Raw genomic sequence first — 227,367 nt, 5'->3', positions numbered from 1 at the left:
GCGAGCCGGTCGGCGCGTACCCGTTCGGTCTCGCGGCTGGCCAGGGTGGCGGCCAGCGGGGTCTCCAACGCGATGAGGACGAGCACCATCAGCAGCAGATAGCTGATCACCAGTCGACGGCGCACGGCGGCCCCTCACGCATCGCGCAGCCGGTAGCCGACCCCGCGTACGGTCTCGACCAGGCGGGCGTCGCCCAGCTTGCCGCGCAGCGACCCGACGTGCACCTCGACGGTGTGCCGGTCGGTCCAGGTGGTGCCCCAGGCGTCGAGCAGGATGCGGTCGCGTGGCACCGCCACCCCGGGCTGACGGGCCAGCGAGAGCAGCACGTCGAACTCCTTGCGGGTCAGCGTGACCTCCCGGCCGTCCACCGTCAACGTCCGGGCGGCGACGTCGATGCGCACCGCGCCGGCCTCGATCAGGTGCCGTTCCGGAGCGGCGTTCGCGGCCCGGCGCAGCACCGCCTCGATGCGGGCCTGCAACTCCACCATCGAGAACGGCTTGACGACGTAGTCGTCCGCGCCGAGGCGAAGGCCGAGCACCCGGTCGCGTTCCTCGCCTCGGGCGGTCACCGCGATGATGCCGAGCTGGCTGCTGCGCCGGCGCAGCTCCCGGCAGAGGTCGGTGCCGTCCCCGTCGGGCAGGGTCAGGTCGAGCAGCACCAGGTCGCACGGGGCGGCGGCGAGCCCGGCGGCGACGGTGGCGGCGTGCTCGACCTCGTACCCGCGGCGGGTGAGGGCGGAGGAGAGCGCGGCGGCGACCCGGCGGTCGTCCTCCACCAGCAGGATCCGCACCCGTGCCCCCGTCCATCGCAGTGTCGTCCTGCGAATGGTGGCAGAAGGTTGCCGCGAGCGGGAGGGCCGCCTCCCGGCCTGCTCGACTAGAGGCCGAAGACGTCGTCGGCGACGGCGTCCCGAACGCCATCCACGAAGCCCCGGAAACCCGGGTCGTCGTGGCGGGCCGGCACGCTGGTGACGTTGACCCCGCTGGCCTGGGTGACCGCGTCGACCAGGGGTGCGTAGTCGATCTCGGCGTCGGTGAAGGCGTCGTCGTCCGCCTCGGCCAGGTTGATCACGTGCTGTACGTCATCGGACGGGGTGTCCGGGTCCTCGGCCCACTCGCCGCCAGCCCGGTAGCACTCGTCGTACAGCGCGCGCTGGGTATCGGTCCAGTCCTCGTCGTAGCTCTCCATCGTCACCCTCCCGCCGCCTGCTCCACCTGAGCATGCCGGGCCGCGACCGGCGTCGGCGGCGGTACGGCCGAAACGCCTGCCGGCCCCCGTAGGCTGCCACGGTGATCTACAAGTTGCTGCCGACGGTGGAGTGGGACGACGCCCGGGCGGTCGGCCACCTGGTCGGCTCGGCGGTGGACCGGCAGGATGGCTTCATCCACCTATCCGCCGCCGACCAGGTGGTGGAGACGGCCCGACGACACTTCACCGGCGCCACCGGGCTCACCCTGCTGACCGTGGACCCGGAACGGCTGGGCGACGCGCTGCGCTGGGAGCCCTCGCGGGGCGGCCAGCTCTTTCCCCACCTGTACGGCCCGCTGCCGGTGACCGCGGTGGTGTCGACGCAGACGCTTCCGGCTGATCAGCCGGCCGCCGACGCGGTGGCGGCGCTGCTGGCCTGAGCGGTCGCTATGCTACGCCGAGTCCCGTGCGCCCCGGCCCCACGCTCCGTGCCTGGGCGGGCGTGGCAGCCCCGATCCGCGCGGCCGATGGCACGCCGACGCGGGTCACCGACGGCGCCCGGCGCGCCCTGCGACCATGCGAGTTGAAGGATGACTGACAGCAGTTCCCCGTCCCCCTCGGTCTTCGTCCACCCCACCGCCGACGTGGAGGAGGGTGCCCGGATCGGCGACGGCACGAAGGTCTGGCATCTGGCCCACATCCGGTCGTCGGCGGAGGTGGGCGCCGGCTGCGTCATCGGCCGCAACGTGTACGTCGACGCCGGCGTCACGGTCGGCGACCTGGTCAAGATTCAGAACAACGTCTCCGTCTACCAGGGGGTGACCCTGGAGGACGAGGTCTTCGTCGGCCCGTGCGTCGTCTTCACCAACGACTTCCGGCCCCGCGCGCAGAATCCGGACTGGAAGATCACCCCGACCATGGTGCGCCGGGGCGCCTCGATCGGCGCGAACGCGACCCTGGTCTGCGGAATCGAGGTCGGCGAGTACGCGATGATCGCGGCCGGCTCGGTGGTGACCAAGGACGTCGCGCCGTACCAGCTCGTCGCCGGCAACCCGGCCCGTCCCAAGGGCTGGGTCGACGAGCGCGGCGAGGTCATCTCCCGGGACGTGGACAACCCGCCGCAGCGGCAGGGCTGAGCCGACGACGAACGGCGGTGTACGGAACGCATCCGTCCACCGCCGTTCGTGTCGGTCGGGCCGTTCAGCGGCAGAGCCGGGCGATCTCCTCCTGGAACCGGTCCATCGGGTTCTCCTCGGCCGGACCGAGCAGGTAGGTCTTCAGCTCACGCCGGGCCTCGACCATCGGGTCGTCGTCGGCCCGGGTCACGGCGACGATCTTCTCCAGCTCGCCGCAGTCCCGGCAGAGCAGGTACGCCGCCCGGGCGGTCGGGTACTCCCGCCGGAACTCGTCCTCCGGCAGGCCGCTCGGGTTGGCCACCACGTACGGCCGTTCGCTCTGCACGAAGTCCGAGACCACACTGGAGACGTCGCTGATCAGCAGGTCAGTCTGGTTGAAACAATCGAACAGCGCCGGCGTCCGGCCGGTGACCACGAGGTGCCGGGTACCGTCCAGCGAGGTCGCGTCGGCGTCACCGCCAGCGCTCCGGATGAGTTCCACCAGCCGCTCGTGCACCGCCTTGGCGTCCTTGGAGCGGGAACCGGTCAGCGGGTGCGGCTTGTAGATGACGCGCACCTCGGGCCTCGTCGCCAGCAGACCCTGGATGATCCGCTCCCCCATCAGCACGAGCGAGGTGTGGTACGGGTCGTCGTCCAGCCACCCCTCCCACGTCGGGGCGTAGAGCACGGTGAAGGGCCGATCGACCGACTCCGCGCCGAAGGTGTGCACGCCGGCGAGCTGCGGGCGCCCGATCTCCACGATGTCGGTGTCGAGCACGCCCACCCCCGCCCGGGCGTACCGCTCGCGACCGGCGAGACCGGCGACCCAGACCTCGTCGTACACCTTGCTGTAGGGGTTGACGCTGGCCGCCTTGTCGCTGTCGCCGTGCCCGACGAAGACGTGCTTCATGCCCGGCTCGCGGAGCATGTGGATGTTCGCGCCGACGTTCGCCGCGTAGAGCGCCGTGCGTACGCTGCCCAGTTCGAGGTTCATGAAGTCCACCCCGGCCGGCACACAGATCACCGGCAGTCGGGTGTCGGCGAGCTCGGTGAACGCCTCCCGGCTACGCATCAGCACCACCGCGCGCTGCTCCAGCGCCTCGGTTGGAGCGAGCCACATGTTCGCCTGGTAGGCGTCCTTGGCCGGACCGGCGAAGTAGAGCGCCACCTCGGGCCGGTGGGTGTCGAGCCAGCGCTGGACGGCGGGCAGCAGCGGGCTCTGCCCGGAGCCCCGGCCGCGCAGCCAGGTCAGCGCGACGATCCCACCGACGACGGCGGCGGCGAGCACCGCCCCCGCTCCCGCGCCCAGCACCGGCGCGACGGTGTCGAGGGCGGCCGCGACCACGGCGGCCGGCGCCAGCACCACGTTGACCAGGGCCAGTCGGTCACCGGCGAGCCAGGCCGCCCACCCCGGCGGACGGGGCGCGGAGCGCATCGGCCCGAGGTCGATGTTGCGGACCAGCGCCGAGACCGGGTTGCGCCGGTCGATCATGGTGGCGAGGGCGCCGGCGAAGACCGAGATCAACCAGACCGCGGCCGGCAGCAGCAGGATCAGGCTGAGCTCCCCCGCGCTGGGGCGCACCGTGGCCACCACCAGCAGGACGATCGCGAGGTCCCTGGTGAGCTGGCGGTAGTCCCCGCGCAGGCCGACCTTTTCCAGCAGGGTGTGCGTGGCTGGCGACCAGCGGGCGAGCGCGTACTCGCCGCCGAGGGCGGCCAGCCCGGCTAGCGTGAAAACGACGGCCCAGCCGAGCGCACCGGCGACGAGCATCACGACGTAGGCCAGCAGCAGCAGCGCGCCGCGGGCCGCGACTCCCGCCGGTCCCATCAACTTACCGAACAAGGACTAGCTCCCTAAGAGATCGACGACTGACTCCACGGGCCACCACTGGCGCCGTGACGGCCTGGATCCCCCGCTTTTGCTGCGATCGTGGGCGTGCCGGGCGTCGCCGGTGAGCCCCTCGCCGAGCCGCCATCGGAGGACCGGTCGGCCGAGGCGGCCCACCTGCCCACCCGCTGAACCTGACCCGCGACGACAACCGGCGCTCACGCGGCCCCCCGCTACCGCGCTGGTGTGACCTTAACGCGAAGGAACGCGCCGGTATTGATCGGGTGCCGCAGTGTCAGGCGAAAAGTCCCCCGGGGTCCGGATCGCCGCCCCTCCGGGTCGGCGCGAATCGGCTCCACCTGAGAACGTCGTGAGGGCCGCGGACGGTGTCCGGTCTCGATAGAACCTCGCCGGTCGCCGGTTCCTATACTGGGCCGGCCGCCTGGGCCGAGTGACGGCCGCCCACGCAGTAGTCGATCACGGCGGTGTCCGCGGAGAGTTACCGTCCCCAAGGAAGGATCTGCGTGTTCACAACCCTGATCGCCCTCGTCGTGGCCCTTGTGCCCGGGGCGGTGCTCGGCTTCGCCCTGCCCCCGGGGCGCTACCGGTGGGCCGTGTGGGCCGCCGCCCCGGCGACCACCCTCGGTCTGGTCACGGTCGGAATGGCGTGGTTGCCGACGCTGGGCCTGCCCCGGAGCGCCCTGGCGGTGCTCGTCGCGGAGCTGGTGCTGGCCGGTGCCGTGGTCGTCGTGTCCCGCCTGTTCTGGCGAGGGTTGAGCAACGCGGACGAGGAGGGCGGACGGCCGAGTCTCCGCGCACGCTTCCGCCCGCTCCCCTCGGTCCGTCCCCGCTGGGTCGACATGGCCGGTGTCGCCGTCCCGTCGGCGATCACCATCGCCTTCGGCTGGCTGATGCTCGGCCGGCTCGTCGCCCCACCCGGCTGGGACGCCATGAACCACGGCTTCCTGACCCGCCGCATTCTGGAGACCGGCAGCGTCATGGTCACGTCGGCGTGCACATCCGGCGTCAACGAGGTGGCGGTCTCCTGCAAGTTCTACCCGTTGGCCGCCGACATCTCCTGGGCCCAGGCTGTCCAGATCACGGGCGGCTACATCAGCACCGCCATGGCGGCCTGGTCCATCATCCTCGGCCCGCTCGCCCTGGTGGCCAGTGTCTACGGCGCCGCTCGCGCGCTCGGCGCCCGGCCGGTCGTCGCCGCCTGCGCCGCGACCGCGCCCGCCTTCATCGGCCCGATGTGGGTTTCCGTGGTCAACGGGCGGATCAACGAGCAGACCGCCCCGGCCATGGCGGGTGCCATCGCCCTGTTGGTCGCACTCGCGCTGCGTGGCCCGCACCCGGTACGGCTGGGGCTGCTGGCCGGGCTCGCCGGTGCCGGCCTGGTCATGACGCACACCTACGACGTCCTGTTCATCGGGGTGCTCACGATCGGCGTGGTGCTGGCGCTCCGCGCGCCGTTCAAGCTGCGTCACGGCGTCACCGCCCTCGGCACCATGGTCGTCGCCGCGCTGCTGCCGCTGCTGCCGCTGCTGGGTGCCCTGCTCGGTGCGAACGGCGAACGAACCTCCAACGAGCCCGCCCTGCCGAACATGTGGGACAAGTCGATCGAGTACTGGGTGACCCACCCCCAGCGCTACGCGCTCTTCGGCTATCCGCTGGTGCCGAGCAAGGACTTCGTCTTCACGATGTCACCGATCAGCGTCGCCGTGGTCATCACGATGGCCTGCCTGCTGGTCTCGCCGTTCTGCCTGCTCATCCCGCGGCTGCGCTGGGCCCGGCCGTGGTTCGTGGCCGGGGCCGTCTTCACCGTCATCGGCATCTGGACCACCAGTTCCGAGTCGACCGCCGCGGCCACGCTGGCGGGTCTCTGGTACGGCGTCCGCGAGCGGGTCCGTTCGATGATCTTCCCGGTCTACGGCGTCCTGACGGTGGTCGGTGCGGTCGTCATCGGGATCGCGATCCAGTGGCTCGTGTCGCGGCTGGTGGCCAAGGCCCGTGGCCTGCGCGACTCGGCCGTGCCGGCCGCGGTGGCCGCGACGGTCCTGGTGCTCGCGCTCATCGGGTTGGGCGCCGTGCCGTCGAGCTGGAAGCCACTGCGGACGGCCATGATCAACAGGGCTCCGCTCGGCAATTCCTACGTCCAGACCTACGAATGGCTCAGCGAGAACACCCCACCCGGCAGGACGGTGGCCTACGACCGGCACCGCGAATTCATGTCCTGGGCGTACGCCGACTACAAAAACCCGCTGCTGTTCGGCATTCCGCCGCTGCCCGGCCTCACCGAAGCGGGCGACGACTACGAGCGCCGCTGGGCCGCCTTCAACTGGCTCGTGGGCAGCGAAGGTGCGGTGCCCGCCGGTTGCGAGGTACGCCGGTTCGGCGTCGAGTACGTCGTCGTCGGCAAGCGCGGCATTCCCGCCGCGACGAAGAACTACAAGCAGGCGTTGCTGGACGCCAGCGACAAGGTCACCCTGGTGCAGAAATTCGGCCGGATCAAGATCTACCAGGTCACCGACGCGGGGCGGGCCTGCGCGTCCGACGGCTGACCGACCGCCCGCGAGCCTGACCCGGCTCGGCGGGCGGTAGTCGAGGGGGAGCGTCCGCCCGCCCGCCAGGCGACGCTCCCCCTCGGATACACGAAAGGGCGGGGCGACCGTGGTCGCCCCGCCCTTTACCGTCCGTCAGCGGCCGTTGTCGGCGAAGAGCCGACCCACCACCCGGTGCGCCGGCAGGATCCGCTGCCGCTCGACGTCGGCGTCGGCGGTGCCGGCGACGATGTCCAGGAAGTGGTCCAGCTGGGCGGCGAGCGGCTCGCGGTTCGTGATCAGCTCCGGCACCTCGATGATGCTCTGCTGCCGGTAGCCACGGCCGTCCGGAGTGGCGGCGTCCAGTGAGACGTGCCGGTAGATGGTCACGTCCTTGCGGATCAGGTCGGCCTCGATCAGCCGGTCGACCTCGCTGATCACCAGGGTCCGCACCTTGCGCTGCCCGATCCGGCTCGCCGACACGTTGGCCAGGGCGCCGGTGCCGAACGACAGCACGGTCTCCGCCACGTCCTCCGCCTCGGTGAGCGAGTCGGGGTGGAAGTGGCCGAAGGTCCCGCGTACCGTCGCCGGCTCCTCTCCGCCGAAGGCCTGGATCGCCAGGTCGACGTCGTGGATGAGCAGGTCCCAGGCGACCCCGGTGCGGATCCGCGGCGCGTACGGCGAGTGCCGGGTGGCGGTCAGGTGCAGCGGGCGGTGGACCAGGGCAAGTGCCGTCAGCACCGCAGGGTTGAACCGCTCCAGCAGCCCGCACAGCAGCGGCACCCCGCGCTTCTCGGCGGTCGCCACGATCTCCTCGGTCTCCGCGAGGCTGCCGCAGACCGGCTTTTCGATCAGCAGCGGCTTGTCGGCGGCCAGGACCTGGTCGGCGAGGCCGCGGTGGAACTCGGTGGGAGCGGCGATCACCACCGCGTCGACGTCGGAGAGGTCGTCGGCGTCCGGGGACCAGTCGGCCCCGTACCGCTCGGCAGCCTGCTGGCCGACCGAGCGTCGAGGCTCGATGACCCGGGCCAGCTCGGCCCGGTCGGACTGGGCGACCACCCGGGCGTGCAGCGAACCCATGACCCCGGTGCCGACCAGGGCGAAACGCAGCTTGGCGGTCACGCGCCGACCGCCTTCCGGACGGCCTCGACGACCTGGTCGAGGTCGCTGTCGGTGAGGTGGTGGTGCACCGGCAGGGAGACGCACTGGCGGACCACCCGGTCGGTCACCGGCGCCGGGTCCGCGATCACCCGAGGGTGGTCGCGGTAGCAGTCGTAGTCGTAGACCGTCTTCGGGTAGTAGATGCCGCAGCCCACGCCGCTCTCGGTCAGGCGGGCGATCACCTCGTCGCGGCTCACCGGAGCCTCGTCGGTGACCAGCACCGTGTACTGGTGCCAGACGTGCGACCGGCCGGGCAGCTCGGTCGGCAGGCGCAGCCCGGGGACGTCGGCCAGACCGGCGGAGAGTCGGCCGGCGTTGTCCTTGCGGCGCTTGACGTTCCCGCCGTACGCGGCGATCTGCGGGATGCCCAGCGCGGCCTGCAGGTCGGTGAGGCGGTAGTTGTGCCCGGCCACCTCGTACTGGTAGCGCTGCCGCATGCCCTGGTTGCGCAGCACGCGCAACCGGTCGGCGAGCACCGCGTCGTTGGTGGTGATCATGCCGCCCTCACCGGTGGTGAGGTTCTTGGTGGCGTACAGCGAGAAGGTGCCGAGACCGAAGCTGCCGGCGCCGCGGCCGGAGATGGACGCGCCCAGGGACTGCGCGGTGTCCTCGACCAGGCCCAGGCCGTGCTTCTGGGCCAGCGGGGCGATGGTGTCCATGTCGGCGGGCTGGCCGTACAGGTGCACCGGCATCAGCACCCGGGTGCGCGGGCCGATGGCGTCGGCGAGCGCCGCCGGGTCGACGCAGAAGTCATCCTCGCGAATGTCGGCGAACCGGGCGGTGGCGCCCGCCTCGAGGATGGCGTTGAGGGTCGCGACGAAGGTGAAGGGGCTGGTGACCACCTCGTCGCCGGGCTGCAGGTCGAGCACCTGAAGCGCGGCCACGAGGGCAGTGGTGCCGTTGTTGACGGCGACCGCGTGCTCGACGCCGACCAGCTCGGCGAACTCGCGCTCCAGGCGGGCCACCATGGGCCCCTGCGCGATGACACCCGAGCGGATCACCTCGACCGCCAACCGTTCGGCTTCCTCGTCCAGCTTGACGACGGAAATCGGGATCACAACAGCTCTCCTTGAGGTATGGGGCAGCGTGCAGACCGTAACAGCGCGGGAGATGCCCGGCACACCTGGACCACCGCGACGCGAATCCCCCCAGCGCCGGACCGGTCCCGACTCGCGGTCAACCTCGGTTCGTGGTACGCGGCACACTGCGCTAGTCTCGGCGAATTGTGCAGGCGACCCGGACGTGTCGGGACAACCAAAGGACAGGACGGCCGTGGCAGAAACCGCGACGCAGGTCGAAACGGTACCCACCCCGGCCACCGGGGCCGCCGCGGCGAAGTCCCGATGGCTCTCACTGGCCGTCCGGGTGGTGGTCATCGTGACGATCGCGGCCGGCATGACCTGGAGCGTCATCAGCCAGTGGCCGCAGGTGCGGCAGACCTGGGTCGACCTCGCGTGGCCCTCGGTGGTGCTCGCCGTGCTGGCGGTGCTGGCCGGCATGTTCGCCAACTCGATGGCCTGGCGGGCCGCCGCGGCGGACCTGGAGCACCGGGTGTCCGTGTCGGCGGCTCTGCGGATCTGCATGGTCGGCCAGCTCGGCAAGTACATCCCGGGCAGCGTCTGGGCCTACGTCCTGCAGATGGAGCTGGGCCGGCGTGCCGGCCTGCCACGGGCTCGGGCCTTCCTGGCCACCCTGATGGCGCTGGGTCTCGGCGTCGTCGCCGCGCTCGGCGTTGGTCTGCTCAGTCTGCCTTCGCTGCTCGACGCGACCGCCGACTCCGGCGCGGAGTACGCCGAGCCGGTCCGGGTCGCGCTCTACATCGTCGCCGTCCTCTTCCCGATCGCGCTGCTCTGCGCCGTTCCGGCCGTGTTGACCCGGCTCATTCAGCTCGTCCTGAAGGTGCTGCGTCGACCGCCGCTGCAGCACCGGCTCACCCTGCCCGGCGTGCTCCGGGTGGTCGGGTGGAGCGCCCTGGGCTACACCCTCTTCGGCGTGCACCTGTGGCTGCTGGCCAACGCGCAGGCCGCCCCGGGCGTTAGTGGCCTGCTGCGCAGCATCGGGTCGTTCGCCATCGCGATGACCGTCGGGATGTTCGCCTTCCTCTCCCCCTCCGGGCTGGGCGTCCGGGAGGCCGTGCTGGTCGCCACCATGGCGCCCTTCCTCGCTGGCGCCGGCGGCATCGGCGCGGCGACCGGGATCGCGCTCGCCTCCCGCCTGATCTTCACCGTGGCCGACCTGCTCGCCGCCGGCATCGCCGCCCTCTCCGGGATGCGGCAGCTGCAGAAGGTGACCGGGGAGAGCACTGCCGACCCGGCGCTCGACGGGGCCGCTGCGGCGGTTCGGGCCGAGCAGGTGCCAGCGCCCCGCTCGGGTGCGGACGCATCGGTCACCACCGGCTGACGTTCCCGCCCGCCCGTAAGACAACCCCCTGGACACGTACGTTGAACCGCCGGTGCCCCCGACCTTTCGGTCGGGGGCACCGGCGGTTCGACGTACGTCAGGTCAGCGGCCCTGGGACGCGGCCATCTCGGTCAGTACCTCCAGGTGCCGGTGCAGCACCCGGTCCAGGCTGAACCGCTCGCGGATCAAAGCCTGACCGTTGACCCCGATCTGCTTAGCCAGGCCCTGGTCGGTCAGCGCGGCGGTCAGCCGCTGCGCCAGGCCCTGGACGTCACCCGGCTGGCAGAGCAGGACGTTGTCGCCGTCGCGGAGGGCGATGCCGGGGAAGTTGTCGGCCCGCGCCGGCGCCACCACCGGGACCCCGGCGGCCATCGCCTCCAGCGTCGCCGTGCCGAGACCCAGCCCCTGCTCGTGCGACTCCACCGTGGCGGCGGCGAGGTAGTCCGGGATCTCACTCTTGGGCACCTTGCCCGCGGCGATGACGGCGTGCTCGACGCCGAGCGCACGGGCCCGCTCGGCGAAGTGTTGGTAGTAGACCTGCCCGCAGATGAGCAGCTTCGCGTCCGGCACCGCGGCCAGCACCTCGTGCAGCGCCTCGACCAGCGCGACGCGGTCCCGCAGCGGGATGACGTGGCCCACCGAGAGGATCACCGGCGCGTTGCCCAGTTCGTGACGGTCGCGGACCCGCTGACCGTTGCCGCCGACCACCCAGTCCGGATCCACCCCGACCGGGATCGGCACCAGGCCGGAGTGCGCGCCGCGGTAGCGCGACTCGATGTACTCCTGCATGAGCACGTCCATCACCACGAGCCGGGGCTTGGCGCGCCGCATGAACGGCTTGACCATGGCCGCGTCCAGACCGCGGAACACCTTCGCGTACCGGGCCTGCGGGTTCTCCAGCCGGGTGTGGATGGAGAGCAGCGCCGGCACCCGGCGCTTACGCGCGTAGAGCGCGGTCGCCCAGGTCAGGTCGAAGAACTGCCCGTGCTGGTGGATGACGTCCGGCCGGAAGTCGTCGAGCAGTGTGCGGACCCGCCGCAGCACACTCGGCCGGCTGGTGAAGGAGATGTCGAAGCTGACGGCCAGCCGGGTCTCCGGCAGCATGAACGCCGGCAGCCGGACGATCCGCAGCCCGTCGCGCTCCTCCACCGCAGGAGCGTCCTGGTAGGCGGCGGTGAGCACCAGCACCTCATGCCCGGCGGCGGCGTAGCCACGGGCGAGCGACTCGGACAGATGGGAGCTTCCGCCGGCGCGCGGCGGAAAGAAGTTGTTGACGACTGCGATACGCACGGGAGGGGGACTCCTAGCTTTCCGCTACGGGGACGAACCGGACATCGCCGCCGTCCAACTCGACTGTGGAGACCACCCGAGCCGGGACCCCCGTCACGACCGCCCCCGGTGGCACATCTCTGCTGACCACGGCGCCCGCGCCGACGACCGCACCGTCACCGATGGTGACGCCCATCATCACGGTCGCGTTCGCCCCGATGAAGACGCGGTCGCCGATCATCACCGGCGCACGGTCCACCGAAGCATAGGCACGACCCGATACGCAACGTCGGGCGGTGGAGTGGGTGTAGATCTGCGCGCCGCAGCTGATGTCGCACCCGGCACCGATGGTCAGCCCGCCGGAACCGTCGATGACCGTGAAGGCACCGATCCAGGTCCCGGCGCCGACCACCGGCTCGCCGATCACCCAGGCGAGCGGGTTATACGGGTTCGCCGGGAGCCCGTGCGATGACGGACTCCCGGCGGACGACGACTGGGTCACGCCACCTCGGTCTTGATCAGGTCGGTCATCCCGTCCTCGACGGCGATGGTCGGCTCCCAACCGAGCACCTCGCGGGCCCGGGTGATGTCCGCGGCCCGGCGGCTGACCAGCACCTCACGCGGGCTGAACTGCGGCTCGACGTCGACACCGACCGCCTTGATCAGGATGTCGGCGAGGGTGGCCACCGAGGTGTCGATGCCGGTGCCGATGTTGACCGCCACGTTGCCCTGCTCGGCCTCCAGCGCGGCGACCACCGAGCGGGCGATGTCGTGGACGTGGATGAAGTCCATCGACTGCTCGCCCTTGCCGTCGATGACCGGCGGCTGACCGGTCTTCAACCGCTTCACGAAGTGGTTGATCACCGAGGTGTAGTACGCGGTCGGCTTCTGGCCCGGGCCGTAGACGTTGAAGAACCGCAGGGCGACCCAGTTCAGGCCCTTGCTGCGCTGGTAGAAGCCGAGCAGGTCCTCACCGGCACGCTTCGAGATGCAGTACGGGGTGAGCGGGTCGAGCCGGTCGTCCTCGTGCATCGGCAGCTTCTTCGGGTCGCCGTAGACCGAGGCCGACGACGCGAAGACCAGCCGCTTGACGCCGTTGTCGGCGGCGGCGGCGAAGACGTTGTGGTTGCCGACCATGTTGATGTCGATCGACTCGTGCGGGTCGGCCTGGCTCTTGTTGATCGAGACCGCGGCGAGGTGGATCGCGTAGTCGCAGCCCTTCATGGCCGCGTGCACGGCACCGCCGTAGCGGACGTCCTGCTCGATCAGCTCGACGTCGCCGGTCGCCACCAGCTCCGCGATACGGTCCCGGTCGCCGCGGGTCATGTTGTCGAAGATGCGGACCCGGTAGCCCTTCTCCAACAGCATCGGTACCACGTGCAGGCCGATGAAACCAGCGCCTCCGGTGATGAAGACGGTCTGCTTCGACATGGCGGAGCGTGTCCTTCCTGGGGGGATCAGCGGCTGGTGGCCGCGGAGTTGACGACGTCGATGAGGGTGGCCGCGACGGTCTCGACCTGGTCGTCGGTGAGGTTGGCGTGCATCGGGATGGCCAGGTGCCGGACGAACAGGTCGGCCGAGACCGGGCAGGGCGTGGTCTGGCCGTAGAGCGGCTGGGCGTGCGAGGCGTACGTGCCGAAGGTGCACTGCACTCCGCGCTGACGCAGTGCCAGCGCGACCGCGCCCCGGTCGACCGAGGGGGCCAGGGTGACCACGTACGACTGCCAGGGGTGCTCGCGGTCCGGCGCCTCGTACGGCGTCGTGATCAGCTCGTGGTCCTTGAGCAGCTCACCGTAGCGGGCGGCGGTGCGACGCTTGGCGGCCAGCAGGTCCGGCAGCCGGTCGAGCTGGGCGAGCATGATCGCCGCGGAGATGTCGGAGAGCCGGTAGTTGTAGCCCAGCTCGGTGAAGGTCGGGATCGGCAGGTGCGACAGCTCGGCGCGGGTGAGCGCCCCCTCCACGCCGTACGTGTGCAGCTTGCGGGCGTGCGCCGCGAGGTCCTCGCGGTCGGTGACGTACGCCCCGCCCTCGCCAGCGGTGATGCCCTTGCGGCCGTGGAAGCTGAAGGTGGCGATGTCGGCGAGGCTGCCGGCCGGGCGGCCCTTGTAGGTGGCGCCCGCCGAGCAGGCGGCGTCCTCGACCAGGAACAGCCCGTGCTTGTCGGCGATGGCGCGCAGCTCGTCGTAGTCCGCCGGCTGCCCGAACGCGTCGACGGCGATGATGCCGACGGTGCGTGGCGTGATCGCGGCCTCGACGGCGGCCGGGTCGACCGTCCAGGTGTCCGGCCGCACGTCGGCGAAGACCGGCGTGGCGCCGGTCCACATCACGGAGTGGCCGGTGGCCGGGAAGGTGTAATCGCCGACGATCACCTCGTCGCCGGGCTTGACCCCGAGGGTGAGCAGCGCGAGATGCAGGGCGGAACCGCAGTTGCTGGTGGCGAGGGCGTGCCGGGTGCCGGCGACGACGGCGAAGCGCTCCTCGAAACGACGGCAGGTGGGCCCGGAACCAGCGAGCCAGCCGGAGGCGAAGACCTCGGCGATGGCGGCGAGTTCGGCTTCGCCGACCGTGGGTTGACCGAGCGCGATGACCTCAGACATGTGACTCCCAGAGAGGATGGACCCGGAGCAGTCTAGGCCAAGCCCATGGGGGGTGGGCCAGTCGGGCGCGCGGGTGGGCTTGGTTACCATCGGTCCCGGCGTCGGGCGGGAGAGATGACATGACCAGGTTCGTGGTGGTGGGTGGCGGCATCGTCGGGCTGGCGGTGGCACACCGGCTGATGATCGACCGGCCCGGCGACTCGGTCACCGTGCTGGAGAAGGAGGCCGGCTGGGCGGCTCACCAGACCGGTCACAACTCGGGCGTCATCCATGCCGGCGTCTACTACAAGCCCGGCAGCCTGAAGGCGACCCTCTGCAAGGCCGGCAGCGCCTCGATGGTCGAGTTCTGCCGCGAGCACGGGCTGGCGCACGACATCTGCGGCAAGCTGATCGTCGCCACCGACGCCGCGGAGCTGCCCCGGTTGCACGACCTGCACCAGCGCGCCCTGGCCAACGGCCTGCCGGCGCGGGTGATCGATGGTGCGGAGGCGGCCGAGTACGAGCCGCACGTCGCGGCCGTCGGCGCCCTGCACGTCGCCTCGACCGGCATCGTCGACTTCGGCGCGGTCTGCCGCAAGCTGGCCGAGCTGCTCGCCGCGGGCGGGGCGGACCTGCGCACCGGCACCGAGGTCAACGGAGTGGCCACCCGTCCGGAGGGCGTGGTCGTCACCACCAGCCGCGGTGAGGTGACCGCGGACGTCCTGATCAACTGCGCCGGCCTGCACGCCGACCGGATCTCCCGGCTGGCGGGCGTGCCGACGCCGGTGCGGATCGTGCCGTTCCGCGGCGAGTACTACGAGCTGGTCCCGCAGCGGCAGGGGTTGGTGCGGGGATTGATCTACCCGGTGCCGGACCCGCAGTTCCCCTTCCTCGGGGTGCACCTGACCAAGATGATCGACGGCAGCGTGCACGCCGGCCCGAACGCGGTGCTGGCCACCGCCCGCGAGGGTTACTCCTGGGGCCGGATCAACCCTCGTGACATCTGGGACGAGCTCTCCTACCGCGGCCTCTGGGCCCTGGGTCGGCGGCACTACCGCTACGGCCTGACCGAGGTGACCCGGTCACTGTCGAAGAAGCGCTTTGCGGACAGCCTGGCCCGGCTGGTGCCGGAGCTGACCCCGGCTGACATCGTCCGGGCCGGCGCCGGCGTGCGGGCGCAGGCGATCCTCCCCGACGGCGGCCTGGTGGACGACTTCCTGATCGTCGAGGCCGACCGGCAGGTGCACGTGCTCAACGCACCCTCCCCGGCCGCGACCAGCTCGCTGGAGATCGCCCGGCACATCGTCTCCCGACTTCCGGTCGACGCGCCGCGCTGAGAGCGCCGGGTCGCGGACGGCAGAGCGGTCAGGCGCCCGTCGACGGAGCCACACTGCCCCGCTGCCGGGGTACGGCAGGTTCGGCGCCGAGCCCGGTGGCCACCGACTCGACCAGGGTGTCGAGGTAGGTGTCGGTGACCGGACCGCGGGCGATGGCGAGCCGCCAGTAGAGCGGGCCGATGATGAGGTCCACGGCGGCGTCCGGGTCGGTGTCGGCAGGCAGCTCGCCGCGCTGCACGGCGCGGGCGACCAGACGGCCCCCGATTTCCTGCTGGCGGGCGTGCAGCACCTGACGCAGGGTCTGGTCGATGGTCGGGTTGCGGGCGGCCTCAGCGAGCAGGTCGGGAACGATCTGCGAGGCCAGCGGATGCCGCAGCGCGTGCGCCACCGCCTGGAAGAGCAACGCGAGGTCGCCGCGCAGGGTGCCGGTGTCCAGCACGGGCAGCTTGCCGTGCGCGGCCGCGGCCACGATGTCCAGCACCAGGTCGAGCTTGGAGTTCCACCGCCGGTAGATCGCCGTCTTGCTGACGCCGGCCCGTCGGGCCACCGCCTCGATGGAGAGCCGGCCGTAGCCGACCGCGGCGAGCTCCTGCATCAGCGCGCGCCGGATGGCCGTGGTGATCTCACCACGAAGCACCGCCGCACCGGCCGGGGCCCGCCTCTTCTCGGTCGTCACCAGGGACTCTTCTCGCAGGTCACGACGACCAGAGTAGCGCAACGACGGTACGGTTGCGTCCCGACGTGTTTCGGACTACTGTCCACGCAGCGACGAGGCGGCGCTCCGCGCACAGCTCCCACTAGGATTCCATCGTCGCGAGCAACCCGTCGGCACGAAAGATCGGAGTGCCCCTTTCATGGCCACCACCGCGCTGGTCGACCCTGACACGGGCCTGACCCAGGCGCAGCTGGCCGCTCGGCACGGGCTCCGGGTCGCTGGTGAGCGACCCACCCTCGTCGAGTACAGCCGCCGACTGTGGGCCTACCGGCACTTCATCGCCGCGTACGCCAACGCCAAGCTGGTCGCCTCGTACAGCAACGCCAGGCTGGGCCAGCTCTGGCAGGTGCTCACCCCGCTGACCAACGCCGCGGTCTACTACCTGATCTTCGGGGTGGTGCTGGAGCAGGACAAGATCCCGAACTTCATCGGCTACCTGACCACCGGCCTGTTCATCTTCAACTTCACCCAGAGCGCGGTGCTGGCCGGCACCCAGTCGATCAGCGGCAACCTGGGGCTGATCCGGGCCCTGCACTTCCCCCGGGCCAGCCTGCCGCTGTCCACCACGGTGACCCAGTTCCAGCAACTGCTCGCCTCGATGCTGGTCCTGATCGGCATCGTGCTGGTCACCGGCGAGCCGCTCACCCTGAAGTGGCTGATGCTGGTGCCGGCCCTGCTGCTGCAGGCGGTGTTCAACGCCGGCGTGGTGCTGTTCGTGGCCCGGATGGGCGCCAAGGCGAGCGACCTGAAGCAGGTCATGCCGTTCATCATGCGCACCTGGATGTACGGCTCCGGCGTCCTCTACAGCGTCAGCCTCTTCGAGCGGCTGCCCGGCTGGGCGACCACGCTGGTCCAGTACAACCCGCTGCTGGTCTACATCGAGCTGGCCCGCTACGCGCTGCTCGATCAGCCGCCACTGCTCAACGAGTCGCTGACCCAGCTCTGGCTGGTCGCGGCGGGTTGGGCGCTGGTGGGCGGGATCGGCGGCTACATCTACTTCTGGCGCGGCGAACAGGAGTACGGCCGTGGTTGATCAAATGCATGCCACCGACGAGGCGACCGTCTCCCTGCCCGTGCTGGCGCAGGAACGGATCCCCACCGTGGTGGTCGACGACGCGCACATCATCTACCGGGTGCACAAGGGTGCCGCCGGCGGCACCACGCCGGTGGCCGCGCTGCGCCGGCTGGTCAAGCGCACGTCCGCGCCGAACGTACGGGAGGTGCACGCGGTGAAGGGGGTCTCGTTCACCGCGTACCGGGGCGAGGCGATCGGGCTGATCGGCAGCAACGGCTCCGGCAAGTCCACCCTGCTGCGGGCCATCGCCGGCCTGCTGCCGGTCAACCGGGGCGCGATCCACACCCAGGGGCAGCCCTCGCTGCTGGGCGTGAACGCGGCCCTGCTCAACGACCTTTCGGGTGAGCGCAACGTCACCCTCGGTTGCCTGGCGATGGGGATGCACCCCGACGAGGTGGCCGAGCAGGCCGCGGGGATCATCGACTTCTCCGGGATCAACGAGCGGGGCGACTTCGCCAGCCTGCCGATGCGCACGTACTCGTCCGGCATGGCGGCCCGGCTGCGGTTCTCCATCGCCGCCGCCAAGAAGCACGACGTGCTGCTCATCGACGAGGCGCTCGCCACCGGCGACAAGGGTTTCCGCAAGCGCAGCGAGCAGCGGGTGCGGGAGCTGCGCGAGGGTGCCGGAACGGTGTTCCTGGTCAGCCACCAGCTCTCCTCGGTACGGGACACCTGCGAACGGACCATCTGGCTGGAATCCGGCGTCCTGCGGATGGACGGGCCCACCAACGAGGTGATCCGGGCATACGAGGCGTACGCCAACAGCAAGTAGAGTGCCGGCGAACCTCGGCATCGACATGGCGCCATGAACCCGCGTCGCCCGCGTTGGGGCGACGCGGTTCGCGCGTTAAGGTTCATTCCGTCGCCGCCCGGGCGGAACCTTCCGTTAACGCATCCCAGAGAGTGAGGATCCGGCAATGACGCAGGACCAGACCACTGGCCCGGACGCCACACCGGAGACCCCGGCACCCTGGCGGCCCTCACGGACGGTGGCCGTGGTGCTGGCCGGCGGCACCGGGACCCGACTGGGCCTCGGCATCCCGAAGCAGCTGCTGAAGATCGCCGGTAAGCCGATCATCGAGCACACCCTGGCGGTCTTCGAGGCCGCGCCGGAGATCGACGAGATCATCGTGCTGATGGCCACCGGGCACGTCGAGGACGCCCGGCAGATCGTCGAGAAGGCCGGCCTGCGCAAGGTCACCAAGGTGATCGAGGGCGGCGAGACCCGTAACGCGACCACCCGGATCGCGCTGGACGCGGTCGGCCCGGCGGACTGCAACATCCTCTTCCACGACGCGGTGCGCCCGCTGCTCAGCGGCCGGATCGTGCGCGAGTGCGTCAACGCGCTCTGGACCTACGACGCCGTGGACGTGGCCATCCCGTCCGCCGACACGATCATCCAGGTGGACGAGAACGACTGCATCACCGACATCCCGGTGCGCGCCCGGCTGCGCCGCGGGCAGACCCCGCAGGCGTTCCGCTCCCCCACCATCCGCGAGGCGTACCGGATCGCCGAGGGTGACCCGGACTTCGCCGCCACCGACGACTGCGGCGTGGTGCTGCGTTACCTGCCGGGCACGCCGATCAAGGTGATCGACGGCTCGGACGAGAACATCAAGGTCACCCACCCGGTCGACGTGCACCTGGCGGACAAGCTCTTCCAGCTCGCCGCCGCGCAGGCGCCCCGGCTGACCGACCACCGCAGCTACACCGAGGAGCTGACCGGCCGCACCATCGTCGTGTTCGGCGGCAGCTACGGCATCGGCCACGAGCTGACCGAGCTGGCGCGTCGCCTCGGCGCCCAGGTCTTCCCGTTCAGCCGCTCCACCACCGGCACGCACGTGGAGCGGGCCGAGGACGTCGAGGCCGCGCTGAAGACCGCGTTCGAGGCCACCGGCCGGATCGACCACGTGGTGGTCACCGCCGGGATCCTGGAGAAGGGCGCCCTCGCCGAGATGGACGAGGAGACGATGGACCGGCTGCTCCAGGTCAACTTCGTCGGCCCGGTGACCATCGCCCGGCAGTCCCTGCCGTACCTCCAGCAGACCAAGGGCCAGCTGCTGCTCTACACCTCCAGCTCGTACACCCGGGGGCGGGCCCGCTACGCGCTCTACTCCGCCACCAAGGCCGCCCTGGTCAACCTCACCCAGGCACTGGCCGACGAGTGGGCCGACGTCGGCGTACGGGTCAACTGCATCAACCCGGAGCGGACCGCCACCCCGATGCGGACGCGGGCCTTCGGCGAGGAGCCGGAGCACACCCTGCTCGCCGCGGAGGCCGTCGCCCAGTCCTCGCTCGACGTGCTGATCTCCGACCTGACCGGCCAGGTGATCGACGTACGCCGGGCGCCCGGCGACGGTCCCTCCCCGACCGTGCCGGCCCAGTCCGGGTCGGGTCAGGTCGGTTCGCCGGCCGGTGCGGCCTCCGTGAGCTGACTGACGGCGACGGACCCGGGACGGCAGCGAACGGAGCGACATGCGTGGTGATCTGGTCCGAAAGCTGGCCGCCCGGTGCCTGAGCACCGGCCTGGCCGTGCTGGCCTTCGTCGTGGTGGCGCTGACCGGCGCCACCGGATGGGGGTTGGCGCTGGCCGTCGCCGCACTGGTCGCGGCGGCCGCCGAGCAGCGGATCCGACCCGGCGCTGACCTCGTCGCCGAGACGGCGCTGATCGGCGCCGCCGTCCTGGTCGGATACTCCCGGCGGCTGGACGACGGGCTCGACCCGGCGCTCGTCGCCACCGCGCTGGTCCTGCTGGGGCTGGTGCTGCTGGTGGGGCCGCTGCGGACCGCCGGCAACCTGGAGATCCGGGTGGCCAACCTGCCCGTGCGGGCCTGGACGCCGCTGATCGCCGACCAGCTCGGCACCGCCCTGCTCGGGCTGCTCGGCGCGGTGACTCTCGCCGCCGCGGTGGCACTGCCCGCCGCCGTGGCGCTGGTCGCCAGCCTGCTGGTGGGCGCCTGCGCCGGAGCGGTCGCACTGGACCTGGCCCGGCGTCGCTTCCGGCCAGCCGCCGGCGGTGGGGCGGTGGCCCGCGCGCTGCGCCGGCACCAGCCGGAGTTCCTGCTCTACTTCTCCGCACCGCCCGGCTCGGAGTACCAGGTCACCATGTGGCTGCCGTACCTGGAGCGGATCGGCCGGCCGTTCATGGTCGTGCTGCGCGAGCCCGATTTCCTGGCGCCGATCTCCGCCGCCACCAGCGCACCGGTGGTCTACTGCCCCACCCTGCGGGCGTTGGACGAGGCGCTGGTTCCGAGCCTGCGAGCGGCGTTCTACGTCAACCACGGCGCGAAGAACAGCCACTGCATCCGGTTCACCCAGCTCAGCCACGTGCAGCTGCACCACGGCGACAGCGACAAGGCGCCCAGCGCCAACCCGGTGTCGGGGATCTTCGACCGGATCTTCGTGGCCGGCCCTGCGGCGATCGACCGGTACGCCCGCGCCGGGGTGCAGATCCCGGCGGAGAAGTTCGTGGTGGTGGGTCGCCCGCAGGTCGAGTCGATCGAGGTACGCCCGGAGCCCGTCCGCGGCCTGGCGCACCCCACCGTGCTCTACACCCCGACCTGGACCGGTCACCACGCCGACGCCGACTACTGTTCGCTGCCGGTCGCCGAGGACCTGTTGCGCCGGCTGCTGGAGCGCGGCGCGACGGTGATCCTGCGGGCTCACCCGTACACCGCGCAGAACCCGGCCTCGGCCCGGCAGCTCGGCCGGTTGACCGAGCTTCTGCTCGCCCACCGGGCCCGCACCGGGCGGCAGCACGTGGTCGGCGCGGCGGCCCGGAAGCTGAGCCTGACCGAGTGCGTCAACCGGTCCGACGCGCTGGTCTCCGACGTCTCCGGGGTGATCTCGGACTACCTCTACTCCGGCAAGCCGTACGCCGTCACCGACATGGGCGACGAGGGCGGGCACTTCGTGGAGAACTTCCCGCTGTCCGGGGCGGGCTACGTGCTGCGCCGGGACATGTCGAATGTGGACGAGGTGCTGACCGCACTGCTGGACACCGATCCGGCGGCCGAGAAGCGCTGGGTCACCCGCCGTCGCTACCTGGGTGACTTCCCCGTCGAGTCGTACGCCGAGGCGTTCCTGACCGCCGCCCGCCGGGAGTTGGCGCCGGCGAAGACCCTCGCCGCCTCCGCACCGGTCTAGGGCCGCCGCCGGACGGCTCAGCGGTATGCGTCCAGCAGCGCCAGCACCGCCCCCGGGTTCTCCACGTGCGCGTTGTGCCCGAGCCCGGGCAGGGTGACGACCGGTACGCCGAACTCCTTGAGCTGCGCGTCGGTGACCATCGGGTCCTGCTCGCCGCGGGCCAGCACCACCGGCACGTCGGTCGCCGCCACCAGCGCGGCGAGGTCGGGATCGCCGACGTCGAACGCGGCCGGATCCATCGCGAGCCGCCACCGGCCGTCGACCTGGCGCAGCCCGGCGTCCACCACCGGGTGGTCCGGCGGGAGCAGACCGGCGAGCCCGGAGACGCGCAGGTAGCGACGGGCCGCCTCGCTGCGGCTGGCGAACCAGCTGATCGGGCGGGTCGCGAGTTCGGCGGCGCGGGTCAGCTCGTCGGGTGACCAGACGGCCTTGATGCCCAGCCCGACCACCGCGTCCACCGGCGATCCGGCGGCGCGGGCGGCCAGCGCCAGGCCGACCACCCCGCCCAGCGAGTGCCCGAGCACGACGATCCGGTCGTCGGGGGCGAGGCCGTGGGCGATCCGCTCGGCGAACCCGGCGAAGGAGTACGACGGCAGCGGCGCCGACCAGCCGTGACCGGCGAGGTCCGGTGCCAGCCACCGCCCCGGCCAGTGCTGCTCCAGCAGCGGCGCCCAGGGCAGCCAGACGTCGCCGGTCGCCCCCATTCCGTGCAGCAGCAGCAGGACCGGCCCGCGGCCGGTGTGACCACCCGATTCATCCACCACGGCCGCAGTCTCCCACGGTTCGCCGGCGGGTACGAGAGGCCTCGTCGGCGGGACGACGGCGAACCACCTCGCGCGGTACGGCTTCACCGGCCGCCGACCACGTGAGAAAACGCCGCGGGCGCCGGCCCCTTGTGGGGGACGGCGCCCGCGGCGGCTGCGCCCGGGTCAGGCGGAGTAACCCCGAGTGGCGATCCAGTTCGCCAGGTCGATCGTGGTGATCCAGTACGACGGGTCGGCGGCGTTCGCCGAGTCGGCGATCCGCACGGTCCGGCCGTTGTCCTTGTAACCCACCACGGCGATGTAGTGCCCGCCGCCGTAGGAGTGCCAGCCACCATCGGTGTCGGTGGCGTCGCCGACGACGTTGGCCACCACGCCTCGGCCGGCGGTGATCGCCGTGACCACGTCGGCCTGGAGCCGGTCCATCTGGGCCGGGCTGGGCGCGCCGGTGAACATCCGGGTCCGGTACGGGGAGCCCTTCACCTCGGCGTTGAGCACCCGGGTGGTGTCCAGGGCCGAGTTGGTGCCCATCTCGGTGGTGCCCAGCTCGACGCCGAGCTCGTCCTGGGTGCGGTCGATCCCGGTGGCGCTGAGCGCGTTGCGGGTGGCCGCCGGGCCACAGTTGTAGTACGTGTTCTGCGCCTGGTAGTCGTAGTCGAGCACCTTGGTCGCGGGCGGCTTCGGCGCCGGCTTACGGGTCAGGTCCGGGTTGCCGGTGGCCTTGGCGGCGGGCGACGCGGCGCTGGCCGTCGGGGTGGCGGTGCTCGGCGAGGTGCTGGCCGAGGGGGCCGCGACGCGAGCCTCGCCGCGGGAGGCGACGGTGTCGCTGCGCATCTCGGCGACCGTGGTCGCGGTGTGCTGGCTGGCCGGGGCGTCGTCGGTGCCGGCGATCAGGGCGCCGGTGGTGGTCGCGAGCGCCAGGGCCGCGGCGGAGGCGGCGACGATCTGGTAGGGGCGCTCGGTGGCGAGACGACGGAGCTGACGCTTCAGGGTGTGCTTCACGGGGTCCTCCACGGATCGAGGGGAGAGCGGCACACCGGGCCGGACCGGTATCCGGACAGGCGCCAGCGCGCGGACCGTGGTCCGCGGGTGGTGAACCGCTCAGGGGTGTGCCCGGCGTGGCCGGGCGGAAGAGGCGGTGACCCGGGGGGTCAGCTCACCGGACGGATGAGCGGGGGCACCGCGGCGCCGTGGAGGCGGGGAAACAACCGAGGGGTGGAGAGGTGCTGCACGAGGATGGAACTCCTTCCGACACCGCCTACCGGGTTAGCTGACGGATTCGGGCGGGAAGATCGCCCTACCGCGGGCCGTGGCTCGCGGATTCACCCCGGACTTACTGATGGGTCCCCGGTTCGTTGATCACGATTGAGCGGGTCGGCGCGGCGTCGCCTCTTGCGAACGGTTACCGCACCGGACGGGACGACACTACTGGCCGGCTCAGGCCCTGCCAAGCCAGGTTCACCTGCGTAAACCTGAAATCATGCGCCAATTTCTGCGCGTATTGCCACTGACGTGACTCGATGGGACAACCGGTTACGGTGTCGCCTCCGGTCGACAACCGGACAGGCCGTCGAGAATGCCGCCGCATTTGCGCGAACATTGTGCCCGACCGTTCCAGCTGCCCGATCCGGCGCCGGTGTGACCGGGCTCACGCGCCCGGTCGGGCATTTCCGGTCAGCCCACCCGCGCCGGGCGCCAGCGCGCCGCGGTCGCCGGACGGGCCGCCGCGGTCACCGCCGGTCGGACCGGCACCCGGATCGGCCGCAACCGGGCCGCCGCCGCGTACGCCTCCTCGGCGAGCGTGCGGGCCGCCTCGGCGGCCAGTTCCGCATCCCGCCAGGTGGATCGTTCGCGCTCGGCGGCGGCCCGGTGCTCGACCCACCTGCCGTCCCGGACAGCGCGGCTCAGCAGCACCTCCTGCTCGACCGGGTGCCGTCGGGGATCCCAGCCGTTGCGGTGTGCGAAAACGTCAGTGAGCTGACGCATCGACAGGTCGCCGCGCCAGTGCGCCGCCATCGCCGCGCGGTGCAGGTAACGCTCCCGGGCGGCGTACTCCGTCGGGGAGCGCGGCGTGCGCGGGGTGGGCAGCGAACCGGCGCCGGCGAAGCGGCGGGCGGCGCGGTCCGCCTCCTCGTACCCGGCCCAGGCCCGCTCGGCCGCCTCCTGCGCGGCCAGCCAGTCGGCGCGACGTCGGCGGGCGGTCTGCGCCGCGCCGGCGGCGGCGACGGCCACCTCCTCGGCGTACCGGTGCAGGTCCGCCGCCTCGACGGCGGCCAGTTCCCGGGCCGTGGGCGCCGGGGACTCCTCGACGGTCGGCCGGTCCCGCTCGGGGCGGGCGATCAGCACGGTGAGCACGGTCAGGGCCAACAGGAACAGTGCCGACCAGATGGCGGCGGCCTGCGGAACCTCGGTCAGGAACCGGTAGAGGACGGTCTCCATGAACGGCACCTCGGGGGGAAGATCGCTGCGGTGGGGAGCCGCACGGCCGACCCGGGCCGGGATCACCGTGGCGGGCCACGGGCCGACGGGCGGGGTGTGCGGAGGTACGTGATCGACAGGCGTGGTGACGGGACGTCGTCCCGGTGGCTCAGAGCCTCGGCGGGGCCCGGGACGCCCGGGTGGCCGGATCGGCGGTGCGCGGCGATCGCCGCGGACCGGTCCCGACCGCGGAGGCGCCGGCCTCCGCCGGCACGGCGGCCTCGACGGCGGGCGCCGCCGGGGGCGCGTCCGGCGAGATCGGCGGGGCGGCGTGGTCGACAGCGACCGGAGCCGCGAGATCGGCGGCGCCCGTGGGGGCGACCCATCCGGACGACGGAGAGCCCGAGGACACCACCGAGGTGGGCAGCGGGACGGCCGAGGCGGGCGGGGCGGCCGACGCGGGTGACGCGCCCGAGCCGAGGGCCAGGGCGGCGACCACGGCGAGGCTGGTCAGTATCCGCGTCGCCCAGCGCGCCACCCACCACAGCGGACAGGTGAGCGCGACGGGAGGCACGCCCCCACGCTACCGCCGGTGCCGTCCGGGCGCATCGACGCCGGGCGTGTCGGATACCGCCGCGCCGCCGGATCTGACCAGCGCGGACGCTCGTCGTGGACGTCGAGCGGCGGGCCGCTCAGCGGTCGGCGTACGCCGATCGGCGCTCGGTGTCGGCTGTCGCGCTCCGCTGGCGCGGCAGGACGGGAGCCGACCCGGCGTCGGCGGTCCCGGTACCGCCCCGACCGGGCACCTTACCGGCGGCGGTCGGCACCCGTCACCTCGCCGATGGTGACGCCTGCGTATGTTCCGGCTGACGCGTGTCCTAATATTCCGGGACCGGAGGTGACGGCTCGCCCGCCTGTCCAGGCCTGGGCGGTGCTGTGCCCGGGCGCCAGCAGACGAGAGGTGGAGCCCCATGCACCAGCGGATTCTGATGCGGGCGAAGAAGGGCCCCTTCGACGTCTACTCCCCGGAGGAGACGTTTCAGGGCAACTGGATCGGCGAGAACAACGGCAACCTGGTCTTCAGCCACGCCGCGCACAAGATCCTGCGTACCAGCACGGCCGAGATCACCTCGACCGGCTTCAAGGTCGACCTACGCGACGTCGACCGCATCAACGAGCAGTACGACGTCTACGTCATCCCGCTGGCCAACGCGTTCCGCCGCAGTTACGCGCACCGCATCGAGGCGATGACCAAGCTGGTCGAGCGGTTGAAGATCCCGGTGGTGGTGCTGGGGGTGGGCGTACAGACCAATGTCGCGGGCGACCGGGAGTACCTGCGCCCGATCGACGGTGTGGTCAGCCGGTTCGTCCGGGCGGTGCTCAACCGCTCGCATAGCATCGGCGTCCGGGGCGAGATCACCGAGGGCTACCTGCGGACGTTGGGCTTCTCGGCGGTCGACGTGATCGGCTGCCCGTCGATGTTCCTCCACGGCGACACCCTCGGGGTGGAGAAGGGCAAGGCGGCGCTGGAGCCGAACGACCGGGTCGCCCTGACCGTCTCGCCGTACGTGAAGTCCATGGGAAAGATCATCGCTTCGCACCAGCGGCGCTACCCCAACCTGCGCTACCTCCCGCAGGACCTGAAGACCCTGGGCACCCTGCTCTACGGCGACGCCCCGGAGGACCGGGGGAAGACCAGCACCATCCCGATCCACGCCTCGCACCCGCTGTTCACCGAGGACAAGGTGCGGATGTTCCTCGACCCGTGGACCTGGATGGACTACCTCGCCGGCTTCGACTTCGCCTTCGGCACCCGCATCCACGGCACCATCACGGCGCTGGTCGCCGGGACGCCCGGGTACCTGTTCGCACACGATTCGCGCACCCTGGAACTGGCCCGCTACTTCGACATCCCGCACCGGGTGATGAAGGACGTGCCGGCCGACGTCGACGCCGCCGACCTGTACGAGGAGGCCGACTACACGGCGATGAACAACGGTCACAAGGCCCGGTACAACACCATGCTCTCCTTCCTGGCCAAGCACGATCTCGGCAACTCGTTCGCCGACGGCGACAGCGCCGGTCGCTTCGACGCGCAGGTCCGGGCCACCGCCTTCCCGCCCGCCGTACGCCCGGCCGCCGCCACCGCGACGGAGGAGCTGCTGGCCCGGGTGCAGTGGCTGCACGACCGCAACGGTGAGCTGCGGCGCGACCTCGCCACGTTGGGGGAGAAGCGGCTGCGGGCCCGGGTCGGGCGGGCCCTGCCCGGGCCGGTGCGCCGGATCCTCAACCGTTAACCCCGTGCTGGACGGCTGTTCAGGCGGCCCACGCTCCCGCGCCACGTGAGGTTCCGAGGCCGTCCATCCGCGTCGTCAATGGTGGCGGGGTGGTCTTCGAGCCGACGCACGCCCCGCTGCTGAGTATCGTCGTGCCGGTCTACGGCGTCGAGGCGTACCTGTACCAGTGCCTGGAGTCGATCCGGGCCGACATCCCGGCGGACGAGGCGGGGGCGGTCGAGCTGATCGCCGTCGACGACGCCTCCCCCGACGGCTGCCCCGCGATGCTGCGCGCGTACGCCGCGGGTCGCGCCGACGTACGCGTCGTGCACCTGACCGACAACGTGGGCCTGGGGCTGGCCCGCAACGCCGGTCTCGACGTGGCCACCGGGCGGTACGTCTGGTTCGTCGACAGCGACGACTGGCTGCCGCCCGGGACGATTTCCGCGGTGCTCGACCGGCTGCGCCAGCACGAGCCCGACGTGCTGATGCTCGACCACCTCCGGGTGCACGAGGACGGCCGGCGCGAGGTCGACGCGAGCAGCCACCTGATGCGCGGCGTGACCGGCGCGGTCCGCCTCGCCGAGCAGCCGCAGCTGCTGCGGGTGCAGCACACCGCGTGGAACAAGGTCGTCCGTCGCGCCTTCCTCGACGAGCTGGAGCTGCGCTTTCACCCCGGCTGGTACGAGGACATCCCGTTCAGCCACCCGCTGCTGATCGGCGCCGAGCGGATCTCGGTGCTGGACCGGGTCTGCTACCTGTACCGCCGAGGCCGGCTCGGCGCCATCACCTCCACCCGCAGCGGCCGGCACTTCGACGCCTTCGACCAGTACGAGCGACTGATGGAGTGGGTGGGGCGCCGGCACCCCGACGAGCGGCTCCGGGCCGAGCTGTTCCAGCTGATGGTGAACCACTACCTGGTGGTGGCGGGCAACGACGACCGGCTGCATCCGCACCTGCGGCGCGCCTTCTTCCGCCGGGTCGCCCAGCACTACCGCCGCTACCTGCCGGCCGGCGGCTACCCCATGCCGGACGGGGTGGCCGGCCTCAAGCACCGCCTGGTCGGACGGAACGACTACCTCGCGTACGCGGCGCTGCGCCAGGCCCACCGGGTGGCCGGCCGGGTGCGGGGCGCCCGGGTCGGAACGTCGTCCGACGCGCCCGCCGAGGGCGCGCCGGCGGGCGATCCGGTGGCGGCGCCGAAGCGGCCGCGTGCGCTGGCGGGACGCGGATGATGGCATTGCTGCGCCCGGCCGACGACGGCGACCTGCACCTGATGCTGCGCTGGCGCAACCACCCGCAGGTGCGCGCGGTGAGCCTCACCCGGCACGAGATCAGCCTGGCGGAGCACACCGCCTGGTGGGCGCGGGTCCGCGCGGACCCCGACCGGCGGGTGCTGGTGCACCTGCACGAGGGTGTCCCGTCCGGGGTGGTCACCTTCTCCGGCGTCACCTCGCCCGAGCGGGCCCTCACCTGGGGGTTCTACCTGGACATCGCCGGGCTGGACCCGCGGGACGGGCTGTTGCCGGCGTGGCTGTCGTTGGAGCGGGCCGGGATCGCGTACGCCTTCGACGTCCTCGGGGCACGGACGCTCGGCGGCGAGACGCTGACCACCAACCGGCCGGTGCTGGCCCTGCACCGGCGCTTCGGATTTCGCGTCGTCCGGCAGTACGAGCAGGACGTCGACGGCAGACCGCACCAGGTGGTGTGGACGGAAATGAGCAGAGGAACATGACAATCAAGATCGGACCGCACGTGGTCGGCGTCGGGGAGCGGCCGCTCGTGGTCGCGGAGATGTCCGGCAACCACAACGGCAGCCTGGACCGGGCGCTGGCCATCGTGGACGCGGTGGCCGCGAGCGGTGCGCACGCGTTGAAACTCCAGACGTACCGGCCGGACACCATCACCATCGACGTCGACGCGCCGGCGTTCCGGATCTCCGACGGGCACGACCTGTGGGGCGGTGAGCGCCTCTGGCAGCTCTTCGAGCGGGCCCACACGCCGTACGAGTGGCACGCGCCGATCTTCGAGCGGGCCCGCCAGCACGGCCTGACCGTCTTCTCCTCCCCCTTCGACCACACCGCCGTGGAGCTGCTGGAGGAGCTGGGCGCGCCGGCGTACAAGATCGCCTCTTCGGAGCTGGTGGACCTGCCGCTGATCCGGCTCGTGGCCAGCACCGGCAAGCCGATGGTCATCTCGACCGGCATGGCCACCGTGGGTGAGATCGACGCCGCCGTGCGAGCGGCCCGAGAGGGTGGCGCCGGCGGCATCGTGCTGCTGGCCTGCACCGCGTCCTACCCGGCGCCGCCGCAGGACAGCAACCTGCGCCGGCTGCCCGTGCTGGCCGATGCCTTCGGTCTTCCGGTGGGGCTCTCCGACCACACTCCGGGCATCGGCGTGCCGGTCGCCTCGGTGGCGCTCGGCGCCTGCCTGATCGAGAAGCACGTGACGCTGCGCCGGGCCGATGGCGGCGTCGACTCCGACTTCTCGCTGGAGCCGGACGAGCTGGCCGCGCTCACCGTCGAGTCGGAGCGGGCCTTCGCGGCGCTGGGCGGCACGACGATCGGGCCGACCCCGACCGAGCGGGAGGGGCTGCGGTTCCGCCGGTCCCTGTTCGTGGTCGCCGACGTGCGCGCCGGCGACACGGTCACCGCCGCCAACGTCCGCTCCATCCGGCCGGCGGGCGGGCTCCCCCCGGCCGACCTCGACCGGGTTCTCGGTCGCACCTTCAGCAGTGACGTGCCGCGCGGTACGCCGCTGGCCTGGGATCTGATCTGAGCCCTGATCCGCGACGGCGGGCCCGGTCCTGAGGGACCGGGCCCGTTGTGTCGTGGCGAACGCTCAGCCGTCGACGCTGACCAGCCGGACGAACTCGCGCAGCAGGTCGTAGCCGTCCCAGACCGGGGCGAAATTGAGCGCCGCGCCGAACGGCACGATCCGGTCGATGCCCCGGCCCCCCAGCTCCCGGGCGAATCCGACCAGCTCGGTCGGGTCGAACCCGAAGTGGGTCAGCGTCTGGTCCCGCCGGCGCAGGAACGGCACCAGCTCGGCCAGCTCCGCGATCGTGACGAAGCCGAACGTGCCGGTGCCGAGCCACTCCCGAGGCGCCGCGGCCGGCGTGTCCAGTTCCAGCGTCGCCACCAGGTTGTCGGGGAAGGCCATGCGGGACACTCCCCCGTCGGCGGCCAGGCCGTACGACCCGACCCGCTTCTCGACCGCCATCGCCGCGTCCACGTCCGAGCCCCGATCCCGGGCCGCGACGCTGAGCAGCGCGACGAACTCGGCCCGGACGGCGTCCGCGCGCGCGGCGTCGCCGACCAGGAACACCGCCCGGGGCGACGAGCACGCCGCCTGGTCGAACCAGTAGGCGTCGTTGGCGAACTTCGCGACGGCGTCCCGCCGGGCGGCGACCGGGGCGGCCTCCCAGCCGGCCACCGCCAGCACCGCGAAGGACGACCGGTCCGGGAAGGTGAGGTCGCGGGCCGCCGGAGCCAACGGGTGCCGCCGGACGGCCGTCACCGCCCGGTCGCCGCCCCAGATGACCCGGACGTCGCAGTCGGCGCTGAGCCGGGCGGTCACCGCGTCGTCGTGGCCGTAGGTGACCATGCGCTGGGTCCGGGCGACGACCGGGTCCGCCTCGGCGAGGCTGTCGTTCAACACCTCGAGTATCGCGTCGGCGGCCGCCGCCGACCGGGGCGACACCCGGACGACGTTGATGTTGCCGGCCAGCGCGGCCAGCGCCCAGGAGTAGACGAAGATGGTGTCCACGTTGGCCGGTGGGACGTGGAACACCACGCCCCGGGGAAAGGCCAGCACCCGCTCGTCGAGGCCGGCGCGCAGCCGCTCCACCCCGTGCAGCAGCTCCCGACGGCGCAGGAAGAAGCCGAGCGAGCCGAGCTCCGGGTGCCGCCGGGCCAGGGCCGGGGTCAGCAGGCGGCGCGACACGGCGGTCAGGAAGTCCATGATCCGCTCGTCACCGACCGTCAGCGGCGTCTCCGGGGGCGGCGGCACCAACTCGTCCACCGACAGCTCCGGCCCCGCCGGGAAGCGCATCCGTACGGTCATGACCGTCCTCCGACGTAGGTGTCGCTGCAACCGCGGGCCTCGGCGCGGGGCAGCCGGCCCAGGACGCTGAACCGCTTGCCCGGCCAGTGGCCGTCGTCGACGCCGTGCACCACCCCGAGGTCCTCGGTGAGCAGCACGTTGCCCGGGTACGAGGTGGGCAGGGTGCTCAGCACCTCGATCACGCCCGGTGTGCCGATCGGCGCCTCCCGCCAGGTCACCGGGTCGCGGACGATGACGTCGGCGAAGTCCGGGCAGTAGAGCGAGCCGCCCTCCGGCCCCTCCAGGAAGACGGTGCCGATCTGCTCGACCATCCCGTAGAAGTTGTGGATCCGGGTCAGGCCGGTGTCCGCACCGAGGCGGCGCCGGAACTCCGCGTTGTCCACGGCCTGGTCGGCGAGCTTCTTCCAGCCGCCGGAGTGCACCAGGATCCCCTGGGACAGGTCGAGGCCATGGTCGCGGGCCACCTCGTAGAGGTATCGCCAGACCATGAACGTGAAGCCGAAGACGAGGAACGGCGAGTCCCCGTGCCGGCCGAGGAACTCCTTGAGGGCGGCCACGTCCGGCCGGTCGTCGGCGTCGAGCAGCCAGAGGTGGTCACGGCCGAAGTTCACCATGCCGAGCGCCCCCGCGCCGCGGGCGGAGTAGGAGCGCCGGTCGCCGACCACCCCGGAGCGGTCCACCACGACCATGGGCAGCCGTCGCGGTCCGAGCACCGTGCCGAGCGTGCGGGCCAGCATCCGGGACTGGGTGGCCGCGGCCGCCCGGTCCAGGTGGATCCGGCTGACCTCGCCGGTGGTGCCACTGGAGGTGAGCACCCGGATCACCTCGTCGTCGGGCACGCTGGACAGCTTGCGGGTCTTGAACAACCGCACCGGCAGCCAGGGCAGGTCGGCCAGCGTCGCCGGCTCACCGTCCTGGTCGAGGGCGTCCAGGATCCGGGCGTACGGCGGGCAGTGGCGCCGGTGGTGTCCGAGCAGCTCGACCAGCTCGCCGCATAGCCGTTCCTCCTTTTCCGGCTGGGTGAGGGTGAACACGTCGGTCAGCACTGTGCCTCCAGCGCGCGGTAGTCGGGCTTGCCGGCGGGCGTCAGCGGCAGCGCGTCGACGCTGCGCACCTGGACGCCGGACGAGTGGGTGCCCAGCGCCGCCGCGACCTCGGTGCGGATCCGGGCGAGCTGGTCGGCGTCGGCCCCCTCGGCCACCACCACCAGCCGGTCCGCCCCGGCGATCGCGGCGAGCGGACCGTGGTGGCCGAGCGACCGTTCCACGTCGTCGAGGTTGACCCGGACGCCGAACACCTTGGCGATCCGCTTGATCCGGCCGGTGACGAACAGGAAGCCCTCCGGGTCCAGCCGCCCCAGGTCGCCGGTGGCCAGCGTGCCGCCCAGCTCGTCGGGGCGGGCCAGGTCGGCGGCGCTCTCGGCGTAGCCCATCATCACGTTCGGCCCGCGGTAGACGATCTCGCCCACCCGGGCCGCCTCGGTGGTCTCCACGCCCTCGTCGGTACGGATCGACACTGTGCCCCCGGGCACGGCCAGGCCGACCGACCCGAGCTTCGCCGGCAGCCGGTCGGACGGCAGGACGGTCATCCGGGCGGTCGCCTCGGTCTGCCCGTACATCACGAAGAACCGGCCCTCGACCTCGGTCATCCGGCCGTGGAAGTCGGTCACCAGGTCGGGGTGCAGCCGGCCGCCGGCCTGGGTGAGCGTCCGCAGCCGCTCGTACCGGCCGGGCGCGAAGCGCAGCCGGCGCAGCATCTCGTACTGGTAGGGCACGGCGGCGAGCGAGGTGACCCGGTGCCGGTCGACCGCGGACCAGAAGTCGCGGGAGGTGAGGCCGGAGCGTTCCAGCAGCACGGTGGCGCCGGCGTGCAGGTGGCTGGTGAGCACCGAGAGCCCGTAGGTGTAGTGCAGCGGCAGCGTGGTGGGCGCCACCTCGTCGCCGTCGAGGTCCAGCGCGGCGGCGATCGCCGCCGCGTTGGCCCGCACGGCCGAGCGGGACAGCCGGACCAGCTTGGGGTTGCCCGTCGAGCCCGACGTGGTGAGCAGCAGCGCCAGGTCGGGGTGCGGGGTGGGACCGGAGGGCCCGGTGCGCCGCCAGGCCGGGCCCGGCCCGACCTCTGCCGCCCGGTAGCCGTCCGGCGATGTCGGGTGCGTCAGCAGCAGGGCCGGGCGGAACCGGTCGACCAGGTCCCGCAGCGTGGCCGCGGGGATCTGTGGATCGAGCAGCGCCACCGGGCGGCCCGCCTGCCAGGCGGCGAGGACGCGCACCACGGCGTCGATGTCGGCGGGCACGGTGGCGAAGACCACGCCCGGAGGTTCCCGGTCGAGCGACGTCGCGAGGTCGGCGACCCGGGCGGCGAGGTCCGGGCCACCCAGTTGCCGTCCGGTGCCTGCGTCCACCAGCCGGGCGTCGGCGTGCAGCAGGTCGCTCACAGCGTCAACCCGCCGTCCACCCCGACCACCTGGCCGGTGACGAAGGCCGCGGCCGGCGAGAGCAGGAACGCGACCACCTCGGCCACCTCGGCCGGCTCGCCGAGCCGGCGCAGTGGGGTGGCGGCGGCGCGGGCCTGTCGGCCGGCGTCGTCCAGGTCGGCGAGCAGATCGGTGCGGATGAAGCCGGGCGCGACCGCGTTGACCCGGATGCCGGCGGGACCGAGTTCCTTCGCGGCGGCCCGGGTCAGCCCCTCGATCGCGGCCTTGCTGGCCGCGTAGACCGTCTGGCCGGCGGCCCCGGCCGAGCCGACCAGGGAGGCGGTGAGCACCACCGCGGGGCGCTCGCCCCGGCGCAGCAGGCGGACTCCCTGCTGCAGGGTGTGCGCCGCACCGGCGGCGTTCACCGCGAAGAGCCTGGTCACGGTCTCGTCCGACACCCCGCCCAGCAGCCCCGCCGCGTGCACGCCGGCGTTGACGACCAGGGCGTCCAGGCCGCGCCACCGCTCGAACAGGACGCGGGTCAGGGCGCGGATCTGGTCGGGGTCGGCCACGTCGCCGTGCACCGCCAGGTGCGGCCCACCGGGCAGGACGGCGACCGCCTCGGCGGCGGAGCCGGGCGACCGGCCGTGCACGGCGACCACGCAGCCCTGCTCGGCGAGCCGCCGGGCGACGGCCAGACCGATGCCCCGGGTGGATCCGGTGACCAGCACCCGGCGGGCCGGCGGATCAGTCGGTGAGGACGACACCGTGCTTCTCCAGGATCTGGCGAGCGCGGTCGAAGGAACTGAGATCAATGACCTCGTCGGTGTCCAACATGACACCGAACTCGTCCTCGATCGCGGCCACCAGGGACATGTGCGCGAGTGAGTCCCACTTCTCGATCCCGCGATATTCGAGACTGTCCACCGCGGTGTTGTCGGGCAGTTCCAACGCCGTGCGGAAGACGACTCTCAGTCGCTGCAGTTCCACTGGTCTTTCCTCCGTAACTGGTATGCACGACCGGCGTGCCGGCCGAGTGTAGCCGAGGTTCTGAGCTGCTCAGCGAGGCCCCGAACGAGCGAAAAGTGTTTGCCTGCAAGGCATTCCGCATTCACTTCCCACGCGGCATCAGTTCACCAGGGTGCGTCGGGTTGTTAACCCGCCGGGTCTAGCGTCTCGATCCGGTTGGCCAGCCGAATGCCACCGCGGAAACAACCACGACCATGGGAGCACCAATTGAGCGAGCTGAATGGGTCCTCCATTCTTGTCACCGGGGGAACGGGTTCCTTCGGCAGGACCTTCCTCCGGCACGTCCTCGCCGAGGCCGACCCGGCGAGGGTCGTGGTGTTCTCCCGCGACGAGCTCAAGCAGTACGAGCTACGCCAGCAGCTCGGTGACGACCCCCGGCTGCGCTGGTTCATCGGCGACATCCGGGACCGGCACCGGCTGACCCGGGCGATGCACGGGGTGGACCACGTCGTGCACGCCGCGGCTCTCAAGCAGGTGGACACCGCCGAGTACAACCCCTCGGAGTACATCGCCACCAACATCACCGGCTCCCAGCACGTCGTCGACGCGGCGATCGAGGCTGGCGTCAAGAAGGTCATCGCGCTCTCGACCGACAAGGCGTCCAGCCCGATCAACCTGTACGGCGCGACGAAGCTGGTCGGCGACAAGCTCTTCGTCTCGGCCAACCACTACGCCGCCCATCACCCGACCCGGTTCGCCGTGGTGCGCTACGGCAACGTCGTGGGCAGCCGCGGCTCGGTGGTCCCGCTGTTCCGCCGGCTGGCCGCCGAGGGCAAGAGCCTGCCGGTCACCGACAAGCGGATGACCCGCTTCTGGATCACCCTGGACCAGGCCGTCCAGTTCGTCATGGACTCGTTCGACCAGATGCAGGGCGGCGAGCTGTACGTGCCCCGGATCCCCAGCATGCGGATCCTCGACCTGGTCGAGGCGGTCGCCCCGGACGCCACCACGCACGAGATCGGCATCCGCCCCGGCGAGAAGCTGCACGAGGAGATGATCGCGCCGGACGACAGCCGCCGGACGGTGCGCGCCGCGGACCGGTACATCGTCCAGCCGACCATCGCCGGCTGGGGCTACCAGCCGCCGGTCGACTGCGAGCCGGTGCCGGACGGCTTCGCCTACCAGTCGGACACCAACGACGAGTGGCTCAGCGTCGAGCGGTTGCGCGACATGCTCGGCCTCACCGCGTGATGGCGATGCTCCCCTACGGCCGGCACTCGGTCAGCGAGGACGACGTCGCGGCCGTCGCCGACGTGCTGCGCGGCGACTGGCTCACCACCGGCCCCCAGGTCGACGGGTTCGAGGCGGACCTGGCCAAGGTGACCGGTGGAGCCGGCTGCGCGGCGGTCTCCAACGGCACCGCCGCGCTGCACGTGGCGTACGCGGCGGCCGGTGTCGGCCCTGGCGACGAGGTGGTCGTCCCGCCGATGACCTTCGTGGCCACCGCGAGCAGCGCCGCGCTGCTCGGCGCGAAGATCGTCTTCGCGGACGTCGAGGAGGAGACCTTCACCCTCGACCCGGCCGCGGCGGCCGCCGCGACGACGTCGCGCACCAGGGTCGTCTCGGCCGTGGACTACGCCGGCCACCCGGCCGACTACGACGCGCTGCGAACCGCTCTGAGCGGCTCGGACGCGCTGCTGCTGGCCGACGCCGCGCACTCCATCGGCGCCACCTACCAGGGCCGGCCGGTCGGCTCGCTCGCCGACCTGACCACCTTCTCGTTCTTCCCGACGAAGCACCTCACCACCGGAGAGGGTGGCGCGGTCGCCAGCACCGACGCCGAGCTGCTCAAGCGGGCCCGCCGGTTCCGCAACATCGGGCTGGTCCGCGAGCGCGACGAGCAGCGCTGGCCGGACGAGGGCGGCTGGCACCAGGAGGTGCACGAGTTCGGGCTGAACTACCGGCTGCCGGACGTGCTCTGCGCCCTGGGCCGCAGCCAGCTGCGCCAGCTCGACGCCTTCCTCGCCCGGCGGGCCGAGCTGGTCGCCCGCTACAACGAGGCGCTGGCCGATCTGGACGGGGTGCGGCTACCGGTCCAGAAGTCGTGGGCCGAACCGGCCTGGCACCTCTACCCGATCCGGGTGCTCGACGGCCGCCGCCGCGAGGTGTACGACGCGATGCGCGCCGCCGGCGTCGGCGTGCAGGTCAACTACATCCCCGTGCACTGGCACCCGGTCTTCGCCGACCTGGGCTACCGGCGCGGATCCTGCCCGGTCGCCGAGTCGTTCTACCGTCAGCAACTCTCGCTGCCGCTCTACCCGACGTTGAGCGACGCCGACCAGGACCGCGTCATCGACGCGCTCGGTGCGGCGCTGCGGGGCCGCCCGGCGCGGCCCGTCGCCGCCTGATGGGACGCTGATGCACCACGCCAACCACTTCTACGGCCACGCCCACGTGCTGGCCCGCTACGCCGGGCTGGGCGACGACCACCCGCCGCGGATCAACGGGTACGTCCAGCACGGCTGGAACATCGGCGACGGGCTCGCCCCCGGCCACCCGTACGCCGAGGGCACGCCGAGCCTGCTCTGGTCGGAGCAGACCCGGCGGCGGGCCTGGTCGGTCGGGCGGCGCAACGTCGTCGTCATCGGCGCGCCCTTCGAGTACCTGCTGGCCCTGCGGCCCGAGGACCCGCCGGAGTCGCAGCGGCAGGGCACCATCTGGTATCCGTTCCACGGCTGGGAGGGTCAGCACGTCCGCGGCGACCACAGGGAGCTCATCGCCCGGATCCGCGACACCGAGCCGGGCCCGGTGACCGTCTGCCTCTACTGGCACGAGTACGGCATGCGGCGGGTCCGCCGGCTCTACGAGAACGCCGGCTTCCGTGTGATCTGCCACGGCTACCGCGGGCACTGGTGGAAGGACACCGACCCGCTCTTTCTCGACAAGCAGCTCACCGAGCTGCGTCGGCACCGCCGGGTGGCGTCGAACCGGCTGACCAGCGCGATCTTCTACGGCATCGCCGCCGGCTGCGAACCGGCGGTGTACGGCGACCCGATGGTGCTCGCCGACGAGGACCCGACCTTCGGCGGGACCGCCCGGATCCGCCGCCAGTGGCCGGAGCTGCACGGCGAGTCGGTGGACCTGCCGACCGCCGTCGCGATCGCGCGCGCCGAGCTGGGCACCGACCACCGCTGCACGCCGGCCGAGCTGCGCGAGCTGCTCGGGTGGGCGAACCTCCAGGAGGAACCAGTTGACCATTGAGACGGCACCCGTCGACCGGATCGCGCTGCCGGGCGGGGAGATGCTGGCCTGGTCCGACCTGCCGGAGCAGCGCCCCGCCGACGGTGGAGCCCTGGCCGCGCTGGCGGCGCGGATCGTGCCGCCCGGCGCCCGGGTGCTGCTGGCCGGCCCGCACGATCCGGGGATGCTCGACCGGCTCGCGCACGCCGAGGTCACCTGCCTGCTGCGCAGCTACCCGGACGCGGTGGCGATGGCCGCGCGTACCGCCCGGGTAGTGGTGGGCGGGCCGGCCGGCCTGCCGCAGGACGAGCGGTTCGACGTGGTCATCGCCGGCGCGGGCCTGGATCCGGTGGAGTCGGTGGAGGGCGCCCGGCAAGGCTGGGATGGCGTGCTGGGCCGACTGGCCGACGCGCTGTCCCCCGGCGGCACTCTGCTGCTGCGGGTGGACAACCCGCTCGGGCTGCACCGGCTGGTCGACACCGCCCCCTGGTACGCCCGACGCGACGACGCCGCCTGGACCATCGGCGGCGTCCTCGACACCGACCGTCCCGCGAACCGGGAGCAGGTGCGCGCCCGCCTGACCGACGTCGGGCTGCGCCCGGGCGCCTGCTTCGCCGCCTACCCGACCGCGCTGCTCGACGCCGACCAACTCGACCGGCGTACCACCTCCGGGTTCTTCGACGCGGTCCTGCACCACGCCTGCACGGGAGGCTTCACCGCCGCGACGGTGCTCCAGGACCCCGCCCGGCTGGCCGTGGACGCGCTGCACGCCGGGCACGGCGCCGCGCTGGCCCCGGGCTGGCTGGTGCTGGCCCGCAAGGCCCCGGCATCCGACGCCGCCCCGGCCCTCGGGTCGCCGGGCGACCTTCCGGTGGCGCTGCTGCAGACCGGCCCGCCCGGCTCCGACGTGGTGGAGGTGGTCGACGGGCCGGACGGCTGGCGGTGGCAGGCCACCGCCGGCGCCGACCGCACCGGCACGGCCGCCGCGCCGTTCGCCAGCCGCAAGGCGGCGTATCGGGACCCGTCCGCGCTCATCGGGCAACCGGTGCCCGACGGGCGGCTGCTGCGCACCCTGCTGCTCGACGCCGCCCTGCGGCGGGACCTGGAAACGCTGCGGGCGCTGCTGCACGGGTACGCGGACTGGCTCGCCGGGCAGGCCGGTGACGACGGCCGGATCGCCGGCGCCGCCGCGCTGGCCGGCACCGACAACGTGGTGGTCTCCGCCGGCCGGTACGCCGTGCTCGACCTCAGCTGGCGGGCCACCGAGGCGCTCCCCCGCGACGTGGTGCTCGCCCGGGGTCTGTGGCGGTTCGCCGTCGCGCTGCTCACCGGCGGGTACGCCCATCCCTGGGCGTCCACGCTGGACGTCGCGGGACTGACCGTGGTGCTGGGCGGCCTCGCCGGCCACGACCTCGACCGGGCGACGGTGTCGGCCGCGGTGGAGGCGGAGGCGGCGATCACCGCCGCGCTCCGGGGGCTGGACGCCGACGGGCGGGTCACCCTCGTCGCCGAGCTGCGGTCGGTCGAGCCGACCGACCCGCCGGCCGGGCCGGGCGGCTACCAGCAACTGCACGAGGCGTGGCTGCGCCAGCGCGACGAGCTGACCCGGATGTCCGCGTCGCTGAGGTGGACCGAGGACCTGCTCACCTCGCGGGAGCGGGCGCTACGCCGGGCCGACGCGACCATCAACCTGCTCAGCGGATCGCTGAGCTACCGGGTCGGACGGCTGGCTCTCACCCCGGCACGGCTGGCCCGGCGCGGGGCCCGCGTGGCCAAGCGGCGGGCCCGCCAGGCGCTGGCGCCGAAGCGGCAGGAGCAGCAGTGAGCGGCCGTGGCGGCACCGGACGGGGGTGCCGGTGATGCGGATCGTTGGGATCGTGCAGGCCCGGATGGGCTCGTCCCGGTTGCCGGGCAAGGTGCTGCGACCGCTCGCCGGCCGCAGCGTGCTGGGCCGGGTGGTCCGGGCCGCCCGGGACAGCGGGGTGCTCGCCGACCTGGTGGTGGCGACCAGCACGGACACGGTCGACGACGCGGTGGCCGCCGAGTGCGACCGGCTCGGCGTGCCGTGCCACCGCGGCCCGGTCGACGACGTGCTGAGCCGGTTCATCGGCGCGCTGGACGCGCACCCCGGGGACGCGGTCATGCGGTTCACCGCCGACTGCCCGCTGCTCGACCCGGAGATCATCACGCTGGTGGCCTCGGTCTACCGGGCGGTACCCGGGCTGGACTACGCGAGCACGTCGATCGCGCGCACACTGCCACGCGGACTGGACGTCGAGATCATCCGCGCCGACGCGCTGCGGACGCTGGACCGGCTCGCCACCGAGCACCACCGGGTGCACGTCACCTCGTACGCGTACACCCACCCGGAGCTGTTCCGGGTGCTCGGGGTGACGCTCGCACCGGACCGGTCCGGACTCCGGCTCACCCTCGACACCGAGCAGGACTGGACGCTGGTACGCGCGGTGACCGACCATTTCGGCGACGTCAGCGTGCCGCTGGCCAAGCTCGCCGACTGGCTCGACGAGCAGCCGGCGCTGCGCGCGCTCAACGCGGGCGTACGACAGAAGCGACTGGAGGAGTCCTGAGCACGTTACGCGTCGGGTTGCGCTGCGACGCCGGGCCGCGGCGCGGCGTCGGCCACCTGGTCCGCTCGCTGGCGTTGGGCGAGGAGTTCCTGGCCCGCGGCAGCCGCGTCGACATGTTCGGCGCCGTCGAGGGGGTCGGCTGGGCCGCCGCACAGCTCGCGGCGCGGGGCATCCCACTGCACCCGGGTCCGCGGACCGTCGCCGACCTGGTCGAGACGGCCCGCCGGCACCAGCTCGACGTCATGGTCGTCGACTCCTACGACCTCGAACCGGCCGCGGCGGGCGCGCTGCGCGCGGCGGGTGTCCTGACCCTCGCCGTGGTCGACGGCGACACCCGGGGTCAGGACGCCGACCTGTACCTCGACCAGAACTTCGGCACGGACATCGCCGTGCCTGCGCGGCGGCTGCTCGCCGGCGCCCGGTACACGCTGCTGCGGGACTCGGTGGTGGCGGCCCGGCCGCCGGCGCCACCGCCCGCGGCATCGGTGAGCCGTCCCCGGGTGCTGGCCTTCTTCGGCGGCACCGACGCGGTCGGCGCCGCACCCGTGCTCGCCAGGGTGCTGCTGTCCACCGGACACCCGATGGACCTGACCGTCGTGGTGGGTCGGCCCGAGGTGGAGGCCGAGCTGGCGACCGTGACGACGGGCCGGGGGCAGTCGCTGCGCCCGGTGCCGCCCACCGACGAGCTGCCGGCCCTGATCGGCGCGGCGGACCTGGTGGTCAGCGCCGCCGGCACCTCCACCTGGGAGCTGTGCTGCCTCGGTGCGGCCGCCGCGCTGGTCTGCGTGGTGGACAACCAGCGCGAGTCGTACCGCCGGGTGGTGGAGCACGGCCTGGTCGCCGGCCTCGGTGAGCTGCCGGAACTGGCCGCCGGCGGGATGGCCGGGCGGGCGGCGCGGGCGGCCGCCGCGCGGACCCTGACCGCGCTGCTCACCTCCCCGGCCCGCCGTGCGACCCTCTCCGCCCGGGCCTGGTCCACGGTGGATGGGCTGGGCCGACGCCGGGTGGCCGACGCCGTGCTGCAGGCCCGCGCCGCCACACCGGCCTGACCGGCACCGCGCGACCTCGCCGGGTCGCCGTACCCGCTCTCGCTGCGGCGACCCGGGTCAGCGCAGCGGTTCGAGTGTCACCCGCGAACGCAGCTCCGGACGTTCGGCGAGCAGCCGCTCGACCACCGCCGCGGCCTCCGGCCCCGTGGTCAGGAAGCGGATCGGCCGCCGCTCCCGCTCGACCACCGCCGCGGCGCGGGCCGGTTCAGCGAGCGGCAGGTTGTAGAACGCCGGCGCGGACGCGCCGTGGGTGCCCTGCAGGGTGGCGAGGAAGAGTGTCTCCAGGTAGCCCTCCCGCCGGTGGTCGCTGACCACCACGGTCACCTCGCCGTCACGTACCGGCGCCTGGGCCAGCGCGCGGGCCGTCACGTCGGCCTGCCGGGGCCGCGCCAGCAGCCCCGACCACCAGGCGGCCGACCAGGTGGTGCTGCGGTTGCCGAACGGCTGGGCGAAGATCCCGCCGCCGCGCGCCAGACCGGCGATCCCCGCCGTCCCGACCACCAGCGAGAGCGCGACGAGCACCCGGGCGAGGACCGCCGGGAGGGCGCCGGGGCGGCGGGCCGCCGCGACGCGCGCCGGCGGTGGCCGCAGCAGCAGCCCCGCCCCCGCGCCGATGAGCAGGACGACCAGCAACAGGTGCAGGGTCTTGCCGTAGTAGTAGCGCGGATCGGTGCCGAGCCCCCGGAAGTAGACGAGGAAACCGACGGCGAAGGCCAGCGCCGCGGCCAACGCACCCGCGTACCGGCGCCACACCGGCAACCGCAGGCCGCCGGCGAACAACCCGGCGCCGATCACCGCGGTCAGCGCCAGGTAGGCGTCGTAGCGCGGAAACACCCCGCCACCGGTGGCGACGTTGTCGACCTGGTCGGTGAAGAGGAGGCCGGCCACACTGGGCAGCGGGGTGAGCACGGCGGTCACCACCGCGACCGTGACGAGCAGCCACGATCGCCGGCGCACCGCCCGCCGGTGCCGGACCAGCCAGGCCAGCACCAGCACGCCGACCACCGGCAGGAACATCAGGTACGCGAAGCCCACGCCGACGCAGAGCGCCCCGAGCAGGCAGAGCTGGGTGCCGGTCCGGGCCACCGGCCGGCAGACCAGCGCGATGAGGATCGCGGTGAGCGCCAGGCCGAGGCTCTCGCCCGGGTAGCCGTAGACCACGAACCGGGTGAGCTCGGAGCCGAGGGCGAGCGCGGTGACCACGCCGGCCAGGCCGAACGCGCGGACCGGGTTCAGCAGCCGGCCGGCGATCCGGCCGGCGGCCCAGACCACGGCCAGCACCAGCAGCGCGTACGCGGAGATCGCCCAACCCAGGTAGTGGTCGAGGGTGCTCGCCGGTCCCCCGGCGGCGGTCGACGAGCGCAGGAAGGTGTCCAGCAACGCGGCCGTGACGTGGAAGCCCTGCGGGTAGTAGACCATCGCCTCCGGTGCGATCCGGGCCGCGGCGTCGGGGTCGGCGAAGAGGTAGCCGCCCACCGCCCGGATTCCCTCGACGGCCGCCAGGTGCCGGCTGTTGTCCTCGCCGACCATGGCGTACGCCAGCCGGCCGGCCAGACCGTCGGCGCGCAGATAGGGCCACGCCAGCGCCAGGCCGGACAGCACCGCGGCGGCCACCGGCGCCAGGTCGGCCGGGACCGGCCGGGGAAGGCGCGGCCGGCGGCCGGTGAGCAGGCCGAGCCCGAGCAGCGCGGTCAGGGCCGTGCCGGCGACGGGCACCGGGTGCAGACCCCACGGCCAGAACGAGAAGAGCAGCGCCGCGGCGCAGACCGCGCCGACCAGCAGCGCCACGGCCAGCACCAGCCGGTCGAGCAGGGTGCGCCCGACGCGCAGCAACCCGGCCGTCAGCAGCAGCACGAGCGGCGGCAGCAGCCCGGCGAGCCCGAGGGCGTACGCCAGCACCGGGACGACCCAGGCGGCGGCGAGCCCCGCCGCGATCAGGAGCGCCCGCCGGCGGGCCGGGACCGGTGGCGGCTCCACCGGCGAAGCCGTCGATCGGTCCGCCACCGACAGGCTGGTGGAACTGCTCTGCACTGGTCGTCTCCTCGCGACACCGCCCGCCCGGACCGGACGGAGCCGCCTCACGCTAGGGCCGCTCCGACGATGTCCGACGACACCGACATGTGCGCGAGGTGACCAGCGGGCGAAAAGACTCCCCGGTCGTACACCTGTACCAACACGGCGGGTAGGGTGAGCGTGTGTCCGGGCCCGCCTACCAGCCGTCGATGCTGGATCTCGCCGCCGCGGAGCCGTCGCTCGGCCCGCTGGCCGGGCAACTGCGTCGGCGACAGCTCTCCCGGGGCGCCTGGGTGGACCACCTGCCCGGCTGGGTCTCCGGCTCGGACGCCATCTTCGACACCCTGCTGCGGGACGTGCCCTGGCGGGGCGAACGACGGACGATGTACGACACCGAGGTGGCGGTGCCCCGCCTGCTCTCCTGGTACGGGCCGGACCGGCCGCTGCCGCACCCGCTGCTGACCGAGGCGCGCACCGCGCTCACCCGCCACTACGCCCCCGAGTTGGGCGAGCCGTTCGTCACCGCCGGCATGTGCCTCTACCGCTCGGGTCGGGACAGCGTCGCCTGGCACGGCGACACCCATGGCCGCTCCGCGCACACCGACACGATGGTCGCCATCGTCTCCTTCGGCGCGCCGCGGCCGCTGCTGTTGCGCCCGCGCGGCGGGGGCGCGAGCCTGCGGTTCCCGCTCGGGCACGGCGACCTGGTGGTGATGGGCGGCTCCTGCCAGCGCACCTGGGAGCACGCGATCCCGAAGACCGCCCGGCCCGTCGGCCTCCGGGTCAGCGTCCAGTTCCGGCCCGTCGGCGTCGCCTGAGGCGCGCAGCGGCGGCGCGCGAGAGGCAGGCCGAGCGGATCGACGAGATCGTCCGCTCGGCCGCCCGGCCCAGCCGTTCGGCCCGGGGTGCCCAGGGCCGGGGCCGGTTTGGTCCTTTCGAGCAGAGAACGGGAGATCGAGGTCACGGTGCTGCTGCCGTGCCTCAACGAGGCTGAGACGCTGGAGACCTGCGTCCGCAAGGCACTGCGCTCGCTCGAGGAGTGCGGCGTCGTCGGGGAGGTGCTGGTCTCCGACAACGGTTCCACCGACGGGTCACAGGAGATCGCCGAGCGGGCCGGTGCCCGCGTGGTGTCCGCACCGATCCGCGGCTACGGCGGCGCCCTGCTCAACGGAATCGAGCAGGCCCGCGGCCGGTACGTCATCATGGCCGACGCGGACGACTCGTACGCGTTGTCGGACCTCGGGCCGTTCATCGAGGCGCTGCGCGCCGGGCACGACGTGGTCATGGGCAACCGGTTCCGCGGCGGGATCGCGGCCGGCGCCATGCCGCCGCTGCACCGGTACCTGGGCAACCCGGTGCTCAGCTGGCTCGGTCGGGCACTCTTCGGCCTGCGCGAGGTCCGGGACTTCCACTGCGGCATGCGCGGCTTCGACACCGAGCGGACCGGGCGCTCGGGCTCTGCATGCCGGGCATGGAGTTCGCCTCCGAGCTGGTGGTGCGCGCCGCGCTGGCCGGCTACGACGTCGTCGAGGTGCCGACCATCCTCGCGCCGGACGGGCGGTCCCGGCCGCCGCACCTGCGCACCTGGCGGGACGGCTGGCGGCACCTGCGGTTCCTGCTGGTGTTCGCCCCGCGCAAGACCCTGGTCCGGCCGGGCGCGGCGCTCGCCCTGCTCGGGCTGGTCGGCGTCGGCGCGCTCACACCGGGCCCGCTGTCGCTGGGCTCGGTCCAGCTCGACGTCAGCACCCTGGTGTACGCGTGCCTCATGGTGATCGTCGGGGTGCAGCTCATGCTCTTCGGCGGACTGGCCGAGATCTACGGCCGGCAGGAGCGGCTGGTCCCCCGGCGCGCGTCGGACCGGTGGATCCGCCTCCTGCGGCTGGAGACCAGCGTCACCACCGGTCTGCTGCTCGCCGCCGGCGTGGCGGGCACCGTCGGCGCCGTCTCGTACTGGGGGCTGGACGGCTTCGGCGACCTCAACCCGGGCGACACCCTGCGGGTGGTGCACCCGTCGGCCACCGCGATCGCGCTCGGCGTGGTGGTGCTCTTCTCCGGGCTGGTCGGCAGTCTCCTCACGCTCCGCCCGGCCTACCCGGCACCGACAATCGTCCGGCAGCCCGGGGCTGAGCGGGAGCGGGAGCGGGAGCGGGTCCCCAGCGGCACCTGATCGACCCCGCCCCGACCCCCCTCGGGTGGGGGGTCGGGTCAGGCAGGAGGCGGGTCAGTCGCGTTCGACCAGGTGGCCGACCACCGTCGGGCCGAGCATCACGGCGAAGCCGGAGCCGTCGCGGCGCGGGTCGGCGGCGGGCAGCTCGACCGGTTCACCGGTGCCGGTCGCGCCCACGGGCCGCGGCCCCACCCAGGCGACGACCACGTCCGTCTCGTCCTTGAGGAAACGGTGCGCGCGCACGCCGCCGGTCGCCCGACCCTTCGCCGGGTACGCCTTGAACGGCGTCACCTTGACCGTCGCCCCGGTGGAGGTGACCACCATCGGCTCACCGTGCCCCGGGTCGTCGGTGCGCACCGCGCTGAAGAAGACCACCCGGGCTCCGGCGGGCAGGTTGATGCCGGCCATGCCGCCACCCTTGAGGCCCTGCGGGCGGACCAGCCCGGCGGCGAAACGCAGCAGCGACGCCTCCGAGGTGACGAAGGTCAGCGTCTCGGCGCCGTCGGTCAGCCAGGTCGCCCCGACCACCTCGTCGCCGTCCCGCAGGCCGATCACCTCGAACTCGTCGGAGCGCACCGGCCACTCCGGCGCGCAGATCTTCGCCGCGCCCTGCCGGGTGCCGAGCGCCAACCCCGGCGAACCGTCCGCCGGCCCGCCGAGCGGGGCCAGGCCGACCACCGTCTCCCCCGCCTCCAGCGGCACCAGCTCGGCGGCGGACATCCCACCCCGCAGCGACACCGTGCCCGCCTGCTCGGGCAGCACCGGCAACGGCAGTACGTCGATCTTGAACGCCCGGCCGGCGCTGGTCACCAGCAACACCCGACCACGGGCGGTGGAGTGCACGATCGCGCGGACCGTGTCGTGCTTGACCCGGCCGTTGCGGCGACGCCCCTCGGCGCTCTCCTCCGACTCGGCCGCGGTACGGGCGACCAGCCCCGTCGCGGAGAGGATCACCTGACACGGGTCGTCGGCGACCTCCAGCGGCCCGGCCGGCGCGGACGCCGCCAGCACCTCCTTGAGGTCGCCGTCGACCAGCGTGGTCCGCCGCTCGGTGCTGAACTGCTTGACCACGGCCGCCAGCTCATCGGAGACCAGCTTCTTGAGCACCCGGTCGTCGTCGAGGATCGTGGACAGCTCCGCGATCTCCGTACGCAGCCGCTCCTGCTCGGTCTCCAGCTCGATCCGGTCGAACTTGGTCAGCCGGCGCAGCGGAGTGTCCAGGATGTAGGTGGCCTGGATATCGGAGAGGCCGAACTGGCTCATCAGACCGTCCTTGGCGGCCTGCGCGTCGTCACTGCCCCGGATCAGCCGGACCACCCGGTCGATGTCCAGCAGTGCGATCAGCAGGCCGTCGACCAGGTGCAGCCGCTCCTGACGCTTGCGGCGGCGGTACGAGCTGCGCCGGGTGACCACCTCGTACCGGTGGGCCAGGAACACCTCCAGCAGCGCCTTCAACCCGAGGGTGCGGGGCTGCCCGTCCACCAGCACCAGGTTGTTGACGCCGAACGACTGCTCCAGCGGGGTGAGCCGGTAGAGGTCGGCGAGCAGGGCCTGCGGGTTGACCCCGACCTTGCACTCGACGACGAGCCGGGTGCCGCTCTCCCGGTCGGTGAGGTCCTTGACGTCGGCGATGCCGGTCAGCCGCTTGGTCTTGGTGACCTCGTTGGTGATCGCCGCGATGACCTTCTCCGCGCCGACGCCGTACGGCAGCTCGACCACGGTGATCGCTTGGCGTCCCCGGCTGCCCTCGAGGGGGCCGATCTCCACCTTGCCGCGCATCCGCACCACACCGCGCCCGGTCTCGTACGCCCGGCGCACCTCGTCCAGGCCGAGCAGCACGCCGCCGGTGGGCAGGTCGGGGCCGGGAACGAACTCCATGAGCTTGTCCAGAGTGGCGTCCGGGTGGTTGATCAGCCAGCGGGCGGCGGTGACCACCTCGGCCAGGTTGTGCGGGATCATGTTGGTGGCCATCCCGACCGCGATCCCGGACGCGCCGTTGACCAGCAGGTTGGGGAAGGCGGCCGGCAGCACGGTCGGCTGGGTCAGCGAGCCGTCGTAGTTGGGCTCGACGTCGACGGTGTCCTCGCCCAGCTCACCGACGAGCAGCATCGCCTCGCGCGACATCCGCGCTTCCGTGTTGTGGTTTACGAAACCGCCGGCGATGAAGGAATGGTCCTCGGAATTGACACGCACCGAGTAGACCTCGGCCGGCTCGCTAGGCGTCACCTCGGTGACGCGCTCGAACCGGTACCCAGAGTCCATGATCGGAAGGATGGTCGCCAGGAGCTCTGGATTCTTGATGCGATCGATGATGCGGAGGCGCTCGGTCTCCCATCGCTCGACGCGATCGAAGTTGTGCGTCGTAAGCCACTTGCGTCCGCTACCGCGGCGGTCGAAGTCCAAGGTGTCTCGCACGTACGTGGCAACGAACGGGACGTGGTCTTTGCTGAGCCGATGCGGACGCAGCGGTGCGTGTCGCAGAACCTTGTCCAGCTTTGCCTGCTTAGTGCGGAGGAATCCCACGCGGTTGGCGAATGCTTTGATGTTTCGCAGACCGGAAATCACCAAACGGTGCTCGACCGAGCCGCTGGGACGTGTGTAGCGGCGCCAGCAGGCAACGACACCGAATTCCGCGAGCAGCTCTTGGGCCTCCCTGGTGAGTCGCTCACTGTAGCTGGTGTACTGGACGGTGAAGCTGTCCTTGGCGACGCGCACCCCGCCGTCCCCCTCGAAGAGGGCCATGAGGAAGGCACGCTTGACGCCCCAGCCACCGTTCCAGACGAACTGCGGGACGAACTTGTCCCGGGCCTGATGCCCGATGAACTCGGCCAACGGACTTGCGCGGAACGCGTCCATACCGCCGACATAAGGCTGAACATCAATTTCCTGAATGCGCTTTCGGTCGCGACGGGTCTCTCTCTCGCTGACGTAACGCCGCCCACCAACCACTTGGTCGTACGCGTGCAGGACCTCACCGAAGAAGTGCTCGTCGGTGTTGTTGAATCCGGCTCTGGACTCATTCGCGAAGCCCTCGGACGCCCACGCCCCGCCGAGAACGCCCAGCGAATACTCACGAGCTGTGGGAATGACCTGGGACCAGGCATTTCGTGCCACACAGACGATCGAGTCAACTGCGAGTTCGTCGAGCCGTCGCCACTGGAAGAGGGGAACACCCAGGGGTGACTCAAGACAGAGCACCAGGTGATTCTCGCTGCCTCGGAGCGAGAATCCGGCTTCCGTGGCGATCCGGATCGTCGGATGGACGCCTGAGTTGAACACCTTGTCAACATGGACGGCTTTACCGTCCTTGTCGAGCACCTCGAAGTCGGCTTCGGCTTCGCTGTCTGACGGGAGGTTCACCAGGTCAGCGATCCGAGGGCTGGTGCCGTCCGCAAGTCGGATGCGGGTATCTCCGGTAATGCAGTATCTCGAGGCGGCCGGGCCATCGTCTGGAGATCCAAAATTTCCATGCCCGTCGATGAGCGGCACGTTGAGCGAGAAGTCCTGCGCGAGACGCACCATGGCGTCGTAAATCGCCGTGTCGCCGTGTGGATGGTACTTGCCCATCGCATCACCGACAATTCGGGCAGACTTCACATGCGCGCGGTCGGGGCGGTAGCCCTGCTCGTACATCGACCAGAGAATGCGCCGGTGCACGGGCTTGAGGCCGTCGCGGGCGTCGGGCAGGGCACGGGAGTGGATGACCGAGAACGCGTACTCCAGGTAGGAGTCGGAGACCTCGGTGACCAGCGGATTGTCGAAGACCCGCGCGCCGGCCTGGTCGAACGAGGAGAGATCGACCTTGTTTTCCTTGCGGCGTGCCATGACTCAGCTTTCCCCTCGGACGGTACGCGTGCTCATGCGTCGATCGCCTCACGGTCGACCCGGTCGGCGGAGTCGATCAGCCAGTTGCGGCGCGGCTCGACCTTCTCCCCCATCAGCAGTTCGAGGATCCGCTCGGCGGCGTCCACGTCGTCGAGGGTGATCCGGCGGACGGCGCGGGTGGCCGGGTTCATCGTGGTGTCCCACAGTTCGTCGGCGTCCATCTCACCGAGGCCCTTGAACCGCGGGATCGGGGTGACGATCTGCTTGCCGGACTTCTCCAGCTTGCGGACCGTCGCCTCCATCTCGGCCTGGGTGTAGGTGTAGGTGGTCTGCGGGTTGCGCCCCTTGGTGGTGATCTTGTGCAGGGGTGGCATCGCGGCGTAGAGCCGACCGGCCTCGATCAACGGCCGCATGTACCGGGCGAAGAGGGTGATCAGGAGCGTACGGATGTGCGCGCCGTCCACGTCCGCGTCGGCCATGATCAGCACCCGGCCGTAGCGCAGTGCGGACAGGTCGAAGGTGCGCCCCGATCCGGCGCCGAGCACCTGGACGATCGCCGCGCACTCGGCATTGTCCAACACCTGCTGGAGGTTGGCCTTCTGTACGTTGAGGATCTTGCCCCGGATCGGCAGCAGCGCCTGGTATTCCGAGGAGCGGGCCATCCGGCTCGTCCCGAGGGCGCTGTCGCCCTCGACGATGAAGAGCTCGCTGCGGTCGATGCCGATGGCCCGGCAGTCGACCAGCTTCGGCGGCATCGACGCGCCCTCCAGGGCGGTCTTGCGCCGCGCGGCGTCCTTCTGCTGCTTCTGGGTGAGCCGCACCCGCGCCGCGTCGACGATCTTCTGCAGCACGGTGCGCGCCTCGGCCTTGGTGCGCTTGTCTTCCAGCCACGCCTTGATGTGTGCGTCGATCAGGGTCTGGATCACCTTGGTGATGCCGGTGGTGGACAGCTCGTCCTTGGTCTGCGAGGTGAACTGCGGCTCGGGGAGCCGCACGTGCACCACCGCGGTCATCCCCTCCAGGACGTCGTCCAGGGTGGGCGGCTCCTCCTTGGCCTTGAGCAGCCCGCGGGTGTTGCGGACGGCGTCGGCGAGGGTGCGCGCCAGGGCCCGCTCGAAGCCCTTGCGGTGCGTGCCGCCGTGCGCGTTGCGGATGGTGTTGGTGAAGCACTCGACGGTGCGCTCGTAGCCGGTGCCCCAACGGAACGCCACCTCGACCTCGGCGCGGCGCTGCACGTTGGACTGCATGACGCCGTTGGCGTCGGCGGCGTTCTCCCGGTACGTCCCCTCGCCGGTGACCAGCAGGGTGCCGGAGACCGGGCGGTCGCCGGCCGGGGCGAGGAATTCCACCATGTCGCTGAGCCCGTTGGGGTAGTGGAAGGTCTCCTCGGCGGGCGCCTCGCCGGTGAGGTCGCGCAGCAGGTATCGCACGCCGGGGACCAGGAAGGCGGTGTTGCGCAGCTTCATCCGGACCGCGTCGACGTCGAGTGCCGCGCCGGTCTCGAAGTAGCGGGCGTCGTGCCACCAGCGGATCGAGGTGCCGGTGGACTGCCTGCGCTTCATGGCGCCGACCACCTGGAGCCCGGGGCCGGCGGTGAACGGCGCGTCCGGCCCGTCGCCGTCGAAGATCCCCGGCACGCCGTGCCGGAAGGACATCGAGTGGATCTTGCCTGCGCGGCGGACGGTCACGTCGAACCGGCGGGACAGCGCGTTGACCGCGGACGCGCCGACGCCGTGCAGGCCGCCGGAGGTCTTGTAGCCGGAGCCGCCGAACTTGCCCCCGGCGTGCAGCCGGGTGAGCACCAGCTCGACGCCGGAGATGCCGGACTTGGCGTGCACGTCGGTGGGGATGCCCCGGCCGTCGTCGTCGACCTGCACCGAGCCGTCGGCGTGCAGCGTCACCTCGACGTTGGTGGCGTGACCGGCGACACCCTCGTCGGTGGAGTTGTCGAGGATCTCGTTGACGAGGTGACCCACGCCACGGCTGTCGGTGGAACCGATGTACATGCCGGGCCGCTTGCGGACGGCGTCCAGCCCCTCAAGGTGGGTGAGGTCATCGGCCCCGTACAGGGTGTCAGGCTCTGCGGTCAACTGGTCGTACTCCCCGGTCTCGGCGGTGTGCTGCCGGTCACCGGCGACATCAGCCGGCGTGGCGCGCCGCAGCGAGCCTAGCCCGAGGCTAGGACAACTCCCGGAGGACCTACGCGACCCGCCGTGCCTCGGGCCGCCGGACGTGAGCCAACGAACAGGCCGCAGCCGGTTCCGACCGGTCGGCCGGCGGCGGTCGCGGGGCCACGGAGGGGCCGTTCGGTCGGTACGCTGACCGGCGATCGCGCCCGGCACGCGCCGGCGCGGGGCGGGAGCCGCATGGACGAGGACAGGACGACTCGCGACACTTACCGGCGCGCCATCGGCACGCGGGCCCGACGGTGGCTGCTCGCGGGCACCCTGCTGGCGGGGCTGCTCGCCGCCGTGGCCGTGACCCCCGCGATGGACCCCGCCGACCGCACGTTCGCCGGTCTCTCGGACACGGTCCAGAGCCTGATGTCGGTCATGACGCCGCTCTTCGGCATCCTCCTGGTGCGCGACCTGCGACGGGCGCCCGACGCTGTCCGGGTCATCCCCACGGTGCTCGCGGTGGGGCTGCCGGCCGTCGTCATCGGCGTCGTCGGGGTGCTGATCTGCGCGGCGACGCTCGCTCTCACCCCGGCCGACGTGGCCGACGATCCGTGGCGGCACGTCGGAACGATCGCGGTGGGCAGCGTGCTGGTACAGGTCGTCGCCGGGCTGGTGGGCACCGGGCTGGGCCTGCTGCTGCGGTCGACGGTGGTCGCGTTCCTCGCCACGATCGTCCTGCCGTTGGGTCTGTTCGGGCTGTTGGGCGCGGTGGACGCTCTCCGTCCGGCGCAGGTGTGGCTCACCCCGTTCGGCAGCGTGCGCAACCTGCTCTCCGGGGACATGAGCGTGCTGCGGTGGACGCAGTGGTTCTGCGGACTGCTGGTGTGGGGTGTCGGTCTGAACGCCGTCGGTGCGGTGGCGCTGAGGCGTCGCGAGCAGCCCGACCGTGCGCTCAGTGCGGCAGCAGACGGGGACGGGTGAAGTTGGTGTTGTCCGCGATCGCGTCGACCTGTGAGAGCGGGTCGGCTTCGAGGTAGACGCTTGCGGCGGCAAGGTAGCGGAGGTCGTTCAGCTCGGGCGGAACGCGAACACACCGTCCACGATGAGCACGGCGTCGGGGGGCGCCTCGGTGACCACGTCGGTGTGCGTGCGTTGCGTGAGTGGGTCGCGCAGGCAGAGCACGCGGGCTCCGGATCCGGCCGGCCCGGCGGGTTCCAGCAGCAGGGCTCGGATCGCCGGCAGGTGGAGACCGAACGGTGCACCGGGGCGGGCGTGTCTTTCATCGAACGATTCCGCTACGGGCCATTGACGCCCGTCGCGCGGGGGTGATCTGATCGCGCTCTCAGAGAATCTTTCATCTTTCGATGGATGGGAGCCCCATGGCCAGGTTCCGGCGTACCGCGCTCGCCGCGGCACTCACGATTGTCACGGCGGCGCTGTCGACCGCCGTCGCGCTGCCCGCCCCCGCGTCCGCCGCGCTCCCCACCGCCGCCGTGGCGCTCGGTGACAGCTTCATCAGCGGCGAGGGCGCCGGGGCGTACACCCCGGTCGTCGACGTCAACGGTGTCGCCCAGGGCTTCCCCGGCTGGACGGCGCCGAACAACAACGCGTTCTTCTGCCACCGTTCGGCGAACGCCTCGTTGAACCAGGCCAACCTGCCGGGCATCCAGAACCGGTTCAACCTGGCCTGCTCCGGCGGGCAGCCACACGACATCGCCAACGCCTCCCAGGCGCGGGCCAACGGCCGTACGGTGGCCTCGCAGCTCAACCAGCTCCGTGCCGTCGCGCAGACCCAGGACATCGACCTGGTGCTGATCGGCCTGGGTTCCAACAACAGCTCGTTCACGTTCGGCAGCGTGGCGGAGAAGTGCGCCAACCGCTTCATCGCCGACGCCTGGACGGGCTGGTGGGAGTTCTGGGCGTACCTGGGCGGCCCGGTGGAGCAGAAGCCGTGCACCGACGCCGACCTGGCCACCGCCGCGCAGCTCAGCGCCGCGACCGCGGAGACCACCGCCGCGGTACGACAGCTGCTGACCACCCTCGACCAGGTGGACGCGGACGGGCAGCACCGGATTGTGTTCCAGGACTACACCAACCCGCTGCCGATGGACCTGAACTCGACGTTCCACACCGAGGACGGCCGGGACGACACTCGGGACAAGTTCCGTGACCTGGGAGCCGAGCGGTACGCGGCAGGTTGCCCGATCCACCGGGCCAGCCTGATGCCCGGACACCGCTTCTCGCAGGGCCTCGGCACCCTGGTGAAGTCCACCCGGGACACCCTGGCCGCCGAGTTCCCCGCCGCCGACCTGGTCTACCTCAACGTGCAGCGGGCCTTCGACGGCGCGCGGCTCTGTGAGTCGTCGACCAGCCCGACCGGCGCGCTGGCCACCCCGATCCGGCTGCAGGACAGCCCGAACGGCACCTTCGTCACCAGCCTCTCCGGCAAGGACAAGATCGCGATCCAGCGAATCGCCAACACCTGCGTCAGCTACTTCCAGACCTGCCAGGAGTCGTGGCACCCGAACGCCACCGGGCACCAGGTGCTCGGCCAGTGCCTCAGCGGCGCTGCCACCACCAGCGCCCGGGCGGTGGCCTGCGTGCGGGCGAGCAACGGGACGATCTCGGTGTCCTGACCGGAATCGTCCCCGGAGGCCCCGCCATCCGGCGGGGCTTCCGTCGCGTCCGGACGGAATGAGAGCGGGCAGCGGCGGCTACCCGCCGGTAATGTCGGCCCGTAAGCTGGGCCCGTGAACGGGGACACGGAGTACGCGCAGGAATTCGTCGACGTCGACGGCGGTCGGCTCGGCGTGCAGGTGTATCCGGAGCCGGCCGGTCCGGCGGGTGCGCCGGTGGTGGTGATCTGGCCGGCGATGGGGGTCCGGGCCCGCTACTACCGGCCGTTCGCGGCCGCGCTGCGCGCCGCCGGGCTGGCGGTGGTCGTCGTCGACCTTCGCGGCACCGGGACGAGCACCCCCGCGCCGAGCCGCGCCGACCGGCACGGCTACAGCGAGCTGGCCAGCGACGTCGGCACCGTACTGGCCGCGCTCAAGCCGCGGCTGGACGGGCGTACCCGGCTGCTGCTGGGGCACTCGCTCGGCGGGCAGGCCGCACTGCTGCACCTCGCCCTGCACGGTGGTGACTCGGTGGACGGGCTGGCGCTGGTCGCGGTCGGCGTCCCCTACTGGCGAAGCTATCCGGGCCGGCGCGGCCTCGGCGTGCTGCCGTACACCCAGGGGATCGCCGCGACCGCGGCGCTGCTCGGGGTCTGGCCGGGCTGGGGTTTCGGGGGCCGGCAGGCCCGCGGGGTGATCAGAGACTGGGCGTACACCGCGCGGACCGGCCGGTTCCCCCAACTGGACGCCACGGACACCGAGACGGCGGTGCGCGCGGTACGAACACCGGTGCTGGCGGTCAGCGTGGACGACGACCAGTACACACCGCACGAGTCCATGGACCACCTCTGCGCGAAGCTCACCGCGGCCCCGGTGACCCGGGAGCGGTACACAGTGGCACAGGCCGGCGCCGCGCTCGACCACTTCACCTGGGTCCGTGCGGCCACCCCGCTGGCGCGGCGGATCGCCGGTTTCGCCAGCGACCTGCCGCCCCGCTGAGCCGCACCGGCCGGGCCGTCGATGGCCGCCCGACCGACCCGCTCACTCCTCCTCGTGCAGCGGCACGAGCTTGCCGTCGCGCTCCACCCGGACCTCACCGTGGTCCTTACGCGGCGCGGCCTCCGCGGTGTTCTTGTGTGGGTCGTTGTCCGGGTGCATGAGCACCGCGTCGGTCTTCGGGGTCTTCTCCCGGCTCTCGTCCGGCTGCGACATCCCGTTCCCCTCTCCGTCAGCGTCCCCCCAGCATCTACCCGCCACCGACCGGACGACTCCTGCCGGCGGCGGTCCGGCACCGCCGCGACCCCGACGTCCCCGACGTGCCGACCCGACGCCGGATCGGCACGCACGGGGCGGGGTTAGCCGCCCGGGCGGCGGGTAAGCCGCAGCGCCCGACACGGCGGAAGGGGATCAGATGTCCGAACGGCATACCGCACTGCGCTCGATGCACGATCTGGGTCTGGCGGCCTGGTTCGGCGGCTCCCTCATGGGAGCGCTCGGCGTCAACGGCGCGGCGGCGAAGATCAGTGATTCCACCCAGCGGCTCCCGGTCGCCTCGGCCGGATGGTCCAAGTGGACCCCGGTCAACGCGGCCGCGATCGGCGCCCACCTGGCCGGAGCGGTCGGCGAACTGGTGACGGAGAGTCCACGGGTGGCCGGTCAGTCCGGTGTCGCCCGCGCCAGCACCATCAAGACCGCGCTGACGATCGGCGCGCTCGCGGTGACCGGCTACAGCCGGTTGATCGGCATGCGGTTGGAAAAGGCGGGCGCCCCACCGGTGAACGGCGCCACCGAGCCGAACCACCAGACACCGGCCAGAGTTGCCGCCTCGCAGCGGCAGATGAGGCTGCTCCAGTGGGCCATCCCGGCGCTGACCGGGACCCTGGTGGTGGTCACCTCCTACATGGGTGAGCAGCAGAAACCCAGCCAGGTGTTCCGGGGGATGCTCGGCCGGGCCGGCATGCTGATGAGCGCCCCGAAGGGGATGGCGAAGATGGCGGGCATGAACGCCGGCAAGCGGCAGATGGCGATGGCCGGGCGCTGAGCGCCGGGCTGGCCGGCGTCCCGCCGGCACCTCGACGGCGGGGCGCCGGCCGGCTCGGCGCCGCCGTTACGACCGGGCACGCCGGGCGGCCGCGACCGGGCGAGCCGGACGGCCCGGGGAGGGCAATCGTCCGCCGGTAGCGGCGGACCCGACGAGCGGGGTGGCCATGACGGCGCACGAGGGACCCAGTGGCAGCGGCGACCGGCTGGAGCCGGAGGCGGTCGAGCCGTGGAAGGCCGAGGACGGCTTCGACGCCGAGCCGCCCTGGGGCGTGGATGAGCACTCGCCGATGGACGAGGGCAGCGAGGAGACGGCGGTGCCCGAGGGGCAGCGGGGTGATCGCCGCGCCGGCGCCCCGGCGGGCCGGTCCGGCCCGGCCGGCCGGCACGACTTCGGCTCGGTGGAACCGACCCGTACCACCGCGGCCGGACCCGGCGCGCCCCCGGACCCGGCACCCAGCCGCCGCTCCTTCCCGGACGATGCGGACATCGACGAGCGGGCCCAGGACGCGCTGCGGACCCGAGGCCGGCGCTCCTGACGGCACCACCTGCCGTCGCCCGGACCGGGACCCCCGGGCGCCGGCACCCGACCCTCAGCCGGTCGACGTGGCGCGGGCCGGGACAGTCTGGCGTTCCGGCCCGGCTCCGTGAATGTTCTCGGCGAGCAGTTGCGCCAGCCGGGTGGCGTCGCGCTGTGCCTGACCGGCGCAGCAGTTGTTGAACAGCACGTGCAGCTCGTCGGCCGGGCCGGCCAGCTCGGCCAGCAGCCCGGCCCAGTGCCGCAGCTCCTGCTCGGCGTACGCGTAGCGGAACTTGTCCTGCTTGTCGCCGTCGCGCCAGGCATCGCTGTGGCCGTGGAACCGGACGATCGCCGGCTCCGCCGTGGTGGTCAGGATCGGCGGCACCGATGACGGGTGGCCCTGCGGCATGTCGACGCAGACCAGCGAGAGGTCGTGCGCGCGCAGCAGATCCATCGTGGCCGGTGCCGCCGCTTCGTCGAACCAGGACCCGTGCCGCAGCTCCACGGCGACCCGCCACGGCCGGCATCGCCGCGCCAGCTCGGCGATCCGGCGTTCGGCGGCGGCGCCGCGTACCAGCCACGGCGGGAACTGCAGCAGCACGACACCCAGCTTGCCGGCCGCCGCGATCGGGTCCAGCGCCGCCCGGAACCGGGACCACAACTCGTCGTACGCCCGCTCCGGCAGGTCGCGGCGACGGATCCGGCTCGGGCCGGCGGCCGGGCGCAGGTCGCGAGGCAGCGCGGTGACCGGCGTCGGGTGACCGGTGAAGAGGCTGAACGCCTTGACGTCGAAGGTGAACTCGCCCGGTGTGGCGTCGACCCAGCCCTGCGTGACCTCCGGCGCGGGGATCGCGTAGTAGGAGGTGTCCACCTCGACCAGTGGGAACCGGCCGGCGTAGTAGGCGAGTCGGCCGGCGGGGGTGTTGGCCGAGCGCGGGTACCACCCGGAGCGCAGCAGCGACTGGTCGGCCCAGGACGACGTGCCCACCTTAATCACACCCATGTCATTCAGTGGACCGCTCCGCGCCGGGATCGGCAACCGCTGGCGGCCCGCGCCGCCGTCGTTTCGGATCCGGGATTGTCGGTGCCGACTCCTACGCTGGCACCGAGCGGACATCGACGGAGAGGTGGCACCATGACCAGCACCGAGCAGCTGACCGGGGAGCGGGCCGACCTGCTGCAGACACTGCGCCGACACCGGGGTTTCCTCCTGCACACCGTCGACGGGCTGACCGACGAACAGGCGTCCACCTGCAGCACGGTCAGCGAGCTCTGCCTCGGCGGCCTCATCAAGCACGTGGCCGGCACCGAGCAACGGTGGATGCTCTTCGCCGTCGGCGGCGCGGAGGCGATGCAACGCGAGGAGATCGACTGGGCGGGCCAGTTCCGGATGACGCAGGGCGAGACCCTTGCCGGGCTCGTCGAGCGGTTCCGGCAGGTTGCCGACCAGACCGACGAGCTGATGGCCACCCTCGACCTGGACGCGGCGCACCCGCTGCCGCAGGCGCCCTGGTTCGAGCCGGGGGCGAGCTGGACGGTCCGTCGGGTGCTGCTGCACCTGATCGCCGAGACGTCTCAGCACGCCGGGCACGCCGACATCCTGCGCGAGGCGATCGACGGCACCAAGACCATGGGCTGAGCGGGCCGACCGGCCACCGGCGTTCGCCAGCGGTCCCCGTCGTCCACCTCGCGTGTCACCCCGGTTCCGCCCCGCGCGGGCGGATGTGACACCGCGCAGGTGGGCGGCGCTGAGGGACACGAGATGAACGCAGACCGGATGGACCACAAGACCGCCGAGCGGCTGCTCGGCGGGTCCGTCGAGCCATCGGCCGGGCCACGACCGGTCGTGCTGCTGCTGATCGCGGCACGCGCCGCGCCGCGCCCCGCGGAGCTGGCCGGTGAGGACGTCGCCGTGCTGGCCTTCCGTCGGGAGCGCCACGGCCGCCTCCGTGGCGAGTCCGCCCAGCAGGCCGGGGAGGGCGTCGCACCGGCCGGTTCCCGACCGACCGCCGGCCGTTCACGCCGCCTCGCCCGGTTCGGCGGCAGGGCCGCCGTGGCGGCCCTCGCCCTGGCCGTTGGCGGCGGGGTGGCGTTGGCGGCCACCAACGGCCCTGCGCCCCGTCCACCGCGCCCGCCCATGGTCACCGTGCCGGCGCCCACCGGTCCACCCGCCGTGCCCGCCCCAGCCACGGGTGGTGGGCAGCTCATATCGGGCGCACCGGACACGAGCGGGCCGGTGCCGCCCACCTCGGTCGCCGCTGAGGTGGCGGGCCTGTGCCGGGTGTACCAGGCGGGCGCCGGGGACGACCACGGCCGGGCCCTCGACAACCCGGCCTTCTCCGGCCTGATCGCCGCCGCCGGTGACCGGCAGCGGGTGGCCGACTACTGCGTGCGGGTCCTGGCCGCCGAGCCGGCGCAGGGCCGGGCGACCGACAAGCGACCAGGGACCACGCCGAGTCGGCGCCCACAGCCGCCCGGCCCCGGGACAACCGACCCACCGCTGCCGGACCGGACCGCACCCCACCGGGCAACGGCCGGCACTCCCCGCCGGGCGGCCCACCGACCTGACCGGCCGGGACGCCCGCTGGCGACTCCCCCGCCTCGTGCGGCTCGTCCAGCTGAGCACGGGTCGCCCGTGGACTGATAACTTGCCCCGATGAGTCTGCGGCGGCGACGCGCGGCGGCGGTCCTGCGCCTGGTGGTGGTGCTCAGCGTGCTGGCCGGGATCGCACTCACCGCGCTCGGCCCGGCCACCCTCAGCGGGCTCCTGCCGTACTTCACCATCCAGAGCAACGTCGCGGTCGGCGCTCTCGCGGCGTACGCAGGCCTCAGCGCGTGGCGGGACCGACCCGATCCACCGTCGGCGCTACGCGGCGCGGTCACCCTCTACATCACCATCACCGGCGTGGTCTACCACCTGGTGCTTGCCAACCCGGCCAGTCCGTTCGCGATGGCCCAGCCGGACCGGGCCGCCGGCGAGGCACTCGGCAACCAGTTGCTGCACACGGTGGTGCCGCTGCTGGCGGTCGCCGACTGGGTGCTCTTCGACCAGCGCGCCAGGCTGCGCCTGCGGTACGCGGCCTGGTGGCTGGCGTTTCCACTGGGCTACCTCGGTTTCGCCCTCCTGCGGGGGCTGGTCGTGCACCGCTACCCGTACCCGTTCCTGGACGCGGGCGAGCTGGGCTACGCCGGGGTGGCGATCAGCGCGCTCTCCTTCGCCGTCGCGTTCTGGCTGCTCGGCCTGCTCTTCGTCGGCATCGACCGCACGTTCGCCCGGCGCACCGCCACCCGACCCACACCGACCGTGCACGGTACGCAGGAAGTAGGCGTCACCGCCGACGGCGTGCCCTGACGCACCTTCCGCGATCACCGAAGTCGACGACGGGCGATGGTCATGGGGGAACGGTCTCCGGCGTACGCGTCGGTGAGACCCCAACGGCCCGGGATGTCCAGCAGCTCGACCCTGCCGAAGCCCGCTGGCAGGGCCGGATTGACCAGAAGGTTGTCGCCGGTGGGCCGCAGCCCCAGCAGGGTGCCCAGCAGCATCAGCAGCGCACCCGAGGACCACGACTGCGGACGACCGGCCGCCGGCAGCTGGACGGGGTACTTCGTGGTGCTGCGCTCGTAGCCGGCGATCAGCTCCGGCACCGCCCCGCCGAGCGTCTGCGCCATGTCGAAGATGCCGGCCGCGATCCGGCCCGCGTGCGTGTCGAAGCGGTAATGCCGCAACCCCGCCGCGATCAGGGCGTTGTCCGACGGCCACACCGCCCCCAGGTGTGAGCCCACCGGGTTGTACGGCTGCTGCCCGGTGGCGAAGGTGCGCACCCCCCAGCCGCTGAACAGTCGCGGGCCGAGCAGGTGCTCGGCGACCGCCTCGGCGCGGTCGTCCGCGACGATCCCGCTCCACAGCAGGTGCCCGATGTTGGATGACAGCGCGTCGGTCGGCTCGCCGTACGGGTCCAGCGCCAACGCGTAGTACTCCCGTTCCGGCAACCAGAAGTCCCGGTTGAACCGGTCCTTCAGCTCGGCCGCCTCCCGCTCCAGCCGGTCGGCGTACCCGGGGTCACCCCAGAATTCTCGGGCCAGCCGCGCGCCGCGCCGTTTCGCGTCGTACGCGTAACCCTGCAACTCGCAGGTGGCCCGGGGAAGCGCCGGTTGCCGGCCACCCGCGTCGGTGATCGCGTCCGGGGAGTTCTTCCAACACTGGTTGATCAGGCCGTGCCGCTCGTTGCGACGCTGGTAGCGCACGTACCCGTCGCCGGTCAGGTCGCCGTACTCGTCGATCCAGTCCAGGGCCATCCGGGTCGGGTGGCGCAGCTCGCGGACCAGGTCCGCGTCGCCGGACCAGCGCTCGTACTCGTCGAGCAGGACGACGAACAGCGGGGTGGTGTCCGCCGCGCCGTAGTACAGCGCGTCCGGCCGGTCGGCGAACGCGGCCGACTCGCCGTAGCGGAGCTGGGCGACAATCTTGCCCGGCTCCTCCTCGTGCTCGTCGTCGAGCTGGCCGCCCTGCAACAGCGCCAGCAACCGCAGCGTCGCGGGGGTCAGCTCGGGGGTGAACGCCATGGTCTGCAGGCAGGTGAAGATGCTGTCCCGCCCGCAGAGCCCCATCGCCCAGGGCAGGCCGCCGACCGGCACCCGGGTGTCGTGCGCCAGCGGCAGGTAGCGCAGCGCCGCCAGGTCGGCCAGGCTGCCCCGGTAGGTCTTCTCCAGGCCGTCCCGTTCGGCCACCAACTGTGGGGCACGGTCCATCCAGGCCGCCAGCTCCTCGCGCATCCCTCCGTGTACGTGCTCCCGGTGTGACTCCAGGTCCTTGCGCAGGTCCCGGCCGCCCTCGCCCTGGATGTTCATCGTGACGTGCAGGTCGGTCTCCCACTTCCCCTCGGGCTCGATCCGGATCCGGAACGTCATTCCCCTCTCGTCGACGTCGGCGGGAGCCGTGCTGCTGATGGTGGTTGCGCGGACGAACCGCTCCCGCTCGTACCGCAGCACGAGCTGCCCGCGCGCGGAGTCGGCGGCGACGCCGACGTCCCGTCGCCGCAGTTCCAGGCCCTGAGCGACGTCGGCCAGGTCGGCCAGGTCGGCGAAGTCGTTGCCCATGTCCATCCGCACGGTGAACTCGGCCGGCTCCGCCGAGTGGTTCAGCAACGTGATGCGCTCGTTGAAGCTGTCGTTGATCGAGCGGTGCCGGATGACCGACACGTCGGCGTCGACGTAGTGACTCGCCGCGCCCGGGACCAGGAAGAACCGGGTCTCGAAGTACGTCATGTCGTCGCGGGAGAGCACGTTCAGCTCTTCCCCGCCGACCTTGAGCACCCAGCGCGACAGGAAGCGGGTGTCGAACGAGAAGAGCCCGACCGGACTTCCCGGGTCCTCCGCCACGTCGCCCTGCCCGTCGCTGATCGCGAAGGCGTTGCCCGCGATCACGTGCACCCGTTCGCGGCTCACTGTCGCCCCTTCCGCCCGGCCATCGCGGCCCGACCCAGCTCGCGCGGATGGCGGGCACCGGCCGGCCCGGGGAAGATGCGCCGCAGCAGCAGCAGCAGCTGCAGGTTTCCCTGCACGGACAGCTCGTTGCGCAGCAGCGCCGTCGCCACGTGGGTCTCCCCGCTCGCCAACCGGTCGAAGACCGCCGGGTCGGCGCGGATGACCAGGTCCGCGTCGTCGCTCGACTGGGTCACCCGCACGTGCTGGTCGGCGACGGTCAGGTACCAGTGCTCGGTGCGGCCGTCCTCGCGCGCGTCCAGCCGGAGTGTCCCGGAGGTCGTCTCCGGCAGGTCGGTACGCCGGCCGGAGTCCAGCTGTCGCAGGTATTCCGCCACCGTCGCACCCATCACGTCCCCTCCTTCGCTTCCCCGCAGGATCCCCCGCAACGGGGTGAGGCCGGCTCACCCGGACCGGGTGACGATCACACCGGCTCGACTCCGGGCAGCGGCCGCACGGCACATCGTGCCGCTGCCGGCCGGGATGGATCCGGTGGACGCCGCGCCACTGACCGACGCCGGGCTCACCCCGTACCGGCAGATGCGCGATGGCACGCTGGACGGCCGGGCCGTGATCGTGCCCTGAGCCCGGCGGTCGCCGCCGGTCAGTCGGCTCCGATCAGGCCGCGGACATAGCTGGCCTGGCCGACGTGTTGCAGGTCGTCGTGGGCGACACTGACCAGCCGGACGCCGAGGGTGACCGGTGGATCCCACGCCTCGTCGACCACGCGGTCCAGGTCCGCCGGACGCAGACCGGCCAGGAACGGGCGGGTCCGCCCCGAGACCGCCTCGTAGTAGTCGATCAGCGCCTGCGCGCTCTCCGGCCGCACCGCGGCGACCTGCGCGGGCGAGTGGCCGTAGCCGGTGTCGTCCGGGTCGGCGGTGAGCCCGAACCGGCCCGCCCAGTCGCCACTGACCCAGATCTGGTCGGTGTCGAGCAGGTCGGCGACGTGATCGTCCTGGACGCGGGTCAGGTGCCAGACCAGCCAGCCGATCGTGTTGGCGCCGGGACCGGGCGCCCGATGCAGCTGCTCGGGGGTGAGGCCGTCGACCGCCGCGCGGACGAGGTCGGGCAGGCGGTCGTACGCCTCGGTCAGCAGATCACTCACGTCCACGGGTCACGCCTCCTGGTCTGTCTCCGATCAGGTACCGCCTGAGTCGTCGGGCAAACCTCTGCCGTTACGGTGATCACGTGGTCGCCGCCTTGGAGCTGTATCTGGATCCGGACGCCACCCGGCGGATCCGGGTGCTCTGGGACGCGCTGGAGGCCGAGGGCGTGCAGAGCATGCGTTCGCTGCTGGAGCAGCGCCACCGCCCGCACGTCTCGCTCGCGGTGGCGCCCCGCTTCGACCCCGAGCAGGTCGCCGCGGCGTTGAGCGGCACGGTCGTGGCCGCACCGCTGCGGCTCGACTTCCAGCACGCCGGCCAGTTCGTCGGCCGGGTGCTGTGGCTCGGCCCGACGGTCACCCCGGAGCTGCTGGCGCACCACCGGCTGGTGCACGACCGGCTGGCCGCTGCCGGCATCACCCTGGTCGAGCACTACCAGCCGGGACGCTGGGTGCCGCACTGCACGCTCTCCATGCGCGTACCGAACGTGCTGATGGCCGCCGCGGTGCGCCGCTGCCTGGAGGTGCTGCCGGTTGCCGCGACCGTGGTCGGCGCGGCGCTCACCGACCACGCCCGCGGCATCGCCCACCCGCTGCCCTGACCCCGCTGCCACAAGCCACCGGCGCACCGGTGTCGGAGACACGAGCGCCCTGGAGTCATCGGGGCCCAACTGACCGAAGCCGGACAGTCTGGCATCGCTGTTTCCCCTGGGTGGCAATATCGGGCTTCCTGTACGCCCACATTCCTCAATATCCCGCGCGGACAACGCAGCCCGGAGGGCAGATGTCCTGGGTCCCGACCACACTCGCCCGCACCGTCAGGCGCGCGGAGCGTATTGCCTGTGTCACTGTGCCCGAAATCGGCTCATCGTCCAACGAGGCCAGCCGCGCGGTCGCCGAGAAGTTGGACGCTCACCTCAACGACAAAGACGGAAATGCGCGAGTCGACAACGCCCCCGCGTTCCAACTTCTGAGCTATCTCGAGGCGCTCACCGCTCTGGACCGCGGAGACCACCACAAGGCCGTGTTGGGGTTGTTTCCCACTGCGGCGGCGCGATACGTGGAGCGCGGTTTCGGCAGTGGCAACGGGCGGCCTGATCCATTGCTCGCCAACGCGCTCTTCCTATTCGGGCGCGAATACCTTCGTTACGCCCAGTGGTCACTCTCGGGGGAGTTCTTCTACCATGCGACCACCGCGACCGACAAACCCGAGCTCGCGAGCCGCAATGCGACATTGGCGTTGATCTGCCTCTACAATTCCGACGATCCGGGGACCTACCGCGAGCTGCGATCTCAGATGGACGAGGCGGCGGAAATCAACGAGGCCCTGCGCCGCGTCATCGCCGCCATGGACATCATTCAGATGGGCGATCAACTGCCGAGCGACCTTGACTGGTTCATGCCGTTGTGGAACTTTGGCAGGCTGGCCGGGTCGCTGATCACCGAACGGGCCATCATGGCTCTCAACGACGCGGGCCGCCATGAAGAGGCGCTGGTCCACTGCGACATCACCCAGGAAATCCTGGCGGACACTCCCTCCGAGCACTGGATACACGCAGCGATTCGGCAGCAGCGCGCGCGGGCGCTCTACGGGACAGGCGCTGTTGAGGAGTCGCTGAGCGAGGCCCTGGCAGCGTGGGACCTCTCGGAGGACCTCCGTTATGGAGCCTGTGATCATCCTCTGCGCGAGTCGATGTGGACGCGCTACCTGCCGGCCCGCCAGATCGCGCTGGACTGCGCGGTGCGGAAAGGCAATCCGGAATTGGTCGCCGCGTTCATCGAGAAGGACCGTCTCCGCGCCTCGCTCGCCGCGACACTTGAGACGGTCAGCTCGCCCGGTCCGGTGACCGAGGTCAAGGCGACGAGCCCGGCAGGGTCGGGTGAGGCGTCCGCCGCCGGTCCATCGGAGAACACGGCACCGGCTGCGTTCTTCTCGGCGCTCGAGGACGCCATGAACGCCACGACGCTGGTCCCACCCCCAGCCTCCGCGGGCGGGCACCACCTCCAGGACAGCGTGCCGTGGTGGTTCGGCATCTCCCGATACGGATCATCCGTCTACTGGTCCGTACTGCAGCACGGCGTTCCCCTCGAATGTGGCGTGATCGACCTGACCAGCGACCACAGTCTCAACGATGTGCTCCTCGGCATCGACGCAGATGTGGGAGGGTTCGCCTTCGGCGTCACGTCGGACGGTGCTCCACCAACCTTCGACCCGATACACCACCTCTCCGAATGGGGGACCGCCGACGAACGGATCGCGTCGTTGTCGCTCGGCCGCCTGCTTCCACCGTCCCTCGTCACGGCAATGACGGCGGCGTCCGTCGAGCAACCCGTTGAGCTCGTCATCGCGGCCGGGTCGGGGCTGAGCGGCGTTCCGTGGCCGATCGCGCAGGTCGGCGGAACGGATCGCGACGGGTTCCGGCTCGTGGAACGGGCACGCATCCGACACTCGATCTCGCAGCAGGTCGACGAGCGACGCGCGACCCAATCGCCGAGCGCGCCACTCGACCTCCTCGTGGCTGTCGATGACCCGCAGGGCGATCTCAGCGGATCAAGCGCTTTCCTCGCCTCCAACGCACGTCAATACTTCGGAGCCACGTCCGTCCCTCGCAGCGACGCCAAGGCGGCGCTGCGGGAAGCACTACATGAGGAGTGCGCCGGGCATCCGCCTGGAATTTTCTACTACCGTGGGCACGCCCATTCCTGGAGCGACCCCGCGCGCGCATGCCTCGACCTACCAAAATCGCTCGAACCAGGGGAAGACTCTCTCGCGATCTACGCCGGTGAGTTCTTCGGCCGCTTCGAGGATGGCGGCGCGTACCTGCCTCTGCCATCCCGTGTCGTGCTGTCCTGCTGTTCGAGCGCGGGGCGGTCACTGTTCGGCGGCGAAGCGGTGGGCCTGGCCGCGGCCTGCATTCTCGGAGGCAGGGCACGCGAGGTCGTCGCGACCGGATACGACATTCCGGACAGCTCCTTTGCGACAGCCTTTGACGACCTTCTCGCGGAGGCGATGACCTGTCCGCTCCCCCATGACCTTGCGCTGCGACGACTTCAGCTGCGGATGTACGACGAGTGGCGGATCTTCTCCGTCCGTGGCGGTGTCACCTCGGACGAGGACATCACTCATCCACACCCCATGGTCTGGGCGATGTATCAGGCGATCTAGGGAGCGAAACATGATCTACCTTTGCGTGCCGTCGGAGTTGGCGAGCGAGCTGGTCACGTCCGGGGCTGCCCGCCAGAGGCCCAAGCCGAGGGGCAGCATCGTCGAACTCATCGTGACGGGCGCCACCGGCGCGGCGACATTCGTCTCGCTCCTGCAGGGACCAGAAACTGTGCTGCGGATCGCCCGCGCGTTCCGCGCTGTCGCGCTGAAGCGGCCGGACAAGCGGATCGAAGTTCACATCAAGGGGCCGAAGGGCGAAGTGCATCTCTTTGACTGCGACGGCGACACCCCACTCGAGGAACTGGCCGCACTCGTCAAGAGGGATCTCCTGGGCTGACCGTGGTTCAGCCGGGCGTCGGGGCGGGCGCAGCCGCACCACTGGTGAGCGTCGCCCCGGGGCGGCGAGAGTCGGGAAATTGAAAACCAGGGGTACGGACGAGCCCGGGCGTGGGATGGTGCGAGATGGCTGCTGTACCGGTGGAGATCCGCCCGCACGTGGGTGGCCCGGCCGGAGGCGCGGGCGCACGTCGCGCCGCCCGGGGCGGCTTCGACGAGGAGAGGCAGTGCCCATGCAGGCTCAGCGCAGGCCACCGCGTACGGAGCGGAACCAGACCCGGGACGACCAGACCGGCGGCGGCATGACCGGAGCGGCCACGCCCCTGACCATCTGGGCCGCCGCCGTGCTGCTCGGCCGGATCAGCGCCGGCGACGACGACAGCGAGGACGAACGGCACATCCTGCGCGGCATCGAGTGACCCTCGCCGGTCCGGTCACAGCCAGCCGCGCCGCTTGAAGATCAGGTAGAGGCTGCCGCAGACCAGGGCCATCAGCAGGAGCGCGAACAGGTAGCCGTAGCGCCAGTTCAGCTCCGGCATGTGCGCGAAGTTCATCCCGTACACCGTGCCGATGAGCGTGGGGGCGAACAGGATCGCCGCCCACGAGGAGACCTTCTTCAGCTCCTCGTTCTGCGCGTAGCTGGCCGCGGTGAGACTGCGCATCTCCTCGTTCTGCTGCTGCGAGACGAGGGTGGCGTTGACGGTGAGGATGTTCTGCAGCAGATGCCGGAAGCCGTCCACCCGCTCCACCACCTGCGTGAGGTGGTCCGTCACGTCCCGCAGGTAGCGGCGCAGTTCCTCGTCGGTGCCGTAACTGCCGGCGCCGGCCGCCAGCGCGTCGAGCACGGCGAGCAGCGGACGGGCGGCCCGCTGAAACTGGATGACCTCGCGGCTGAGCCCGTAGATGCGCCGGCTGGCGTTCGGGTCGCCGCCGAAGACCTCGGTCTCGATCTCGTCGATGTCGTTCTCCAACCCGGCCACCACCGGCGCGTACCCGTCGACCACCTGGTCGAGGATCGCGTACAGGATCACCTCCGGGCCCTGGGCGAGCATCTGCGCGTCCGCCTCCAGCCGCCGCCGCACCGCGGCCAGGTCCGGTGCCTCACCGTGCCGGACGGTGACCGCGAACCCGGGCCCGATGAACAGGTGCAGCTCGGAGAACTCGACCTCTTCCCGCAGGTCGTCGTAACGGGCGGCGCGCAGCACCACGAAGAGCGTGTGCCCGTACCGTTCCAGCTTGGGCCGTTGGTGGGCGTTGATCGCGTCCTCCACCGCCAGGTCGTGCAGCCGGAACTCCCGGGCCAGCGAGGTGATCTGGTCGATGTCGGGCCGGTACAACCCGATCCAGGCCATCGCGTCGCTCTGCTCCTGCAGGCAGCGGTACGTCTCGGCGAGGCCGCCCGGCGACGCGAACCGGTGCCCGCGGATGTAGACGGCACTGTCCACCAGGCCGCCGGTGGGCGGCGTGGGCGGCTCTACCCGCGGCGGCTGGCCGACGCGGACCTCGTGCTCGTCGAGCCGGCGGCCGAAGCCACCGCCCGGGCGGAACCGACGGCCGCCGACCATGACCCGCTCCCTCCCCGGACGCACCAACCGGCGACTGCCCGAACCGCCCGGGGCATGTTCGGGGCGGGACGCCGGGAGGCGCTGCTTCCCCCGTGACCACGACCCGAAACCCCGCGACGCGCCGTCCGCGCGGGTGCCCGGGCGGGCGGGTTCCCCGCACTGGCGGACTGGCCCGGGTCCGCTGGCGGATACTCGCGGTGACCGTGGGCGGACGACGGGGGAAGCGCCGATGGAGGTCGACAGGCGCGCCGGCCGCCGGGCCGGTCGACTGCGGGCCTGGCTGATCGACGGCGGTTCGGAGCAGGCGGCGCAGCGGCACGGCCCGCACGGGCGCCCGCCGGAACATCGCCACCACTCGTGGTGGAAGGTGATGTGCCTGACCGGCGTCGACTACTTCTCGACGCTCGGCTACCAACCGGGCATCGCCGCGCTGGCCGCCGGCGCGCTCTCCCCGGTGGCGACCCTGGTGCTGGTGCTGGTGACCCTGCTGGGTGCGCTGCCGGTCTACCGGCGGGTGGCGGTGGAGAGCCCGCACGGCGAGGGCTCCATCGCGATGCTGGTACGCCTGCTGAGCTACTGGCCGGGCAAGCTGTTCGTGCTGGTGCTGCTCGGTTTCGCGGCCACCGACTTCATCATCACCATCACCCTCTCGGCGGCCGACGCGACCGCGCACATCGACGAGAACCCGTTCTGGCCCAGCGCGCTCAGGGGACACGAGGTCCTGGTCACGCTGCTGCTGGTGGCGCTGCTCGGCGCGGTGTTCCTCAAGGGGTTCGGTGAGGCCATCGGGATCGCCGTCGTCCTGGTCGCGGTCTACCTGGCACTGAACGCGGTGGTGATCGCCGACGGTCTGTGGCGGGTGGTGACGCACCCGAGCGCGGTCGCGGACTGGACCAGCGCGCTGACCACCAGCCACGGGGATCCCCTGCTGGTGATCGGGTTCTCGCTGCTGGTGTTCCCGAAGTTGGCGCTGGGCCTGTCCGGCTTCGAGACCGGGGTGGCGGTCATGCCGCACATCCGCGGGGACCGGCGGGACTCGGAGGACCGCCCGCTGGGCCGCATCCGCGGCGCCCGCCGGCTGCTCACCACCGCGGCCGCGATCATGAGTGTCTTCCTGATCACCAGCAGCGTGACCACCGCCGTCCTGATCCCGCCCGAGGCGTTCCAGCCGGGCGGGCCGGCGAACGGCCGGGCGCTGTCCTACCTGGCGCACGAGAACCTCGGTGAGGTGTTCGGCACGGTCTACGACCTGTCCACCATCGGCATCCTCTGGTTCGCGGGGGCCTCGGCGATGGCCGGGCTGCTCAACCTCGTACCCCGCTACCTGCCCCGCTACGGCATGGCGCCGACCTGGGCCCGGGCCGTACGGCCACTGGTGCTGGTCTTCACCGCGGTGGCGTTTCTGATCACGGTCGCCTTCGGGGCGAGCGTGGACGCGCAGGGCGGCGCGTACGCCACCGGGGTCTTGGTGTTGATCACCTCGGCGGCGACGGCGGTGACCCTCGCGGCGCGGCGGCGGCGCCAGCGTGGCCGGACGGTCGCGTTCGGGATCATCGCGATCGCCTTCGTCTACACCACCGCGGCGAACGTGGTGGAACGTCCCGACGGCGTGAAGATCGCGTCCTGCTTCATCGGCGGGATGATCGTGGTGTCGCTGCTGTCCCGGTTGTTCCGCGCCTTCGAGTTGCGGGTCGACCGGGTGGAGCTGGACGCCGAGGCCACCCGGTTGATCGACGAGTGCAGCGGGCGCCGCGTCCGCCTCATCGCGCACGAGCCGGCCACCCGGGACCGTGCGGAGTACCGCGACAAGCTCGCCCAGATCGTGGCGGACAACGACTTCCCGGCCGACAGCGCGGTGATCTTCGTCGAGGTGACGGTGACCGACCCGTCGGACTTCGAGACCGAGCTGCTGATCCGTGGCAGCGTGGAGCACGACCGGTACCCGGTGCTGAGCCTCGCCAGTTCCGCGGTGCCCAGCGCGGTGGCCGCCCTGCTGCTGGATATCCGCGACCGGGCGGGGCGGTGCCCGCACATCTACTTCGAGTGGACCGAGGGCAACCCGGGCGGCAACTTGCTGCGCTACCTGGCGTTCGGCCACGGCGAGATCGCCCCGGTCACCCGGGAGATCCTGCGCCGCCAGGAACCCGACCCGCGCCGCCGTCCGCACGTGCACGCCAGCTGACCTGCCGACCGGACGCCAGTCGCGGACGGTGAGCGTGGTCATAACGACTGGACGATCCGCCTCCCCGGGCTGCTAGCCTCGGCGCAGGTCATGAGCGCCAGCGCGAAGCCCCGGCTCGCTGGCCGGCAACCCTCCTCCGCGGTGGGGTGCCCCGGGTGAAGACCAGGCACCGGCACGACGTCGGTGCAAGCGTGGCCTGGCACCCAGGTCAGCACAGACCCGGGAGAGCCATGCGCATCCTCAGCACCACACCATCAGCCGACGCCGCGGATTCCCGCACCGGCTGGCCGACACCGGCACTGACCCGCAGGCGGCACGTGGACCTGATGCGGGTGTGCAGCGCCGCCTGTCGCGGCCGCGCGTACTAGCGCACCCCTTCCCGAACCCATCCCAGCGGTACGCCCACCGGGCGCACCGTCGGCGGCGCACATCTGCGTCCGCCGCTGCGCAAACTTCGGAGACACCTGTGCGATTCCTTCCTGCCCTGACCCGCGCCGCGGCCCTCGGCGCGGCCACGATCCTGGCCGCCACCGCGCTCACCGCGTGCGGCGACGACACCTCGTCCGACGCCGCCGCCAACCCGTACGGTCTGGCGCAGCCGGGCGTGCTGCGCGCCGGCACGCTGACCGACGCGCCACCGAACGTGTACCTCAAGGACGGCAAGTTCACCGGCTTCGACAACGACCTGCTGACCGCGGTGGCCAGCAAGCTCGGCCTGAAGGTGGAGTTCGTCGGCACCGACTTCTCCGCGCTGCTCTCCCAGGTCAACAACCACAAGTTCGACGTCGGCAGCTCCTCGATCACCATCACCGAGGCGCGCAAGAAGACGGTCGACTTCGGCAACGGCTACGACTTCGGCTACTTCGGCCTGGACGTGCCGGCCGGCTCGCCGATCACCGGCTTCGACCAGCTCGCCGGCAAGCGGGTCGTGGTGGTGCAGGGCACCGTCCAGGACGACTACGCCACCGGCGAGCAGCTCAACCCGGTCCGGGTGCCGGACTACAACGGCGCGATCAACCAGCTCAAGGCGGGCACCGCCGACGCGTGGATCGCCCCGGCCGAGATCGGCGAGACGTCGGCGGCCGACAGCAACGGCAAGATCACTGTGGCGGCCAAGCAGCTCAGCCCGGCACCGACCGCGTACGCCGTCGCCAAGGGCGGCGACAAACTGCGGGAGGCGCTGAACAAGGGCCTCGACGAGGTGATCGCGGACGGCACCTGGAGCCGGTTGCAGGCGCAGTACTACCCGGGTCGGCCCGTACCGGCGGACTTCCGCCCGGGCAACGGAACGGTGACCGTGCCGGCCGCACCGTCGGCGTCGGCGTCGGCCGCGTCCTGAGACACCCGGTGACGAGCGAGCGGGGCGGTAGGAGAGGCGACCAATGGATCCGTTGAGCACCCTGTGGGAGACCTTCTTCGACTGGGACGCGATGCGCGAGGCGCTGCCCGAGATGCTGACCGTCGGGTTGCCCAACACGCTGATCCTGGCGGTCTCCGCCGCCCTGCTCGGCTCGGTGCTGGGCCTGCTGCTGGCCGTCGCCGGCATCTCCCGCAGCCCATGGCTGCGCTGGCCGGCGCGGGTCTACACCGACGTGTTCCGGGGGCTGCCGGCCGCGGCGACGATCCTGCTGATCGGCGTCGGGCTCGCGCCGCTGGGCATGCAGGTCTGGGGACCTGACCCCTACCCGCTGGGCATTCTGGCGCTGTCGCTGATCGCGGCGGCGTACATCGGGGAGATCTTCCGCTCCGGCATCCAGTCGGTGGAGGCCGCGCAGTTGGAGGGAGCCCGGGCGCTCGGTTTCTCCTGGGGCGAGGCGATGCGGATGGTGATCATTCCGCAGGGCATCCGGCGGGTGCTCCCGGCCTGGGTGAACCAGCTCATCGCGCTGATCAAGGACTCCAGCCTCGTCTACTTCCTCGGCCTGGTGGCCAGCCAGCGGGAGCTGTTCCGGATCGGGCAGGACTACGCGGCCACCACCGGCAACGAGTCCGCGCTGCTGCTGGCCGGGCTCTGCTACCTGGCGCTGACCGTTCCGCTGACGCACGCGGTCAACTGGATCGACCGGCGGCTGCGCCACGGCCGGCCGGCCACCGCGCCGGCCGACGAGGACGACACCGAGTCGGCGCTGACCGGCGCGACGGAAGGGGACCGGCGATGACCGCCAGCACGACCACCTCGGTCAGCCTCGACGTACGCGACGTGCACCTCGCGTTCGGACCGAACCGGGTGCTGCGCGGCGTCGACCTGGCCGTGCCACGGGGCGCGACGGCCTGCGTGATCGGGCCGTCCGGGTCGGGCAAGTCCACTCTGCTGCGCACCATCAACCGGCTGATCGAGCCGGACCGCGGCGACGTGCTGCTGGACGGGCGCAGCGTGCTGCGCGACGACCCGGACGCGCTGCGGCAGCGGGTGGGCATGGTCTTCCAGCAGTTCAACCTCTTCCCGCACATGAGCGTGGTGCGCAACGTCACCCTGGCGTTGCGCCGGCTGCGCAAGCTCGGGGAGGACGAGGCGGAGGCCGTCGCGCGGGCCCAGCTGGAGCTGGTGGGGCTGGCCGGCAAGGCCGACGCCCGGCCGGCGCAACTCTCCGGCGGCCAGCAGCAGCGGGTGGCGATCGCCCGGGCGCTGGCCCTGCGGCCGGAGGTGATGCTCTTCGACGAGGCCACCTCGGCGCTCGACCCGGAGCTGGTCAAGGGGGTGCTCGGGGTGATGGCCGACCTGTCCGCCGGGGGCATGACCATGGTGGTGGTCACCCACGAGATGGGCTTCGCCCGGCAGGTCGCCGACACCGTGGCCTTCATGGACCGGGGCGTGGTGCTGGAGTCGGGGCCGCCGGAGGCGATCTTCGAGCGGGCCGAGCATCCCCGGCTGCGCCGGTTCCTCGCCCAGGTGCTCTGAACCGTTAGGAAGGGGCCCTTCCTATACACGAGGCGTTAACAAGGTGCCCTTCCTTCGCGTCAGGCGGCCTGGCGGCGCAGGTGTGCGGCGAACGCCTTCAGGTCGCCGAGCAGCACCAGGATGGCGTTGCGGTAGGCGACCGACGCCCACAGGTGCAGCTCCTCGTCGTCCAGCCCGCCGAAAGCCAGCGACAACGCCTTGCGGTGACGCCGGTCGAGCACCTTGTGCGGGCGGGCGAGCAGGTCACCCTCCCGGCGCAGGGCCTGCAGGTAGGCGGCCACCGCCTCCTGGTAGTGCCGGCCGGCCACCCGCTCCAACAGGGTGAACTCGAAGACGTTCAACGCCGCCTCGGATTCCCAGTAGGCGTCGTCCCGCTCCGGCGCGCTGGCGACGTGCCGGCCCATCGCGTGCCGGGCCTCGTAGAGCAGCAGCACGCCCCGGCCGGTGGTGCTCAGCGGCCGGCGTGGCGCCGGCAGCCGCAGCGTGCGCACCGGCGCCGCACCGGTCAGGTCCAGCGCGCCGGAGTACGACGGCATCCGCTGCGCCCCCGGTGCCGACTCCGGCACCAGGCAGGCCCGCTCCTGATACGCCACCCGTCCGCCGGTTGGCAGCGCGCGTACCGCCGCGGCGTGCAGCTCGGCCAGCGGTCGGTCGTCGGGGGTCCGGCCCGGCGGGAGGGTGAGGACGAGACCGTTGGCACCGGGCACCGGCACGCCCAGGACGCAGGAGTTGCGCAGGAACGCCCAGGTCGCCGCCGCCGCACGGAATCCGCTCGCGACGGCCTGCGCGTCGGCCCGCCAGTCCTGGGCGATCCGCAGCCGCTGCTGGAGGTCCGCCGTCGCGGCGGCGTCGTGCGGGTACAGCTGCCGGATCGCCCGGGGCAGCGACTCGAGGCGCAGATCCAGCGGGTCGCCGCTCGGTGCGGGCACGGCGTGCCGCGAGCAGTCGGCGTCGGTGTGCGGGTCGCCGGTGACCGCGTGGCAGTCGGCGAGCCAGCTCCCCCCGGGCTGGCCAACCGGCCGGGCGAACGCCAGGTGGGGCAGCCGGCCGGTGCGTAGCACCGTCTCGTAGTGCGGTCGGGTGCGGGCGGTCCGCATCAGGTCCAGTGGCAGCACGGGCGACAGCGCCAGCACCGCTTCGAAGATGGCGCAGTGCGGGCAGGCCGGGCCGCCGGGGTCGCGCACCCGGTAGCGGCGCAGATGGTCGACGCCGGGCTGCTCCCACTGCACCCCGATGACGCCGTCACCCTGCGCCATCAGGTAGAGGAATTCTGTGCCGCCGCGCTCCCGGGTGACCGAGGTCAGCTCGTCGAGGAACTCCCGTTCGGTGACCACCCGCAGGTCGGCCTCCGTCCCCCCGCTGGTCATGAGCATCCCCTCGCGGGGCCGAACGCATCGACGAACGCCGAATCGGTTCCACCGTACCCGGCGGCGGGGTGGCCACCCGCCCCATGCGCGGCCCGGGAAGTGTCGCCAATCCGTCGCTCCGCCGCCCATCGCGGATCCGGGCGGCCGCGATCATTCTGTGGACTCGCGGCCCAGCAGCCGGATCTCCTCGTTGTCCAGCGCCGCCTGAAGGTCGAGCAGCACAAGGTCGTCGATCTCCCGACGGTCGCGCAACCGGGTGATCTCCCGCCGTTTGTGGTCGAGGACGGCGAGGCGCAGTTGGCGTTCCAGACGGAGTTCCTCCGCGGTACGCCCAGAGCCCTCGTTGGCGTCCTCCAGGTGTCGCTGGTACTCGTCCTGCAGCCGGCGGACCGCCTCCTCGTCGGCGCCGACCTCGGCGGCGGCCTGGGGCAGCGCGGCCAGGCCCACCTCGGTGGCCCGCAGGCCTGCCTGCCGCAACTCGTCGGCCCGCTCGGGATCGCCGGCGAGCCCCGCCCAGCGCACCACCACCGGCAGGGTGGTGCCCTGAACGAGCATGATCAGCACGATCACCAGCGAGGTGACGAAGATGATCAGGTCGCGTTCGGCCACCGGTTGACCGGAGACCGTCGTCGCCGGGACCGCCAGGGCGGCGGCGAGCGAGACGGCACCCCGGAAACCCGACCAGCCGGCGACGGTGCCGACCCGCCAGCCGCCCCGACCCTGGCTCACGTTCATCACCACTCGCCGGTTTACGAGCTTCACCGATTCCGCCGTCAGGTAGACGAAGAGCAGCCGGGTGACGAGGACGACCACGGTGACCAGCAGCACGATCGTCAACGCGCGCTGCGGCGAGGCGCTGGTGATGCTCCTCACCGCCCGGGGGATCTGGGTGCCGAGCAGGACGAACAGCCCACCGTTGATCAGGAACGTGGACAGGTCCCAGAACGCGTACGCCAGCACCCGCGACCGGGCGCGGATCACCCGGGGGCCGGCGTAGGCCAGCATCAGGCCGGCGACCACGACCGCCAGCACCCCGCTGGCGTGCACCGCGTCGGCGAGCAGGAACGCGGCGAACGGCGTCAGCACGCTCAGCGCGCCCTCGCGCAGGGGATCGTCGAGCCGTTTGCGGATCAGCACCACGGCGGCGCCGACCAGCAGGCCGGCGATCACTCCCCCGGCGCTGGCCCCGACGAACTCCTCGCCGATCCCGAGCGCGCCGGGTTCCGCTTCCTTGGTGAGCAGGCCCACGGTCACCGCGAAGAGCACCAGCGCGGTGCCGTCGTTGATCAGGCTCTCCGCGTGCAGCGTGGTCAGGAGCTTCCGGGGCAGCCGCTTGGCCAGCCCGGTGACCGCGGCGGCGTCGGTCGGCGCGAGGACCGCCCCGAGCACCCAGGCGGCGGCGGGGTTCACCCCGAACGCCTGCGCGGTCAGCGACACCGTGACCATGGTGAGCACCACCAGCACCACGGCCAGCAGCCCGATCACCGGGAAGTTGGCCCGGATCTCGCGCAGGCTGATGGTGAGACTCTCCCGGTAGAGGATCGCCGGCAGGAAGATCAGCAGTACCAGGTCCGGCTCCAGGGTCAGCTCGGACAGCGGCGGCGCCAGCCCGAGCAGCACCCCGAACGCGATGAGCAGGACCGGTGGCGCGACCCTGTACCGGCCGCCGAGCGTGGTGCCGACCAGGACGGTGACGCCCAGCACCACGATCAGGACGAGCACCTCCACGCGTACCCCCTTGATCCACGGCGGACGGCGGCGGCGCCGCTGGTTTCCATCTGACCGCACCCTGCCGGTCGGTTCCCGGGGAACCGGCAAGTCGCCCCGGCCGGCGATGACTCCGCCGCCTGTGGTCAGGCCGGGGAGGTGGCGGCGCGGGCCCGGGCGGTGACCGCGCGGGCGGTACGGCGGTACCCGGCCGCCTCGTCGTCGCGGCCCAGCGCTTCGGCCAGGCCGGCGAGGTACCCGGCCACCGGGCCGACGGTGAGCACCCCGCTGCCGGCGGCCAGTTCCTCGGCGGCCGGCCGGAGTTCGGCGGCGACGCGCTCCATCGTGGCCCGGTCGCCCAGGGCGAGCGCCGCACGGGCGGTGACGCAGAGCCGTGCCTCCCGCAGCAGGTCGTGCGGACCGTCCGGGAGGGCCCGCAGGGCCACTCCGGCGGCGTCCCGGTCACCGGCGGCGACGAGCAGCAGCGGTCGGACCCACGGCTCGTGGGGGCCCCAGTCCAGGCTCGCCCAGTCCTCGCCCTGGAGCCCGGTGACGGGCCGGTCGACGACGCCGTCCGGCCCGGCTGCCGACCGCTCGGCGTCGACGGCGGCGGCGAGGCGCAGCCCGAGCAGAGCGAGCGGGAGCAGTCCCCGGGTCAGGCCCGGCATCGCGTCGGTGGGCAGCCGGTCGACCGCCGCCCGGTACCCGTCCGCCGCCGCGGCATACTCGCCGGCCAGCGCCAGCCGCAGCGCGGCGTACCACCGGGTGAAGACACCGACCAGCGGTAGCTCGTACCGCTCCGCGAGGCGGTCGGCGGCGCGGGCGTGCGCGTCGGCGCCGGCGCGGTCGGCCAGCGCGCAGCGGGCCTGCACGAGGACGAGGTGGCCCAGCACCTCGAAGGTCACCAGCTGGTGCCGCGCGGCCAGGTCGACCAGCTCGGCGCCGATCCGGGCCCGCTCACCGGCCAGGCCGGCGCGGTGGAAGGCGTGCATGAAGCGGGCATTGAGCGCGAAGGCCAGCAGCCCCGGGTCCGCGGCGGCCCGGGCGATCCCCTCGGCCTCCTGGGCTGCCCGGCGGCCACGGTCGGTGGTGGTGCCGCGCAACTCCAGCGCGAGGGTGCTGAGCAGCCGGCTACGCTGCGTCGAGCCGGTCGGGCCGAGGGCGGTCAGGGCGTGCTCGGCGGCCTGGACGATCCGCCCGGAGAGCCGGTCGTCGTCGTTGCGGGTCCAGATGGCGGGCACGTCGAAGCCGGCCAGCACCTCCGCGACCAGGCGAGGGTCGCCGACCGACTCGGCGTCGGCGATCGCCTCGGCCCGGCGCCGTCGCGCCTCGGCCAGCCGGCCCGTCACGGCCAGCGCGCGACCCAGGCCGAGCACGGCGCCCAGCCGCTCGCGTCGCTCGCTCCCGCCGGCGCGGTCGTACGCGTCGACCACCTGCGTCCACAGCCGGACCGCCTCGTGCGGGTTGCCGGCCCGCTCGGCGTGTTCCGCGGCGGTACGGGCGTAGCCGGCGGCCCGCCGGGCGGCTGCCGGTCCACCAGCGTGCAGCAGGTGGTGCGCCAGCGCGGCGGGATCGGTGGGTTGGCGCGTTCGCAGCGCCTCCGCCACGGCCGCGTGCAGGGCAGCGCGGCGCGGCGCGGACAGGTCGGCGTAGAGCGTGTCGCGGACGAGAATGTGGGTGAACCGCAGCCGCCCGTCAGGCTCCTGTTCGCTGAGGAAGCCGGCCTGCAACGCACGGTCCACGGCGTCCAGCAGGGTCGCGGGGTCGCTGGCCAGCGCGCCGAGCACCTCCGGGTCGAGGTCCCGGCCGAGCACCGCCGCCTGCCGCAGCACCGTGCGGGTCGGCGCGGGTAGCTGCGCCAGCCGATGCCGGATGACGTCGCGCACCCCGGGCGGCACCGCAGCGAGGGCTCCGCCGCCCTCGGCCGCGTACAGCTGGGCCAGCTCCCGCACGAAGAAGGGGTTGCCGCCGCTGCGGTGGTGGATCAACCGCACGGTGGGCGGGTCCAGCTCGGTCCCGGCGACGACGCGGGCCAGTTCACCGGTCGCCGACGTGGACAGGCCGGCGAGGTATTCCCGTACCGGCTCCAGCCGGGCCGCCCGGGCCAGTGCGGCGGTCAACTCCGGGCTGATCTCGGTGGCCCGGTAGGTGCCGAGGATCAGCACCGGTCCGGTGGCCGGTTGCGGGCCGGTGAGCAGCGCGGTCAGCAGGTCCAGGGTGTCCCCGTCCGCGCGGTGCAGGTCGTCGAGGACCAGCAGCACCGGCCGCCGGTCGGCGACCGCCGAGACCAGCGACGCCACCGCGCGGTGCCGGCGGAACCGGGCGACGGCGGGATCGCTCGCCGCCCCGGTGCCATCGACCGCGCCGCCGGAGCCAGCGCCCCCGCTGGGGTCGGTCGGTCCGGCGAGCGCATCCGTGATCTGGGTCCACGGCCAGGCTGCCGGGGCGCCCTCGTACTCCGGGCTGCGGCCCCACGCCGTCGCCCAACCCTCGGCGGCGAGCCGTCGGGTCAGCGTCTCGGCCAGTGCCGTCTTGCCGGCGCCCGGGTCCCCGCTGAGCAGGACGAGGGTCGGCTGGCCGCGCAGGGCGGCGGTCTCAGCGGCCCGTCGCAGCCGGTCCAGCTCGGTGTCGCGGCCGACGAACGGACGCTCCCACACCGATCCCGGCCCGCCGGGTCGAACGGGGACGGCCACCTCCAGGCTGGGCGGGGTGAGGTGCGGCGCCTGGGCCAGGATGTCGGCCTCCAGCCGCCGCAGCTCGGGCCCGGGGTCCACGCCCAGTTCGGTCACCAGGACGTCCCGGGCCTGGCGCAGCGCGGCCAGCGCGTCGCCCTGTCGACCGGAGCGGTACCGGGCCACCGCGAGCAGCCGCCAGGCGTCCTCGCGCAGCGGATGGCTGGCGAGGTGGGCCGGCAGTTCGGCGGCGACTTCGTCCGGCCGGCCGAGCGCCAACAGCGCCTCCGCCCGCCGCTCGACGGCGAGCATCCGCAGCTCCTCCAGCCGGTTGATCTCCGCGACGGCCCAGACCTCACCCGCGCAGTCGGCGTACGCGGGCCCCCGCCAGAGCCCGAGCGCCGCGTCCAGCGCGGTCAGAGCCGGTGCGGGCAGTCCCGCCGCCAGCAGCAGGCCCGCCTCGCTGACCGCCGCCTCGAACCGTCCGGCGTCCACCGCGTCCGGGGCGGCTCGCAGCACGTACCCCGGTGGTTCGGTCACCAGGAGCCGGGGCGGTTGCCGCGGCGGCCGGTCGGGCTCCAGTGCCCGGCGCAGGTCGGCGACGAAGGTCCGGATCGCGCCGACCGCGCCCTCCGGGGGTACCTCCCACAGGTCGTCGACGAGCCGGTCCACCGGCACGACCCGGCCCCGGGCGATCAGCAGCCGGCCCAGCACCGTGCGCTGGCGGGGCCCCTTGAGCGGGACCGGGCCATTTTCGGTCGCGGCGGTCACCGGCCCGAGCACGCCGAAGGTCACCGCCACGGGTGCCGCCGCCTGGTCATGGCACCAATCTAGGTGGGTCGACCCGGCCGGCCCCGGCCTGTCGGCACTGATTCGCCGCTGACCGCCTGCTGATCACCCGGGGGCAGGCTCGACCAGGTACGACGGCGTCGGGCCACCGCCCCCGCCGGCCCCCTGCTCACCAGAGAGGTTCACCGTGGACCTGAGGATCAACGGATTCGACTACCGGCGGGTCACCGTCGCCGAGGGCGTCACGCTCAACGTCGCCGTGGGCGGCTCCGGGCCCGCGATCGTGCTGCTGCACGGTTTCCCGCAGACCCACCTGATGTGGCGGCACGTCGCGGCCGACCTGGCCGCCGACCACACGGTCATCTGCCCGGACCTGCGCGGCTACGGCGACAGCGACAAACCCGTCGACGTCGACGGCAGCGGGTACGCCAAACGCACCATGGCCGCCGACATCGTGGCGCTGGCCCGGGTGCTCGGCCACGAGCGCTTCGCGCTGGCCGGGCACGACCGGGGCGCCCTGGTCGCGTTCCGCGCCGGTCTCGACCATCCGGAGGCGATCAGCCAGCTCGCCCTGCTCGACGTGCTGCCCACCCTGGACATGTGGGACGTGCTGCACGGCGCCACCGCCGCCGTCGCCTTCCACCTGTATCTGATGGCGCAGCCGCCCGGCCTGCCGGAGGAGCTGATCGGCGGCAGCCCGGACGCCTTCTTCGGCCACTTCCTGGACGCCTGGACCCGCGATCCCGGGGCCCTGCCGGCGGACGTGCGGGCCGCGTACCTGGGCGCGTCCCGGGCCGCGGTCACCTCGATCGTCGCCGACTACCGGGCGTCCGCCGGGATCGACGTCGCCCATGACACCGCCGACCGTGCGGCCGGCAACCAGCTGCGGATGCCGGTGACGGTGCTGCAGCAGGACTGGGGCGCGGCGCTCGGCTACGACGCGGCCGGGTTGTGGCGGGCCTGGGCGCCGGACCTGTCGCACCAGACCGTCACCTGCGGGCACTTCATGGCCGAGGAGGCGCCCGCGGAGGTGGTCCGGGCGCTACGCGCGCTGCTCGCACGGTAGCGACGGGTCGACCGCGGCCACGTGACTAAAAGTCAGATATCCGACACATACCGTCACTCGTCGACATGGCCCGGTCGGCCGGGGCCCATACCGCGCCGCCCGGGGCCGGCAACCACCGAAATGGGCTCTGACCTGCGGATATATATGACGTTACACAAAGTGGACGCTAGCAGTTCATCGGTGCTACACAGGCAGATATCGGCCAGCCAACGACGGCGAGTCGCTCACCTCCTCGACCATCGACCGTCCACATGCACCGTCACCACCGTCGGGCTTCGCCGCACGGACCGCACCGCGGTCACCATCGATCCACCGGCAGCCCAACGGCCGCTGGTGGTTGACGACGGTCCTCGACCAAGGAGTCGCCGTGGGGTACCTGCGTATCCGGTCCCGGCACCAACCCTTCGAGGTGGCCGCACTGGCCATGGCTCCCGTCTGCGGTGCTCTGCTGCTCCTGCTCGGCGGCCGGCCGACCTCGGTCCGGATGGCCATGCCGGTGCCGATCCAGATCGGTTGGGAGATCGGTCTGGTCCTGGTCGGCGTCGGGGGCCTGCTGGGCATCCTGTGGCCCGGCCGGCTCGCCACCGGGCTCGCCTCGGTCGTGGTGTTCGGCACCATCAGCGGCATGTACACGATGGCGCTGCTGGTCGTGTCGGGCCGGCAGGCCATCGCCGCGGCGTCGTTCATCACCGCGCTCGCCGTCGGGTCGCTGTGGCGGGCCGCTCAGATCGCCATCGACCTGCGCCGGCTGGCCCAGGCCAGCCAGTGCCTGGCTGTCGAACCGCAGAAGGCGGTGTCACTGATCTCCACACCGGCGCCCGACGCACCCCCGTGGCTGCAGGTGGCGCTCAGCGTGTTCGGCATCCTCGGCGGCAGCACCGGCCTGGCCGCCATCGCCACCGTCGTGGTGCAGCGGGGCAAGTTCAAGGCCGACGCCGCCGACACCCTCACCGAGGCCGCCCTCACCCTGGTGCAACCACTACAGACCCGGATCTCCGAGCTGGAGGAGGAGGCGCTGAGCGCCCGGTCGGAGCTGGGGGTGCTGCGCGAGCAGGTCAACCAGTTGCAGTTCGTGGTCCGGGTGCTCACCCGGACGCTGGACCGGTGGCGTGCCGCGATCCGCTCGCCGGACGCCACCCTGCGCAAGGTCCGTGCCGTGGTCGCGGAGTCCGAACGGCTGCCGGAAGACCGGTGAGGGCCGGCCCCGAACGGCCCGGATCCATCGGCGACCGTTCAGGCACCGTCCTGGTCGCGTAGTCGACCGGCGAGTTCGCGGACCGCTGCCCGGAACTCGGGGTCGGACTCGCCCGGGTGGTGCCCCCGCAGCGGCGGCGCCCGGCGCCCCCCTGGCCGCGCCGGCAGGTCCCGCGGATCCCGCAGCCGCCGATCGACCCGCGCGGCGGGGTTGGTCCCGTCGAGCGGCGGATCGCCGGGCCGGTGCGCGGCGAAGATCCAGCCACCGATCGGGTCGGTGTCCCGCCACAGGTTCAGCCACCGCCACCCGACCCGCTCCCCCACCTGGCGCAGCACCTCCTCGCTCAGGTACGCCGGGAACAGCCGGGCGTACAGGCGGTCCAACGGGGACCCGTAGGTGAGCAGCGCGACCCGCTCACGCACCCCCGTCGGGAGCCGCAGCACCGCGAGAGCCAGCAGCGCGGAGCCGTGGCTGTGCCCGCACAGCACCACCCCGGCGTGCCGCTGCGTGAGCTGGGTAATCCGGTCGGCCAGCTCGGGCACCGCGCGGTCGGCGTAGCTCGCGGGCGCGAACGGGTGGGCGGCCCGGGGCCAGAACGTGCCCAGGTCCCACAGCACCCCGACGTACCGGCGGAACCACGCCGTCCGGTACGCGAACAGCCCGCCCAGGAGCAGGGCGAGCAGCAGGGCGGCGACGAAGTAGCTGCCCACGGCGAGGCCGACGCCGACGAACCCGGCTGGCAACCCGAGGAACTGCCGCCCCAACTGGTCCGGCTCGAGCCGGAACTGTCCCAGCAGACTCGTGATCAATCCGATGACCGCCAGCGACGCGTAGGTCACGGCGAGCAGTCCCAGCCGCTCGGTGAAGCGGGCCCGGGCGATCATCTTCGTCACCCGGCGTCGACACTCGGTGACCCCCGGCGGCGCCGTCGGGAAGTCCCGGCCGGTGATCGCCACCGCGGCACGCCAACGGCTGCGCCGCGAGACGAGCGTCATCGCGCCGCACACCACCATCCCCGTGACGACGTGCAGGAAGAAGGCCAGGATCGTCCAGTTGTACGCCAGCGGCTGCCCGGCGGAGCCGCCGAGCAGGGTCCCGCTCCAGTAGACCAGGGTTGCCGAGAACGCTCCGGCCAGGCCCACCGCGATGGCCGCGATGACCGGTGCGCCCAGCCCGTACCGTGGTGCGCCGCTGGGCACCCGCCGACCGGGATCCCACAGCGCCAGCCCGCCGAGCGCCACGAGCAGCGTCATCTGGACGATCGACACCGAGCCGATGATCCGCCCGTACCCCGGCAGCCCGGTCGACGACGGCCAGCCCCGCGGGTCCAGAGCCACGGTGGCGACGGTGGCCACGCTCAGGCCGTACGCCACCAGGCGCAGCGCGCCGGCGATCCGCCCGGCCGGCCGGGCGGTCGCCGCCCCGTCCACCAGCCCTGGCACGCCGAGCAGAACGACGCAGGCGAGCAGCACCGCCCAGGTGAGCGCGAGCAGCACGGTCGTCGCGGTCGTCCGGCCGCCGGCCGACCGGGCGACGAGCAGCACCAGGTCGACCACGGCGAGCGCGGCGGCGACGTGGATCGCCCGCAGCCGTCCGACGAGTGGTTCGACGGCCCACAGCGAGTTGTCGACGGGACGGCGCCGACGGGCGCCGAGCAGCCGGAGAAGTCCGATGGCGGCAATCGGCAGCAGAGCCAGCACCGCCAGTCGCTGCCCGATCGACCAGCCGTCGAGCCCGGCGAGCCCTCCACGCCCCGCCGGGCAGCGGGCCATGCCGAGACAGCGCCATCCGAGCAGGTCGAGCGCGACACCGGCCGTCGACAGCACGTAGAGCACGGTGAGGTCGAGCGCGAGGAGCCGGCACAGGACGGTGACGCCGGGGCCGCTCCACCGACCCGTCGGCCTCATCCAGACCGCCAGGTTGCTGAGCATGAACGGCAGCAGGAAGACCAGGGAGAGCGTCCGGGCCACGGTGCCGGAGGGCAGGTCGCCCCACCGGTACGCCTCCAGCGTGACCCCGTCCGGGTCGGTGTCGTCGGCCTGCGGGTCGGGACGGTGGAACCCGCCGCTGCGGTCACCGGCGACCTGCCGCACGTGTGCCTGGTCGAGCACCCGCTCCGGTCCCGCCCCGGAGACGCCATGCACCCGCAACTCCACGACGTCGTCGTGCCGCCGCCCCGGAAGCCCGTGCGCCATCGCCATCCTTCCAGGCCCCCGGTGTCGCCGCCTCCAGTCGTACCACCCGCAGGGCCGGAGCCGGGTCGGTTTCCCGGGCCCGCCAGTCCGTCTGTCGCGGCGGGTCGGGCTGCCTGGGTCAGCCGGCCGCCCGCTCGCCGACCACCACCGAGATGCCGTCCAGGACCCGTTGCAGGCCGAACTCGAAGGCGTACTCCGGCCCGTACGCGGCGCCGTGCTGCTGGCCCGCCGCGGTGCCGACCCGGGCGGCGGTCGGGTAGCTGCCGGCCGTCATGACCCTCTCCAGGAAGGGCGCGTGCGACTGCCACCACTGGCCGTCGGTCATGCCGGTCTCCCGCTCCAGGTCGACTACCTCGGACGCGGCGCGCGCGGCGCTCTTCACGTGCCCGAGGACGAGGGTGAGCACCGCGTCCATCTCCACGTCGGTGAGCCCGATGTCGGCGACGGCGCTCAGCTCGTGGTCGTACTTGCCCACCAGGTGGGGGCCGAGCACGGGTCGGGTCGTCTCGGCCCGCAGCATCCAGGGGTGTCGCCGGTAGAGGGCGAGATTGTCCCGGGCGATCCGCTCCAGCCGGGCCCGCCAGTCGCCGGCGACGGCGGCGCGGGGCATCTCGCCGTACACGGTGTCGATCATGACGTCGACGAGTTCGGCCTTGCCCGGCACGTAGGTGTAGACGGACATGGTGCCGACGCCCAGCGCCTCGGCGACCCGGCGCATGGTCAGCGCGTCGAGGCCCTCGGCGTCCGCGATGGCGACGGCGGCCCGGACGATCCGGTCGACACTGAGCCCCGGCCCCGCGCTGCGGCTGGTCGGCTCGCGGGTGCGCCACAGGATGGCCAGGCTGCGGGCCGGGTCCGCGGTCGCCTTGCGCTCACTCGCCATGGTGCGGTCATCCTAGCAACGCGGCCGTACGTCGTACGCCACCTGCCGACCGCTGCCAACGTCAGAGCGCCTGCCGGTCGTCGGTCAGCGTCGGGCCGGCTGCGGCCGGCACCAGGTGACGCACCTCCGGTTCGCCGTCGGTCAGCTCCCGGGCCCGCTCCTCGGCCTGGCGGTCCTCGCTCGTCAACCGGCCGCCGTGCTGACGCAGGTGCTCGCCCCAGGACGGCACCATGTACACCTCGACGAACCGGTCCGTGGTCTCGGCCGGCCGGAACAGCCCCCAGCGCATCGCGCCGGTCCGCTGGCGGGCGCCGCGCACCAGATCCATCGCCGCCAGGAACGGCTGTGTCCGCTCCGGCCGGACGGTGTACTCCACGATCACCAGCACCGGCCCGACCCGGGGGTCCGGGTCGTGCGCCAGGTGCAGCTGGGGCCAGTAGCTGGCCGGATCCCGGGCCACCGTCGGCAGGTCCGGCAGCGGCCAGACCCGACTGGTCACGGTGCCGACCAGCATGAACACCGCCGCGGCGAGGAAGGCCACCACCAGCCCGGCCAGGTCGGCCACCAGACCCCAGACGAACGCGCCCACCGCCTGCCCGCCGGCGAAGAAGACCTGGTAGACGGCCAGCCCTCGGGCTCGCACCCAGCTCGGCAGGAAGACCTGCATCTCGGCGTTGACGTTGGCCAGCACCGTCACCCAGGCCAACCCGGCGGGCAGCAGGGCGATGAGCACCAGCGGCACCACCCGCACCGTGCCGACCACCGTCAGCGCGGCGGTGAACAGCACCCCGGCGATGAACAGCAGCTGGTTGGCCGACAGCCGGGTCCGGATCACGGCCAGCAGCAGGCCACCCGCGATGGCTCCCACCCCGAGGGCTGCCAGCAGCAGACCGTACCCACCGGAACCCAGCCCGAGCCGGCGGCTGGCCACCAGCGGAAGCAGCGCCCACAGTGCGCTGGCCGGGATCACGAAGACCAGCGCACGGCGCAGCAACCGGCGGACAGTCGGCGAGTGCCGTACGTAGCGGCTGCCGGCACGCAGCGCCGCGGTGAACCGCTCGGGCACCTCGACCGCGCGGGCGTTGCCCGGTTTCCAGCGCGCCAACGCGTACGTGAAGATCAGAAACGCGATGGCGTTGAGCGCGAAGACCGGGGCGACGCCGGTCTGGGCGATCAACACGCCGGCCACCGCCGGCCCGACCGCCCGCGCCATGTTCACGCTGATCGAACCGAGCGCGGAGGCCGCCCGGAGCTGGTCCTGCGGCACCAGCTCCGGGATCACCGCCGCCCAGGCCGGCAGGGTGAGCGCCTGCCCGACCCCGAACGCGAACGTGAGGGTGAGCAGCAGCGCGGGCGGCATCCGGTCGGTGACGGTGAGCAGGGTCAACGCCACCGCCACCACCACCAGGAACAGCTGTACGGCGATCAGCAGGTGCCGGCGGTCGAAGTTGTCGGCCAGCACGCCGGCGGGCAGTGCCAGCAGCAGCACCGGCAGCAGGCTCGCGGTCTGGACCAGGGCGACCAGGGTGGAGGCGTTGGAGTGGTGGATCAGCAGCCACTGCGCGCCGACCGTCTGCATCCAGGTGCCGATGTTGGCGGCGAGCAGAGCCAGCCACAGGTTGCGGTAGACGGCGGTCCGCAGGGGCGCCCACACCGAGGTCGGACGGTCGGCGGGTCCGGCCGCCGCCGTCACCACCGCCCGTCCGCGCGCAGCACGCGCTCTCCCGAGACGTAGAGATCGCCGGGTTCGAGCAGCAGCAGCCGGACGACTTCGGTGGCGACCTGATCGGGACGGGCGTACACCTCGTCCAGGAACTCGGCGCCGACCCGTTCCTGCAGCCGGGTCGGCATCGGCCCGGGATGTAGCTGCATCACCTTGATCTGGTTGCTGTGCTGGGCCTCGGCCAGCGACTCGACCAGGCTGCTGCCGTAGCTCTTGGTCGCCCGGTAGACCGGGATGCCGGGCCGGGGGGACGTCACCGCCATCGCGCCGATGTACACGATGTTCCCGTGGCCCTGCCGGTGCAGGTGCTGCAACGCCTCCCGGAGTACGTACGTGACGCCCAGAACGTTGATCTCCACGGCCCGCCGGATGTGCTCCACGGAGAGGTCCGCCAGGTCGCCACCCGCCCACATCGACGCACAGGCCGCCACCCCGTCGATCGTGCCGTAACGCTCGACAACCTCGGCGAACGTGTCGCGAACCTGCTCGTGGGAGGAGACGTCACACACCGCCCCGGCGCAGCCCAGCTCGTCGGTCACCGTGGCGATCTCGGCCGCGACGTCACCGAGCACCACCACCCGGTGCTCGTCGACCAGCAGCCGGGCCACCGCGAGGCCGAGCCCGCTGGTAGCGCCGACCACCACGAAGGTTCTGGCACCCATGTCTCTCCAGCCACCGCCAGCACACGTCACGCGGATCGCGCGACGGCGCGTTCTTCCCGTTTCCGGCCACACCACACCCCGTCGCAGCCCGCCTCGGTCCGGGCGGCGACGGTAGGGCTGGGCATACCCCAGGAGTGGATCTGGACGGCTGGGTCGACCCGGGCGCGGCGATTAGCGTCTGCGTCATGACCCCGGAACACCCCCGCCACCTGGCCGAGGCGCTGCGCCGCCGCGGCTGGCTGGTCTCCGCCTGGCCCTGGCGCGCGCTGGTCTACCTGGTCAGCACCGTGCCGGTCGCCGGTGTGCTCGCCGTCGGGCTGCTCGTCGTCGTCGCGCCCCTGCTGGCAGCCGTCAACGGCGTACGACTGCAGGGCCGGCCGCCGGAGGTCCCGCTCCTGCTGTTCCTGACGGTCGGCAGCCTCGTCCTGCTGGCGCTGGCGCCGCTTGTGAGCTTCCCGGTGGCCGCCGTCGAGCGATGGCGGCTCGGCCTCGTGGACGGCCGCCCGCTGCCCGCGTCGCCGTGGCCGGGCCTGGCCGCCCGCTACCGCACCGCCGCCGGGTGGCGGGAGGTGGCGTACCTGTTCTGGCTGGGCGGGTTCGTGCCGATCGCGTACTGGGTGCTGCTGCTGGTGGTGCTGCTCGACCTCGGGATGGTCACCAGCCCCTGGCTGGCCGGTGACGCCAACCAGCCCGTCGTCATCTGGCGCACGGTGGACAGCCCCGGCGAGGCGGTCCCGTACGCGATCGTGGGTGTGCTCCTCATCCCGGTGCTCTGGTACGCGGCCGGGCTGCTCGCCGCCGCCCAGGCCGCCGTGACCCGATGGGCGCTGGCTTGGCCGGTCGACGCGGCGGCGCTTCGCGAGGTCGCCCGGTCCCGGACCCGGCTGGTCGGCGCGTACGAGGCCGAACGGCGGCGGATCGAGCGCGACCTGCACGACGGCGCCCAACCCCGGTTGACCAGCCTCACCCTCCAGCTGGGCCTGGCCCGGCTGGACGTGCCCGAGGACTCCCCCGCGGCCCGGCCCCTGGCCGTCGCGCACGACCAGGCCCGGGGCCTGATGGTGATGCTCCGGCAGTTGGTGCACGGCATCCGGCCGCAGAGCCTCACCGACCTCGGTCTCGCCGGTGCGGCACGCGAGCTGGCCGACGCGACCACCGTCGCGGTCACCGTACGGGCCGATCTCGACGGCGAGCTACCGGAGATCGTCGAGACCACCGCCTACTTCGTGGTGTCGGAGGCGCTGGGCAACATGGCGCGGCACGCCCGGGCGACCCGCGCCGAGGTACGCCTCGCCCGGACCGGCGGAGACCTCGTCGTCGAGGTGTCCGACGACGGCCGCGGCGGCGCCGACCCCACCCGGGGCACCGGCCTGACCGGCCTCGCCGACCGGGTCGCCGCCGCCGACGGCCGGCTGCTGCTCTCCAGCCCACCCGGCGGGCCTACCCTGGTCCGGGTGGAGCTGCCATGTCGTCCTTGACCCGGGTGGTGCTCGGCGAGGACGAGGTGCTGCTGCGCGAGGGGCTGGTCGGGCTGCTCACCCGATTCGACTTCACGGTGTGTGCCGCCGTCGGCTCGGCTCCGGAGCTGCTGGACGCGGCCCGCACGCACCGGCCGGACCTGGTGCTGACCGACATCCGGATGCCGCCCGGCCGGCGAGACGACGGGTTGCGGGCCGCCGTGGCGTTGCGCGCCGAGCGACCCCAGCTCCCGGTCGTGGTCCTGAGCCAGTACGTGCAGACCGGGTACGCCGCGGCGCTGCTGGACAGCGGCGACGGCCAGCGGGTGGGTTACCTGCTCAAGGACCGGGTGGCCGAGGTCGCCGAGTTCGTCGACACGCTGCACCGGGTCACGGCCGGCGGCACCGCCATCGACCCGGACGTCGTCCGGCAGCTGCTGCACCGCCCGCGTGACCCGCTCGCCGCGCTCTCCGCCCGGGAACGTGAGGTGCTGGCGCTGCTGGCCGAGGGCCGGTCCAACGCGTCGATCGCCGCCCGGCTGCACGTCACGGAGGCGGCGGTCGGCAAGCACGTCGGCAACATCCTGCTGAAGCTCGACCTGCCGCCCAGCGACGACACCAACCGCCGGGTGCTCGCGGTGCTCACCTACCTGCGCGCCGACCCGGCCAGCTGAGCAGCGCCGGGCGCGGGCCGGACCGGGCCGACCGGGGCGTAGATTCGATCACCGGGACCGCCGCCACCAGGGCGCGGACCGGGAGACGGGAGCACGGCATGGCGGAGGCGCTGCGGGTCGGTCTGCTGGGGTACGGGCTGGCGGGCCGGGTGTTCCACGCACCGCTGATCGCCGCGACGCCCGGGCTGCGGCTGGACGCCATCATGACCCGCGATCCGCAGAAGCGTGAGCAGGCCCGGCAGCACCACCCGGACGCCCGCCTGGTCGACGACGCCGACGAGCTGTGGCGTACGCCCGACGCGCTGGACCTGGTCGTGGTGGCGACGCCGAACCGGCTGCACGTGCCGATGGCCCGGGCGGCGGTGGCGGCCGGCCTGCCGGTCGTCGTCGACAAGCCGCTGGCACCCACCGCCGCCGACAGTCGGGCGCTGGTCGAGGACGCCGACCGCCGGGGAGTGCCGCTGACGGTGTTCCAGAACCGCCGGTGGGACGGCGACTTCCTGACCGCACGCCGCCTCGTGGAGCAGGGCGAGTTGGGGCGGGTGCTCCGCTTCGAGTCCCGGTTCGAGCGGTTCCGCCCGACCATCAAGCCGGGCTGGCGGGAGCTTGCCGGCCCCGAGGAGGCCGGAGGCGCCCTCTTCGACCTCGGCGCCCACCTCATCGACCAGGCCGTACAGCTCTTCGGTGCCGTCGACCGCGTCTACGCCGAGGTCGACCGCCGCCGCGAGGGCGCCGCGGTCGACGACGACGCGTTCGTGGCGTTGACCCACGCCAACGGGGTGCACTCGCACCTCTGGATGGGCGCGATCACCGCTCAGCTCGGGCCCCGGCTGCGGGTGCTCGGTGACCGGGCCGGCTACACGACGTACGGGCTGGACGTGCAGGAAGCGGCGCTGCACGACGGTGGCCGGCCGGACCAGCCGGGCTGGGGCGAGGTTCCGCCGGAGCGGTACGGCCTGCTCGGCGTCGACGGTGACCTGCGGCCGGTGCCCACCGAGCCCGGCTCGTACCAGAGCTTCTACCAGCAGGTGGCCGCGGCGCTGCGGGACGGCACCCCGATGCCGGTGGATCCGCGGGACTCGGTCGCCACCGTCGAGTTGATCGAGCTGGCGCACCGGTCGGCTGCCGAGGGCGTGGTGCTCCCGGTCCCGAAGGACCAGGCCGCCTGACCCCTGCCGTCGAGAGGGGCCGGCCCGGCTCGGGCCGGCTTCTCTGCCGGCGTTCTGCTCGGGCCGGCCCTAGCCGGCGTCCTGCTCGGTGCGGGCGTTATCCGACACCCGGGCCTCCTCGTCGGTCAGCGCGTCCTCGGACCGGTCGCCGAGCGCGGCCAGCCGGTGCTCGGCCTCCCGCGCCTCCTCCTCGATCCTCAGGTTCTCCTCGTCGGGACCCTGCGACATGGGCGACCTCCATCACGCGCGAACCGGCCGCCCCGGTGTACCCCGCCTGACGCGGGGGACACGGAATCGCACGGAACCGCTTGATCAGGTGAGTAGTCGCATCGACCCGTCGACGACTACACAGCATCAGGCGATCGAGAGGATCTGGGCTCAGCCGCCGATCAGGGACGAACGGCCGACCGCGGCCGGGTCCGTGAGCTTGCGGAGATTCTCCGGCTGCACGTAGATCTCCCGACGGGCGATCGCCTGGCCGGTCCGGTTCACCTGGTACCCGTCGAGCCACGCCCAGCCGTCGTAGGTGGTGGTGCGGTCCAGGACCCGGATCAGCCGGAATCTGATGGGCACCACGAACTGCGGGCTCGCGGACCGGTCAACCAGCACGAGGTCGGCCGCATGGAGCCTCATCTGATCGTCCGTTGCCGCCAGGCTGTCAGGCGTTCGGCGGCCTCGGCGAGCTTCGGGCACGTCCCGTCAGGCCGGCACAGGCGGCAGACGTTGCGGTGATGGAGGTCGATCACGTAACCGGCCATGATCACGAGGAACGGCGGCTCGGGCCGGTACTGCTCAATCATCGTCATCCCCTCCTGGTCGTCCGGCTGAGAGGGCTCGATCGGCCAGTAGAGGCCCGTCCACCAGCCCTGATACCTGTCACGATCCCGGGCCGGTGAATCCTCCTGCAACACTCGCCGTGAGATGTTCACTACGCACGGCACGTTTCGGGTGATGATGCGTGTGGCGTCCCAATCGACGCCGGATGACGTGTCAAGACGAGACGGAGAGGACGGCGCGAATGACCGAGGCTGGTTCGACGGTGCCGCGGCGGCAGCTCGGCCGGCTGCTGCGCCAGACCAGAGAGCAGGCAGGCATCGGGCTGGAGGCGGCTGCGTCCGACCTTGAGTGGTCCCGCGCCAAGATGTACCGCATCGAGTCCGGGCAGACCCCCGTGCGGGCGCTGGACGTCGACCAGATGTGCCGCCTCTACGGCGCCGCCGCGGACATGACCGAAGTCCTCGTGAGCCTGGCCAGGGAGTCCAAAAGCAAGGGCTGGTATCACGCCTACGGCGAGATCATCCCGAGGTGGTTCGAGCTGTACGTGGGGCTGGAGTCAGCGGCCAGCCGGATACGAACCTATGAACATGCCCTGGTACCCGGCCTGTTGCAGACGCCGGAGTACGCGGCTGAGGTAGGACGGACTCGACCAGAAACCTCGGACGACGAGGTGGCCAAGCTGGTGGAACTGCGGACCGAGCGTCAGCGAATCCTGGTCAGGAAGCGCCCGGCCGCGCCCACGTTGGACGTCATTCTTGAGGAGGCACTACTACACCGCGCCGTTCCCGGCATGGCTGGGCAGCTAGATCGGCTCATCGAGGCCGGCAACGCGTCCAACGTGTCCATCAGGCTTCTGCCGCTCGGCAGCAGGCTGAGTCAGGTGGCGGTGGCAGGGAATTTCGTCATCCTGGACTTCCCCACCACCGGTGCCAGGTCCGCAGAGCCCACGACGGTCTACAGCGAGGGACTGTCGGGAGCTCTGTACCTCGACCGGATCGAAGAGGTCCGCGCGTACGCCGAGGTCTGGAAGACGCTCACGTCAGAGGCGCTGAGCGTGCAGGAATCCCGCAAGCTCGTGCAGGACATCAAGGAGAGACACGATGGTTGATCTGACCGGCGCCGCTTGGCGCAAGAGCATCCGGAGCAGCGCTCAAGGCAACTGTGTCGAGGTGGCGGACAACCTGCCCGATGTCATCGGCGTTCGGGACAGCAAGGACGCGACCGGCCCCGCACTGCGGTTCCGCCCCGAGCAGTGGCGCACCTTCGTCGAAGCGACGCGCAGTGACCGGCTGACGTGACCCCGTCTCCGGCCGCCGCCGGGTGAGCCGTGCGCCGGGCCGGCCGGTAACCGCGCCGGGCTGGAGCCCTGGAGCGTTGCCGGCCCGGCCCGGTGCCGGATCAGCGCGTCAGTTCGCGCCAGGAAGGGTGGGTGCCGCGCCAGGCGTCGGCGAGGATGGCCGCCGAGGCCCGGCTGGGGCACTGCTGCACCCGCTCACGACCCGACGCCCCACCGATCTGGGCGCGGACCTCCCAACCCTGCCCGTCAGTACGGATGTACACGTCCCGGCGCCCGCGCGGGGTCGTGTCACCGTTCCACCAGTGTTCCTCCACCATCATTCGCCGACCGTATAGCAATTCCCCGGCAAGGGGTACGGCGCAGGTGGGCTCAGAGCGTGACAAGAGCCGCGATTCGGGCGCAGTTCGGGTCAACTCGAGACATGGAGGAGCCGCCGCGGCACTTCTCCCGTCCTGAGCAGCGGATCAGAACCGGGACGAGGCGCCTTCGGGCATGCCGGCCAGGGAGCCGGCTGGCACTCACCCCTGCGCGGTGAGCAGGTAGTCGTCCGCTTCGGGACTCCAGCGCAGGTCGACCACACCGCCGGTGGCGGCGGCCTTGCAGAACTGGAGGAAGCTGCGGTAGCCGAGCTTCTTCTCGCTGAAGTCGGGCCGGGCCCGGCGCAGCTGGTTCTTCAGCCCGGACAGGGCGACCGGGTTGCCCGCGCTGCCCAGGTCCGCCACAACGCCACGGAGCAGACCGAAGGCCACCTCACGATCGCCATGCTCCGGCAACGAGACCTCCGGGTCGCCCTTCGCGGGGCCCTCGGCCAGCTCGATCACGCTCTGCGCGGCGAGGTGACGCAGCAACTCGCCGAAGGTGCGGAACCCGTAGTCGGACTCGCTGAACGTCGGGTCCTTGCGCAGCAGGGTGCGCTTGAGCCGGGAGGCGGTCACCTCGCCGCTGGCGCTGCCCTGGAGCCCGGCCACCGTCTGGGCCACCAGCACGGCGAGGGCGTCCACGTCCCGGCCGGGCTCCTCCCCCGTCGGCTGCCGCTCCTCCTCCGGCTCCTGCTCCCGCTCCGGCTCGGGTGCACGCAGCTCCGGGCCCGGCTGCCGCACCGGACGGCCACGCCGGCCGTGGGTCGGCGGGATGTCCACACCCTCCAGCCGGTCGTAGTAGAGGAACTCGTCGCACGCCGGCGGGAGCAGCGCCGAGGTCGACCCCTCGACTCCGACGCCGATGACCCGCTTGTTCAGCTCGCGGAGCTTGTGCACCAGCGGGGTGAAGTCGCTGTCGCCGCTACAGATCACGAAGGTGGAGATGTAGTCGCGCTCGAAGGCCAGCTCGATGGCGTCCACGGCCATCTTGATGTCCGCCGCGTTCTTGCGCGACGCCCCCATCCGCTGCGGGATCTCGATCAGCTCGACATGGGACCGGGTGAGCATCCGGCGGTCCTCGTCGAAGTAGGACCAGTCGGCGTACGCCCGGCGCACCACCACGCGCCCCCGCTCGGCCAGGGCGTCGGCGATGGGCCGGAAGTCGAAGGCCATGCCGCCGCGGTTGTCGCGAGCCCCCAGCGCGAGGTTCTCGTAGTCGAGGAACAGGGCGATCCGGTCTTCTTGATCCACGCGGTTCAGCCTACGCCCGTCGGGAGCCGCTCCGGTGGAGCTGGCCGACGGCGCGCATTGAAGCGTGTTGTCGGTTTCTTTCTGCTTCTCGGTCGTCACTTTTCATGTTTTCATCTTCCTCTTGCAACGTCACGCACGCCACTGGCATCATGGCGGTCGATGCTGAGCGCCGGTGAGAGCGCCCGCGGACCACAGAGGAGAGTCCATGTCCCGGAGCACGATCCCGGCGCGGCGACGCCCCCACCGGCCACTGACCGCGGGCGCGGTCGTGGCCGTGACCGCCCTCGCACTGCTGGGCGGTGGGCCCGCCGCAGCCGCCACCCGACCATCCGGCGTGCAGCCGGTGGTCACCCGGGCCGCCCTCGACCCGGCGCTGGTCGCCGGGCGCGGCGCGAACGTCGGCTTTCTCGAGCAGGAGGCGGAGAACGCCCACACCAACGGCGAGATCATCGGCCCCGACCGGTCCGCCTACACGCTGCCCGCGGAGGCCTCCGGCCGCCGGGCGGTGCGGCTCACCCCCGGGGAGTACGTCGAGTTCGCCCTGCCCAGCGCGGCCAACGCGATCACCGTGCGGTACAGCATCCCGGACGCGCCGCGCGGCGGCGGGATCACCGCCCCGCTGGGCGTCGCGGTCAACGGCAAGCACGTCCGCAGCATGACGCTGACCTCGCAGTACTCATGGCTCTACAACCAGTACCCGTTCTCCAACGACCCCCAGGCCGGGCTGCTGCACCCGGACTGGTGGATCACCGAGTGCTCGTGCGTGCCGTCGGCCACCACGCCGTACCCGACCATCAGCACGCCGTTCCGGCCCACCCACTTCTACGACGAGCAGCGGCTCCTGCTCGGGCGCACCTACCGGGCCGGCGACCGGGTCCGGCTCACCGCGCCACCCGGCAGCGCGGCCGCCTGGACCGTCATCGACCTGCTCGACTCCGAACTGGTCGCGCCGCCGCACATCCGGCTTCTCGCCGCGAACGTGCTGGCCTTCGGCGCCGACCCCACCGGCCGGCGGGACTCCGCCGCCGCCCTGGACCGGGCCATCGCCTTCGCCCGGCGGGCCCACCTGAAGGTGTACATCCCGCCGGGCACCTACCAGGTCAACCGGCACATCACCGTCGACGACGTGACCATCGAGGGCGCCGGCAGCTGGTACACCATCATCAAGGGCCGCGAGGTCGCCCTGCCGACGCCGGCCCCGGACGGCTCGGTGCACACCGGCGTCGGCTTCTACGGCCGCGACGCCGCTGACGGCGGCAGCCGCAACGTCCACCTCTCCGGCTTCGCCATCGAGGGGGACGTGCGGGAACGCATCGACACCGACCAGGTCAACGCGATCGGTGGGGCGATGAGTGACTCGACCATCGACGGGCTCTACCTGCACCACACCAAGGTGGGCCTGTGGTTCGACGGGCCGATGACGAACGTCCGCGTCACCAACAACATCATCGTCGACCAGATCGCGGACGCGCTCAACTTCCACACCGGCGTCACGAACTCGCTCGTCGCCCACAACTTCGTCCGCAACACCGGCGACGACGGCCTGGCGATGTGGTCGGAGACGACGGCCAACGCGCGGAACACGTTCGACCACAACACCGTGCAGTCGCCGACGTTGGCCAACGGCATCGCCATCTACGGCGGCAGGGACAACACCGTCTCGCACAACCTCATCGCCGATCCGGTGCGCGAGGGCAGCGGCATCCACGCCGGTTCGCGCTTCGGCGCGGAGCCGTTCACCGGTCACCTGCGGATCACCAACAACACCACCGCCCGCGCCGGCACGTACGAGCTGAACTGGAACATCGGGTTGGGCGCGATCTGGATCTTCGCCCTGGACCGGAGCATCGACGCGGCCATCGATGTGGTCGGCGACGCATACCTCGACAACACCTACAACGCGATCATGCTGGTCAGCGACTGGCCGGTGAAGGACCTCTACTCGATCACCAACGTGCACTTCCGGAACGTCCGGGTCGACGGCACCGGCACCTCCGTGGTCAGCGCCCGGTCCGCCGGGTCGGCCTCGTTCGCCAACGTGGACGCCCGCAACGTGGGTGCGGTCGGCGTCAACAACTGCGGGTCGTTCCACTTCACCCCGGCCGGCTCGGAGTTCGCGCTGACCGACCTCGGCGGCAACGACGGCGGCTGGTTGGCCCCGTGGCTGTTGCCGAACACCATCACCTGCGACGACCGACCGCCCGTATCGCCGCCACCCCCACCGACTCGGTGGTGAAACGCGACGGGGGCCCGCTACCGGGCCCCCGTCGTCGTAGTTCGCCGCCTGTCAGCCGCCCAGCCGCTGCCGGGCCAGGAACTTCGGCACCACCATCCGCCACGCCTCGGTGACCAGCTCGGTCATGTACCCGTGCTCCAGCCGGGCGGTGTGGCAGCACACCCAGTGAAAGCGCAGGTCCGACTCGCCGGGCAGGAAGAACAGATCCGGCTCGGCGGCGACCAGCCCGGCCCGCTCCTGCTTGGGGAACCCGAAGCCCATCGTCGCCTCGTCACGGGAGAACGCGACGTACACGATGGACCCGACCCGGAACTTCACCCGGTCCCGAATCAGGTGCTCGCTGCTACGGGGCAGCGTCCGGGCGAGGGTCCGCACGTCGGCGACGGTGATCACACCACGACCGTAACCCCCGGCCGGCCCGCCATGGCGTCAGCGCGCTCGGGCGTACGCCAGCGGCACGGTCGTCGGCTGCCCGCTCCAGCTGCCACTGAGGACCGCCCCGGCGGCATCGACCGCGCCAGCGCCGGGCCGACGTACGACGACCAACTCGACGGAGTCGGTGACGATCAGCGAGGCGTCCTCGTCGACCACCGGTCCCGCGGCGCCGACCGGCAGCGGCGCGGCGCCGTTGGCGAGGATCGTCATGTTCGGCTCACGCAGCTCGCGTCGGCCGTCGACCTCGAAGTACTGCTCCGCCTGACCGGTGCCGGCGAGGATCGCGTCGGCCAGCGCCGTCGCGTACACCGGGTCCGCGCAGCCGTCGTACACCCAGCGCGGGCCGAGCACCGAGTGCTCGGTGGTGCCGACGAGCCAGTCGTCGGCGCCGTCGAGCGGCGCGGCGCGGTAGGTGAGCGGGACCTGGTGGACCGGCCCGTCGCCAGCGCCGACCAGGATCGTCTCGATGCCGACCGCGCCGGCGGGGTCGTCGAAGCGGTAGGCGCCCAGGGTCACCACGTCGGCGCCGGCCGGCCCCCGGTACCACGGTCGAGCGGGCAGCCAGGTCGCCAGCAGGTCGAGCTTCGAGGGGCGCAGGGTCGCCCGGTGCAGCAGTGCCATGCCGCCAGCCTAGGGACGACCGCCCGCCCGCATGCTCCCGGGTCGGGCCGTTGCCGGACGACCGCGAGAACCGGTGGACGCGGCACGATGGCCCTCCCCGCGCTCGGGCCGCCCGTCGCGGCCCGCGTTCACGTGCCCGCGCACGGATTGCCGTCCACCGTGCAGCCCTCCGGCTCCCTGGCCTTCGGCCGACTGTCGCGGACGTCGAACTGGAACGTCTTCGACCCGCCGGCCGGCACGGCCGGCCCGCTGAAGGTGAGCGTCCGCCCGTCCCGCTTCACGTCGGCGCCGTCGACGTCGTCGAAGGTGCTGCTCTCGGCGAGGGTCACCACCACGACCCAGTCCGCCACCGGTGCGCCGCCCGGGTTCTCGACCACCACCTCGCCCGTGTAGCCGAACAGCCGGCTGGAGTCGGTGCGGTAGCTGGCGGTCAGCGGCGGTGATGCCGGGACCGAGGCGAGGGTGGGCGACGGCTTGACCGTCGGGGTGCGGCTCGGGCGGGCGGTCGCCGACGCGGCGGTCCGCGAGGGGCGCGCCGAGGGCGTCGCCCTCGGTGAGCCGGTGGGCACGACGGCCGCCTCGGACGCCGACGCCTGCGTCGGTGACGGTGTCGCCGGGGGTGGGGCGGCAGCGGTGTCCGGCTCGCCCGGCAACGCGACCCACGCCGCCAGCCCCGCGACCAGTACGGCGCCGGTCAGCACCGCGACCACCGTCCGGCGACGGCGGCGGGCCCGGGCAGGGCCCTCCCGGAGCGCGCCGATCGTCGGGAGTTCGGCCGTCATCCCGGCCTCACCGCGCCGCAGGTCGACCTGTTGGAAAGCGAGCCAGTCGAGAATGGCCGGCAGGCGCACGGTCAGCGCCTGCCGGAGCTGCTGCTCGCGTGGATCGTGCTGCTCGGCGGACCAGGTGCCGTGCGTCGTCACCTCGCGGACCGCCAGCCGGCAGCCCTGCTTCGTGGCGGTGACGGCACAGGTCACCTCGGTGAGCCGGCCCGCCTCGTCGCAGCGCATCGTGAGCAGCTCGGGCACCCGCCGTTCGATCACCTCGACCTCGACGTTGGCGTCGAAGCCGGGCAACCCGGCCGTGTGCAGCACCAGCCGGTCCGGGACTTCCGCCACGTCGGCCTCGGCGAACCACCGGCCGAGCAGCTCCCGGTCCGTCAATGCGAGCCACACCCGGTCCGGCGGGTGGGACAGGTCGACCTGCGCGCCGATCTCGATCACGGCGAGACTCTACGGCTTCCACCGCCATCCCGTCCGGGCCGGCCGGCGATCCGGTCAACCCCAGCGGGTCGCCCGCTCGGCCGCCGCCGCCAACGCGGTCCGGGCCCCGGCGCTGACCTCGCCGACCAGCTCGGCGGCCGGCAGGTCCCGGGCCAGGGGATGCGCCTGCCCGGCCCACAGGTTCGGCACCGACGCATCCCCCTCGCGCCGGGCGGCTGACAGCAACGGACGGGTCAGGTGCAGCACCTGCGGGTAGCCGGCGGGCGCCGCGGCGTCGTGGCGGCGCAGGAAATCGTTGACCACGCCGCGAGCCCGCTTGCCGGTGTACGCCCGGGTCAGAGCGGTCGGCGCGGAGCTGGCCACCGCCGACCGGTGCATCGGCGAACTCCCCGCCTCCGGGCAGCGCAGGAACGCCGTGCCGAGCTGCGCGGCGGCGGCGCCGGCGGCCAGCACCGCGGCCACCCCGGGGCCGTCGACGACGCCTCCGGCGGCCACCAGCGGGCGGTCACCACCGGCGGCGACCAGCCGGAGCAGCGGCAGCAGCGCGTAGTCGTCGTCGTCCGGCAGGCCACCGCGATGTCCACCAGCCTCGGTGCCCTGCACCACCACGGCGTCCACGCCGATCTCGGCGGCAGCCGTGGCGGCGTCCGGCCGGGTGATCGTGGCCCACACCTCGGTGCCCCGCTCCCGCAGGGCGGCCACCGCGGCCCGGTCGGGCAGCCCGAAGGCGAAGGACACCACCGGGACCGGGTCGGCGAGCAGCATGGCCAGCTTGTCCGGGTATCCGTCGTCGCCGCCCACCGGCTCGCCCAGGGTCACCCCGCGCTGGCCGGCGTGCGGGGCGAGCCGGTCGGCGTACGCCCGGATGGCGGCCTCGTCGACGGTGCCGGAGTCGGGCAGGAAGACGTTGACACCGAACGGCCGGTCGGTGTGGGCACGGACCTCCGCGATGTCGGCGGCCAGCCGGTCGGTGTCGATCATCCCAGCGGCCAGGAAGCCCAATCCGCCGGCGGAGGAGACGGCCGACACGAGCGCCGGCGTGGACGGGCCGCCGGCCATCGGGGCGGCGACGATCGGGTGGCGCAACGCGGACAGCACGGACATCCCGTCACCGCCGGGCCGTGTGTCGCCGCCACAGCACACCGGCAAGCCCGACCAGCGCCAGCAGCGTCCCGGCGACGGCCACCAGCGGCCAGGTCCGATCGCCCGCGCCGCCCACGTCCGCCGCCGCCGGGCGGACCGCGCTGGGCGCCAGCGGGCCGGCGGTGGTGGACTCCATCGGCTTTGGCGTGGCGGCCGTCCCCGTCGTGGCGGGATACCGCAGGATCGCCGGGTAGGTGCCCTGCGGCTGGCCGGCGGACTCGGAGACGGTGAGCAACGACCGGCCGTCCCGGCTGTAGGTGATCGACTCGCCCTGGGGCTCGTCCGGCAGCGGGGTGACCCGCGGGACGCCCTTGGTCAGCGCGGCGACCAGGTCGCCGTCGGGCACGTCGTACTCGAAGGCGTCGGCGTAGCTGCGCAGCACCACCCGACGCCCGTCCGGCGCGCTCGCCGCGCCGGTGACCACACCCCGGCCGAGAAAGGAGAACGGGTTGCTGGTCGTGGAGGCCGGCAGGGCCACCTGACCGACCGAGGCCAGCGGCGTCGTCGCCGCGGGACGCAGCGCGGTGGTCGGCGCGTACAGGAAGACCGTGCCGCTGCCCCCCTTGGTCACGATCAGCGGCCGGCCATCCGCGTCGAGCAGCAACGCCTCCGCGTCGTGCGGGCGGTCCGGGTACGTCATCCGGTGCAGCACCGGCTGGTCCGCGTCCGGCGCGAGCCGCCACAGCGCGATCGTCTCCCGCGTGCGGTCGTTGTCGCCGATGTCGGCGACCCAGATGGTGCCGTCCGGGCCGACGGCCAGGTCCTCCGTGTCGCGTGGTTGGGACGGGTAGGCGACCGTCCGCACCACCGCGCAACGGCGGTCGAGAAAGAAGATCCGGCGGCGGGCCTCGTCGTCGGCGCCGTCGTTGACCACCACGTACCCGTCGTCCGTGGCGACCATCCCGGACATCTCCCGGAGCCGATCGTCGCGCACCTGGCAGACCGCCGTTCCGGCGCCCGGCGCGCCGGCCAGCGCCGCGCCCGGCGCGAGCACCAGTGCCAGCGGCACCGCCCAGACGAGCAGGGTGGCCAGCGCTGTTCCCGCCCGGGCGTGCCGCCCCCGGGTCACCCGCGCCCGCACCCGCATCGCCCGCCCTCCTCGCCACGGCCGTGGCCGGCCGCCTCGCCCATCCTGGCCGATCCCGGCCACCGGTGGTGGCTATCGCGGGGATGACACCCACATCCTTGCCCATCCATAAACGATCTATCTATAGTGCCGGCACCGGCTGCGCCGGCTCACCACCACCGCCGAGGCGCGACTGCGGCACCTACGCCTCCCGCCCCGCCTGACGCCGGACCCGAAGGATGGCCATGCCGACGACCGACCTGTTGGCCCGCCGGTACTGGCGGCTGCTGCGCCGCCGGCTCGGCCGCCCCGCCAGTTACAGCGTCGTCGCCTGGGCCACGCTGGCCGCGCTCATCTGCGGCCTCTTCGCCGGCGCGCTGGCCAGCCGGGTCGCCTGGGAGACTTCCCGACCGCAGCCCGACCGCGCCGAGGCCGGCGCCATCCTGACCGAGGTCTTTCCCGGACATGACCTGGGCGAGATCGACACCCCACCCGCGCTCTTCGTCGTGTACGGGCACCCCCTGCGGCTGAGCAACCTCAAAACCGTGCTGCTCGGCGACGGCGGCGAGTACCAGGAGAGCGCCACCGGCGTCACCTCCGTCGGCGCACCATCGGTGCCGGCCGAGCAGATCGTCACGGTGGCCCGGCAGCGCCTGCGCGAAACCGGCTGGCGGCTGTACGACCCCGTGGTGGTCGAGGACACGATCTGCTCGGACAAGCTGTGCGCTACCCCGATGGTGAGCACCACGACCACCATGCTGGCTCGGCGCGGCGACACCATCCTGAACGCCTCCATCCCCTCACAGACCACCGGTGACGGCACGTACCTGTCGGTCGAACTGCACCGCGCGCCGCCGCCGGCGGTGGTCCCCGCCGGGGTGATCGGCGCGCTGCTGGGCGCGCTGGCCGGGTGGCTGGTCTTCGGTTGGGCCAGCCGACGCACCGAGGAACGCCTGGGCGGCGGCACGGCGAAATTCCTGTTCGGCGTCACCATGGTGCTGTGGTGGCTGCCGGTGCTCCTCGCCGCGCCCCAACTGCTCAAGCACCACCTCGACGAGCCGCACCCGGCGTGGCACCCGCTGTGGGAGTGGCTGGGCCAACTGGCGGCCTCGCTGCTCTTGCTGGTCGGCGCGGTGTGCGCGCTGCTGGCGCTGGGGCTGGCCGCCGCATCCCGCCGCGACCGGTCCCCGGTGACGCTCACCGACTGATCCGCCGCGACATCCACTGAGGACCCGACCGGCCAATGCCGGCTGACGCACTGCCCGCCGCGCGGTGCGGCGGGCAGTGCGGGGCCGTGACCTAAGGCCTTTCGGTCAGCGGGCGACGATCACGTTCGTCGGCTTCTGCACCCGCACCGGGACGCCGTAGTCGGACAGCTCCAGGGTCAGCCGCTGATGCGATTCCATGGTGAGCCCACTCTTGGGGCTCTTCACCCCAGCCTTGATCCGGGCCTTGTTCGACGACAGGTAGGTCACCGTCGCGACGCGGCCGTCCGCGCCGACGGTCACGTCCCCGACCAGCGTTCGGGTGCCGGCGCTGTGCTCGTCGTCGTAGGAGCGGGTGCTCTCGAAGTGGTACCGGCCGTCGCCGGTTCGGGTGATCTTGGCGTGCGCCTCCCGTAGCGCCGCGAACAACTCCTTCGGATCGGCCGACGCGCCGGCCGCGCCACCGAGGACGTCGCCGTACTCCAGATAGCCGTTGTTCGGCTCCTGCTTCCAGGTCGCCGAGCCACTCGATCCGACATAGAACGTCCCGTTGATCATCCGCTGGTAGTAGGCCCCTCCACCGGGTATGGAGGAGGTCAGCCAGCCGGTGGAACGGTCCGGGTCCCAGGCTGCCTCCGCGGTCCCCCCGGCGTCCGGGTCCTCCCTGCTGCCGACGGTGATCTTCAGGCGGTAGCTGACGGCCTCGCTGGCGGTGATCGCCGAGGCCAGCTGGAGCTGTGGCGAGTCGGCGCTGGCCACCGGCGGCGGGTTGCCACCCGGCGCCGAGGCACCCGGGGCGTTGCCTCCCGGCGCCGAGGCGCCGGGCCCACCGATCGCCACCACCGCGGCGAGCGCCCCGGCCAGGCCCATCACGCCAGCGGCGTACGAGGCTCGCCGCACGGTGACCCGTCGCCCGTGCCGCCGGGTCGCCGCGCCCAGCACGTCCGTGTCGAGCGCGAGGCCCGCCACCTCCTGGCGCATTCCGATGGTCAACTGCTCTTCGATGTCGCTGGTCATCATTTCGCTCCGTTCGAGGCCGGGACGTCGTCGACCGTCCAGGCGGCGGTCACCTCGCGGAGGCGGGACAACCCCCGGGAGGCGGTGGACTTGACGGTGCCGATCGAGCAACCGAGGATCTCGGCGGCCTCCGCCTCGCTGCACTGCTCCCAGTACCGCAGCACCAGCACCGCCCGCTGCCGGGGCGGCAGCGTGGCCAGCGCCTGCATCAGCGCCTGGCGCAGGTGCAGCGCCTCGGTGCCGTCCGGCTCGCCGGGCGGCTCCACCTGGGCCAGCACCTCCGGGCGGCGTCGGCGGCTGCGCCACTGGTCCACCGCGAGGTGGTACAGCGTCCGGCGCAGGTAGCCCTCCTTGTCACCGTGCACCCGGCTCCAGTGCCGCATCAGCCGTTCCAGCGCCGCCTGCACCAGGTCCTCGCCGGCGGCTCGGTTGCCGGTCAGCAGTACCGCCGTCGCGAGCAGGGCACTGCCGCGATCGGCGACGAGCGTGTCCAACCCCTCGAAGCGTTTCTTCCACCGCACGGGCTCTCCTTCCGTCGCAACCAAGGACGACGGCTCCGGGGCACAGGTTGACTGCCGTCCGCAACTTTCCGCACGCCGGGTGTCGGCCCACGCCGGGTGTCGGCCACCGCGCAGCGATGCGGCGTGAATCGGACGGTGACGGGTAGGCAGCGGCCCGGCGGCATGTCGACACCCGCCGGGTAGGAGACCGCGATGAGCACGTACCGGGACGAGCAGAGTGATCCAATTCCCCCGCCCGAGGCGGACGCCCTCGAGCAACGGCAGGACGCGATCGACACGGGGCCACCGGACCGCATGTCGGGTGATGTGGACCCGGAGGCGTCCGAGGCCGACCTGGCCGAGCAGGGCGCGCTACCGGCGGGCACGCTCGACGAGGCGACGTCGCTTCCGGCCGATGCCAACGCGGCGGACGCCCTCGAACAGCGTCAGGCGATCCCCACCCGCGACGAGGGTCGGCGGACGTGACCGGGCCGGCCGTGGCCGGTTGAGCCCCGCCCGGTCGCGGCTCAGCCGAGTGCCCGCAGCCTGCGGTTCCACCAGCCCGGCCGCTGGCCGGCGATCGCACGCAGCCGCCAGTGCTCGGCGTGCTGCGTGACGATGAGCAGCGGCACCAGGCCGAGCGCCAGCAGCGGCAGGTAGCGCGGGGCCGAACGGTTCTCCCGCAGCAGCGCGCCCAGGGCGGCCGCGCCCGACACGTACAGGATCGGGTTGTAGTACCGCATCAGCTCCGGCCCCATCCCCTCGCACTCGCGCAGCCAGGGCACGCCGAGGCGGGTCCGCCGGCCGGGCCAGCCGCGCAGGTGGGCGATCACCGCGGCCAGCCCGACGCCGTTGCCGACGGCGAAGATCCGGTCGCTGGACGCCGGGCGGGTACCGGCCGCCCGCCACAGCGTCCCGGCGCCAAGGGTCCACAGCCCGGCGGCGGGCACCGGGCCCAGGACGGAGGCCGCCGGCATGCCGACACCGGCGCCCAACTCGAAGAAGACGTGCGCCGCCAGCCCCGCCGTGGCGAGCCTGGTCAGCGGCCGCCGGGCCGCCCGATCCGGTCGTACCCGGCCTCCGCCCGTCCACCCGATCCGGTACGACCCCACGGCAGGACCCTTCCCCAGTACGGCAGCTCGGCTCGTCACCGGTCACTCCCCCGGACCAGCCCGATCGCGGTACCCGCTCCGACCCGGCCTACACGCCACGGTCGGCACCCGCCCGACCGGCTCAGCCGGTGACGACCTGCCAGAGCAGGAAGGCGTTGAGTGCGACGACCAGGGCGGCCACCAGGGACGCGGCGGCGGTGGTGAGCGGATGGTTGACCAGGTTGCCCATCAGGTCCCGGCGGCGGGTGAAGGCGACCACCGGGATCAGCGCGAACGGGATGCCGAAGCTGAGGATGACCTGGGACAGCACCAGGGCCTGGGTCGGGTCGAGGCCGATGGCGAGCACGGCCAGCGCGGGCAGCAGGGTGACCAGCCGGCGCAGCAGCAGCGGGATCCGGCGGCGCAGGAAGCCCTGCATGATCACCTCACCCGCGTAGGTGCCGACACTGGTGGACGCGAGCCCGGAGACCAGCAGGGCGATGGCGAAGCCGAACGCCGCGGCGGTGCCGATGGTCTGGCCGAGGCCGGCGTGCACGCCCTCCAGGCTGTCGGCGCCGACCGGGCCGCCGCCGCGGAAGCTGGCCGCGGCGATCAGCAGCATGGCGAGGTTGACCGCGCCGGCGGCGGTCAGCGCGAGCAGCACGTCGGCGCGTTGACCGCGGAAGAGCGTACGACGCTCGGTGTCGTCGGTGGCCGGGATGCGGTCACGGGTGAGCGCGGAGTGCACGTAGATGACGTGCGGCATGACGGTGGCGCCGAGGATGCCGGCGGCCAGCAGCACGCTGTCGGTGCCCTGGAGCCGGGGCACCAGGCCGGCCACGGCGGAGCCCGGGTCGGAGCCGGCGGCGAGCAGGTTCGCCGCGAAGGCCAGGACGATGACGCCGAGCCCCACGGCGATGGCGATCTCGAAGGCGCGGAATCCACGCGAGCGCAGGGCGAGCACGGCGAACGCGGCGGTGCCGATGATGATCCCACCGGGCAGCAGGGGGATGCCGAAGAGCAGGTACAGGGCGACGGCGCCGCCGATCACCTCGGCCAGGTCGGTGGCCATGGCAACCAGCTCGGCCTGCACCCACATGACCCGGTTCACCGGCTTCGGCAGGCGTTCCCGGCACAGCTCGGGCAGGCTGCGCCCGGTGGCCAGGCCGAGCTTGGCGGTGAGCGTCTGCACGAGCATCGCCATGAGGTTGGCCACCACCACGACCCAGACCAGCAGGTAGCCGTAGCGGGCGCCGGCGGCCGAGTTGGTGGCGAAGTTGCCGGGGTCGACGTAGGCGACGGCGGCGACGAAGGCCGGGCCGAGCAGGATGAGCCGTCCGCGTAGCCGGCCCCGAGCGCGGGCTACCTGGAGCGGCGTCGGTCTCGACGTCGTCAGTTCGCTGGTGACCATCGAACACCTCCTCATCCAGACGGATCACGTGCCCGTTCCCTTCCCGGCCGGTTGACCCGTCGGTGCCACCTGCTGGCCTTCTGGTGCCAACACCCCCCGACCAGCCCGGCGACCCACGCGTTCGGGGCAACTCCGCGGGCCTCTCTTGACAGCGGTCCGGCTCCCGGTGAAGCTGTCTATTAGTCCTACTGTCGTAGGACAACAGGGAGGATCGTCTCGAGTGATCGAGTTTGTGCTGGACAGCCGGTCGAAGGTGAACACCTACATGCAGCTCGTGCAGCAGGTGAAACAGGCGCTGCGGGTCGGCCTGCTGGTGCCGGGCGACCAGTTGCCAAAGGTCAGGGACGTCGCGCAGTCGCTGGCGATCAACCCGAACACGGTGCTGAAGGCGTACCGGGAGTTGGAGATCGAAGGTCTGGTCGGCGGCCGACCCGGGGTGGGCACGTTCGTCCAGCGCACCCTGGCCGGCGCGTCCCTGCCCAACCAGGCCGAGCTGCGCGAAGACCTCGTCGCGTGGCTGCACCGGGCGCAGTCGGCCGGCCTCACGGCCGAGGACGTCGTCGCCCTGGTGGAGACCACGCTGCGAGCCACCCTCGCCGACGACGCCCCTCAGAAGGAGCCCGCGTGAGAGGAACGAGAGGACAGAGGATGGACATGGTCTTGGAGGCCGACCGGCTGGGCAAGCGGTACGGCAGCACCTGGGCGCTGCGGGACTGCTCGCTGCACCTGCCGGCCGGCCGCATCGCCGCACTGGTCGGGCCGAACGGGGCGGGCAAGAGCACGCTGCTGCACCTGGCCGTCGGGCTGCTCAAGCCCGACGCGGGCACGGTACGGGTGTTCGGCAGATCGCCGTACGGAGACACGGAGGGCCTGGCGGACATCGGGTTCGTCGCTCAGGACACCCCGCTGTACCGGGACTTCACCGCCGCCGAACTGGTCACCGCCGGCGGCAAGCTGAACCGCCGGTGGGACGCGCCGCTGGCCCGTACCCGGCTGGCGCAACTCGGCATACCGCCGGACCGGCCGGTCGGGAAACTCTCCGGCGGGCAACGCGCCCAGGTGGCGCTCGCCCTGGCGCTGGCCAAACAGCCCCGGCTGCTGCTGCTCGACGAGCCGGTCGCCAGCCTCGACCCCCTCGCCCGACGGGAGTTCCTCCAGTCACTGATGGGCAGCGTCGCGGACTCCGGCACCACCGTCCTGCTCTCCTCACACCTGCTGGCCGACCTGGAACGCGTCTGCGACTACCTGATCGTGCTCAACGCCGCCGAGGTGCAGCTCGCCGACACGGTCGACGATCTGGTGGCCGGCCACCGGCAGCTGATCGGACCCCGGCACGAGGGCGGCCCGATCGGGGGCGTCGCCGCCGTCGTCCGGGCCAGCCACACCGACCGGCAGTCCACGCTGCTCGTGCGCACCGACGGCCCGGTCACCGATCCGGCCTGGACGGTCCGCGAGGTCGGCCTGGAGGACGTCGTCCTGGCCTACCTGGCCGACGGCAACACGCAGACCAGTCACAGCGAGTGGGGGGTGCCGGCATGATCTGGCTGACCTGGCGGCAACACCGCAAGCAGGCGTTCTTCACCCTGCTGGGCTTCGCGGCGCTCGCCGCCCTGATGGTGCCCATCGGCCTGTCGATGCGGCACACATACGCCGACCTCGGCTTGGCCGACTGCGCGCGCCAGCTGGCTGACCCGAACGTGGCCGCGGCCACCCGGGACGGCTGCGACGCGGGCTTCCACCGCTTCAGCAACCGCTACGGCAGCCTGAACCTGGTGGCCGTGCTGCTGCTCACCCTGCCGGTGCTGGTCGGCCTGTTCTGGGGCGCCCCGCTGGTCGCACGCGAGGTGGAACACGGCACCCACCGCTTCGTCTGGACCCAGGGCGTCGGCCGGATCCGCTGGGCGCTGGTGAAGTTCGGGCTGGTCGGCGGGGCGACGTTGCTCGCGGCGGTCTGCTACGGCCTGGGCATGTCGTGGTGGGTCGACCCGCTGACCCAGACCGCCCACGAGGGTCGGCTGGGCGTGATCGTCTTCGACCTGCAGGGCGTCGCCCCGATCGGGTACACCCTCTTCGCCGTGGCGCTCGGCATTTTCGCGGGCACGGTGTGGAAGCGGATGCTGCCCGCCATGGGCATCACCCTGGCCGGGTTCATTGGCGTACGGGCAGCCGTGGCGGTCCTGGCACGACCGCACTACCAACCCGCCAAGACCCTCACCTTCCCGATCGAAGGGGTCACCGAGCCGCAGACCGAGCGCGGCGGTTGGATCCTCGCCCAGGGCGTCCGCAACGCCGACGGGACGATGGTGGCACCGGACACCCGGATCCAGTGCCCGCCGGGTGGCAAGGGACCGGACGGGCGGGCCTGCGGCTCCGAGCTGGGCATCGAGCCGGGCGCGTACAACTGGCAGCTCTACCAGCCGGCGGACCGGTTCTGGCTGTTCCAGGGCATCGAGACCGGCATCTTCGTGGCGCTGGCCCTGCTCCTGCTCTACCTCGCCGTCCGCCGGGTGCGCCGCATCGCGTAGCTCGGGTCGGGTGGTCGCCGGGCCACGGGGCCGGCGACCACCCGTCAGCGCAGGCCCTCGGCGGTCAGCTCGAGCCAGCCCGCGAGGTCGTGCAGCTCGTCGTGCACGGCCCGGGTCACGTCCCGGCTGAACGGCAGGTCCTCGTGGATGGCGTGCACCGTGAGGGCGCCGCGCCGGCGGTCCGCCGTGGCGTCGACCTTTCCGACCAGCCGGTCGCCGTGCAGGATCGGCAACGCGAAGTAGCCCCACCGTCGGCTGGTCTTCGGCTTGTACATCTCCAGCACGTACTCGTACTCGAACAGCTCCGCGAGGCGGACCCGGTCGTGCACCAGTCGGTCGAAGGGCGACAGCACCGCGGTACGCCCGGTGAAGGGCTGCCCGAGCGCGGCCGGGTCCACCCGCCAGACCCCCGGCACACCCTCGACGACCGCCTGTTCACCGGCCGCGCCGACATCCGCCGGCTCGCCGGGGACGACCACCGCCCGCCCCCGGGCGATGCCCAACGCCCGCAGCCGCCGCTCGTTGCGGAGCCGCAGCGCCTGTTCCAGCGGGACGACGGGGGTGTCGGGCGGGTAGACCCGCTCCGCCACGTCCCAGAGTCGCTGCCGACCCTGACGGCCGGCGATCGCGACCTCCCCGCGCAGGACCAGGAACTCCAGCATCTGGGTGACGTTGCGGTTGTTGGTCCACCCCGACGACGGCCACGGCGCCACGCACGTGTCCGGGATGTCACGGGAGAGCAGCGGCCCGGACCGGCCGAGCAGATCGAGCACGTCGCGGCGGAACGAGTCGTTGGCGCGCAGCCACTCACGCTGCCGCTCGTGACTCGGCGAGGCCGCCATGGCGGCGAGGTAGAGCCCCAGATCGTTCATCGGCCGCACCATCGCGTGATGCTCGAAGAGCGACCGGTCCCGCTCCAGCGCCCGCGGCAACTCGGCCGGCTGGTAGGACGAGCCGAGCCGGCTCCAGGCGACCAGGTCCGCGTTCGGCGCCACGGCAGCCGTCGGGTCGATCTGCAACAGCGTCAGCTGACGCACCACGGCCAGCAGGTCGGTCGGCCGTGGCGCGGCGAGCAGCTGGGCCCGGACGGCGATCCGTCGCGCCTGCGCCCGGTCGAGTTGGTGTACCACCACGCCGCCGAGCCTAGCGGCGCCCTCCGACGAAGTCGGATTCCGGCCCGTCGCCAACGCGACTGAACGTGCCGGTCCGATCACGATCAGTGCTCCGATGTGGACCGCAGGGCCCGCGTCCCGCGGGCCGCAGGGATGGGAGCGTACGCGTGAAGTCCAGAATCCTCCGTCGGGTCGCCGCGTCGGCCGTGGCGCTCGCCTGCGCCGCGCTGGGCGCGGTGGCACTGCCGGCCGCCCCGGCGGCCGCCAGCCCGATCCGCAACGCGACCGCCTGGTCGGTGCTGCTGTGCAAGTTCAGCGACAAGCCGGCCGAGCCGAAGACGCCGGCGCACTTCGCCAACTTCCTCACCGCCGCCGGGATTGGCACCGGCGGGGTGGCGGACTACCTGGCCGACCAGTCCGGTGGGCGCGTCTCGCTGGTCGGCTCAGTGGTCCGGGGCTGGTACACGATGCCGTACACCCTCGCGCAGTTCCAGTCGATCGACCGGTGGACCCGGATCCAACGCTGCGTGGACACCGCCGCGGCCGCCGGCTACGGGGTGCCCGCCGGCAACCGGATCGCGGTCATGCTCAACGACTGGGTGGACTCCGGGGCGGCCGGCGGCCGGGTGCTGCTCGACCCGGGCGCCTGGAACGTCGACTTCGCCGCGCACGAGATGCTGCACGGCTACAACCTGGGCCACTCGTTCTCCAACGACACCACGTACCAGAACGCGCCGTGGTCCCAGCCCGGCGAGTACGACGACCCGTGGGACGAGATGAGCGCGATGCACATCTACGCCTTCGGCACCGCGAACTACGGCACCAGCGCGGTCGGGCTCAACGGGCCGCACCGTGACGAGCTGGGCTGGCTGCCGAAGAACCGGGTGTTCACCATGGCCGCCGACGGGGTGGGCTCGCGCACCCTCACCCTGGCGCCGCTGGAGGTGCCCGCGGCGAGCGGCCCGCAGCTGGTCCGGATCCCGTTCGACCCGGCCGATGCGTTCCACTACTACACCGTCGAGTTCCGCCGGAAGACCGGCTGGAGCGCCGGCATCCCGGGGGACACGGTGCTGCTGCACGAGGTCCGCAACGGCACCCCCACCCTGCTGCGCACCGGGCCCGGCGGCGGACCGGCCCAGTCGCTCAACGCTAACGGCGTGCAGATCGGCGTGAACTGGGTGTCCGGCAACAACGCGTCGGTGACGGTGACCACCGACGTGGTCAACCGCTGCCTGCAGGGGTACGTCTGGCGGGAGGCCCGCCCCGGTGACCTGGTCTGCGTCACCGGCGCCACCCGCAGCCAGGTGTGGGCGGACAACGCCGCCGCGCCGAGCCGCTGGGTGAACGGCCCGTACGGTCCGCACACCTGCGTCGCCGGCTACGTGTGGCGCGAGGCGTACGCCGGGGACGACGTCTGCGTCACCGGCACCCAGCGCAGCCAGGCCGCCGCGGACAACGCCGCCGCCGCGTCCCGGCGCAACCCCGCCCGGTTGGTGTCCGGCCCGAACACCTGCGTCAGCGGGTACGTCTGGCGCGACGCCGACCAGTCGGACTACGTCTGCGTGACCGGCACGACCCGTTCCCAGGTGCTCGCGGACAACGCGGTCGCCGCGAGCCGCTGGGTCAGCGGCCCGTACGGTCCGCACACCTGCGTCGCCGGCTACGTGTGGCGCGAGGCGTTCCTCGGCGACGACGTCTGCGTCACCGGCACCCAGCGCAGCCAGGCCGCGGCCGACAACGCCGCCGGGCCCGGCCGGGTGCTGCGCCCCGCGGGCTGACCGCTGGCGTCCCGATCGGGCGGGCATCCCCCGCCCGATCGGGTGCCGGCACGAACACCGAGCCGGTCACCGGAGGTCGCTGGGCCGGTCCGGTGGCAGGTCGAGCAGGGCGTCAGCCGGGTCGGTGCGGGGCGGACCCGCCGGCCACCAGGCACCGCCGTGGCGCCGGAACGGATACCAGTGCCCGTCCCGGCCGTAGCGCACCTGGACGTCCCGGCCGACGGTCCATCGGTTGCGCCAGGTCCTCACCTCGTCGTTACCCGTCGCACGCAGCGTCTCGGTGACCTGGGCGGTCACCTCGGGTGGCGGGGTGAACACCGCGTCCAGGACGTCGACGCCGGCCGTGCCGCCGTACTCCCAGGCTCGAATGGCCCTGGGCAGGTCGGTCGCCCGGCCGGTGGCCTCGGCCAGGCGTTCGACCGCCGGCGAACGCGGCGCGCGGGCCGCCAACCGGGCGGCGTCCGGCCAGGCGTCGGGCGTCGGCGCGAGCAGTTCGTCGCGGGTGGCGGCGAGCAGGTGCCGCGCCCGGGACGCGGCGTCGGCGGCGAGCAGCCCGAGCGCCTCGGCGTCGACGCCGGGAGCGGAGTGCCCGGCCAGGAGTGGGGTGAGCGCCAGCGGTTCGCCCGAGACCGGCACCGGTGGGCCGGGCAGCGGCGCCGGGGTGGCGGCGTACGCCTCGTCCGCTCCGGTGCCGGCCGGGGCGGCGTCGTCCGCCACCGCGAAGCGCCGCCGGGCGTTGCGCCGGCGCAGCTCCTCCACCAGTTCGGCCTCGGCCCGCCCGCGCATCAACAGCAGCACGAACGGGTCGCGGTCGAGCAGCCAGGACGTCTGGTAGGCCAGCGCGGCGGCGTGCCGGCAGGGCTGGTCCCAGGAGGGGCACTCGCACTCCGGTTCCAGGTCACCGTAGCCGGGTAGCAGGCGTACCCCGGCGTCCTCGGCGGTGTCGACCAGCTCGGGTGGCATCTCCCGGTCGAGCATCGCGGCGATGTGCCCGGCCTTCGCGGCGAGCGCGTCGAGCAGCCGGTCCCACTGGCGGTCGGCGAGCGGGGCCACGCGTATCACCGTGTCGTGCGGAGTCTCCGGGTCGCCGTCGTGCACTGGTGCGGAGATCCGGCCCGGGCTCACGGTGATCGGGCCGACCTGGCCGGCGGACGCGTACCGACGGCCCCGGCTCAGCTGTCCACGGTCGAGCGCGGCCCGCTCCATCGCGTCGATCCAGGCGGTGCCCCACCAGGTGGCGGCGAACGTCCGGCCGATCCGCCGGTCGGGCCCGAAGGCCGGGAAGCTGCGGGCCCGACCGTCGTCGCGGACCGGCTCGGCGTCGTCGTCCCACGGGTCGTCGAAGTCGGGGTCGCCAGTCACGTCCGGGCTCCTCATTCCTCGCCGCCGAGCCGGACGAGACGGAGCAGCTCGGCGTCGGACAGCTCGGTCAGGGCGGTCTCGCCGCCGGTGAGCACGGCGTCGGCGAGCGCCCTCTTGGACTCCAGCAGGGCGGCGATGCGCTCCTCCAGGGTGCCCTGCGCGATCAGCCGATGCACCTGCACCGGTCTGGTCTGCCCGATCCGGTGGGCCCGGTCGGTGGCCTGCTCCTCCACCGCGGGGTTCCACCAGCGGTCGTAGTGGATGACGTGGTCGGCCCGGGTGAGGGTCAGGCCGGCGCCGGCCGCCTTGAGTGACAGCAGGAAGACCGGCACCTCGCCGGCCTGGAACCGGCGGACCAGCTCCTCGCGCTGCGGCACGGGCGTGCCGCCGTGCAGCAACTGCGCCGGTACGCCCCGCTCGGCCAGGTGTCGGGCCAGCAGCCGTGCCATCCGCACGTACTGGGTGAACACCAGCGCGCCGCCGCCCTCGGCGAGGATGGTGTCCAGCAGGTCGTCGAGGAGGTCCAGCTTCTCCGACCGGCCGCGCAGCGGGCCGCGCGGCTCCTTCAGATAGTGGGCCGGGTGGTTGCAGACCTGCTTCAGCTCGACCAGCAGCTTGAGCACCAGGCCACGGCGGGCGATGCCGCCACCGCTGGCCCGGATCTCGGCCAGCACCGCACCGACCACCTTCTCGTAGAGGGCGGTCTGTTCGGCGGTCAGCGGGACCAGGTGATCGGTGACCGTCTTCGGGGGCAGCTCGGGGGCGATGCCCGGGTCCGTCTTGCGGCGGCGCAGCAGGAACGGGCGGACCAGCCGGGACAGCCGCGCGACGCTCGCGGAGTCCCGGTCCACCTCGATCGGTCGGGCCCAGGTCGCACGGAACTGCCCCGCCGCGCCGAGCAGGCCGGGAGTGGTCCAGTCCAGGATCGCCCACAGGTCGGTGAGGTCGTTCTCCACCGGAGTGCCGGTGAGCGCGATCCGGGCACGCGCCGGAATCGTCCGCAGCGCCTTCGCGGTGCCGCTGAGCCGGTTCTTGACGTACTGGGCCTCGTCGGCGACCACCAGCCCCCAACGCTGGCCGGCCAGGGCGTCGGCGTCGAGTCGCATGGTGCCGTAGCTGGTCAGCACGATCCCGTCGGTCAGCTCGGCCAGCGACCGGGCGGTGCCGTGGAAGCGGCGCACGGACGTGCCGGGCGCGAACCTGCGGATCTCCCGTTCCCAGGTGCCGAGCACCGAGGCGGGACAGACCACCAGGGTCGCGCCGGCGGTCGTCCGGTCGAGCTGCCGGCGCAGGTGCAGGGCGACGACAGTGACCGTCTTGCCGAGGCCCATGTCGTCGGCGAGGCAGCCACCGAACCCGAGCGAGGCCATCCGCTCCAGCCAGCGCAGCCCGCGCAGCTGGTACTCGCGCAGGCGGCCGGCCAGCCCTGCCGGCGGTGTCAGCGGCTCCGGCCCGCCATCCGGGTCGCCGAGCAGTTCGCACAGCGCGCCCAGCCAGCCGTCGGCCACCACGTCGACCCGCTCGCCGGCCACCTCGGTGCTGGCGGCCAGGGTCGCGGCCAGCGCGTCGTACGCCGGGCGTGGGGGAAGCCGCCGCTCGGCGGCCTTGCGGGCCGGTGCCGGCGGGACCAGGACCCACCCGTCGCGCAGGCGGACGATCGGCCGGGCACCGGCGACCCGGTCCGTCTGCTCGTCGGTCAGCGGGACCCCGGCGAGGGTCAGCTGCCAGCTCAACGGCACCGGCGCGGCGGAGCGGAAGAACGCCGCCGGGTCGGCGGGCTGCTCCGGTGGTGAGCTGACCAGCACCCGGGCGGCGAGCGCACGCGAGAGCCGCGGCGGCCACTCGATGTCGATGCCGGCGGCGGCGAGCCGGGCCTCGGCGCCGCCGAGCAGGTCGACCAGGTCCTCGTCGAGCAGCTCCAGCTCGACCGGCGCGGCCTCGTCGAGGAGTCGCTCCAGTGGCTGCCACAGTGCGGCCGCGCGCCGCACGGCGAGCATCGCCTCCACGGTGGCCCGGTCGCCGAGGCCGTGCTCGTCTCCCGCCCAGAGGGAGGCGGCGTCGCTGACCAGGGTGGGGTCCGCGAGGCTGCGCAGCCGGACGACGGCCGTGGGCACGGTGGTGTCGAGGTTCCCCCGGATCTCCACCCGCAGTGCCATCCGCAGGCCGGTGTCCACCCCTACGGAGACCTGCCCGGCCCAGCCGCGCAGCTCCTCGGCCCGCTGGGGTTCCGCGACGGTGAACCGGGGGTCGCCGGTGAGCCAGGGCGCGGCCGGGGTGCGCGGCAGCGTGTCGGCCACCGCGTCGAGGAACGCGCGGACCAGCTCCTCCGGGTCGGGGAGGACCAGCCGACGCGCGGTGGGGTCCAGCGGCACCGCACGCGCCTCCGCTGGCATGGCGGCGGCCAGCGCTCGGATCCTTTGCACGTCGGCGACGTCGAACGGGCCGGCCCGCCAGGCGTCGTACCCCTGCGGGGACACTCCGGGCAGGATCCGCCCCCGGGCGACGAGGTGCAGCGCGGTGACCGCGACCGCCGACCAGAACGCGGCGGCCGGGTCGAGCACGTCGGTGTCCCGCAGCGCGGCGAGCCCGCGCACGGCGTCGCCCACTCCGATGGTGCGGACCGGCACGGTCTCGAGGACCATCCGGCCGTCACGCGGCAGGGCCAGCCGCAGTTCGCCGCGCTGCCCGAGGCCGGCGAACCGCTCGGTCAACGCATCGCCGGCCGGGTGGTGGACGTGGACCGCGCCGGTCCGGGGTGGGTCGCCCGGCGTGAAGACGACCGTGAACCGCAACTGTGCCTCCCGACCGGTCGGGGCGGTGCTGCCCCGACATCTCTAGCGTACAACGTACGACAGACATACGCGGGGCGTCGCGGGTGGATCGGCACGGAGACCGTGTTCGCGTACTAGGCCTGATCGTCGGCGCTCAACTGACCCGCGACGCCGACGTTCAGCGGGTCGGCCAGCAACTTGTCGAAGGCGAGTTCGGCGGCACCGATCAGGACGGCGTCCCGGCCGAGCGCCGCCGCCTCCAGCCGCAGGTGCTCGCGGGAACCCGGCAGCGGCATGGCACCCAACCGGCTGCGGACCGTGTCCGCCCCGGCGATGAAGATGTCGCGCAGCGAGCCGCCGAACACCACAGCGTCCGGGTTGACCACGTTGACCAGGTTGGCCACGCCGAAGCCGAGCCAGTCGGCGACCTGCTCGACCGCCTCCCGGGCGGTCCGGTCGCCGTCCGCCGCCGCGCGCAGCACCTCGGCCACCGCCGGGCGGTCGCCCGGGTCCCGACCGGCGTGCCGCAGCAGCGCGGCCTCGCCGATCTCGGTCTCCCAGCAGCCGCGGGAGCCGCAGCCGCAGGGCAGCCCGTTCGGGTTGACCACCATGTGACCGACCTTGCCGCTGTGGCCCCGGTGCCCGATCACCAGCCGGCCGTCGACGATGATGCCGGCGCTGATGCCGAGGTCACCGTGCAGGTAGATGAGGTCGTCGATGCCGGCCGCCACGCCGCGGACGTGCTCGGCCAGGCCGGCGATGTCGGCCAGGTCGCCGGCCACGAAGCCCGGGCCGACGGCGAACTCGGCCTCGAGCGCGACGCCCAGAGTCTCGTCGACGCCGGCGATCCGGATGCGACCGTCCGCCTCGCAGGTGGTGTCGGTGACCGCGACCGCGCCGCCGACCAGCAGCGCGTCGGCGGCCACGGAGCGTTCCATGTCGCGGACCAGGTCGGCCAGCGGCCCGACCGCGTCGACCGCCGTCATGCCACCGGGTCGGGCGACCTCGCGCAGGTCCAGGATGCGACCACCCAGGCCGACCCGGGCGGCGCGCAGTCGGTCCGCGTCGATGCTCAGCGCGTGGGCGTAGACCCGGTCGGAGCGCGGGCTCACCACCAGCGAGGGCCGGCCTGCCCGACGGGCGGTGGTCGGCGCCTCCTCGGTGACCAGGCCACTCGCGACCAGGTCGGCCGCGAGAGCGCCGATGGTGCTGCGGTTGAGGCCGAGTCGGCTGGTCAGCTCGGCCCGGGACGTCGGCCCGTGCAGGTGGACGTAGCGCAGGACGGCGCCGAGGTTCTGCCGCCGGATCTCCTCCTGGCTGGCGCCGGGGACCGCGGGCAGCGGGGATTCGGGGTTGCGGCCGACGCCGGCTAGCCTGGCCCGGACTGGTGATGCCACGGTCAGACCTCCTTCCGGATCGGTACCGGCTGGTGCGGGGGTGTCAGGACGACGATGGGTCCCGGAACAGGAGATCCGGGACCCATCGGTGTCACTGCCTACCGTGTGATGCTTACTTGGTGAGCGGCGCGAGCTTCGGGTCGTTGGCGTACGCCTCAGCCGCGTTCGCCTTGGTGACGGCGACCGGCGGGAGCAGGTACGTGTCGACGACCTTGCTGCCGTTGTTGTAGGACTTGGTGTCGTTCACCTGCGGGGTGTTACCGGCCTGGAGAGCCTTGACCATGTTGATGGTCTCCTTCACCAGGTTGCGGGTGTCCTTGTTGATCGTCATGTACTGCTCGCCAGCGACGATCGACTTGACCGACTCGACCTCGGAGTCCTGACCGGTGACGACCGGGGTCGGCTTGCCAGCGCCCTTGACCGAGGTCAGGATCGCGCGGGCCAGCGTGTCGTTCGGGGAGAGGACGCCGTCCAGCTCCTTGTTGCCGTAGGTCGAGGTCAGCAGCTGGTCCATACGGGCCTGCGCACCCTCGGCCTTCCAGCCCTGGATGGCGGTCTGCTTGACGTCGGTCTGCTTCGAGGCGACGACCACGGTGCCCTTGTCGATCTCCGGCTTGAGCACGCTCATCGCGCCGTTGAAGAAGACACCGGCGTTGTTGTCGTCCGGCGAGCCGGAGAACAGCTCGATGTTGTACGGGCCGTTCGGCTTCTTGGCCTTCATGCCGTCCAGCAGGGCCTGGCCCTGGAGCTGGCCGACCTTGAAGTTGTCGAACGCGACGTAGTAGTCGAGGTCCGGCGTGTTGGTGATGAGCCGGTCGTACGCGATGACCTTCGCGCCGGCCGCGTGGGCCGCCGCGACCTGGGTCGACAGCTGCGCGGCGTCGGTCGCGCCGATGACGATGACCTTGGCACCCTTGGTGGTCATGGCCGTGATCTGGGCCTGCTGGTCGGCCACCGTGGTCGACGCGCCGGCGTACTGCACGTCAGCCTGGAAACCGGCCTCCTTGAGACCGTCGCTGAAGAGGTCACCGGCGAGGACCCAGTTCTCCGAGGTCTTGGCCGGGAGGGCCACGCCGATCAGCGAGTTCGCCGCGAAGCCCTTGGCGGCCTCGCCGCTGGAGTCGCCGTCGCCGTCACGGCCGGAGCCGCAGCCGGCGAGAGCCAGCATGGCGGCGGCGCTGATGGCAACCACCGACGTGCCGAAGAATTTACGCATGGGAGGACTTGCCTTTCTGATAATTGAGACGGGTGGAGAGGTCGGTGGCCGTCAGCCGGACACCGCTGCCTTGGCGGGCTCGCGCTCCGCGTCCGGCGGTGAGGCGGGTGGGGCGGAGTCCTCGCGACGGAACGGTCGCATCAGACTTCCGATGATGGAGAACCGCCCCTGGCTCTTGTTGTAGACGTCGATCGCGACGGCCAGCAGCAGGACCAGGCCCTTGATGATCTGGACGCGGTCGGTGCCGACGCCCATCAGTTGCAGGCCGTTGTTGAGCACGGCCATGACGAGACCACCAACGATCGAGCCGCTGATGGTGCCGATACCGCCGGAGACCGCCGCGCCACCGATGAAGACCGCGGCGATCGCGTCCAGCTCCCAGCCATTGCCGTCCTGCGGTCCGGAGGCCGCCGAACGGGCCACGAAGATCATGCCGGCCAGGGCAGCCAGGACGGACATGTTCATCATGACGAAGAAGTTGACCCGCTTGAGCTTCACACCGGACAGCTCGGCCGCCCGGGAGTTGCCGCCCACCGCGTAGATGTGCCGGCCACCAGCCGTGTTGCGGGTGTAGAAGGAGTACGCGATCACCAGGACCAGCAGGATGATGCCGGAGATCGGGAAGCTGGTGCCGACGCGACCGCTGGCGAAGCGCAGCGATGCGAAGGCGATCACCCCGACCATGACGGCCATCCGCAGGATCGAGATCCACATCGGTGCGGGGTCAGCGTCCATGGCCCTGCGGGTCTTACGGGCCTGGATCTCGCGCCACACCACAGCCACCGCCGCGGCCAGGCCGAGCAACAGCGTGGCGTTGTTGTAGCCGGTGTTCGGACCGAACTCGGGCAGGAAGCCGGAGCCGATCTCCCGGAAGCCCTCCGGCACCGGGATCGTGTTGGCGTTACCGATGTACTGGTTGCCACCGCGGAACAGCAGCATGCCGGCCAGGGTGACGATGAACGCCGGGACCCCGATGTATGCCACCCAGAAGCCCTGCCAGGCACCGATGATCGCGCCGATCGCGAGACCGAACAGGATGGCTACGGGCCAGGGCAGCGACCAGTCGGCCATCGACTTGGCCACCAGGATGCCCGCGAAGGCGGCGATGGAGCCGACCGAGAGGTCGATGTGCCCGGCGACGATCACCATGAGCATGCCGATGGCCAGGATCAGAATGTACGAGTTCTGCTGGAACAGCGCGATCAGGTTGTCCGACCGCAGGGTGAGGCCATCGGTCAGGATCTGGAACAGGACGACGATCGCCACCAGGGTGAAGATCATCCCGAACTGGCGAGCGTTGGAGGTGGTGCCTCCGAACAGGTTCTTCTGAAGGTCCTTCAAACGGCTCATCGTGTCAGCATCTTCTTCGTCGAGGTCATCTGCTTCATGAGGTTTTCCGGGGTGGCATCTTCCCGGGCGATCTCGCCCGTGATGGAGCCTTCGAACACGGTGTAGATGCGGTCGCAGAGCCCGATCAGCTCAGGCAACTCCGAGGAGATGACGACGACGCCCTTCCCCTGGTCGGCGAGCCGCTGGATGATGCCGTAGATCTCGTACTTGGCACCCACGTCGATGCCGCGCGTCGGCTCGTCGAGGATCAGCAGGTCCGGGTCGGTGAACATCCACTTCGCCAGGACGACCTTCTGCTGGTTGCCGCCGGAGAGCTTCGAGACGCTCTCGTCGACCGTCGGGGCCTTGGTCCGCAACTCCTTGCGGTACGCCTCAGCCGCCTGGTACTCCTCGACCTCGCTCAGGACGCCGTGGTGCGAGATCTTGGACAGCTTGGCGGCCACCGTCGACGACTTGATGTCGTCGAGCAGGTTGAGGCCGATCGCCTTGCGGTCCTCGCTGACGTACGCGAGCCCGTTGTCGATCGCGTCCGCGACCGACTTCAGGACGATCTCCTTGCCGTCCTTGATGATCGTGCCCGACTCGTACACCCCGTAGGAGCGGCCGAAGACACTCATCGCCAGCTCCGTGCGGCCGGCGCCCATCAGGCCGGCGAAGCCGACGATCTCGCCGCGACGCACCACGAAGCTCTCGTTCTTGCAGACCTGCCGCTCGGCGGAGATCGGGTGCCGGACGTTCCAGTTCCGGACCTCGAAGAAGACCTCACCGATCTTCGGCGTGTGGTCCGGGAACCGGCTGCTCAGCTCGCGGCCGACCATGCCCCGCACGATCCGGTCCTCGTCGACCCCGTCCGCCTTGACGTCCAGGGTCTCCACGGTCCGGCCGTCGCGCAGGATCGTGATCTGGTCGGCGATCGCCTCGATCTCGTTCAGCTTGTGCGAGATCATGATCGAGGTGATGCCGCGGGAGCGGAAACCACGCAGCAGGTCCAGCAGGTGCCGGGAGTCGGCCTCGTTCAGAGCCGCGGTCGGCTCGTCCAGGATGAGCAGCTTCACGTCCTTGGCGAACGCCTTGGCGATCTCCACGAGCTGCTGCTTGCCGACCCCGATGTCCTTGATCAAGGTGTCCGGGTCCTCCTCGAGACCGACCCGGGCCATCAGGTCCAGCGCCATCCGGTTCGCGGCCTTCCAGTCGATCGCGCCCCGCTTGCGCGGTTCGTTGCCGAGGAAGATGTTCTCCGCGATCGACATGCCCGGAATGAGCGCGAGCTCCTGGTGGATGATCACGATTCCGGCGTTCTCGCTGGCGCGGATGTCGGAGAACCGGGTCTCCGCGCCCTGGTAGACGATCTTGCCTTCGTAGGTGCCGTGTGGGTAGACCCCGCTGAGGACCTTCATCAGCGTGGACTTGCCCGCGCCGTTCTCGCCGCAGATGGCATGGATCTCGCCGGCGCGAACCACCAGGTTGACGTCGGAGAGGGCCTTGACTCCGGGAAACTCCTTGGTGATGGAGCGCATCTCAAGGAGGATGGGCACGTCGCTCATCGCTCGTACCACCTCGCCAACGTCATCGGTTGCCTCCGGAAGGTTTGACCTTCACTCGGTTTTGTTGTTGACGGCAACGTATTGCGGTGGAAGGGTCATCCGCAAGGCGAGGGCCTGTTGAAAATGTAACAATCCGGCAATATCGACGTCGCGCAGTGTTCACACGTCCCAACAGTCGCCGGAGCCCCACCGGCGCCCCGACCACCGCTCGTCACACCCCATCGACTTGGCGTGACGGGCCGATCGACCTCGGCCAGCATCCCCGGAGCCGCCAGCAGGCACAACGCGCTCCGGGCGGCTCGCGAGGCACCGCGAGCGGACACCGCCGCCATCGAGCGATCTTGATCGGCAGCCCTCCGATGACCTTGACCAGCGGCGATGCGACCCACCCCGGACGGCGATGTGATCAACGCCTCGGGCGGACGACCACTGACGGATGCCCCCCGGCGAAGACCAGGATCACCACGTACGTCGGCTGCCCGGGTGCCCAACTACCCTCGGGCCCATGGGAGATCCGTTCCGGGTGCGCATCACCGTTCGTGGCTACGAGCTGGACACCCAGGGCCACCTGAACCAGGCCGTCTACCTCCAGTACGGCGAGCACGCCCGGTGGGAATGCCTGCGCGAGGCCGGCATCGCGCAGGACCGGCTTCTCGCCGCCGGAGTGGGACCGGTCGCCATGGAGGTGACCGTGAAGTACCTGCGCGAGCTGCGCGGCGGGGACGAGGTGGACGTCTCCTGCCAGTTCCGCTGGGGCGAGGGCCGGGCCTTCCACATCGACCAGGACTACACCCTCCCGGACGGGACCCCGGTGGCGCGGCTGACCGGGGTGGGCGGGCTGCTGGATCTGTCGACCCGGCGGCTGGTGCCCGACCCGCGTGGGCGGTTCCGGGAGTTGGCCGCCGACCCGGCGCCACTCAACCTCTGACGCCGGCCGGAGCGCCGGCGCTCACGGGCGCAGGACCGCCTTGATCACCCCGTTCTCGCGGCGGTCGAAACTGCGGTACAGCTCGGGCGCGTCGGCGAGGGTGCCGTGGTGGGTGACGATCACGCTGGGCCGGGCCCGGCCGGAGACGACCAGGTCACGAAGCAGCACGGTGTAGCGGCGGTCGTGGGTACGGCCGAACCGGACCGAGACGCCCTTGCTGAACAGCGTCCCCCACGGTGCGACCAGCTCCTCGCTGGCACTCGCGCCGGGGCGCGGTCGCAGGTCCTTCTCCGGGTACACGCCGGCGACCGCGATCGCTCCGGCAGGGTTGACCAGCCGGGCCGCGTCCGCGATGACCTGGTCGGGGCGCTCCTGATCGGGGCGCTCGCGGTCGCGGGCCTGGAACCCGACGGCGTCGACGACCTTGTCGATCCCGCCCAGCTTCTCCTCGCCCAGCGGCAGTCCCGCCCGGGCCCGCTCCGCGCGGATCTGCTCCACGGGGTCGCCCCGGCGGAAGTCGACCGGCACCGCGCCGATCTCACCGGCCTTGTCCAGCCGGGCGTCCACACCATCCACGCAGTACACCACCCTGGCACCGCGGATCAGCGCCGAGTAGGCGCTGAGCAGGCCGATGGTGCCGGCACCGAACACGGCCACCGTGTCGCCGGCCTCGACCCCGGCGAGGGTCGCGGTGGCGTGCCACCCGGTGACGAACGCGTCGGCGAGCAGCACGAAGTCGTCCTCGTACCCGTCACCCGGCTCCCCGGGGACGGGTACGCAGTTCGCGTCCGCCCACGGCACGCGCAGCAGGTCGGCCTGGGCACCCCGGTACGGGCCCATGCCGGCGTAGCCGTACGCGGCGCCCGGCCCCTCGGCGCGGACGCGCAGGCAGGCCGCCGAGAGCCCCCGGGCGCACATCACGCACGTTCCGCAGAACAGGTGCGTGGGGATCACCACGCGGGTGCCCGGACGGACCGTCTGGACGGCGCTGCCCACCTGCTCGACCACGCCCAGCGGTTCGTGGCCGAAGACCAGGCCGGGTTCGGCTCCGGTCCGCCCGTCGTACATGTGCAGGTCGGTGCCGCACAGGGCGGTGGAGGTGATCCGCACTAGCGCGTCGGTCTCCGTCTCCAGCGTCGCGTCCGGCACCTCCCGCACCTCGACGGTCCGGACGTCCGCGTAGACGACGGCTCTCATCCCGACTCCCCACTCCGGCGGCGGACGACGTTCTTCCCGCGACCGGGGTGTTCATGCCACTGGGCACCCGGCTAGACCGCGCCGGGGGCGTCGGCGTTCCGACGTCCCCGGCGCCGCGGTTCGAGAGCCGGTGGCGGTGGGGCCGCTACTCGGGTACGGCCCCGCTCTGCTGCTGTCGGAACTGGTCGACCGGGAGGCCGCCGCGACCCCAGTTCTCCGTCTCGACCTCGTCGATCACCACGAAGGTCGACGTCAACGGCTTGTTCAGGACGTCGCGCAGCAGTTCGCTCACGCCCTTGATGAGGGCGGCCTTCTCCTCGGCGGTCGCCGCGGACGTGCCCGGCGTGTTGCCCTCGCGAGTGATCTGGATGGTGACGATCGGCATTCTCTGCTCCTCTTCCGGGGTGGGGTTGGGCGTTCAGTGACCGGCGTTCTGGCCGCCGTCGACGTGCAGGATCTCGCCGGTGACGAAGGGCGCGGACTCGAGGTAGACGACGGCGTCGACGACGTCGCTGGTCTCCCCCATCCGGCCGACCGGGTGCAGGCCGGCGAGCGTCTGGTGCGTCTCGACCGGGTGCATCGGGGTCTTGATGATGCCGGGTGCGACGGCGTTGACCCGGACTCCGCGAGCCGCGTACTCGATGGCCAGGGACTTGGTGGCGGAGCTGAGGCCACCCTTGGTCAACGAGGCGAGCACGGACGGGACGTGCGAGCTGGGCTGGTCGACGAAACTGGTCGTGATGGTGACGATGTGCCCGGCGCCGGTGGTCAGCAGGTGCGGCAGGACGCGCCGGGTGAGGTGGAAGAACCCCGCGAGGTTGACCCCGGTGACAAGGTCGAACTCCTCGTCGGTGTAGTCGGTGAACGGCTTGGCGACGAAGACGCCGGCGTTGTTCACCAGGGTGTCGATACGCCCGAAACGGTCCAGGGCGGCACGGACCACCCGCTCTGCCGTGTCCGGGTCGGCGATGTCGCCGCGGACGGTGACGACCTCCGGGTCGTCCGCGGGGCCGATCGAGCGCGAGGTCGCCACGACGCCGTACCCGAGTTTGCGGTAGGCGTCCACGAGGTCGGCGCCGATGCCCTGTGACGCACCGGTGATCACGACGACCTTCTGCCCCTGACTGGTGTTCATGAGAACCACTTCCTGACTGGCCGGAGGGGGCCGGGACCGTTTGGCCCGGCCGAGATGATCACTAGACGACTGGTCGACTAAAAGCTAGCCGACCGGTCGGGTATCGTCAAAGCATGGGACGGACCAGTGACGCGCGAAACAAGATTCTCGACGCGGCCGCGGTGCTGATCGAGCAGCGCGGCTACTCTGCCCTGGGCGTGGCGGAGATCTGCGCGACGGCGGGTGTGCCGAAGGGCAGCTTCTACTACTTCTTCGAGTCCAAGCAGGCGCTCGCCCGCACCGTGATCGACGAGCACTGGGCGAACCAGCGCCGCCAGTGGGAGCAGCTGCTCGGCAGCGGGCGCGACCCGCTGCGGCGGCTGAGGGACCTGTTCGAGGCCACCGAGGCGGTCCAGCGCACCGGCCAGCAGAAGGCCGGCGTGGTCGCCGGCTGCCTGTTCGGCAACCTCGCCCTCGAACTCAGCAACCAGGCCGAGGAGATCCGCCGCCGGCTCCAGGAGATCTTCGAGGCCCAGATCGACCTCATCGAGCAGGTGGTCGTCGAGGCGAAGGCGAACGGACTCGCCGGCCCGGCGGTCGACACCCGGGAAGCCGCCCGGTCCATTGTGGCCCAGATCGAGGGGCGGGTCCTGCTCGCGAAGCTGCTCAACGATCCGGCCCAGCTGGAGACGCTGTGGCGCAACTGCCTCGACCTCCTCCAGGTGCCGGCGGAGGCGCGGACCACGACCGACTGAGTGGCCGGGACGGTGGAGTGGGCACCCGGACGTAGCATCGGCGAGGCACGATATTCAGGCGGCCTACTCCCGACCGGATCGAGCACACCCCACATGACGACCGAGCAGACGACGTCCTCCCCGCGCACCGGCGTCGGCATCATCGCCAGGGGCCTGGGCCAGAGCGTCCGGGACGGGCGCCGGATCCTCGACGACATCTCGTTGACCATCCAACCGGGTGAGGTCGTCGCCATCATCGGCGCCAGCGGCGCCGGCAAGACCACCCTGCTGGAGACGCTCGCCGGGATACGGCGACCGGCGGCCGGCACCGTGTCGTACGACGGCCCCACCGGAGAAGGTGCGGTCGGCTACGTTCCGCAGGACGACATCATCCACCGCGAGCTGCCCCTGGAACGCACACTGCGGTACGCGGCCCGACTGCGCCTGCCACCGGGGACCGGCCCGGTCGAGGTGACCGAACGGGTCGCCGAGGTGCTCGCCGGGTTGCGGCTGACCGATCGGGGTTCCGTCCCGGTGGGCCGGCTCAGCGGCGGCGAGCGCAAACGCGCCAGCATCGCCGTCGAGCTGCTCACCCGGCCAGGCGTGTTCTTCCTGGACGAGCCCACCTCCGGGCTGGACCCGGCGATCGCCGTGGACCTGCTCCGGGTGCTGCGCACGCTCGCCGACGCGGGGACCACCGTGGTGCTCACCACCCACCAGATCACCGACGTGGACCGGTGCGACCGGGTCGTGGTGCTGACCCGCCAGGGCCGGTTGGCGTTCGCCGGCACCCCGGCTGACGCCCGGGAGTTCTTCGGCCTACGGTCCCTCGCCGAGGTGCACCTGCGGCTCGACGAGGAGACCGACCCGGCCGCGTTGCCCGACCGCTTCGCCGCGCACCGCGACGTCGACCCACCCGCCCGTCCGGTCGACCCGGGCGCCGCGGGGCACCGGCAGGTCGGCCGGCTGCGCCAGTTCGGCGTCCTCACCGCGCGCAACACCGAGATCGTCGCCCGAAACCGGCTCACCCTGGCGATCCTGCTCGGCTCGCCACTGATGGTGCTCGGTATGTTCGCGCTGCTGTTCCGCCCCGGGGCGTTCGACCCGGCGCACCCCAGCCCGACCGTGACCGTGATGATCCTGTTCTGGATCGCGTTCGGCGGCTTCTTCTTCGGTCTGACCTATGGCCTGCTCCAGATCTGCACCGAGCTGCCGATCCTGCGCCGGGAGCGGCTGGCGGGTGTCCGGCTGCTGCCGTACCTGGTGGCGAAGGTGGCGGTGCTGCTGCCCCTGCTGGCCCTGGTGGACCTCGCCCTGCTCGGTGTGCTGCGCGGCACCGATCGGCTGCCGCCGGTCGACGGCGCCGGCTTCACCGCCCTGTACACGACGCTGCTGCTCTCCTCGGCGGCCGCGCTCACCCTCGGCCTGCTCTGCTCCGCGGCCGTCTCCGACGCCGCCCAGGCCACGCTCATGCTGCCAATGCTCTGCTTCCCGCAGGTGCTGTTCGTCGGCGCGATCCTGCCGGTGCCGGCCATGGCGGCCGGCGGCCAGTGGCTCAGCTACGCGATGTCGAACCGGTGGGCGTTCGAGGGCTTGGGCCACACAGCCGGGGTGGAGCGGCTCTGGCGGGAGGGCGCCTCCCCGCTCGGTCCGCCCCTGCTGGCCACCTACGGCGACAGCTTCTCCCGCCCGGTGTGGGTGAACTGGCTGGTGCTCGGCGGTTTCGTGCTGCTCTTCCTCGCCGCGACCTGGGTGGTGCTGGTCCGCAGGGAGCGTCACCGTGCCTCCTGAACCCGCGTCCCGCACCGCCGCCGGCACATCGCCGGCGAAGCTGCCGGGGTACGCCGGCACCGCCCGGATCGACGAACTGCGCGCCACCGAATACCGGTACCTCGACCGGCACGGCCACGTCTACCTGGACTACGCCGGGTCCGGGGTGGCCGCACAGGCACAGGTGAGAGCCCACCACGACCGGTTGCTGGCGGGCCTGTACAGCAATCCGCACTCGGAGAACCCGACCTCGGAGGCGGCCGGCTCCCTGGTGGAGTCGGCCCGGCACGCGGTGCTCGACTTCTTCCGGGCGGACCCGGCGGAGTACGCGGTCGTCTTCACCCCGAACGCCAGCGGCGCCTGCCGGCTGGTCGGCGAGGCGTACGACTTCAGCCGGACCGCACCGTTCGTGCTGACCTGGGACAACCACAACTCGGTCAACGGCATCCGCGAGTACGCCCGGGCAGCCGGCGCGCGGGCGCGCTACGTACCGCTGGCCGGTCCGGAGCTGCGGGTCGCCGAGGCGGACCTGGTCGACGTGCTGGACGCCAACCGCGGCGGGCTGGGCGGGCGGCGGGGTCGGCCCGGCGGTCGGGGCCTGTTCGCGTACCCGGCGCAGAGCAACTTCTCCGGCGTGCAGCACCCGCTGAGCTGGGTGGAGCTGGCCCACCGGCACGGGTACGACGTGCTGCTCGACGCCGCCGCGTACGCCCCGACGAACCGGTTGGATCTCCGCGCCGTCCAACCCGAGTTCGTCTGCCTGAGCTGGTACAAGCTCTTCGGCTACCCCACCGGCGTCGGCGCGCTGCTGGCCCGCCGCGACGCGCTGGCCCGGCTGCGCCGGCCGTGGTTCGCCGGCGGCACGATCCGGGCGGTCAGCGTTCAGGGCGACTGGCACCGGTCGATGGACGACGAGTCGGCGTTCGAGGACGGCACGCTCAACTTCCTGAGCATCCCGGACGTGGAGTTCGGGTTGCGCTGGCTCGACGCGATCGGCGTGGACCTCGTGCACACCCGGGTCGGCCTGCTCACCGGGTGGCTGCTGGCCCGGCTGACCACGCTGCGGCACCGCACCGGCCGGCCACTGGTCCAGGTGTACGGGCCGGCGACGGGTGCGGACCGGGGCGGCACGGTGACGTTCAACCTCCGCCACCCGGACGGTTCCCTGGTCGACGAGCGGCTCGTGGCGCGGGAGGCCGCGGCGGCGGGCTTCTCCCTGCGTACCGGCTGTTTCTGCAACCCGGGTGCGGGAGAGGGTGCGTTCGGCATCAGCCGCGGCTCGCTGCGCCGGCGGCTGCTCGCGCGGATCGACACGATCGATGAGTATCTCGGGGCGCTGCGGCTGCCGACCGGTGGCGCGGTCCGCGTCTCGTTCGGTCTGGCCTCCAAAGCGGCCGACGCGGAACGCTTCCTCGCGTTCGTCGAGGCCACCTATCTGGACCGCGAGGCCACCGCCGACGCACCGTTGCCACCCCGGCTGCGCTGCTGACCCGCCTTTGGCCCGACCGCGCTGCGGCAGGCTCGCTAGCGTGCCTGAGCCACCGACGTCGGGCGGCTCTTCATCTCCTCCATGAAGGGGAACCGGGCGGTGAGCTCGGTGAGCGTCAGCCCGGCCCGCCAGGCCGCGGCCAGCTGGGCCACCTGCACGAGGTCCATGGCGTCGCCCCGTGCTTGAACCTCGCCGGCAACCCGAAGGTCCACCATGAAGTACCGGGCCTGAGAACCCAGCCCGACGCAGACCACGCCCTGGTCGGAGTGCAGCTCGGCGCAGGTGAACCGGGCACGCCCCTGCTCGGGAGCGGTTATCCGGCCGAGGTCGAGCTCGTGCCGGGCGGCGATCTCGATGAGCGCGGGGGCCAGACCACCCCGCTCGACCAGGTCCGGGTAGAGGCGCACACCCAGCGCCGTCGACACGTCGCTCATGACTGACTCCCACTTCCTCGTGACAGAGACCAGCAGCACGCAGGTTACGGGGATGTTTCCGGCGAGCCTCGTCATCCTGTCCCCCGTGGACGCCTCACGGCAATAGGAAGGATCGATTAGACCCCTATCGGAGGAATGTGCTCCGGAGCCGCAGCGGATGGCGGTGCACAGGTTCACCGGCGAACCGTGACCCTCGGAGACGTCGGTTCGCCAGCGACATCGGCTCGCCAGCGACGTCGGCTCGCCAGCGACGTCGGCTCGCCAGCGACGTCGGCTCGCCAGCGACGTCGGTTCGCCAGCGGACGCGCCAGTGGTCAGCTCGCACCCTTTGCTCTGCTTCAACCCACGCAACACTCGCGGCCCGAAACCGTTGCGCGGGTTGAAGCAGAGCAAAGGCGGCAAAGAAGGTGCCCTCAGCCCGGTGCGGCCGCAGACCCGCAGGTCCTGCCCCCGCTCCCGAACCGGTCCTGCCACCCGCTCCCGAACCAGATCCAGCCCCCGCTCCCGAACCGGGTCCTGCCGCCGCTGTCGAAGGCAGGCGAGAGTCGGCCCGGCGGTCGGCCGCCGGGTGGGAGCGGCGCCCGGATGGGCGGACGGTGGACCAGCCCGACCCGGGCGACTGCGACGCTCCGGTAGTGGACTGTCGTCGCATTGGAAACACTCTTGACAAAAAGACCGTCATATCGACATGCTTCGCTATAGAGAGCGCTCTCAGGCCCTCCGGTGCACAGCCTCCGCCACCCCACTCGCTGAGGAGCCCCCCGTGTTCAACGCCCGTCCCGCCCGCCGTTTCCGACCCCTCGTCCTCGCCGCGGTCGCTCTCCTCGCCACCACCTCGGCTCTCGTCCTCCCGGCGCACCCGGACCGGGCCGAGGCCGCCATCGGCCCGATCACCTGGCAGGACGAGTTCAACGCTCCGGCCGGCGCAGCCGTCGACCAGGGCAAATGGCGCTTCGACATCGGCGGTGGCGGCTGGGGCAACAACGAGCGGCAGTACTACACCAACAGCACCAGCAACGCCGTCCACGACGGCCAGGGCAATCTGGTCATCACCGCCCGCCGGGACAACCCCGCCAACTATCAGTGCCACTACGGGCGCTGCGAGTACACCTCGGCGCGGCTGCTGACCGCGGCCACCTTCACCCAGACGTACGGCCGGTTCGAGGCCCGCATCAAGATCCCGCGCGGTCAGGGCATCTGGCCGGCGTTCTGGATGCTCGGCACCGGCAGCGGAGGATGGCCCAACGTCGGCGAGATCGACGTCATGGAGAACATCGGCAGGGAACCCAACACCGTCTACGGCACCGTGCACGGGCCTGGCTACTCCGGCGGCGGTGGCATCACCGGCAGCCGCACCCTCGGCGGGCCACTCGCCGACGGCTTTCACACCTACCGGGTGGACTGGGAGCCGAACGTGATCACCTGGTATCTGGACGGGGTGCAGTACCACCGGGTCGACCCCGCCCGGCTGGGCGGCAACCGGTGGGTCTTCGACCACCCCTTCTTCATGATCCTCAACGTGGCGGTCGGCGGTAACTGGCCCGGTTACCCGGACGGCTCCACGCAGTTCCCGCAGCAGATGCTCGTCGACTACGTCCGGGTGTCCGGCTACACCTCCGGCGGTGGCGGCGACCCGGCCCCCGGCACCAGCCGGATCCGAGGCGCGCAGAGCGGACGCTGCATCGACATCCCCAGCGCCAACCCGGTCGAGGGCGCCAAGCTGCAGATCTGGGACTGCAACACCACCGCCGCGCAGGCCTGGACCTTCGCCTCCGATGGGACCGTCCGCGCGATGGGCAAGTGCATGGACCCCGCCTGGGCGGGCACCGCCAACGGCACCGAGGTCAACCTGGTCTCCTGCAACGGCAATCCCGCCCAACGCTTCACCCTCAACGCCGCCGGCGACCTGATCAACGTCAGCGCCAACCGGTGCGTGGACGTTCGGGACGCCAACCCCGCCAACGGCGGCAAACTGCACCTGTGGGACTGCATCGGCGCCGCCAACCAGAAGTGGTCCCGCATCTGAGGACGCCGACAGCTCGTACCACCCGCGATTGGGCCGCCCGAGAGCATCTTCGGGCGGCCCACCGCCATGCGCTGTTGCGCTCCGTCCGACGGAGGCCCGCACCGTCGGCCCACTGTCCGGTGCGGGCGATCAGTCCAGGCCCAGGCCGCGCCGTCCGGTGGGGTTGAGGCTGTCGGGCTGGAAGCGGTTGGGCCAACCGCGCTCGTAGTGCTCGGCCGGGAAGTCGGTCGGGCTGGACCCGGTCTGGAACGCCTCCCGGACGGCCGCCGAGTACCGCTCGTTGCGGGGGCACCACGGGGCCGCGGGAATGTACATGACATTGCCCCACCCCTGTTGACCCTGGACGGGCGCCACGCTGTGGATCATGTCGCAGTGCCACCAGACGGAGTCGCCCGCCCTGACGTCGGGGATGCCGGTGAGGGCCCGCATGAGCAGCGGGTGCCACCTGTCGTTGGCGGGAAAGACCTGGTTGACCGTGACGCCGCACATGTCGTCGGCGGGCACGTCGGCCAGCAGCGGCCGGAGCATCAGGTAGCCCATCGCCTCGGGGATCGGGACCGTGTGCAGCACTCCCTGGTCATGGTCCATGTCGGAGAGCGCGGTCCAGCCCTGGAAGGTGCGGAAGGCCGAGCACATGGTGGTGCCGGGATACTGCGGTCCGGCGGTGCGGTGGGCGGCGTCCCAGGGGTCGTACTGCTCGACCGTGCCGCTGAAGAGGTGCCGGAAGGTCTTCTGGTACGCCTCGGTCATCCACAGGTCGAGGGTGCCGGGGTCGAGGTGGGTGCCCAGACCGCCCGAGTCGGCGCCCGGCGGCCGGCGGCGGATCCGGTCCGGGTAGAGCGAGTCGCGGTTCGGGTCGAACCACCGCACACCCTCGGACTCCTGCTTCCACTGGCTGTTGAGGAACGCCTGCACCCGGGCCATCCGGTCGCTCTGGCGGGCCTGCATCTGGGCGGGCGACCAGTAGACCGGGTAGATCTCGGGCTTGGACCCCACGCTGCCGAAGAAGTCGTCGCCGGGCCCTCGGTACGCCTCGAAGAAGCCGTTGCCGTCCACGTAGTCGACGATGTCGCGGTCCCAGTCGAGGGCCTGCTGGCGGTCGAAGTGCCCGCGTACGACGAGGCAGCCCCGCTCGCGCAGCTTCTCCACCGCTTCGGCTGACACCGTGCCGGCCTCGATGTCCGCGTACTCGATGACCGGCCAGATCGTCTCGCCGCGCTCCCTGGCGGCGGTGATGTCGTCGACCTTCGCCTGGACCCGCTGTTCGACGACCGCGAACACCTCCTCGACGGTGCGGCCGGAGGCCTCGATTCGGGCCCGTAGCGCGGCCTTGATCTGGCGGATGGCGGCGGGAAGGTCGTCCGGCGGCGACTCCCAGTGCGGCAGGGGCGGTAGCGGTGCGGCGGCCAGAGCGGGCTGGGCGTTCACGGCGCGACTCCTTCTAGTTAGGGCTCCTTCTTGGAAAGACTGTAGGAGGCGGGCACCCTTCTAGGCAAGGCTCCTGCCTAGAATCGGTGGGTGACCACCGTCAAGCCCTCGTTGGAGCTGCTCCGCTCGCTGACCGACGAGCACGTGCTGCGGGAGTTGATGCAGGCACGGCGGCTGACCCGGGCCGACCTGGCGACCCGCAGCGGCCTGTCCAAGCCCACCGTTGGCGAGAGCGTGCGCCGGCTGGCCGAAGCCGGCCTGGTCGTGGACACCGGGGAACGGACGCCTGGCGGGCGCGGCCGGGGCCGCGTCGGCTCGTACTACGCCCTCGCCGACACGGCCGGCACCGCCCTGGCCATCAGCATCGCGCCCGACGGAGTGGTCGTCGAGCGGGTCGACGCCCACGGCGACATCCTCGGGCGGACCCGCCACGACATCAGCCGGCCGGCGCGGGCCGAGCAGGTCGCGACGGCCCTGGGCACCGCCGCCGCACAGGCACGGGAGAGCGCCGGAGGAGCGATCCGACTGGCGGTCGTCAGCGCCGCCGACCCGGTGGAACGCGCCAGCGGTCGACTGGTCCGACTGCCCGACGCACCGTTCCTGCTCGGCGACCTCGACCCGGTCGACGTTCTGGCGCCACAGGTCGGCGGCCCGGTCATCGTCGACAACGACGTCAACTGGGCGGCGCAGGCCGAACGAGACAACGATCCGACCCGCTTGAGCGACTTCGCCTACGTCTTCCTCGGCGAGGGGCTGGGCTGCGCGGTCGTCAGTGACGGCGAGGTACGCCGAGGCCACACCGGGCTGGCCGGCGAGATCGCCCACCTGCTGACCATCGGCCCACACGGCCAGGCAACCCGGTTCATCGACGTGTTCGCCGACCTCGACCTGCGCCGCGCCGGCACGACGGCCATCGACGCGGATCGCGTCCGTCAGACCGACATGGCCACGCGTGAAGCGCTGGGGCGCGCCGTCAGCGGCGTTCTCGCCGCCATCGTCGCGCTCACCGACCCGCGACTGGTCATCCTCGGCGGGCCCTGGGGCAGCCATCCGGCGGTCCTCGATGCCATCACCACGGCGTTCACCCAGATGCCCCGCCATGTCGAGGTCCGTCGGGCACTGCTGACGCAGGAACCGTCGCTGACCGGCGCTCGTGCGGAAGCCCTCAACCGCCTCCGCTCCACCATCGTCGCCCTCCCCCAGCGGGCGGCACCCTCGGTGACCCGCAGCTCCTCATCAGCCGAGCGGAAGGCCGGGGCGCGGATTCGGCCGATGACCCGAGACGAACAAACGATGCCCGCTATGTTCGGATTCACCCAGTAATTCCGGCATCACCGGGAGTGAACCTATGTCGCACCACCTCGACACCCCCCTCGCCGCCCAGAACGGCCAGCTCTACATCAACGACCTGTACGTCTTCAACGGAGAGCGCGCCACCGTGTTCGTCATGGACGTCAACAGCTCGGTGACGAAGGCCGACATCCAGCGCGGCTTCCATGCCGAGGCGCGCTACGAAATCAAAATTCACGTCGATGGCGGCGAGTTCGAGGAGTTGGCCTACCGGGTGGCCTTCGGCGAACCGGACGGCGCCGGGAAGCAGACGCTGATGGTGTACGAGCTCACCGGAGCGGATGCCCGTGACGACGCCGCGATGGGTACTCCCGTCGTCGAGGGCCGGACCGGCGAGGTGTCGAGCGGCGGAAACGTCCGGATCTGGGCCGGGCGGATCACCGATCCGTTCTACATCGACCTCGGCCAGCTCGCGACCGTCAACGCCGCGTTCAAGAACGGCGCGAAGCTGGACCGCTCGGCGTGGAAGGCCGACCAGGCCACAAACAGCTTCGCCGGCACCACCGTCGAGTCGATCGTCCTCGAGGTCTCCCAGGACGAGCCGCTGCTGCGCGACGGCACGCAGATCGGCGTCTGGTGCACCACCAAGCTGGCGACCGACGCCGGGGGGTGGCGGCCGATCAACCGTGGCGGCCACCCGATGATGTGGCCGATCTTCTGGCCGACCGACACCGACTTCTCCAACCCGGCCAACGCGCGACACCCCAGCAAGGACCTCACCGAGGACGGCGAGGAGATCGCGTCAGCGGTCGCGCGGGTGGTCGCCGCGAACGGGACCGCGCCGGATCCCCAGTCGTACGGCTGGAGCGTGGTCCGGCAGGTGTATCCCGATGTGCTGCCGTACCAGGTCGGGACGGCGGCCAACTACGGCTTCGCGGTCCGCAACGGTCGCACCATGGCCGACAACGCGCCCGAGGTGATGTTCTCCCTGGTGCTGAACACCGGGATGACGTCCGGCCTCACCCCGGACGTGACCAAGGCCGCCCGCGCCGACGCCTTCCCGTACGTGGTGCCGGCCTGACCCGGGCCGCCTCGGCCCCTGTCCGACGGGGCGGGTCAGGCCCCAGTAGCCCACGCTCGGCCGCATGACGCACAGTTGGCGGACGAAGATGAAGCACAGTGCTGACGGGTCACGCAGTCGCTGAAAGCGGACTGACCTCCTCGGCCGCGCCGAAGAGGTCAGTCCGCAGGAGGCTGGAGGCGGTCAGCCCTCAATGTCTCGCGGGTCGCGGCTGCGTGGGTAGGTGTTTTTCTCCCCGATCGTGCCGTCCTGCTTCTTGATCACGTGCTCGACGCCACGGTCGGCAGCCATCTCGCGACCCTGGGCCTGCGCGTCGGCCTTGGAGTCATGCGTACTGCTGGCCCGCTCGTTGCCCTCGGGCCGGTTCTTCCACTGCCCGTCCTCGTGGTACGTGTCGACGTCACCCTTGGTCATCGTCGGCTCCTCCCTGCGGCTGAACTGTCACCTCATCAGTTGCCCGGAGCCGTTCTGGGCAAACGTGGGTCACCTGGTCCTCAGCGGACGGTGGCGCCGACCGTCACTCCGGTCGGCAGTTGTTGCTTGTCCGCTTGACGATGTGTTCGCGCTCGTCGGTGGTGATACCCGACGACTCCCCGTCGAAGTGCGTCTCGACTTTGTCCCAGCCGCGGCGCTGCTCGTAGTGCAGGTGCGGGGCCCCGGAGTTGCCGGTGCTGCCGAGGCGGCCGATCTGGTCGCCCTGGGCGACCCGCTGACCCTCCCGGACCAGCGGCGGTTCGAGCAGGTGAAGGTACTGGGTCTCCCACTTGCCGCCGTGGTCGATCTTGACCCAGTAACCGCCACCGCGACCGCGCGGGCCCTCCGGATTCTCCGGGTTACGCCCGCCCAGCGATCCGTTGACGCCCGCCACGGTGACCGTGCCGGCGTAGGACGCGAGCACCGGCCGTCCCCACGCCTCGCCCTCGGTCGGAAACAGGTCGACGTCGTAGTCGTCGTGGCCGGGATAGGTGCTGAGCTGCCACGTCTCGCCGCAGGAGACGGGAAGTTGGAAGAGCGGACGCGGGCCCGGCGGTCGCAGCATCGGCACGACGACCACGGCTACGCCAATGAGGGCTCCGAGCGCGACGAGCGCGACGAGAACCCGGACGGTGGTGCGGCTGCGGACGCGGCGGTGGGTGCGGACTCTTGTGGGGTGGCCGGTCGTCACCGGACCGAGCATGGCAGATCCCGGCAACGCCTCAGCTCCGGGTCACGGCTGCCGTCCGACCGCTGCCCGACGTGACATTGCAGTCGTATCGCGAGCCGGGTACGGTGGGATGCAATGCAGTTGCATTGCATAGAAAAGGGGCCCAGATGCACGTGATCGCGCTGTCCGAGGCAACCGCCGACATGGTCGACCTGGTGGGTGGCAAGGCGGCCGGGCTGGGCGAGCTGATCCGGCTGGGCGAACGGGTCCCCGAGGGGTTCTGCGTCACCGCCGAGTCTCACCGGCTCGGTGTCATCCCGCAGGCCGAGATCCTCGCCGCGTACCAGCGACTCGGCGCGGGCCCCGTGGCGGTGCGCTCCAGCGCCACGGCGGAGGACCTGCCCGACGCGAGTTTCGCCGGGCAGCAGGACACGGTCCTGAACGTCACGGGCGCCACCGAGCTGATCGCCGCGATCAGGAAGTGCTGGGATTCGCTGCACACCGCCCGCGCGACGGCCTACCGCGACGCCCGTGCCATCGATCATCAGGCGGTGCGGATGGCCGTCCTCGTGCAACACATGATCACCCCTGCGGTGGCGGGAGTGCTGTTCACCGCGAACCCACTGACCGGCCGCCGCGACGAGATGGCGGTCGACGCGGCGCCGGGGCTCGGCACCACCGTGGTGGACGGTGCGACGACCGTGGACCACTACGTCCTCGACGGCGTCACCCGGGACGACACGGGATGCCTGACATCGGCGCACCTGGCGGAGCTGCGGACCACGGGTGCGCGGCTGCAGGGTCACTTCGGCTCCCCGCAGGACGTGGAATGGGCCATCGACGGGGACGGCCTGCTGTGGTTGCTACAGTCCCGGCCGATCACCAGCCTGTTTCCCCTCCCTCCGGAGACCGGCAAACCCCTCCCCCGGGTCTATCTGGAGTTCGGTCACGTTCAGGGCATGCTGCAACCGGTCACACCGATGGGCATGTCCACGCTGCGGTCACAGATCGCGGCGATGCTCGCCGCGCTCGGCGTCCGGGTCGAGATCGTCGACATCGGCGGTCGCCTCTACGGTGACCTGACCGAGCTGGCCCGGAGCAGGTCGTCCCGCAAGCGGCTGGTCAAGCTCATGGCGGTCGACTTCGGCCCGCGGGCACAGGCGGTGATGGAGCACGTCCTGGCGGATCCGCGGTTCGCGCCGACCACGGGCAGCACCGAGCGCGGCGCGGCGGCCGGGGCGTCCCTGCGCACGGCCGGCCGTGCGGTGGTGGGAATCCTGCGCGCGCTGGCCCGTCCCGACGCGGCGCGGATCCGGATGTTCCAGGCGGTCGAGCGGATGGAAGTGCGGTCGGCGGCGCCCGACGACCTGCGGACCTCCACCGACCGGCTGCGCTTCCTTCGCGCGCAGGACGGCGAGAACAGTGCGGACGACATCATGTGGCCCATCGTGACGGGCATGCTCGCCGCCGCGTTGCCGGCCTCGTTGCTCAAGGGCGTCGCCCGCCCGGACGAGATCCACACCGTGCTGGGCGGGATGCCGCACAACGTCACCATCGAGATGGACCTGGCGCTCTGGCGACTCGCCCGGGACGCGGACGAGCACCGCCAACTCCTGCTCGACACCCCGCCGGACGAGTTGGCCGCGCGTTATCTGCGCGGCACGCTGCCCGACATCGGAATGGCCGCGTTCCTGGACGCCTACGGTCATCGCGGCGTCGCTGAGGTCGACCTCGGCGTGCCGCGCTGGGCGGAGGATCCGGCACCGGTCTTCGCGGCGATCGCCAACTACCTGCGGGTCACCGACCCGCAGCAGGGGCCCGATCAACGCTTCCAACGGGCCGCCGCGGCAGCCGAGACCGCGCTGGACGAACTGGCCGCGCGGGCCCGCCGTCGCCGGCCGGTACGCGGCACCATCGCCGGGTTCCTGCTACGCCGGGCCCGGTCGTTGGCCGGCCTGCGGGAGGCCGGCAAGTTCGCCGGGCTGTACCCGTTGCGGGAGAACCGCCGGCAACTGCTGCTCATCGGCGCCGACCTCACCGCCGCCGGTCTGCTGGAGCAGCCCGACGACATCATGTTCCTGACCCTGGACGAGGCGGAGGCTGCGGTCCACCGCAGCACCGATCACCGGGCCACGGTCACCTCCCGCCGGGCGGTGCACCACCGGGAGTTGCGCCGCAGGTCGGTACCGGTGGCCCTGCTGTCCGACGGCACCGACGTCGAGACCATCCTGCCCTCGGAACCCGCCCGCGACGGCACCCTCACCGGTGTGGGGGCGTCGGCGGGCCGGGTGACCGGCTCCGCCCGGGTCGTCCACGACCCGGCAACCGCCCACATCGAGCCCGGCGAGGTCCTGGTCGCCGCGACCACCGACCCCGGCTGGACGCCGTTGTTCCTCACCGCCTCGGCGCTGGTCACCGAGACCGGCGCGATCATGGCGCACGGCCCCACCGTGGCCCGGGAGTACGGCATCCCCGCCGTCATCTGCGTGTCTGACGCCACCCGGACCATCTCCACCGGCCAACTCGTCACCGTCGACGGCGGCGCCGGAACCGTCACCGTCCACTGACCGCCAGCCCACGAGCGAGGACGAGGAATGACCGACATGAAGGCCCCGACCAGGGCGAGGGTGGCTCCACTGCTCCGCCGGGCCGCAGCGACGGAGGGCGCCATGTGGCGCAGCCTCTACGTGTGGGCACGGCGTAAGCCGCTGCCGCTGGCCCAGGGCGACGATCCGTTCGGCTACCTCGGCGTGGTCAAGCCGATCCTCGGCATCTTCATCGCCCTGTCGATCGTCGAGATTCCGGTCTTCGACCTCATCGTCACCCACGTGGTGCCGTGGCGGCCGGCCCGCTGGATCGTGCTCGGCCTCGGCATCTGGGGTCTGCTCTGGATGGCCGGTCTCTACGCGAGCATGCGGATCCACCCACACCTCGTCGGTGACCGGGGCCTGCGGGTGCGGCTGAGTTCGGGAATCGACATCTGGATCCCGTGGACGGACATCGAGGCCCTGCGCAAGCGTCACCGCTCGCTGCCCTCCAGCAGGTCGGTGCAGGTCGAGCAGGAGGGCGAACGACGGGTCCTGAACATCTCGGTCGGCGCTCAGACCAGCATCGACGTTCTGCTGCGCCGACCGACGACCTTCGACCTGCCCAAGGGTCGGACCGAGCCGATGGACGAGCTGCGGCTGTACGCCGACGATCCGGACGGCCTCCTGCGCAGCGCTCGCGGCACCCCCGCGACCGGCGCCGTCAGCCGGTAGCCGCCGCCCGTCGGCGGCGTGTCCGCGCCATCCACTCTGAGATGATCGAGGTCATGCCCAAGAAGGTCGATCACCAGGAGCGACGCACCCTCATCGCTGACGCGCTGATGCGGGTCGCCGCGGATCAGGGCCTGGAGGCCGTCAGCCTCCGTCACGTGGCTGCCGAGGCCGGCGTGTCCGCCGGCATGGTTCAGCACTACTTCCGCACCAAGGACGAGATGATGGCGTTCGCGCTGGCCGTGGTCCGCGAGCGCAGCCAGATCCGGGTCACCGAGGCGATGGACCGGCTGGGCCCGGACCCAGCCCCTCGGCTGCTGCTCCGCACGATGATCGCCGCCCTGCTGCCACTCGACGAGCGGACCCGCGACGACGGCCGGGTGGCGCTGGCGTTCCTCGCCTACACCGCGGTGCGGCCGGCAGCCGCGTCCAGCCTGCGCGAGGACACCGGGCAGCTGACCGGGTTCATCGCCGGCCTGCTGCCCCTTCGGAACGCCGACGCCGCCGCGGCCGGCCTGCTGGCGCTGATGGAAGGGCTGGGCATCTATCTGCTGGGCGGGCAGTACACCGCCGAGCAGGCCTTGGTGGCGCTGGATGCCCACCTCGACCTGATCTTCGGCTCGACGACGGGTGCCTGAGCGAGGATGAGCTGATGAGCCGCGTCCTTCGGACCCGACCGGTGCTCCTGGAGGAGTCACACCGGGCGACCACCTTCGAGATCTTCTTCGACCTGGTTCTGGTACGCCTGGAGCTGCTACACCTGGCTGAGCAACCAGGTCCGCGCCGACGTCGGCCTGGTGCGGGCCGGGATGATCGTGGCGATGGCCGCCATCTTCGTGGCCACACTGGTGATCCCCGACGCGTGGCAGCACGAGGACGGGGCGGTGAGCCATCGTGTTGTACGGCGGCGCCGCGGTCTACCTGATCGGCCGGTTCCTGTTCCTCCGGCTGACCGTCCGCACCTCGCCGAGCCAGTTCGTCGCCATCGGCGTGACACTGCTGCTGGTGCCGGTCGCCGGGGTCCTGCCCGCACTGGCCGCCCTCGGGCTGCTCACCGTCTTCCTCACCATCCTCGTCCTGTACGAGAGGTTCACCGCGCCGGTTCAGTGACGACGTTCTCGACGGCGGCGCGACGAATCGACGGATTGTGCCGCCCCCGCTCGCCATGGCACTGTGCGAATCCTCGGGGAGGGGCGGTTGCAGATGTTGACCATCCAAAGGATGACGCTCGGGTACGGCGACGCGCCACCCGTCCTCACGGACGTCTCGGTGACGGTCCGGCCGGGTCGGGTGCTGGCGTTGACCGGCTCGTCGGGCGCGGGCAAGACCACCCTGCTCAACGCCATGGCGGGGCTGCTGCGGCCGCGCGACGGGGCGGTGACCGTTGACGGGCAGCCGCTCCGCGACCGTGATCACGCGGTGGACCACCGGATCGTCCTCATCCCCCAGGACAACGGGCTGGCCCCGATCCTGACCGCCGCGGAGAACGTGCAGGTGACTCTCGTCGCCGGCGGCGTGGCACCGCCCGAGGCGCGCCGGCAGACCGCCACGGCGCTGGCTCAGCTGGGCCTCGCCGGGCAGGCCGACCAGCTGGTCGAGGAGCTGTCGGGCGGCCAGCAGCAGCGTACGGCCATCGCCCGCGGCCTGGCCCTGGGCGGCGGTGTGCTGCTGGCCGACGAGGTGACCAGTGAGCTGGACGCGGGCAACCGGCAACGGGTGCTGGATCTGTTGCACGACGAGGCCCGGCGGGGCGCGGCCGTCGTGTTCGCCACCCACGACGCGGAGGTCGCCGCCGCCTGCGCGGCGGAGCTGCACCTCGTCGACGGGCGAGCGGAGATCGTGCGCGATTGAGGTAGCTTGCGGTAGGTAACCGGTCCGTATCGATCCGCGTACGCGGGGCGGTGCGCGGGCCGGCTCGTCGGTAGCGTCACCGTCCATGTTGGCCGTCATCGGGGGCGCGCTCGCGGCCCGCCGGGCGCAAGCCCTGGCGGTGCTCCTGCTCGCGGTGCTCGCCAGTGCCGCCGCCGCGGCCGCACCCGGCTACGTGGCCGCCGCCGGGCGGGCCCTCGCCAGCAACGAGTTCTCCACCGCCGACCCGAACGAACTGCGGCTGCGGCTCACCGACCCCACGGAGTACCCGGGGATGCCGGGCGACCCGACCGGGAGTGTGTTCGCCGCCAAGGTCGAGCGACTCGCGCCGGCCGGGTTCGTGGTCGTCCTCGGCGCGCAGAGCGGCGGCGTCGCCGCCGGCCCAGCCGGGCGCGTGACCTCGAACCTGATCTACCGAGCGGGGGTGTGCGAACGGGTCGTGATTGTCGGCGCCTGCCCCCGGTCCACCTCCAAGGGGCAGCTGCCCGAGGTGCTGGTCAGCACGAATACCGCAGCGCATCTGGGTGTCGCCACCGGCGGCCAGTTCACGTTCGGCGCGGTGCCGGTGCGGGTGGCCGGCGTCTACCGGCCGCTGGACGCGACCGACCCGTTCTGGCTCGGCGGCGAATATCTCCGGCCACCCGCACCGGGTTCGGCGCCCCCGTCGGCCGTGGGCAGCGCACCTGACGCCATCTTCACCTCCGAGTCCTCGCCCTTGGCCGACGACGACGCCATCCTGTACCGATCGATTGCTGACCTGTACGTGACCGAGCAGGCGGTGTCGACCCGGTCGGGGCAGGACCTGCGGGACACCGCCGCGGCGGTGACGCGCGACGGAAGCCGCGAGGGTTTCGGTGCCGGCACCTCGCTGCCGAGCCTGCTCGATCGCGTCACCCTCCAACGTGGGCAGCTGGCCGCGGGCGTGACACTGGGTGCCGGCCTGCTCGTCCTGCTCTGCTGGCTGGTGCTCTTCGTGGCGGTCAGCTCGGCGGCCGACGAGCGCCGACCGGAACAGGGCCTGCTCCTGCTCCGCGGGGTGCAGCGCCGACGGCTGTGGGCACTGGCGATCGGCGAGCACGCCGTACCCGTGCTGGTCGCGATCCCCCTGGGCTGCCTGGGTGGCCTCGCCGCCGCCAGACTGCTCGCCGCGCACACCCTGCCCGCCCGTGCCGACGTCATGGTGGACACGACCGTGATCGGCTACGCCGCCGTCGGCGCCGCCGGGGCGCTCACCGCGGTGCTGCTGGCCCAGGCGCGGACCCTGTCCGCACCGGTCGTCGACCTGCTGCGCCGGGTGCCAGCGCGGATGCGGGGGTGGCGGGCGACCGTCGGCGACATCGTGGCGGTGTCCATCGCGGTGGCCGCCCTGGTGCAGTTGCGCTCCGGCGGGTCGCCCTCGGGGTTGGCCCTGTTGGCTCCGGTGGCCGGCGCGCTCGCCGCGGGCCTCCTGCTGGCGCGGGTCGCCATGATCGCCGGGGCGGCGGTGGGGGCGGCGCTGCTGGCACGGGGCCGGACAACCGCTGGCCTCGCTCTCGTTCAGGTGACCCGCCAACCACGATTCCGACCACTGATCGCGCTGCTCACCGTGGTCGTCGCGATGCTCGCCTTCACCGCCGCGACGAGCGAGGTCGCGTCGGCCGCCTACACGGATCGGGCGACCGTCGAGGTCGGGGCACCCCGCGTGGTCGGCGTCGACGCGCTGTCGCACCGGCACCTGCTGGAGTCCGTCCGAGCCGTCGACCCCGAGGGTCGCTTCGCGATGGCCGCGGTGGTGAAGGAGGCAGCCACCGGGGTCGGCACGCCGGTGCTCGCCGTGGACTCGGACCGGCTGGCGACGGTGGCCGCGCCGCACTCGTCGTACGGCGTGGCCCTGGCGGACGTCGCACGAAAGATCCGCCCCGAGGCGCCGGGAGCACCGTTCCTGCTGCGGGGGCGTGAACTCACCGTGGTCCTCTCCGCCAGCTACGACGAGGACGCCTTCGGCGGGAACCGTGTCCGCCTCTTCGTCTCGGTCGCCAGCAGGACCGGCACCCGCCGGATCACCGCCCACAAGGACATCAGTCCCGACCTTCGCGAATACCGCGTGCAGGTGCCCGAGTGCGCGCAGGAATGCCGGTTGGTCAACATGGAGATCGTCGCCCCGGTCGTCTCCCGGCCGCTGAAGATCCGCTTCGAGGAGTTGCGCACCGGCGACAGCGACGCGGAGCGGCTGACCGGAGCGGAGTTGGCCGACCTGCGACGGTGGCGGCAATCCGACCCGACGGACACCTTCCTGACCGCCACGAGTGGCCGGGATGCCGCTCTGGTCTTCGATGTGGCCGAGAACCGTCGGTCCACGCCGGCCGGCATCGCCGTTATCGATTCGCCGTTCCCGTTACCCGGTTGGTTGACCCGGTCCAAGGCGGCATCCCTGCAACGGGGATACCCGTACGAGGGGATCGACGGGTCGCCGACGCAGGCGACGGTTGAGGGCCTGGCGGACCGACTGCCCCGACTCGGGGGATCCGGCATGATCGTCGACCTGGAGTACGCCGACCGGCTCTCCGTCGCCGGCCAGACCGGTGTCAAGGAGGTCTGGTTGGCGCCGACCGCGCCCGCCGACATCGTCGACCGGCTGCGGGCACAGGGTCTGGTCATCCAATACGACCGGACGACCGCCAGTATGCGGCAGGGCTTCGACCGGCAGGGGCCGGCGTTGGCGTTGCGCTTCAACCTGTTCGCCGCGTTGGCCGGGGTCCTGATCGGGGCGGCCGGTCTCATCGCGGCGGCAGCCGCCGAACAGCGCAACCGGGTCGCCATGCTGGTGGCGCTCCGGCGGCAGGGGCTGCCCCCACGCGCCGTCCGCGGCGGCTACGGATGGCCGGTCGCGGTCGCCACCGTGGCGGGCGGCCTCGCCACCCTCGTGATCTGGATCCTCATGCGGAGTGGGCAGCGCCTGTTCGGTGACGGCCGGTCGCCGGTCCCGTTGCCCGACTGGCCGGACGTTGGCCGACTGCTGTTGTTCGTGGTGCCCACGGTCGTTCTCTTCGCCCTCACCGCGGCGGTGCTCGGCCGGTTCGTCGCCGCCTCGGTCCGCCGCCGGACCGGCCGATGACCGCCGCACCGCCCTCCGAGGGCGTCCCCGTCACCTGCCACCGGCTGATCCACATCTACTCCACCGGGACCGGCGACGTGGTCGCGCTCTCCGGCGTGGACCTGTCCATCTCCGCCGGCGAGATGCTGGCGCTGGTCGGGCCGTCCGGCTCGGGCAAGTCCACCCTGGTCTCCATTCTCGGCGGGCTCATGCGGCCCAGCGCCGGCCGGGCGTACGTGGGCGAGCACGACCTGTCCCGGCTGTCCCCGACCGGTCTGGCCGCCCTCCGCGGGCCCACGGTCGGGACGGTGTTGCAGGGCGCCGAACGCAACCTGCTGCCGTACGTGTCGCTGTCGCGCAACATCTGGTTGGCCCAGCGGCCGGCGGCGCGGCTCGCCGGGCGCCGGCTGGATCCGCCGGAGGCGATCCTGGAGCTCGTCGGTCTCGCCGGCGCCGGCGCGCGCCGCTTGAGGGACCTGACCCCGGGGCAGCGTCAGCGGGCCGCACTGGCACAGGGGCTCGCCGCCGGGCCCGGCCTGCTCCTGGTCGACGAGCCGACCAGTCAGCTCGACGGGGCCGGTCGCGACGAGGTGCTCGCCGCGCTGGCCACCATCAACTCCGAGCGGGGGACGACGGTGGTCGTGGTGACCCACGACGGTGACGTCGGTGCCCAGCTGGGTCGAGCCGTCACCATCCGCGACGGCCGGGTGGGCGCGGAGGGACGGGACGGTCGGGACTTCGCCGTGGTGGCCGGGGACGGCACTATCCAGCTTCCGCCGGAGACGTTGGCGACCTTCCCGGCCGGGACGCTCTTCGAGGTCGACCACACCGGCGAGTCGATCACCCTGCGCGCCACCGTGAACCCGTCGACCTCCCGCAACGGCGAGGTGACGAGCGGCGAGCGCGGCCCCGCCGCCGGTTGACGAGCCGGCGTTAGAGGCCGAACATCGGCCGGCAGGCCGCCACCCCGTCGACGCGCACCGCGGGCCGCTGCTGCCGCGTCCACGTCTGCCTGGTGAGCCTCAGCCGGTCAGAGACCAGGGCCTCGTCGCCACGAGCGTCGACGGAGATGCCGTCGTGCTCGTAGCCGAGCTTGCGGGACACGCCCTGGGAGGCGTGGTTGTCCTGGAACACTTCGGTGCGGGCGGCCCGCGCGCCCAGGTGGTCGAAGGCCAGCGTGAGCAGACCCACGCGGGCCTCGGTCCCGTAGCCCCTGCCCTGGTGGTCGAGTCCCAGCCAGGCCGATGTCGTGACCTCCCGGACGACCGCGAAGTCGTTCGCTCGCAGGGTGACCACGCCGAGCGGGCGCCCGTGGTGGAACACTCCGAGCCCGAGCCGCCACCGTGCCGCGCTCCACCCCGCGAGCTGGTCCCAGTGTCCCTGCAACACGGACCGCGCCCGATCCTCCGGGCTGCCGTCGGTCCACGGGGTCAGGAACGGACGCTCATCCGCTCGGTGCACGCCGTCGCCGGCAAGCTGGGCCAACGCCGCCAACTCCTCGTCCCGGGGCAGGCGCAGTTCGAGTCGTGACGTCGAGATGATCAGGCCGTACTGGGGCCACAGGTCGGCGAGCATACGCTGATCATGATGCCGGCCGTTCGGCTCCGCCACCGGTTTGTGGAGCCAGCTCCGCCGGCCGCGCTCGCCATCAGGTGACCGGGGACGGGGACTCGGCGCCGGGCAGCATCAGTGTCGGCGCACCGGACCCGTCGGCCGGGACGGTCCAGACGTCGGGACGGCCGTCGCTCTGGCGCAGCGTGTAGGCCAGCGTGACGCCGTCCAGCCAGGCCGCTTGGTCGTCGACGCTGGCCGTCTCCGCCGTCGCGGTCACCCGCATGGTCGACAGGTCGAGGACCGACAGCCGCCAGCCCTTCGCCGGGTCGGCGTCGACGGCCTCCTTGAAGGCGATCCGCGTGCCGTCTTGCGACAGCGACGGGCACTCGACGTTCTCCTTCATCGTCTCGAGGGTGCGGGCGGCGACGTCGCCTCGGACCAGGTACCGCTTTCCGTCGGTGGACATGGTCGCGTAGAAGCGGTTGTCGTCGGCGGTGAAGGTGACGCCCCAGAAGTTGACGTCGGGATTGCGGTAATCGCGGCCGTCCCGGGTGACCGCGAACTCCTCCAGTGACATCACCGTGGCGCCGGTGGTGGTGTCGAGGATGCCCGTGCGCGTGTAGAACCCGCTGCTGGTGTAGGAGTCACCGCCGACGAATGTCGTCCAGGAGACCATCCGGCCGGAGGACGAGACCCGGGCCCGGTTCGGCAGGCCGGGCACGGGAACGGACCGCGTCGGTCGCAGCGCGGCGTCGAGCACGACGACCTGGTACGTCCACGGCGTCTCCGGCTTCAGGCAGACGCCGGTGCCGGCCGCCGCGTACACCCGAAGGCACTCCAGGTTGGTCACGGTGCGCGGCCCGGCGGGGTCGGCCACGGCGACCGACGAGACGTGCCGGTCGGTGATCGCGAGCAGGCGCGGCCCGGGCGTCAGGGTGACCGCCTGATCCGCGCCGGCGGCGGGTGGTGGGGTCCGGTCCCGTCGCGCGGCCGTGGCGGTGTATCCGACCGCCACGGTGCCCAGCAACACCGTCGAGACGGCCACCACACCGAGTTTCGTTCGGGTCGACAACGTCATCGGGGCACCTTCCGGGTGAGCAGGCGGGACGGGGTGGCCAGCAGGAGCACCGTGACGACGAGGACACCGCCGACGGCCAGGGCCGCGAGCCGGATCGCGGTCTCCGGTCCCCACGCATGCCAGGTGAGACCGAACAGGACCGAGGAGACGAGGTACGCCAACGCCTGCCCGGTCTGCACGAGCGCGATGCCGGTGGTCCGCAGCCGTGGTGGCAGCACCGGGCCGGCGAGCGCGATGAGCACGCCGTCAGTGGCCGCGTAGAACGTGCCGTACAGCGCCAGGGTCAGCACGAGCACCGGCCAGCCGTGGACCGGGCCGGCCAGCAGCAGGTACGTCACGCCGAGGGTCGCGTAGCCGCCCACCACCACCGGCAGCCGGCCGATCCGGTCGGCGAGCACACCGAGTGGGGCGGCGAGAACCAGGTACGCCAGGCTGGTCCCCACCGCGAGCAGCGGAAACCACCGCAGGCCGAGGTCCTCGCGGCGCTGGAGCAGCAGATAGACGAAGCCGTCGCCGATCGTGGCCAGCCCGAGCAGTGCCGCCGCCAGCAGCAGGCGGCGGGCGGGGCGGCTGCGCAGCAGACCGAGCGCCTCGCGTACGGAGACCTTTGGGTCGTCCGGGCCGTCCGTCGGCTCGCCGTGCGGACGCTCCCGGACGAAGAGCACGAGCACGACGACGGCCAGCACGGCGACGCAGAAGCTGGTGACGAAGACCGCGTCGTACGACTGCCCGACGGCCAGCAGCACCGCGAACGCGGCCAGCGGCCCGAGGAACGCGCCGACACTGTCCATCGCCCGGTGCACACCGAACGCCCGGCCCAGCGCCTCGGGTGGTGTGGAGAGCGTGATGAGCGCGTCGCGCGGTGCGCTGCGGATGCCCTTGCCGAGCCGGTCGACGGCGATGACGGCGCCGATGGCCGGCACGGACCGGCCGGCGAACAGCAGGCCGAGCTTGGCGGCCGCCGAGAGCGCGTAGCCGACGCCGGCCACCAGCTTGTGCCGACGGAAACGATCGGCGGCGAAGCCACCGACGACTCGCAGCAGCGCGCTCGCTCCGGTGTGGACGCCGTCGAGCACGCCGAAGGCCAGTGGGCTGAGTTGCAGACCCAGCACCAGGTAGAGCGGCAGGACGGCGGTCACCATCTCGGCGGAGACGTCGGTGATCAGGCTGACCGTGCCCAGGGCCACGACGTTGCCGCCGACCAGGGCCAGCCGGCGGCGGGGCCGTCCGGAGGCGGGCGGGTCGGAGGGGGGCGGGTCGGCGCCCGGTCGGGAGACGGTCGACAGGTACACGAGCATCTCCTCGAATCGGCGGCCTGACGGTCAGCCATCCTGCGAACTAATCGGAGGGGTTACAAGGAGCCGTCGGGAGCGAGCAGACGAGCGTCGGGTGAACACGTCACCAACATCGAAATGTTTCGCTGTTTGAGCGTACTGTTCATCTGGCCGTAGTCCGCCGGTCCGGCGACCTTCCTACGTTCCTTGCGCTCGACACACGCAGAGAAGGGGTCCTGGATGGACATTCGATTTCCCCGCCCATCGGTGGCGCTGGGGGCGGTCGCGGTGCTGGTCGCCGCCACCGCCGCGGTCGTCGTGACCGGCGCAGGTGCGGCGTCGGCGGCGACCGTGACGTACGCGCCGGTCGCCGACACCTACGTCCAGAGCGACACGGCGTCCACCAACTACGGCACGTCCACGCAGATCGTGGCCGACAACTCCCCCGTCCGACGGTCGTTCCTGCGCTTCACCGTGAGCGGCGTCAGCGGCACGGTGACCACCGCGAAGCTGCGGCTGCGCACGATCAGCGGCAACAGCGGCAGCGACGCCGGTGGCACGTTCCGGAGGATGTCCAACACGAGCTGGTCGGAGACCGGCACCACCTGGAACAACCAGCCGGCCATCGACGGGGCCACGCTCGGCTCGATCGGGGCGGTCAGCGGCGACACCTGGTACGAGCTGGACGTCCGGGCGGCGGTCACCGGCAACGGCACGTACAGCTTCGGGGTGACCTCCGCCAGCGGTGACGGCGTCTACTACGACTCGCGGGAGAGCGGAGCCGACGCACCGCAGTTGGTGGTCACGACCGGGACCACGCCGCCACCCTCCGGCGACCCGGTCCTGGTCGGCGCCGGTGACATCGCCAACTCCGGCTCGGGCGACACCGCCACCGCTGCCCTGCTCGACAACATTCCCGGAACGGTCTTCACCACCGGCGACAACGTCTACAGCAACGGCACCGCCGCCGAGTTCAACAGCTACTACGCCCCCACCTGGGGCCGGCACAAGGCGCGCACCCGCCCGGCGCCGGGCAACCACGACTACAACACCTCGGGAGCCACCCCCTACTACAACTACTTCGGTACGCAGGCCGGCCCCAGCGGGCGCGGCTACTACTCCTACGACCTCGGCAACTGGCACGTCGTGTCGCTGAACTCGAACATCAGCATGTCGGCGGGCTCCACCCAGGAGCAGTGGCTACGGGCCGACCTCGCGGCCAGCAGCAAGCCGTGCACGCTGGCCTACTGGCACCACCCGCTGTTCACGTCGAGCTCGAACCACGCGCCGTCGACGCCGACGCGGCCGCTGTACCAGGCGCTCTACGACTACAACGCCGACGTGGTCGTCTGGGGGCACAACCACGTGTACGAACGGTTCGGCCCGATGAACCCGGCCGGTGGCTACGACGCCAGCCGGGGCATGCGCAGCTTCGTCGCCGGGATGGGCGGTGCGGACCACTACAGCTTCGGCACCATCCAGCCCAACAGCGAGGCCCGCAACAGCTCGGCGTTCGGGGTACTGAGGTTCACCCTGCACGCCGGCAGCTACGACTGGCAGTTCGTGCCGGTCGCCGGGCAGACCTACAACGACAGCGGCACCGGCAACTGCCACTGATCCGTCGACCCCGCTGCGCTGCTCGCGGCGCAGCGGGATCGCCGGCGGTGGTCAGGGGCCAGGCCGGGCGACGCGGCGTCAGCGGGTTCCGGCGGCGCGTCGCTTGTTATAGACGTCGAAGGCCACGGCCACCAGCAGAACGAGCCCCTTCACCACCGACTGTGTCGACTGGTCGACGCCCATCAGCTGCATGCCGTTGCTCATCACCGCCATGATCAGACCACCGACCATCGCGCCCACCACGGTGCCCACGCCGCCGGTGACCGCCGCGCCACCGATGAACGCCGCAGCGATCGCGTCCAGCTCGAACATGTTGCCGGCGGCGGGCTGGGCGCCGTTGGACCGCGAGGAGTAGATGACGCCGGCCACCGCCGCCAGGAAGCCCATGTTGACGAACATCCAGAAGTTGACGGTGCGGACCTTCACCCCGGACAGCGCCGCGGCCGAGAGGTTGCCGCCGATCGCGTAGACCTGACGACCGAACACGGTACGCCGGGTCAGCAGGCCGTAGACCAGGACGAGGACCGCCAGCACGATCAGCACGATCGGGAGGCCGCGGGCGTGCGCCAACTGCCAGGCGAAGTACATGATGACCGCGCCGACCGCGGCGACCCGGGCGACGAACAGCGGGAACGACTCGACGGGCTGCTGGTAGCGGATGCGCGCGACGCGGGTGCGGAAACCGCTCACCGCGTACCCGGCCACGGCGACGGCTCCGATCAGCAGCGTGAAGGCGTCGAAGCCCTGCCCGCCGAACAGTCCGTTGAGGAATCCCGCCGCGACGCGCTGGTACTCGGCCGGGAACGGCGACAGCGAGATGTTGTCGAGCACCCGCAGGGTGAGACCCCGGAACAGCAGCATCCCGGCCAGGGTCACGATGAACGCCGGGATCCCGGCGTACGCCACCCAGAAGCCGTGCCAGGCGCCCACCGCGACGCCGACGACGAGCGCGGCCAGGATGCCGACCCACCACGGGTAGCCCTGCTGGATCACCAGGACCGCGGAGACCGCTCCGGTCAGCGCGACCACCGAACCCACCGACAGGTCGATGTGCCCACCGATGATCAGGATGACCATCCCGATCGCGAGCACCAGGATGTACGAGTACTGCAGGACGATGTTGGTGATGTTGCCGGGGCTCAGCGACACCCCGTCGGTCAGGATCGCGAAGAGCGCGACGATGACGACCAGGGCGACGTAGATCCCGCTCTGCCGCAGGTTGTTCAGCACCAGGGCCCGAAGGTCGCTCGTCCCGGTGTGCAGGGCGGCGGCCGGCGCGCTGTCCGGGGGCGTCGGGCGCTCCGTCGAGGGGGTCTTGATGCTGGTCATCCGACGAGCTCCTTGTCCTTGGTCATCAGCTCCATGAGGCTCTCCTGGGTCGCCTCGCCGACCGGCTTCTCACCGGTGATCCGGCCGGCGGCGAGGGTGTAGATGCGGTCACACATCCCGAGCAGCTCCGGCAGCTCGGAGGAGATGATGATCACCGCCTTGCCCTCGCCCACGAGCCGGTTGATGATCGTGTAGATCTCGTACTTGGCCCCGACGTCGATCCCGCGGGTGGGCTCGTCCAGGATCAGCACGTCGGGGTCGGTGAAAAGCCACTTCGACAGGACGACCTTCTGCTGGTTGCCGCCGGAGAGCTTGCCGACCACCGCCATGACGCTGGGCGCCTTGATGTTCATCTCCCGCCGGCTCGCCTCGGCGACCTTGATCTCCTCGTTGCCGTTCACCCAGCCCAGCCGGGCCAGCCTGGCCAACGCGGCGGCGGAGACGTTGCGGCGGACGTCGTCGATGAGGTTCAGGCCGAACCGCTTGCGGTCCTCCGTGACGTAGGCGATGCCGTTGTCGATCGCCTCCGCGACCGTACGGGCCTTCGCCTCCCGCCCGTGCACGAACAGCCGACCACTGATGTCGCGGCCGTAGGACCGGCCGAACACGCTCATCGCCAGCTCGGTGCGCCCGGCCCCCATCAGCCCCGCGATACCGACGACCTCACCGGCCCGCACGGACAGGCCGACGCCCTCGACGACCAGCCGGTCCTGGGTCGGGTGCCGTACCGTCCAGTCCTCGATCCGGAGCACCTCCTCGCCGGGGGACGACACCCGGTCCGGATAGAAGCTGTCCAGGTCGCGCCCGACCATGCCCCGGATGATCCGCTGCTGGGTCACGTCGTCGGCCCTCATGTCGAGGGTCTCCACCGCGCGCCCGTCCCGGATGACCGTGGTGGAGTCGGCGATCGCGGTGATCTCGTTGAGCTTGTGCGAGATCATGATGCAGGTGATTCCCTGCTCCTTGAGCTGCCGCAACAGGTCGAGCAGGTGAGCCGAGTCGACGTCGTTGAGGGCGGCGGTCGGCTCGTCCAGGATGAGCAGGCGCACCTTTTTCGACAGCGCCTTGGCGATCTCCACCAGCTGCTGCTTGCCCACCCCGAGCTGGATGACGGGAGTGACCGGATTCTCGTGCAACCCGACGGACGCCAGCAGCTCCGCCGCGTCGGCGTTGGCCCGGTTCCAGTCGATGAGCCCACTGCGGCCGCGGCGCTCGTTGCCGAGGAAGAGGTTCTCGGCGATCGACAGGTACGGCACCAGGGCGAGTTCCTGATGGATGATGACGATGCCGTTGGCCTCGCTGTCCCGGATACCGCGAAACTGCATCGGTTTGCCGTCGAACAGGATCTCGCCGTCGTACGAGCCGGACGGGTGCACCCCGGAGAGCACCTTCATCAGCGTGGACTTGCCGGCGCCGTTCTCGCCGCAGATGGCGTGGATCTCGCCCCGGCGCACCGCGAGGGTGACGTCCTCCAGCGCGGTCACCCCGGGGAAGGTCTTCGTGATGCGACGCATCTCGAGGATGGTGTCGTCCATGGTCACTGTCCTCAGTCGGATCGGGACGCGGTACGCCATGATGCCGGGCCCGGCGGTGAACGCCGAGCCCGGCAGGCAGATTACTTCTTGGCCTGACCGGCGGCGACCTCTTCCGCCGTCCAGTAGCCCGAGTCGATCAGCGCCGTCTTGATGTCGTCCTTGTAGACGGTCACGATCGGCAGCAGGTACGACGGCACGACCTTCACGCCGTTGTTGTACGTCTGCGTGTCGTTGGCCTGCGGCTGCTTGCCCTGCAGGAACGCCTCGGCGGCGTTCACGGCCTGCTCGGCCAGCAGCCGGGTGTCCTTGAAGACCGTGCAGGTCTGCACGCCGTCGTTGATCAGCTTGATCGAGGCGATCTCGGCGTCCTGACCCGTCACCGCCGGGAGCTTCTTACCCGCCTTGCCGTAGCCGGCGTTCTGCAGGGCGGTGATGATGCCCCGGGAGATGCCGTCGTACGGCGACAGGACCCCGTCGACCCGCGCGCCGTCGTTGTAGCTGGAGGTGAGCAGGTCCTCCATCCGCTTCTGCGCGGTCTCCTGCTGCCACCGCAGGATGGCCACCTGCTCGATGGTGGTCTGTCGCGACTTCACCTTCAGCGTGCCGGCGTCGATGAACGGCTTCAGCGTGTCCATCGCGCCGCCGAAGAAGTACTGGGTGTTGTTGTCGTCCAACGACCCGGCGAACAGCTCGACGTTGAACGGACCCTTCGCCGTACCCTTCGAGCCGTCCTTGTTCTGCAGGCCGAGGCCGACCAGCAGCCCGGTGGCCTGGGCGACGCCCACCTTGTAGTTGTCGAAGCTGACGTAGAAGTCGACGTTCTTGCTGCCGCGGATCAGCCGGTCGTACGCGATCACCGGGATCTTCGCGTCGGCGGCGGCCTGCAACTGGCCGCTGAGCGCCGTGCCGTCGATCGCCGCGATGACCAGAACGTCCGCACCCTGGGTGATCATCTGGTCGACCTGCTGCGACTGGGTGGGGATGTCGTCGCCCGCGTACTGGAGGTCGACCTTGTAGCCCTTGGCCTCCAGCTTCTGCTTCACCGCGTTGCCGTCGGCGATCCACCGCTCGGAGGTCTGCGTCGGCATCGAGACGCCGATGGTCAGGTCGCCGGGTTTCTTCGCGCTGGTGTCACCGCCGCTGCCAGCACCCTCGCCACTGCACGCCGCCAGGCTCAGCGCCAGCACCGCGCCGCCGAGAGCAACCAGGAACTTCCTGCCCACGGGCCTCTCCTCTCTGGACTCCCCAGCCGACCGCCGGGGCCACCTGTCATCTTCCCGGGTAGTGTTAGCGCTCACATAGAGCACGTCAACACTTAATCCGAAATGCCGGCGTCACGGTCTCGTAACGGCGGCCACCCGGCAAGCCGGCCTGCGCGGCTTCGGCCTGGCCGACGCGGCCCGCGACTGGCCGGCGCGACCTCAGCTGGCCAGCGCGGCCTCAGCTGGCCGGCGCGGCCTCAGCTGGCCGGCGCGGACTTGCCGACCGCCCTGACAGCGACCCTGCGAATCTGCGCCCGAGAGCGGCCGGTGATCGACTCGTCTTCGTTGATGTCGGGGCCTCCCCGACGCCCGGACGCCCCGACATCAACGAAACCGAGTCGATCAAGCGGCATGGAGCCGCTGCGGCGGACCGACGGCGGACCGATCCGACCGCGGCCCGGTCCAGGCACCTCCCTGCCCCACATCTCGAGCAGGTCGACAGGAAGCAGGTGTGAGGTCGGCCGGCCAGCGACCAGACAGCGACCGGCCAGACAGCCGCCCCTGAGGACCTCCGCCTGAGGTTCCGCCGGTGATCGACTCGTCATCACTGATACCGGGGCATCCCCGATGCCTGGACACCCCGACATCAAGGAAAACGAGACGATCAAGCGGCAACAAGCCGCGCTCGGCCGGTCTGAATCGGAGGTGGCATGGGCCTGGGCGCTGCCAGCCGGCCGCCAGCGACCAGACAGTGTCAGCGGGCCGGGGGTGGGGCGACGCTGTCGCGGGCGACCAGGGTCGGTGCGATGGTCTGCCGCAGCGCCCCTCCGGTGCCCGATTCGATCTGGGCCAGCAACAGCTGGATGCTCGCCCGCGCAACGGCGCCGAAGTCCGGCCGGACGGTGGTCAGCGGCGGAATGAAGTACGCCGCCTCCGGCACGTCGTCGAAGCCGACCACGCTGATCTCGTCCGGCACCCGTCGACCGAACTCGTGCAACGCCCGCAGCACGCCGAGCGCGAGATGATCGTTGGCGGTGAAGATCGCGGTGACCTCCGGCATCCGCGCCAGCAGCTGCCCGGACCGGTAACCCGAGGCCGCGGACCAGTCCCCCTGCATCAACGGTGGCGGGTCGACCCCCGCGGCCAGCAGCGCCTCCCGCCAGCCTTCGATACGCCCAACGCTGTCGAACCAGTCGGACGGCCCCGACACGTGCCAGACCGTGCGGTGCCCGGCGTCGAGCAGATGCTGGGTCGCCGCCCGGGCACCCGCCACCTGGTCGACCGTCACCAACGGCACCGGACGGCGGGGGTCACCGTCGACGGTCACCAGCGGGACGTCCTTGGGCAGGCGTTCCAGCGCCTCACCGGCCGACTCCACCGGCGCGATGACGACGATGCCGGCTACCCGGTGCGACAGGTGCCGCTCGACCGCGTCCGAGATGGAACGGTGGTCCAGGTCCCGCACGCTGCCCACACTCACCGCGAAACCCTCCTCCGCGGCGGTCTGCTCCAGCGCGGCCAGCAACGACGCCGGCCCGTACAACGTCGTGTTCTGCGCGACCACGCCGATCACCTGCGATCGGCCGGTCACCAATGCACGCGCAGCACCGTTGGGTCGATAGCCCAGTTCCTCGATCGCCGCCCGCACCCGCAGCCGGGTCTGCTCACGGACGTTGGGGTGCCCGTTCAGCACCCGCGACACCGTCTGGTGGGAGACACCGGCCAGACGGGCGACGTCCGTCATCGCCGGACCATGCACGGCCATGTCACTTCCCCCGTCTGCGTACCCGAAGTCGCGGCCCGCCGACGTCGACTGGAGCGGTCGGCCGATCCCGGCGCTCAGCCACCACGCCGATGCCAAACCCCCGCTGACCAGCGCTGGATAGCCGCCAGTCTACGCCAGCCACAGCCCTGACCAGGCGTGCGGCTGGCCAGGGGTGACGTCCCGGGCGGCGTGGGCGTCTCCTGCCGGGGCAGGGCATCCTGCCGCCCACGCCGCCTGTCACGGTCACTGCCTCGTGATCATGTTAGAAACCGCGGGCCAGCCGGTAGTAGGCCTGGTTCCAGCGGATCTCGTCGGCGAAGCGGCGGGGCTCGGTGTCGGCGTCGATGACGACCAGTTCGGTTCGGCTCATCTCCGCCAGGTCGTGCAACTCCTCCACGCCCACCGCCTGCGACAGCACGGTGTGGTGCGGGGCGCCGGCGGTGATCCACGCCTCGGCCGAACCGGGCAGGTGCGGTCGCGGACGCCAGACCGCCCGGGCCACCGGCAGTCGCCGCAGCGGCTGCGGCGGAGACACCACGTCGATCTCGTTGGCCACGAGCCGGAAGCGCTCACCCATGTCGGCCAGCCCCAGCACCACCGCCGGTCCGGGTGCGGCGTCGAACACGAGCCGGACCGGATCCTCGCGGCCGCCGATGCTCAGCGGATGGACCTCCACGTTCGGGACGCCGCCCGCGATGGTCGGGCAGACCTCCAGCATGTGCGCGCCGAGCACCAGTTCCTCGCCCGGGGTGAGGTCGTAGGTGTAGTCCTCCATGAACGATGTGCCGCCGTCCACGCCCACCGACATCGCCTTCAGGGTGTGGACCAGCACGGAGGTCTTCCAGTCGCCCTCGCCACCGAACCCGTAGCCGTCCGCCATCAACCGCTGCACGGCGATGCCGGGCAGCTGACGCAGCCCACCGAGGTCCTCGAAGTTCGTGGTGAACGCCCGGAACCCGCCCGAGTCCAGGAAGGCGCGCATGCCGAGCTCCAGGCGGGCGGCGTAGCGCAACGAGTCGTGCCGCTCTCCCCCGGAACGCAGCGCCGGGACGATTCGGTAGCTGTCGTCGTACTCCTTGACCAGATCGTCCACCTGCGCGTCGGCGACCTCGTCGACCACCTGGACAAGGTCGTTGACGCCGTAGGTGTTGACCGACACCCCGAAGCGCAGCTCCGCCTCGACCTTGTCGCCCTCGGTCACGGCGACATCGCGCATGTTGTCGCCGAAGCGGGCCAGCCGCAGCGACCGCATCGCCGACCAGCCGAGCGCCGCGCGGGCCCACGCCCCGACACGGGCGGTCACCCGCGGATCGCTGACGTGCCCGGCCACGGTCTTGCGGGCCACACCGAGCCGGGTCTGGATGTACCCGAACTCACGGTCGCCGTGGGCGGCCTGGTTCAGGTTCATGAAGTCCATGTCGATGTCGTCCCACGGCAGCAGGACGTTGGCCTGGGTGTGCAGGTGCAGCAGCGGCGTCTGCAGGGCGTCCAGCCCGGCGATCCACATCTTCGCCGGAGAGAAGGTGTGCATCCACGCGACGACCCCGATCGCCCCCTGGGCGGCAGCCTCGCGGCAGACCCGCAGGATCTCACCGCTGTTGGTCAGGACCGGCTTCCAGACCACCCGGGCCGGAATCTGCGGCGAGCCGTCGAGCGCGGCCGCGATCAGGCGGGACTGCTCGGCCACCTGCCGGAGAGTCTCCTCGCCGTACATTCCCTGGCTGCCGGTGAGGAACCAGATCTCGGGTGCGGTGTGTGGTGCCATGGGGTTGCCTTCCGCGAGAGGGGCGTCACTTGTAACGGATTCCGATGAGGCGCTGGAGGAGGATGAACGCGAAGAGCAGGCCGCCGATCACGATCTTGGTCCACCAGGAGTTGAGGCTTCCGTCGAAGGTGATGAGGGTCTGGATCACGCCCAGGACCAGGACGCCGAGCACCGTGCCGAAGACGTATCCCGAGCCACCGGTGAGCACGGTGCCGCCGATGACGACCGCCGCGATGACATCCAACTCCATGCCGACGGCGATCAATGGCGCGCCGGAGAGGGTGTAGAAGGACAACAGGATCCCGCCGATCGCGGAGCACAGGCCGCTGATCGTGTAGACGGCGATCCGGGTACGCCCCACCGGCAGGCCCATCAGCAGCGCCGACTGCGGGTTACCGCCGATGGCGTGCACGTTGCGGCCGAGACGGGTGTAGGCCAGCGTGTACGCGGCGACGACGACCACGGCGAACGCGATGAGCACGCTGATCGAGACGAAGTTGCCCCGGGGATCTCCGATCCGCTCCTGGGACATCCTGGTCCAGAACCCGTCGGTGATCGGGATGGACGAGCCGGAGATGAACGTGCACATCCCCCGGGCGAAGAACATCCCGGCGAGCGTGACGATGAACGGCTGGATGTCGAAGAAGTGGATGGCGCAGCCCATCAGCAGGCCGAGCGTCGGGCCGATGAGCAGGGCGATGACGAGCACGAGCGCCGCCGGCAGGCCCTGCTGGAGCAGCGAGGCCGACACCATCGCCGTCATGGCGACGACGGAGCCGACGGACAGATCGATGCCGCCGGTGAGGATCACGAAGGTCATCCCCACCGCGACGACGAGCAGGAAGCCGTTGTCGATGAAGACGTTGAAGATGACCTGCACGTTGGAGAACGCCTGGTACTGGGACACGCCGATGCCGTACATGACCAGGAGCAGGACGAGCGTGGCCAGGACCGGTATCTGCCGCCTCGGCAGCCGGAACCGGGTACGGCCAGCGGTGAGCGATCCAGTGGTCATGCCGGCACCTGCTCCTTCGGCGAGTCGGTGACGGTGCTGGGCGGCGGGGCACTGCTCCTGCGACGGGTGAACCGCGCCCGGAACGCCGGCGCCTGGATGAGGCAGACGGTGATGACGACGACCGCTTTGAACAGCAGCGACGTCTGCGGTGAGATGTTCATGGCGTACACCGTGGTGGTCAGGGTCTGGATGATCAGCGCGCCGAGGATGGTGCCGCTGAGGAAGAACCGCCCGCCCGCGAGGGACGTGCCGCCGATGACGACCGCGAGGATGGCGTCGAGTTCCACCCAGAGGCCCGCGGCGTTGCCGTCGGCGCTGGAGACGTTGGCGGTCATCATGAACCCGGCGACCGCGGCGCAGACGGCGCTGAGGACGTACGCGAGGAAGATGACCCGGCCGGAGCGGATGCCGGCCAGTCGGCTCGCCTCGGCGTTGCCACCCACCGACTCGATGATCATGCCGAGCGCGGTACGGCGGGTGAACGCGGCGACGAGCAGCGCCGCGGCGAGCGCGATGAGGATGGCCAGTGGCAGCGTCAGCACGTGGCCCAGCCCGATCGCCCGGTACGGGCCGGAGTTGATCGTGATGATCTGGCCCTCGGTGATCAGCTGCGCCAGGCCTCGGCCGGCCACCATCAGGATCAGGGTGGCGATGATCGGCTGGATGCCGATCACGGCGACCAGCACCCCGTTCCAGGCGCCGAGCACGAGCGCGACCCCGAGCGCCATCGCGAGGGCGGTCAGCACCACGGGAAGGCTGTTCTGGTCGGGCTGCTGGCTGATGTACAGGCAGGCGGTCGCGCCACTGATCGCGCACATCGACCCGACCGACAGGTCGATTCCGCCGGTCGAGATGACCACGGTCATGCCCAGCGCGACGAGGATCAGCGGCGCGCTCAGCCGCAGGATGTCGATCGGCGTGCCGTACAGGTGCCCGTCCTTGAGCTCGACGGACAGGAACCCGGGCCGGTAGACCGTGTTCGCGGCGAGCATGACGACGAGCACGGCGGCGGGCCAGAACAGCCGGTGACCGGTGATCGCCCGGTAGCGGCCCACGGTGTCGTTCATCGGTCTGCCTCCTCCCGGTGGGTTCCACTGGCGATGGTCTGCATGACGCGGTCGGCGTCGAGGCTCTCGTCGTTGGCGAGCTGCGCGACCATCTGCCGGTCCCGCATCACGGCGACCTTGTGACTGAGGCGCAGCACCTCCTCCAGTTCGGCGGAGATGAACAGCACGGCCATGCCGCCGTCGGACAGCTGCGTCACGAGTTTCTGGATCTCGGTCTTCGCGCCGATGTCGATGCCCCGGGTGGGTTCGTCGAGGATCAGCAGCCGCGGCTCGGTGATCAGCCACCGGGCCAGGAGCACCTTCTGCTGGTTGCCGCCGGAGAGATTGCGGACCGGCACCTCCGGGTCGGCGGGCCGGATGCTGAGGGCCTTGATGTACCTCTCGACCAGCTCGTCCTGGCGTCGACGTGGGATGGGCCGAAGCCAGCCCCGGGCGGCCTGCATGGCGAGGAGCAGGTTCTCGCGGACCGACAGGTCGGCGACGATGCCCTCCGCGCGACGGTTCTCCGAGCAGAAGCCGATGCCCCGGTCGATGGCCTGCGCCGGGGTGCGTAGGCCGCTCGGCTCGCCGTCGACCGCGACCTGACCGCCGTCCGCCCGGTCGGCACCGAACAGCAACCTCGCCACCTCGGTACGCCCGGAACCCAGCAGACCGGCCAGGCCCACCACCTCGCCGGCGTGGATGGTCAGGCTGAACGGCTCGACCGCGCCTGCCCGCCCGAGGTTCGACACCGCCACCAGCGGGCGGCCCTCCTCCACGGCGGCCAGGTCCCGTCGCGAGTGCTCCTCGATGCCCTCGAGGACATCGAGTTCCTTGCCGATCATCTTCTCGACGAGGCTGAGCTGGGGCAGCTCGGCGGTCGGGTACTCGCCGACGAGCCCGCCGTTGCGCAGCACGGTGATCCGGTCGGCGATCTCGTAGACCTGGTCGAGGAAGTGGGTCACGAACAGGATCGCGATGCCCTCGTCGCGCAGTTGCCGCATGATGCGGAACAGCTGCGCGACCTCGCCCGCGTCGAGACTGGACGTCGGTTCGTCGAGGATCAGCACCCGGGCCTGGATGTCGATCGCGCGCGCGATGGCGACCATCTGCTGGATGGCCAGGGAGTACGAGCCGAGCGGCGCGCTGACGTCGAGGTCGAGGTCGAGGCGGGCCAGGAGCGTACGGGCACGACGGCGGACCTCGCCCCAGCGGACGGCGCCGAGCAGCCGGGGCTCGCGTCCGATGAAGAAGTTCTCCGCCACCGAGAGGTTGGTGCAGAGGTTGACCTCCTGGTAGACGGTGCTCACCCCGGCGGCCGTGGCCTGCATCGGCCCGCTGAAGGACACCGGCGCACCGTCGAGGGTGATCGCACCCTCATCGGTGTCGTAGACGCCGGTCAGCACCTTGATCAGGGTCGACTTGCCGGCCCCGTTCTCGCCCATCAGGGCGTGCACCTCGCCGGGGAGGAGCCGGAAGTTGACATCGTGGAGTGCGCGCACCCCGGGGAAGGTCTTGCTGATCCCGGTCATCGTCACGACCGGACGGTTATCCGTCATCCGATCAAGCCTCATCTGGAGGTTGGACACGGGGGCCGCCGCGCGAGCGCGGCGACCCCCCGGCGTCGGTCAGTACTTGCGGTTGGGCAGGGCCTCCTTGGCCTGCTCCTGCGTGAAGGTGGTCTCCTCGGTCTCGATCCGAGCAGGCACCTCCTCCCCGGCGGTGACCTTCTTGGCCAGGTCCATCAGCTGCGGGCCGAGCAGCGGGCTGCACTCGGCGATGAAGTTGAACTTGCCGTCGGCGAGGGCCTGCATGCCGTCCTTGACGGCGTCGACCGTGATGATGGTGATGTCCTTGCCGGGCACCTTGCCGGCCGCGGTGATCGCCTCGAGCGCGCCCAGGCCCATGTCGTCGTTGTGCGCGAACAGCACGTCGATCTTCGGGTTGGCCTTGAGGAACTGCTCCATGACCTGCTTGCCGCCGGCCCGGGTGAAGTCACCGGTCTGCGAAGCGATGATCTTCAGGTTCGGGTTGGCGGCGATCGCCTCGGCGAAGCCCTTCTTGCGGTCGTTGGCCGGGGCGGCGCCCGCGCTGCCCTGCAACTCGACGATGTTCACCGGCCCTGACGCGGTCTTCTTCTGCTCGACCAGCCACTCGCCGGCGAGCCGGCCTTCCTTGATGAAGTCCGAGCCGAGGAAGGTCTTGTAGAGGCTCTTGTCGGCCGAGTCGACCGAGCGGTCGGTCAGGATGACCGGGATGCCGGCATCCTTCGCCTCCTTGAGCACGGTGTCCCAACCGGACTCCACCACCGGCGAGAAGGCGATCACGTCGACCTTCTGCTGGATGTAGTTGCGGATCGCCTTGATCTGGTTTTCCTGCTTCTGCTGCGCGTCGTCGAACTTCAGCTCGACGCCCGCGGCGGCGGCCGAATCCTTGATCGAGGTGGTGTTCGCGGTACGCCAGCCGCTCTCCGCGCCGACCTGGGAGAAGCCCAGCGTGATCTTGCCGTCGTCGGCGGCGCCACCGCCGGTGTCGCTGTTGCCGCAGGCCGCCACGCTGCCGACGAGCAGCACGGTGGCGAGGACCGCGGCGGCGCGCCACGGAGCGGAGTGCGTTCGCATCTTTCTCATCGGATCTCCTTGGCTCGGGGGTTCTGGGCGCCCGCGTGACCGCCGACGTGGGGGCGGGCGGCGTACGCGGGTGGTGCAGGCTGTGCCGTCGGTGGTGCAGCCCGGCGGGCTGTGCCGGGGTCGCCGGTCAGGAACTCGCCGGTGCGGTCGGTTGCTGGCCGTAGACGTTCTGGTAGCGGTGGTAGAGCGCGTCGATGTCCGCCTGCGCGATCGGCAACGGCTGCCCGAGTGCGCGGGTGAGGTGCGCGGTGCGGGCCACGTCCTCGCACATGACCGCCGCCTTGACCGCCGCGCGGGCGTCACGGCCGATGGTGAAGACGCCGTGGTTACGCATGAGCACCGCGGGTGAGCGGTGCCCGGCAAGCGTGGTGACGATGCCCTTGCCGATGTCGTCCCCGCCGATCAGCGCGAACGGGCCCACCGGGATCTCCCCGCCGAACTCGTCGGCCTGCGCCGTGAGGTGGCAGGGAATCGCCTCCCCGCGAGCCGCCCAGGAGGTGGCGTACGAGCTGTGCGTGTGCACCACCCCGCCGACCTCCGGCATGGCGCGGTAGACGTAGGCGTGGGCGGCGGTGTCGCTGGACGGGGCGAAGTCTCCCTCGACGAGGACGCCGTCGAGGTCGCAGACCACCATGTTGTCCGCCGAGAGGTCGTCGTAGCCGATGCCACTCGGCTTGATGACCATGAGGTCCCGGCCGGGAACCCGCGCGGAGATGTTGCCGGACGTCCAGGCCACCAGGCGGTACCGGGTCAGTTCGCCATGCAGGCGGGCCACCGTCTCGCGCAGCTCGCCAATCTGTCGCTTCACCTCGGCGTTCATGCGACCACCTCCAGCGCGGTCTCGTGCGTGGCTGCGCCGGCCTCGACCGCCGCGTTGCGGATCGCGCGCAGACGGAGCATCACGTCGTTGCCTCCACGACCGAAGTGGTCGTGCAGTGTCCGGTACTCGGCGTAGAGGGCGTCGTACGCGCGGGCCCGGTCCGGATCCGGTCGGTAGACCGCCTCGTGCACCCGACCCATCGCCTGCGACGCCTCGTGGATCGACGGGTACTCGCCGGCGGCGACGGCGGCATGGATCGCCGATCCGAGCGCCGGCCCCTGCGCGGAGCCGATGATGTTCAGCGGCCGGTTGGTCACGTCGGCGTAGATCTGCATCAGCAGCTCGTTGGAGGTGAGACCACCGGCGATCACCAGGTCGTTCACCGCCACCCCGGCCTCGACGAACGCGTCAATGATCATTCGCGTGCCGTACGCCGTGGACTCCAGCAGCGCCCGGTAGACGTCCTGCGGCCGTGTGGCCAGGGTCATCCCGACGATCATCCCGCTGAGGTCGTGGTTGACCAGCGGTGACCGGTTGCCGTTCCACCAGTCCAGCGCGACGAGGCCGTGCGCGCCGACCGGCTGGCTGGCGGCCAGCTCGGTGAGGCGTTCGTGCGAGGCGACCCCGGCCGGGGCGGCGTGCTCGACGAACCAGCCGAAGATGTCGCCGACTCCGCTCTGCCCGGCCTCGTAGCCCCACGCGCCGGCGCTGATGCCGCCGTCGACGACGCCGCACATCCCGGCCACCTCGGCGAGGTGCGAACTGTTGACCACGTGACAGGTGGAGGTGCCCATGATCGCCACGAGTCGACCTGGTTCCACGGCCTGCGCGGACGCCGCGGTGACGTGCGCGTCGACGTTGCCGGCGGCAACCGCGATCCCCTCCGGCAGGCCGGTCCATGCGGCGGCACGGGCGGTGAGCGTGCCGGCCCGGGCGCCCAGCGGCAGCAGTGGACCGTCCAGTTTGGCGATGAAGTCACCGAAGGCCGGGTTGAGCGCGGTCAGGAAGCTCTGCGACGGGTGCCGGCCATCCTGCAGGATGCCCTTGTAACCGGCCGTGCAGACGTTGCGGGTCTCGGCACCGCTCAGCTGCCAGACGATCCAGTCCGCGGCTTCGATGAAGCGCTCGGCGCGGTGGTAGACCTCGGGGTCCTCCTCGAGGATCTGGAGGCCCTTGGCGAACTGCCACTCGGCGGAGATCTTGCCGCCGTACCGGCCGATCCACGGCTCCGCCCGCTCGTGGGCGAGGGCGTTGATCCGGTCGGCGTGCGGCTGGGCCGCGTGGTGCTTCCACAGCTTGACCCAGGAGTGCGGGCGGTCGCGCAGCTCCGGCGCCTCGCAGAGGGGCGTGCCGTCGGCGAGCGTCGGCAGCACCGTGCAGGCGGTGAAGTCGATGCCGATGCCGACGATCGCGGCGGGGTCCACCCCCGCGGCGGACACGGCGGCCGGGACGGCGTACCGCAGGACGTCGCGGTAGTCGTCCGGATTCTGCAGAGCCCAGTCCGGCGGCAGCGGCCGACCTGAAGGGAGGGCCGCGCTGATGACTCCGTCGCCGTACTCGTGCACCGCGGTCCCCAGCTCGGCGCCGTCGCCGACCCGGACCACCAGGGCTCGCCCGGACAGGGTGCCGAAGTCGACACCGACGACGTAGCGTTCGCCAGCTCCGTCCACAGGATTCATGTCCACCTCCACCGTCAACGCGCCCAGTGTTAACGCTCACATCTATCCTCGTCAAGACACCCGCCGGCAACAGCTCCGTAACGTCAGCCGGGAGCCCGACAGCGGGACGGCACGCCGATGGCCCGGCCTGTCGGCCGGGCCATCGGGATCTCGCGGCTGTTGAACCGCGAGCGGGCGCTGCGCTCAGCGGGCGGGGTTGCGGTTGTACAACGCCCTGGCCCAGAAGAAGCAGAGCACGGTGATGACGGCACACCAGGCGACCGCGAGGATCCCGTTGGCGCCGATCCCGGTGCCGAGCAGCAGGCCACGGAGGGTCTCCATCACCGGGGTGAAGGGCTGGTAGTCGGCGAACAGTCGCACCGCCGTCGGCATCGAGTCGGTGGGGACGAACCCGCTGCCGAGGAACGGCAGCAGCACCAGCGGCATCGGCAGGTTGCTGGCCGTCTCGACACTCTCGCTGACCAGCCCGAGGGCCACCGACAGCCAGGTGAGCGCGAGAGTGATCATCGCGAGGACGCCGATCACGGCGAGCCACTCGACCGGGTTGGCGTTCGGCCGGAAGCCGACGAGCAGTGCCACGCCGGTCACGACCGCGAGACTGAGCAGCGTCTGGATCAGGCTGCCCAGCACGTGGCCGGTGAGGACCGACGGTCGGAAGATCGCCATGGTGCGGAACCGGGCGATGATGCCCTCGGTCATGTCCATGGCGACCGAGATGGCGGTGCCCTGCGCCGCGCTGACAACCGTGATGAGCAGGATGCCGGGGGTGACGTAGTTGGCGTACTGGGCCCGGTCGCCGGAGGGCCCGAGGCCGGCGCCGAGCGTGCCGCCGAACACGTAGACGAAGAGCAGCAGGATGATGACCGGGATGCCGATGAGCAGGAGCGTCATCGACGGATAGCGCCGCATGTGCAGGAGGTTGCGCCGCAGCATCGTGCTCGAGTCGCGGGCAGCGAGGGTGAGGGTGCTCATCGCGCCATGGCCCTTTCGTTGTCGGGTCGGCCGGTCAGGGTGAGGAAGACGTCGTCCAGGTCGGGGCCGTGCACGGTGAGACCGGCCACGCCCACCGAGGCGCGGTCGAGCTGGTCGAGCAGGGCTCGGAGCGACCCGACCCCACCGTCGCTCGGGACCTGCAGGGTCAGTGCCGCGTCGTCCCGGGTGCCCGACGCCAGCAGGCCAGTGGCCGCGTCGAGCCCCGCCTGGTCGGCGAACTGCAACACGACGTGACCGCCGGGGATGAGCCGTTTCAGCTCGTGCGGGCTGCCCTCGGCGATCAGGCGGCCGTGGTCGAGGAAGGCGATCCGGCTGGCGAGTTGATCGGCCTCCTCCAGGTACTGGGTGGTCAGGAGGATGGTGACGCCGTCGGCGACGAGATCACGGATGATCTGCCACATCGCGCGGCGGCTGCGCGGGTCCAGGCCGGTCGTCGGCTCGTCGAGGAAGATGACGCGCGGATCGCCGACCAGGGTCATCGCGAGGTCGAGCCGACGGCGCATCCCGCCGGAGTACGTCGCCACCGGCTTGTCCGCCGCCTCCGTCAGGTCGAACTGCGCCAGCAGCTCGACGACGCGTCGTCGGCCGGCCGCCCTGCCGAGGTGGCGCAGGTCGGCCATCAGGCTCAGGTTCTCCCGGCCGGTGAGCAGGTTGTCGACGGCGGAGAACTGGCCGGTGACGCCGATCAGTGCGCGTACCGCGTCGGGCTCCCGGGTCAGGTCGTGGCCGCCGATGCGGGCGTCGCCGTCGTCGGCATCGATCAGGGTGGACAGGATCTGCACGGTGGTGGTCTTGCCGGCGCCGTTGGGGCCGAGCAGCGCGAAGATCGTTCCTTCGGCGATCTCCAGATCGACGCCGTCGAGCACGACCTTGTCGCCGTAGGACTTGCGCAGGCCGGTCGCGACTATCGCGGGTCGGGAAGGGCTGGCCATGGTCTCCTCGATTCGTGTACGGGGTGTCGTCGTGCGATCCATCAGGCGCGCCGGATCGTGATGTCGCCGTAGGAGGTGTTCGCCCGGACCTCGACCGTGTCGTCGGTCTGCGCCGGGCTGTCGGTCGTTTCGAGCGCGTTGTGCACCCGGCCGTGCCTGGAGCTGACGTCGAGCCAGGCGGCGGTCCCGCGGCGGACGCCGACCTCGATGGCACCGTAGGAGGTCTGCAACTCGATCGACCCCCGCACGACCTCGCCGAGCCGAACGTTGCCGTAGGCGGTGCGTGCCGTCACTGAGGCCATCGGCCCGTCGAGGGTGATGTCGCCGTAGGCGGTGTTGACCCGGACGTCGGCGTCGCTCCGGCCGATCCAGCAGTCGCCGGACGAGTTCTTGATCTCGGCGGCACCGTCGACCGCACCGATGCGCACCTTGCCGGAGGACGCCTTCACCCGAGCTGATCCGGCGACGTGCTCCACGGCCACCTCGCCGTGACTGGTGTCGATCTCCAGCGGCCCGGTCCGGTCGAGTCGGATCGCGCCGCCGGTCTTGACGTAACACTCGCCGAGCCGCCCCTCGCAGCGGAACGCCGCCCAGGATGCCGTGGCGTGCATCCGTGACCCGCTCGGCACCTCGATCAGGAGGTCGACCGAGGGTCCAGCGCCGGGGCCGAAGCGACGCCAACTCTTCGGCGCTCTGATCATCAGTTGGCCGGCGGCGTACTCGACGGTGGTCTGCTCGGCGGCGCTCACGTCGGCCTTGCTCGACGGGTCACGGGGCCGCACCTGCACGACCGTGTCGGTGCGGTCGGTCGCGGCGATCCAGGCGTCCCCGACGGGCAGCTCGATCTGGACGGAGATGGGCTCTGGCGTATCGAAAACAGGCATGGTGGTCTCCCGGAATGTGGGCAGCGGGCATCGCCGCAGGTGAGTGGGGGGAAAGAAGGAAGGGGTACGCGGTCAGCGCGCCCAGCCGGTGAAGTGCTGGCCGGACCGCGGCTCCACCCGGCGCGGCGGGCGGCGGTCCGGCTCGCCAGCCCCGACGGCGCCGGCGACGGCTCGCACCAGCCAGGCGTTGACCGACAGTCCGGCCCGGCCGGCGGCCTCCTCGACGCTGGTCTTCAGGTGGTCCGGGAGGCGGAGATTGATCCGCGACGTGCCGCCGTCGTCACCGTCCGGCGCGGGCACCGGCGTCGGCAGCACCGGCGGGCCGGCTTCCTCGACCGGCTCGGCCGGGGTGCTGGCCGGCGTCACCACGAAGTCGGGCTCGCGACCGCGCAGCCGGACGTGCACCGAGCCCGGCGCGAGTTCGCGGGTGATCTCGTCGGCCGCGTCGGACAGCGCGTCGAGCAGCATGAGACGGGTCGCCGCCTCCAGTTGGGTGAAGAGCCGCTCGGCCAGGGCCCGGCCGTCCGGGTCGACCCCCTCCGCGGCCACGGCGTACTCGTTACGCAGGTTCTCGACGTACGGCCTCAATTCCATGGCACCATCATGGCACCACTTTGGCTCATCGCGCAACACCCTTGGCTCACAGTGATGCCATCGCCCTGGGGTGGGTGTCATTCCGCTCGGAAATGCGCTGCTCACCCACGGACCCGGGTGGACGTCCTCAGCTCACCGAAGGCGCGTCGGACCATGCGGTTCGCGGCCTCCTGGGTGACCCCGGTGGCCACCAGCAGATCACTGACGGTCGTACGGACCTGGGCGACCACGACCGCACCGGAGAAGCCGACCCCCTCCCGGTAGGCGTCGCCGGCCGCGCAGACCGCCCGCAGCGCCTGCTCCCGCGCCCGCTTGGGTTCGTCGCCGGCGGCGAACTGCCGCTTCATCAGCCGGACCGCCTCGGCCAGGTCGGTGACCGCCCTCGGCATCGGCTCCGGTATCGGCTCGCCGTCCTCGATCAGGCTCACCGACCGGCGGATCAACGTCCCGCTGTTGCGCATCGCCCGGTCGATCGGCTCCGCCGCCTGCGCGTACCGGCCCACCGGTCCGTGCCGTTCGTGCCAGTGCACCGGCGACAGGGTGCTGGCCTCCCGTGCGCCCTGGGTCGCCTCGACGAGTGCGCTCAGCTCGTCCTTGTTCTGCCGCAGCTTGACCATGGCGGCACGTGCCGGGGCGGCATCGTGCCGGGCCAACGCGCCGGCCGTGGCGTCGAGCTGTGTGCTCAGGAGGTCCAGCGCCGGCCGTGCGGCCCGGTTGAGCACCCGCAGCGGGTTCAGCGGCAGCAGTACGGCGGTGACCACCAACGCCACTGCTCCACCGACGAGGGCGTCCACGAACCGGGGGATCTCCAGGTCCCGCACGGACGGACTGAGCGTGGCGATGAGCACCGCTGTCGCCCCGGCCTGGATCACCACCGCCGCGCTGCCAACGAGAAACAACGCGACGACGATCGCCAGCACGACGATCAGGGCGAGTTGCCACCAGCCGGTACCGGTCACCGCGAGCAGCAGGTCACCGATCAGCACCCCGACCGTGACGCCCAGGACCAGCTCGATCGTGCGGCGCAGCCGTTGGCCGACCGACGCGGCGAGGGTCGACACCGCGGAGATCGGCGCGAACACCGGCTGCGAGATGTGCAGCACCTCGTGCACCACCAGCCAGGACAGCGACGCGGCCAGGCCCGCCTGCACGGCGAGCCCGCTGATGGCGCGTGCCCGAAGCAGGCGGTCCCGCAGAGTGGCCACCGTACGGCCGCGAAGCCGGGCGGCGATCGCCGCCAGACCGGCATGGTCGGTGCCGTCGGCGCGGGTCGGCGCACTCCCGTCATCTCCGTGCCGATTGGCGTCGACCATGGCGGCAACTACCCCACCAAGACCGGATCAATCCTGACCGCCGGCGCCGAGGGACCGGCGCACCAGGCGGTCCGGCGCGGGGGTGACCGACGTCGGGTGAGCGGCAGCGCGTCCGCTGTTGCCACGGTTGGGTCGGTGTGGGTGGGGTAGACGCCGGTCTGTCACCGCGATGGCCGTCCTGCCGAATCGCGTGGCCAGGGCTGCCGGGCGCATCGGGGGGCGATGTCGGATGGATCAGCGGGGTTGAGCCGGCCGGAGATACCCGACGGCGGCATCGTGGAGCTGCGGGTGCACGGGGTGTCCGGTGCGAGTGCCGCCGACGTGTTGGACCTGCGGCAGGTGGCGCAGGTGGCGGGGGACCGCAACGGGGGCTTCTACCGGCCCCGCCCGCGCTGCTCGGAGACCGACGGCGTGCGAGGGATCACGCTGGAGGCGTACCGCTGGGGTGACCTGCCCTCCGGGACCGTGGCCCGCACGATGGCGCTGGTGTTCCTGGCGCCGTTCATGCTGGCCAACGTGGCCATCTGGATGCGCCCGGCCAACCCTGGATCCGCGGCGTTGGTCAAATCCCTGTGCCGGGTGCTGGCGCTCACGCTCACCGCGTTCTACGTGCTCGCCATTGCCGGCGTCGCCCTGGACCTGATCGCCTGGAGGTGTATGGCCTCGCCCCGCTGCCTGGCCGGACGTAGCTGGTTGTCCTGGCTGGGAGGGCACCCGACCGGACTGCGGCTGGCGGTGCTCGCGCTGGTCCCGGCCGCTGCCATCGGCGTGATCTGGCGCGTCAGCAACCGCCCGGGGAGGACCTTCGACGCGTTTCACGCACCCGAGAAGTCGGTCTCCGACCATCCGCTCGGCGCGGTCGGTCAGTGGGACGCCGAGCCGCTGGTGGGTCGGCTGCGTTCCATCCACGTGGCGGCGGCGTTCGCGACACTCGACCTCACTCTGCTCGCCGCCCGAGCCGCGACCGGCGCCTCGGGCGTCACGGTCGCGCTGGCCATGGTCACCGGGGCGGTCCTGGTCGCCTGCGTGGCGCTGCTCTGCACGCCCCCGCTCATCGACCGGGGCACCGCCGACCGGCGGCTCGACGGGGTCACCCGCACGCTGCGGACGACCGCCATCATCCTGACCGTCGTCGTCGTGACCCACGTGCTGGCCAGCCGTGCGTCGTGGCGTGCGGGGGGCGGCCTGCCCGGCTACGACGCGACCCTGGCCTGGCTGTTCGTCACCCAGACGACGCTGCTGGCCGCGCTGGGCGTGGTGCTGCTCTGGCGCCGGGACCGGCGACGGGACGTCACCCCGCTGTTCGGGCTGGGAGCGCTGGTGATCGCGGCCACCGCGGTCAGCCTCGCGGTGGCGTACTCCGCCGAGCTGGTCTACCGGGTGTCGGACTTCCTGGACCGCGATCTGTCGACCGGCCTGGGCATCGCCACCGGCGCGCCCCGGGCGTACACCTGGGCGATCTACGGCTTCTTCCGCGCGGTGCTGATCACGCTGATCGTCGCGGGCCTGATGATCCTGATCTCCCGCCGCGGCCGGTACCGTGCCGCGTCGGCGATCGTCGCGGGCGACTACCCCGACGCGCCCCCGCAGACCGAACCCCGGCTGCGGCAGGTGCGGCAGGCGATAGCCCGGGCCCGGTTCACCGAGGACCTGGTGCCGTTGGCCGTGGTCTACGGCTGCCTCGCCGGACTCGGCACGGCCACCACCTCCATCGGCCTGCTGGAGCTGTTCCCGAGCGACGTCATCGAGCGGCACGTGGGGGTGCCCGCCGGCGTGGTCACCTTCGGCATCGCGTTCGGCAGCTGGCTGATCGCGGCGATCATCGTCAGTCTGATCATCGCCGGGGTCTTCGCCTACCGGACCGTCCCGTTCCGGCGCCACGTCGGCGTCCTCTGGGACCTCGGAACCTTCTGGCCCCGGGCCGCCCACCCGTTCGCGCCACCCTGCTACTCCGAACGGGCCGTGCCGGAGTTGGCCCGCCGGATCACGTACCTGGTCTCCCAGGGCAACGCGGTGCTGCTCACCGGGCACAGCCACGGCTCGGTCCTGCTCGCCGCCACGGTGCTCCAGCTGCCACCGCAGGTCGGCAACCGGGTCGCGCTGCTCACCCACGGGTCGCCGCTGCGCCGGCTCTACGGTCGGCTCTTCCCCGCCTACATCGACGACGCGGCACTGCGCGAGATCGGGGACCGGGTCGGCTGGCGGTGGGTGAACCTGTGGCGCGACACCGACCCCATCGGCGGCTGGCTCTTCTCCGCCCACCGGCCGGGTGCGCCGGCCACCGTGGAAGGCCCGCCGGCCGCGGTGGACCGTCGACTGCGAGATCCCAGCGATGTGGTGACGCCACCCAGCGACAGTGTCCCCCCACCGATCGAGGGGCACTGCCCGGAGGAATCGAGCGAGTCGCTGACCGCCGCGGTGGGTGAGCTGGTGCGGCGCCTCGGAGGGCCGGCGGACCCGCCCGCCACGGCGACGTAGTGCCGACGCTAGGCCGCCTGCTTGCGCCAGTCGTCGAGGCGCGTGCCGGCGAGGCGGGCGCCATCGGCGGGGACGAGGGAGCGCTCACCCAGCGTGGTTCCGAAGTACTGGGCGGCGGGGTCGGTCACCACCGAGCGGGAGTCGTGACGCGCCGCGAGAGTGGATCGGCCCAGCTCGTCGAGGCGGAACTGCTCCGGCCCGGCGATCTCGACCACGGCGTTCGTCGGTGCGCCGACCGTGACCTCGGCGACGGCGGACGCGACGTCGTCAGCCGCCATCGGCTGGATGAGCGCCGGCGCGAGGCGGACGGTGTCGCCGTCCGTGGCGGCGTCGATGATGCCCTGGACGAACTCGAAGAACTGCGTGGCGTGCACCAGCGAGTACGGCAGCCCGGACGCGGCGATGAGCTTCTCCTGGGCGACCTTGGCCCGCATGTACCCGCTGTCCGGAAGCCGGTCCGAGCCCACGATCGAGAGGGCCACGTAGTGCCCCACCCCGGCTTCCGCCGCGGCGGCGAGGAGGTTCCGGGTGGACGTCTGGAAGAACTCCAGCACGGCGGCAGCCTCGAACGAGGGGGAGTTCGACACGTCGACCACGATGTCGGCGCCGTCGAGCACCGCACCCACCCCTTCGCCGGTCAACGTGTTCACGCCGGTCTTCGGCGACGCCGGGACGGCCTCATGGCCCTGCGCGCCGAGCTTGCCCACGAGCTTGGAGCCGATGAGGCCGCTGCCGCCGATAACGACGATCTTCATGGACCAGCCTTCCTGCTGTCAGCTGACGGATGACCCCCGGAGCGGACGGGGTCACGACGACATCAGGCTACGTACCTGCGGATACCTCGCGTGGAGACATCGCCCCTCATGACTGGGTACGGCCACCGGCCGCACCACGACAGCGCAGCTCGGCGGGGCGGCGGGGCGGCGAAAGTCGCTTGCCGGGCGCGGCGGGCTCCGAAAGAGTGGCGTCCATGACGTACTGACGGACAACGCCTCCTGCTCCGAGCACCGGTGACAACATCCCGGTGCCGTGATGCCGTCCGTCCCTACGTTTCCCTCAGAAGCGAGCGTCTCTTGTCTGAGCACCACTCCCGTCGGGAGTCTCTGCCCCCGTCCACTCCAGCGACCCTCTCGGTGGTCGCCTCCCCCGTCGGCGCCGCCATGACGTCGACCGTGCGGTACCCGTTTCTGGTGGACTCCGACATCGGGGGCGGCGTCGCCGTTCTCCCCATCCGGCTCACGGGCGTCGTACCCGAGTGCCTGGCCGGGCGGTTCCCCGACCTCGACCATGCGCTGGATCGAGCGGGACGCCGACGACCCGACCCGGGCCGTCGTGCCGGGCGACAGTCCGGCCGGCGACCTGGAGGGCCTCGGTGCGGTCGGCCGGGGCAACCACATCGTCGAACGTACGCGCGTCGACACCTTCTTCGACCCCAGTTGCGCGGGCCGTCCCGGGCTCGGCGCCGGTGACCTCCGTGCTCATCGCCGAGAACGGGCGTGTCGGCTCGGGCGCGGGCGGCCTCGTAGGGTGATGGCATGGCTGAGCGATCTCTGACCTTGATGGCGGTGCACGCGCACCCCGACGACGAGGCGACGAGCACCGGTGGTGTCCTTGCGCGCTACGCGGCGGAGGGGATCACGACCGTGCTCGTGACCTGCACCGACGGGCGCTGTGGCGACGGCCCCGGCGGGGTCAAGCCCGGCGACCCGGGGCACGACGCGGCCGCGGTCGCGGCGATGCGCGAGGCCGAGCTGGAGGTCAGCTGCGCGGCGTTGAAGGTCACCCACCTGGAGACGCTCGGCTATGCCGATTCCGGGATGATGGGCTGGGCGACCAATGACCTGCCCGGCGCGTTCTGGGCCACGCCGGTCGACGAGGCCGCGGACCGGCTGGCGGAACTGATCCGCCGGTACCGGCCGGACGTCGTCGTCACCTACGACGAGAACGGCTTCTACGGCCACCCGGACCACATTCAGGCCCACCGGATCACCATGGCCGCTGTCGCGAAGACGGACGTTCCCGCAAAGGTGTACTGGACCACGGTGCCTCGTACGGCGTTCGCGGAATTCGGCCGGATCATGCGGGAGCTCGGCGTCGATTGGGCCGATCCGGACGCGTCGTCGGCCGAACCGGCGCCGGAGCTCGGCCTGCCCGACGAGGAGATCACCACCTGGGTGGACACGCGCAGCTATGGCGAGCAGAAGTTCGACGCGTTGGCCGCGCACGCCAGCCAGACCGAGAACATCTTCTTCCTGCAACTGGGCCGGGAGCGGTTCACCGAGCTGATGGGCCTGGAGACCTTCGTCCGGGTCCGGGACACCACCGGCGCGCCGGTTCCCGAGGACGACCTCTTCGCCGGACTGCGCTGACGCGTCGACGCGGCGCACAGGCCGCAGAGCTGAAACAGCGCGCAGGCTACCGTTGCCCGGTGCGAGCGGTGGTGGCGGAAGATCTCGTGTTGCTCCGGGACGGGCTGATCCGGCTGTTGGAGGCACACGGCTTCCAGGTGGTCGCCGCCGTGGGCAGCGGGCCGGATCTGCTGCGGGAACTGCTCGCGCAGCGTCCCGACGTGGCGGTGGTCGACGTGCGGCTACCGCCGACGTACACCGATGAGGGGCTGCGGGCCGCGCTCGCGGCCCGCAGCGAGGTGCCGGGGCTGCCGGTGCTGGTGCTCTCCCAGTACGTGGAGCGGTTGTACGCGCGGGAGCTGCTCGCCGACGGCCACGGCGGGATCGGCTACCTGCTCAAGGATCGAATCTCCGACATCGGCGAGTTCGTGGACGCGGTCCGCCGGGTCGCCGGCGGCGGCACCGCGCTCGATCCCACCGTGGTGGCGAAGCTGCTCGACAGCCGTCAGCGGGTGCTGCCGCTGGACCGGCTGACGACCCGTGAGCGGGAGGTGCTCGCGCAGATGGCACAGGGCCGGTCCAACGCGGCGATCGGGACCGCTCTCTTCATCACCGAGAAGGCGGTCGCGAAGCACACCAACAGCATCTTCGCCAAGCTCGGGTTGCAGTCGTCCGAGGACGACAACCGGCGGGTCCTCGCCGTCCTCGCCCACCTCGACGCATAGGGGTACTGGTACCACCACGGGAGGGGTTCCAGGCTCCTCGAAACGCGCCGCGCGAACGGCGAGCCTGGAGCCATGACCGCAACCCCCAGCACCGTGACCCCGCAGGCGGGTCCCGTCCCCCGCGCCGAGCGCGCGCTCGCCCCGGACCTCGCCCGCGGCGCGATGCTGCTGTTCATCGCCCTCGCCAACGCCGCGAACTTCGCGTTCGCCGGCCAGCCGGGCCTCGACGGCACACCGCACGGCATGCAGCGCGCCATCAACTTCGTCCTGGCCACACTCGTCGACAGCCGCGCCTACCCGGTCTTCGGCGTCATGTTCGGCTACGGCCTGGTGCAGATCACCCGACGGCAGGGCATCGCCGCGCGTCGGATCCTGCTGCGCCGCAACGCCGCCCTGATCGGCTTCGGCCTGGTCCACGCGACACTGCTGTACTTCGGGGACTTCCTCGGCGCCTACGGCATCGTCGGCATCGCCGCCACCCTGCTGTTGCTGGGCAGGAGCGACCGCTTCCACCGCATCGTGCTGTGGCTGTGGGGCGTCCAGACGGTGTACGCCGGGTTCCTGGCGGTGCTGGCGCTCACCAGCGCGCGTGGCGGGGAGGCGGTGCTCACCAACACGCCGAACCCGTCGCTGGCCGCCGCCTCGTACGGCCAGTCGCTCCTGGACCGGCTCGCCGAGTGGCCGGTGCACACCGCCACCGTCCTCCCGTTCATCGTCATCGTGTGGCTGGGGATCTGGGCCGCCCGTCACCGCGTCCTGGAGGACCCCGCCACGCACCGCACGCTGCTGCGCCGCGTCACCGTCGGCTGCCTCGGCATCTCCGTCGTCGGCGCGCTCCCCTACGCGCTCATCGCCGCTGGTGCCGTGCACGTCGACGCGGCTACCGTCGAGTCCATGGCACTCCTGCACGCGGTGAGCGGCGAGTACGGAGGCCCGGGCTATGTCGCGTTGTTCGGACTGTTCGCGCTCCGGCTCAGCGGCGCCCGTCGCGGCCGGGCGCTGCTCGCCGCGGTGATCGCGCTCGGGCAGCGGTCGCTGAGCGGGTACCTGTGGCAGTCCGTGGCCTGGCTGGCGCTGTTCTCGCCGTGGGCGCTGCACCTGACCGGCACGTACACCGCCGCCGGGGCCGCGGTCGCGATCTGGCTGGTCTCCGTCGCCGCGGCGCGGGCCATGAGCGCCACCGGCAACCGTGGGCCCGCCGAGACGCTGCTGCGGCGGATCACCTACCGTCCGGGCCGATGACCGCCACCACCCGCAGGACCGTGGCCGGGACGCTCTGCGTCGCGGCCACGGTCGCCTGGCTGGTCACCGGCCGCGGCGAGTTCTGGCCACGCTGGGTGTACTTCGGCATCGGCACCGTGCTGCTCGGCCGTCTCCTGCTGCGCCGAGCGCTGCGGGTGCCGACCGGCCGGCGTCGCTGGCTCGCCCTCGACGTCGCCGCCTGCACGTTGCTCATGGCCGTGGACCTCAGCGCCTGGGTTCTCAGCGGTGGCGGGTACTTCTGGCCGATCTGGACCCTCCTCGGTGTGGCGCTGATCCTCGGACTGCACGCGTGGGTCGTCAGCCGCCCACCGGGTGCCCGCGAACGGGAACTCGCCGAACGGATCGCCACCCTGACCCGTTCCCGGCGCGGTGCCGTGGATCGCCAGGCGGCCGAGCTCAAACGGGTGGAACGCGACCTGCACGACGGCGCCCAGGCCCGGCTGGTCTCCCTGGCGCTGACCCTCGGTCTGGCCGGTGACCTGGTACGCCGCGACGCCGACGGCGCCGAGCGCCTGCTGGAGGAGGCCCGCGCCACCGCGGTCGCGGCCCTCGACGACCTCCGCACGGTCACCCAGAGCATCCACCCGGCCGTCCTCGCCGACCGCGGCCTCGGTGACGCGGTCCGAGCGCTGGCCCTCGACCTTGCCGTGCCAGTCAGGGTGAGCGGCGACCCACCCGAGGACCTCCCACCTGCCGTGCAGACCGCGGCGTACTTCGCGGTGGCCGAGGCCCTGGCCAACGTGGCGAAGCACAGTGGCGCCACGCAGGTGTCCGTGGTGTTCGACCAGACCGGCGACACGCTGCGGATCGTTGTCACCGACAACGGCACCGGCGGTGCCGACCCGGCCCGTGGCACCGGCCTGCGCGGCATCATCGAGCGGCTCGACGCCATCGACGCCCGCCTGCGGGTGAGCAGCCCCGCCGCCGGCCCGACCCGGGTCACGATCACGATCCCGGTCGACCCGTCGCTAGGGTAGGCACATGTCCGACATCGACCCCTGCGAACTGCCAGCCGACCGCCAGCGCGGTTCGAACTTCGGGTGGTCGCTCGGCATGGTGCTGCGGCGCTGGCACGAGTACGTCGAGGAGGCGTTGAAGGACCTGCCCCACGGCAGTCGCGGCTACCACATCCTGGCCGTGGTCGTCCACGAGGAGGTGCCGACACAGGTCGCCCTGGCGTCCCGCCTGGTGATCGACCGCAGCGTCCTCACGTACGTGATCGACGACCTGGAGAACGCCGGCCTGATCGAGCGGCAGCTGGACCCGCGCGACCGCCGTGCCCGCCGGATCGTGGCCACCGAGCACGGGAGGCTGGCCCTCGCCGACGCCGAGAAGCGGGTCGCGCACGCCGAGGACCACGTGCTGGCCGGGCTACCCGAGGAGCAGCGGGCGACCTTCCGCGACTTCGCCGACCGCGCCGCCGAGGCGATCCAGGCCGCCGCGCCCGGCACCGATCCCTGCGTCGCGGTCACCAGTGTCATGGGGCCGACGGACCAGTCCCCGCGCTGACCCGGGCCCGACGGTCTCGCGCGGCATTGTCGGTCTCCTCTCCGCCCTGCCGGGCAGGCGCCGGTGGGATGGGGAAGTTGCGGTTGAAGACGTTGTCCGGGTCGTACGTCGCCTTGACGGCGCGCAGCCGGCTGAGGGTGGGCTCGGGGAAGGCGTCCAGGAGCCGCTCCGGGCTCGTGTCGGACTCGAAGCTGAGGTACATGCCGTCGAGGTGCTCGTCCAGGTCCGCCCAGTGCTTGTCGAGTCGGGACCGACGCTCCGGCACGGTGGCGGCGAGCACGGAGAAGTTCTGGTCCCGGTGCGCGTACGCGGTGGTTTCCCGGGCGAGGTCGTTGACCGCTCCCCCGACGGACCGGAACTGCATGACCATCACGTCACCGGAGCCGATCATCGTCGCCATGACCTCCGCGGCCTGCGGTGTGATGTGATGCAGCAGGCCGCTGTGGCTGTCCGACAGTCCCTGGCCCCGATGCTGGTTGCCGGGCGGCGCGACGAGCGCCGGATACGGCGCGAGCTGCGCCTGCTGGTCGAGGATCGGCCCGATCTCCAGGAACGGGCTCAGCGCGGACTGCGCCGCTTCGATGTCGTCTCCGGCGTACACCAGGGTGACCTGGGCCGTCGGCGGGTCGCCGCGGCGTCCGGGGAAAAGGGAGAGGAAGCTGGTCAACTCCCGCGGCGCGTCCTCGACGAGCCGACCCCAGCGACCGAGAACGTCGGCCGTGTCGCTCGCGTCGACCACGAGCCGGGCGAAGACGACCTTGTCGACCTCGTACGCCTCCAGCTCGAGCGCGGTGACGACACCGAAGTTGCCGCCCGCGCCGCGGATCGCCCAGAACAGGTCGGGGTGCTGGTGTTCGTCGACCCGGAGCAGGCTGCCGTCCGCGGTGACGATCTCGGCGGCGACGATGTGGTCGATGGTCAGGCCGTACTTGCGCACCAGGTATCCGACGCCGGCGGTGGTGGCGAGGCCGCCGACACCCACGTCGCCGTAGTCCCCCGAGCTCATCGCCAGCCCGTACGGGGCGAGCGCCTGCGCGACGTTTCCCCAGCGGGCTCCCGGCTCCAGCCGGATCCGGCGGGTGGCCCGGTCGAGCACCTCGACCTTGTCCATCGTGGACATGTCGATGACGAGTCCGCCGTCGATCGTCGACCGTCCGCTGATGCCGTGCCCGCCGCTGCGGACGGCGAGTGGAAGCTGCTGCGTCCGCGCGTAGGCCACGGCGTCGACCACCTCGGCGGCGTTCCGGGGGCGGATCACCAGGGCCGGTGAGCCCTGCCAGCTGTAGCTGTGCCGCACCCGCTCGTACTCCGGGTCGCCGGGCTCGACGGACGTGCTGGCCAGCGACGCGGGCAGAGCGTCGTAGTCGACGCCGGGCTGGCGCTTGGCCAGGGCGACGCTCGGCCGGACCCGGCCGAGCGTGGTTTCGCTGCCCGCGCGCGCCTTGGCCACGGCCTCCCGCAGCGCGGGGGCGATCTCCTGCCCGAACGCCTCGATGAGGCGTGGGTCGTCACGGCCGATCAGGAAGGTGCTGAACCCCTCCTCGAGGACCAGTGGGAGGAGCTGATCGACCCACTGCTCGGCCGGCCCTTGGAGGAAGCCACGGCTACGCGAGGACACGTCGACCGTGAACAGGTTGAGCAGGCGACGGATCTGTCGCGGGTCGCGTCCGGCGGCCACCGCCGCCTCGTCGATGAGTCGGTTGGCGGTGGCCCGGTCCGGTGACCGGAGGTACTCCAGTGTCGGCAACCAACCGTTGGCCTTCTGGCCGGTCAACGCCAGCATCCTGGGCTGGTAGGCGCCGAGCCAGATGTTGATGTCGTGCTCCGGTGCCGGGCCGCGCCGCATGCCCGGAATCGGGTAGTACTTTCCCTCGCGCTGGAGCGGTCCGGCGGGACCGTCGTCCCAGACGCCACGCAGCACGTCGATCGCCTCGCGCAGCGCCTCGACGCCCTGCCCCGCGGTCAGCCGGCGTACGCCCATCCCCTCGATCCCGTCCCAGGAGGCACCGGCGCCGAGACCGAGTTCGAACCGGCCGTGCGACAGCCGGTCCAGGCTCACCGCGGCCCGGGCCAGGACGGCCGGCGGGCGCAGCGGCAGGTTCAGGACGTTCGCGGAGACCCGGAGCCGCTCGGTGCGGGCAGCGACCCAGCTCAGCAGAGTCCAGGTGTCCAGGAAGTCGGCGTTGTAGGGATGGTCCTGGAAGGTGGCGAGATCCAGCCCCGTCGCCTCGGTCAGCTCAGCCAACGCCACCACCCGGTCCGGGTCGTGCACGGTCGGCGTGAGGAACGTCCCGAACAGGAGGTCGTGTCCGTAATCGGGCATTGCCGTATCCACCAATCTGCTTCTCGTCAGGTATCTGTTGATCCACAACTTATTTGCCCGCCCGCACATTCCGTCCAGGGCGAGGTGTGTTGGTCACAACATGAGTTGTCGAACAAACGGTGAGCATCGGACGCGTTCGGCCGGAGGTCAGGAGCGGTTGCTCTACGCTCACCACCGGGTTCTTGCCAACCGACGAAAGATCGACTCATGGCCACCACGGACACCCCCGCCGCCATCCGCGCCTTCATCGACGCGACCAACAGCGGCGACTCAGAGGCCTTCGCCGCCGCCTTCACCGACGACGCCTACCTCAACGACTGGGGCCGCGAGTATCGGGGCCGTGACGGCGTACGCGACTGGGACGGGACGGACAACATCGGCAAGCAGTCGCACTTCGAGATCGTCGCGATCGAGCCCGGGTCCGATCCCGACAGCTACGTCGTCACCCTCACGGTGACCGGAAACGGCTACAACGGCACCGGCCCGATGACCTTCCACCTGCGCGGCAACCTCATCGCGAGCCTGCGGATCAGCTGACGGCCGCGCCACCTCGGGGCGCCCGGAACCGCGCCGACCCGCCACTCCCGTGGACGTGCGTCCACGATTGACAGCACATCGACGCGCTGCTATTTGTTAACAGAGTTTCCTGATGCTTGCGGCGCCCACGGGGTCGATCCGCCGCACGGGGGCCACCGACCCGCCGGCGGCACGCCGCCCCGTCCCCGAGGAGCGCCATGCTTCGCAAGAGGTCAGCCGCCTACGTCGTGGGCGCGCTGCTCGGCGGCACCGCGGCGGTCGGGTACGGCCTGCCGTCGGCCAGCGCGGCGGCCGCCGGCCCGATCACCGGCCTCGGCGGCAGGTGCGTCGACGTCGCCGGAGCCAACCCGGCCAACGGCACCGCCGTCCAGCTCTACGACTGCAACGGCAGCGCGGCCCAGACGTGGACGGTCGGCAACGCCGACAACTCGGTCCGGGCGCTGGGCAAGTGCCTGGACGTCACCGCCGCGTCGACCGCCAACGGCGCCAAGGTGCAGCTGTACGACTGCAACAACACCGGCGCCCAGAAGTGGACGGCCACCAACGGCGCGCTGGTCAACACGGGCTCCGGCAAGTGCCTCGACGTCACGGATCGGAGCACCGCGAACGGCGCCCGGTTGCAGATCTGGAGCTGCTCCGGCGCCACCAACCAACGGTGGACCCTGCCCGGTGGTGGCACCCCCACCCCGACCGTCCCGGCCGGGCGCAACCTCGACGACCCGGCGAAGAAGGACGTCGCCATGCAGCTCGTCTCGGCAGCGGAGAACTCGTCGCTCGACTGGCGCGCGCAGTTCTCCTACATCGAGGACATCGGCGACGGGCGGGGCTACACCGCCGGCATCATCGGCTTCTGCTCCGGCACCGGCGACATGCTCGAACTGGTCGAGGCGTACACCCGCACCAAGCCGGGCAACGTGCTGGCCTCGTACCTGCCGGCGCTGCGCGCGGTCAACGGCACCCCCTCGCACGCCGGTCTCGACCCCAACTTCCCCCGCGACTGGCGGGCCGCGTCCACCGACACCGTCTTCCGGGCCGCGCAGGAGGCCGAGCGGGACCGGGTGTACTTCAACCCGTCGGTACGCGACGGCAAGGCCGACCAGGTCCGGGCGCTCGGCCAGTTCGCCTACTACGACGCGGCCGTCATGCACGGGTACGAGGGCATGCGGGCGATCCGCAACCGCGCACTGGCCCGGGCGAAGCCTCCGGCGCAGGGCGGCGACGAGCGCACCTGGCTCCACGCCTTCCTCGACGAGCGGGTCATCGAAATGAGGAAGGAGGCGGCCCACTCGGACACGTCCCGCGTCGACACGGCTCAGCGGGTGTTCCTCAACAACGGCAACTTCGACCTGAACACGCCACTGGCGTTCGCCGTCTACGGGGAGCAGTTCCGCATCGGCTAGGTGCCCTTGCCTTGACGTCGGCGACAAGGTTTAGCGTGGTCGTGACGGGCTGGCGGAGGGGGTCGGATACTAATCGGTGAGCTGGCGGAACGGGCTGGCACAAGCACCCGCGCCCTGCGCTACTACGAGGCGCACGGCTTGGTACGCCCAGAGCGCTCCGCCAACGGCTACCGGGTCTACGACGAGGCGGAACTCCGGGTCGTACGGGAGATCCGCGCGCTGCTCGACGTCGGCTTCGGCCTCGACGACGTCCGTCCGTTCGTCGCCTGTCTTCGGGCTGGCAACGCGTCCGGCGGCGTCTGCCCGGACTCGGTGGTGGTGCTGCGACGCAAGCTCACCGAGGTCGACGCCTACCTCGACCAGCTCGGCGCGGTCCGCCAGCAGCTCCACACCCAGCTCACCCACGCCATCGCGCACCGGGAGGAAACATGCCCCAGGAAACGGCAATCGGCTCACTAGTCACCGTCACCGACGACACGTTCGCCGAGCTGGTGCTGGCCAGCGATCGACCCGTGGTGGTCGACTTCTGGGCGGAGTGGTGCCCGCCCTGCAAGGCGATCGAGAAAAGCCTGGCCGAGCTGGCCGGGGAGTTCGGCGAGCGGATGGTCGTGGCCAAGCTCAACTCCGACGAGAACCCGGAGGCCACCCGGCGCTACAGCGTCATGTCCCTGCCGACGCTGCTGGTGTTCCGCCAGGGCGAGGTCGTCGGCTCGACCGTGGGGTCCAGGCCGAAGACACACCTCCGGCAGATCCTGACCACACAGGCCGACCTGTAAGGGTCAGCGGCGGCTGAGCTCCGCCTCGAGTCGCTGGATGAGCGTCTTGCGGGCTTTTCCATCGCGCTCCCGCCGCAGGGCCGACTTGAGCTGTCGCGTGTCGAGGCCACGGACCAGCTTGACGGCCTCGGCGACCGACATCTCCGACATCCGTCCGGCCGTCGTGGCGTCCCGGCGGGCCCGACTGGCCGGCCCCGTGTTGGCCACGAACTGTCTGCCGGTTCGCGACGCCTTCCGTTTCTTGGTGTCGGTGGCGCGCTTCTCGTCCTCCGACAGCTCCTCCCAGGCCTTCTTCGGCAGGTAGCGACTGGTTGTGTCGCCGTGCCGGGCCCGGGTGTCGCCCTCCCTGGTCTGCCAGTCCTCCGCGCCCCACCGTTGCAGGGACTTCTGCCGCTCGTCCTTGGGGCCCAGGAATCCCCCGCCGCGCCTCTTGTACTCCTGGGTGACCAGTTGTGACTTCCGCGCCGACCACTGTCCCGGTCTGCCACCCTTGTCGGAGGACTTGATCTCTTCCTTGATCTGCTCTCTGAGCTCGGGCTTCGTGTACCGCGCCATGGATCGCAGCTACCCGGGACCACACCGTCCATGCCTCCCGCGCGGCGGCTTGACCTCAACCTCACACGAGGTTCTAGCCTTCTTCGCGGAGGTACGGCATGAGCATGGAAGTTACCGCGTGGACGTCCCTGCACCACGCGATGAACGCGCAGGACGAACGACCACTGTCCCGGGCGACCCTGAAGCGCATCGCGCGGTTCGCGCGGCCGCACCGAGCTTTGATCATCAGGTTCCTGCTGTTGAGCGTGGTGACAGCGGCCCTCACGGTGGCGGCACCGGTCCTCGCCGGACGGGTCGTGGACGCGATCGTCGACGGCGCCGACAGCGGCATCGTGATCCGGTTGGCCGTGCTGATCGCCGTGATCGCCCTGGCCGAAGCCGGCCTGGGCCTGGTGACGCGGTTCCTGTCCGCCAGCATCGGCGAGGGACTGATCGTCCAGCTGCGGACAGCCGTCTTCGATCACGTCCAGCGCATGCCGGTGGCGTTCTTCACCCGGACCCGCACCGGTGCGCTGGTCAGCCGTCTGAACAACGACGTGATCGGCGCGCAGCGGGCCTTCAGCAACACCCTGTCGGGTGTGGTCGGCAACGCCGTGACACTGCTCCTGACGCTGGCGGTGATGCTCAGCTTCTCGTGGCAGATCACGCTGCTGGCGCTCGTCCTGCTGCCCATCTTCGTCCTCCCGGCCCGGCGGATGGGTTCGCGGCTCGCCCGGTTGCAGCGCGAGGCGGCGGAGCACAACGCGGCCATGAGCACCCGGATGACCGAGCGCTTCTCGGCACCCGGCGCGACACTGGTCAAGCTGTACGGACGTCCGGCCGAGGAGTCGGCCGAGTTCGCGGCGCGGGCGCGGCGGGTGCGCGACATCGGCATCCGTGCCGCCATGCTCCAGTGGGTCTTCATCACCGCGCTCACCGTTGTCGGCTCGTTGGCGCTGGCACTGGTCTACGGGCTGGGGGGTCTCTACGCCCTTCGGGGCAGCCTCGACGCCGGCACCGTGGTCGCGCTCGCGCTGCTGCTGTCGCGCCTCTACGCGCCGTTGACGTCGCTGGCCAGCGCCCGGGTCGAGGTGATGAGCGCCCTGGTGAGCTTCGAGCGGGTGTTCGAGATCCTCGATCTCAAGCCGCTGATCCTCGACAGGTCCGACGCCCGGCCGCTCCCGGACGGGCCGGTCGCGGTCGAATTCGACGCGGTACGGTTCGGCTACCCCTCGGCCGACAAGGTGTCCCTCGCCTCCCTTGAGGACGTGACGAAGCTCGATACGCGCGGCGGTGAGGAGGTGCTGCACGGCGTGTCGTTCCGCGCCGAAGCCGGGCAGATGGTGGCCCTCGTCGGCTCCTCCGGAGCGGGCAAGTCGACGATCGCCCAACTCGTGCCGCGCCTGTACGACGTCGAGGGTGGCACGGTGAAGCTCGGCGACGTCGACGTACGCGACCTGTCGGCCGAGTCGATCCGAACGGCACTCGGCGTGGTGACCCAGGACGGGCACCTGTTCCACGAGAGCATCCGCGCCAACCTGGTTTTCGCCCGGCCGGATGCGACCGAGGAGGAGATGTGGGAGGTACTGGGACGGGCCCGGCTCGACACCCTGATCCGCTCACTTCCGGATGGGCTCGACACCGTCGTCGGTGAACGGGGGTACCGCCTGTCGGGCGGGGAACGGCAACGCCTCACCATCGCGCGGCTACTGCTGGCCCGTCCCCGTGTGGTCATCCTCGACGAGGCCACGGCGCATCTGGACTCCACGTCGGAAGCCGCCGTACAGGACGCCCTCGCCGAGGCCCTGACCGGCCGGACCAGTGTGGTCATCGCGCACCGGCTGTCCACCATCCGTGCGGCCGACCAGATCCTCGTCGTCGAGGACGGACGCATCGTGGAACGCGGGCGCCACAGCGAGCTGCTCGCCGCCGGTGGCCGGTACCAGGACCTGTACCGCACCCAGTTCGACCAGGACGGGCCGGCGGCCCAGGAGGAGCGCGTCGCGGCCGTCTGAGAAATGCCTTCGTACCGCCGCCCGCCACGGTGCGTCCGTAGCGGGCGGCGGCAACCCGGCGTCAGTCGTCGTCGCCGGCCCTGTCGTCATCGTCATCGTCGTTCCGGTCGTCGCCGTCGTCGTCACCGTCGTCGACGGACTCCTGTTCGGCCTTGACCACCGTGCCGTTGTCCCGGTCGACGTCCACCTCGTGCTCGATGTCGCCGGCGATGATCTCGACGCTCCAGACTGGTCGGCCGTGCTCCTGCTCGGCCTCCACCTCGGTGATCCGGCCGCCGCCGGCCCTGGCGAGCGCGATCTCGCCGGCGCGCTGCTCGTTGACCGCCGCGCCCGCCGGCGAACCACCTCCCGACGGCGTACCGCTGGTGCTCGGCGCGGCGGTCGTGCCGCTGGTACCCGGCGCGGGCGTCGTGCCGCGGGTGGCGCTGTCGTCCGGCGCGTCCGTGGCCGTCGGACCGACGGTGGCGGCGGCGAGTGTCGTGCCGCTGGCCCGTGGGTCGCCGGCGGCGCTCACGCCGACGGCGACCCCGGCCACGGCCAGCACCGCCGCTCCGCCGACCGACGCCAGGAGCAGAGAGCTGCGCTTCATCGTGATGCCCACCTTTCCTCGGTTGTCGACTTCGAGGATCGGTTGGATCGGGATAGCGCCGCGCTGTCCGGACGCTAAGGCCGGGTTAAGCCGTTCCCGGCGGGCCTGGGCCCGCCGTCCACCGCTGGTCGCCCGGGCGTCGGCGGCCCGAGCCGGAGCAGCACCTGCACCCCGCCCTCCGGACCGGTACGCAGCTCCAGCCGACCGCCGCCGGCCTGCGCGGCACGGCGGGCGATGTCCAGGCCGAGGCCGGTCGACCCGGCCGGGCTGGCACCCCGCCGCACCGCCCCGGCCGGCATCCCCGGGCCATCGTCGGTGATCGTGAGCAGCGCCTGGCCCTCTTCCCGGGCGAGCCGGACGGCGAACGGCGTGCCGTCGGGGGTGTGCGCGAAGACGTTGCCGAGCAGGGCGTCCACGGCCGCCGCCAGATCGTCGGCGGGCACACCGACCGGAAGCGGGCCGGGCGCCAGGTCGAGGGTGACGGTCCGGCCGGTGTCCTCGGCCAGCACCGACCAGAACGCGACCCGGTCGGCGACGATCGTCGCGGCGTCCGAGGTGGCCGCTCCCGTCGCCGGTGACCGGCGCCAGCGGGCCTGCCGGATCAGGCCGGTGACCGCCCGTTCCAGCCCGTCGGCGGCGGCGGTGATCCGTGCCGCGTCGTCCGGGTCGCGCAGCGACTCCGCCTCCAGCCGCAGCGCCGTCAGCGGCGTCCGCAGCCGGTGCGACAGGTCGGCGACCTGCTCGCGCTCCTGGAGCAGGAGCACCTGGATCCGCCCGGCAAGGTGGTTGAGGGCCCCGGCCACCTCACGCAGCTCCGCCGGGCCGGCCGGCACGACCCGGGCGTCCAGCTCGGCGTTCGCGAGCCGGTGGGACACGGCGGAGAGGTCGCTGATCGGCCGGACCAGGGTGCGCGCCAGCCGGTCGGCGACCACCAGCCCGATCACCACCAGGACCACTCCGAGCAGGGCCAGCACCAGCCAGGCCCGGGTCACCCCGGCGGTCAACTCGTGCGGAGGCACCAGGATCCGGATCACTCCGGTGCCGTCGGCCCGGCCCTGCACCGCGATGACCACCTCCCGGCCGGCCGCCGACTCCCCCGTGAGGCTCTGCCCGCGCGCGGCCAGGGCCACTGCGGGCGTACGGGGCACCGGGGCGCCGAGCACCGTGCCGTCCGGCAGGAAGACGCTCACCGGTCGACCGGACTCCGCGGCGAGCTGCTCGACGGTGAGCCGGATGGTCGCCGCGTCGGCGGTGCCGACCACCGGTACCAGGCTCTGCGCGTCAGCGGTGGCCCGGACGGTGGCCCGGTCCTCGGCGACGGTGCGGACCAGCAGCGCCAGCGGCACGAGGAACGCGATCAGGGTGAGGACGCTGACCGCGGCGACCAGCAGCGCGAGCCGGGCCCTCACCGCTGTGCCCCCGGCGCCTCCAGCCGCACCCCGACGCCGCGCACGGTGTGCAGGTAGCGGGGTTCCAGAGCGCTCTCACCCAACTTGCGGCGCAACCAGGACAGGTGCACGTCGACGGTCTTGTCGGCGCCGCCGTACGGGATCTGCCAGACCTCGGTGAGCAGCTCGCGCTTGGTGACCACCTGACCCGGCCGGCCGGCGAGGTGGTGCAGCAGATCGAACTCGCGGGGCGTCAGCTCGACCGTCGTGCCGTCCAGGGTGACCTGTCGGGCCCGGGGGTCGATCCGCAGCCCGCCGACGACGAGTGCAGGGTCCTGCGGGCCGGTGCCGGAGGTGCCCCGCCGGAGCACGGCCCGCGCGCGGGCGTCGAGCTGGGCCGCGGTGAACGGCTTGACCACGTAGTCGTCGGCCCCCGCGTCGAGGACCCGGACGATTTCGGCCTCGTCGTCGCGGGCGGTGGCCACGATGACCGGCACCGAGCTGACCGCCCGCAGCATCCGCAGCAGCTCACGTCCGTCCAGGTCGGGCAGCCCCAGGTCGAGCACGACGAGGTCGGGCCGGTCGTCCAGCGCGTCGCGGAGCCCGGCCATCGCGGTCGAGGCGGCGGCCACCGCGTGGCCGCGTTCCCGCAACGCCCGGATCAGCGGTGTACGGATCGTCAGGTCGTCCTCGATGAGCAGCAGGCGGGCCACAGCTGGCAGGCTAGCCGCTGCGGCGGGGACCGAGGCGGACGTTAACCGTGCCTTAGCCTCCGGATATGCCGGCGACAACGATGGATCGGGGATAGTCGGGGGATGGGCCGTCGTCCGATCCTCGTCGCCACCGGGTGGGTGGCCACCGCCGCCGTGGCCACCCTGATCGGGTTGGGCGCGATCCGGCTGGTGGGCGAGAGCATCACCGGCACCCCGGGCGGGATACGCAGCGAGGCGGACATCGAACGCGCGCTCGCCTCGCCGGAGCCGGCGCCCGCCGGCACGACGGGCGCCTCACCGTCCACGGCGAGCGCGGCGCCGACCGCGAGCTCCGGGGTCCGTCGGGGTTTCGCCACCGCGGGCGGCACGGCCGTGGCCGAGTGCGGCGCCGACGGGGTACGCCTCGTCTCCTGGGCTCCTGCCCAGGGCTACCGGGTCCGCGACGTGGATCGGGGGCCGGACGACGACGTCGAGGTAAAGTTCGAGGGGTCGGCCGGCGAGTACGAGCTGAAGGTGCGCTGCATCGGCTCGGAGCCGGTGGCCGTCGCCGACGACTAGCCCGCTGGCCGCTCACGATCCGCGGCCCTACCGATGGCGACCATGCGCAGCGTCTCCTCCCGGCGACGGACGAGCAGTGCACCGGCCAGGAACGTCACCGGTGGGACGAGAACCAGCATCGCCCACTGCACGGGCACCAGGGCGATGGTGTGTCCCATGTGCATCGTGGAGGTGGCCCAGCCGGCGAGGGCACTGTCGATCACGAGGGCGAGCGCGGCCACCGGCAGGAGCATGACGACGATCCGCCGACGTACCCCGGGGTCGAGCGTGGCCAGCGCGACCAGCATGGCCAGCGCGGCGGCCACCAGACCGGCGACGTAGAGCCAGAGGACCAGCTCACTGCTGGCCTCAAGGCCGTAGAAGATTTGGTAACTGACCCCGCCGTCAGGGTCGAACCCGGGCCTGTTCACCCGGTTGACCTCCAGCAGCGCGACCGCCGCGGCCGGCGCGAGCAGCAGCGCCAACAACCGGCGTACGCCCAGCAGCGCGAGCAGCCGGTGCCGCGGAGCCAGCACGGTGAGTGCGACGGCCGCCACCACGGCGAGCGCGAACTGCGGCAGGGTGTCCACCACGTACGTCAGGTTGTCGCTGGCCTGCGGTGCGACCAGCGCGCCCCAGCCGATCACGCCGGCCCAGGCCAGACCGGCGGCCACCCAGCGCCACCCGGCCAGAGCGGCCGCGCAGACGACCGCCCAGCCGGCCACGCGCAGCCAGTCGACGAGGTCGGGGCCTCCCGGCCCGAATCCCGGCGGCAGACCCGGGTTCCGGACGAGCTGGTCAAGCAGCGACTTCCCGGCGAGGGCGAGCAGAAGGAGCCCGCCCAGCAGGCCGGTCACCGCCGCCGCGTCCGCCCAGGTCGACTCGGTGAACCCTCGTGCGTTCACCCGCAGCCGGGCCCGCAGCCCGGCACCGACCAGATTCAGCACGTCACCGGCGACGGGTCGCCGCTGGCCCGGCCGCGCGCCGGCGACGAGCACGGCCAGCATCTCGTCCTCGTACGCCCGGCGGTGCTCCCACGGGTAGACGGCCAGCAGCCGCCGGTAGCGGCGCTCCAGGTCGTCGCTGCTCACGCCGCACCCCCGTCGGTCAGCAGGCCGCCGCGGCGCAGCCGTACGCGAGCCGCGTCGGCGTTGTGCCGCAGGCGGGCCGCCTCCTCGGCGAGTCGACGCGCGCCGAGGGCGGTGAGTCGGTAGTAGCGGCGCAACCGCGACTGCACCACCTCCTCGCGCTCGACCTCGATGAGGCCGTCGGCGCGGAGCCGGTCGAGAACGGCGTAGAGGGTGCCCGCGCGAAGGCGCACCCGGCCGTCGGAGATGCGCAGCACGTCCTCGATGACGGCATAGCCGTGCCTGGGTGCCTCGGCCAACGCGGTGAGCACCAGGAACGTCGGCTCCCGAAGTGGACTCTCGGTCATACCGAAAAGCATATACCGATAGCCGGCATATGCAATGGAAGTCCAACACGGACGTGGCCAGCACGGGTTTCCCCGTGCCGGCCACGTCATCGGTGATGGTTCAGCTCGCGTACGCCTCCAGCTCCCAGAGCGAGTGGCCCCACGGCGTGCCCCGGGCGGTGCCGTAGATCCGCAGGTAGCGACCGTTGGCGCCGAGCGCGGTGTGCTCGTCCACACCGCCGTCGGCGCCGGTCACCGTCTTCACGGTGGTCCAGGTGGTGCCGTCGTTCGAGGTCTGGATGACGTACGCGCTGCTGTACGCCGCCTCCCAGCTCAGCTTCACCCGGCCGATCGCGGTCGGGCTGCCGAGGTCGACCCGGATCCACTGCGGGTCGGAGAACGCGCTCGACCACCGGGTGGTGAGGCTGCCGTCCACCGCCTGGGCGCCGGACACGTCGGCCCCCTCGTTGCTGGACGTCAGAGTCGGCTTGTTCAACAGCAGGTTGGGGCCGGGGCCGGTCGGGCCGCCGGTGCCGCCGTACACCTCGAACTCGAACAGCGAGTAGCCCCAGGCGGTGCCCCGGGTGGTGCCGGTGAGCCGGATGTACCGGCCGGAGCCGGTGAGCCCGGTCAGGTCGTCCACCCCGCCGTCACCGCCGGTCACCGTCCGGATCGTGGTGAAGTTGACCCCGTCCGGTGAGGTCTGGATCTGGTATCCACTGCCGTACGCCGCCTCCCAGGTCAGCTTGACCCGGTTGATGCTGTAGCTCGCGCCCAGGTCGACGTCGATCCACTGCGGGTCGCTGAACGCGCTGCCCCAACGGGTGCCGAGCGCCCCGTCGAACGCGTTGGCCGCGACGTAGGCGCCCTCGAAACTGGATGCCCGCGCCGGCTTGCCCCGGGCCAGGTTGGCGCCCGGCTCGGGGTCCGGGTCGGGTCCGGGACCGCCGGGGCTGGTGGAGAGGGTGAACTCGTCGACGTCGTACATCCCGCCGCCGCCCTTGAACACCAGGAACAGGGTGCGCGTACCGGTCGGGGCGGTGACCCCGCCGGTGAACGAGGCGAACGTGCCGTGCCCGCCGGTGGGTGTCACGGTGGTCGAGCCGACCAGCGGCCCGGTGGGCGAGTCGACCCGTAGCTCCAGCGTGCCGCCGGCACCGGCCGGGGCTCCTGCCCGGACGCTGAACGACTGGACGCCGGTCAGGTTGTACGGGCGGAACGAGATCCAGTCGTTGTTGTCGATGTACCCGACCGCGGCGCCACCGTGGGCCGCACCCGGCGCGACGACCTGGACGCCGGACGAGTCACCGAAGTGCTCGGCCTGCCGTACCCGTGGCTGCAGGACCGCCTGGGTGTGCGTGGTCAGCGGCGGCTGGCCGCCCCCGCCCAGGTCGGTGTACTCGGCGTCGATGATGCCGAAGATGTTCGCCGCGGTGTCGTGCTCGCCGTCGGCCGAGGTCTGGATGACCCCGGTGCAGCCCTGCACACTGCTGAGCTGGTGGCCGTGCGAGTCGTGACCGAGGACGTAGTTCACCTTCACCCGGGCGCAGTCGATCGCACCGTCCTGCGCGTCGGTGACGGTGACGGTGAACGGCACGGCGTCCCCGAAGGCGAACGTCCGCCCGTTCAACGGGGTGTTCACGGTGACCACCGGCGCGCTGTTGCCGACCGTGATGACCACGCTCGCGGTGGCCGCCTTGCCGGTGGTGTCCCGGACCGTCAACGTCGGGCTGCGGGTCCCGTTCGTGGTGTACGTGAAGCTCGGGTTCGCCGCGGTCGAATCGGTGGTGCCGTTGTTGTCGAAGTCCCAGGCGTAGGTGAACGGGTCACCCTCCGGGTCGAGGGTGCCGGCCGAGGAGAAGGCAACGGTCAACGGCGCCGTACCGCTGGTCGGGGTGGCCGAGACCACCGGACGTGGCGCCCTGCCCGTGCGGGCGTACTCGATCCGGTAGAGCGCCGAGTTGGCGTCGCCGTTGAACCAGCCGGTGCCGTAGTCGAGCACGTAGAGCGCGCCGTCCGGGCCGAACTCCATGTCCATGACCTGGGTGCCGGTCCACGGGAACGGATTGATCTTCAACGGTTGGCCGGCCGGGTCGAGCTTGATGTTCTTGATCCAGCGACGGCCGAACTCACCGGCGAAGTAGGTCCCGTCGTAGTACGCCGGGAACGCCACGTCGGAGGGGTTGTTCGGGTTGTACCGGTATACCGGGCCGCCCATCGGGGACAGCCCGCCCCCGGTGAACTCCGGCGGGGAGCCGGAGCCGCCGTAGGGCAGCCACGCCGGGACCGCCGGCGGCAGCTGGGTGACGCCGGTGTTGTTGGGCGAGTTGTTCACCGGCCCGCCCGCGCAGTCGAACTTCGGCCCGGACGGGCCGGACGGGAAGGTGTAGTCGTTGTAGGCGTCGTTCCGGGCGGTGCAGTACGGCCAGCCGTAGAACCCGGGCCGGTCGATCCGGGCGAACTCCACGTTGCCCGCCGGCCCTCGGTTCGGGTCGGCGGTGCCCGCGTCCGGACCGTAGTCACCGAGGTAGACGATGCCGGTGGCCCTGTCCACGCTCATCCGGAACGGGTTGCGGAAGCCCATCGCGTAGATCTCCGGACGGGTCCGTGCGGTGCCCGGGGCGAACATGTTGCCGGCCGGGATGGTGTACCCGCCCGCCGCGCCGGGCTTGATCCGGAGGACCTTGCCGCGCAGGTCGTTGCTGTTCGCCGAGGTGCGTTGAGCGTCGAAGGCCGGGTTACGGCCGGCCCGCTCGTCGATCGGGGTGAACCCGGCCGAGTCGAACGGGTTGGTGTCGTCGCCGGTGGACAGGTACAGGTTGCCGGCCGCGTCGAAGTCCATGTCACCGCCGACGTGACAGCACATGCCCCGGCTCGTCGGCACGTTCAGGATCAGCGTCTCGCTTGCCAGGTTGAGGGTGTTGTCCGCGTTGACCGTGAACCGGGACAGCCGGTTGACGCCGTCCCAGCGGGCGAAGTCGGCCGGGGTGCCGGTGGCCGGTGCGCCGCCACCGGGGGTGTCCAGTGGTGGCGCGTAGTACGCGTACACCCAGCGGTTGGTGGCGAAGTTCGGGTCGGCCTTGATGCCCTGCAGGCCCTCCTCGTCCCCGGTGTAGACCGGCAGGGTGGCGGCGACCTTGGTGTTGCCCGCCGCGTCGGTGTGCCGGATCACGCCGTTGCGCGAGGTGTGCAGCACACCCCGGTCGGGCAGGACGGTCAGGCTCATCGGCTCGCCGGTCTCGGCCGCGCCCTTGGCCAGCTCCACCTGCTGGAAGCTGCTGGTGACGGTGGCGCCGCAGTCCGCGCCGACCGTCCCGGACGCCGTCATGATGCCGCCGAGCAGGTGCTGACGGAAGTTCGCGTCGGTGTACGACGCGTCGGTGTGGCCGAGGCCGGTGTACCAGGACCGCCCTCCGGAGTAGTTCTGGCACCAGGAGATCGGGTGGTCGGGGCCCATGCTCCCGCCGCTGTAGGTGCTCTCGTCCAGGGTCGCCAGCACGTGCACGTTGCCGCGTGGGTTGGCGCGGTAGTTGTACAGCTCGTCGAACCGGCTCCACCGCTGCGGCAGCGTCGCGGTGGACGGGTGCACCTGGTCGGCGACCTTGACGGTGGCGGTCTGCTCGGCCGGGTGCGAGGCGAAGTACGCCCCGACCAGCCCGCCGTACCAGGGCCAGTCGTACTCGGTGTCGGAGGCGGCGTGCAGACCCACGTACCCACCGCCGCCCTGGATGTAGCGCTCGAACGCGGCTTGCTGGGCGGCGTTGAGCACATCGCCGGTGGTGGACAGCCAGATCACCGCGGCGAACCGGTCCAGGTTGGCGTCGGTGAACTGGGCCGCGTCCTCGGTGGTCTCGACGGTGAACCCGTTGGCGGCGCCGAGCTGCTGGATGGCGGTGATGCCCGGGGTGATGGAGCCGTGCCGGAATCCGGCGGTCTTGGTGAACACCAGCACGGTGAACGGTGCGGCGCTGGCCACGGGTGGCACGGCCGCGATGCCGCCCACGACGAGGATCGCGCTCAGCACGGCGCCGAGCCACGATCTCAGGGATCTGCGCACGGTAGGTCCTTTCCCGGTGCGGGGGGCGTGCGCCGATCACGCCTGGGTGGTGGGCAGGGTGGTGCCGAGCCTGGTTGCGGTCGCCGGAGGTGCCGTTCGCCGCCACGAGCGCGACACATGTAAATGCATCGTTGCGGCTGGGTCGCGGGCGCGTCAAGCACTCTCCCACCATTCGTGAGAGCGTTATCTCCGCAGGTCAACCGCGACTCCAGCAGGCGAGATCAGATTACGGTTTTTCATCCGGGCGTCCGCCCGGACCCAGATCCTCGGGCTGGCGGCGCGTAGCCTGGGCGGATGGCGATTCTGCGCTTCGCGAGGGGTCTCGGTGGCTGACGCGGACGATGTTCGCCGTCTGGCGCTGGCCCTGCCGCAGGCGGTCGAGATCGACAGCGAGGGCTTCGACTTCCGCGTGGGTGGCAGGGGTTTCGTCTGGTCCTACCCGGAGCGCAGTCCGGGCAAGCCGCGCCAGATCCGAACCGATGTCGCGGTGGTGTTCGTCGGCGACGAGGCCGAGAAGCAGGCTCTGCTGCTCGGGGAGCCCGACCTCTTCTTCACCACGCCCGGCTACGACGGCCTGCCACTGGTGATGCTGCGCCTGGCGGAGGTGGGCGTCGATCGCCTGACGGAGCTCGTGACCGACGCGTGGCGGATGCGTGCGCCGCAGGCGCTCCTCGACGACCTCGGGGAAGGAAGCCTTCGCCTGGGCTGATCCGTCCGCCCCGGCGAGGGCGGCGGACTCAGTCGCGAGGGTTGCCCCGGTCCTCGAACTCGTACGTCGTGGTCAGGGCCTCCGGCAGATCGGGGACCAGGGCGTTGGTGCCGTCGACGACCTGGACGTAACGCTTGCCCTGGAAGATCGAGTAACTGCCGTCGGCGACCTGCTCGATCGTGAAGAGCTGCGTCTGCGCGGTCGTGTCACACACCCGACCGCGGACGCTTCCCGGCACGGCGTCGTGCACCACGGTCATGCAGACCCGGCTGGCGCCGCTTGCCGCGGCCAGCATGATCCGGAATCTGTTTCCTTCGGGGCGCAGGACCCAGAGCGCGCGGTCGTCGATGCCCTGCTCGGTGCTGGCCCGCACCCGGTCGTCGTCACGGCCGATCGCCAGCGCCGCCCGACCGATGCCGGGCACCACGATGAGAACCTGCCGCCGGCCGCCGAGGATCTCCTGCGGTCCGGCCGGGGCGGTCACGGACGGGACGACCGACGGCGAGACCGTGGCCGTGGCCGCAGGCCCGACAGCCCGATCCGGCGTCTGGTCCCGTGCCGGCAGGAGGGCGGCGCCAGCGGCCACGACCAGCACGGCCAGTCCCGCCCCGTAGACGGCCGCGCGGCGCCGCCGGCGCTGCTCGCCACGGCGGCGCAGCGTCCCCGCTGCGGGCAGCGTCGTGACTCGTCGGACCGCGTCCGCGATAGCCGTCAGGTCGTGGTGCGGATCAGTCATGGGAGGTTTCCTCCTGCCGAGCCTCGTTCAGCATCCCGGCCATGGCCCGCCGGCCACGGGCGAGGTACGTCTTGACGGTCCCGACGGGCGCCTGCATCTCGGCTGCCACCTCGGCGACGCTGAGATCGTTCAGGTGGTGCAGCACGACGGCGCGACGCTGGTTGGCGGTCAGCCGTTGCAGCGCCTGCAGCAGGGCGACGTGGTCCTCGTTGAGTCCGGGCACGCTCTGGTCGACGGCGGCCCGGCGGTGTGCGCGCAACCGGTTGAACGTCTTGCGCCAACTGCTCACCGCGATTCGGGAGGCGACCCGGCGGACCCACGCCTCCGGGCTGTCCGCCTCGCGGACGGTCGACCAGCGCTGCCACGCCCGGGTGAAGGCCTCGGCGACGGCGTCCTCCGCCTCGCTGCGGTTGCCGGTGAGGGCATAGACGTGACCCACGATCCGGCCGGCGCAGGCCGCGTAGAGGGCGTCGAACTCCTCGGCGTCACGCATCTGACCTGCGCTCTCCGACGTCTCGTCCCGTGGTCACCGGCGCATGTAACCGGGAGGGGCACCCGGGCGCGCCCGCGCGGTGGGTGATTGTGGCGACCGTCACACCCCTGAAGATCAACCCGCCGGCCGTGCCAGGCGTCATCGTGCCGTCCCGGGAGACGCCCGTGGCGGAGAGGACGATGTGCGACGACGGCAACGACGCGCCCTGACAGCCGGAGTGCTCGCGACCGCGCTGGCAGCGGCGGGCCTCACGGCTTCCCCGGCCGACGCGCAGGAGAAGCCTGCGGCAACGGTCTCCGGACCGCGCGGCACCTTCACTTTGATCACCGGGGACCGGGTGTCGCTGGACGCGGACGGCCACCCGCGGATCGAGCGGGGACCGGGACGGGCCGACATGCGGTTCGTGAGCAGCCGAGAGGGTGGCCACCAGTACGTCATCCCGGTCGACGCGGTGCCGATGCTGCGTGACGGGCGGCTCGACCGGCGGCTGTTCGACCTCACCGCGCTCGGCGACTTCGGCTACGACGACCGGAGGGCCGAGCTTCCGCTGCTGGTCACGTACCCGGAGAACATGGCGACGCGGGCGCGGTCCGCCGCCGGAGCCGCGCGGGTGCGGGCCGACCTGCCCGCCGCCAACGCGCTGGCCGTGCGGGCGGGCCTGGACGACCGGGTCGAGCTGTGGTCGTCACTCACCCGCGGCACGTCGTCGGCGCGCGCGCTCGCCGCCGGGATCACCCACGTCTGGCTGGACGGCAAGCGCCACGTCTCCCTCGATCGCAGCGTGCCGCAGATCGGCGCCCCGACGGCCTGGCAGGCGGGCTTCGACGGCGACGGCGTGACGGTCGGGGTGCTGGACACCGGCATCGACGCCAACCACCCCGACTTCGCCGGGCAGATCGCCGCGATCCACGACTTCACCGGCGGCAACGACCCCGGCGACACGGTCGGCCATGGCACCCACGTGGCGTCGACGATCGCCGGCAGCGGCGCCGCGTCCGGCGGCAGGTACCGGGGCGTGGCACCCGGCGCGAAGCTGGTCGTCGGCAAGGTCTGCGCCACCACGGAGTGCCAAGACTCGGACATCATCGCCGGCATGCAGTGGGCGGCCCAGCAGGCCCGGGTGGTCAACCTGAGCCTCGGTGACACGGACACGCCGGCTCTCGATCCGCTGGAGACCGCGGTCCAGGACCTCAGCCAGCGGTACGGCACCCTCTTCGTGGTCGCCGCCGGGAACGAGGGCAAGCCGAAGTCGGTCTCGACGCCGGCCTCCGCTGACGACGCCCTCGCCGTCGCCGCGGTCGACGCCGACGACCAGCGGGCCTACTTCTCGAGCCGGGGCCCCCGCGTCGGCGACAACCACATCAAGCCCGAGATCAGCGCGCCCGGCGTCGACATCGTGGCGGCCGCCCCCGGTGGCGGTTACGCCCCCATGTCGGGCACGTCGATGGCGACGCCGCACGTGGCGGGCTCGGCCGCCATCCTGGCCGGGCAGCACCCGGACTGGTCCGGCTCCCAGCTCAAGGCCGCTCTGATGGGCTCGGTCAAGCCGTCCGGCGACGACAGCTTCTACGAGCAGGGCGCGGGCCGGGTGGACATCGGGCGTGCCGTCGCCCAGCCGGTCGCCGCCGAGATCGCCGCGATCGACTTCCCGGTCCAGCGCTGGCCCCACGCCGACGACACCCCGGTCTCCCAGGTTGTCGGCTACCGCAACGCGGGCACGGCTCCGGTCACCCTGTCGTTGACCGTCGGCCCGGCCCCCGCCGGCATGATCACTGTCAGCCCGGCCACCCTGATCGTGCCGGCCGGCGGCCACGCCGAGGCGACGATCACCGTGGACACCCGGGTGGACGCTCCCGACGGCGTGTACCAGGGCGCGCTGACCGCGACCGGCGCCGGGGACCTGCGGGTGCGCACGCCGTTCGCGCTCAACCGGGAGATCGAGAGCTACGACGTCCGGCTCGACCACACCGGGCGCGACGGCAGACCGGCCACCGAGTACGACACCGTGGCGGCGAACCTGAGCACCGGTGAGTTCACCACCCTCTCCGGGCAACCCGGCGGTGGCACGATGCGGCTGCCCAAGGGCCGCTACGCGCTGTACAGCACGATCCACGAGGGCGACGTGTCGACGCTGCTCGTGCAGCCGGTCCTCGACGTACGGGGCCCGGTCACCGAGGCGCTCGACGCCCGCACCGCCCGGCCGGTCTCGCTGACCGTGCCCCAGCGGGACGCCGCAGCGCTCTCGATCAACGTGAGCGCGAACTGGAACGACAACTTCCGCTACCCGGGCGTCCAGCTCAGCGGGACGTCGTTCGCGGACGTCTTCTTCGGCCGGATCGGGCCCGCCGTCGCGGCCCCCGAGTTCGCGGTCACACTGGGCGTCGGGCTCGGCCGCCCGGGCCGGGACGGGACGTTCCGGAACAGCCCCTACACGTACGACCTCGCGTACGTGAGCAAGGGCGACATGTTCACGGGCCTGACCAGGAAGCTCTCCCCGAAGAACCTCGCCACCCTCAAGACGACCTACCGCAGCCAGTCCAGCATCGCGACCGCGACCCGCTTCCACCGTGCGGCGTCCCCCGGGGGCCCGGGCCCGATCGGTTCGAGCACCTCGTTCGACCTGCCGTTCCACGCCACCGAGTACTACAACACCGACGGCGGCCTCGTCTGGACGTCCACGTTCCTGGAGGGCGACAACCTCACCACGCAGGAATCCACCTTCCAGGCGGGCAAGATCTACCACCAGACCTGGAACGCGGCGCCCTTCGGGCCCACCGTGGCGCAGCCGCCGGCCTGGTCGCCGCTCGGCTACGTGGGCCGTGACGGGGACACCATCTCGGTCGCGTCGCCGCCGCTGTTCGGCGACGCGACCGGCCGCCCCGCCAGCCGTGACGACCTGCCGGTCCATTACCGGTTGTCCAGGAACGGCAAGGAGATCGCCACCGCTGACGGCTCGTACGCGGACTTCCCGGTGCCCGCCGACAAGGCCACCTACCGCCTGGAGGCGACCGTCACCCGCGGCGCTCCGGACACCCTGTCGACGTCGGTCTCGATGGCCTGGACCTTCACCTCGGCGCACACGTCGAAGCCGGAGCCGCTGCCTCTGACGACGGCCCGGCCGACGCCCGCGTTGGACGACACCAACACGGCCCGGGCGGGCCGGGCGATGACCATCCCCGTGGCACTGGACCGGCATCCCGGGTCGGCGGCCGCGCCCAACCGGACGCTCGGCGTCTCCGCGTCGTTCGACGATGGCCGGACGTGGGTGGCGTTGCCGGTCCACCACGGCGCCGCCCTGATCAAGCATCCGCGCCGGCCCGGCTTCGTGTCGCTGCGCATGACGGCTACCGACACCGCCGGCAACACGGTGACGCAGACGATCGAGCGCGCCTACCGGATCGCCTGAGCCAGGCCCCGGTCCGGGGTGGGCGGCGGCGTTTCGCCGTCCACCCCGGACCGGATCACCGAGGCAGCCCACAGCCGCCCTCGGGTCACGACGGCCGCCCGCCGAACGCCCACCTGTGCACCTCGATGTCGGCGTACCGGTCTGGGGTCAGGACGGCGCGCGCCGCGTCCGGGTCCGAAGCCTGGACCAGCGCGGCCGTACCCAGCCAGGTGGTGCCGTCGTCAGACAGCAGCGGCCCGTACGCGATCAGTCCGTCCCGGTCCGACGGCACGGCGAGGTCGGCGGCCTGCCCCGCGCCGAAGCCGAGCAGCAGGTAACGGCCACCACCCCTGCGCCCTTCGGGGAAGTCCCACATGGTGCGCCCCAGCGTGTTGCGCCAGCGGCGCAACAGCACGTCCCGGTACACACCGCTCTGGTAGTTGGGCTCGTCGAAGGCGAACTCCCGAGCGGCGCCGGGATCGGGCAGGTCGACGATGTGCAGGCTGCCGGTGGGCGTGTCACCGTCATCGGCGAAAGTCGGGCCGCGAGCGATCATCTCCGCCGCGTACCGGTCCATGTAGGACCAGTGCTCTTCGAGCAGCTCGCCGCGCAGCGCCAGAGAGCCACGCCGGTCCCGGTGGTAGCAGAGGAACTCCATGCCCCCAAGTCTTGACCTCCACGTCCCGGGCGGACGCAGGTGGGTACCACGGCGGCACGGGCGATCTGCGTCGGAGCGGTTCCGATGCGGCCACGACCGGCAGAGCCGTGACTATCCCCGGCGGAGCAGTCCCGCGATGAGCAGCTCGACCAGGCGCCGGGCGTCGTAGCTGGGGTCGCTGTCGGCGCCGATGCAGAGGTTGCCGACCCCGCGCATCAGTTCGTACGCGTCCATGCCGGGGCGTATCTCGCCGGCCTCTGCGGCAGCGCCGAGCAGTTGGTTGCACACGGGCACGAGGCGGTCGAGGAAGTAGGCGTGCAGCGTGTCGAAGCCGGCGTTGTCCGGCTGCAGCACGCCGGCGAGTCCGCGCTTGGTGACCAGGAAGTCAACGAAGAGGTCGATCCATCGCCCGAGGGCGGCGTGTGGAGTCGCACTGCTGGCGAGCAGAGCCGGACCGGCCTCGGCGCAGGCGTCGACCTGGTGCCGGTAGACGGCGATGATCAGGTCAGCGCGCGTCGGGAAGTGCCGGTAGATCGTGCCCGTCCCGACGCCGGCCCTGGCCGCGATGTCTCGTACCGGCGCTTCCACGCCTGCGGTCACGAAGACCGCGGCGGCCGCGTCGAGCAGGGCCTTCTCGTTGCGTACGGCATCGGCCCGCCTGCGCGCGGATGCTCCCGCCACAATCCCGTCGCCCTGAGTCACCGCGCTGTTCCCTCCATCACCGGCCTTGGCAAACGGAACAATGTTCCGTATGGTTCTAGCGGAACGAGGTTCCGTTTGCTCATGATGCCAGAGCAGAGGACCGACAACCAGTGGAGGAACACGTCATGCAGTACCGCACCTTGGGCCGTACCGGTGTGCAGGTCAGTTCTCTCGCTCTCGGAGCGATGAACTTCGGCAGGATCGGCCAGACGCCCCAGGGCGAGGCCACCGCCATCGTCGACGCCGCCCTCGAAGCCGGGATCAACCTGATCGACACCGCCGACATGTATGGCCAGGGCGAGTCGGAGGAGATGGTCGGCAAGGCCGTCGCCGGTCGCCGCGACGACATCGTGCTGGCCACGAAGGCGGGCATGCCCATGGGCGACGAGCGCAACCGGCAGGGCAGCTCGCGCCGCTGGTTGGTCACCGAGTTGGACAACAGCCTGCGCCGTCTGGGCGTCGACCACGTCGATCTCTACCAGATCCACCGGTGGGACCCGAGGACCAGCGACGAGGAGACGCTCTCGGCCTTGACCGACCTCCAGCGTGCCGGAAAGATCCGCTACTTCGGCTCCTCGACCTTTCCCGCGTACCGCATTGTGCAGGCCGAGTGGGCCGCCCGGGAGAACCACCTCAGCCGGTACGTCACCGAACAGCCCGGCTACTCGATCCTGCAGCGCGGAATCGAGACCCACGTCCTGCCCGTGACCGAGCAGTACGGGCTCGGCGTGCTGGCGTGGAGCCCGCTCGCCTCCGGCTGGCTGTCGGGCGCGATCCGCGAGGGTCAGGAGATCGCCACCAACCGCTCCGCGTTCATGCCGCAGCGTTTCGACACCACCATCCCTGCCAACCGCGCCAAGCTCGACGCCGTCGAGCGGTTGGCCACGGTCGCCGATGAGGCCGGCCTGACGATGATCCAGCTCGCACTCGGGTTCGTCACCGCGCACCCCGCCGTCACCAGCGCGATCATCGGCCCCCGCACCATGGACCACCTGCGCTCTCAGCTCGCCGCGGCGGACACCGTGCTCACCGCTGACGTGCTCGACGCGATCGACGCGATCGTCCCGCCCGGCGTCGACCTTGCCGCGCACGAGAAGTTCGACACCCCGCCCGCCCTGCTCGACCCGTCATTGCGGCGCCGCTGATCGCTCCCGTGACAGTCGGCCGTGCACGATCCCGCTGGCCGCGACCGTCAGGCCTGCCGGCGGACGAACGGCGCGGTCTGGTCGGCGACGTCTCCGTACTCCGCCGGCAGCTGGGTGACCACCTGTTCGTAACCGGTGGGATCGAGGGCGTCCCGGAGGACGTCGAAGACCGCCGTCACGCCATCCTTCGCCGCGTCCATGTCGACGTCCGCGCGGCCGCTGACCCGGTCGACGAAGACGTCGAGGCCGAACCGTTCCGCGGTCTCGCTGCCGCCGAAGGCGTACGCCCGCAGCCCTGCGGGAAGCTGGCCGGCCAGGTCGCGCGCCTCCCCGCCATCGATCCGTTCGCCCAGGGTGGTCAACGTGGCCTGCGTGACGGCGGTCGCCTGCTCCGACGACATCCCGGATCGCGTCGCCACCAGGGTGAGGAACTCGTTGTCGTTCACCGTCCGACCTTCCTCTCGCCGTTGGAGCAGTCGAGTTCCCAGGCTCCATGTCGACAAACGAGGTCACGCGTCGACGCGAATCGTGATCCCGCGCCCTCGTCAACGGTCCGGACGGGGGCGGCGGGCGCGGTTTGCGTCGGTTGCGCCCGGGAAGCCAGCGGTCAAACAGGTGCGGGGCGCACCTGTGCCGTGGTTGAGGGGAGAGCGACATGGCGGACCGCGACAAGCTCCACGACCTGCGCCAACAGGCCCACAATGCGGGCATCGAGGGCAACTCGAAGATGACCGAGGACCAGCTCCGGCAGGCGCTACGCAAGGTCGGCAAGGGCGCCGAGCCGCAGATGGCCAAGCGGCAAGCCAAGAGCTGACTGTCGCGGCGGCGCCAGCACCTGGTTATGGTGCTGGCGCCGCCGCACGCCTGGCCCCGGTGGCGCTGACCACGTTCCTGGCCCTCCCCATCCTCGACGGGGAATCAGGTGGCCACGTTAAGCAGGGGCCAGGCCTGTTGCAGGCGGGTGAGGCCGGCGTCAGTGAGGACGGCATTCCAGCCGCGCCCGTCCTCTTCGCATCTGGCCCGCTGAAGGAGGCCCTGGCTCTCCAACCGGTGCACGACGCGACTCATGCCACTGAGCGACATTTCGCAGGCGGCGGCGGGGTCGCTCATCCGCAGCCGCCGGTGGGACGCCTCGGAGAGGTGCATCAGGGCCAGGTAGTCAATGAGGGAAGCCGCTGCTCGCGGACCAGATCGGCGTCGATGGCGCGAGGCAGGGCGTACATGATCCGATTGAGGACCCGAATGGCGGCCTCTTCATCCGGATTGAGCGGTTGGACCTGGTCCGAGCCCCTTGTCGGGTTCGATGTGATGGTGACCATGCCACGCACCGTACTTGCTTGACGAAGCAAGCTTTTGCCGTATGGTTGCTTCGCCAAGCAAGGACACCGCTCGGGTGCCCCGCACGAGGAGGAACCGCACATGACCAGGATTGGCATCATCATCGGCAGCACCCGGCCGGGACGAAACGGCGCGGCCGTCGGGCAGTGGGTGTACGACGTCGCCAGGCAGCGCACGGACGTCGAGTACGAGCTCGTGGACCTGCTCGACTACAAGCTGCCGCACCTCGACGAGGTGTACCCGCCGGCGATGGGCCAGTACCAGCAACCGCACACGCTGGAGTGGGCCCGAAAGATCGCGTCGTTCGACGGCTTCGTGATGGTGACGCCGGAGTACAACCACTCGACGTCCGGCGCGCTGAAGAACGCGATCGACTTCCTCTACAGCGAGTGGAACAACAAGGCCGTCGGGTTCGTCAGCTACGGCTCGGTGGGCGGCGCGCGGGCGGTGGAGCACCTGCGGCTGATCTCCGCTGAGTTGCAGCTGGCCGACGTGCGGTCCCAGGTGGCGCTCTCGCTCTTCACCGACTTCGAGAACTTCAGCGTCTTCAAGCCCAACGACTTCCAGCGGGACGCGCTGAACGCCACCCTCGACCAGGTCGTGGCCTGGAGCCAGGCCCTCGCTCCCCTGCGCGCCGCGTAGGGCTCGGCCGGACCGATCAACGCCACCCCCCGGAAAGAGTGGAAGGAAACTGCGCGATGCGTGGGCTCAAGGACAAGGTCGCCCTCGTCGCCGGTGCGGCGCCGGGCAATATCGGCGGCGCGACGGCGATCCGCCTCGCCGAGGAAGGCATGCTGGTCGTCGCGGCGGATCTGAACCAGGCCGCCGCCCAGACCGTGGTCGACGACATCACCGCCGCCGGCGGAACAGCCGTGGCGCGAGGCTTCGACATCACGAACGAGGAGTCCTACCGGGACGTCATCACCTTCACCGTCGACCGGTTCGGTAGCCTGCACGGCCTGTTCAACGTGGCCGCGGATCTGTCGCCACGAAACCTCGGCCGGGACACCGACGTCACCTCGGTACCGGTCGACGTCTGGCAGCACACCATCGACGTCACCCTCACCGGCTACATGTACGGCATCCGGCACGCCCTGCCGATCATGATGAGGAACGGCGGCGGCTCGATCGTCAACACCATGTCGAGCGCGGTGTGGCTGGGCGAGCCCGAACGCGTCGCCTACCAGGCGGCCAAGAGCGGACTGATCGGCCTCACCCGGCACACCGCGAGCCTCGGCGGCAAGCACGGCGTCCGTACCAACCTTCTGTCGCCGGGCGTGGTTCTCACCGGCGCCGCGCTCGAGTCCACCACCGAGGAGTTCCGCGCGCAGATGCTCGCGACGGTACGTTCGCCGCGGCTGGGTCGGCCGGAGGACCTCGCCGCCATGGTGGCGTTCCTCTTCTCCGACGACGGCGCCTACGTCAACGGCCAGTCACTGCTCGTCGACGGCGGTGCCAGCTTCACCTGATCCGCACCGGGCGTGCGCTCGCACGCGGGGCCAGCTACCGGCGTGGGCCGGCGAGCTTTCGCGGACGCCGACTCATTCCTCGTCGCGCGGGTCGAGATTCGCGCGAAGCGCCTCCGCGATCTCGCCCGCCGCGACGAGTTGCTCCGGCGTGAGAGCGTCGACGAAGAGCTCGCGAATGGCGCGCAGGTGCGGAACGGTGGACCCCTGGAACGCCTCGGCGCCGGCCGGCGTGAGCAGCACCTCCGCCCCTCGGGGGACGGTGGGGCACGCCTGGCGGCGGATGAGTCCGCGCCGCTCCATGCGCCCGAGGTGGTGGGAGAGTCGGCTCCGCTCCCAACCGATGTGTGTCGCGAGTTCGGACGAGCGCATCTGACGGTCCTGCGCCTCGCTCAGGGCGAGCAGCACGGCGTAGTCCGCCGGCGAGAGCGCGGACTCGATCTGGAGGCGGGACGCGAGCTGCGCCTTGAGTTCTCCGGTCGTCTCGATGAAATCCCGCCAGACCCGTAGTTCCTCCGCGGTCGGCAGTTGGCGTCCTCTCCGCCGCTCGGGTGTGGCCCTTGTCATCCGATTCTCCTTGGTTGACGCGTCAATCGGCACGTTAGCATCATTGACGTGTCAACCGCTAAGGCCCCTTTCCGGGGTGTCGGCGGGACCGCCTGAGGAGGAGACATGACGGCTGAAGGCTTCGAACTGGGCCTCAACTCGTTCGGGGAGGTGGCCACCGATGGCGACCGGGTCCTGAGCGACGCCGAGACCGTGCGGCTGCTCGTCGACGAGGCGCGGCTCGCGGAGTCGGTCGGGCTCGACGTGTTCAGCCTGGGTGAGCACTACCGGGAGGGACACAACGACTCAGCCACCCCCGTGCTGCTCGCGGCAATCGCCACGGCGACGCATCGGATCCGCCTCGGCACCTCGGTCACGGTGCTCAGCACGAACGACCCAGTGCGGCTCTACCACGAGTTCTCCACCCTCGACGCGGTGTCCAACGGCAGGGCCCAGCTTGTTCTCGGGCGCGCGTCAGCGACCGAGTCGTTTCCCCTGTTCGGCTACGACCTGGCGGACTACGAGCGGTTGTTCGAGGAGAAGCTCGACCTCTTCGTACGGCTCCAGCGCGACGAACCCGTCACCTGGTCCGGCACCGTGCGCAGCCCGCTGACCGCACAGCGGCTGCATCCGCGGATGCGGGCAGGCGGCATCCCGACCTGGATCGGCGTCGGCGGGAGCCCGAATTCGGTGGTCCGCGCCGCCCGCTACGGGCTTCCGCTCATGCTCGCGATCATCGGCGGGCGTCCCCAGCGGTTCGCCGGCCACGTCGACCTCTACCTCCGGGCGCTCAAACAGGCCGGGCATACTGTGCGGCCGATCGGGCAACACTCGCTCGGCCTCGTCGCGGACACCGACGAGGAGGCGGTGGAGACGTGGTGGCGGTACTGGCAGCCGGTCGTGGCGGCGCTCGCCGAGGAGCGCGGCTTCTACAAGCCGGACCGCGCGCGCTACGAGGCCGAAATCGACCACGGAGCGCTGTTCGTCGGGTCGCCGGAGACCGTCGCGCGCAAGATCGCCACGGTGGCCCGCGATCTGCGGCTGAGCCGCTTCGACCTCAAATACGACATCATGCACCTGCCCCGCGAGGCACGCGCGCGCACCATCGAGCTGCTGGGCAGCGAGGTCGCGCCGCGGGTCCGGGAGCTGCTGGCGAAGGAGCCCACCCATGTCTGACCTCGAGTTCGGCCTCGACACCTTCGGCGACGTACCGCAGGACGACTCAGGCAAGCCGATCTCTCACGCGGCGGCCATCCGACAGGTCGTCGACGAGGCGGTGCTGGCCGACCAACTCGGCGTCGACGTCATCGCCCTCGGCGAGCACCACCGGCCCGAATATTCGGTCTCGACGCCGGAGACCGTGCTGGCCGGTATCGCCACCCGCACGTCGCGGATCCGGCTCGCCTCCGGCGTGACCGTGCTGAGTTCGGACGACCCGGTCCGGGTGTTCCAGCGCTTCGCGACGGTCGACGCGCTGTCGCACGGCCGGGCCGAGGTCATCCTCGGCCGTGGCTCGTTCACCGAGTCGTTCCCCCTGTTCGGCTACGACCTGCGCGACTACGACGTGCTGTTCGAGGAGAAGATCGAACTGTTCGTGAAGCTGCTGGACGAGCAGCCGGTCACCTGGAGCGGCACGATGCGGGCTCCGCTGGAGAACGCGGACGTCTTTCCCAAGACAGAGTCGGGGCGCCTCACCACCTGGGTGGGCGTCGGTGGATCGCCGCAGTCGGTCGTGCGTACCGCCCGGTACGGCCTCCCGCTCATGCTCGCCATCATCGGCGGGGCTCCCGACCGCTTCGCGCCCTACATCGACCTCTACCGGCGGGCCGCCGAGCAGCTCGGCACGACCGCGCACCCGGTCGGGATGCACTCCCCCGGCTTCATCGCCGACACCGACGAGGAGGCGAAGGAGCTGTACTGGCCGCACTACCGGATCATGCGGGACCGGATCGGCAGGCTGCGGGGCTGGCCGCCGATCCGTCGCCAGGAGTTCGACGCCGAGGTGGAGCACGGTTCCCTCTACATCGGCTCACCGGAGACCGTGGCCCGCCGCATCGCTGGGGCGATCCGCAGCGTCGGTGTCGGCCGCTTCGACCTCATCTACACGGCGGGAGCGCAGCCGGTCAGTGCCCGGATGCGCGCCGTGGAGCTGTACGGCAGCAAGGTGATCCCCCTGGTCCGCGACATCCTGGCCAGCTGACCCGTCCCACCACCCGCATCGGCTCCCCGGAAGGAAGACATGAACGGCAACGGCCGGAACAGGCCACTGACCCTCGCCGTCCTCGGCGCCGGCAAGGTGGGCACCGTGCTCGCCCGGCTCGCCCTCGCCGCCGGCTACCGGGTGCTCGTCGCCGGCTCCGGCGACCGGGAGAAGATCGCCCTCACCGTCGAGGTGCTCACGCCCGGAGCGGTCGCCACCACCGCGGCCGACGCCGCGGCCGGCGCTGACATCGTGATCCTCGCCCTTCCGCTGGGCAAGTACCGCAGCGTCCCCGCCGAGGCACTGCGCGGCAAGCTCGTCGTCGACGCCATGAACTACTGGTGGGAGATCGACGGCATCCGCGACGACCTAACCAACCCGCGCACCTCGTCGAGCGAGACCGTCCAGGAGTTCCTGTCCGGCTCCCGGGTCGTCAAGGCCTTCAACCACATGGGTTACCACGATCTTGAGGACGAGGCGCGGTCCGCCGAAGCAGCCGGCCGCAAGGCCATCGCGATCGCTGGCGACGACTCCGCCGATCTCGCGGTGGTCGCGTCCCTTGTCGACGCGCTCGGCTTCGATCCGGTCGTCGCCGGTCCCCTCGCCGAGGGCGTACGGCTCGAACCGGGCAGCGAGTTGTTCGGCGCCAACGTCACTGCCGACGAGGTACGGGCCATGCTCGACCGCTTTCCCGGATCCGAACGTGGACGGACCATTGCCGCTGCGCGATCCGCGCCGTCGCCGGATGCGGCGTAGCCCATCAGCGGCCGGCGCGTACGGCTTCCCGCGCCGCCCGGGCAAGTTGCTCGTCGTGCGGCCGGCGCAGCTCACGCGCGAGTTCGATGGTCCGGTCGAGCAGCGCCAGCGCCTCGTCACGGCGACCCGCCACACGGCACGTCTCGGCGTAGGTGTGCAGGAAGTCGATCTCCATCTGCACCTCGGCGAGCGGTTCCAGCAGCTCGAAGGCGCGCCGGTGATGTTCGAGAGCCTCCTCGGGTGAACCCATGACCCGCAGCGCCACGCCGAGATAGTTGTGGCACCACGCCTGGTTGTGTTGGAGGTTGTTTTGCTCGGAGAGCCGCAACGCGTCGTGCAGCGCCCGCAGTGACTCTGCCGGGTCGCTCGACGCCAGTGCGACGCCGAGGGTGACCAGCCCGGTGATCTGGGCGGGCCCGTCGGCCAGGGCGACGGATGCCCGGGCGAGTTCGACGGCTTCGCCGTGCCGCCCGAGGTGCAGTGTCACCCAGCCGTCGAAGGCCAGCGCCTGGGACTGCCCGGCGCGGCGCCCGATCTTCTCGAACAGCTCGCGCGCCCGCCGGAAGTGCGGTTGCGCCCCTTCGAAATCGCCGAGATCCCGGCGGACCAGGCCGATGCGCAGCGCCAGACCGGCTGCCAGGTCGTCGTCGTCGGGCCCGGACCGCTCCGCCAGCTCGTAGGCGGAGAGCGCCTCGGTGAGACGTCCGGCGGCGGCACGGGCGTAGCCGAGGTCCGCCAGCAGCGAAGCGCGCTGCTGGTCGCGGCCCAGACGTGCCGCTGCCTCGGCGGCAGCTTCCAGCAGGCGTGCCTGGTCGTCGGTGCCGCGGTGCCGGAAGAACCAGACCCGCATGGCCTGCGGCAGTTCGGCAACCACCTCGTCCATGCCGAGGCGCACGGCGGCGTCGAAGCAGGCGATCAGGTTGACGTACTCGAGGTCGAACCAGGCCATGGCCTTCGCCGGATCGCCCGGCGCGGGTTCGCTGCGGTACGGCGAGGGCAGCGTCCGATCGTGGGCGACCGCCTGCGCCAGATAGTGCGTCAGGACCCGGCGCAGGGCTGCTTCGGCCTGCGGCTCCTCGTCGGCGGCGAGGTCCGCCGCGTACTGCCGGATCAGGTCGTGCGTCCGGTACCGTCCGGGCGAGATTTCCTGGATCAGGTGGGCGTCGACCAGCTCCTCCAGAACCACGTCGAGCCGGTCGGGCGGCAGGTCGGCGAGCGCGCCCGCCACCGCCGCGTCGAAGTCGGCGCCCGGCAGCAGGCCCAGTAGCCGGAACACGCGCCGCTGGACCGCGTCGAGCTGCTGGAGCGACATGCCGAACACGGCATCGAAACGGCTGGCCGTATCGCGCAGCCGCTCGGCCAGCACCGCGACCGTCCAGCCTGGACGGTGACGGAGCCGTGCGCCCGCCATCCGTAGTGCCAGCGGAAGCCCGCCGCACTGCCGCAGCACCTGGCCGACCGCCTCCTCCTCGGGCAGCGTGAGCCCGGCCGCCCGGCCGAACAGGGTCGCCGCGTCGCCGTCGGCCAGTGGCTCCAGGGACAGCGGCGGCACCCCGTCCAGAGTTACCAGCCGGTGCCGGCTGGTAACCAGGACCGTCGACTTGCCCGCGCCGGGCAGCAGTGGGCGCACCTGGTCCGCGTCGACCGCGTTGTCGAGCACGACGAGCGCCCGCCGGCGGGACAACTCCGACCGCCAGAGCGCCGCGCGTTCGGCGGCGCCGGCCGGAGGGTGCGTGACGTCCAACGCGCTCAGCAGCCGGCCCAGCGCGACCTGCGGATCCAGCGGCTCCTGGCCCGGGGTGAAGCCGTGCAGGTCGAGGTAGAGCCCGCCGTCCGGATACGAAGGGGCCAGCCGATGGGCCACGTGCACGGCCAGGCTGGTCTTGCCCACGCCCGCCATGCCGTCGATGGCAACCGCGCCAGCGGTACGCAGCAGCTCTTCGACCAGCCCGGACTCCGCCTCCCGACCGGTGAAGTCGAACAGGTCGGCCGGCAGGTCGTTGCGGCGTGGGGCGGGTGCGGGGCCGGCCTGAGCCGCCTCGGCCCACACCGCGCGCAGTGGCCGGGGGTCACGCCCCACGGCCCGGCACAGCGCCACGACGGCGTCCCACGGCGGCACCAGCCGACCGGTCAGGTACCGGGACAGCGACGAGCTGCTCAGACCGGACTCGCGGGCGAGGGCGCGCAGGCTGAGCCCGCTCAGCTCCTTGATCCGGGCCAGCTGAGCGACCAGTCGCTCCTGAGGGCTGGACACCCGCAACACCGTACCGTCCCGGCCCGCGCAAGCGGATCGGCGCTGCGTTTGCGCTGCTGGAGAGGTGTCTCCGTGTCCCACGGTGTCCCACGGACCGCGCATGCCCCGGCACGCCGATGGTCGGATGACTCCCGTCAGAGACACCGACGGCGAAGACGAAGGAGAAGCCATGTCGACCGAGCGCATGCCGAACCCGGCGGTTCTGCTCCCCGACGCGATGGAGGCCCTGATGGCCGTCAACCGGGCCGTCGCGGGCGGCGGGCTGGACGGCAGGCTGCTGGCGCTGAGCCACCTGCGGGCCAGCCAGATCAACGGCTGCGGCCCGTGTGTGGCCGGGGGCGCCCACCAGGCCCGCCAGCACGGTGCGACCGCGGACCAGGTGCACGCCGTCGCCGCGTGGCGGGAGACGCCCTGGTTCAGCGACGAGGAGCGGGTCGCGCTGGCGCTGACCGAGGCCGTGACCCGGCTCGCCGACCGACCGGACCCGGTGCCGGACCAGCTCTGGGACCTGACCGCCAAGCACTTCGACCAGAAGGAGTTGGCCGCACTGCTGCTCAACATCGCGATGACCAACGCCTTCAACCGGCTCAACGCGCCGACCCGCCAGCAGGCGGGCACATGGTGACCTGTTCCTGATCGAACCGGCAGTACCGCACCGACCCGTACCACCCGAAGCCACACTCACCGAGGGAGTTGTCATGTCGACCACCACGAAGACCACCACCACCGACCACGAGCAGCACGGCGGTTTCACCGACGAGGAGCGCGGCGCGATGAAGGAGCGCGCCAAGGAGCTGAAGACGGGCGCCCGGCGGGGTGCCAAGGCCGACCCGGAGAAGGACGTACTCGCGAAGATCGCCGAGATGTCGGAGTCGGACCGCGTGATCGCCGAGCGGCTGCACGCCGTGATCAAGGCCAACGCGCCCGTCCTCACGTCGAAGCTCTGGTACGGGATGCCCGCGTACGCCCGCGACGGCAAGGTGGTCTGCTTCTTCCAGAGCGCGGCGAAGTTCAAGACGCGGTACGCGACGCTCGGCTTCAGTGACCAGGCGAACCTCGACGAGGGCAGCATGTGGTCGTGCTACTTCGCGCTGACCGAGCTGACGGCCGACGACGAGGCGAGGATCGGCGCCCTCGTGAGGCAGGCGGTGAGCTGAGGACAGGGTGCTTCTCGGCGGGAGGTCGGAGGTGCTCACGCCGACCTCCCGCCGAGGCGTTTCACTCCTTCGTGGCGTCTCTGAGTGCGTCGATCAGTGCGCCCAGTGCGGGCTGCGTCAGCGAGGCCTGCCGGACCGCGGCGTAGATCGTCCTGATCGGCTCCGGGCGACGGACCCGGCGGATGGTGACGCCACGATGGCGGGTGCCCAGCCCCAGTCGGGGGATGAGGCTGATGCCGAGGCCGGCCGCGACGAAGCCCTGAGCCGTGGCGTAGTCCTCCGACGTCGCCACGATGTTCGGGCTGAAGCCCGCCGCGGCGCAGGCGTCGATGATGGGCTCCAGGCAGGGACCGGGGGGTTCGCTGCCGACCCAAGGCTCGCCCGCGAGGTCCGCCAGGTCGATCACCCGTTGCGCAGCGAGCGGGTGCCCGGTGGGCAGCACGGCCTGGTACGCGTCGTCGAGCAGATGCACCACGCGGATGCCCTGGTGGCTGTCGTCGCTCGGTCGGCGTACCACGATGGCAAGGTCGGCACTGCCCTGCTCGACGTTCGGCAGCGGATCATCGGGATCGGTCACCTTGGCATCGATCGTCACGCCGGGGTGCTCACGCCGGAGTCTGGCGAGGGCGGGCGCCAGCAGGCTCGGGCCGATCGACGCGAAGTAGCGGATCGTCAGCCGGCCGGTACGGCCGGCGCGCAGGTCGGCCAGCGCGGTCTCGGCCTCGGCGACGTGCTGGCTGATGATGGCGGCGTGCCTGGTGAGCAGTCTGCCCGCCGCCGTGGGTTGCACACCTCGGCCGATTCGTTCGAGCAGCGCGATGCCGGCCTCCTTTTCCAGCGCCGCCACCTGCTGGCTGACGGCGGAGGGGGTGTAGCCGAGGTGCGCCGCCGCCGCGGTCACCGACCCGCTGGTGACCACCGCCCGCAGCACCTGCATGCGTCGCACATCAATCATGTAGCAGAGCTTAACGCTCATGCAGAACTCTTTGCTTTTCCTTTCGAGTCGGGCACGGCACTGTTCGTGGGGACGAATCGAGGAGGTCCGGGTGAACGGTGCTGTGGGCAGGACGTGGGCGTGGATGCGGGTGGGGGTGCTCGCCCTGTTGTGGGGCTCCACCTTCCTCTGGATCGAGCTGGCCCTGGACGCCCTGACTCCGGTCCAGGTCACCCTCAGTCGTTGCGTACTCGGATCGGCCGCTCTGCTGGTGGTGTGCCTCGGCTCGGGTCGACGGCTTCCTCGGAGTGGGGCGGTCTGGGGTCACATCGTCGTGGCGGCCCTCTTTTGCAACGCCCTGCCGTTCGCCATGTTCAGCATCGGCCAGCAGACCATCGACTCCGGGGTCGCCGGGGTACTGAACGCGACGACCCCGCTGTGGTCGGTGCTGATCGGCATCGTGATCGGCTCGGAGCGCGGGCTCCGGCCGCTCCGGCTGGGCGGACTCCTGCTCGGGTTCGCCGGAGTTGTGCTGATCTTCGGGCCGTGGCAGACGACCGGGCCGGTCGGGTGGGGTGCCCTTGCCATCGTCGTCGCGGCGGCTAGTTACGCCGTCGGCTTCACCTACATGGGCCGCAACCTTGTCGGCAGGGGCATCCCCACCATCTCGCTGTCCGCGGCGCAGCTCGTCGCGGCGACCGGCCTGACCGCGCTGACCCTGCCGGCCGGCGGCCTGACCTTGATCGAGATCGACCCGAAGACCCTGGTCGCCGTCGTGATCCTGGGCGTCGTCGCCACCGGGATCACCTTCCACCTCACCTACCGGATCATCTCCGCCGAGGGGGCCACCAACGCCGCGACGGTCGGCTACCTACTGCCGGTGGTCTCGGTAGCGCTGGGGGCCATCGTGCTCGACGAGGGTCTCAGCCTTCGGATCGTCATCGGAATGGTGGTCGTGCTCGTCGGGGTCGGCCTGGTTCGCCGCGGAAAGCCAACGCCGCCGACGCCGGCCCCCGGAAGAGGCCCCGGCGGCGCTGGCCGCGCCGAGAACCTGACCGTCGCCTTCCGCAGAGAACAGGACGTACGACAGTGACGGCACTATCGACAAGCACGATCCCCCTGGCACTGCTGCCCGCGGACTGCGTCGTGATCGGCACCGCCAAGGGCCCCCGGGGCCCGGTGCTGGCGCCCGGCGCGGCGGCGGTGGCCGAGGCGTTCGACGGCACACTGGACGAGCTCTTCAACGCCCTGGGTGCAACCGGTGCCGAGGGCGAAGCGGCCAGGCTCCCCGCACCCGCCGGCATCCAGGCTGGGCTGGTCCTCGCGGTCGGCCTCGGCGACGCCGCCAACAACAACGAGGAGTACGACGTCGAGGCTCTGCGCCGAGCCGCGGGGGTGGCCGCCCGGGCGTTGGTTGGCGCCGGAACGATCGCGCTGGCGCTGCCGACCGGCACCGCCGAGGCCGTGGAGGCGGTGGCACTGGGTGGCCTACTCGGCACCTACGCCTTCACCGCCTACCGCACCACCGACCACGCCGCGCCCCCGGTCCGCGAGCTGACGATCCGCGTGAACCGCGACGACCGGACGGACGCCGAGGGCGCCGTGCGACGCGCCGCCGTGCTCGGCCAGGAGGTCAACCGAGCCCGGTGACCGCCGACGCCGTCGCCTGGCGATCCCATGACCGATGAGGATCCGGACGTGCGGGCCCGGCAGAATTCAGTGAAAGTGACTCAAGTCACTCGGAGTGAACTTTCACCCACCGGTCACGTCCGGAACACCTGGATACCTCTCGAGTTCATCCAGGGAGAATGATGCGTTCAGTTCGCAAGTTATCGGCGCTGGCACTGCTGGTGCTGGGCGTCTCGGCGGTGGCCCCGGGTGGTGTGCCGGCATCGGCGCAGCCCCGGGCCGCGAAGCCGGCGGCCACACCCCCGGTCGCGTCCAAGCCCCGGACGGTCACTCTGCTCACCGGCGACACCGTCCATCTCAGCACCGTGGACGGCCAGACGGCGGTCGACGTCGTTCCGGGCAAGGGACGGGAACGGATCCCATTCATCACCCACAGCGCCGGCGAGGACGTGCGGGTCATCCCCGCCGACGCCGTCGGCCTGCTCAACCGGGGCAAGCTCGACGAGCGGCTCTTCGACATCTCGACGCTGGTCCGCTTCGGCTACGACGACACCCGGGCAACCCTGCCGCTCATCGTCCAGCACGGCAGCGCCACCCCCGCCGGCCTCTCCGGCGCCCGGACCACCCGGGAGCTTCCCGGGGCGAGCGCCGTCGCGGAGAGCCGCGCGGACGCGGTGGCCTTCTGGAACAACCTCACCTCGGCCGCGAGTGGCACCAACCGGCAACTGCGGCCCGGGTTCGACAAGATCTGGCTCGACGGGCTGCGCCAGCCCACCCTGGACGTCAGCGTCCCGTTGACCGGCGCGCCGGAGGCCTGGAAAGCCGGCTGGACGGGCACCGGGGTGAAGGTCGGCGTGATCGACACCGGCGTCGACCAGACCCACCCCGACCTGGCTGACCGGGTCGTCGCCGCGGAGAACTTCACCGCCGACCCGGACACCCTCGACCGCATTGGCCACGGCACCCACGTCGCCTCGACCATCGCCGGCACCGCCGCCGCCTCCGAAGGCCGGTACAAGGGCATGGCGCCCGGCGCGAGCCTCTACAGCGCCAAGGTCTGCGTCGAAGAGGGCTGCCCGGAGTCGGCGATCCTGGCCGGCATGACCTGGGTGGCGCAGCAGGGCGTCAAGGTCGCCAACATGAGCCTCGGCGGCCCGGACAGCCCGGAGACCGACCCGATCGAGGCAGCCCTGGCCGACCTCACCCACCGCTACGGCGTGCTCTTCGTCGTCGCCGCGGGCAACAGCGGCGAGGCCGGCGAGTCCACGGTGAACTCGCCCGGCAGCGTGGCCGAGGCACTGACCGTGGGCGCCGTGACCAAGACGGGCTACCTGGCCTCGTTCTCGAGCCGCGGTCCGCGCGCGGCCGACGCCGGTATCAAGCCGGACGTCACCGCGCCAGGCGTCGGCATCGTCGCCGCCCGCAGTTCGACCTCCGGCATGCAGCCGGTTGACGAGAACCCGCAGTACACCAGCCTCAACGGCACTTCAATGGCGACTCCGCACGTGGCCGGCGCGGGGGCGATCCTGGCTCAGCAGCACCCGGACTGGGGGCCTGAGCGGATCAAGTCCACGCTGATGGCGGCCGCGCAGCCGAACGCCGCCGTCGGCGTCTACGAGCAGGGCGCCGGCTTCCTCAACGTCGGCCGGGCCATCCAGCAGACCGTCACGGCGAGCCCGGTCAGCGTCGCGTTTGAGCGGACCACCACTGCGCAGCAGAACACGATCACGTACGCGAACAGCGGCTCCTCCGCCCTCACCCTGGCTGTTCGTTTCGACGCCAAGGACGCCGACGGCGGCCCGGCGCCGGCCGGCCTGTTCAGCCTCAGCGCCTCCTCGGTGACGGTCCCGGCCGGCGGCACGGCCACAGTGACCGTCAACGTGCAGGCCGGCACCGACCTGCCCGACCGCTACTTCGGCGGTGAGGTGACCGCCACCGGCGGCAGTGCGCAGGTGCAGACGCCGGTCGCGCTCGACATCACCCGCCACCAGCTGGCCCTCAAGCTCATCGGGCCAGACGGCGGTGCGCCCACGCCCGATCAGGGCTGGGTGACCGCCCTGACCGACCTGGACCAGAAGTCCATTCTGGTGTTCGACAACCCCGCGGTCACCACGTACCGGATCCGCCCGGGCCGCTACCTCGTCCAGACCTACCTGTTGACCGGTGACCCGTACCTCCCGTACATCAGGTCGCTGGTGCGCCCGGTCCTCGACCTGACCAGGGACCAGGCACTCACCGTGGACACCCGCCTGGCCAAGCCGATCACGGTGTCGGTGCCGAATCCGAAGGCCACCGCCGTCCACCAGGAGTCCGGCTGGACGATCCGGACGGAGGAGCCGCAGATCTACGGCAGCAATGACGCGTACGGCCTGCTGATGAACCTCCCCTTCGACCACCTGCGGACCGCGCAGATCGGGGCCGGCAAGACGCCCGGTTTCGTCTCCTATGTCAACGGGATGTGGGGCCAACTGGATCAGGACGGCGCCACCCACAACAGCCCTTACGTCTACCGGGCCTACTTCTACGAGCCGGAGAAGATGATGACCGGGCTGACCCGCAAGCTGCGCGCGGGCGACTTCGCCACGGTCCGCTCCCGGATCAGCGCGGACGTGGCCGACGTACCGGTCTGGCGGCTCGCGGTCGCGCACGCGCCCGGCAACTCGCCGCTCTTCCGGGGAGGCGACGGACAGGTCCCGCGGGGCTTCACCTACGACGTGCCGAACACCATCACCGAGTACTACAACCACGACAAGCAGGCGGTGTGGCAGTCGATCTCGGGCCAGTCGGGCTACACGCGTTACCAGTCGGCGTGGACCAGCTTCCGGCCTGGGCGCACGTACACGGTCAAGTGGGCCAACGGGGTGGTCGGGCCGGTCTTCCCGGAGCCGGATTTCGCCCAACAGTTCGCCACCCGCTACTGGGGCGACACCATGGAAGGACCGGGGCCACTGCACGGTGACGGCGCCGGGCACATGGGTTTCCGGCACGTCGTCGGTGGCAGCGCACAGCTGAACCTCTATCGCAACGGGGTCAAGATCGCCGAAACGATCAACAAGGTGCCCGAGGCATGGCAGGTGCCTGCGGCGGCGGGTGACTACCGGCTGACCGCGACGTTCCACAGCGACCCGGCGTTCACCCTGTCGACCCTGGTCGACGCGGAGTGGACCTTCAAGTCCGCCCACGTGGCCGACGGCGATCTGGTGAAGCTGCCGATGACGGCGATCCGGTACACCCCGGAGCTGGACATCGAGAACCGGGCACCGGCCGGTCGGCTCTTCGCGATCCCGGTCTCGCTCGACCGTCAGGTCGGGGCGGCGAAGGGCCGGACCAGGACCCTGACCGTCGAGGCGTCCTTCGACGACGGCAAGACCTGGCGGCAGCTGCCCGTGCAGCGGTCGGGCGAGAAGGCGGTCGCCTGGGTGCGCAACCCGACTGGCACCGGTTTCGTCTCGCTGCGCTCCGCCGCGACGGACACCGGCGGCAACACGGTCAAGCAGACCGTGATCCGCGCCTACCGGTACTGAAGGTGGGACCCGGACGCGGTGCCCACCGGCGCCGCGTCCGGGTCACCGGTGCCAGAGCAGCCGGTCGCGGATCCGCCGGGCCAACGGCGAGTCCGTCCCGTCGAGCTCGGCGAGGGCCTCGCTCCACGCCTGCCCGGCCAGGGCCGGGTCGCCGTTGGCGGAGTGGAAGTCGCCGATGGCGACCAGCACCTCTGCGGTGTGGTGGGGGGCCCGGGCGCCGCGGAAGGTGGCGATCGCCTGCTGCCAGGTCGCCATCGCATGCGGCAGGTCGTCGATCATCGAGTACGTGTGCGCCAGCCAGGCCTGGGTGGTGCCCACCCCGTGCAGATCGCCGAGGGCCTCGAACTGCCGCCGCGCCTCGACGAACATGCCCAGCGCCTCGGCGTGCCGGCCGAGCCAGCCCTGTGCCCGCGCGATGACCAGCAGGGCATTGGTGGCGCCCCGCACGTTGCCCTCGGTGTGAAAGAGCGCCCGCGCGGCCTCGGCATGGCGGATCGCCTCGTCGTAGCGCCTCTGGTCCAGCCGGATCTCGGCGATGTTGTTCTCCACGTGGCCCTGCTCGGTACGCCGGCCGAGCCGGTCGAAGAGCATCCGGGCGTGCTGAAGGTGCGACAGCCCATGGTCCAGGTCGGCCAGGAAGTAGCAGGCGCCAGCGAGGCTGCGGTGTAGCAGGGCCTGAGCGGCGGGGTCGTCCCCAGCCGTCGCGAGGCCCGCGCCGACCACTTCCGCCCACTGCTTGAACTGCGCGGTGTCCTGGAAGAAGTTCTGCATGGCCAACGCGATCCGCCAGGTCCCGGGAGGCCGGCCGCGCTCCCTGGCCCGCGCGACGATGTCGGTCAGCACCCGCTGCTCGGCGGCGAACCAGGCCATCGCGTCCGCGCGGTCGGTGAACCCACGCCCGGTGGCCCCGTGCTCGGACGGCTCCGGCTGCGGCAGCGGCACCTGCGGCAGCAGAGGCAGATGCGCCGCGTACGCGCTGAGCTGGTAGTAGTCGTGGACCCGGTCGATGGCGGCGTCCCGCTCGGCCGCGTCGTCGTGCTCCTCCCCGAGCTCCACGGCGTAGGCGCGCAGCAGATCATGCATTCGCCACCGACCGTCGGCGGCCTGGACCAGCAGCTGCGCCCCCAGCTCGGCGAGCAGGCCGCGGGCGGCGCGCACGGACAGGCCGCCCAGGGCGGCGGCCGCTTCCGTGCTCAGTCCCCCGGCGGGGTGCAAGGGCAGCAGCCGGAAGAGCCGGCCCGCCTCGGGAGTCAGTGCCCGGTAGGACCAGGAGAAGATCGACTCCAGATCGGCGTGCCCGTCCCCGAAGCCGGTCAGCCGGCCGTCAGCCTCGGCCAGCTCACCGGCGACCGCGGGCAGGCTGAGCCCGGGCCGGCCGACGCTGCGGGTGGCGACGAGCGCCAGGGCCAGCGGAAGGCGGCCGCACCGCGCGATGATCTCGTTGACGGCGTCCGGGTCGGCGGCGGCCGCGTCGCCGAGCCGGCGGGTGAGCAGCTCGCGGGCCTCGGCATCGGTCAGCAGGTCGAGGTGCAGCGGGTGGGCGCCCGCCGGGCCGACGACACCGGTGATTCGGCGGCGGCTGGTGGCGATGACGAGGCTGCCGCCGGTGCCGGGCAGCAGGTGCCGGATCTGGTCCCAGTCGCGGCAGTTGTCGAGCAGGATCAGCATCCGGCGCTCGGCCAGGATGCTGCGGTACAGGCCGGCTTGGGCGTGCAGTTCGGCCGGGATGGCGGCCGGCGGGACCCCGAGGGACCACAGGAAGCCGCGCAACGCCTCCGCCGGTGTCATCACCGAATCGCCGGCGTCGAAACCGCGCAGGTCCGCGTGCAACTGCCCATCGGGGTAGCGGGCGGCCAGCTGATGGGCCAGGTGCACGGCGAGGGTCGTCTTCCCGACCCCGGGCATTCCGTCGATGACCAGCGCCGTCGTCCGCCCTTGTCCGACCAGCAACTCCTTCGCGGCGGCCACGACGCCGCGACGACCAGTGAAGTAGGGATGGTCGGCCGGCAACTGCGCCGGCGGCTCGGCCCGGGTCGACCGCGACAATTCCAGCTCGGCTGGCGGCCATGATTCGGCCTCCGCGCCGCCAGCCGGCGCTGCGGGCCGGATGAAGGCCGGTCTGACGCCGCGCCGCGACCTGGAGCCGTCGGCCGGCGCGTCGTGGTCGAACAGGCTGTCCCGGGCTTCGCGCAGGTCGCTGCCCGGCTGGATGCCGAGCTCGTCGGCGAGCCGGTGCTCGATGTTGGCGTACGCCGCGAGAGCCTCGGCCCGCCGGCCGTCCGCGGCGAGTGCGAGCAGCAGGCGCGCCTGCAGCGCCTCGTCCAGCGGCTCGTCTTCGGCGGCGAGCCGGATCGCGGGCAGCACCGTGTGGACGCATCCGGCCCGCAGAGCGACGTCGGTCGCCGCCCGGACCGCGGCGAACCGCTCGCCGTCGACAGCGACGAACTCCGGATGGGCCCGGCCGTCGGCCTGCAGGCCCGAGGCGCACCGGTCGCGCCACAGCGCCAGTGCCTCCCGGTAGAGCTCGACGGCCGGCTCGCCGGAGCTGGCATCGGCCTGGGCGACCAGGCGCCGGAAACGCAGCAGGTCGAGCGACTCCCCGTCGATCCGTAGCCGGTATTCGGCGCCGTCACGGATCAGCACCGAGCCCGCTGCCCGGGTCGGCAGGCCCGGCTCGAAGCACCGCCGGAGCATCCCGACGTGCCGGTGCAGCACATTGACCGCGCTGGGTGGCGGGTCGGATTCCCAGAGCAGGTCGACGAGCTCGGCAACGCTGACCGCCCCGCTGGCGCGGGCGAGCAGCAACGCCAGGATCAGCCGCTGCTGTCGGGTGCCCAGGTCAATTTCGGACTGGCCACGCCAGGCCCGCACCGGGCCGAGAACGGCGAAGGAGAGTGGGCTGGTCATGGTGATGCGATCCGTAGGGGGCTGGTTGCCACGATCGCCAGAGCATGGCAGGGCTCGCCCCGCGAGATGGGCACGTGTTGCGGCAGTGTGAGCTTCCGCTCAGCGGCCGGCTCGCCCGTCGGTGGAATCGCCCCTGCTCAGGCCGCATCCAGACCGGTGCGCAGGGCCCGCAGCGCGTAGTGGGTCCGTGATTTCACCGTGCCGATCGGCACTCCCAACCGGCCCGCGACCTCCTCCGGTGACCGCCCGACGAGGTACACCTCGGAGAGCAGACTGCGCTGCGCCGGGCTCAGCCGGCGGAGCGCGCGCCGGATGGCGTACGACGCGAGCGCAGTGCCGGTCGTGTCGTCGCGAGCGGGAATCCAGGTCATGTCGACGAGATGGACCTCGGCAGGGCGGCCCGTGCGCAGCCGGACGCCGTCGATGACGAGCCGCCGTGCGACGGTGACGAGCCACCGCCGAGCGGCGGCAGGTTCGGCCGGCACCGAGTCGAGGTGCCGCCAGGCCCGCAGCATGGTGTCCTGGAGCAGATCCTCGGCGGTTTGCCGCTGGTTGCGGGTCAGCACGAGCAGGAGACGCAGTACGGCGCGGGCGTGGTCGGCGTGCAGCGCGGTCATGCGCTCGGCCCGGCCGGCCGGTGATTCGTCGGATGCCCGGAGCACGGTCCACCCCCAGAGGCAGAAGCAACGGCGAGTGCGGCACGAGCCTAGGGACGAGCGATGCGAATGGACTGACGTGGAAGTGTGAATCGAGTGCCGTCGCCGATCGCAGTCGGTCACGGACGCGACGTGACCGCCGCGAGCAGGCCGGCCAGCCGCTGCCCGGTGGGCGTCTGCGCGTACGGGATCAGGGCCCGTGCCTCCTGCCATGCCCGCACCGCAGTGTCCTGTTCGCCGGCGGCGGCGAGGGCGTCGCCGAGCAGCGCCAACACCTCCGCGGCCGGCGCCGGCGCCGAGGCCTCCTGGTAGGCGACGGCCGCCTCGCGCCAGCAACCGGCCGCCGTGTCGAGCTCCTGACGAGCGAAATGGGCCCGGCCGAGCACCTCCCACGCCTCGGCGACGCCCAGCCTGTACTGCGCTCCGCGCGACAGCGCCATCGCCTGCTCGGCGCAGCGCACGGCCTCTTCCGCCCGGCGCAGCTCGGCGTTGCTCGCCGCCATGATCACCAGGACGTCCGCGAGCAGCCTGTCGTCTCCAGCCGCGCGGGCCGGCCCCAGCGCCGCGGATAGCGTCCGGACGACCTCCTCGTGTCGCCCCTGGGCGCCCAGGATCATCGCCCGGTTGATCCTTGCCCGGGTCAGCTCTCCGGGCAGGCCGAGCCGGGCGAGCAGCTCGACAGCCCGGTCGAGATGCCCGATCGCGGTGTCGTGCTCGTGTCGGAAATAGGCCGCCCCGGCCAGGCTGCGGTGCATCCGGGCCTGCCCGACCAGGTCGCCGCCGGCCCGGGCGGCGTCGAGGGCCACCTCGCCGGTCGTCGTCCAGTCGACCCACCGGCCGCTGCGGTCGAAGAAGTGCTGCATACCCAGAGCGAGCTGCCAGGCCTCAGTGTGCCGGCCCTGCCGGGCGGCCCGATCGACCAGCGCGATCAGTACCTGCCGCTCGGCGGCGAACCAACGCATGGCGTCGTCGTCACCGGCGAAGCGCAGCGGTGTCTCGCCCACCCCCGGCTCGATCATCGGGTGATACTCGGAGGTCAGCAGCCGCTGGTCCGCCTGATAGCTGGTAGCCCGGTAGAACTGCACGCAGCGCAGCTCCGCGGCGGCGCGCTCGGCTGGGCTGTCGTGCTCCTCGCCGAGCTCCGTGGCGTAGGCCAGCAGCAGGTCGTGGGTGCGGTAGCGGCCCGACCGGTCCTCGCTGATCAGGTGCGCGCGGCTCAGCTCACCGATCAACGCCCGACCGGTCCGCAGCGAGACGCCGGCCAGGCCCGCCGCCGCGGCGATCGAGATGTCGGGGCCGGGGTGGATCGGCAGCAGCCGGAATAGCCGGGCGGCCGGGGCGGAGAGCGCCTGGTAGGACCAGGAGAAGACGGCACGCAGCCCGGTCTGCGGGTCGTCGCCGTCGAAGCCGTCCAGGCTCCCGGGCGACTGGGCCAGCTCGGCGGCGATCTGCCCCGGTGGTGTCCGCGGCAGGCTCGCGGCGCGGGCGGCCACCACGGCCAGCGCGAGCGGCAGCCGCCCGCAGCTGGCGATGATGGCGTCGATCGAGGCCCGGTCCGCCGCGACGGGGCCGACGCCGAGCGGCCGCAGGAGCGCCGCGCGTGCCTCGTCGACACTCGGCAGGCCGACCGGCAGCGGGTGGGCGCCAGCCGTGGTCAGCAGGGTGCTGAGCCGGCTGCGACTGGTGACGATCACCAGACAGCCGGGGGTGCCCGGCAGCAGGTGCCGGATCTGCTCGACGTCCCGGCAGTTGTCGAGCAGGATCAGCAGGCGTCGGCCGGCAAGGCTGCTGCGGTACATGCCGGCTTGGGCGTGCAGCTCAGCGGGGATGCCCTCCTGAGGCACCCCGAGCGAGCCGAGGAAGCCACGCAGCGCCTCGGCCGGACTCATCGCCGGCTCCCGTCCGTCGTATCCGCGCAGGTCGACATACAGCTGCCCGTCCGGGTAGCCGACGACGAACTCGTGGGCGAGGTGGACGGCGAGGGCGGTCTTGCCGATCCCGGGCATGCCGTCGATCGCGAGGACCGCCGGCCCGTCCGGGCGCGAGGTCACCGCGCGGGCCTCGGCGAGGAGGTCGTCCCGGCCGACGAAGAAGGCCAGGTCCGGGGGCAGCTGCGCAGGCCGGGGCAGTGGCGGGGGTAAATCGGCACGTGCCGGCCGGGTGCGCTGGTGCAGCAGCCGGTCGTACGCCTCCCGCAGCTCCTCGCCCGGATCGATGCCCAGGTCGTCGGCGAGCCGGCGGCGAATTACCCGGTACATCTCGACGGCTTCCGCCTGGCGGCCGTCGGCGGCGAGCGCCAGCAGCAACCGGCTCTGCAACGACTCGTCGAGCGGGTGCTGCTCGGCAGCCTGCCGCAGCGGCGCGAGTACGTCGCTCATCCGGCCGCAGCGCTCGGCGGCGTCGGCGGCTTCGCGCACCGCTTGGGCGCGTTCGGCCTCCACGGCGAGGAACGTGGGATGCCGGCGGGAGGCTGGCTCCAGGCCCGCCGCGCACCGGCCGCGCCACAGCCGCAGCCCTTCGAGGGAATGCCGCAGCGCCGACTCCGGGTCGCCGTCCTGCAGGCTCCGGCCCGCCAGCCGGCTCAGCGACCGGAACTTCAGCAGGTCAAGGGACTCTTCGTCGGCGCGCAGCCGATAGCCCAACAGGTCCCGGAGGATGTGCCGGCCCGCAGAGCGGTTCGGCAGGCCGGGTTCGAGCAGCCGTCGGAGCAACCCGACGTGGCGGTGCACGACGTTCGCGGCGCTGGGCGGGGGCTCCTCGTCCCAGAGCAGGTCGACCAGTTCGGCCAGGGAGACCGGTGCACCGGCCCGGGCCAGCAGCAACGCGAGCACGAGGCGCTGCTGTCGCGCGCCCAGGTGCAGCTCGGCGCCGGCGCGGACGACCCTGATCGAGCCGAGCACCGAGAACCCGATCGTCTCGCCCGCCTCCGCTCGCACGCCGGCAACGGTAACCACCCGGACGTCGCGGTCGCGGATGGGGACGCTGTGCGCGTTTCGCGGCGACGGCTCAGCGACGCAGGGCGGTCGCACGCTCCATGTGTGACAGCTTCTCGGGGTTGCGCACGGCGTACAGCCCACTGATGAGGCCGTCGTCGATGCGCAGCGCGATGACCGTGTCGATCTCGCCGTCGAGCCGGAGAACCAGCGCGGGGTAGCCGTTGACCTGGGCCGGGTGCAGCGACGTGGCGGCGATCCTGACCTGCTTGGAGGCCATCAGCCGCGCTACCTTGCCAGCCCCGGCGATGGGCCGCAGCACGGCCTGCCTGACTCCGCCGCCGTCACCCAGGAGCACGACGTCCGGCGCGAGGATGTCGAGCAGGCCCTGCACGTCGCCGGTCTCGACCGCCCGCTGGAACGCCTCGATCGCGCCTTTGGACTCGGCCGGAGAAACCACCCCGCGGGGCCGGCGCGCGGCCACGTGTGCGCGCGCCCGGTGAGCGATCTGGCGGACCGCGGCCGGGCTCTTGTCGACGGCTTCGGCGATCTCGTCGTAGGCCAGATCGAACACCTCGCGCAGTACGAACACCGCCCGCTCGGTCGGAGCGAGCGTCTCCAGCACCAGCAGCATCGCCATCGAGACGCTCTCGGCCAGCTCGACGTCCTCGGCGACGTCGGGCGTGGTCAGCAGGGGCTCGGGGAGCCAGGAGCCGACGTAGGACTCCTTGCGGCGGCCGAGCGTACGCAGCCGGCTGAGTGACTGGCGGGTGGCGATCCGGACCAGGTATGCGCGCTGGTCCCGCACGGTGTCGAGGTCGACGTCCGCCCACCGCAGCCAGGTCTCCTGGAGGACGTCCTCGGCGTCGGCGGCGGAGCCGAGCATCTCGTAGGCGACCGTGAAGAGCAGGTTGCGGTGGGTGACGAACGCGTCGGTGGCGGGGTCCGTGCGGCGACCCTCCCTCGTGGCGGCGCCTGCAGCGTCCGGAATTGCGCTGGCCATGGGTCGCTCCTGTCGCTTCGATCCCGACTGCGTCGCCCACAAGACGCTGATCCATCACATGCTGTGACACCCAGCGTTCGTGACGGGCGTCACCCGCACCGGCTGACCGGGCCGGCTCGGCGTCATGGCTCACTCGGGCAGCTTGGCCCCTGACTGCTCGCTCGCCATGTACGACGCGTACCAGTCGGGCCAGTTCTCGTCCGCCTTGCCGGTGCGCTTCTCGTGCTCGCCATGGGCGGCGGCCGCGCGCCGGAGCGCGCTCGCCAGGTCGCTCGCGGAGCCGAACGACGTCACGCCACCCTCGACACGCCCGGGAAGCCTGGTCGTGATCTCCTGCATCAACCAGGTGTTGCCGTCCGGGTCGCGGAACGTGGCACGCGAGAAGTAGCTGCGCCGCTCGGGATCCAGCCCGTCGACCGGGCCGTCCGGGGTGGCGTGGACGATGCCGCTCACCTCGACACCGGCGGAGACCAGGGCGCTGCGGGCCGCCTCGACGTCCGACACGATCAGGTACGCCTTGGCCGAACCGGGCGCCGCCGAGGTGAGCTCCGGGCCGAACTGCACGGAGCACCCGGAGCCGTGCGGGGTGAACTGGACCACGCCCGGCGGTGTCTGGTCGAGCCGCCACCCGAGGCGCCCGTAGAACTCCTTCGCCCGGTCGACATTCGACACCGGCACGACGATCACCTCGAGCTTCAGGTCGAGGTTCTCGACGCTGGACGTCCCACTCGCGTCGCTCTGGGATTCCCTCGGGCTCATCGCGGCCTCCCTGGATGAGTGCGGCGCCAGCGCGAGCCACCGCACCGCCGGGCGACGCCGGCTCGATCACCACGCTACTGCCTGCGCCCCGCCCGGATGCCCGTTCCCGGCATCAGCCGGGCGCCATCCTCGTCGCCCTGCGCACCCCGAGCAGTGCGACGAGGGCGAGGAGGATGACGGCGATGGAGTACTCGTCGGCGGTCCGAGGGACGCCGCCGGCGTAGACCACGAGGAAGCCGGCGATCACGGTGGGGAGGCCGAAGCCGATGTAGCAGACGAGGTAGAGCAGGGACAGCACGCTGGAGCGTTCGTGCGCCTCGACCAGCGGCATGATCGTCTTGAGGCTGCCCTGAAAACCGCTGCCGAAGCCGACCCCTCCGAGCGCGAGGCCGACGAAGAATCCGGGGACGGACTCGGCCATGATCGCCACCAACGTGACGACCATGCCCAGGATGAGCGCGGCGATCCCGATCAGGATCACGGTCCGCGCGGCGGTGTTCCGCAGCAACAGGACGGCGATCGACCCGAAGAGGGCGAAGACGAAGAGGACCAGACCGCCAACCACGATCGACGTGTTCATGAGGGCGCGCACCAGCGCCGGGCCGAGCGCCCCGAAGAAACCGGCCAGGGCCCAGACCGCGAACAGCACCGGAACGACGACCAGGATCGGCTCGCGTACGGAGCGGGGCAGCTTGATGTCCGGCCGCAGGCTTTGTCGCGCTCCCGCCATCCTCGTGACCGTCTCCGGCATCAGCGCGATCCCGACGGCCTGGATCAGCAGGATGACGAGTAGGACGATGTACACCAGCCGCGTCGGCGCGGGCAGGAACTGGATGAGCAGCGCCGAGAGCAGGGCGCCGCTGCCGGTCCCGATACCCGGGGCGATCGAGTTCGCGAGCGTGCCACGGGCGCGGTCGATGTCGAGCATGGCGGCACCGATGGCGCCGGTGGCGGCGCCGGCCGCGAGCCCCTGCACGAGACGGGCGGCCAGCAGCGCGGGTACGCCGTTGGCGAAGACGAAGACGACCAGCGAGACCATCTGCACCGCGATCGCGACGGCCAGGACCGGACGACGGCCGACATGATCGGACAACTTGCCGAAGGTGAGCAGCGACGCCAGCACCGCGAGCGCGTAGACGGCGAACACCACGGTGGTCGTGACCGGCGAGAAGTGCCAGCGCTCCTGGTAGATCCCGTAGAGCGGCGTCGGGGCCGCCGACGCGGCCAGGAACGACACGAGAATCGACGCGAGCAGCACCAGTGAGACCCTCGGCGAGAGTCGTGCCTGCCCCGCGATACTCATGTCGGTGCTCCTCGGCGGCGCTGGAAGCGGTCAGACTTGGACGCCCCGCTGGCGGTAGGGCCGCAGCGGCGTACCCGGTGTGCTCTGCCGCATGCACGCGCCTTCATCCGCTGGCGGATGGGCGGATGGGCGACGCCGGTCCGGCGGGTCGTCGTACGGTCGGGGCATGGGTGCGCCGACCAGGTCGGGCTACGCCTTCCGGGAGGACGTGTGTTCGCCAATTCCGAGGAACTGCTGCGGTACCTCAAGAACGAGGACGTGAAGTTCGTCGACGTTCGTTTCTGTGACCTGCCCGG

General features: G+C 71.8%; 201 protein-coding genes, 6 pseudogenes and 2 riboswitches (1 of these 209 only partly in view). Of the genes and pseudogenes, 97 read left to right on the top strand and 110 right to left on the bottom strand.

From position 1 onward, the window contains the following. The 3 genes from ACWD5O_RS04850 to ACWD5O_RS04840 form a co-directional block, all read right to left on the bottom strand. Positions 1 to 125, bottom strand: partial view of an ATP-binding protein gene (locus ACWD5O_RS04850; protein WP_450084612.1) — the 5' portion only. Its footprint begins 1,312 nt before the window's first position; 125 of the gene's 1,437 nt are visible here — the first part of the coding sequence; the start codon lies at positions 123 to 125; the stop codon falls past the left edge of the window. A gap of 9 nt (positions 126 to 134) precedes the next feature. Then, the gene (locus tag ACWD5O_RS04845; RefSeq protein WP_354965938.1) at positions 135 to 791 is read right to left on the bottom strand and encodes a response regulator transcription factor; all 657 of its coding nucleotides are present in this window, start codon (positions 789 to 791) and stop codon (positions 135 to 137) included. Positions 792 to 877: 86 nt separating this feature from the next. Continuing rightward, positions 878 to 1,189, bottom strand: coding sequence for a hypothetical protein (locus ACWD5O_RS04840; RefSeq protein WP_354965939.1), 312 nt, complete (start codon positions 1,187 to 1,189; stop codon positions 878 to 880). A 101-nt stretch (positions 1,190 to 1,290) separates the two neighbouring features. Between ACWD5O_RS04840 and ACWD5O_RS04835 the strand changes: the two genes are divergently transcribed. Together ACWD5O_RS04835 and ACWD5O_RS04830 are read left to right on the top strand one after the other, a co-directional pair. Beyond that, positions 1,291 to 1,629, top strand: a complete 339-nt coding sequence (locus ACWD5O_RS04835; protein WP_354965940.1) for a DUF952 domain-containing protein — start codon at positions 1,291 to 1,293, stop codon at positions 1,627 to 1,629. Between the two features lie 150 nt (positions 1,630 to 1,779). Continuing rightward, positions 1,780 to 2,325 (top strand): acyltransferase, encoded by a 546-nt coding sequence (locus tag ACWD5O_RS04830; protein WP_450084611.1) that lies wholly within the window; start codon positions 1,780 to 1,782, stop codon positions 2,323 to 2,325. 64 nt (positions 2,326 to 2,389) lie between these two features. On the opposite strand, the gene ACWD5O_RS04825 is transcribed toward ACWD5O_RS04830, so the two are convergent. Beyond that, positions 2,390 to 4,147 carry a CDP-glycerol glycerophosphotransferase family protein gene (locus tag ACWD5O_RS04825; protein WP_450084610.1) on the bottom strand — a complete coding sequence of 586 codons (1,758 nt, stop codon included), beginning with the start codon at positions 4,145 to 4,147 and terminating at the stop codon, positions 2,390 to 2,392. Between the two features lie 509 nt (positions 4,148 to 4,656). Here ACWD5O_RS04825 and ACWD5O_RS04820 point away from each other — a divergent pair. Beyond that, the gene (locus tag ACWD5O_RS04820; RefSeq protein ID WP_450084609.1) at positions 4,657 to 6,696 is read left to right on the top strand and encodes a DUF6541 family protein; all 2,040 of its coding nucleotides are present in this window, start codon (positions 4,657 to 4,659) and stop codon (positions 6,694 to 6,696) included. A 135-nt stretch (positions 6,697 to 6,831) separates the two neighbouring features. On the opposite strand, the gene ACWD5O_RS04815 is transcribed toward ACWD5O_RS04820, so the two are convergent. After that, positions 6,832 to 7,797 (bottom strand): Gfo/Idh/MocA family protein, encoded by a 966-nt coding sequence (locus tag ACWD5O_RS04815; RefSeq protein ID WP_354965945.1) that lies wholly within the window; start codon positions 7,795 to 7,797, stop codon positions 6,832 to 6,834. Beyond that, positions 7,794 to 8,894 (bottom strand): DegT/DnrJ/EryC1/StrS family aminotransferase, encoded by a 1,101-nt coding sequence (locus tag ACWD5O_RS04810; RefSeq protein WP_354965946.1) that lies wholly within the window; start codon positions 8,892 to 8,894, stop codon positions 7,794 to 7,796. The genes ACWD5O_RS04815 and ACWD5O_RS04810 overlap by 4 nt, the downstream gene beginning before the upstream one ends. Positions 8,895 to 9,108: 214 nt before the next feature. On the opposite strand from ACWD5O_RS04810, the gene ACWD5O_RS04805 reads away from it, so the two are divergent. Continuing rightward, entirely contained in the window at positions 9,109 to 10,236 is a 1,128-nt protein-coding gene (locus ACWD5O_RS04805; RefSeq protein ID WP_450084608.1) for a lysylphosphatidylglycerol synthase domain-containing protein, read from the top strand. Positions 10,237 to 10,338: 102 nt separating this feature from the next. Here ACWD5O_RS04805 and ACWD5O_RS04800 read toward each other — a convergent pair whose 3' ends face one another. From ACWD5O_RS04800 to ACWD5O_RS04785, 4 genes are all read right to left on the bottom strand, one after another. Next, positions 10,339 to 11,526 carry a glycosyltransferase family 4 protein gene (locus ACWD5O_RS04800; RefSeq protein WP_450084607.1) on the bottom strand — a complete coding sequence of 396 codons (1,188 nt, stop codon included), beginning with the start codon at positions 11,524 to 11,526 and terminating at the stop codon, positions 10,339 to 10,341. 13 nt (positions 11,527 to 11,539) lie between these two features. Further along, the gene (locus ACWD5O_RS04795) at positions 11,540 to 11,932 is read right to left on the bottom strand and encodes an acyltransferase (protein ID WP_450084606.1); all 393 of its coding nucleotides are present in this window, start codon (positions 11,930 to 11,932) and stop codon (positions 11,540 to 11,542) included. Positions 11,933 to 12,003: 71 nt separating this feature from the next. Next, the gene (locus ACWD5O_RS04790; RefSeq protein ID WP_450084605.1) at positions 12,004 to 12,936 is read right to left on the bottom strand and encodes an NAD-dependent epimerase/dehydratase family protein; all 933 of its coding nucleotides are present in this window, start codon (positions 12,934 to 12,936) and stop codon (positions 12,004 to 12,006) included. A gap of 26 nt (positions 12,937 to 12,962) precedes the next feature. After that, the gene (locus ACWD5O_RS04785; protein WP_354965950.1) at positions 12,963 to 14,102 is read right to left on the bottom strand and encodes a DegT/DnrJ/EryC1/StrS family aminotransferase; all 1,140 of its coding nucleotides are present in this window, start codon (positions 14,100 to 14,102) and stop codon (positions 12,963 to 12,965) included. A gap of 119 nt (positions 14,103 to 14,221) precedes the next feature. Between ACWD5O_RS04785 and lhgO the strand changes: the two genes are divergently transcribed. After that, positions 14,222 to 15,418, top strand: a complete 1,197-nt coding sequence (gene lhgO, locus ACWD5O_RS04780) for an L-2-hydroxyglutarate oxidase (RefSeq protein WP_450084604.1) — start codon at positions 14,222 to 14,224, stop codon at positions 15,416 to 15,418. A 28-nt stretch (positions 15,419 to 15,446) separates the two neighbouring features. Here lhgO and ACWD5O_RS04775 read toward each other — a convergent pair whose 3' ends face one another. Next, positions 15,447 to 16,055, bottom strand: a complete 609-nt coding sequence (locus ACWD5O_RS04775; RefSeq protein WP_450084668.1) for a TetR/AcrR family transcriptional regulator — start codon at positions 16,053 to 16,055, stop codon at positions 15,447 to 15,449. A 217-nt stretch (positions 16,056 to 16,272) separates the two neighbouring features. On the opposite strand from ACWD5O_RS04775, the gene ACWD5O_RS04770 reads away from it, so the two are divergent. From ACWD5O_RS04770 to ACWD5O_RS04755, 4 genes are all read left to right on the top strand, one after another. After that, on the top strand, positions 16,273 to 17,166 hold the full coding sequence (locus ACWD5O_RS04770) for an ABC transporter permease (protein WP_354965952.1): 894 nt from the start codon (positions 16,273 to 16,275) through the stop codon (positions 17,164 to 17,166). A gap of 4 nt (positions 17,167 to 17,170) precedes the next feature. Then, on the top strand, positions 17,171 to 17,980 hold the full coding sequence (locus ACWD5O_RS04765; RefSeq protein ID WP_450084603.1) for an ABC transporter ATP-binding protein: 810 nt from the start codon (positions 17,171 to 17,173) through the stop codon (positions 17,978 to 17,980). Between the two features lie 145 nt (positions 17,981 to 18,125). Further along, positions 18,126 to 19,643, top strand: coding sequence for a D-ribitol-5-phosphate cytidylyltransferase (locus ACWD5O_RS04760; RefSeq protein ID WP_450084602.1), 1,518 nt, complete (start codon positions 18,126 to 18,128; stop codon positions 19,641 to 19,643). A 40-nt stretch (positions 19,644 to 19,683) separates the two neighbouring features. After that, positions 19,684 to 21,354: a CDP-glycerol glycerophosphotransferase family protein gene (locus ACWD5O_RS04755; protein ID WP_450084601.1), complete on the top strand. Its 1,671-nt coding sequence runs from the start codon at positions 19,684 to 19,686 to the stop codon at positions 21,352 to 21,354. 17 nt (positions 21,355 to 21,371) lie between these two features. Here the strand turns inward: ACWD5O_RS04755 and ACWD5O_RS04750 are convergent, their stop codons facing one another. The 4 genes from ACWD5O_RS04750 to ACWD5O_RS04735 all read right to left on the bottom strand — a co-directional run bounded on the left by ACWD5O_RS04750 (position 21,372) and on the right by ACWD5O_RS04735 (position 25,107). Further along, positions 21,372 to 22,118, bottom strand: a complete 747-nt coding sequence (locus ACWD5O_RS04750) for an alpha/beta fold hydrolase (protein WP_450084600.1) — start codon at positions 22,116 to 22,118, stop codon at positions 21,372 to 21,374. A gap of 165 nt (positions 22,119 to 22,283) precedes the next feature. After that, a complete protein-coding gene (locus ACWD5O_RS04745) occupies positions 22,284 to 23,129 on the bottom strand; it encodes a C39 family peptidase (RefSeq protein WP_450084599.1) in 846 nt (281 codons plus the stop codon). Positions 23,130 to 23,355: 226 nt separating this feature from the next. Continuing rightward, a riboswitch (cyclic di-AMP (ydaO/yuaA leader) is annotated at positions 23,356 to 23,497 on the bottom strand. Between the two features lie 292 nt (positions 23,498 to 23,789). Then, positions 23,790 to 24,554 (bottom strand): hypothetical protein, encoded by a 765-nt coding sequence (locus ACWD5O_RS04740; protein WP_450084598.1) that lies wholly within the window; start codon positions 24,552 to 24,554, stop codon positions 23,790 to 23,792. Between the two features lie 148 nt (positions 24,555 to 24,702). Then, positions 24,703 to 25,107 carry a hypothetical protein gene (locus tag ACWD5O_RS04735; RefSeq protein ID WP_450084597.1) on the bottom strand — a complete coding sequence of 135 codons (405 nt, stop codon included), beginning with the start codon at positions 25,105 to 25,107 and terminating at the stop codon, positions 24,703 to 24,705. A 397-nt stretch (positions 25,108 to 25,504) separates the two neighbouring features. Here ACWD5O_RS04735 and ACWD5O_RS04730 point away from each other — a divergent pair, with 397 nt between their 5' ends. The 4 genes from ACWD5O_RS04730 (at position 25,505) to pseI (ending at position 29,587) form a co-directional block, all read left to right on the top strand. Further along, entirely contained in the window at positions 25,505 to 26,830 is a 1,326-nt protein-coding gene (locus ACWD5O_RS04730) for a polysaccharide pyruvyl transferase family protein (RefSeq protein WP_450084596.1), read from the top strand. Between the two features lie 89 nt (positions 26,831 to 26,919). After that, positions 26,920 to 28,044 (top strand): glycosyltransferase family 2 protein, encoded by a 1,125-nt coding sequence (locus ACWD5O_RS04725; RefSeq protein WP_450084595.1) that lies wholly within the window; start codon positions 26,920 to 26,922, stop codon positions 28,042 to 28,044. Next, positions 28,041 to 28,544 (top strand): GNAT family N-acetyltransferase, encoded by a 504-nt coding sequence (locus tag ACWD5O_RS04720; protein WP_450084594.1) that lies wholly within the window; start codon positions 28,041 to 28,043, stop codon positions 28,542 to 28,544. The genes ACWD5O_RS04725 and ACWD5O_RS04720 overlap by 4 nt, the downstream gene beginning before the upstream one ends. Beyond that, positions 28,541 to 29,587: a pseudaminic acid synthase gene (gene pseI / locus ACWD5O_RS04715; protein WP_354965962.1), complete on the top strand. Its 1,047-nt coding sequence runs from the start codon at positions 28,541 to 28,543 to the stop codon at positions 29,585 to 29,587. The genes ACWD5O_RS04720 and pseI overlap by 4 nt, the downstream gene beginning before the upstream one ends. A 63-nt stretch (positions 29,588 to 29,650) precedes the next feature. Here pseI and ACWD5O_RS04710 read toward each other — a convergent pair whose 3' ends face one another. From ACWD5O_RS04710 to ACWD5O_RS04690, 5 genes are read right to left on the bottom strand one after another with little or no spacing between them, the layout of a single operon-like run. Then, the gene (locus ACWD5O_RS04710) at positions 29,651 to 30,874 is read right to left on the bottom strand and encodes an acyl-CoA reductase (RefSeq protein ID WP_450084593.1); all 1,224 of its coding nucleotides are present in this window, start codon (positions 30,872 to 30,874) and stop codon (positions 29,651 to 29,653) included. Further along, a complete protein-coding gene (locus tag ACWD5O_RS04705) occupies positions 30,871 to 31,920 on the bottom strand; it encodes a LuxE/PaaK family acyltransferase (RefSeq protein WP_450084592.1) in 1,050 nt (349 codons plus the stop codon). The genes ACWD5O_RS04710 and ACWD5O_RS04705 overlap by 4 nt, the downstream gene beginning before the upstream one ends. After that, positions 31,914 to 33,308, bottom strand: a complete 1,395-nt coding sequence (locus ACWD5O_RS04700; protein ID WP_354965965.1) for an AMP-binding protein — start codon at positions 33,306 to 33,308, stop codon at positions 31,914 to 31,916. The genes ACWD5O_RS04705 and ACWD5O_RS04700 overlap by 7 nt, the downstream gene beginning before the upstream one ends. Further along, positions 33,305 to 34,054: an SDR family NAD(P)-dependent oxidoreductase gene (locus ACWD5O_RS04695; protein WP_354965966.1), complete on the bottom strand. Its 750-nt coding sequence runs from the start codon at positions 34,052 to 34,054 to the stop codon at positions 33,305 to 33,307. Before ACWD5O_RS04695 ends, ACWD5O_RS04700 begins: the two co-directional genes overlap by 4 nt. Further along, a complete protein-coding gene (locus ACWD5O_RS04690; protein ID WP_450084591.1) occupies positions 34,035 to 34,277 on the bottom strand; it encodes an acyl carrier protein in 243 nt (80 codons plus the stop codon). The genes ACWD5O_RS04695 and ACWD5O_RS04690 overlap by 20 nt, the downstream gene beginning before the upstream one ends. Before the next feature lie 207 nt (positions 34,278 to 34,484). On the opposite strand from ACWD5O_RS04690, the gene pseB reads away from it, so the two are divergent. Genes pseB through ACWD5O_RS04660 form a run of 6 tightly spaced genes read left to right on the top strand, consistent with a single transcriptional unit; the run spans position 34,485 to position 41,133 of the window. Next, positions 34,485 to 35,507: a UDP-N-acetylglucosamine 4,6-dehydratase (inverting) gene (pseB, locus tag ACWD5O_RS04685; RefSeq protein ID WP_354965968.1), complete on the top strand. Its 1,023-nt coding sequence runs from the start codon at positions 34,485 to 34,487 to the stop codon at positions 35,505 to 35,507. Beyond that, positions 35,504 to 36,664 carry a DegT/DnrJ/EryC1/StrS family aminotransferase gene (locus tag ACWD5O_RS04680; protein WP_354965969.1) on the top strand — a complete coding sequence of 387 codons (1,161 nt, stop codon included), beginning with the start codon at positions 35,504 to 35,506 and terminating at the stop codon, positions 36,662 to 36,664. The genes pseB and ACWD5O_RS04680 overlap by 4 nt, the downstream gene beginning before the upstream one ends. 10 nt (positions 36,665 to 36,674) lie before the next feature. Continuing rightward, positions 36,675 to 37,517 (top strand): hypothetical protein, encoded by an 843-nt coding sequence (locus tag ACWD5O_RS04675; protein WP_354965970.1) that lies wholly within the window; start codon positions 36,675 to 36,677, stop codon positions 37,515 to 37,517. Further along, positions 37,507 to 39,321, top strand: a complete 1,815-nt coding sequence (locus ACWD5O_RS04670) for a class I SAM-dependent methyltransferase (protein WP_450084590.1) — start codon at positions 37,507 to 37,509, stop codon at positions 39,319 to 39,321. The genes ACWD5O_RS04675 and ACWD5O_RS04670 overlap by 11 nt, the downstream gene beginning before the upstream one ends. A gap of 31 nt (positions 39,322 to 39,352) precedes the next feature. Continuing rightward, positions 39,353 to 40,084 carry a cytidylyltransferase domain-containing protein gene (locus ACWD5O_RS04665; protein ID WP_450084589.1) on the top strand — a complete coding sequence of 244 codons (732 nt, stop codon included), beginning with the start codon at positions 39,353 to 39,355 and terminating at the stop codon, positions 40,082 to 40,084. Further along, on the top strand, positions 40,081 to 41,133 hold the full coding sequence (locus ACWD5O_RS04660) for a PseG/SpsG family protein (protein ID WP_450084667.1): 1,053 nt from the start codon (positions 40,081 to 40,083) through the stop codon (positions 41,131 to 41,133). Before ACWD5O_RS04665 ends, ACWD5O_RS04660 begins: the two co-directional genes overlap by 4 nt. A gap of 57 nt (positions 41,134 to 41,190) precedes the next feature. Here ACWD5O_RS04660 and ACWD5O_RS04655 read toward each other — a convergent pair whose 3' ends face one another. After that, positions 41,191 to 43,164 (bottom strand): hypothetical protein, encoded by a 1,974-nt coding sequence (locus tag ACWD5O_RS04655; RefSeq protein ID WP_450084588.1) that lies wholly within the window; start codon positions 43,162 to 43,164, stop codon positions 41,191 to 41,193. A gap of 191 nt (positions 43,165 to 43,355) precedes the next feature. Between ACWD5O_RS04655 and ACWD5O_RS04650 the strand changes: the two genes are divergently transcribed. From ACWD5O_RS04650 to ACWD5O_RS04640, 3 genes and pseudogenes are all read left to right on the top strand, one after another. Then, the gene (locus ACWD5O_RS04650) at positions 43,356 to 43,964 is read left to right on the top strand and encodes an alpha-ketoglutarate-dependent dioxygenase AlkB (protein WP_450084666.1); all 609 of its coding nucleotides are present in this window, start codon (positions 43,356 to 43,358) and stop codon (positions 43,962 to 43,964) included. 87 nt (positions 43,965 to 44,051) lie between these two features. Next, a pseudogene (locus tag ACWD5O_RS04645) lies at positions 44,052 to 44,519 on the top strand (glycosyltransferase family 2 protein); the annotation flags it as partial. Between the two features lie 98 nt (positions 44,520 to 44,617). After that, on the top strand, positions 44,618 to 45,313 hold the full coding sequence (locus tag ACWD5O_RS04640; RefSeq protein WP_450084673.1) for a hypothetical protein: 696 nt from the start codon (positions 44,618 to 44,620) through the stop codon (positions 45,311 to 45,313). A gap of 54 nt (positions 45,314 to 45,367) precedes the next feature. Here the strand turns inward: ACWD5O_RS04640 and ACWD5O_RS04635 are convergent. The 4 genes and pseudogenes from ACWD5O_RS04635 to ACWD5O_RS04620 form a co-directional block, all read right to left on the bottom strand. Continuing rightward, a pseudogene (locus ACWD5O_RS04635) lies at positions 45,368 to 47,449 on the bottom strand (DNA gyrase subunit A); the annotation flags it as partial. A gap of 393 nt (positions 47,450 to 47,842) precedes the next feature. Continuing rightward, positions 47,843 to 48,733: pseudogene (locus tag ACWD5O_RS04630) on the bottom strand (LAGLIDADG family homing endonuclease); the annotation flags it as partial. A gap of 3 nt (positions 48,734 to 48,736) precedes the next feature. After that, positions 48,737 to 49,138, bottom strand: a pseudogene (locus ACWD5O_RS04625) (DNA gyrase subunit A); the annotation flags it as partial. A 32-nt stretch (positions 49,139 to 49,170) separates the two neighbouring features. Then, positions 49,171 to 51,228: a DNA gyrase/topoisomerase IV subunit B gene (locus ACWD5O_RS04620; protein ID WP_450084587.1), complete on the bottom strand. Its 2,058-nt coding sequence runs from the start codon at positions 51,226 to 51,228 to the stop codon at positions 49,171 to 49,173. Between the two features lie 276 nt (positions 51,229 to 51,504). Here ACWD5O_RS04620 and ACWD5O_RS04615 point away from each other — a divergent pair, with 276 nt between their 5' ends. From ACWD5O_RS04615 to ACWD5O_RS04605, 3 genes are all read left to right on the top strand, one after another. Continuing rightward, positions 51,505 to 52,236, top strand: coding sequence for a hypothetical protein (locus tag ACWD5O_RS04615; RefSeq protein ID WP_450084586.1), 732 nt, complete (start codon positions 51,505 to 51,507; stop codon positions 52,234 to 52,236). A gap of 398 nt (positions 52,237 to 52,634) precedes the next feature. Next, positions 52,635 to 53,891, top strand: a complete 1,257-nt coding sequence (locus ACWD5O_RS04610) for a hypothetical protein (RefSeq protein ID WP_450084665.1) — start codon at positions 52,635 to 52,637, stop codon at positions 53,889 to 53,891. 114 nt (positions 53,892 to 54,005) lie between these two features. After that, positions 54,006 to 54,869, top strand: a complete 864-nt coding sequence (locus ACWD5O_RS04605; protein WP_450084585.1) for an alpha/beta hydrolase family protein — start codon at positions 54,006 to 54,008, stop codon at positions 54,867 to 54,869. A gap of 42 nt (positions 54,870 to 54,911) precedes the next feature. On the opposite strand, the gene ACWD5O_RS04600 is transcribed toward ACWD5O_RS04605, so the two are convergent. Next, positions 54,912 to 55,082 carry a hypothetical protein gene (locus ACWD5O_RS04600; RefSeq protein ID WP_450084584.1) on the bottom strand — a complete coding sequence of 57 codons (171 nt, stop codon included), beginning with the start codon at positions 55,080 to 55,082 and terminating at the stop codon, positions 54,912 to 54,914. 199 nt (positions 55,083 to 55,281) lie between these two features. Between ACWD5O_RS04600 and ACWD5O_RS04595 the strand changes: the two genes are divergently transcribed. Beyond that, entirely contained in the window at positions 55,282 to 55,911 is a 630-nt protein-coding gene (locus ACWD5O_RS04595) for a hypothetical protein (protein ID WP_450084583.1), read from the top strand. A 166-nt stretch (positions 55,912 to 56,077) separates the two neighbouring features. After that, the gene (locus ACWD5O_RS04590; RefSeq protein WP_450084582.1) at positions 56,078 to 56,449 is read left to right on the top strand and encodes a hypothetical protein; all 372 of its coding nucleotides are present in this window, start codon (positions 56,078 to 56,080) and stop codon (positions 56,447 to 56,449) included. A 54-nt stretch (positions 56,450 to 56,503) separates the two neighbouring features. Here ACWD5O_RS04590 and ACWD5O_RS04585 read toward each other — a convergent pair whose 3' ends face one another. Further along, positions 56,504 to 57,433 carry a DUF72 domain-containing protein gene (locus ACWD5O_RS04585; RefSeq protein WP_450084581.1) on the bottom strand — a complete coding sequence of 310 codons (930 nt, stop codon included), beginning with the start codon at positions 57,431 to 57,433 and terminating at the stop codon, positions 56,504 to 56,506. Positions 57,434 to 57,565: 132 nt separating this feature from the next. On the opposite strand from ACWD5O_RS04585, the gene ACWD5O_RS04580 reads away from it, so the two are divergent. The 3 genes from ACWD5O_RS04580 (at position 57,566) to ACWD5O_RS04570 (ending at position 59,782) form a co-directional block, all read left to right on the top strand. Beyond that, positions 57,566 to 58,069, top strand: a complete 504-nt coding sequence (locus ACWD5O_RS04580) for a DinB family protein (RefSeq protein ID WP_450084580.1) — start codon at positions 57,566 to 57,568, stop codon at positions 58,067 to 58,069. 123 nt (positions 58,070 to 58,192) lie between these two features. Beyond that, positions 58,193 to 59,074 carry a hypothetical protein gene (locus ACWD5O_RS04575; RefSeq protein ID WP_450084579.1) on the top strand — a complete coding sequence of 294 codons (882 nt, stop codon included), beginning with the start codon at positions 58,193 to 58,195 and terminating at the stop codon, positions 59,072 to 59,074. Positions 59,075 to 59,086: 12 nt separating this feature from the next. Then, on the top strand, positions 59,087 to 59,782 hold the full coding sequence (locus tag ACWD5O_RS04570; RefSeq protein WP_450084578.1) for a Pr6Pr family membrane protein: 696 nt from the start codon (positions 59,087 to 59,089) through the stop codon (positions 59,780 to 59,782). 14 nt (positions 59,783 to 59,796) lie between these two features. On the opposite strand, the gene ACWD5O_RS04565 is transcribed toward ACWD5O_RS04570, so the two are convergent. Together ACWD5O_RS04565 and ACWD5O_RS04560 are read right to left on the bottom strand one after the other, a co-directional pair. Continuing rightward, the gene (locus ACWD5O_RS04565) at positions 59,797 to 61,878 is read right to left on the bottom strand and encodes an amylo-alpha-1,6-glucosidase (protein WP_450084577.1); all 2,082 of its coding nucleotides are present in this window, start codon (positions 61,876 to 61,878) and stop codon (positions 59,797 to 59,799) included. Beyond that, the gene (locus ACWD5O_RS04560; protein ID WP_450084576.1) at positions 61,875 to 62,264 is read right to left on the bottom strand and encodes an SCP2 sterol-binding domain-containing protein; all 390 of its coding nucleotides are present in this window, start codon (positions 62,262 to 62,264) and stop codon (positions 61,875 to 61,877) included. Before ACWD5O_RS04560 ends, ACWD5O_RS04565 begins: the two co-directional genes overlap by 4 nt. 67 nt (positions 62,265 to 62,331) lie before the next feature. On the opposite strand from ACWD5O_RS04560, the gene ACWD5O_RS04555 reads away from it, so the two are divergent. Beyond that, positions 62,332 to 62,499 carry a hypothetical protein gene (locus tag ACWD5O_RS04555; protein WP_450084575.1) on the top strand — a complete coding sequence of 56 codons (168 nt, stop codon included), beginning with the start codon at positions 62,332 to 62,334 and terminating at the stop codon, positions 62,497 to 62,499. A gap of 19 nt (positions 62,500 to 62,518) precedes the next feature. Here ACWD5O_RS04555 and ACWD5O_RS04550 read toward each other — a convergent pair whose 3' ends face one another. After that, positions 62,519 to 63,028, bottom strand: a complete 510-nt coding sequence (locus ACWD5O_RS04550) for a mycothiol transferase (protein WP_450084574.1) — start codon at positions 63,026 to 63,028, stop codon at positions 62,519 to 62,521. Between the two features lie 77 nt (positions 63,029 to 63,105). On the opposite strand from ACWD5O_RS04550, the gene ACWD5O_RS04545 reads away from it, so the two are divergent. The 4 genes from ACWD5O_RS04545 to ACWD5O_RS04530 all read left to right on the top strand — a co-directional run bounded on the left by ACWD5O_RS04545 (position 63,106) and on the right by ACWD5O_RS04530 (position 66,940). Then, positions 63,106 to 63,621 carry a 2'-5' RNA ligase family protein gene (locus ACWD5O_RS04545; protein WP_450084573.1) on the top strand — a complete coding sequence of 172 codons (516 nt, stop codon included), beginning with the start codon at positions 63,106 to 63,108 and terminating at the stop codon, positions 63,619 to 63,621. Between the two features lie 182 nt (positions 63,622 to 63,803). Then, positions 63,804 to 66,185 (top strand): hypothetical protein, encoded by a 2,382-nt coding sequence (locus ACWD5O_RS04540; protein ID WP_450084572.1) that lies wholly within the window; start codon positions 63,804 to 63,806, stop codon positions 66,183 to 66,185. A gap of 10 nt (positions 66,186 to 66,195) precedes the next feature. Continuing rightward, on the top strand, positions 66,196 to 66,522 hold the full coding sequence (locus ACWD5O_RS04535; RefSeq protein WP_450084571.1) for a hypothetical protein: 327 nt from the start codon (positions 66,196 to 66,198) through the stop codon (positions 66,520 to 66,522). Positions 66,523 to 66,748: 226 nt separating this feature from the next. Beyond that, the gene (locus ACWD5O_RS04530; protein WP_354965993.1) at positions 66,749 to 66,940 is read left to right on the top strand and encodes a hypothetical protein; all 192 of its coding nucleotides are present in this window, start codon (positions 66,749 to 66,751) and stop codon (positions 66,938 to 66,940) included. 15 nt (positions 66,941 to 66,955) lie between these two features. On the opposite strand, the gene corA is transcribed toward ACWD5O_RS04530, so the two are convergent. After that, on the bottom strand, positions 66,956 to 68,086 hold the full coding sequence (gene corA / locus ACWD5O_RS04525; RefSeq protein WP_450084570.1) for a magnesium/cobalt transporter CorA: 1,131 nt from the start codon (positions 68,084 to 68,086) through the stop codon (positions 66,956 to 66,958). A 229-nt stretch (positions 68,087 to 68,315) separates the two neighbouring features. On the opposite strand from corA, the gene ACWD5O_RS04520 reads away from it, so the two are divergent. The 4 genes from ACWD5O_RS04520 to ACWD5O_RS04505 all read left to right on the top strand — a co-directional run bounded on the left by ACWD5O_RS04520 (position 68,316) and on the right by ACWD5O_RS04505 (position 73,167). Next, positions 68,316 to 70,268 carry an amino acid transporter gene (locus ACWD5O_RS04520; RefSeq protein ID WP_450084569.1) on the top strand — a complete coding sequence of 651 codons (1,953 nt, stop codon included), beginning with the start codon at positions 68,316 to 68,318 and terminating at the stop codon, positions 70,266 to 70,268. Positions 70,269 to 70,354: 86 nt separating this feature from the next. Beyond that, positions 70,355 to 70,466: riboswitch (SAM riboswitch) on the top strand. A gap of 268 nt (positions 70,467 to 70,734) precedes the next feature. Then, positions 70,735 to 71,607: an ABC transporter substrate-binding protein gene (locus ACWD5O_RS04515; protein WP_450084568.1), complete on the top strand. Its 873-nt coding sequence runs from the start codon at positions 70,735 to 70,737 to the stop codon at positions 71,605 to 71,607. Between the two features lie 43 nt (positions 71,608 to 71,650). Beyond that, a complete protein-coding gene (locus ACWD5O_RS04510) occupies positions 71,651 to 72,427 on the top strand; it encodes an amino acid ABC transporter permease (protein WP_450084567.1) in 777 nt (258 codons plus the stop codon). Then, a complete protein-coding gene (locus tag ACWD5O_RS04505; protein ID WP_354965998.1) occupies positions 72,424 to 73,167 on the top strand; it encodes an amino acid ABC transporter ATP-binding protein in 744 nt (247 codons plus the stop codon). Before ACWD5O_RS04510 ends, ACWD5O_RS04505 begins: the two co-directional genes overlap by 4 nt. Before the next feature lie 59 nt (positions 73,168 to 73,226). Here ACWD5O_RS04505 and ACWD5O_RS04500 read toward each other — a convergent pair whose 3' ends face one another. The 3 genes from ACWD5O_RS04500 to ACWD5O_RS04490 form a co-directional block, all read right to left on the bottom strand. After that, positions 73,227 to 74,534 carry a hypothetical protein gene (locus tag ACWD5O_RS04500; protein ID WP_450084566.1) on the bottom strand — a complete coding sequence of 436 codons (1,308 nt, stop codon included), beginning with the start codon at positions 74,532 to 74,534 and terminating at the stop codon, positions 73,227 to 73,229. A 150-nt stretch (positions 74,535 to 74,684) separates the two neighbouring features. Continuing rightward, positions 74,685 to 76,262, bottom strand: coding sequence for a Na+/H+ antiporter (locus ACWD5O_RS04495; protein WP_450084565.1), 1,578 nt, complete (start codon positions 76,260 to 76,262; stop codon positions 74,685 to 74,687). Positions 76,263 to 76,387: 125 nt separating this feature from the next. Next, positions 76,388 to 79,714, bottom strand: a complete 3,327-nt coding sequence (locus ACWD5O_RS04490) for a BTAD domain-containing putative transcriptional regulator (protein WP_450084564.1) — start codon at positions 79,712 to 79,714, stop codon at positions 76,388 to 76,390. 175 nt (positions 79,715 to 79,889) lie between these two features. On the opposite strand from ACWD5O_RS04490, the gene ACWD5O_RS04485 reads away from it, so the two are divergent. Continuing rightward, positions 79,890 to 80,768, top strand: a complete 879-nt coding sequence (locus tag ACWD5O_RS04485; protein ID WP_450084563.1) for an alpha/beta fold hydrolase — start codon at positions 79,890 to 79,892, stop codon at positions 80,766 to 80,768. Between the two features lie 367 nt (positions 80,769 to 81,135). Beyond that, positions 81,136 to 81,963 (top strand): hypothetical protein, encoded by an 828-nt coding sequence (locus ACWD5O_RS04480; RefSeq protein ID WP_450084562.1) that lies wholly within the window; start codon positions 81,136 to 81,138, stop codon positions 81,961 to 81,963. A gap of 38 nt (positions 81,964 to 82,001) precedes the next feature. On the opposite strand, the gene ACWD5O_RS04475 is transcribed toward ACWD5O_RS04480, so the two are convergent. The 4 genes from ACWD5O_RS04475 to ACWD5O_RS04460 form a co-directional block, all read right to left on the bottom strand. Next, positions 82,002 to 84,158 carry a hypothetical protein gene (locus ACWD5O_RS04475; RefSeq protein WP_450084561.1) on the bottom strand — a complete coding sequence of 719 codons (2,157 nt, stop codon included), beginning with the start codon at positions 84,156 to 84,158 and terminating at the stop codon, positions 82,002 to 82,004. A gap of 118 nt (positions 84,159 to 84,276) precedes the next feature. After that, positions 84,277 to 85,041 (bottom strand): TetR/AcrR family transcriptional regulator, encoded by a 765-nt coding sequence (locus tag ACWD5O_RS04470; RefSeq protein WP_450084560.1) that lies wholly within the window; start codon positions 85,039 to 85,041, stop codon positions 84,277 to 84,279. A gap of 61 nt (positions 85,042 to 85,102) precedes the next feature. Continuing rightward, positions 85,103 to 86,737 carry an MFS transporter gene (locus ACWD5O_RS04465; RefSeq protein ID WP_450084559.1) on the bottom strand — a complete coding sequence of 545 codons (1,635 nt, stop codon included), beginning with the start codon at positions 86,735 to 86,737 and terminating at the stop codon, positions 85,103 to 85,105. Continuing rightward, positions 86,731 to 87,426, bottom strand: coding sequence for an SDR family NAD(P)-dependent oxidoreductase (locus ACWD5O_RS04460; RefSeq protein WP_354966008.1), 696 nt, complete (start codon positions 87,424 to 87,426; stop codon positions 86,731 to 86,733). The genes ACWD5O_RS04465 and ACWD5O_RS04460 overlap by 7 nt, the downstream gene beginning before the upstream one ends. Positions 87,427 to 87,611: 185 nt before the next feature. On the opposite strand from ACWD5O_RS04460, the gene ACWD5O_RS04455 reads away from it, so the two are divergent. The 3 genes from ACWD5O_RS04455 to ACWD5O_RS04445 all read left to right on the top strand — a co-directional run bounded on the left by ACWD5O_RS04455 (position 87,612) and on the right by ACWD5O_RS04445 (position 90,726). After that, the gene (locus ACWD5O_RS04455) at positions 87,612 to 88,904 is read left to right on the top strand and encodes a sensor domain-containing protein (protein WP_450084558.1); all 1,293 of its coding nucleotides are present in this window, start codon (positions 87,612 to 87,614) and stop codon (positions 88,902 to 88,904) included. Further along, a complete protein-coding gene (locus ACWD5O_RS04450; RefSeq protein ID WP_450084557.1) occupies positions 88,892 to 89,557 on the top strand; it encodes a response regulator transcription factor in 666 nt (221 codons plus the stop codon). Before ACWD5O_RS04455 ends, ACWD5O_RS04450 begins: the two co-directional genes overlap by 13 nt. Positions 89,558 to 89,655: 98 nt before the next feature. Continuing rightward, positions 89,656 to 90,726, top strand: coding sequence for a Gfo/Idh/MocA family oxidoreductase (locus ACWD5O_RS04445; RefSeq protein WP_354966011.1), 1,071 nt, complete (start codon positions 89,656 to 89,658; stop codon positions 90,724 to 90,726). A gap of 69 nt (positions 90,727 to 90,795) precedes the next feature. Here ACWD5O_RS04445 and ACWD5O_RS04440 read toward each other — a convergent pair whose 3' ends face one another. The 3 genes from ACWD5O_RS04440 to ACWD5O_RS04430 form a co-directional block, all read right to left on the bottom strand. Continuing rightward, positions 90,796 to 90,954 (bottom strand): hypothetical protein, encoded by a 159-nt coding sequence (locus ACWD5O_RS04440; RefSeq protein WP_354966012.1) that lies wholly within the window; start codon positions 90,952 to 90,954, stop codon positions 90,796 to 90,798. A 150-nt stretch (positions 90,955 to 91,104) separates the two neighbouring features. After that, complete coding sequence (locus tag ACWD5O_RS04435) at positions 91,105 to 91,359, bottom strand: hypothetical protein (protein ID WP_450084556.1); 255 nt, start codon at positions 91,357 to 91,359, stop codon at positions 91,105 to 91,107. Beyond that, positions 91,356 to 91,532, bottom strand: coding sequence for a hypothetical protein (locus ACWD5O_RS04430; RefSeq protein ID WP_354966014.1), 177 nt, complete (start codon positions 91,530 to 91,532; stop codon positions 91,356 to 91,358). The genes ACWD5O_RS04435 and ACWD5O_RS04430 overlap by 4 nt, the downstream gene beginning before the upstream one ends. A 212-nt stretch (positions 91,533 to 91,744) precedes the next feature. On the opposite strand from ACWD5O_RS04430, the gene ACWD5O_RS04425 reads away from it, so the two are divergent. Both ACWD5O_RS04425 and ACWD5O_RS04420 read left to right on the top strand, forming a co-directional pair. Continuing rightward, positions 91,745 to 92,611, top strand: coding sequence for a helix-turn-helix domain-containing protein (locus ACWD5O_RS04425; RefSeq protein WP_450084555.1), 867 nt, complete (start codon positions 91,745 to 91,747; stop codon positions 92,609 to 92,611). Beyond that, complete coding sequence (locus ACWD5O_RS04420; protein ID WP_354966016.1) at positions 92,604 to 92,801, top strand: DUF397 domain-containing protein; 198 nt, start codon at positions 92,604 to 92,606, stop codon at positions 92,799 to 92,801. The genes ACWD5O_RS04425 and ACWD5O_RS04420 overlap by 8 nt, the downstream gene beginning before the upstream one ends. A 100-nt stretch (positions 92,802 to 92,901) precedes the next feature. Here the strand turns inward: ACWD5O_RS04420 and ACWD5O_RS04415 are convergent, their stop codons facing one another. Together ACWD5O_RS04415 and ACWD5O_RS04410 are read right to left on the bottom strand one after the other, a co-directional pair. Then, on the bottom strand, positions 92,902 to 93,120 hold the full coding sequence (locus ACWD5O_RS04415; protein WP_074318338.1) for a hypothetical protein: 219 nt from the start codon (positions 93,118 to 93,120) through the stop codon (positions 92,902 to 92,904). A gap of 198 nt (positions 93,121 to 93,318) precedes the next feature. After that, complete coding sequence (locus ACWD5O_RS04410) at positions 93,319 to 94,410, bottom strand: PIN domain-containing protein (RefSeq protein ID WP_354966017.1); 1,092 nt, start codon at positions 94,408 to 94,410, stop codon at positions 93,319 to 93,321. Between the two features lie 205 nt (positions 94,411 to 94,615). On the opposite strand from ACWD5O_RS04410, the gene ACWD5O_RS04405 reads away from it, so the two are divergent. After that, positions 94,616 to 96,646 (top strand): glycosyl hydrolase family 28-related protein, encoded by a 2,031-nt coding sequence (locus ACWD5O_RS04405; protein WP_450084554.1) that lies wholly within the window; start codon positions 94,616 to 94,618, stop codon positions 96,644 to 96,646. A 51-nt stretch (positions 96,647 to 96,697) separates the two neighbouring features. Here ACWD5O_RS04405 and ACWD5O_RS04400 read toward each other — a convergent pair whose 3' ends face one another. From ACWD5O_RS04400 to ACWD5O_RS04380, 5 genes are all read right to left on the bottom strand, one after another. Beyond that, the gene (locus tag ACWD5O_RS04400) at positions 96,698 to 97,039 is read right to left on the bottom strand and encodes an MmcQ/YjbR family DNA-binding protein (RefSeq protein WP_450084553.1); all 342 of its coding nucleotides are present in this window, start codon (positions 97,037 to 97,039) and stop codon (positions 96,698 to 96,700) included. Between the two features lie 36 nt (positions 97,040 to 97,075). Beyond that, positions 97,076 to 97,702: a CG0192-related protein gene (locus tag ACWD5O_RS04395; protein ID WP_450084552.1), complete on the bottom strand. Its 627-nt coding sequence runs from the start codon at positions 97,700 to 97,702 to the stop codon at positions 97,076 to 97,078. 128 nt (positions 97,703 to 97,830) lie between these two features. Beyond that, positions 97,831 to 98,925 (bottom strand): SRPBCC domain-containing protein, encoded by a 1,095-nt coding sequence (locus tag ACWD5O_RS04390; protein WP_354966020.1) that lies wholly within the window; start codon positions 98,923 to 98,925, stop codon positions 97,831 to 97,833. Between the two features lie 54 nt (positions 98,926 to 98,979). Beyond that, positions 98,980 to 100,029 carry an NAD(P)H-dependent flavin oxidoreductase gene (locus ACWD5O_RS04385; protein WP_450084551.1) on the bottom strand — a complete coding sequence of 350 codons (1,050 nt, stop codon included), beginning with the start codon at positions 100,027 to 100,029 and terminating at the stop codon, positions 98,980 to 98,982. Between the two features lie 4 nt (positions 100,030 to 100,033). Continuing rightward, complete coding sequence (locus tag ACWD5O_RS04380; RefSeq protein WP_450084550.1) at positions 100,034 to 101,155, bottom strand: hypothetical protein; 1,122 nt, start codon at positions 101,153 to 101,155, stop codon at positions 100,034 to 100,036. A 224-nt stretch (positions 101,156 to 101,379) separates the two neighbouring features. Here ACWD5O_RS04380 and ACWD5O_RS04375 point away from each other — a divergent pair, with 224 nt between their 5' ends. Then, positions 101,380 to 102,342, top strand: coding sequence for a hypothetical protein (locus ACWD5O_RS04375; protein WP_450084549.1), 963 nt, complete (start codon positions 101,380 to 101,382; stop codon positions 102,340 to 102,342). A gap of 105 nt (positions 102,343 to 102,447) precedes the next feature. Here ACWD5O_RS04375 and ACWD5O_RS04370 read toward each other — a convergent pair whose 3' ends face one another. Further along, positions 102,448 to 103,356, bottom strand: coding sequence for a hypothetical protein (locus ACWD5O_RS04370; protein WP_354966024.1), 909 nt, complete (start codon positions 103,354 to 103,356; stop codon positions 102,448 to 102,450). Continuing rightward, entirely contained in the window at positions 103,356 to 103,877 is a 522-nt protein-coding gene (locus tag ACWD5O_RS04365) for a SigE family RNA polymerase sigma factor (protein ID WP_354966025.1), read from the bottom strand. Before ACWD5O_RS04365 ends, ACWD5O_RS04370 begins: the two co-directional genes overlap by 1 nt. A 192-nt stretch (positions 103,878 to 104,069) precedes the next feature. On the opposite strand from ACWD5O_RS04365, the gene ACWD5O_RS04360 reads away from it, so the two are divergent. Beyond that, a complete protein-coding gene (locus ACWD5O_RS04360) occupies positions 104,070 to 104,342 on the top strand; it encodes a hypothetical protein (protein WP_354966026.1) in 273 nt (90 codons plus the stop codon). A 41-nt stretch (positions 104,343 to 104,383) separates the two neighbouring features. Here ACWD5O_RS04360 and ACWD5O_RS04355 read toward each other — a convergent pair whose 3' ends face one another. Further along, complete coding sequence (locus ACWD5O_RS04355; protein ID WP_450084548.1) at positions 104,384 to 104,968, bottom strand: hypothetical protein; 585 nt, start codon at positions 104,966 to 104,968, stop codon at positions 104,384 to 104,386. 121 nt (positions 104,969 to 105,089) lie between these two features. Then, positions 105,090 to 106,358 carry an Nramp family divalent metal transporter gene (locus ACWD5O_RS04350; protein WP_354966028.1) on the bottom strand — a complete coding sequence of 423 codons (1,269 nt, stop codon included), beginning with the start codon at positions 106,356 to 106,358 and terminating at the stop codon, positions 105,090 to 105,092. 220 nt (positions 106,359 to 106,578) lie between these two features. Here ACWD5O_RS04350 and ACWD5O_RS04345 point away from each other — a divergent pair, with 220 nt between their 5' ends. The 3 genes from ACWD5O_RS04345 to ACWD5O_RS04335 are packed head-to-tail and all read left to right on the top strand — an operon-like array spanning position 106,579 to position 108,883. Beyond that, on the top strand, positions 106,579 to 106,986 hold the full coding sequence (locus ACWD5O_RS04345; protein ID WP_354966029.1) for a GntR family transcriptional regulator: 408 nt from the start codon (positions 106,579 to 106,581) through the stop codon (positions 106,984 to 106,986). Between the two features lie 20 nt (positions 106,987 to 107,006). Next, positions 107,007 to 107,897 carry an ABC transporter ATP-binding protein gene (locus ACWD5O_RS04340; protein ID WP_354966030.1) on the top strand — a complete coding sequence of 297 codons (891 nt, stop codon included), beginning with the start codon at positions 107,007 to 107,009 and terminating at the stop codon, positions 107,895 to 107,897. Continuing rightward, positions 107,894 to 108,883, top strand: coding sequence for a transporter (locus ACWD5O_RS04335; protein WP_354966031.1), 990 nt, complete (start codon positions 107,894 to 107,896; stop codon positions 108,881 to 108,883). Before ACWD5O_RS04340 ends, ACWD5O_RS04335 begins: the two co-directional genes overlap by 4 nt. Before the next feature lie 44 nt (positions 108,884 to 108,927). Here ACWD5O_RS04335 and ACWD5O_RS04330 read toward each other — a convergent pair whose 3' ends face one another. Continuing rightward, positions 108,928 to 110,016 carry a DNA glycosylase AlkZ-like family protein gene (locus ACWD5O_RS04330; RefSeq protein ID WP_450084547.1) on the bottom strand — a complete coding sequence of 363 codons (1,089 nt, stop codon included), beginning with the start codon at positions 110,014 to 110,016 and terminating at the stop codon, positions 108,928 to 108,930. 146 nt (positions 110,017 to 110,162) lie between these two features. Between ACWD5O_RS04330 and ACWD5O_RS04325 the strand changes: the two genes are divergently transcribed. After that, positions 110,163 to 111,773, top strand: coding sequence for a hypothetical protein (locus ACWD5O_RS04325; protein WP_449935422.1), 1,611 nt, complete (start codon positions 110,163 to 110,165; stop codon positions 111,771 to 111,773). A 66-nt stretch (positions 111,774 to 111,839) separates the two neighbouring features. Here ACWD5O_RS04325 and ACWD5O_RS04320 read toward each other — a convergent pair whose 3' ends face one another. The 6 genes from ACWD5O_RS04320 to mmsA (ACWD5O_RS04295) form a co-directional block, all read right to left on the bottom strand. Then, positions 111,840 to 113,135, bottom strand: a complete 1,296-nt coding sequence (locus ACWD5O_RS04320; RefSeq protein ID WP_450084546.1) for an SWIM zinc finger family protein — start codon at positions 113,133 to 113,135, stop codon at positions 111,840 to 111,842. Positions 113,136 to 113,146: 11 nt separating this feature from the next. Then, positions 113,147 to 115,927 (bottom strand): SNF2-related protein, encoded by a 2,781-nt coding sequence (locus ACWD5O_RS04315; protein WP_450084545.1) that lies wholly within the window; start codon positions 115,925 to 115,927, stop codon positions 113,147 to 113,149. 113 nt (positions 115,928 to 116,040) lie between these two features. Further along, entirely contained in the window at positions 116,041 to 117,303 is a 1,263-nt protein-coding gene (locus ACWD5O_RS04310; RefSeq protein ID WP_450084544.1) for an ROK family transcriptional regulator, read from the bottom strand. A 112-nt stretch (positions 117,304 to 117,415) separates the two neighbouring features. Continuing rightward, complete coding sequence (locus ACWD5O_RS04305) at positions 117,416 to 118,519, bottom strand: substrate-binding domain-containing protein (protein WP_450084543.1); 1,104 nt, start codon at positions 118,517 to 118,519, stop codon at positions 117,416 to 117,418. A 51-nt stretch (positions 118,520 to 118,570) separates the two neighbouring features. After that, positions 118,571 to 119,869, bottom strand: a complete 1,299-nt coding sequence (mmsB, locus tag ACWD5O_RS04300; protein ID WP_354966037.1) for a multiple monosaccharide ABC transporter permease — start codon at positions 119,867 to 119,869, stop codon at positions 118,571 to 118,573. Then, complete coding sequence (gene mmsA, locus ACWD5O_RS04295; RefSeq protein ID WP_450084542.1) at positions 119,866 to 121,413, bottom strand: multiple monosaccharide ABC transporter ATP-binding protein; 1,548 nt, start codon at positions 121,411 to 121,413, stop codon at positions 119,866 to 119,868. The genes mmsB (ACWD5O_RS04300) and mmsA (ACWD5O_RS04295) overlap by 4 nt, the downstream gene beginning before the upstream one ends. Positions 121,414 to 121,918: 505 nt before the next feature. Here mmsA (ACWD5O_RS04295) and ACWD5O_RS04290 point away from each other — a divergent pair. After that, positions 121,919 to 122,341, top strand: coding sequence for an acyl-CoA thioesterase (locus ACWD5O_RS04290; protein ID WP_450084541.1), 423 nt, complete (start codon positions 121,919 to 121,921; stop codon positions 122,339 to 122,341). Positions 122,342 to 122,362: 21 nt separating this feature from the next. On the opposite strand, the gene ACWD5O_RS04285 is transcribed toward ACWD5O_RS04290, so the two are convergent. From ACWD5O_RS04285 to ACWD5O_RS04275, 3 genes are all read right to left on the bottom strand, one after another. Continuing rightward, on the bottom strand, positions 122,363 to 123,538 hold the full coding sequence (locus ACWD5O_RS04285) for a glutathione-independent formaldehyde dehydrogenase (protein ID WP_450084540.1): 1,176 nt from the start codon (positions 123,536 to 123,538) through the stop codon (positions 122,363 to 122,365). A 145-nt stretch (positions 123,539 to 123,683) separates the two neighbouring features. Next, on the bottom strand, positions 123,684 to 123,923 hold the full coding sequence (locus tag ACWD5O_RS04280; RefSeq protein ID WP_074318313.1) for a tautomerase family protein: 240 nt from the start codon (positions 123,921 to 123,923) through the stop codon (positions 123,684 to 123,686). 33 nt (positions 123,924 to 123,956) lie between these two features. Further along, on the bottom strand, positions 123,957 to 124,673 hold the full coding sequence (locus ACWD5O_RS04275) for an SDR family NAD(P)-dependent oxidoreductase (protein ID WP_354966041.1): 717 nt from the start codon (positions 124,671 to 124,673) through the stop codon (positions 123,957 to 123,959). A 113-nt stretch (positions 124,674 to 124,786) separates the two neighbouring features. Here ACWD5O_RS04275 and ACWD5O_RS04270 point away from each other — a divergent pair, with 113 nt between their 5' ends. From ACWD5O_RS04270 to ACWD5O_RS04260, 3 genes are all read left to right on the top strand, one after another. Beyond that, positions 124,787 to 125,407, top strand: a complete 621-nt coding sequence (locus ACWD5O_RS04270) for a TetR family transcriptional regulator C-terminal domain-containing protein (RefSeq protein WP_354966042.1) — start codon at positions 124,787 to 124,789, stop codon at positions 125,405 to 125,407. Between the two features lie 93 nt (positions 125,408 to 125,500). Then, a complete protein-coding gene (locus ACWD5O_RS04265; protein ID WP_450084539.1) occupies positions 125,501 to 127,177 on the top strand; it encodes an ATP-binding cassette domain-containing protein in 1,677 nt (558 codons plus the stop codon). Continuing rightward, positions 127,167 to 128,645: an aminotransferase class V-fold PLP-dependent enzyme gene (locus ACWD5O_RS04260; RefSeq protein WP_450084538.1), complete on the top strand. Its 1,479-nt coding sequence runs from the start codon at positions 127,167 to 127,169 to the stop codon at positions 128,643 to 128,645. The genes ACWD5O_RS04265 and ACWD5O_RS04260 overlap by 11 nt, the downstream gene beginning before the upstream one ends. A 35-nt stretch (positions 128,646 to 128,680) precedes the next feature. Here the strand turns inward: ACWD5O_RS04260 and ACWD5O_RS04255 are convergent, their stop codons facing one another. Beyond that, positions 128,681 to 129,079: a hypothetical protein gene (locus ACWD5O_RS04255; protein WP_354966045.1), complete on the bottom strand. Its 399-nt coding sequence runs from the start codon at positions 129,077 to 129,079 to the stop codon at positions 128,681 to 128,683. Positions 129,080 to 129,842: 763 nt separating this feature from the next. On the opposite strand from ACWD5O_RS04255, the gene ACWD5O_RS04250 reads away from it, so the two are divergent. Next, complete coding sequence (locus ACWD5O_RS04250; RefSeq protein ID WP_450084537.1) at positions 129,843 to 131,105, top strand: family 16 glycosylhydrolase; 1,263 nt, start codon at positions 129,843 to 129,845, stop codon at positions 131,103 to 131,105. A 129-nt stretch (positions 131,106 to 131,234) separates the two neighbouring features. On the opposite strand, the gene ACWD5O_RS04245 is transcribed toward ACWD5O_RS04250, so the two are convergent. After that, positions 131,235 to 132,533 carry a DUF1479 domain-containing protein gene (locus tag ACWD5O_RS04245; protein WP_450084536.1) on the bottom strand — a complete coding sequence of 433 codons (1,299 nt, stop codon included), beginning with the start codon at positions 132,531 to 132,533 and terminating at the stop codon, positions 131,235 to 131,237. 90 nt (positions 132,534 to 132,623) lie between these two features. Here ACWD5O_RS04245 and ACWD5O_RS04240 point away from each other — a divergent pair, with 90 nt between their 5' ends. Together ACWD5O_RS04240 and ACWD5O_RS04235 are read left to right on the top strand one after the other, a co-directional pair. Then, positions 132,624 to 133,856 carry an ROK family transcriptional regulator gene (locus ACWD5O_RS04240; RefSeq protein ID WP_450084535.1) on the top strand — a complete coding sequence of 411 codons (1,233 nt, stop codon included), beginning with the start codon at positions 132,624 to 132,626 and terminating at the stop codon, positions 133,854 to 133,856. A 25-nt stretch (positions 133,857 to 133,881) separates the two neighbouring features. Further along, positions 133,882 to 134,904: a DUF4331 family protein gene (locus tag ACWD5O_RS04235; RefSeq protein WP_450084534.1), complete on the top strand. Its 1,023-nt coding sequence runs from the start codon at positions 133,882 to 133,884 to the stop codon at positions 134,902 to 134,904. 183 nt (positions 134,905 to 135,087) lie between these two features. Here the strand turns inward: ACWD5O_RS04235 and ACWD5O_RS04230 are convergent, their stop codons facing one another. Both ACWD5O_RS04230 and ACWD5O_RS04225 read right to left on the bottom strand, forming a co-directional pair. Next, the gene (locus ACWD5O_RS04230; RefSeq protein WP_354966050.1) at positions 135,088 to 135,318 is read right to left on the bottom strand and encodes a DUF2188 domain-containing protein; all 231 of its coding nucleotides are present in this window, start codon (positions 135,316 to 135,318) and stop codon (positions 135,088 to 135,090) included. A 103-nt stretch (positions 135,319 to 135,421) separates the two neighbouring features. Further along, complete coding sequence (locus ACWD5O_RS04225) at positions 135,422 to 136,081, bottom strand: M23 family metallopeptidase (RefSeq protein WP_449935397.1); 660 nt, start codon at positions 136,079 to 136,081, stop codon at positions 135,422 to 135,424. Between the two features lie 134 nt (positions 136,082 to 136,215). On the opposite strand from ACWD5O_RS04225, the gene ACWD5O_RS04220 reads away from it, so the two are divergent. The 8 genes and pseudogenes from ACWD5O_RS04220 to ACWD5O_RS04185 all read left to right on the top strand — a co-directional run bounded on the left by ACWD5O_RS04220 (position 136,216) and on the right by ACWD5O_RS04185 (position 145,170). After that, on the top strand, positions 136,216 to 138,615 hold the full coding sequence (locus tag ACWD5O_RS04220) for a PEP/pyruvate-binding domain-containing protein (RefSeq protein WP_450084533.1): 2,400 nt from the start codon (positions 136,216 to 136,218) through the stop codon (positions 138,613 to 138,615). 27 nt (positions 138,616 to 138,642) lie between these two features. Then, complete coding sequence (locus tag ACWD5O_RS04215) at positions 138,643 to 139,308, top strand: hypothetical protein (protein ID WP_354966053.1); 666 nt, start codon at positions 138,643 to 138,645, stop codon at positions 139,306 to 139,308. Positions 139,309 to 139,361: 53 nt separating this feature from the next. Next, on the top strand, positions 139,362 to 139,943 hold the full coding sequence (locus ACWD5O_RS04210) for a TetR/AcrR family transcriptional regulator (protein WP_354966054.1): 582 nt from the start codon (positions 139,362 to 139,364) through the stop codon (positions 139,941 to 139,943). Between the two features lie 126 nt (positions 139,944 to 140,069). Further along, positions 140,070 to 140,123: pseudogene (locus ACWD5O_RS04205) on the top strand (hypothetical protein); the annotation flags it as partial. 76 nt (positions 140,124 to 140,199) lie between these two features. After that, on the top strand, positions 140,200 to 140,415 hold the full coding sequence (locus tag ACWD5O_RS04200) for a hypothetical protein (RefSeq protein WP_387327072.1): 216 nt from the start codon (positions 140,200 to 140,202) through the stop codon (positions 140,413 to 140,415). 111 nt (positions 140,416 to 140,526) lie between these two features. Then, positions 140,527 to 141,156 (top strand): ATP-binding cassette domain-containing protein, encoded by a 630-nt coding sequence (locus tag ACWD5O_RS04195; protein WP_387327069.1) that lies wholly within the window; start codon positions 140,527 to 140,529, stop codon positions 141,154 to 141,156. Positions 141,157 to 141,241: 85 nt separating this feature from the next. Further along, positions 141,242 to 144,268: an FtsX-like permease family protein gene (locus tag ACWD5O_RS04190; RefSeq protein WP_354966056.1), complete on the top strand. Its 3,027-nt coding sequence runs from the start codon at positions 141,242 to 141,244 to the stop codon at positions 144,266 to 144,268. Next, positions 144,265 to 145,170, top strand: a complete 906-nt coding sequence (locus tag ACWD5O_RS04185) for an ABC transporter ATP-binding protein (RefSeq protein ID WP_354966057.1) — start codon at positions 144,265 to 144,267, stop codon at positions 145,168 to 145,170. Before ACWD5O_RS04190 ends, ACWD5O_RS04185 begins: the two co-directional genes overlap by 4 nt. A 10-nt stretch (positions 145,171 to 145,180) precedes the next feature. Here the strand turns inward: ACWD5O_RS04185 and ACWD5O_RS04180 are convergent, their stop codons facing one another. From ACWD5O_RS04180 to ACWD5O_RS04170, 3 genes are all read right to left on the bottom strand, one after another. Continuing rightward, a complete protein-coding gene (locus tag ACWD5O_RS04180) occupies positions 145,181 to 145,822 on the bottom strand; it encodes a GNAT family N-acetyltransferase (protein ID WP_354966058.1) in 642 nt (213 codons plus the stop codon). A gap of 73 nt (positions 145,823 to 145,895) precedes the next feature. Continuing rightward, the gene (locus ACWD5O_RS04175; RefSeq protein ID WP_354966059.1) at positions 145,896 to 146,879 is read right to left on the bottom strand and encodes a TolB family protein; all 984 of its coding nucleotides are present in this window, start codon (positions 146,877 to 146,879) and stop codon (positions 145,896 to 145,898) included. After that, the gene (locus ACWD5O_RS04170; RefSeq protein ID WP_450084532.1) at positions 146,876 to 148,171 is read right to left on the bottom strand and encodes an MFS transporter; all 1,296 of its coding nucleotides are present in this window, start codon (positions 148,169 to 148,171) and stop codon (positions 146,876 to 146,878) included. Before ACWD5O_RS04170 ends, ACWD5O_RS04175 begins: the two co-directional genes overlap by 4 nt. 222 nt (positions 148,172 to 148,393) lie before the next feature. Between ACWD5O_RS04170 and ACWD5O_RS04165 the strand changes: the two genes are divergently transcribed. Next, positions 148,394 to 149,770 carry a CBM96 family carbohydrate-binding protein gene (locus tag ACWD5O_RS04165; RefSeq protein WP_450084531.1) on the top strand — a complete coding sequence of 459 codons (1,377 nt, stop codon included), beginning with the start codon at positions 148,394 to 148,396 and terminating at the stop codon, positions 149,768 to 149,770. Positions 149,771 to 149,848: 78 nt separating this feature from the next. On the opposite strand, the gene mmsB (ACWD5O_RS04160) is transcribed toward ACWD5O_RS04165, so the two are convergent. The 16 genes from mmsB (ACWD5O_RS04160) to ACWD5O_RS04085 all read right to left on the bottom strand — a co-directional run bounded on the left by mmsB (ACWD5O_RS04160) (position 149,849) and on the right by ACWD5O_RS04085 (position 169,272). Then, the gene (gene mmsB / locus ACWD5O_RS04160) at positions 149,849 to 151,099 is read right to left on the bottom strand and encodes a multiple monosaccharide ABC transporter permease (RefSeq protein ID WP_354966062.1); all 1,251 of its coding nucleotides are present in this window, start codon (positions 151,097 to 151,099) and stop codon (positions 149,849 to 149,851) included. After that, a complete protein-coding gene (gene mmsA, locus ACWD5O_RS04155; protein ID WP_354966063.1) occupies positions 151,096 to 152,634 on the bottom strand; it encodes a multiple monosaccharide ABC transporter ATP-binding protein in 1,539 nt (512 codons plus the stop codon). Before mmsA (ACWD5O_RS04155) ends, mmsB (ACWD5O_RS04160) begins: the two co-directional genes overlap by 4 nt. 80 nt (positions 152,635 to 152,714) lie before the next feature. After that, a complete protein-coding gene (gene chvE / locus ACWD5O_RS04150; protein ID WP_450084530.1) occupies positions 152,715 to 153,857 on the bottom strand; it encodes a multiple monosaccharide ABC transporter substrate-binding protein in 1,143 nt (380 codons plus the stop codon). A gap of 733 nt (positions 153,858 to 154,590) precedes the next feature. Further along, on the bottom strand, positions 154,591 to 155,580 hold the full coding sequence (locus ACWD5O_RS04145; RefSeq protein ID WP_354966065.1) for a LacI family DNA-binding transcriptional regulator: 990 nt from the start codon (positions 155,578 to 155,580) through the stop codon (positions 154,591 to 154,593). Between the two features lie 283 nt (positions 155,581 to 155,863). Next, positions 155,864 to 157,366: an L-arabinose isomerase gene (gene araA / locus ACWD5O_RS04140; protein ID WP_354966066.1), complete on the bottom strand. Its 1,503-nt coding sequence runs from the start codon at positions 157,364 to 157,366 to the stop codon at positions 155,864 to 155,866. 25 nt (positions 157,367 to 157,391) lie between these two features. Beyond that, a complete protein-coding gene (gene yjfF, locus ACWD5O_RS04135) occupies positions 157,392 to 158,381 on the bottom strand; it encodes a galactofuranose ABC transporter, permease protein YjfF (RefSeq protein ID WP_449935361.1) in 990 nt (329 codons plus the stop codon). Further along, entirely contained in the window at positions 158,378 to 159,448 is a 1,071-nt protein-coding gene (locus ACWD5O_RS04130; protein WP_354966068.1) for an ABC transporter permease, read from the bottom strand. The genes yjfF and ACWD5O_RS04130 overlap by 4 nt, the downstream gene beginning before the upstream one ends. Continuing rightward, on the bottom strand, positions 159,445 to 160,986 hold the full coding sequence (locus ACWD5O_RS04125; RefSeq protein WP_354966069.1) for a sugar ABC transporter ATP-binding protein: 1,542 nt from the start codon (positions 160,984 to 160,986) through the stop codon (positions 159,445 to 159,447). The genes ACWD5O_RS04130 and ACWD5O_RS04125 overlap by 4 nt, the downstream gene beginning before the upstream one ends. 69 nt (positions 160,987 to 161,055) lie before the next feature. Further along, positions 161,056 to 162,057: an ABC transporter substrate-binding protein gene (locus tag ACWD5O_RS04120; RefSeq protein ID WP_354966070.1), complete on the bottom strand. Its 1,002-nt coding sequence runs from the start codon at positions 162,055 to 162,057 to the stop codon at positions 161,056 to 161,058. Positions 162,058 to 162,184: 127 nt separating this feature from the next. After that, entirely contained in the window at positions 162,185 to 162,877 is a 693-nt protein-coding gene (locus ACWD5O_RS04115; protein ID WP_450084529.1) for an L-ribulose-5-phosphate 4-epimerase, read from the bottom strand. Continuing rightward, a complete protein-coding gene (gene araB / locus ACWD5O_RS04110; protein WP_450084528.1) occupies positions 162,874 to 164,556 on the bottom strand; it encodes a ribulokinase in 1,683 nt (560 codons plus the stop codon). Before araB ends, ACWD5O_RS04115 begins: the two co-directional genes overlap by 4 nt. 183 nt (positions 164,557 to 164,739) lie before the next feature. Beyond that, positions 164,740 to 165,528, bottom strand: coding sequence for an ABC transporter permease (locus tag ACWD5O_RS04105; protein ID WP_354966073.1), 789 nt, complete (start codon positions 165,526 to 165,528; stop codon positions 164,740 to 164,742). Beyond that, positions 165,525 to 166,481, bottom strand: coding sequence for an ATP-binding cassette domain-containing protein (locus ACWD5O_RS04100; RefSeq protein ID WP_450084527.1), 957 nt, complete (start codon positions 166,479 to 166,481; stop codon positions 165,525 to 165,527). Before ACWD5O_RS04100 ends, ACWD5O_RS04105 begins: the two co-directional genes overlap by 4 nt. A gap of 41 nt (positions 166,482 to 166,522) precedes the next feature. Continuing rightward, positions 166,523 to 167,365: a DUF4097 family beta strand repeat-containing protein gene (locus ACWD5O_RS04095; RefSeq protein ID WP_449935348.1), complete on the bottom strand. Its 843-nt coding sequence runs from the start codon at positions 167,363 to 167,365 to the stop codon at positions 166,523 to 166,525. Positions 167,366 to 167,437: 72 nt separating this feature from the next. Beyond that, positions 167,438 to 167,959: a hypothetical protein gene (locus tag ACWD5O_RS04090; protein WP_354966076.1), complete on the bottom strand. Its 522-nt coding sequence runs from the start codon at positions 167,957 to 167,959 to the stop codon at positions 167,438 to 167,440. Positions 167,960 to 168,060: 101 nt separating this feature from the next. Next, entirely contained in the window at positions 168,061 to 169,272 is a 1,212-nt protein-coding gene (locus ACWD5O_RS04085; RefSeq protein WP_450084526.1) for an FUSC family protein, read from the bottom strand. A 222-nt stretch (positions 169,273 to 169,494) separates the two neighbouring features. On the opposite strand from ACWD5O_RS04085, the gene ACWD5O_RS04080 reads away from it, so the two are divergent. Further along, on the top strand, positions 169,495 to 171,750 hold the full coding sequence (locus tag ACWD5O_RS04080) for a hypothetical protein (RefSeq protein ID WP_450084525.1): 2,256 nt from the start codon (positions 169,495 to 169,497) through the stop codon (positions 171,748 to 171,750). 8 nt (positions 171,751 to 171,758) lie between these two features. Here ACWD5O_RS04080 and ACWD5O_RS04075 read toward each other — a convergent pair whose 3' ends face one another. Next, positions 171,759 to 172,505 carry an SDR family oxidoreductase gene (locus ACWD5O_RS04075; RefSeq protein WP_450084524.1) on the bottom strand — a complete coding sequence of 249 codons (747 nt, stop codon included), beginning with the start codon at positions 172,503 to 172,505 and terminating at the stop codon, positions 171,759 to 171,761. Between the two features lie 348 nt (positions 172,506 to 172,853). Here ACWD5O_RS04075 and ACWD5O_RS04070 point away from each other — a divergent pair. The 6 genes and pseudogenes from ACWD5O_RS04070 to ACWD5O_RS04045 form a co-directional block, all read left to right on the top strand. Next, positions 172,854 to 173,260: pseudogene (locus tag ACWD5O_RS04070) on the top strand (RNA ligase RtcB family protein); the annotation flags it as partial. A 25-nt stretch (positions 173,261 to 173,285) separates the two neighbouring features. Continuing rightward, on the top strand, positions 173,286 to 174,119 hold the full coding sequence (locus ACWD5O_RS04065; protein ID WP_354966080.1) for a PIG-L family deacetylase: 834 nt from the start codon (positions 173,286 to 173,288) through the stop codon (positions 174,117 to 174,119). Between the two features lie 59 nt (positions 174,120 to 174,178). Next, on the top strand, positions 174,179 to 174,823 hold the full coding sequence (locus ACWD5O_RS04060; protein ID WP_354966081.1) for a response regulator transcription factor: 645 nt from the start codon (positions 174,179 to 174,181) through the stop codon (positions 174,821 to 174,823). Between the two features lie 72 nt (positions 174,824 to 174,895). Further along, on the top strand, positions 174,896 to 176,065 hold the full coding sequence (locus ACWD5O_RS04055; protein ID WP_450084523.1) for a DUF418 domain-containing protein: 1,170 nt from the start codon (positions 174,896 to 174,898) through the stop codon (positions 176,063 to 176,065). Next, positions 176,062 to 177,063 carry a sensor histidine kinase gene (locus ACWD5O_RS04050; protein ID WP_449935337.1) on the top strand — a complete coding sequence of 334 codons (1,002 nt, stop codon included), beginning with the start codon at positions 176,062 to 176,064 and terminating at the stop codon, positions 177,061 to 177,063. Before ACWD5O_RS04055 ends, ACWD5O_RS04050 begins: the two co-directional genes overlap by 4 nt. Before the next feature lie 4 nt (positions 177,064 to 177,067). Continuing rightward, positions 177,068 to 177,595 carry a MarR family winged helix-turn-helix transcriptional regulator gene (locus ACWD5O_RS04045; protein WP_449935335.1) on the top strand — a complete coding sequence of 176 codons (528 nt, stop codon included), beginning with the start codon at positions 177,068 to 177,070 and terminating at the stop codon, positions 177,593 to 177,595. On the opposite strand, the gene ACWD5O_RS04040 is transcribed toward ACWD5O_RS04045, so the two are convergent. Continuing rightward, complete coding sequence (locus tag ACWD5O_RS04040) at positions 177,564 to 179,918, bottom strand: LLM class flavin-dependent oxidoreductase (RefSeq protein WP_450084522.1); 2,355 nt, start codon at positions 179,916 to 179,918, stop codon at positions 177,564 to 177,566. The two genes, ACWD5O_RS04045 and ACWD5O_RS04040, sit on opposite strands and share 32 nt — an antisense overlap. A 207-nt stretch (positions 179,919 to 180,125) precedes the next feature. Between ACWD5O_RS04040 and ACWD5O_RS04035 the strand changes: the two genes are divergently transcribed. The 4 genes from ACWD5O_RS04035 (at position 180,126) to trxA (ending at position 182,631) form a co-directional block, all read left to right on the top strand. Next, positions 180,126 to 180,455 (top strand): nuclear transport factor 2 family protein, encoded by a 330-nt coding sequence (locus tag ACWD5O_RS04035; protein WP_449937297.1) that lies wholly within the window; start codon positions 180,126 to 180,128, stop codon positions 180,453 to 180,455. Positions 180,456 to 180,652: 197 nt separating this feature from the next. Beyond that, positions 180,653 to 181,855, top strand: a complete 1,203-nt coding sequence (locus tag ACWD5O_RS04030; protein ID WP_450084521.1) for a chitosanase — start codon at positions 180,653 to 180,655, stop codon at positions 181,853 to 181,855. A gap of 66 nt (positions 181,856 to 181,921) precedes the next feature. Then, positions 181,922 to 182,314 (top strand): MerR family transcriptional regulator, encoded by a 393-nt coding sequence (locus tag ACWD5O_RS04025; RefSeq protein WP_354966088.1) that lies wholly within the window; start codon positions 181,922 to 181,924, stop codon positions 182,312 to 182,314. Beyond that, positions 182,284 to 182,631, top strand: coding sequence for a thioredoxin (gene trxA, locus ACWD5O_RS04020; RefSeq protein WP_449937290.1), 348 nt, complete (start codon positions 182,284 to 182,286; stop codon positions 182,629 to 182,631). The genes ACWD5O_RS04025 and trxA overlap by 31 nt, the downstream gene beginning before the upstream one ends. Before the next feature lie 3 nt (positions 182,632 to 182,634). Here the strand turns inward: trxA and ACWD5O_RS04015 are convergent, their stop codons facing one another. Continuing rightward, positions 182,635 to 183,186 carry a DUF5872 domain-containing protein gene (locus tag ACWD5O_RS04015; RefSeq protein WP_450084520.1) on the bottom strand — a complete coding sequence of 184 codons (552 nt, stop codon included), beginning with the start codon at positions 183,184 to 183,186 and terminating at the stop codon, positions 182,635 to 182,637. A 98-nt stretch (positions 183,187 to 183,284) separates the two neighbouring features. On the opposite strand from ACWD5O_RS04015, the gene ACWD5O_RS04010 reads away from it, so the two are divergent. Beyond that, positions 183,285 to 185,180: an ABC transporter ATP-binding protein gene (locus ACWD5O_RS04010; RefSeq protein ID WP_450004990.1), complete on the top strand. Its 1,896-nt coding sequence runs from the start codon at positions 183,285 to 183,287 to the stop codon at positions 185,178 to 185,180. A gap of 61 nt (positions 185,181 to 185,241) precedes the next feature. Here the strand turns inward: ACWD5O_RS04010 and ACWD5O_RS04005 are convergent, their stop codons facing one another. From ACWD5O_RS04005 to ACWD5O_RS03995, 3 genes are all read right to left on the bottom strand, one after another. Further along, a complete protein-coding gene (locus ACWD5O_RS04005) occupies positions 185,242 to 185,769 on the bottom strand; it encodes a PepSY domain-containing protein (RefSeq protein WP_450084519.1) in 528 nt (175 codons plus the stop codon). A 74-nt stretch (positions 185,770 to 185,843) separates the two neighbouring features. Next, positions 185,844 to 187,178 (bottom strand): ATP-binding protein, encoded by a 1,335-nt coding sequence (locus tag ACWD5O_RS04000; protein ID WP_450084518.1) that lies wholly within the window; start codon positions 187,176 to 187,178, stop codon positions 185,844 to 185,846. After that, complete coding sequence (locus ACWD5O_RS03995; RefSeq protein WP_450084517.1) at positions 187,175 to 187,870, bottom strand: response regulator transcription factor; 696 nt, start codon at positions 187,868 to 187,870, stop codon at positions 187,175 to 187,177. Before ACWD5O_RS03995 ends, ACWD5O_RS04000 begins: the two co-directional genes overlap by 4 nt. 102 nt (positions 187,871 to 187,972) lie before the next feature. On the opposite strand from ACWD5O_RS03995, the gene ACWD5O_RS03990 reads away from it, so the two are divergent. Next, positions 187,973 to 188,428, top strand: coding sequence for a septum formation initiator (locus tag ACWD5O_RS03990; RefSeq protein WP_450084516.1), 456 nt, complete (start codon positions 187,973 to 187,975; stop codon positions 188,426 to 188,428). Here ACWD5O_RS03990 and ACWD5O_RS03985 read toward each other — a convergent pair. The 3 genes from ACWD5O_RS03985 to ACWD5O_RS03975 form a co-directional block, all read right to left on the bottom strand. Beyond that, positions 188,425 to 189,498, bottom strand: coding sequence for a hypothetical protein (locus ACWD5O_RS03985; RefSeq protein WP_450084515.1), 1,074 nt, complete (start codon positions 189,496 to 189,498; stop codon positions 188,425 to 188,427). The two genes, ACWD5O_RS03990 and ACWD5O_RS03985, sit on opposite strands and share 4 nt — an antisense overlap. Then, the gene (locus ACWD5O_RS03980; protein ID WP_354966097.1) at positions 189,495 to 189,842 is read right to left on the bottom strand and encodes a PadR family transcriptional regulator; all 348 of its coding nucleotides are present in this window, start codon (positions 189,840 to 189,842) and stop codon (positions 189,495 to 189,497) included. The genes ACWD5O_RS03985 and ACWD5O_RS03980 overlap by 4 nt, the downstream gene beginning before the upstream one ends. A 100-nt stretch (positions 189,843 to 189,942) precedes the next feature. Continuing rightward, the gene (locus ACWD5O_RS03975) at positions 189,943 to 193,878 is read right to left on the bottom strand and encodes a ThuA domain-containing protein (RefSeq protein ID WP_450084514.1); all 3,936 of its coding nucleotides are present in this window, start codon (positions 193,876 to 193,878) and stop codon (positions 189,943 to 189,945) included. A 325-nt stretch (positions 193,879 to 194,203) separates the two neighbouring features. Between ACWD5O_RS03975 and ACWD5O_RS03970 the strand changes: the two genes are divergently transcribed. Then, entirely contained in the window at positions 194,204 to 194,587 is a 384-nt protein-coding gene (locus ACWD5O_RS03970; RefSeq protein ID WP_354966099.1) for an MmcQ/YjbR family DNA-binding protein, read from the top strand. A 28-nt stretch (positions 194,588 to 194,615) separates the two neighbouring features. Here the strand turns inward: ACWD5O_RS03970 and ACWD5O_RS03965 are convergent, their stop codons facing one another. Further along, positions 194,616 to 195,323 carry a hypothetical protein gene (locus tag ACWD5O_RS03965; RefSeq protein ID WP_450084513.1) on the bottom strand — a complete coding sequence of 236 codons (708 nt, stop codon included), beginning with the start codon at positions 195,321 to 195,323 and terminating at the stop codon, positions 194,616 to 194,618. Next, positions 195,316 to 195,816 (bottom strand): SigE family RNA polymerase sigma factor, encoded by a 501-nt coding sequence (locus ACWD5O_RS03960; RefSeq protein WP_354966101.1) that lies wholly within the window; start codon positions 195,814 to 195,816, stop codon positions 195,316 to 195,318. The genes ACWD5O_RS03965 and ACWD5O_RS03960 overlap by 8 nt, the downstream gene beginning before the upstream one ends. 181 nt (positions 195,817 to 195,997) lie before the next feature. Between ACWD5O_RS03960 and ACWD5O_RS03955 the strand changes: the two genes are divergently transcribed. Beyond that, positions 195,998 to 199,222: a S8 family peptidase gene (locus tag ACWD5O_RS03955; RefSeq protein WP_450084512.1), complete on the top strand. Its 3,225-nt coding sequence runs from the start codon at positions 195,998 to 196,000 to the stop codon at positions 199,220 to 199,222. A gap of 85 nt (positions 199,223 to 199,307) precedes the next feature. On the opposite strand, the gene ACWD5O_RS03950 is transcribed toward ACWD5O_RS03955, so the two are convergent. Together ACWD5O_RS03950 and ACWD5O_RS03945 are read right to left on the bottom strand one after the other, a co-directional pair. Further along, positions 199,308 to 199,859: a YciI family protein gene (locus ACWD5O_RS03950; RefSeq protein WP_450084511.1), complete on the bottom strand. Its 552-nt coding sequence runs from the start codon at positions 199,857 to 199,859 to the stop codon at positions 199,308 to 199,310. Between the two features lie 111 nt (positions 199,860 to 199,970). Then, entirely contained in the window at positions 199,971 to 200,561 is a 591-nt protein-coding gene (locus tag ACWD5O_RS03945) for a TetR/AcrR family transcriptional regulator (protein ID WP_450084510.1), read from the bottom strand. 125 nt (positions 200,562 to 200,686) lie between these two features. Here ACWD5O_RS03945 and ACWD5O_RS03940 point away from each other — a divergent pair, with 125 nt between their 5' ends. Then, positions 200,687 to 201,706 carry an aldo/keto reductase gene (locus ACWD5O_RS03940; protein WP_450084509.1) on the top strand — a complete coding sequence of 340 codons (1,020 nt, stop codon included), beginning with the start codon at positions 200,687 to 200,689 and terminating at the stop codon, positions 201,704 to 201,706. 47 nt (positions 201,707 to 201,753) lie between these two features. Here ACWD5O_RS03940 and ACWD5O_RS03935 read toward each other — a convergent pair whose 3' ends face one another. Continuing rightward, entirely contained in the window at positions 201,754 to 202,152 is a 399-nt protein-coding gene (locus ACWD5O_RS03935; protein WP_450084508.1) for a DUF2267 domain-containing protein, read from the bottom strand. 209 nt (positions 202,153 to 202,361) lie between these two features. On the opposite strand from ACWD5O_RS03935, the gene ACWD5O_RS03930 reads away from it, so the two are divergent. Next, on the top strand, positions 202,362 to 202,520 hold the full coding sequence (locus ACWD5O_RS03930; RefSeq protein WP_450084507.1) for a hypothetical protein: 159 nt from the start codon (positions 202,362 to 202,364) through the stop codon (positions 202,518 to 202,520). A gap of 104 nt (positions 202,521 to 202,624) precedes the next feature. Here the strand turns inward: ACWD5O_RS03930 and ACWD5O_RS03925 are convergent, their stop codons facing one another. Beyond that, on the bottom strand, positions 202,625 to 202,852 hold the full coding sequence (locus ACWD5O_RS03925) for a MarR family winged helix-turn-helix transcriptional regulator (protein ID WP_450084506.1): 228 nt from the start codon (positions 202,850 to 202,852) through the stop codon (positions 202,625 to 202,627). Beyond that, on the bottom strand, positions 202,852 to 203,025 hold the full coding sequence (locus ACWD5O_RS03920; protein ID WP_450084505.1) for a hypothetical protein: 174 nt from the start codon (positions 203,023 to 203,025) through the stop codon (positions 202,852 to 202,854). The genes ACWD5O_RS03925 and ACWD5O_RS03920 overlap by 1 nt, the downstream gene beginning before the upstream one ends. A gap of 100 nt (positions 203,026 to 203,125) precedes the next feature. Between ACWD5O_RS03920 and ACWD5O_RS03915 the strand changes: the two genes are divergently transcribed. Continuing rightward, entirely contained in the window at positions 203,126 to 203,686 is a 561-nt protein-coding gene (locus tag ACWD5O_RS03915) for an NADPH-dependent FMN reductase (protein WP_354966106.1), read from the top strand. Positions 203,687 to 203,742: 56 nt separating this feature from the next. Then, on the top strand, positions 203,743 to 204,513 hold the full coding sequence (locus ACWD5O_RS03910; RefSeq protein ID WP_450084504.1) for an SDR family NAD(P)-dependent oxidoreductase: 771 nt from the start codon (positions 203,743 to 203,745) through the stop codon (positions 204,511 to 204,513). Positions 204,514 to 204,585: 72 nt separating this feature from the next. Here ACWD5O_RS03910 and ACWD5O_RS03905 read toward each other — a convergent pair whose 3' ends face one another. Further along, positions 204,586 to 205,077, bottom strand: a complete 492-nt coding sequence (locus ACWD5O_RS03905) for a MarR family winged helix-turn-helix transcriptional regulator (protein ID WP_354966108.1) — start codon at positions 205,075 to 205,077, stop codon at positions 204,586 to 204,588. Between the two features lie 105 nt (positions 205,078 to 205,182). Between ACWD5O_RS03905 and ACWD5O_RS03900 the strand changes: the two genes are divergently transcribed. From ACWD5O_RS03900 to ACWD5O_RS03890, 3 genes are read left to right on the top strand one after another with little or no spacing between them, the layout of a single operon-like run. Then, a complete protein-coding gene (locus ACWD5O_RS03900; protein WP_450084503.1) occupies positions 205,183 to 206,232 on the top strand; it encodes an LLM class flavin-dependent oxidoreductase in 1,050 nt (349 codons plus the stop codon). Further along, on the top strand, positions 206,225 to 207,256 hold the full coding sequence (locus ACWD5O_RS03895) for an LLM class flavin-dependent oxidoreductase (protein ID WP_450084502.1): 1,032 nt from the start codon (positions 206,225 to 206,227) through the stop codon (positions 207,254 to 207,256). Before ACWD5O_RS03900 ends, ACWD5O_RS03895 begins: the two co-directional genes overlap by 8 nt. A 39-nt stretch (positions 207,257 to 207,295) precedes the next feature. Continuing rightward, complete coding sequence (locus ACWD5O_RS03890) at positions 207,296 to 208,012, top strand: NADPH-dependent F420 reductase (protein ID WP_450084501.1); 717 nt, start codon at positions 207,296 to 207,298, stop codon at positions 208,010 to 208,012. Positions 208,013 to 208,016: 4 nt separating this feature from the next. On the opposite strand, the gene ACWD5O_RS03885 is transcribed toward ACWD5O_RS03890, so the two are convergent. Next, on the bottom strand, positions 208,017 to 210,266 hold the full coding sequence (locus tag ACWD5O_RS03885; protein ID WP_450084500.1) for an ATP-binding protein: 2,250 nt from the start codon (positions 210,264 to 210,266) through the stop codon (positions 208,017 to 208,019). A 169-nt stretch (positions 210,267 to 210,435) separates the two neighbouring features. Here ACWD5O_RS03885 and ACWD5O_RS03880 point away from each other — a divergent pair, with 169 nt between their 5' ends. Then, complete coding sequence (locus ACWD5O_RS03880; RefSeq protein WP_450084499.1) at positions 210,436 to 210,891, top strand: carboxymuconolactone decarboxylase family protein; 456 nt, start codon at positions 210,436 to 210,438, stop codon at positions 210,889 to 210,891. 73 nt (positions 210,892 to 210,964) lie between these two features. After that, a complete protein-coding gene (locus ACWD5O_RS03875; RefSeq protein ID WP_450084498.1) occupies positions 210,965 to 211,423 on the top strand; it encodes an iron chaperone in 459 nt (152 codons plus the stop codon). 61 nt (positions 211,424 to 211,484) lie between these two features. Here the strand turns inward: ACWD5O_RS03875 and ACWD5O_RS03870 are convergent, their stop codons facing one another. Then, entirely contained in the window at positions 211,485 to 212,378 is an 894-nt protein-coding gene (locus ACWD5O_RS03870; protein WP_450084497.1) for a LysR family transcriptional regulator, read from the bottom strand. 91 nt (positions 212,379 to 212,469) lie between these two features. On the opposite strand from ACWD5O_RS03870, the gene ACWD5O_RS03865 reads away from it, so the two are divergent. From ACWD5O_RS03865 to ACWD5O_RS03855, 3 genes are all read left to right on the top strand, one after another. Then, positions 212,470 to 213,450 carry a DMT family transporter gene (locus ACWD5O_RS03865; protein WP_450084496.1) on the top strand — a complete coding sequence of 327 codons (981 nt, stop codon included), beginning with the start codon at positions 212,470 to 212,472 and terminating at the stop codon, positions 213,448 to 213,450. Next, a complete protein-coding gene (locus ACWD5O_RS03860; protein WP_450084495.1) occupies positions 213,447 to 214,007 on the top strand; it encodes a M17 family peptidase N-terminal domain-containing protein in 561 nt (186 codons plus the stop codon). The genes ACWD5O_RS03865 and ACWD5O_RS03860 overlap by 4 nt, the downstream gene beginning before the upstream one ends. A 161-nt stretch (positions 214,008 to 214,168) precedes the next feature. Beyond that, positions 214,169 to 217,510, top strand: coding sequence for a S8 family peptidase (locus ACWD5O_RS03855; protein ID WP_450084494.1), 3,342 nt, complete (start codon positions 214,169 to 214,171; stop codon positions 217,508 to 217,510). 42 nt (positions 217,511 to 217,552) lie between these two features. Here the strand turns inward: ACWD5O_RS03855 and ACWD5O_RS03850 are convergent, their stop codons facing one another. The 6 genes from ACWD5O_RS03850 to ACWD5O_RS03825 form a co-directional block, all read right to left on the bottom strand. After that, positions 217,553 to 220,417, bottom strand: a complete 2,865-nt coding sequence (locus ACWD5O_RS03850) for an AfsR/SARP family transcriptional regulator (RefSeq protein WP_450084493.1) — start codon at positions 220,415 to 220,417, stop codon at positions 217,553 to 217,555. A 137-nt stretch (positions 220,418 to 220,554) separates the two neighbouring features. Then, positions 220,555 to 221,079: a sigma-70 family RNA polymerase sigma factor gene (locus tag ACWD5O_RS03845; RefSeq protein ID WP_354966120.1), complete on the bottom strand. Its 525-nt coding sequence runs from the start codon at positions 221,077 to 221,079 to the stop codon at positions 220,555 to 220,557. A 113-nt stretch (positions 221,080 to 221,192) separates the two neighbouring features. Beyond that, positions 221,193 to 224,009, bottom strand: coding sequence for a BTAD domain-containing putative transcriptional regulator (locus ACWD5O_RS03840; RefSeq protein ID WP_450084492.1), 2,817 nt, complete (start codon positions 224,007 to 224,009; stop codon positions 221,193 to 221,195). A gap of 70 nt (positions 224,010 to 224,079) precedes the next feature. Further along, positions 224,080 to 225,009 carry an RNA polymerase sigma-70 factor gene (locus ACWD5O_RS03835; protein ID WP_354966122.1) on the bottom strand — a complete coding sequence of 310 codons (930 nt, stop codon included), beginning with the start codon at positions 225,007 to 225,009 and terminating at the stop codon, positions 224,080 to 224,082. Positions 225,010 to 225,138: 129 nt separating this feature from the next. Continuing rightward, entirely contained in the window at positions 225,139 to 225,768 is a 630-nt protein-coding gene (locus ACWD5O_RS03830) for a VOC family protein (RefSeq protein ID WP_450084491.1), read from the bottom strand. Between the two features lie 112 nt (positions 225,769 to 225,880). Then, positions 225,881 to 227,071 (bottom strand): MFS transporter, encoded by a 1,191-nt coding sequence (locus ACWD5O_RS03825; RefSeq protein ID WP_450084490.1) that lies wholly within the window; start codon positions 227,069 to 227,071, stop codon positions 225,881 to 225,883. A gap of 36 nt (positions 227,072 to 227,107) precedes the next feature. Between ACWD5O_RS03825 and ACWD5O_RS03820 the strand changes: the two genes are divergently transcribed. Continuing rightward, on the top strand, positions 227,108 to 227,367 hold a 260-nt coding region (locus tag ACWD5O_RS03820), incomplete at its 3' end, for a hypothetical protein (RefSeq protein ID WP_450084489.1).

Source organism: Micromonospora sp. NPDC005161 (genome assembly GCF_053599855.1).
Note: the sequence above shows the minus strand (reverse complement) of the source record. Positions and strands in the feature narration are given on the sequence as shown.

Bases quoted from the DNA above. Each gene is read 5' to 3' on its own strand.
- ACWD5O_RS04520 (WP_450084569.1), top strand. From the start codon at position 68,316: ATGGAGGTCGACAGGCGCGCCGGCCGCCGGGCCGGTCGACTGCGGGCC.
- ACWD5O_RS04405 (WP_450084554.1), top strand. From the start codon at position 94,616: ATGTCCCGGAGCACGATCCCGGCGCGGCGACGCCCCCACCGGCCACTG.
- ACWD5O_RS04270 (WP_354966042.1), top strand. From the start codon at position 124,787: ATGGGACGGACCAGTGACGCGCGAAACAAGATTCTCGACGCGGCCGCG.
- ACWD5O_RS04225 (WP_449935397.1), bottom strand. From the start codon at position 136,081: ATGCTCGGTCCGGTGACGACCGGCCACCCCACAAGAGTCCGCACCCAC.
- ACWD5O_RS03910 (WP_450084504.1), top strand. From the start codon at position 203,743: ATGCGTGGGCTCAAGGACAAGGTCGCCCTCGTCGCCGGTGCGGCGCCG.
- ACWD5O_RS04090 (WP_354966076.1), bottom strand. From the start codon at position 167,959: ATGGAATTGAGGCCGTACGTCGAGAACCTGCGTAACGAGTACGCCGTG.
- ACWD5O_RS04385 (WP_450084551.1), bottom strand. From the start codon at position 100,029: ATGTCCGTGCTGTCCGCGTTGCGCCACCCGATCGTCGCCGCCCCGATG.
- ACWD5O_RS03825 (WP_450084490.1), bottom strand. From the start codon at position 227,071: ATGAGTATCGCGGGGCAGGCACGACTCTCGCCGAGGGTCTCACTGGTG.
- mmsB (WP_354966062.1), bottom strand. From the start codon at position 151,099: ATGACCAGCATCAAGACCCCCTCGACGGAGCGCCCGACGCCCCCGGAC.
- ACWD5O_RS04840 (WP_354965939.1), bottom strand. From the start codon at position 1,189: ATGGAGAGCTACGACGAGGACTGGACCGATACCCAGCGCGCGCTGTAC.
- ACWD5O_RS04305 (WP_450084543.1), bottom strand. From the start codon at position 118,519: ATGCGTAAATTCTTCGGCACGTCGGTGGTTGCCATCAGCGCCGCCGCC.
- ACWD5O_RS04290 (WP_450084541.1), top strand. From the start codon at position 121,919: ATGGGAGATCCGTTCCGGGTGCGCATCACCGTTCGTGGCTACGAGCTG.
- ACWD5O_RS04585 (WP_450084581.1), bottom strand. From the start codon at position 57,433: ATGGGTGTGATTAAGGTGGGCACGTCGTCCTGGGCCGACCAGTCGCTG.
- ACWD5O_RS04420 (WP_354966016.1), top strand. From the start codon at position 92,604: ATGGTTGATCTGACCGGCGCCGCTTGGCGCAAGAGCATCCGGAGCAGC.
- ACWD5O_RS04035 (WP_449937297.1), top strand. From the start codon at position 180,126: ATGGCCACCACGGACACCCCCGCCGCCATCCGCGCCTTCATCGACGCG.
- ACWD5O_RS03940 (WP_450084509.1), top strand. From the start codon at position 200,687: ATGCAGTACCGCACCTTGGGCCGTACCGGTGTGCAGGTCAGTTCTCTC.
- ACWD5O_RS04180 (WP_354966058.1), bottom strand. From the start codon at position 145,822: ATGCTCGCCGACCTGTGGCCCCAGTACGGCCTGATCATCTCGACGTCA.
- ACWD5O_RS04760 (WP_450084602.1), top strand. From the start codon at position 18,126: ATGACGCAGGACCAGACCACTGGCCCGGACGCCACACCGGAGACCCCG.
- ACWD5O_RS04360 (WP_354966026.1), top strand. From the start codon at position 104,070: ATGAGCACGTACCGGGACGAGCAGAGTGATCCAATTCCCCCGCCCGAG.
- ACWD5O_RS04105 (WP_354966073.1), bottom strand. From the start codon at position 165,528: ATGAGCACCCTCACCCTCGCTGCCCGCGACTCGAGCACGATGCTGCGG.
- ACWD5O_RS04130 (WP_354966068.1), bottom strand. From the start codon at position 159,448: ATGAACGACACCGTGGGCCGCTACCGGGCGATCACCGGTCACCGGCTG.
- pseB (WP_354965968.1), top strand. From the start codon at position 34,485: ATGCCACCGCGGAAACAACCACGACCATGGGAGCACCAATTGAGCGAG.
- ACWD5O_RS04195 (WP_387327069.1), top strand. From the start codon at position 140,527: ATGACGCTCGGGTACGGCGACGCGCCACCCGTCCTCACGGACGTCTCG.
- ACWD5O_RS03880 (WP_450084499.1), top strand. From the start codon at position 210,436: ATGTCGACCGAGCGCATGCCGAACCCGGCGGTTCTGCTCCCCGACGCG.
- ACWD5O_RS04710 (WP_450084593.1), bottom strand. From the start codon at position 30,874: ATGACCGTACGGATGCGCTTCCCGGCGGGGCCGGAGCTGTCGGTGGAC.
- ACWD5O_RS04005 (WP_450084519.1), bottom strand. From the start codon at position 185,769: ATGAAGCGCAGCTCTCTGCTCCTGGCGTCGGTCGGCGGAGCGGCGGTG.
- ACWD5O_RS04415 (WP_074318338.1), bottom strand. From the start codon at position 93,120: ATGATGGTGGAGGAACACTGGTGGAACGGTGACACGACCCCGCGCGGG.
- ACWD5O_RS04395 (WP_450084552.1), bottom strand. From the start codon at position 97,702: ATGGCACTGCTGCACCGGGCGACCCTGCGCCCCTCGAAGCTCGACCTG.
- ACWD5O_RS04185 (WP_354966057.1), top strand. From the start codon at position 144,265: ATGACCGCCGCACCGCCCTCCGAGGGCGTCCCCGTCACCTGCCACCGG.
- ACWD5O_RS04010 (WP_450004990.1), top strand. From the start codon at position 183,285: ATGAGCATGGAAGTTACCGCGTGGACGTCCCTGCACCACGCGATGAAC.
- ACWD5O_RS04040 (WP_450084522.1), bottom strand. From the start codon at position 179,918: ATGCCCGATTACGGACACGACCTCCTGTTCGGGACGTTCCTCACGCCG.
- ACWD5O_RS04095 (WP_449935348.1), bottom strand. From the start codon at position 167,365: ATGCCTGTTTTCGATACGCCAGAGCCCATCTCCGTCCAGATCGAGCTG.
- yjfF (WP_449935361.1), bottom strand. From the start codon at position 158,381: ATGACCACTGGATCGCTCACCGCTGGCCGTACCCGGTTCCGGCTGCCG.
- araB (WP_450084528.1), bottom strand. From the start codon at position 164,556: ATGAATCCTGTGGACGGAGCTGGCGAACGCTACGTCGTCGGTGTCGAC.
- ACWD5O_RS03925 (WP_450084506.1), bottom strand. From the start codon at position 202,852: ATGCACCTCTCCGAGGCGTCCCACCGGCGGCTGCGGATGAGCGACCCC.
- ACWD5O_RS04575 (WP_450084579.1), top strand. From the start codon at position 58,193: ATGAACGCAGACCGGATGGACCACAAGACCGCCGAGCGGCTGCTCGGC.
- ACWD5O_RS03980 (WP_354966097.1), bottom strand. From the start codon at position 189,842: ATGACCGAGAGTCCACTTCGGGAGCCGACGTTCCTGGTGCTCACCGCG.
- ACWD5O_RS04830 (WP_450084611.1), top strand. From the start codon at position 1,780: ATGACTGACAGCAGTTCCCCGTCCCCCTCGGTCTTCGTCCACCCCACC.
- ACWD5O_RS04285 (WP_450084540.1), bottom strand. From the start codon at position 123,538: ATGAGAGCCGTCGTCTACGCGGACGTCCGGACCGTCGAGGTGCGGGAG.
- ACWD5O_RS04125 (WP_354966069.1), bottom strand. From the start codon at position 160,986: ATGACGGATAACCGTCCGGTCGTGACGATGACCGGGATCAGCAAGACC.
- ACWD5O_RS04425 (WP_450084555.1), top strand. From the start codon at position 91,745: ATGACCGAGGCTGGTTCGACGGTGCCGCGGCGGCAGCTCGGCCGGCTG.
- ACWD5O_RS04500 (WP_450084566.1), bottom strand. From the start codon at position 74,534: ATGACCAGCGGGGGGACGGAGGCCGACCTGCGGGTGGTCACCGAACGG.
- ACWD5O_RS04230 (WP_354966050.1), bottom strand. From the start codon at position 135,318: ATGACCAAGGGTGACGTCGACACGTACCACGAGGACGGGCAGTGGAAG.
- ACWD5O_RS04740 (WP_450084598.1), bottom strand. From the start codon at position 24,554: ATGGAGACCGTCCTCTACCGGTTCCTGACCGAGGTTCCGCAGGCCGCC.
- ACWD5O_RS04765 (WP_450084603.1), top strand. From the start codon at position 17,171: ATGCATGCCACCGACGAGGCGACCGTCTCCCTGCCCGTGCTGGCGCAG.
- ACWD5O_RS04560 (WP_450084576.1), bottom strand. From the start codon at position 62,264: ATGGGTGCGACGGTGGCGGAATACCTGCGACAGCTGGACTCCGGCCGG.
- ACWD5O_RS04340 (WP_354966030.1), top strand. From the start codon at position 107,007: ATGGACATGGTCTTGGAGGCCGACCGGCTGGGCAAGCGGTACGGCAGC.
- ACWD5O_RS04640 (WP_450084673.1), top strand. From the start codon at position 44,618: ATGGAGTTCGCCTCCGAGCTGGTGGTGCGCGCCGCGCTGGCCGGCTAC.
- ACWD5O_RS04785 (WP_354965950.1), bottom strand. From the start codon at position 14,102: ATGTCTGAGGTCATCGCGCTCGGTCAACCCACGGTCGGCGAAGCCGAA.
- ACWD5O_RS04100 (WP_450084527.1), bottom strand. From the start codon at position 166,481: ATGGCCAGCCCTTCCCGACCCGCGATAGTCGCGACCGGCCTGCGCAAG.
- ACWD5O_RS04535 (WP_450084571.1), top strand. From the start codon at position 66,196: ATGATCTACCTTTGCGTGCCGTCGGAGTTGGCGAGCGAGCTGGTCACG.
- ACWD5O_RS04265 (WP_450084539.1), top strand. From the start codon at position 125,501: ATGACGACCGAGCAGACGACGTCCTCCCCGCGCACCGGCGTCGGCATC.
- ACWD5O_RS04190 (WP_354966056.1), top strand. From the start codon at position 141,242: ATGTTGGCCGTCATCGGGGGCGCGCTCGCGGCCCGCCGGGCGCAAGCC.
- ACWD5O_RS03930 (WP_450084507.1), top strand. From the start codon at position 202,362: ATGGCGGACCGCGACAAGCTCCACGACCTGCGCCAACAGGCCCACAAT.
- ACWD5O_RS04755 (WP_450084601.1), top strand. From the start codon at position 19,684: ATGCGTGGTGATCTGGTCCGAAAGCTGGCCGCCCGGTGCCTGAGCACC.
- ACWD5O_RS03960 (WP_354966101.1), bottom strand. From the start codon at position 195,816: ATGCGTGACGCCGAGGAGTTCGACGCCCTCTACGCGGCCTGCGCCGGC.
- ACWD5O_RS04280 (WP_074318313.1), bottom strand. From the start codon at position 123,923: ATGCCGATCGTCACCATCCAGATCACTCGCGAGGGCAACACGCCGGGC.
- ACWD5O_RS04510 (WP_450084567.1), top strand. From the start codon at position 71,651: ATGGATCCGTTGAGCACCCTGTGGGAGACCTTCTTCGACTGGGACGCG.
- ACWD5O_RS04720 (WP_450084594.1), top strand. From the start codon at position 28,041: ATGATGGCATTGCTGCGCCCGGCCGACGACGGCGACCTGCACCTGATG.
- ACWD5O_RS03900 (WP_450084503.1), top strand. From the start codon at position 205,183: ATGACGGCTGAAGGCTTCGAACTGGGCCTCAACTCGTTCGGGGAGGTG.
- ACWD5O_RS04615 (WP_450084586.1), top strand. From the start codon at position 51,505: ATGGACGAGGACAGGACGACTCGCGACACTTACCGGCGCGCCATCGGC.
- ACWD5O_RS04445 (WP_354966011.1), top strand. From the start codon at position 89,656: ATGGCGGAGGCGCTGCGGGTCGGTCTGCTGGGGTACGGGCTGGCGGGC.
- ACWD5O_RS04210 (WP_354966054.1), top strand. From the start codon at position 139,362: ATGCCCAAGAAGGTCGATCACCAGGAGCGACGCACCCTCATCGCTGAC.
- ACWD5O_RS04610 (WP_450084665.1), top strand. From the start codon at position 52,635: ATGGCCAGGTTCCGGCGTACCGCGCTCGCCGCGGCACTCACGATTGTC.
- ACWD5O_RS04380 (WP_450084550.1), bottom strand. From the start codon at position 101,155: ATGCGGGTGCGGGCGCGGGTGACCCGGGGGCGGCACGCCCGGGCGGGA.
- ACWD5O_RS04145 (WP_354966065.1), bottom strand. From the start codon at position 155,580: ATGACGGACGTCGCCCGTCTGGCCGGTGTCTCCCACCAGACGGTGTCG.
- ACWD5O_RS04650 (WP_450084666.1), top strand. From the start codon at position 43,356: ATGCTGGATCTCGCCGCCGCGGAGCCGTCGCTCGGCCCGCTGGCCGGG.
- ACWD5O_RS04235 (WP_450084534.1), top strand. From the start codon at position 133,882: ATGTCGCACCACCTCGACACCCCCCTCGCCGCCCAGAACGGCCAGCTC.
- mmsA (WP_450084542.1), bottom strand. From the start codon at position 121,413: ATGAGCGACGTGCCCATCCTCCTTGAGATGCGCTCCATCACCAAGGAG.
- ACWD5O_RS04115 (WP_450084529.1), bottom strand. From the start codon at position 162,877: ATGAACGCCGAGGTGAAGCGACAGATTGGCGAGCTGCGCGAGACGGTG.
- ACWD5O_RS03915 (WP_354966106.1), top strand. From the start codon at position 203,126: ATGACCAGGATTGGCATCATCATCGGCAGCACCCGGCCGGGACGAAAC.
- lhgO (WP_450084604.1), top strand. From the start codon at position 14,222: ATGACCAGGTTCGTGGTGGTGGGTGGCGGCATCGTCGGGCTGGCGGTG.
- ACWD5O_RS04075 (WP_450084524.1), bottom strand. From the start codon at position 172,505: ATGAAGATCGTCGTTATCGGCGGCAGCGGCCTCATCGGCTCCAAGCTC.
- ACWD5O_RS04215 (WP_354966053.1), top strand. From the start codon at position 138,643: ATGACCGACATGAAGGCCCCGACCAGGGCGAGGGTGGCTCCACTGCTC.
- ACWD5O_RS03890 (WP_450084501.1), top strand. From the start codon at position 207,296: ATGAACGGCAACGGCCGGAACAGGCCACTGACCCTCGCCGTCCTCGGC.
- ACWD5O_RS04470 (WP_450084560.1), bottom strand. From the start codon at position 85,041: ATGGCGAGTGAGCGCAAGGCGACCGCGGACCCGGCCCGCAGCCTGGCC.
- ACWD5O_RS04675 (WP_354965970.1), top strand. From the start codon at position 36,675: ATGCACCACGCCAACCACTTCTACGGCCACGCCCACGTGCTGGCCCGC.
- ACWD5O_RS04055 (WP_450084523.1), top strand. From the start codon at position 174,896: ATGACCGCAACCCCCAGCACCGTGACCCCGCAGGCGGGTCCCGTCCCC.
- ACWD5O_RS03835 (WP_354966122.1), bottom strand. From the start codon at position 225,009: ATGGCCAGCGCAATTCCGGACGCTGCAGGCGCCGCCACGAGGGAGGGT.
- ACWD5O_RS03920 (WP_450084505.1), bottom strand. From the start codon at position 203,025: ATGGTCACCATCACATCGAACCCGACAAGGGGCTCGGACCAGGTCCAA.
- ACWD5O_RS04435 (WP_450084556.1), bottom strand. From the start codon at position 91,359: ATGAGGCTCCATGCGGCCGACCTCGTGCTGGTTGACCGGTCCGCGAGC.
- ACWD5O_RS03830 (WP_450084491.1), bottom strand. From the start codon at position 225,768: ATGAGCCCGAGGGAATCCCAGAGCGACGCGAGTGGGACGTCCAGCGTC.
- ACWD5O_RS04370 (WP_354966024.1), bottom strand. From the start codon at position 103,356: ATGACCAGCGACATCGAAGAGCAGTTGACCATCGGAATGCGCCAGGAG.
- ACWD5O_RS04440 (WP_354966012.1), bottom strand. From the start codon at position 90,954: ATGTCGCAGGGTCCCGACGAGGAGAACCTGAGGATCGAGGAGGAGGCG.
- ACWD5O_RS04030 (WP_450084521.1), top strand. From the start codon at position 180,653: ATGCTTCGCAAGAGGTCAGCCGCCTACGTCGTGGGCGCGCTGCTCGGC.
- ACWD5O_RS04050 (WP_449935337.1), top strand. From the start codon at position 176,062: ATGACCGCCACCACCCGCAGGACCGTGGCCGGGACGCTCTGCGTCGCG.
- ACWD5O_RS03905 (WP_354966108.1), bottom strand. From the start codon at position 205,077: ATGACAAGGGCCACACCCGAGCGGCGGAGAGGACGCCAACTGCCGACC.
- ACWD5O_RS04375 (WP_450084549.1), top strand. From the start codon at position 101,380: ATGCCGACGACCGACCTGTTGGCCCGCCGGTACTGGCGGCTGCTGCGC.
- corA (WP_450084570.1), bottom strand. From the start codon at position 68,086: ATGGTCGGCGGCCGTCGGTTCCGCCCGGGCGGTGGCTTCGGCCGCCGG.
- pseI (WP_354965962.1), top strand. From the start codon at position 28,541: ATGACAATCAAGATCGGACCGCACGTGGTCGGCGTCGGGGAGCGGCCG.
- ACWD5O_RS04595 (WP_450084583.1), top strand. From the start codon at position 55,282: ATGTCCGAACGGCATACCGCACTGCGCTCGATGCACGATCTGGGTCTG.
- ACWD5O_RS04455 (WP_450084558.1), top strand. From the start codon at position 87,612: ATGACCCCGGAACACCCCCGCCACCTGGCCGAGGCGCTGCGCCGCCGC.
- ACWD5O_RS03895 (WP_450084502.1), top strand. From the start codon at position 206,225: ATGTCTGACCTCGAGTTCGGCCTCGACACCTTCGGCGACGTACCGCAG.
- ACWD5O_RS04045 (WP_449935335.1), top strand. From the start codon at position 177,068: ATGTCCGACATCGACCCCTGCGAACTGCCAGCCGACCGCCAGCGCGGT.
- ACWD5O_RS04065 (WP_354966080.1), top strand. From the start codon at position 173,286: ATGGCTGAGCGATCTCTGACCTTGATGGCGGTGCACGCGCACCCCGAC.
- ACWD5O_RS04770 (WP_354965952.1), top strand. From the start codon at position 16,273: ATGGCCACCACCGCGCTGGTCGACCCTGACACGGGCCTGACCCAGGCG.
- mmsB (WP_354966037.1), bottom strand. From the start codon at position 119,869: ATGAGCCGTTTGAAGGACCTTCAGAAGAACCTGTTCGGAGGCACCACC.
- ACWD5O_RS04590 (WP_450084582.1), top strand. From the start codon at position 56,078: ATGACGGCGCACGAGGGACCCAGTGGCAGCGGCGACCGGCTGGAGCCG.
- ACWD5O_RS04080 (WP_450084525.1), top strand. From the start codon at position 169,495: ATGTCGGATGGATCAGCGGGGTTGAGCCGGCCGGAGATACCCGACGGC.
- ACWD5O_RS04730 (WP_450084596.1), top strand. From the start codon at position 25,505: ATGCACCAGCGGATTCTGATGCGGGCGAAGAAGGGCCCCTTCGACGTC.
- ACWD5O_RS03870 (WP_450084497.1), bottom strand. From the start codon at position 212,378: ATGATTGATGTGCGACGCATGCAGGTGCTGCGGGCGGTGGTCACCAGC.
- ACWD5O_RS04580 (WP_450084580.1), top strand. From the start codon at position 57,566: ATGACCAGCACCGAGCAGCTGACCGGGGAGCGGGCCGACCTGCTGCAG.
- ACWD5O_RS04165 (WP_450084531.1), top strand. From the start codon at position 148,394: ATGGACATTCGATTTCCCCGCCCATCGGTGGCGCTGGGGGCGGTCGCG.
- ACWD5O_RS03850 (WP_450084493.1), bottom strand. From the start codon at position 220,417: ATGACCAGCCCACTCTCCTTCGCCGTTCTCGGCCCGGTGCGGGCCTGG.
- ACWD5O_RS04350 (WP_354966028.1), bottom strand. From the start codon at position 106,358: ATGGTCACCAGCGAACTGACGACGTCGAGACCGACGCCGCTCCAGGTA.
- ACWD5O_RS04460 (WP_354966008.1), bottom strand. From the start codon at position 87,426: ATGGGTGCCAGAACCTTCGTGGTGGTCGGCGCTACCAGCGGGCTCGGC.
- ACWD5O_RS04275 (WP_354966041.1), bottom strand. From the start codon at position 124,673: ATGAACACCAGTCAGGGGCAGAAGGTCGTCGTGATCACCGGTGCGTCA.
- ACWD5O_RS04450 (WP_450084557.1), top strand. From the start codon at position 88,892: ATGTCGTCCTTGACCCGGGTGGTGCTCGGCGAGGACGAGGTGCTGCTG.
- ACWD5O_RS04085 (WP_450084526.1), bottom strand. From the start codon at position 169,272: ATGGTCGACGCCAATCGGCACGGAGATGACGGGAGTGCGCCGACCCGC.
- ACWD5O_RS04475 (WP_450084561.1), bottom strand. From the start codon at position 84,158: ATGGCGCACGGGCTTCCGGGGCGGCGGCACGACGACGTCGTGGAGTTG.
- ACWD5O_RS03990 (WP_450084516.1), top strand. From the start codon at position 187,973: ATGGGCCGTCGTCCGATCCTCGTCGCCACCGGGTGGGTGGCCACCGCC.
- ACWD5O_RS04505 (WP_354965998.1), top strand. From the start codon at position 72,424: ATGACCGCCAGCACGACCACCTCGGTCAGCCTCGACGTACGCGACGTG.
- ACWD5O_RS04175 (WP_354966059.1), bottom strand. From the start codon at position 146,879: ATGACGTTGTCGACCCGAACGAAACTCGGTGTGGTGGCCGTCTCGACG.
- ACWD5O_RS03965 (WP_450084513.1), bottom strand. From the start codon at position 195,323: ATGACTGATCCGCACCACGACCTGACGGCTATCGCGGACGCGGTCCGA.
- ACWD5O_RS04600 (WP_450084584.1), bottom strand. From the start codon at position 55,082: ATGTCGCAGCCGGACGAGAGCCGGGAGAAGACCCCGAAGACCGACGCG.
- ACWD5O_RS03875 (WP_450084498.1), top strand. From the start codon at position 210,965: ATGTCGACCACCACGAAGACCACCACCACCGACCACGAGCAGCACGGC.
- ACWD5O_RS04220 (WP_450084533.1), top strand. From the start codon at position 136,216: ATGCACGTGATCGCGCTGTCCGAGGCAACCGCCGACATGGTCGACCTG.
- ACWD5O_RS03855 (WP_450084494.1), top strand. From the start codon at position 214,169: ATGCGTTCAGTTCGCAAGTTATCGGCGCTGGCACTGCTGGTGCTGGGC.
- ACWD5O_RS03950 (WP_450084511.1), bottom strand. From the start codon at position 199,859: ATGGAGTTCCTCTGCTACCACCGGGACCGGCGTGGCTCTCTGGCGCTG.
- ACWD5O_RS04430 (WP_354966014.1), bottom strand. From the start codon at position 91,532: ATGACGATGATTGAGCAGTACCGGCCCGAGCCGCCGTTCCTCGTGATC.
- ACWD5O_RS04570 (WP_450084578.1), top strand. From the start codon at position 59,087: ATGAGTCTGCGGCGGCGACGCGCGGCGGCGGTCCTGCGCCTGGTGGTG.
- ACWD5O_RS04120 (WP_354966070.1), bottom strand. From the start codon at position 162,057: ATGAGAAAGATGCGAACGCACTCCGCTCCGTGGCGCGCCGCCGCGGTC.
- trxA (WP_449937290.1), top strand. From the start codon at position 182,284: ATGCCCCAGGAAACGGCAATCGGCTCACTAGTCACCGTCACCGACGAC.
- ACWD5O_RS04540 (WP_450084572.1), top strand. From the start codon at position 63,804: ATGTCCTGGGTCCCGACCACACTCGCCCGCACCGTCAGGCGCGCGGAG.
- araA (WP_354966066.1), bottom strand. From the start codon at position 157,366: ATGGCACCACACACCGCACCCGAGATCTGGTTCCTCACCGGCAGCCAG.
- mmsA (WP_354966063.1), bottom strand. From the start codon at position 152,634: ATGGACGACACCATCCTCGAGATGCGTCGCATCACGAAGACCTTCCCC.
- ACWD5O_RS04255 (WP_354966045.1), bottom strand. From the start codon at position 129,079: ATGAGCGACGTGTCGACGGCGCTGGGTGTGCGCCTCTACCCGGACCTG.
- ACWD5O_RS04015 (WP_450084520.1), bottom strand. From the start codon at position 183,186: ATGGCGCGGTACACGAAGCCCGAGCTCAGAGAGCAGATCAAGGAAGAG.
- ACWD5O_RS04335 (WP_354966031.1), top strand. From the start codon at position 107,894: ATGATCTGGCTGACCTGGCGGCAACACCGCAAGCAGGCGTTCTTCACC.
- ACWD5O_RS04790 (WP_450084605.1), bottom strand. From the start codon at position 12,936: ATGTCGAAGCAGACCGTCTTCATCACCGGAGGCGCTGGTTTCATCGGC.